We start from the raw sequence: 197,812 nt of genomic DNA on the forward strand, positions 1-197,812 counted from the left end.
CGCCCCAATTTTCTTTAATTCTATGTATACGATAGGGTTCAGTCATCTTATACCACCTTTCTTCCAGATCTTTTAATATAATAATACAACGAATCGATCAAATGAAAACCATTTGAACGATTCGCAAGTATTGTTTCTAAAGAACTCATCCATTATTGTTCAACATTTAATAAAATACGTGTACCTGCTTTACCTTCTAATGCTTCAACTGCATCATCTAATGAACAGATAATCGCTTCTTTACCCATTTCAGCAAATTGAATCGCAGCTTCAATCTTAGGTAACATACTTCCTGCAGGGAATTGCCCTTCGGCAACATAAGTTTTGGCTTGTTCAACTGAAATTGTTGCTAATTTCTTTTCGTTCGGTTTACCAAAGTTCACACAAACATTTGATACATCTGTTAACATCATAAATGTGTCTGCTTCAACTTGTTGCGCAAGTTTTAAACCAGAGCGGTCTTTATCGATTACCGCTTCCACACCTTGAATATTCCCGTTTTCATCACGATAAACTGGTATACCACCGCCACCAGATGAAATAACGATCGCTTGGTCAATCAATGCTTTGATTTGATTGACACCGTGAATCACGAGTGGCTCTGGTGAAGGAACAACACGACGGTAACCTCTACCAGCATCTTCTACCATCACAAAACCATGCGTTTTTTCTAGGCGTTTTGCTTCAATTTCGTCAAAAAATACGCCAATTGGTTTTGTTGGATTATCAAATGCCTTATCATCTTTATCCACTTCTACCATTGTTAATAATGTTACCACATCACTTTGAATATTTAATGCATTTAAATGATTTTTCAATGATTCTTCCATCATATAACCAATAAATCCTTGTGATTCAGCGTTACATGCATTGATTGGAAGTGGATCTACAACGTCTTTTGCCGCTTCATTTTGTGCAATAATATTACCGACTTGTGGTCCATTACCATGTGTAATGACAACATTATGTCCAATTTTTTTCAACTCTGCCATTTTTCGTGTAGCAGCAAACACGTTTTTATATTGATTGTCGTATGACGCTTCTTGTTTAGGTTGTAAAATAGCGTTACCGCCTAAAGCAAGTACAACACGCTTACTCATACGTTTCACTCCTTCAAATTAATGCTACAAACATGCCATATACTGTGTCTCTTCCTGATGACGAACCTACTTTAAGCAGTCGATCAATATTTGCCAGTGACGGCTCATGTTGTAACTCTGATATTTTCGAACTAAACAACCCTTGCTGTGCGCATTTTAAAAATGTTTCTCCTACTAGTGTTGTTAATGGTTCATCAAGTAGTTGTTTTAATTTTTCTAAATTTGGTTTTCTAATATAAGGATCAGTAAAATGAATGAACAACATACCAGTTAGAATGTCATCACCAGAGGGCGTAAGCCCTTTTCCTCTACCAATTAAGTAGCGATAATAATGTTCTACGGTTTCAACATCTTCATCTTTAAGCGCATGTATGATTCGACTCATTGTTTGGCGGTCAAAGTCACCTTCTTCATACATCATAAAATCATATGTCGATATATTCTGCTTGAGTTCATCATTATTTACCTTTTCAGCGAAGTCTTTAAATGGCAATGATGGGACATGCCACACAAGTTGGCATGTTTTACTAATATATATCGTGTTAGGACCTATAGAGATTTGTTGGTTTAAAGTAATCTCGTTTAACAAACTTTGTTTCGTTTGTTGATCTATTAATATGCCGAACGGAAACATGCCATTTTCATCGGTACCTATAAATATCAGTTCTTGCGCATCATTGACAATATTGAATCCTTTGTTAAATATACTATGCACATAAAAGGTTTGATGATTTGCCAATATTTCCTGGGCAATATTGCCTATAGCTGTTGCGTGGAAAATCACGCTTTAAAACCTAATTTCTCAGCATATGCAGTAATTGCTTTTTCGAAACATTCAATCGGTGGGTGAACGGTACCTGCACCGATTTGACCATAACCTGCAATTTTATGAGCAATACCTGTATTAATAACTGGCGTAATACCAGTTTCAACGACTTTACGTGCATCAATACCTAAGCAAGCACCTTTGAAGTTCCATGTAGGGATGGCAAAGTTTGGATTCTCACCGATACAAATTTCAGTCATTTCATTACTGATATCTAATGCGTCATCAAAGCCCCCAGTACCAACGAATCTAGTTACAGCTGGTGCAGCGATCATTGCCATACCACCAACACCAATCGTTTCAGTAATCGCTGAGTCACCAATATCAGTATTAGCATCTTCAGCAGAGTAACCTGTGAAAAATAGCCCATGTGGCGTATTGACTGGTGCAGTAAACCATTCATCGCCCATACCAGCGATACGAATACCAAAGTTTTCACCGTTACGACACATCGCTGTTACAACTGTACCGTGCTCAATTGTACGTGCTGCATCCATCATAGCTTTACCTGTAGCCATCGCTATGTTCAAGAAGAATTGGTCTGTATCAGCTAAGAATTGTAATACCTCAGTACGTTTTTCTGCTTCAACATCATCTAATGATGAGATGATAGGCGTAACTTCTTTTAAGAAAGCTAATGAAGCTGCAATGTTACGTTGGTGGAATTCATCACCCATTGCAATTGCTTTAGCGATTAATACGTTCACATTTAAACCATCGTTCATTTTGTGTAATGCCTTACTTAATACCGGTCCTAAAACATCTTTCATCCAGTGAAGACGATTGACTACTGTATCATTATAAGCACCGAAACGTAATACTGCGCCGATACCTTCGTTCATTTGGCAATATGCTTCGTTACCTGTTTCTCTGTTTTCCACAACAAGTACAGGCATATTAGCTGATGTAATACCACCCATTGGACCTACTGCATTGACGTGGTGACAAGGGATGAAAGTGATTTGACCTTCTTCTAACAATTTACGTGCTTCTTGTTCATTGTCTGCCCATCCTTCAAAAAGAATTGCACCGACACAAGAACCTTGCATAGGATCAGTCATATTTTCATATTTAATTGGTGGGCCAGCATGTAATAATACGTTTTCTTTGAGTTCAGGAATTTTAGATTTAGCTGGCACGACATCCACTAAAAATGGTGCTGCTGCAATCATCTTATCAATGACTGCTTGGTTAGCTTCATCTATTGTTTTATATGCCATTTTATACCGTCTCTCCTTCATAATTGTTTAAGAATTGCAGTACTTTCATTAATTTTTCGTCTCCTCCTGCAATTGGACGCCAGTTGAATTGAACGACTGGTGCATCATTTGCTTGGATTGCTTCAGTAAAGCTCTTCAATCCAATGTTAATCACGCTTGGTTTCATATTTATTAAATTCATCACTTTTTCATCTACAGTTAAATCTACGGGTTCTGAATCAAATGATTTCGTTGATAATTTTGGTTGTGCTACTTTACTGCCAACTAAGTTAAGCGCAGTACGAACCATTTGGTCGTTTGTTTCACAAACAATCGCACCAGCTTCTTTTAAAGTTTTAACTTGATTATCATACCCTTGATGATCATGTTGCGTACCAACAACTGTAGCAAGCACTGCTAATGAACGACCATTAGCTTTAACTTTGTCTAAAATCGTTTTGATTGTCGGTGCAAGTTCGCTAGCCATATCATCATGACTACCATAACCAATAACATTATCTAACATAATTACAGCAGTTGATGGATCATCAGATGATGTTTCTAACATTTCAATGCGTTTCGATGGATCGATCATTGGATGTGGTCTACCTTGTGTATAAATGTCATCGCCTAAGTCGATAATTTCATGGTTTCCACCTTTATATGAGAATCCTTCTGGTGTTACTTCACCTGAAGCGTCGCCTAAAGTATCCTTCACTAACATTGCTGCTTCTGAAGCTAAAGTACCGCCTGAATAATATCCTTTGATGCCGTCTTGATTGTCAGCAAATTTAATACCAAGATTTTCTTTAAATGTTGGGTTAAATTGCGGCGTTTCATCATTAGATAGTTGGACAGATACGCGTGCCGCTTCTTCTAAAGTATATGCATGATAGATATTTTCTTCTGTGTAAGTTGGTTTAGAACCTAAGAATAAGGTAACCACAGGTTTTTCAATATTACGTAGAAGATTTAATACTTTTTCTTCGACTTCTTTAGCTGGTGGTTTAGATATAACAGTAATGACTTTAACTTTAGGATCGGCATTTAATGCTTTTATACTATCTAACATCGTAATCGCACCAACCTCAGTTGATAAGTCACGACCGCCAGTACCGATTGCATTTGTCACACCTTTGCCTTCACGGTCAATGATAGTAGTCACTTCTTGGATACCTGTACCAGAAGCACCGATAACGCCAATGTCACCTTCGTTCACTGTGTTAGTAAATGCAAGTGGTAGGCTATGGATTATCCCTGTACCACAGTCAGGCCCCATCACTAATAATCCTTTTTCATGCGCCATTTGTTTTAAGCGCACTTCGTCAGCTTTTGCAACGTTATCACTAAACATAAATACATTTAAATTGTTTTTCAAAGCAGTTTCAGCTTCCATCGCTGCATATTGACCAGGAATTGAAATTAATGCCAAGTTTGGATTGTTTGCTAATTCTAAAGCACGGTTCCAGTTTGAAGCTTCGTCTTGCTTTTTAGACTTGTCATCCTCTTCACCTTTACCTTTGAGTTCTGCATCAACTTGTTCATTAACTTCATCAACTTTAGATTCATCATCAGTATCTACGATAACAACGATGTCATTAGGTTTCGCATTATCTAATGCTTCAGTGTCAAATCCTGATGATTTGAAAATATCCTTATTGGCAGGCGTGCCCATCATAATTGAAACTTGGTTCACACCATCAATAGCAGACAATTTATTCGATAACAACATTAATACAATCGAATCTTGGTACGTGTTTTCTTTAATTATTGTGTATAACATACTATTCCTCCGTTATTATTCTGCAAATCTATTTTTTCCATGATAACGATCAAAGTGTACATCCTCTGACACTAAGTAATCGTAAATTTCATCAACTATTTCAATGCCTTTTTCATCGTATTTTTCACTACGTAAGCGTCCACGTTCACCTGGATAGAATATTTCTCCATATCCTTCAGCAGCTGGTTGCGCTTTTAGTTCATCTAACATCGTTGAAATACGTGATTTAAATTGATCTAAGTCAGTAAAAAATGCAGGGTTAATGACGATGTGTAATTGTCCTAGGTCACGACCTTTAGTTAAGTCTTTGTACATAGATGAAACATGAACACCATGTGGCACACCTAACAGGCTTCCAGACAAGATATCTACCATCATCATCAAACCGTAACCTTTTGGACCTGCCACTGGAACTAGTGCATGAACATCTCTTGCATTTGTTGTTGGCTCGCCGTTAGCATCTACTGCCCAAGTATCTGGAATAGATTGATGTTTGGCTCTAGCATCGAGCACTTTGCCCCATGCTTGTACTGTTGTCGCCATATCAAATGTAATAATTCTCTCATCATTAGACGGCGCACTAAATGCAATTGGATTTGTACCAAAATAAGGTTCTGTACCACCAAACGGTACGACCATTGGATCAGATTGACACATACTTAAACCAACCATGTTTGCTTTAGATGCCATTTCCACAAAGTAACCTAAGGCACCACTATGAGAGATATGTTTCACACCAACAACTGCGACACCATTTTCTTTTGCCATTGCAATTGCTTTTTCCATCGCTTGTTTCGCAGCTTGATGTCCAGGGCCATTATCCCCTTCAAAAACACCTGTCGAAGGACCTGTTTGCTCAAATTGATACTCAGGGTTAGCAGTAATACCTCCCTTAGCAATACGTTCCGCATAATATTCCACTCTGACTGCACCATGAGAATGAATACCTCTATGGTCTGCAAAAGTCAAAACATCAGCGACATCCTTTGCAGCATCTTCATTTAATCCTGCTTTAACTAGTTTATTTTTCATTAAATCAAATAAATCATTTTTAGAAACACGCATATTACAACCTCCTTATTACTATTATTGTGTTATATTTCATTAAAATTTGTGTTTTCAAGCAGTAAAAAAAGAAGTTACTAAAGACGCACCATGCTAAATGTCATAAGTCACCATTTATTACATTAAATTATCTCGTTCACTTCTTTTTATTACTTCCTAATATATGTCATCAGATATTAAATAATCATAAATTTCTTGCGGAACTGGAATACCTCGCTCTGCATATTGTTTTTTAACTTCTTCTTGAATCTCACCTGGATAATACACTTGATCAAAACCTTTAGCAGGTTTAACGTCATGCAACTCATCTACCATGTCAGAAACCTGTGTTAAAAACTGTGTTTCATCACCAAAATATGCTGGATTAATTACGATATGAAATTGTCCTAATCTACGATATTGACTTAAATCTTCATACATTGAAGTGACATGCTTACCAAACGGTAAACCTAACAAGCTACCTGCTAATATGTCTACCATCATCATCAAACCGTAACCTTTTGGTCCGGCAACAGGTAATAACGCAGCTACTTCAAAAGGATCTGCAGTAGGTTCACCATGTTTGTCCACTGCCCATGTATCAGGTATTGATTTGTTTTTTGAGCGTGCATCTAATATTTTCCCCCACGCTTGTACCGTTGTTGCCATATCAAACAATATAGGATCACCACTTTTTCGTGGTGACGCAAAAGCGATTGGATTCGTACCAAAATAAGATTCTGTACCACCAAATGGTACGACCATTGGGTCAGATTGGCATACGGTTAATGCAACCATACCTTGTTTTGCAGCTTGTTCTGCAAAATAGCCAATGGCACCACTATGCCCCATCTCTTGAATACCTACCATGCCGATACCACTGGATTTTGCTAAATTGATCGCTTCTTCCATCGCTTGATATGCAACATAATGGCCAACAGCATTATCGCCGAAGTATGTGCCTGCTGAAGGACCCGTCTTCGTAAATTTCAAATCTGGTTCCAAATTAAAACCTTTTTTAGCAATTCGTTCTGCATAATACTGCATTCGAACTGAGCCATGTGAATGAATGCCTCGTTCGTCAGCAAATATCATCAGATCTGCTGTTTTTTCAGCTTGCGCGTCAGGTAAACCTGCATGTGTTAATTTCTTTTTAAATAATTGGCGTAGTTTACCACGTTCGACGTATATTAATGCTCCCTCTTCCATGACTAACAACCTTCCTTAAATTTCTATATCTCTATTTGCATCCTTGGAATAGATGTAAGCGAATGGTTCGTCTAAACCAACAGCATAAGTTGCTTGTGGTGCATAAGCACCCATAAAGATATAATCACCTTTATCAACTGGTTGCCATTCGTTGTCTAAGTTGTACATACCACGTCCACTTAATACATAAGCCCCATGTTCTTGAACGTGTGTTTCAATATAACCGTGTGAAGCACCTGGTTTAAATGACAAGATGTGAATATTCATATCATATGCTAATTCTTTTGGTAGCAAATCAAGAATTTTAACTTCTTCCATGCCTTCATATGGCTCTTGAACCATATCATTAACGTTTCCAGTTACAACTTCTGGCGTATAACCTTCTAAAGGTTGATAACGTTTTTTATATAAGAATACTCGGCTGTCATTATTTTGATTGCTATTTTCAAATGTCATTACTTGATGAGATGGTACATATAAATAACCACCTGCACTCAATTCATATTTTTTATCATCCGCATACGCGTTGATGTTTCCGTATTCAACATAGATGAATGTTTGAACACCATTTCCACCAAATCCTTGTCTATTTCCACCTTGATTTTTCAATGTTACGAGGTAGTCTACGAAACGCGCACCAAGTCTTGGTGAACCTAAAATCGTTACGTCACAATCTTCAAAACCAGGTACAACATTATTTACTAAACCATCTGGTGTGATGACTGCATAGTTATCTTTTTTAATTACTGAACGTGTTTCTAATAAACCTTCTCTATATCCTTGATTATGATTAATATAACCCATAAATAAAATGCTCCTTTTCTTTATCTGTATTTAAAATCTTTTTTGCTTTTCTCTATAAAAAGTTTGTTGAACCATGTTTATTTATATAGCTCAATGATGTTGTTCTAGGTGTCTATGACTAAGTATTATTCTTTATAAGCAAGTTTATATAATACTTGTTTTAACACTTCGATACCTTTAACTAAATCTTCTACATTTGTCTCTTCTTCAACGTTGTGACTCACACCATTAATAGATGGTACAAACAACATTGATGTCGGCACATATTTAGCAAAAATTTGAGAATCGTGACCTGCACCAGAAGGCATTAATTTCCACTTTGATTCACCCACGACTGTTTCAGCAGCATTTTGAACTTCTTTAACCAAGCGTTCATCCATCAAAGTCGGTGCTTCATCCATCCATAAATCGATGTCGCATTGCACGCCTTCTTCTTCAGATACACGTTTAATACATGCATCAATTTCTTCTGCAAATTGGTTTAACTCATCTTGATTAATATGACGACAATCAATAGAGAACGTAACTTCTCCTGGAACCACATTAACTGTATTCGGCACTGGGTCTACACGACCAAATGTAATGACTAATGGATCACCTATTTCTCGCGCACGATCTGTTAATTGATTAGCAATTTTGCTGAAAGCTACAACTGCGTCATTTCTCAAGCCCATCGGTGTCGTACCTGCATGGTTTGCTTCACCTTTTAAGTTAATCGTATAGCGTTTTTGACCAACGATGCCGTTAACGACACCAATTGATTTATTTTCCGTCTCTAATACTTTACCTTGTTCAATATGCACTTCGATAAATGATTTTATGTAACTATAATCATTATCTGCTGTTCGATAATCAAAGCCACATTCACGCATCGCTTCTTTAAAAGCAACACCTTCACCATCAGCAATTGAATCTACATCAGCTTTATCAGCTAAGTTGAAGAAGTTTTTACTTCCCCAGAAAGCAAATGGGAAACGACTACCTTCCTCTTCCGCTAAAGCTAAAATTTCTAATGAACGTAATGGTTGGCCATATTCGGCTTTAAGTGACTGCATCGCAACAACAGCAGCTAACACACCAAATTGACCATCTAAATGGCCACCTTCAACAACTGTGTCAATGTGAGAACCGGACATAATTGTTTCTTCAGGGTATTTACTACCTTCAATACGTCCTTTTAAGTTGCCGATGCTATCGAATTCTGTTTCAAATCCATCTTTTTCTAGTGTTTCTTTCAATGCTTGTACAGCATTTGACCATTCTTTAGAATAAAGTAGACGCGTGATGCCTCCACCAGTCAAACCGCCAAACGCAGTGAATTTTTTGTCTAGAGCCTCAAAAGAAGATCGGATGTCCATGTAATTCAACTCCTTTTTCATTTCATATACAATTATAAGCGTTTACATATGACTTATCATTCACAATTCTAACAATAATGTTCTTTACTTTTATTCGATTTATACAAATACGTCGTGTTTTTTATTTGAGATAATATATTTAGCAAAATATATCTAATAGGAGGCTAGGTCAATTTGACTCAACAAAAAGCTACTTGTCTATCAAAGGATGGTTTTCCATTACCTTATTCCATCATAGCAGCTAAAAACCAAAGCCCTAAAGGCGTCATTATGTACTTTCATGGTGGCGGACTCATTTTTGGACAACCAAACGATTTACCGCAAGCGTATATAGATATTTTATCCGAATCCTATCACTTAATAATGGTTTCCTATCGACTTGCCCCAGAAAGTCATATTGATACGATTATTGAAGATGCACTGAGTAACTACGATCATTTAAAATCACTTTATCCTTCGTTACCACTGATTACCTTCGGACGTTCAGCCGGTGCATTTTTAGCTATGCTTGTCGCACGTCATCGTAAAGTTGATAGTATCATTGATTTCTATGGTTACTCGCGTGTACATGTGCCTGCCTTTTTGAAGCCAAATAAACAATATCAAGCGCTATCCACACAAATTACACCGAAAATATTAAATCAATTGATTCAATCTAAACCATTAACATCTGCGCCGTTGCAAACAAGATATCCAATTTACTTATATGTTCGTGGTCAAGCACGTTGGATGTCCTATTTAGGGATTCAATCATCTACACAAAGTACTTATAATATCACACCACAAGAAATGAAAAACTTCCCTCCTATGTTCATTGTACACTGTACAAGAGATCCTGATGTACCTTATAGTGAAAGTGAATATATAGCTAGATTAATTGAAACGAGTCACTTTGAACGTTTAGACCTAGACAGCCATGATTTTGATCGTGAAGTTAACTCAACGAGTAAAGCAGTATATGAACGAGTTATTCAATTTTTGAATCAAATTAAACTGAATATCGAAGGGGATAAATGATGAACTTACAAAATGTAATAGAAAATTTTCAAACATTTAATAATTTTGCTCGCAACCCCAAAAACGGGGGGATTAACCGCATTGCTTTTAGTCATCCAGAACGTGTCGCAGCCTTAAAATTTTCAATGTTATGTCAAAAGGCAGGTTTAGATGTTTACTTTGATTTCTTTGGTAATGTTATTGCACGTAGAGAAGGAAAGCATCCTTCTTTAAAACCAATTGTACTAGGCTCACATATCGATACTGTAAAGGATGGCGGCCAATATGACGGTCTATTAGGTGTGCTTGGTGCACTGGAAGTAGTCGAACATTTAAACGCGCATCATATAGAAACGGATCATCCAATTATAATTATTGCATTTGCTTGCGAAGAATCTACACGTTTCAACGAAGCAACTTTAGGAAGTAAATACCTTACTGGTAAAATGACAAAAGATGATATGAAATTTATCAAAGATAACGATGGCAACGTACTTTACGATATTGTTGCACCTTTAGCGCAAGATATGAACGGTAAAGCAGCATTATTTGAAAGAAACAAAATCAAAGCATTTTTAGAATTACATATTGAACAAGGTCCAATTCTTGAAAATAATCAAAAAGATATTGGCATCGTCACACACATTGCTGCACCACACCGCTTCAAGTTACAAATAGCTGGTATTACTAGCCACTCAGGATCAACACCTATGCCGATGCGTACAGACGCATTGACTACTGCTGCTGAAGTCATTTTAAAAATCGAAGCCTTAGGTCAGGCTTATCATGATAAGGGGATAGTAACGACTGTGGGGTATGCCAACGTTTATCCTAATACAATGAATGCAATTCCTGGTGAAGTCACACTACTCATCGATATTCGAGGAAAAGATGAAGATATTCGAGAAAAAGTTGTCGAAGAGATGAAAACGCACATCGAAACCATTACCACAAAACGTCAAGCAGATTATGAATTAGAAGATTTAGGTCAGGATCAACCTCGACAATTTAATCAAGCGATTGCTAAGATTTCTGAAGACGGTTGTAAGGCACTAGCATATCAATATCGCTATATGTATAGTGGTGCTGGTCATGATGCGATGAATTTCGCACCCATTTGTCCTACAAGTATGATTTTTATTCCATGTAAAAATGGCATTAGTCATTCGCCAAAAGAGTCTGTAACTGATAGCCAAATCGAAAAAGGTATTAATGTGATGATTGCAACAACGATCGAATTAGCAAAAGTTGACACAGTATTGGAAACTTAATGCACATTAGTCTTTTGACCTATTAATTGCTATATAATCTACAATCTTTCAGCATAATCACACCAATCATGATCATGCATCATTTCATAAACGCATGGTTCTTGAAACCAACGTCCGTTGATATGTGTTTCACCATCTAACACAAGCAAACGTGTTATGATTATTTATAATAAGTGGAAATTTAATTCGTGTTATACCATAATAAATAGAAAAATCGTTAATAATATCAAAGAGATACTGCTTAAAACACATCAAGGTAAAGGTTGATTTATAATGACAAAAATATGTTTTATTAGACATGGAGAAACAGATTGGAATATTGCTGGTAAATTACAGGGCAGAACAGACATCCCATTGAATGAATCAGGCATAAAACAAGCGCAAGCTTGTGGCGCTTTCTTACTTCAAAATGAATGGGACCTCATGATTACGAGCCCATTACTAAGAGCTAAAGAAACTGGACAAATTATTCAACAAAAGTTAAACATACCGCTTTATGAAAAGGAATCATTTATTGAAGTTGCATTTGGAGATGCAGAAGGCCTTACTTATTACGAACGAGATGCGCGTTTTCCGAATCGTGAATATCCAAACAAAGAAACTGAAGCAATGGTTACCGAACGTTTTTTAAAGGGGCTTGAGACTGTACATCAAGATCACACAAATAAAAATATTTTAATTATCTCTCATGGCGCCTTTATTAATGCTATATTCTATTATTTTTCTAATGGAGCAATCGGCACTGGTATTACTAGACTTGCTAATGGTAGTTTCAGTACATTAGAAATTAACGACAATGACACGCACATCCTAGACTATAATACGACACATCATTTACCAGCTCAGAGCCCAAAATCATAAATACCATCAACAATTAAAAGTACCATAACACTCATTCATGATGCATCGTACTAAAAGTTAAAGCCAATATTTCCTTTTAGTAATGACAAGTATGAGGTTTGGTACTTTTTATATTAATAAGGTTTATTTATAATTTTTAAAGAAATCTGTAGTTAACGATTTCACTTTTGGCGATAACATTATCACTGCGATAACGTTTGGAATCAATACGGCTGCAAGTGCTAAATCAAGCAAGTCCCACAATTGTTGTGCAGCACCTAACGCACCTACGATCATCGAAAGCACATATATTGTTTTCATCACCCAACCTGCCGTAAGTCCAAATAAAAATTCTGCCATTCTCGATCCATAAAAAATAACTACTACAACGGTTGAAAATACGAAGAACATCATCGAAATAGATACCATCATACTTCCAAATTGACCAAAAGTATTTTCAAATGCTCTGGCAGTTAACGCTGCAGACTGCGCTTTCGCATCACTCGCTTTCCAAACACCTGAAACTAAGACAACAAAACCAGTAGTACTACAAATGATTAACGTGTCTACCACAATTTCACTAATACCCCAGAATGCTTGTCGAACTGGGTGGTCCGTTTTTGCAGCTGCATGCGCAATTGACGATGTACCAAGACCAGCTTCATTAGAATAAATCCCTCTCGCAAAGCCCCAACGAATTGTAGTAGCTAATGCTGCACCAAATGTACCTCCTACAGCTGCCGTAGGATTAAATGCCTGTTCTATCACTAACCAAATAACATTAGGGACATGACTAATATTCATTAAAATGATTAAAAAACCAAAAAAACAGTAAAGTCCAACCATGATTGGTACAATTTTTTCAGCAAACGAAGCAATACGTTTCACACCGCCAAAAACGACGAGTGCAGCAAGAACTGCTAATATAACACCAGAAACCGCCATAGGCACATTAAATGTATCCTTCATCGTGCTCGCCGCAGAATGACCTTGAACCATAATACTTGGAACAATTTCAATCATCAGTGCAAAGGCAAATATCAACGAAAAAATTGTGCCTAACTTCTTGTTTTTAAAGCCTTTTTTCATGTAATAAGTCGGACCGCCCACAAACTCACCTTTTTTATTTTTCTCACGATAGTGGACACCTAAGACATTCTCACTAAATTTTAAAGCCATGCCTAAAAAAGCGATAACCATCATCCAAAATACCGCACCAGGCCCACCCATCATTATCGCAGTAGGTACACCCACAATATTAGCTGCACCTACAGTTGAAGATAAGGCGGAAGTTAAAGCCTGACGTGGTGTAATTGTTCCTTCCCCTCTAGGTTTTTTATTAACACTCCCAAATGTTTGTTTGAGCATATAGAAAAAATGCCTAAATTGAATAAAATTTAAATAGACTGTCAAAAATACACTTGCAAACAAAAGCAGGAGTACAAGTGGATAACCCCATAACCAATCCGAAAAAGAAATTAATTTTTCCAAATATTACAACCCCTTTGCTTTAAAGCATCTCACCATATGTTGTGATCAAAGTAATATGACTTTAAACTCCAATCACTTTAAAAGCGATATATGTAGATACTTAAAAATGTATTATGTAATATTATTCCCTAGAGTTGTTCACTCAAACCGAGTTCAGAGCTTGTGAAAACAAAAAATAGTCCCGTTAATAAATGGATCAGTTTTTGTTTCTTTACAGTATTAACAAATTTTAAATCTTCAGCTCTACCCTAAATATCAATGGTCTGCTACATTTACTTCTATTTCTTTGAATCACTTGTCTCACTGATTTGATTGATATATTGTAATCATTTTGAGTGATGTTGGCAGTGGTTTATACCTACTCTTGTGGTAAGCACACTAGCGAAAGACTACAGCTAAGGCAATGGCCCTAGAAAGCGCGCATAAAAAAACTGCCAACAAAGTCAGAGACTTTGTCGACAGTATGGACCAATCCATTTAGTAAACGGATTAATCCTTGTTGAACTTGATTTTAATATTCCAACATCCTTAGCTTCAAGCTTTTCAAGAAACTTTTAGATAAAACGTCCAATACGTTTGTCTGAAATACCTGCTTCATCACTATAAATTTCTTGTCCTCTTAAAATTGTACGTGTGACTTGAGCACCAATTTCACGACCGATATATGGACTCATTTTGTTACGATAAGCTAAATCTTCAGCTTGTAATGTATAAGGTGCGTCTGGTTTAATAAATACGAAGTCAGCATCTTTACCGATTGCAATACTACCTTTTGTGTCTAAACCAAAGCGTTTTGCTGGTGCTGTCGCAATAATGTCAGCAAATTTTGTTAATGGCATTTGACGTTTTTGAACACCTTCGTCGAATAAAATGTCTACGTTGTTTTGTAATCCAGCAATACCACCCCATGCTTCAAATGCATTGTCAGTATCTTTTAAGTCTGGCGTACAAGGTGAATGGTCAGATGTTACAAAACTAATATCACCGTTTAATACGCGGTTCCACATTCCCTCTAAACGAGATTGCTCACGGATTGGTGGAGAACATTTAACAACTGGTCCAATGTCATCTAATTCTTCTTTATAGAAGTACAAGTAGTGTGTACATGTCTCACAAGTAATGTCTACACCTTCTTGCTGTGCTTTGATGACTTCATCAACGCCTTCTTCACAAGCAACGTGTACAATGTGCACACGACAGCCCGTTTCCTTAGCAAATAAAATAATTTTACGAATTGGTTCAACTTCTGTAAATACAGGACGACTATCCACGTAAGCACTTAATGTCGTTTCACCATTTTCTTTTGCGATCTCACCTAATCGATCAGTGATTGCCGCATTTTCAGAATGAATTGATAAAATTTTGCCAGTCTTAGCAATTTGCTTCATACCTTCATATAATGAATAATCATCAACATTTTCAAAGTCACCCTCAATAGAACGGTCACCACATGTTGCTAAGAAAGCTTTATAAGCCACAACACCTGCTTCATCTAATTCTTGAATACCACCGTTTAAGTTATATGGTACTAAACCACCATAACTTGCAACATCCACTGATAATTCATCTTTTCCAGCATCAAATTTTGCTTGGATAGACGCTTTGTCAGTTGTAGCTGGAACTTGGTTTAATGGCATTTCCACAAATGAAGTCACGCCACCTTTAGCAGCAGCATTTGTCCCTGTAACATATCCTTCCCAACCATCACGATAGCCACCGCCTGGCTCAGTTATATGCACATGCGCATCCACCATACCAGGTGAAACAATTTGATTTTGTGCGTCAATAACTTGTTCAGCTTCTCCCAATGCTTGACCAATAGCGACAATTTTACCGTCTTTAACACCGACTTCAACTTGTTGCTCTCCGTCTTCTAAAATGACTAAACCATTCTTAATAATCAAATCATACTTCATTATAATCTGCTCCTCCTTTTTTTCTTCTTTCTGCATGGAATACATAATGTAAAATTAAGTAAACACCACCGGCAATGACAAAGCCTATAAACCAAGAAAAGTCTGATATCACTGTAAATGCTGGTAAAAATCCTAATAGTGAAATGATGACACCAGCAACCGTTCCGACGTATGCAGAAATATTAATACGTGGTATTTTGTGCTCTTTTTCTTTCAAATCAAAATACAACTTATCTATATCAATGTGACATTTAGACACAATATAGAAATGAACAATCATAACACCTGCTACCGGACCAAGAATAGCACCTATCGCGTTTAGGAATAAGAAAATACTATCTTCCTCTTCCATCATCTTCCACGGCATAATGACTATACTCAATACCGAGGCAATAATTACGCCACGACGATAGTTAATCCATTTTGGTAAAAGTGCAGTGAGTTGATATGCTGCTGGGATGATATTACTCGTCGCATTTGTTGAAATCGTCGTCATCAATAGCACACCAGTAGATATCAGAATCGCCCAGAAGTTGCTCCATTCATTAATAATTGTTAGGATATTCCATTCTTGATGTCCAAGATAAATCGAGCCACCAATAATGATGAACACACTAGCAATCGCGAATAAAATGTGGGCAACTACAATACCTGAAATTTGACCAACCACTTGTGTTTTAGTAGATTTTGCATTTTGCGTAAAATCAGAAACACTTGCACCAGGTCCTGCCCACACACCTAATAGCGAGTTGATAATTAAAATAAAGGATAAAATCGCTGGGTAAATGATACCACTAGATTTTGTAGAAATTTCATAATCTAAAATATTTCCAACGCCACCAGCAGCCATAACGCCCCAGATAGCCATACCACCAAAGACAATATAAATAAGTGGATTTAATATAGCTGTGAATTTATTTAAAATATCTCCACCACCAAATCCAATTGCAAAACTAATAGCCCAAAATATTAAAAATGCAATGAGACCTGGAACAGAAATACCAAGTATCGATATGCCTTGTCCAATATCCGCAAAACCAGGGAATATTTTATTTAATAGTATTAATAGTGCTTGTGACCCCGCAAACGTTTGTAGACCAAACCAAGCGATACCTGCGACAACGCCACGTAGGATACCGGGTAACTTCGCGCCTACATCACCATATGTATGACGTAAATGCATAGCAAATGGAATACCGTATTTAGAACCAGCATAACCATTACTAACTAATAATAAAGCGATTACAAAAGAACTTAATATTAATGCAAATATGACTTGTAATGGCGATAGTCCTAATAATAAGAATCCCCCAACTGCAGTATAGTTAGGTATATTATGGACAGCACCCATCCATAGTGTGAAAAAGTTAAATGCGGAGTTATTTCTTTGTGTCGGTGTCTTAGGCATTATATCTTTATTATAACCGCGCTTCTCGAAAACCGCTTGTGATAATGCCGCATTGTTCTCCTGTCTTCCCATTCTATTTTTATCTCCTTTACTTTAACAAGCTAATAACTAGTTGTATAATCTTCAGTTATAAGTGTAGTACGAGTGTAAGCGTTTTTCTTTGTTATTAATGACATTTCTAAACAATAAAATTATAGGAATCGAACAAAATAAGTGTATAATTAATGATATACATTAAATTTTTTGAACATTTTGAACAATCGTTATCACAAATTGACAAAAACCCTGTTTTTTAAGATAAATACAGACAAATAGAATTTATCATTATATATATTTTCATGCATTTTCATTACTAGTGATTGTGTAAATCAGAAGCGGAGGACATAATTATGACTACTCTAAACGAAATTTTATCCGTTCCCCAATTTAAAGGCTTAAAATTGTTAAATAGCAACGGAGATTTATCAGCAGAAGTGACAAATTTAGACATTACTGAAAATAATGATATTAAGCATTTTACTTCAAATAATTCTTTTATTTTAACAACCGGTGTCTTGTTTCAAGATAATCAAGATAACTTAAAAAAGTTAATTAAAGATTTAAATGATATACACACTGCTGGACTTGGAATCAAAGTTTCAAGATTTTTACACGAAATCGAGCAAGATGTCATTGATTTTGCGGATGCTATCGAATTCCCATTAATTGAAATACCAGAAAGTTGGAACTTAGGTGAAATTACACACGAGATTTCTTCATTTATTTCAGACTCTGAAACTGGAAAGTTAAATTATGCATTACAAGTACAACAAGAATTAAACCAATTATTAATCAAAGGCTTCAGTATTGATACTATGATTGAGCGTATGAGCAAACTCTTAGGTGTACCTATCATTCTATTCGATCCTTTCAAAGCACCTGAAGCATACAGTCGTCATTATAGACAAGGTAACGCTTTAATGGCTGAACATACCAAATATTTCATGAACCATTATCAAGATGCGCTAACATATGATAAAAATAACCTCGTCTTTGAAAATAAAGACCATGTAATCTTCAAAGTATTAGGTTACACATACTTTCCATACTATTTAATGGTTTCTCAAGTTAATAAGCTTTCCTATCCCTTTAGTTTATTAACACTCGAACAAGTAGTCAGCGTGTTGAGTTTCGCCTTATACAAAAACACCAAAATACAAGAAGCCGAGGAAAATGATATTAATCGATTTTTCGAATCGTTAGTCAATAATCAAAACGATCAAACCCTTTCGATCAAAAAGCATGCTGATTTATTAAGACAATATTATATTTATCCCTCTGACTATTATCAAATTATCATTTGCGGCATTGACACCAAAAATAATCTAGAAAATAGTTACTACTTAAATGAGCGGCACCATCTCACATTCCTTTGGTTAAAGCATAAATTAACTGATATTGATTCTTATATCAGCGTTTATAAATTACCGAGTAACGATCGTTTTGCGATATTAATCCAAAATCGACATGAATATTACTTTGAATACCTAAAAAAAATACAACAAAGTTATAGTGAGTACTTTGATGATACGATTTCATTTGGTATCGGAAATGAAGTAACAGAATTCACACAGTTACCTTCTTCCTTTTTTGAAGCAAATGAAGCCTTTGAAAATGAACTGCTAAATCATGCAAAAACTTTTATCTCACAATATCATTCCAAAGATATTCAGGAGCTATTACAACTTATCCCTCAAGAAAAGCTATTACCTTTCGTAAAACATACTTTGGGCCCACTGAGTTATCCAAAACAAAAAAAGGATTTAGAATTAAAACAAACTTTAAAAGTGTACATGGATAATCAATGCGATATAACAAAAACGGCAGATAAAATATTTATACACAGAAATACTGTAAAATATAGAATCAATAAATGCAGTAATATGATTGGTACAAATATTGAAGACCCTGTTCATTCCTTAAATATACGTATCGCTTTATATGTATCTGAAATGATTCGTTTCGATTAATCGCTCCATCTATTTAAAAAAGCTACGCTGTTTGCGCAATCATGCAAACAACGTAGCTTTTTCCATTAATAAAACAACAGTGATCTATGTTACCTCTAAAACAAGCGATTCCAACCTATATTATCTATGCATTCATTTTCTCTAAAAATTCTTTGCAAAAAATATTAATTTTTTAAACCGAATGGTTTGCTTTGCTAACTTAAAATAATTAAAATTTATCGATGGGATGTTATAAAAAGGAGATGCATTTATGATGTCGGAGAATGTTATATCTAATAAAAAAAGAAATACGATTATATTAGTTATGCTAAGTAGTGCTTTTGTAGCGATGCTAAATCAAACATTGCTCAATACCGCACTACCAGCAATTATTACGGGATTAGAAATAACTGACACAACTGCTCAATGGTTGATTACAGGCTTTATGTTAGTGAATGGTATCATGATTCCACTAACAGCCTTTCTTATGGATCGATTTCACACAAGACCGCTCTATATTTTTTCTATGAGTGCGTTCTTAATTGGTTCAATCATTGCAGCACTTTCACCTACATTTGGCTTACTCATGTTTGCACGTGTAATTCAAGCGATTGGTGCAGGGATACTTTTACCGCTTATGCAATTCACTGTATTTACACTGTTCCCTTCTGAGAAACGTGGATTTGCAATGGGACTTACCGGTATAGTAGCACAATCAGCCCCAGCAATCGGACCAACCTTAACCGGATTTTTAATTGATACATTTAGCTGGAGAGCACCATTTATTGTGGTAGCTTTTATTGCGATTATCGCATTTATTGTAGGCGCAATATTTGTAGAAAGTAATAACGAAACCAAACATACACAATTAGACAAAACTTCTGTTATATATTCAACATTAGGTTTTGGTTTAATGCTTTACGGCTTTAGCAGCGCAGGCAACTTAGGTTTCACATCACCAATCGTTATTATTTCACTTATTGTGGGAATCTTGATTGTTACCATTTTCGTAACAAGACAAATTAGAATAGATAATCCACTATTAAATATGCGCGTATTTACAAATCGTACATTTTCACTATCTGCATTTGCGTCTATGGTATTATTTATCGGAATTGTAGGCCCAGCATTATTGATTCCAATTTATGTCCAATCAGGCTTAGGTCTATCTGCAATTCTGTCAGGTCTTGTTATCTTACCAGGTGCAGTAGTCAACGCATTTATGTCCGTCTATACAGGGAAAATATATGACAAATATGGCTTGAAAGTATTGGCGATTCCTGGATTTGTCCTTTTAATTTTTATGACAATACTACATTGTTTCTTAACTTCAGACACACCTTATTGGTATATTGTCGTCATTTACGCTTTAAGAATGTTTGCTGTAGCATTGATTATTATGCCACTGAATACAATTGGTATTAACGCATTAGAAAGTAAAAATATTTCACACGGTACTGCGATTATTAATTCTTTAAGAATTATTGCAGGTGCGATTGGTACTGCCATTATGATTACAATTATGGCAATTGTTCGTACAAACTATGTTCCAAGTAAGCATCAGTCCAAAGCAGATATTGCACAACAAGCGACTGTACAAGGTGTCGACGCAGCATTTGCATTCACTACGCTATTATTAATTATTGGTTTTATATTAACACTACTGATAAAAACAAAAAATAAAGCGGATAATACGCGTGAAGTATAATATTAAATCTATTTAAGTGAAAGTAGCAACGCTTCAGCAACTTGAACGGTGTAAAAACACACTAAGATTAGCTATGAAGAAATCTATGACGATAGATTTTTTCATAGCTATTTTATTATTCAATATTTCGTATTGTTGGCTCACTTTCTTAGGGCGACAGCTTCAGCCTATAGTCTTCAACTTGTTCTGTTCCCTCAAAAGTCTCGTCAAAATACAACGTATTCATATGTAATTTCTCATTGAAGTACTCAAAAAAGGCTCTATTTCAACCCAAAATGATGTTAAAAATCATTCTACATGCATACACCCAAAATTAATTTTTATGTTGCTATTTGTGGCTATTACCATTCTTTTATAAGATTGGCTTCAAATGATGTATTAATGTTAAGCAATCTTGCAAGAGTTATTAATATTTTATTGGTAGTAAAAAAATAGGTGCAAATCCGAGTCATAACTAACAAGTTGACTTTGAATTTGCACCTTTTAAAGTAATTACATATATAACTTCAGGGATCGATTTTAAGACAAATAAAAAAAGACGAGCGTTGCTCGTCTTCTTTTATGCGTTATTATAATTTAATAACGTTAGCTGCTTGAGGTCCACGGTCGCCTTCAACGATTTCGAATTCAACAGCTTGTCCTTCTTCTAATGATTTGTAGCCGTCTTGGTTAATTGCTGAGAAGTGTACGAATACATCGTTTCCGCCTTCTACTTCGATAAAACCAAAACCTTTTTCTGAGTTAAACCATTTAACTGTACCGTTATTCATAATAAAAATCCTCCAAGTGCTTTTGCACAAAAATTTGTAATCTGTCTAAAAAATTAAAAGGAGTAAATTCAAAAGAATAAAACTACAAATCAATTTCACGAACTAAATTACTTAATACCTAGTATAACGAATAATCAGACCTTTGTATACCCCTATTTTCAAATAAATATATTTTACACTTTATTTTTAGTAATATAATCCATTTGAAATATATAATTTAATTGAATATGAAAAATGACAAAATCGTTATTTTAAAATGCATTTTTGTAACTTAAAAATATAGAAAACAAATCAAATAACTTTTACATTATAGATAGTTACTTTAAGGAGGTAATAAGTATGAACAGGTTTGTAAAAGTACTTCTAAATATCTTTGTTATCATTATCATTGTTTTTATCGGCCTTTTTGGCTGGAAAGTTTATGCAGAAAAACATTCGGACAATCCTGATGTTGTTAGTTTTGCCAAATTAAATCCGCTCATTACTAATGAAGCATATTATGTAAAAACTCAAAAGCCAACAAAAGTTGAGCACAACAAAAGTGATGATGGAGAAACTTTTGTCACATATAATTATAAGCAAAATGGATATAACAAAAAAGGTGAAAAAAGACATTTAGATTTTAATGGTTTTGGTGAAAAACCCTTAAAAACAAATCATTACTTAAAATTAGACACTGAACTTGGGCATGTCCAAAGTTATAAAGAAGTGCCTAAAAATAAAGTACCTAAAAAAGCATTCAATAACCTTTAAACATCACATTATTAATCAAAACAATGCACTTAATAAAAATATTATTTTGATGAGCTAATAATATAATAATGCGCACAAGCTAGAATTATTTATTTACAAAATATGTTTTCTAACTTGTGCGCTTTGATTGTAATTTTTTAGTGACTACACCTTAGTTATTCATTCTTTTGACTATTTCATGCTTAATAATCATTAATGCTTGGCTGTACTTAGAACTTGTATTTTCTTGAGTGTTAATAATCAAAATGTCTACTAAATCATCATTATCCATTTGAACTAATTCTTGCCGAAATTGATCGATATTTTCTACTAATCTCTTATGGTTAGGCTGATACTTATCTATAACATAATATTGATCAGCACCAAGTCCACCCTCTTCAATCATTTTAGAAATTTCATCCGTGCGCATCTCATCAGTTCTATCAATTTTGATATCTTTATTGTAATAATTAACCATACATATCCCCCACTTCATTCACAAAATCCATCTCATATTAAGGTTACATGCTATCTTTTTGACACTAAACGTAAAACAATAAATCACGCCGTACCACTTACAATGAAATAAAATTACTCCAAAAGTTATATATTACATCTATACCCTGAAATGATATTTTAAACTTTAATTTAGATCATTCTTTTTTATACTTATAATTCAAGGAAGTAATTTAATAAATTTATAAAATATTATCGATTCTCTATATCGTTTCTAAAAACACCGAAACCATATACCTCATCTCCTTATAATGAACCTATTTTATATCTATCCTTTTTAAAAATTTTTAAAACATTTCATTATTTTATACTATCAAAATACATTATATTCTATGAGTATAAGATGATATCGTCTAACAGTTCATTATTCCTTATTGGATTGATGATGCATAAAACAGATTCCTAAGTTTTGATAGTAATACCACCATAATAACATTCATAAATACAAAAATTGCTGAATGATAAAATAAAGACTGAGACAACATTTGCCTCAGTCTTTAATACTTCTAATATTTTCTACCATTTTAATGCTCATAATCGCTTTTTTGCTTCGATGCCAATCCATATATTTGTTACTAAACCGACAATCCCCATAAATAATGATGGTATAACAGAATGATTGCTAGTATAAAACGTCACTAAAAACATAAGTAAACCAGTTATCATACTGATTAATATAGATGAAAATTTCATTGGATTACTCCTTTTCCGCTATATTAATTTACATTATTCCTATACTGAAATTCATTTAATAACATAATTAAATGATGTTCCTGTTTTTACATCGATTGAACCAGTAATAAAAACTTTCTACTTGAAGATATGATTTAAAGATAAATTTGGCGACGCAAATGCAATAATTTGGTTATTTATAAAACACAATCAAATCCCTCTTAACCACACTTAAAGTATTTCAACTCAATATGTATGCAATCACAAACAATATAATCGAAATGATGAGTGACATTAACCAAAATGGAGAACTCACTAAATCTTTATACGCTTGATCTGGTGCATTACGCATTTTCAACCGAATAAATTTGATTGCTAAATACAGCGCTTCAACAAAATTAACGATTAAAACAATGCTCAACAATATAATAGCCATGGTTCGCCCTCCAAGATATCATCTGATTTATTCCACATCGTACCATAAATTTTTCAAAGAATAAATATTGAAATAAATTTTAATTTTTATTACAACCTAAAAACATATGTGTTATCTTATAATTAATATTGCTCGTGGTTATTTTTAAAAATTATATGGATCAAATATCATAAAGTCGGAGGGGTATTGTGCAACTATTTTTACTTACACTTTTAGGTATGATTTTCGTTTTTGTATATGCTTCAAATTCAACAATACTTTTACATATCAAACTGATTAGACGAGCTAAAAACGAAGGTACCGCAGCAATGAATGGTAAACAATGTCGCTTTATGTGGTGTTTGTTTGCAGTTATGGCAACAGGCTTTTATCTATTATTACTTAATTTAAATTTGTAATCGAATAATCAAAATAAGGTGAAAGACTTGATGATTATATAAATAAGACCGTAGGGAGTCTAACCATCTTGATTCCTTTGATACCACTTTAATGCTTCACGCTCTACATGTTTGATAAAAGACGACTTGCCATTTGAATACGCACTTCTATTATTTGAATATTTGTTAGCGAGTATGATTTTTAATTTTTCATATTCTTTTGCAATTGTTTTATTAGCATTTAAATAATCTCTCAATGCCAAATGCCTATCAATATTTTCATAGTTATCAAATTGAAACATATGGACATGATGCGTTCTAGTATCCACACCTTTTATATAAAACCTTCTACCACTGATACCACTTTCTCCTTGAGGTTCATAACCTAATTGTCGCATCGTATTATTGTAACTATCCATATGCATTATATTTTCCACGACTACCATGATATCAATAACAGGCTTAGCATAAATATCTTTTATAGCTGTGCTGCCAATGTGATGCACTTCTATGATTTCTTTACCAACTACTTTTAACAATAGCTCTTTTTCTTTAACAAATTGTGCTTCCCATTTTTCATAATCTTTTTTTAATATAATTTCCATCCTTCAATTTCCTACTTTCTTTTATCCTCATTATTATTAAAAAGTGTCATAAAATTCATCTTAACTAAAACATTTTAAAATAAGGTCACTTTCTACCATAAATGAGCAATGATATAGTTGAATTAAAACTCGAACTGTGAAAAGTATGTTTCTAAAATACTGTATAATATAATAAAAACAAAAATAGTAAAGGAGTCAGCGTATGAAATTTGTAAGTTTAACAGCAATGACAGAAAAAGGCTTAAACAAGAAAGTTAATGAATTTTTAGAGGAAAATCCTTATATCGAAATCATTAAATTCGATTACCAATTAGGATATAGCAGCTGTGGCGTAGGTATTCTTTACAATAAAGTTAAGTCTCAGTCCTAAGTTTAAAAACTAACAATGTCTCAACATATTTTATTTAACACTATGAAATCGACCAGTATATTTTAGTTTATGTAAAAAAAAGCAACCTCATAAACTATAAGAAAATTCCTGATTAATAGTGAAACAATAGTTCTTTTCCTTTATTATGACAAGACTCTAGTTTCATATGATTTAAAAGACTTGTCGATAGAAAACACTTATAATTGTTTTAACAAAATATGTTTAGACTTCTATATAGCATTACTTATTTGTTCATTTACAAACCTATTTTCACGAACGGCTAATAAAATAATTGTAAAACGGTCATAATTATAGTTAACAAACAAGCTAATAACATAACATTTTGAGCTCTATGAGTGTCCTGATTTCCATTTTTATATTCCTTTATTACAAATAGCCAAGAAAGAATAACTAAAATCCCTAAAATAATGCTAATCGTTTTCATTTTACCTCTCCTAAAATGTACTGTATAACTTACTATTATTCGCTCAAGTTCAAAAAGATACTTCGAATTATATTTTTATAATATCATACATTTTAAAACGTGAATTGTTTGTAAATAATCTAACTTATTGTAATTGAAAATATCCCAATTTAAACTATACTTGTAATAAAAACAAAAGCTGAAACATAATAATGTTTCAGCTATGAATATCTTATGGAAAGTAAACGATTGTGACTACATCCACATCATAATATTTCTGTTATGATTAATGCTATTCAAAATGACATCACTGTAAGATTATCACAATAGTAATACCTAAAATGTCTTATTTTTGAAAAAACTTAAAATTAACACGTTTACATAATAATAAACTACCCGCAATCAATGAGATACTCGCTAAAAAAATGGTTAATATTCTATTATCTGAAATCATGCCTGTATTAGGTAATGCTTTTATTGCATTGTGCTTCACGCTATTTTTTGAATTTTTTACTTCAGTCTCAAATTTTGAGAAATTATTATTTTTCAAAGTATCTAAGTTCTGATTTTTATTAAATCGATCACTTTCTCCTACTGGGTTTTTAGAGTTTAAAACACCTTTATTTTTATATTTTTCATTTACTGCATTATTGTGCAATGACGTCTCACTATTAGATTTATGATTAAATTCTTTCGTAGCATCTTCTAATTCTTTCGGCTCTTCAACTTCTGCTATATCTTTATGCGGAAATACATTTGGTTCTGTAAACCTTCCATCCTTATGCAAAATACCATGAGGAATCTCTTCACCATTTGCCCTTGACTGCTAAATTGTACAACTGTCATTAATAAAGCTGTAGATAATAGTACCTTTTTCATTTTAAAACTTCCTTTCTAATGGAGTTATTGTAATATGAATATCTCTCTTATTTTTACTGTTAAAGTGAATTTTCGTAATATAAAATTTTCCTTAACTATCAAGAAGTTATCTGTTATATGTATTCAATATATTTTATAAATTAATAACGAATATTTATGGATTCATTACTAATTACCATAATATTGCAAGGAGTCATTTATTAAGGTAATATTTTTATTTAAGTAAAAATATAGATAGAAAATAGTAATAATATGTAAGTTTTAAATTTAAATATTGGTAATATCAAGTCTGTCAAAATGTTCAAGTCAAAATAAAAAGAGCTGGAAACTATATCTTAGCAATGTTCCCAACTCTTTTTATATGATTAAATATGATTCAACCTTATTTTAAAATGGTATTTTAGGTGTTTATAATTTCTCATAACACTGATTTTCAAATTTTATTAGTCTATTCTGATTGTGCTTTTATATAAAAGATACACTCTTCGTTTTATCAATAGTAGGTAAACCTATAATCAAACGTATTATTCACTTGATTTTGCTTTTTGAACTTTCAAAATTGTAAATATAATAACTATTGTTATGGTGATTAAATCAAAAGAATGTGTAAATGCTTGTCCAAATTCTTTTCCTTGCCAGAAGTAACGAATGATGAATAAAAGCGTTGAATGAACAAACAACGCAATAAACATGTATATCACTGGTTTATCAAGTAATAGACCAAAAACAAATACAAATAACAGCATCATTATAGTAAGTATCAGCATGACTATGGTTGGCATAGACATATTAAAACTCCAATCATATAGTATTTTAATCTTACTCTTCTAGAAACCTTTACGTTTAATTTGTCTATATGTAAAAATACCAAAAATAATGACAAAGGCGAATTGTACAGTTTTAATTAGAGGTGAGCTAAATTCTAATATTTTAATATGCAGCATTGTTCCAATAATAGGGGCTATAAAATTAAAACTAAATAATATTAGACATATACCAACTAATACTTGTTGTGATTTAGGCATATTTGCCACTCCAAATTATAAAATTATTGTTAAGAATGTTGATGCTTCCACTGAGGGTGACCCATTATTTAATGATGTAACAATCTCATCATCACTAAAAATACAGTGCTAAATTCCAAAAAATATTTTCTGATTTATTCTAATATGCTTATGACCCAATTGATACTTTTTCTTAATAAAAGTACATAAACATTTAGTTGGATTATATTATTTCATAAAAAATAACCGCACCAATTAAGATACGGTTATATAAATATATGACTTCTTGATAAAATTCCAAAAAAATCTTATCTAGCTTTTTGCATCACTTTACTTAATTAACGCTTACAGTAATTTCAATATCAATCGTGTGTTTTAGTGCTTTCGAATACGGGCAATAATTATGCGCTTTTTCAACGAACATCTTCGCTTCTTCTTGGCTGAGATCTTTAAGTAATACATCTAATTCAGCTGCCAATTTCACACCGCCATCAGATTTATCTGGCAATAAATAAGCAGTCGCACGTACTTCTGGCTCAATTGTACCTTTGCCTGCACCTTTCAAAATATGCATTAGCGCATTGTTAAAACAAGAGCTGTAACCTGCTGCAAATAACTGTTCAGGGTTTGACTCTGTAACGCCGTTGCCACCCATTTCTTTTGGAACAGCTAAGTCTTGATAAAATGTATTATCTTCACTAAAAACTTTTCCATCTCTTCCTCCATTACTTATGACAGTTGTTTCAAATAATGGTTTTGCCATGAAAATCACTCCAATAATTTTTGAAATTCAATAATAATGATTAATTAACCGTTTTACATATCGAATTAAGCTTAATCTAATTGTATTCTATCATTATTTTTTAGATATTTAAAATCATAAGTGTTAAATTGTCATTTGTCTCTACTCATTAAAAAATAGGACAAATACATAAGTAAAAGTCCTATTTGTCTATAATACTTTCAATCAATTCAACGTATAATTTATTTAACTCACCCATAAGACTGCCAGTTCTGACTTTTCCATAATTTCTCAAACACAAAAACACCCCCTTAAGCCAAAGACTTAAGGGGGTTCATCATTCTATATATTATTCCCACTCGATGAAGCAGTGATTTTTTATAGTTTTGTAACACTTGTGAACAGTTGATAAATCAATAGTTTAAACTATTCATCATTTGCATTAATTTACAACATTTTAAAATTTACGTATTCAATTACGTATTCATTCCCGCATGCGTGAGATACTGAATTTACAGTTACAATATTGTAATTCAATATCACTAGTGTTTATTTTTATTATCCTTTTTGTCGAAATGAAAATTTAAAAATATAAATATTAACCCTATAATTATGAATATACTATGACCAGTAATTTCTAATAAAATAGATCTATTTAAATCAAAGGCTTTAAATACAATAGGCTGTAGTATTATAATAGCTAGCAAATATAAACCTACTTTGGTAGAAGTAAAATACTTTGCCAAAATAATACACCCTCTCTAAATATAATCTTCTTATTCATTTCTCGATGCAATATAGACATAATGATAAATCCATTATTTTTTCAAAACACCTTCATTAAGAATTAAATAGGCGATTACACCAATTGGCACTCCTAGTAACGGCGTTACAAAACAGCTTGCAATTAGCATATATAAAATTACAATCCAAATGTCGTTAGATTCCCACTTCTTGTTTAACAAATAGTTCCACATTTCTTTTAAACTCATTACAAAATCACCTCATGTATTAAATCACTTAGTTTTATTTAAATATAGATTATCATACAACCTAGCATAATAAAAACCTCATCAATTAGATGAGGTCGCCACTCAATACCATTGTACGCTTGCCCTTATTATCAAAATTATGCCATTTTTTTGCCCTTGAAAATCCATTGAATATACTTGCTTATTTTTTATTTTTAATATCCTTGAAAAATTGCCTAATTGTATAATTATCAAAGATTCTTACCATTATCAATAAATAGGTAATTGGCACTATATATAGAGCTCCCCTCCAACTAAAATTTGGGGGATTCACTGACATTTTATAAGTTACACATATTAAAATTAATGTAGAAAGTATAATAAAACTGTTTACAAATGTTGGATGCCTAAGATACCACTTATTCTCACTATTGCCACTATCCAAATTTTTGTTAGATAATTTAGCTATTGAATTTAATAATAAAAACATCATTAATAAAATACCTAAAAATCCAATACAAGCTATAAGTAAAGAATCTACTAAATTGAAAGAATTATTTTTATAAATTGAAGTGAACGATTGTATTCCTCCAAATGCAGTCATAAGTATTGCTGCAAATATCCCCAGAATAGAAATATATTGAGAAATCATATCATTTTGCTTGTCATTAATTTCTTTATATCTTCGTTCTATTTCAATTAAATCTTTATCAGCTTTCTCTTTGAAAGTTTCTATTGATTTACTGAGACCTGAAATTTCTCGCTTTTGCTTCTCATATAAACCACGTTTTTGAGAAATCGCTAAATTTATATGCTCAATTATCTTATGCATTACAATAATGCCATTTTTTTCCTTATCTTCAATCTTATCAATTTCTATAATAGCTTTAGTTTCTTTTGTTATTTCATCAAATTGAGAAGTACCCTTACTTAAATCGATATCCTCAGTTTTATATGTTTTTAATATATAGTCGTTTACCTTAGATTGAATTACGGTTACAAAATCAGTTTCCATTTCTTCATCTTTATCTAATTCTATATCCATTGAAAATATTATATCTGTCAGTGATGAGTATGGGATATATTGAGGCTCAATACTTTGACAAATGTTTTGTAATTTATCTACATCAAAATTTTCTCCACTATAATCACTAGGTCTTTCTGTATATTCTCTATACTCCGAATTAAATATCATATCAATTTCTTGTTTACTTTTATTAAAATCTATTTTCCATTCATCTTTTAAATCTTTTACAGATACTAGCTTACTGTTTGACATTAAAAGCTTCCTCTATATTCTCAAAGTTATAACTTGGTCTTTTGTTATTATATTTTATTTCATCTTCTTGTTCTCTCCAAAATTGGTGATTATGGCTAATTTTCACTAGCTTAAATGGATCCACATCTATTAAAAGATCTATTATTTCATTCACTTCTCCAGAATTTAATTTCATCGAATTTACACCCAACTCTTCAATAGGTCTATTTTTGTATTTTTTATATTTTTCATAGACATCAGGGACAACTGGTCCATACAACCAAGCTTCCATTTTATCGTTATTAAACATCTCTTCTGCTAACTCTCTATTATTTTCAAGCATAAACCCTAAAGTAAAATACATGATTTTTTGTAATTGTAAATTTGTAATAGGAGTGTCTATAACGTTTGCTCTATGCAGAATATGGTCCGCTAATTCTCTCATTATCATCAACCTCCCCTAGTGTATCTCTTGATATATTAAAAAAGACAGTACATTATGTACCGTCATAGTTGTCAATCAACTCTCTCATTTATTATATACCTTTTTATATTATTCGTAAACTTTACATCTAGGCAAGAATTACGTACATTCAAGCAATTTTGAACTATTTAAATTCATGTCATATTATAATTTCAAAAAAATTATAATAAATAGAAATGGAGTAATACAATGGAAAACTATAATTTAAAAAGTATTGATAGAAGTTTAAATACAATTGCTAGCCACTATGCATACAAAGATAAACAAAAAGAATCAACTATTAATAATATTTGGAGTTTGTTAAACTCTTCAAGAATCATAGAGATATTTCACTTCTTGTCTTTGATTGCTATTTTTAAGTTTATATTATTATTTTTACATATCATTAAAAGTAACCACTTTCAATTACCTATATTCAAAGAAATAGGCTCGTGGAAATGGTTGAATTTATTGAATATCTCTTTATACCCTATATATGAATTTCTCGTATATTTCTTTGTTTTTCTTTTTATAATAACAGCGATCAATGTAACTACTAGACATACTTCGTTTACCTTAGGTGCAATTGGTGATATTGCTGAAAAATATTTTGTAATTGTTTTCAATATCATCGGTATTATTTTCATGGCAAACTATATTTTCCAATTTAACCATGAACTATCATTGTCCTTAAAGCATACAGATTTACCAATGTTTTTCACTATTACTATGCTCATCTTCTATTTTATATGCGTTCCAATTATGACATGGTCAGAATCAAAGCGCATAAATTCTCATTATAGGTAACAAACAAACCCACTCCCCCGTTCAGAGGAAGTGGGTTGTCATAATAAAATATTATGTTTAACTTTCTACTCACTTGATTTAGCTTTATTGATTTTGTAAATAGCAAATATGATTACAATCACTATGGTTATTAAATCAAATGAATGTATAAAGGCATCTCCAAATGCTTTATCTTGCCAAAAATAACGGATATTAAATAATAAAATAGATTGTATAAAAACCGCGATAAATGCACCTATAGTCCATTTATTAAATAAAAAGCAATAACCAATAAATAGAAGTGTTAAAATTGTTATTATTAGCATCACGACATTTGGTATATACATATTTAATTCTCCTTATTTCTCTTATTTAAGTACTTGTAAGAAGCGAATATAAAAACTCTCTTAAATATTCTTCACAAAACGCCGCTAATGTTATTACTGGTACCACTGCAAATATATAGATTTTAACTGTATTAGAAAGTGATTTTACAACTGATATTCTTTCACTACTATTCTTTTTAAATACCTCTTTTATTTTACTTCTAATTGATTTTTTTAGCTGAAATAATACACTTGCAAATATACAAAACCCTAAGATTTCTAATAAGGTATGTGGTATTATTGATAAAATAATAGATGTAGCTTTATAAATATCAATTTTTATTGCAATACCAATTACAATACCTGGTAATATTGAACTATATATTAAGTTAAATAAATATAAAAATTGTATAGGTATTAATGAAAGTATAAACATCTGCAACGGAACAACAAGGCCATTATTCACAATATACTTAAAAACACTACCTAAACCTGAAGATTCCTTAACAGATCCAGGTATACCGTTATCTATACTTTTAATGACTTCTTTCATGTTTATATTAATACTATATGTAATTGCAATTGTTAAAATCATAATACTAAGACTAAATAAAAGTATTTTTAGAGTTCTACTAATGAAACCTTTATCAATTTCTAACATAGACTACCTCCATATTTTATGTAGTTCATAATCAAATATACACTAACATATTTTTTGTTAAATTTATATTGTACATAAAACACCCACCAGATCTTGTACTGATGGGTGGACATTATTAACTAACTACCTTTTTTAAAATTTTCTTTGAATCCTTTTTTAATATCCTCAATCATGGAACTACTACCTACTAGGTTTGAAAATGTACTCATTACAAAAGTTATTATTTTTCCAATGATATCCATATAGCATTCTCCTTTACTATATAGATACCTTGTTTACAATAAAATAATCATACTCATAACATAATATAGCTTTAATCTTCCAACGGAACATCATCTATAATTTTAGTTCTATTAGGGTACTTCTTATCCATTTCCTCTTCTGCTTCATCATCCCACTCACCTACATTAATGATTACCGGTGTATCACCAGTGAGTTCATGCTTATCTGTAAATAGTGTATGGTATTTACCAAGTAGATCACGCGCTTTTAAACGGTCACTAATTTTAATCGGTACTTCCACCATCTCAACACTTTCGTTGTAAATGATATTGTATTTGCCTGTATCTGGATTCTTAACGTATTCACCACGTTTAGTGACTACCTCTTTCATTTCTGTTTCTTCCCCTACTGCTGCATTAGATAGTAGATGTAGAATCTCATTTGCAGAAAGCACGTTATCATCAATAACCTTACTTTTAACCTCATTCAGATAGTTTGCTACCTTTTCATTCTTAAGTAACCTATGGCCTTGTGTATGGGCACTCTGTGGACTGTAGCCTGCCTTGATAGCCGACTGCGTTAAGTTTAGAGTCTTTAGATATTCAGAAACAAATTTCTCTTGTCTTGGATTTAATTCGCTCAAATAATCACCTCTTCTTCAAACTTTGATTTCTTCGCCAGTTGGCGTATAAAGTTCGTGATAAAATGGTGTATTTCCTGCCGATTTTCCGTTGTGTATCATTTGCTTTTGAACATTGTATTCATCAGCCAAACGATTAATCTGTCTATCAGCATAATTAATTGAATTATCATATTGCGCTCTTAAATCAAGCACCTTACTTTTGGCTTCGCGATATTCATTTCGAATGTTCAATAAAGTATTTGCTTCTTCTTCGTATTTCTCTTGATACTCAAGCTCCAATAATTGTGCATGTTTAGCTATTTTTTTAGATTGTACTTGAATTACTTCGGGTAACGTATCAATCATAACTGCAAACCGTCTTGATTTACGTTGTATTTCATCTTCTAATTGTTGCAGATCTTCTTGTAATTCCTCTGATTTTTCAATCTCATTATTAATAACAAAATCTTTATACTTATTCTTTAATTGCTGCAATGCTTCTTCTTGCTCACCTAATTCTCTTGATAAAGCTTTAATACTTTGTTCATAATCCAATACATATTGAATAGCTTTTTGTATTGCTTCATTATTTTTCATGAATTATCCTCCCTAATACTGAAACAGCTCTCTGTTTTGAGCTATTTGGTTTGTTCTTTCACTATCATCTTTTATGTTCATGATTTTCTCACGCTTTTCATTACGTTCAATATCAGTTAAATGATCATTCGGATTCTGTTTCTTTTGCTCTTCAATTTCTGCTTGCTTCTTTTCTGTAAATTTATTTAATCGGTATTGCTGTATATCGGTAAGTTCCAGTTCATCTACCATTTCATTTAAATGTTCATTAGATAAGTAATTTGTGTTCAATTCTACCTCGCCCCTCTTCTTTAATTTGTTTAGCGTGCGCTTCATTACTTTCACGCCGTTCGACTTCTCTTAGTTCATTTCTTTTTGTACGATCATCTATTACTATTTCATATAATTCCGACTTTAATCTATCTATAATGTCTGGTATATAAGTAGCATTAGATTTCATGTATCGCTTAATATCATTCTGTTCATTAATGGTGTACTTACCTATCACCTTATAAAAGGCTTTTAGGTCTCTTTGACTCTTACGCACAAACTTATCAAGCTTCTGCTTTTGTTCCATTATCTCTATTGCTAAAGTCTCTAGTGGAAAAGCTTCATAATAGATTTGATGTAGGTATTCATCACTAGCTAAGTGAGGATAAGTACGGTCATACATCGCTTCTATATCTTCTTCTGCGCCACTTATCTTTTCTGAGATGTAGTAAGGATTAAACCTTGTAAGTAATTCATAATCACTAACTTCTTTCTTTATTTCATATGTCACTGGTGGCTCATATGTGCCATATACAAGCTCTGGTTGATTATCAATAATAATACTCACCTACTATACCTCTAGTTTCTTAATAGCTTCTAAACGCTTTAAATTGCCTTCTACAATGCTATATATTGTATTGTATGCCAACACTTTATCTTCTGGTGTTTCAATAATAAAATATCCACGCTTATCTTTTGTTCTAGCACTACCAATCGGATAGCCGTAACGTATACTTAAATCACTGGTAATACTATGCAACCATCTATAATTATGATTATTTATTTCATATCCTAATTGTCTTAGAATCTTATCTCTGGTAATATACTTAATCGGTGCATTTATTATCACATTGAGAACTTGGCGGTGATCATCTGGTAATTCCTGCACCTTTTCTTTTTCCATTATTTTATTCATCATTTCACCTCGATTCATTTTACTTTATACAGTAATTATACCATTTTTACACGTTTATAACAAACTAACGTTCGCTATTTTGTAGTGTTTTAAGACTATTAATCATTCTTTAAATAACTGTCAACAAAGACTTCAAACAGTATATTCATACATAATCACACTATTCCATTAATAGAACTAATGTTCGTTTTTAGAATATGTAATTGATATTTTATTATCTAATTCATAATGATATAATCATTGTCAAAACGCTATTATAATTGGTGGTTCCTCATGAAAAAATATCTATTCATTATCACTGTAATTCTTGCCATAATATTAGGTTTATACATATATATCGGTGCAACATTCAACATCTATTCATTACATTTATCCCCTCAAATATTAATTGGAATCTTTTTAATATTTGCAGGAATTGTTCAATTACTAGGTGGTCCAAAACCATATTTAGCTTATTTATTTATACTCGCTGGAACTGTTTTACTAATTTTAAATTAACAAGTCAAAGGAGAATTACTATGAGCTTACCTGTTGCGATAATATTAGGAATTATTTTTGTACCAGTCTACACATATATAGGTATGCAAATAACATTCAAATATCATAATTACAGAAGAAAGCACTATAATATAAAGCCTATGTCTAATATTCGTATTTATACTGAAGCATTCTTCCTTGTAATAGCTGGTATCGCATTTGTAGCAACACTCATATATATAGCATATTTTAGCTGAGTTAGCTTAAAACCACCTTGCTGATCTAACTATCTCTCTATCTTCCCAACGTTCCGGGAAGATTCTTTGAAAATGAGCTAATATAAAAAGCTAGGGAAGGAACGATTCGTTCCCCCAGATCATGACGTCGTATTTCACGCCCCCCTTTATATGCTTGATATAAGCATTTATAATCGTTATTTAAAAAATATATAACCCACACAAATCATAGCTACTAGCATTTTCTGGCAAAAAGGGAGCACCTAAATAGGTACCCCTTACGTGAGAATTTTACAAATACTTACGTAATACATTCACTTACCGGTTTGTGAAATTAACCTTAAATTATCTTTTCAGTCTATAATCCTCACCATACATTTTTATAGTTGTTGTATTTTTCATCATTCTTGAGAATATTTTTGAAAGGTCTTTATCTCCAGCTAGTTCTTGTTCAGTGTTATTTGTAGTAAAAATATTGTTTTGTCCAGTTCTTAAATTAAGCACATCGAACATTTTTGATTTCCCATAATTTGTGAGAGAAGTTCCATAATCATCAAGAACTAAGAAATCAACACTTTTAATAATTCTATCTAGTTCTTTTTCAGTCATCTCAGAATTTTTATTATAAGTATCTCTGTAGGTAGATACTAATTGAGCAACATCAGCGAATAATACAGTGTATCCTTGCGCTTTTAATTCATACAGGGCTGACATAGCCAAGTGTGATTTCCCTATCCCAAATGACCCCTGTAAAAGCAATGAGCGCTTATTTTCTTTTTCCATTGAAAATTTAGAAACATATCTTTGAACGATTTCTTTTGTTCTAGTTAAATTTTCATTTGGTGGAATATAATTATCAAACGTAGCATTTTTCAAATCCTCATTTAACATTGAATGATTAAAAATACTATTAATCTTTCCACGTTTAATCTTATCCTTATACTTACTAGTATTATTTTTAGCTAATTCAATCATTTCGCAATCACAACCTATACGCACTTCACTACCATTGCTAAACTTCACATAATCATATAGATTGCCACAACGTTCACATCTTAAATCATTTTCTTGTTCTTCAATGCTATATTTCAATTTAGACTTCATATCTTTTAGTTTAGGATTCATCCCCATATCATCCATACTTTTCATAATAGCCCTCCATTATCAAATGCATTCAAGTATTGTTGTCTTTCTGGTGAATTAAGCCAATCATCATTTTCATTACTTGAATTAGTTTTTTCTCGTTTATTCTTTCTAGCTTGTACATCTTCTATTGATTTTATATTGTCGTTATACCAAGATTTCAGAATCGCATTCGTATAACTCCAATTTGTTACATTTTGATTCACTGCTTCTTTTAGTGCTTCAATAACAATCTCTTCACCATTTTCACCAAAATCATTTATCCAATCTTTTATTTGATCTATAATTATAGGCCTCATAATTCCAAAACCATTTTTCTGATAGAAATCATATACGTTGGATTGTTGTGGTTGGTTACTACTGTCATTTTTAGTATTATCATTATAAGTTAAATCATTATTAGTTCTATTATTATTAGTAGTGTGCCCTTTTCGGTTTTCCGTTTCTCCGTTTACCGACAAACCATTTTCCGTACTTCCGTTTTCCGCCAAAGGCATTTCGGTTGGAATCTCATACACTTGGTATTCATATCCTTTAAAAGTTCCATTTTCACTTCTTTTTAAAGTGCGTTTTATATATCCAATACTTATTAGTTCATTTACTGCTGAATTTACCGACTTAACACCATCTTTCATATGCTTTTGTACTTCACTTGTATAAATTTGCCAATCATTTGGTCGACTTAATAAATATAGTAAAATTCCTTTTGATCTGGCTGATAATTTATTGTCATATATAAAATCTTTATGAACTGTTACAAAATTTCCAGATTCCTTATGAACTCTGAATGTTGCCATCTATTCACCCCGATTCTTTTAAATTCATTTACAAATCATCACTATCAAACACGCTTGTTTTTTGATATAATGAATCTGTAATTAATTTCTAAAATTTGTTATTTTGTGCACTATCTGGTAAGTTTGGTCGCTGTTCAGATAGTGCTTTTTCTATGCGCTCATTTATTTCTTCAACTGTGTAACTGAGTTCATCCAATAAAAATTTCAATGTAGATGAAACAATATAATTAAAATCTTGAAATTCCCTAGCATGATTGGCTAATGAATATTCTTTACCTCTTTCAAAAGTCCTTACTGCTTCCTCATCATAAGTTTGACGGTCGCACACCATATTCAGTACTGCTTGTAATTTCCTCTCGAAATTTCCACTATTTAAATCTTCTTTGATAATTTTTAATTCTTGCATGTTATATCCCCTACTTTCTTAACATCATATTTTCTTTGAAATCTAATACATTACCTGTGGCCATACTATGTCCTAACATTAAATCTAATTGCTTTGATAACTTACGTTGTTCTTTGATGTGACCCTTCATCTTATCGATTAGCTTATTTTCAACTAATTGCAAAGCTGCACTATCTTTCATAACGTCATTGAACATTTCTCTGACTTCCTCTAACATTTCTAAATTATCTGCATTGGCTTGTATATGTCCTACGACTTCCCATTGCTTCTGGTATAAATCAAATAATTTTTTGTTATCCATTTAACTATTTCCTTTACTTATAAAATATTTGATATTCCTTATGCTCATCTTGAATAACATCAATCAACTTTTCGATTTGCTGCTTAGCTAAATACAAATCATTCAATCCATCTTCTCTTGCGAATTTGCTTAAATTACTTAAATTTGAATCTACAACTAATCCTTGAACTGTTTTACCAATATCTTCCATAGATTCCATACATGTAAAATCCATAGCCATATCTCTAATAACATCCTTATCTTGACTACTAATTAACCTCTTACCTACTAATTCAGCAATTATAATTGCTTGATCTCTATCAAATCTTTTTAGCCTTTTCATACCTTTATTTCCCTTACGATCTGCATATAGTTTATACATTAGTTCCTTGTAATCTTCTTTAGTAATATTTGTCATTTTATTCAACCTCCATGTTTGTAAATTTAATTCCGTATGCTATTGCGACAATAAATACTGAAAATGCTACGAAAATATCTGCTACTAAACCAATTAATACAGTTAATATTGATAGAATTGAAATGTACATTAGGTATTTCATATTTTTTCTTCCTCTCACGCTTGCGGGCGTTTATTGTTTTAATTTTTCTAATACCTCATCAATATCCTTGCGATCGTAATACCATGACTTACCTTGTCTACGTTTACGAAGTCCTGCAATTTCCCAATTAGTAATATCTGCATGTGTACATCGGTACTCTTTCATAACCTCATTTTGTCTTAGCCAACGTTTTTGTGACTGTCTGGCCTTTTCTATCGCTAACTTCTCAGCAAGACTTACAATGTCACTCACAAGTTGCTGGCTTGCTTCATTGCTTAGTAATTGATTCATTTAATTCACCACACTTCCTCAAAACTGAATAAATCTTCAATTTCAACTTCTAAAGTTTCAGCAATTTTTTTTGCTAATTTAGGGCTTGGGCTTTTTTTACCATTTAGTATTTGACTTAAATAAGAAACTCCTACACCGATTTTTTCTGCAAATGATGAAACGTTAAAGCCTTTAATAAACATCAACTTTTTTGCTTTTTTGTTATCAAGGTATACACTCATATTTTTCACCTCCATTAATATGCGAATGTTTTGTATACAATAAAATAGATAAACACTGTTTTTTTGCATATATTTCATTCGCTAATTACATACTACAATCATTCCTTATTTTTTGCAAATACTTTTTACAAAAAATTTTATTTCCATTGGATTTTTTTAAACAAAACGTTCATAATATATTTTAGAGGTGAGAAAATGATAATTTGCACATTAAAAAAATACATGGAATTATTCGAAGTCAATCAATCATATTTATCCGAAGAAACAGGTATTACAAGACCCACTTTGCTATCTTTGATAAAAAATGAAAATAAGAATATAAAATATGAAAATATAGATGCTCTTTGTAATTTTTTTGGTATAGAGTTGTCTGATTTACTTTTATATTCTCCAGTACCAATCAAACTCTTACTTAGTAAATGGAACAAACTAGAAACAAAGTTTTCACATGATGACGAGAAAGACGATTATTTTGTAGAAGATACGCATTTGTTAATGTATAACATCAACAATGTAAAATACATTTTTGAGAGTAAGCCAGATCAAGTGGTAATTAATCAACTTAAAGAAGGTGAAAACAACCAACCTTTATATATGATTTATAGTTGTTCTATAGAAAAAGAAGATTATGAAGATTTATTAAGAAGAGGATTTAATAAAGAGTTTTTTGATTATTATAATGATCTTAGGGATATTAAAAATAGTATTCTCACTAGCCTTAATAATAGATTTGATTCGAATCTAGAGGAACAAGATTTAACTGTTGAAATAATCTTTTCCATATCAAACGCTCCAGATATAGAAGAAATAAAAAATGACATTTCCTTTCTTCCAACAGATGATTTAAATCTATTAGAAAAGGAAATAAAAATTCTTTTAAATAAAGAAAATAGTTAATCATCGCACCATGAGGTAACCAATCCTTAATGGTGTGTCAATCCAATCTCACGCATGCGGGCAAAGAGGAAAGGATTGATTTTATGATTAAGAAATACAAGAAAAAAGACGGTACTAATGCCTATATGTTTGTAGCATATTTAGGCACTGATCCAGTAACTGGAAAACAAAAACGTACGACTAGAAGAGGTTTCAAATCTGAAAGAGAAGCAAAAATTGCAGAAGCTAAATTGCAAACAGAAGTACAACAAAATGGATTTCTGAATAATGAGATTACCACATTTAAAGAAGTTTACGAGTTGTGGTTAGAACAATATCAAAATACTGTAAGAGAAAGCACCTATCAGCGTGTACTCACACTATTTGAAACTGCAATACTAGAACACTTTAAAGATATTCCAGTTAAGAAAATTACTATACCTTACTGTCAAAAAGTTATTAACAAATGGAATAAGAAGTATAAGGATATGAAAGCGATTAGAATCTATACATCTAATGTACTTGAATATGCTGTGAATCTAAAAATCATTGCTGATAATCCATTCAGACATATAAAACAACCACGTAAGAATGAAGTTAAGCAAGATGATTCATACACATACTACTCTAGTGACGAATTACAGACGTTTTTGGGCTTTGTAGAAGACAAACCGATGTATCATGCCATTTTTAGAACATTGGCTTTTACGGGCTTTAGACGTGGTGAGTTGATGGCTTTAACTTGGGAAGATGTCGACTTTGACAAGAAAACAATAACTATAAACAAAACATGTGCTAGAGGTAAAGACTACAAATTAGTTATTCAAGCACCGAAAACTAAAGCATCATTTAGAACAATCAGTATTGATGATAAAACGTTAGATATATTAAAACATTGGAAAACGCAACAACGTATTGAATCATTAAAATTCGGTCACAACACCATGAATAAAAAGCAACATCTATTTACTGATGTTACTACTAACAAACTTTTATATCCTGAACACTGTAATAAAGTATTAAATGATATATGTAAAAATAATAATTTTAAGCGTATTAAGTTACATGGCTTCCGTCATGTTCATTGTTCACTTTTATTTGAAGCTGGTCTAACTATTCAAGAAGTGCAAGATAGATTAGGTCATGGTGATATAAAAACCACAATGGATATATACGCACATGTAACTGAAAAACAACGTGATAAAGTTGCTGATAAATTTGCTAATTACATTAATTTTTAGACAGAACGTATTCAAAACGTATTCAAGGCAAAATAAAAAGAGCTAGAAAGTGCATAATAGCAACGTTTCTAACTCTTTTTATATGCTTATATATTATTCCCACTCGATGGTACTTGGGGGCTTAGATGTAATATCATAGACAACACGGTTCACGTGGTCTACTTCATTAACGATTCTGCTTGAAATTTTTTGTAAGACTTCCCAATCAATACGCGCAAAGTCACTTGTCATACCATCAATGGATGTCACTGCGCGAATACCAACAGTATGATCATACGTCCGGTAGTCTCCCATGACACCTACGGATTGAATACCAGGTAACACTGTGAAGTATTGCCATATATCGCGTTCAAGACCTTCTTCACGAATGACTTGTCTTAAAATCGCATCTGATTCGCGTACGATTTCAAGTTTATCTTCTGTAATTTCACCTAGCACACGAATACCTAAACCTGGACCTGGGAAAGGCTGTCTCCATACTAAGTGTTCTGGAATACCTAATTCGATACCTAATTCACGTACCTCATCTTTGAATAATGTATTAATAGGTTCAATTAATTGGAATTCCATATCTTCAGGCAATCCGCCTACATTATGATGTGATTTAATCGTTTGTGCTGTTTTTGTACCTGATTCAATAACGTCTGTATACAATGTACCTTGCGCTAAGAAATCAACACCTTTTAGCTTAGATGCTTCATCATCAAAGACATAAACGAATTCATTACCAATGATTTTACGTTTTTGTTCCGGATCTGACACACCTTGCAATTTGTTCATAAAACGTTCTTGAGCATCGACACGAATGATGTTCATGTTGAAGCCCTCACCAAATTGTTCCATGACCATGTCGCCTTCACCTTTACGTAATAAACCATGGTCTACGAAAATACATGTTAATTGGTCACCAATCGCTTTGTGTAATAATACAGCAACAACAGATGAGTCTACACCACCACTCATTGCACATAGCACCTTGCGATCACCAACAAGTTCGCGGATTTTTTCAACTTCAATATCAATAAAGTTTTCCATTGACCATTCACCAGTACATTCACACACACGACGTACGAAGTTACGTAATAAATCGTTACCAAATTCAGTATGACGTACTTCAGGATGGAATTGAACACCATAAATACGGCGTGATTTATCTTCAATTGCTGCATAGTTTGTGCTTGGACTATCTGCAATCACTTCAAAACCTTCTGGGATTTCGATCACTTTATCTGAATGACTCATCCAAACATTTTGTTCTTCAGGAAGTCCGAAGAATAATTCATCCGTTTTCGCATTAATCACTGCTTTACCGTATTCTCTTTCATTGGCACGTTCAACTTTGCCGCCTAACAATTTAGTTGTTAATTGCATGCCATAACAAATACCTAGAATAGGAATACCTAAATTGTAAATTTCTGGGTCAATCGTAAAAGAGTTCTCTTCATATACTGAATTTGGTCCTCCTGAAAGGATAATCCCTTTCGGATTCATGCGTTTAATTTCTTCAATGCTGATTTCATGGTCGTGCAGTTCACTATACACACCCATTTCACGTATACGACGTGTAATTAATTGGTTATATTGGCTACCAAAATCTAAAACAAGTATGAGCTCTTGCTCTTTCGCCATTTCCATAACTTTAAATCTCCTTTTAACTTAGAATGAATAATTTGGTGATTCTTTAGTAATTTGCACATCATGTGGGTGACTTTCTGCTAATCCAGCAGGTCCCATGCGTGTGAATTGTGCTTCTTCTCTTAATGCTTCTAAGTTTCTTGAACCAGTGTAACCCATACCTGATCTCACACCGCCCATAAGTTGGTAAATCGTATCTTGTAATGGACCTTTATAAGCAATACGACCTTCAATACCTTCAGGCACGAATTTTTTAGGGGCTTTATCTTCTTGGAAGTAACGATCGTTAGAACCACTTTCCATTGCGCCTAATGAACCCATACCTCTGTATACTTTATATTGTCTACCTTGGAATACTTCTGTTGCGCCAGGGCTTTCTTCAGTACCTGCAAGTAAGCTTCCTAACATCACAGCGTGTCCACCAGCTGCCAATGCTTTGATGATGTCTCCTGAGAATTTAATACCACCATCAGCAATAATAGCTTTTCCATGTTTACGTGCTTCTGTTGCACAGTCATACACGGCTGTAATTTGTGGCACACCTACACCAGCAACAACTCGAGTCGTACAAATTGAGCCAGGTCCAATACCTACTTTGACAACATCTGCACCAGCTTCGTATAAAGCTTTAGTACCTGCAGCAGTCGCAACATTTCCGGCAACTAATGTCACTTGTGGGAATTTTTCTTTAATGTGTTTAACCTGTTCTAAAACACCTTTAGAATGTCCATGAGCTGTATCAATAACTAAGGCATCTACACCCGCTTCAACTAATTTTTCAGCGCGAATATCTGTATCTTTTGCAATACCAATCGCTGCACCAACTAGCAATCTGCCAAGTTTGTCTTTAGCAGAATTTGGGAATTCAAGTACTTTTTCAATGTCTTTGATTGTGATTAAACCTTCTAATTTACCATCTTTAACTAACGGTAATTTTTCTATTTTATGTTGCTGTAATAGTTCTTCAGCTTCATCTAAAGTAGTGCCAACAGGTGCTGTAATTAAGTTTTCTTTAGTCATAACATCTGAAATCTTAATAGAGAAATCTTCAATAAAACGTAAATCACGGTTTGTTAAAATACCGACTAATGTTCTGTCTTCTTCATTGTTAACAATAGGTACACCTGAAATACGATATTTGCCCATTAATGCTTCTGCTTCATACACACTTTCTTCTGGCGTTAAGAAGAATGGATTTGAAATAACACCATTTTCTGAGCGTTTAACTTTTTGAACTTCATCTGCTTGATCTTCAATATTCATATTTTTATGAATGACACCTAGGCCACCTTGTCTAGCCATTGAGATTGCCATTTTAGATTCAGTTACAGTATCCATACCTGCTGAAATAACAGGGATATTTAATTTAATACCTTCTGATAATTGAACGCTCAAGTCTACTTCTTTCGGCAATACATCTGATTCTGCTGGTAACAATAACACATCATCAAAAGTTAAAGATTCTTTTTCAAACTTATTTTCCCACATATGAATACAGCCTCCTAATATTTGTTTTATAGCTCCATTATTCCATAGTTTCTATGTTTTGTTGATTCTTAATGCCGTTAAAAAAGAAATTCAAAACAATTGCTGAAATCGCACCGAGTACAATACCATTTTGAGTTAACCATGCGAATTGGTCTCCTAAAGCTTGAAACGCTTGTGGTACTGCACTTATACCCGTTCCTAGTCCAACTGATACCGCGATTACCAATAAATTATTTTGATTTTTGAAATTAATATTACCTAATATACTAACACCATATGCCATAACCATGCCAAACATTGCTATCATTGCGCCACCTAATACTGGTAGTGGAATCATATTTGCTAAAGCACCTAATTTAGGGATACAACCACAAATAATGAGCAAGATAACCATGCCATAGATAACTTTGTTCTTTTTAGCACCAGATAATGATACTAAGCCTACATTTTGAGAATAAGCGGTATACGGGAATGCATTAAAAATAGATCCTAAGATAATCGCAATACCTTCAGCTGTATAACCTTTACGAAAATCTTTTCTTTCCAATTTCTTACCTGTAATTTCACTTAATGCATGATAAACACCTGTTGATTCTATCAGACTGACTAACGCAACAATAAAGAATACTAAAGTTGCGCCAAAATCAAAGCTGAATGTTGAAAATCTAAATGGTTGTGGTAACGAAAACCAATGTGCTTCACCAACTTGTTTCACATCAACAATGCCAAATATTGACGCTAATACAGTGCCTACAATTAAGCCAATCAATATGGCAATAGATTTCAAGAAACCCGTTGTAAAACGTTGCACAATTAATATGACTATTAATGTAATTACACCAAGTAAGATGTTTTTGGCATCACCAAAATTTTTAGCACCTTCTCCACCTGCTAAATAATTCATCGCTACTGGCATCAAATTGATACCTATAATTGTAACGACACTACCTGTTACAACTGGTGGAAAGAATTTAACTAAATATGAAAAGAATGGAGCAATGATGACAACCAATATACCTGATAAGAAAAGGGAACCATATAAATCACCGATGCCTTTGGTTTGCCCGATTAAAATCATCGGTGCAACGGCAGTAAATGTACAGCCTAAGACGATAGGCAATCCGGTGCCTGTGCCTTTCCAAACTTGTAAAAATGTGGCTACACCACACATGAAAATATCAACAGTGACTAAGAAGGCAATTTGTTCTGGAGTAAAATCTAAGCTTGTCCCTACAATAATTGGTACGAGTATGGCGCCTGCATACATCGCCAATAGATGTTGTAAACTTAAGATAAATGTCTTCATGATTGTTCCTCAACAAACGTCACTTTATTTCCACTTAGAGAAGCAACTTTACATAAAGACGATACTTTCAACCCTGCTGTTTCTAAACGCTCTCTGCCTGGTTGGAAGCTCTTTTCTACTACAATGCCTACGCCAACAGTTTCAGCATTGGCTTGTTGAACAATTTCATTTAATCCTAATGATGCATCACCATTAGCTAAAAAATCATCAACAATTAATACGCGATCATTTTCGTCTAAAAATTCATCTGAAACCACTACAGTACTCGTCGTATTTTTAGTGAATGAATGGATACTAGCTTGATATGTATTTTTCGTTAACGTGCTAGGCTTTGCCTTTTTAGCAAATAAGCATGGTACATCAAAATGCATTGCTGCCATGATTGCTGGTGCAATACCAGATGCTTCAATCGTTAATACTTTAGTAATCCCTTCATCTTTAAATTGATTATAAAACGTTAGTCCTACGTCGTGCATCAGCTTTGCGTCTATTTGATGATTTAAAAACCCATCTACCTTCAAAATCTTCTCATCAATGACGACACCGTCTGCCTCAACTTTCCGTTTTAACAAATCCACTCAAAAAACCTCCTCATTTTTTATACAAAAAAAATCCTAAACTAACTTAGTTTCAGGATCTATGAGTGAACGTGCAATACTATAAAGAACTGGTAGCCTTCAACATTCATTTCCCTAATTATGTAGAAATTGAAAACACAACAATTGTTTTAGAAGAATATATTAATCACTTCATTTTCCAAATCAAACTTTAAAACGATTGAAGTTGAATGCTTCGTATTGTATTGGTTACCCATAGTCATGTCGTTAATGGCAACATGGTAGAAACTTCTAGAGCCATATTCTCTAGATTATATGAGTTAGATAAATTATTAACTGATGATAGCAAATTTCAGCATGATTTTCAACACGAATATTATAAGTAAGCGCTTTAAAGAAGGAGATTTATTAATAATTAATTATGTTAGTAACCGCTTTCTTCACTTTGAAATCAAGATTGTCAGATACGCCACTTCATTATATAATAAATATATATTCGTTTTACCTAGTAGTTAATAGGGAAAGTATTAGATAAACAATAGAAATGTGGACGGAGGGACAGTTAATGGCTGATTTTACAATCGTACAAAGTAAAGACGAAATACTACCAACTATCCAGCAAAAATTGTCAGAAGGATATGTTGAATCTGAAATTTCAGTAATTAGTAAGACAAAACTTCATTTTGACGAATTACATGATTCTGAAGTAAACCTAACAGCAACGAGTGGCTCATTCAGTGACAAAATGGCTAAAATTTTAACTGGCGAAGACGGTGAAGAAACTGTTTTAGCTTATTATGATATTAGCGATGATGATAAAGAGCGTTATAAAAAAGAGATCCTTGATAATAACTATCTCGTGATTGCAACTAAAGATAACTCTTCTCATGAAGAAGTACAAGAAGCAAATGCTGCATATACAAATAGTGCTATTAAAGATAAGCATTACGCAGAAGAAACAGAAGGACCAAAATCCTAATCTACGCTCAAGTAAAGTGTGATTTATACTATTATTTTAATAAGATCACAAAATACTTTCATATAGCTACTTAACATTATAGACTACCTTTATAAGGAGCGAACGCAGGAAATCACTTTGTATTTTGTGGTTTCTGTCTCGCTCCTATTTTATTCCTTTTATAAATGACCCATAGAATATTTTTATAAATTATTTCCACTGATTTCCATTTATTTACTATGTTATAATAAACGCATTATTATTGGGGGGCATCTATTCATGGATTTTAAGACTATCAAATCAATTGATGATCCATTATTTAAAGCAGCATTAAAACTATATGATGGACAATTCGACATTGATTTATCTGAAGATGAACAAATATTTAAACAATCTTTAAAAAATGAACATACCAAAGATGACTATATCTTTTTAGTAGGCTTACAGTCAGATAAAGTTGTTAGCTTAGCAACTGCACACTATGAAGCGACGACAAATTCTGCATTTTTAATCTATTTAATTGCAAATGACCAACCGGATCACGATGATTTAATTACAAGTACTTTGACACGTATAGAAAAGGAAATTAATTATTTATCCAATCAATTGCATGAACACGATGTAAACTTTATTATGCTAGAGGTACCTAAAGAACCAGAACTTGTTTCAGAAGATGAGCAACAAGTGCTCAGTAACAGACGTGAGTTTTTATTTAGCCATGGTTTTGAAAGACAATATGATTTAGATTATCTAGCCCCAAATTTAGACGGATATTCAGAAGGATTACCTAAAGATTTGTTTATCAAATCTAATATAGAACTGACAAAAGACATATATGGGCCAAGTATTAAATCAAACTATATATTAAAGTATGTATTTGCGAACAGAATTTCTAGAAGTATTATTTACCCATTATTAGAAGAAATGGATTTACGTAAATCATAGTGTACACCACTTGAAATCACTGTTAAAACAGTTTAGACTAACATAGAGGTAAGACTGACGTTTCACTAACCGAAGACAAACGTTCGTATACATAAAATCACTTATGAAAGGACTCATTTCTATGTTAACTAAAGAATTTGCACAACGTGTTGAACTAAGTGAAAAGCAAGTCCGTAAAATCGTTCAACATTTAGAAGAACGTGGTTATCAACTTAGTAAAACCGAATACCGTGGCCGCGAAGCCACAGATTTCCAAGAAGAGGATATTGAACTCTTCCAAGATATTGCTGAAAAAGTGAAGCAGACAAATAGCTATGATTTAGCCTTCGAAGAACTTGAAAAGGAAAAAGATTTTCTACAGGTATTAGTCAAAGAGGATGACAACAACCTACCTTCAGATCAAAATGTGTCTTTACTCGTAGAAGATTTACGTACCGAAATTCAAAATATGCGTGACGAACGCCAAATGCTCGGACAAATGATTAATCAAGTGCACCAACAACAGCAAGAATTGCATAAAATGCAAGATCAAATTACATCTAAACTAGAAGAAAATACAGAATCACTGAAAGCAATTCAATCATCTACAGATGAAATTAAATCTACACAAAGTGTCATTCAGGATTCCCAAAAAGAACAAACAGAACTTGTGAAGTCTAATGTCGAATCTGAACGCGTGGATACAAATCAAAGTTCAATTAATAATGAAGCGAATGCATTCACTGAAAATACAACTGAGCAAGCAAATACGAAAGCAACACCTGAAAAAGCGACTGACACAACAGATGCTCATACAAATACAGTTTCTGAAAATGTAACAACACAAACTGCCGATGAAGAAATCACACAAATTAGCGAACAACCTTCGACACAAACAGCAAATTCAGAAACTAAAAAGCAAGCTGCCGAAGTAAATTCAGCCGATAAAACAGATGACCAAATTGAACAAGATACACATAAAGAAACTTCTGAAGCTGAACAACAAACAGATCATAACAAAGAAACCGCATCAGCATCGTCTACTACAAATGAGTCAGACGCACAACAAGCAAACACGTCTCAAGAAACAACGTCATACGCTTCACCACTTGCTAAAGAAGAGCGCAAAGAAGAACGTAAAGGATTTTTCGCACGCCTCTTTAATTTATAAGTTAAAGATGATACCAAAGTCAAAAAGTCTTTGGTTAAAAAAACGTCAATTTCTATTGAAATCATATAGAAATTGACGTTTTTTGTTTTGCATAAAATTTCACAGTTTGTGATATAGCTATTATTCAAAAATTACAGCGCTATTTTAATTTTACTAAGGTCGCTTTGAACTATAATATTACTCGAATCGAAATTCATATTAAAATATCTACCAGCTTTCTAAATCAAAAATTGTGTTTACTTCATTATCTTCTTTTAATGGATTATTTAGTTTCTAAATCAAAAATTTTCCTTAATTTCATCCTGATTGAATTTCTATCTAATTTAGCCACAAACGCCTTGACACCATATTCTGCCTAGATTTATAGCCCTTCCGATTCTGCTTCAAAAATAAAGTCATATAAATTTTATAATTTTTTTGAGTAATTGACTTGAATATTATTCGTTTTGCTACTATCCTTAGTATGCGTATCGGATTTAACAAAATAAATTAAATAAAAGAAAGTGTAGGTCTTGTTTTTATGTTATTAACAATTTTAAACATCATTATTTTTGCGGCCTTCCTTATCGTATTATATGTAATGGCAAGAAGACATGTTTCGTTTCCTAAACGTGTCTTTACAGCTTTAGGCATCGGGATTGTCTTTGGGATTGCTATTCATTTAATTTACGGTGTGGATTCAAAGGTCACTAAACAAACCACAGATTGGTTTAGTATAGTTGGAGATGGCTATATTTCATTCTTACAAATGATTGTTATACCTTTAATATTTATTTCAATCGTTTCCGCATTTACTAAAATTAATATTGGAGAAAAATTTGCTAAAATTGGCATCTATATCTTCATTTTCTTAATTGGGACTGTAGCAATTGCGGCAATTATCGGTATTATCTCAGCACTTGTCTTTGGCTTAGACGCATCTACGATTGATTTAGGTAGTGCCGAAAGCTCAAGAGGTAGTGAAATCGCAAGTCAAGCTAAGGATATGACAGCTAACACGCTACCACAACAAATCTTAGAATTATTACCAAGTAACCCATTCTTAGATTTCACTGGTCAGCGTACAACATCAACGATCGCTGTAGTGATCTTCGCTGCGTTTGTTGGCTTTGCCTTCTTACGTGTAATGCGTAAACAACCTGAAAGTGGTCACTTACTTAAACGTGGAATTGATGCCGTTTATAATATCGTAATGGCAATTGTAACGTTTGTATTACGTCTAACTCCATACGGTATTTTAGCTATCATGGCGAATACAATCGCTACAAGTGATTTTGGTGCAATATGGACATTAGGAAAATTTGTAATCGCATCTTACGCGGCATTAATTGTAATGTATATCATTCACTTACTCATTGTAACTGGTATGGGACTGAACCCTGTTACATTTGTTAAGAAAACATCTGAAGTATTGCTATTTGCATTTACTTCTCGTTCAAGTGCTGGTGCTTTACCACTCAATGTTCAAACTCAAAAAAATCGTTTAGGTGTGCCAGATGGTATTGCAAACTTCTCAGCTTCATTTGGTCTTTCTATTGGTCAAAACGGCTGTGCCGGCATTTATCCAGCAATGTTAGCAATCATGGTAGCACCGGCAGCTGGTGTCGAAGTTAATTTACAATTTATCTTATCTGTCATAGGCATTGTTGTGATTAGTTCATTTGGTGTAGCAGGTGTCGGTGGTGGCGCAACATTCGCGTCTATCATTGTATTATCTACATTAAATTTACCTGTTGCATTGGCGGGTGTACTGATTTCAGTAGAACCACTTATCGATATGGGTCGTACTGCATTAAACGTTAACGACTCTATGCTTGCTGGTACAGGTACAGCTAAATTGACAAACAACTTAGATACTGACACTTATCATTCGAAAGAATACGGGGAAATCACAAGTTCATAATAAAAGACACCACTCACTATGAACTTCAGATATTTTTTATAAATATAATTAAAGGTTGGAACGCTAGTCGTTCCAACCTCTTTTCATTTCTATACTTTTACTATATTATCAATTCAATTTTAATCATATTACTATTTTTGTCGTTTTATTGTTATCATCAGTTTTACGTAATTATAAATAAAGACAATAATCAAACTTAGCGATAATGATTTCAACAATAGGTTGACCCATGTACCGTTCGTAGTTAAGTAATACGTCACGATACTATTTATAACAAACACAATAAAAATAATCCCTAACTTCAGTAACATGTCTCCCACCTCTTTTAATTTAGTTTAGTGGGAAACATGTATTTTTTCAATTTAATTTTTCAATACCTTCAATGGATATATCTTTACTTTTTAAGATTCAACACTTGTTTGTCCAAATATTTTTTTCTTTATTGCTTCTCCAGTTGGCGTTCCAGCTAGACCTCCCAGTCCAGTTTCTCTCAACGATGCCGGCAAGTTACGTCCTACTCTATCCATCGCCTCTATCACTTCGTCTACTGGAATTCTACTTTTTATTCCAGCTAACGCTAAATCAGCTGAGATTAACCCATTGCCTGAACCAATAGCATTACGCATAACACAAGGTATTTCAACTAACCCTGCCACAGGGTCACAAACTAACCCTAATAAATTACTGATAGCTAATGCCATCGCATGACCACTTTCTTCAGGTGTTCCACCAAATATCTCAACTGCTGCAGCTGCTGCAATTGCTGAGGCTGATCCCACCTCTGCCTGACATCCACCAATAGCACCTGCCACACTTGCATTGTTTGCGATAATTTTGCCACATAGTGCTGCAGCAAATAAAAAATCAATCATCTGCGCTTCTGTTAAACCGTGTGTTTTTTCTAACTTGAATAATATGCCTGGTATTGTACCTGATGAACCAGCAGTTGGTGTTGCACAAATGATACCCATCGCAGCATTCACTTCATTTGTCGATATTGCACCTTTTAAAGCTTCTACCATATCATGTCCAGATAAAGCATTGTAATCTTCATTATATCGATCTAGTTTCACTGCATCATGTCCAGTATAACCTGTCACACTTTTTACACCATCTCCAGAAAGTCCTTTTTCTAACGCTTCTCTCATAACATCAAGATTTTATTTCATTAATGCACGAACTTCATCCCTTGAAATCCCTTTTAATTCCATCTCCTCATGAATCATCATTTCAGCAAATGTTGTGTTCTGTGCCACTGCATAATCTATAATTTCTCGCATTGAATGATACATATTGCCACTCCTCTAACAAATATATGAAAAATTTAATTCTTTATATTTCTCACGTAATTTACTTAAACTATCTACATCTAAAGCTTTATTTAAATGTAATGCCAATAAACATTTGTCATTATTAATTGTTTTAATTTCTTCATTAATATCTACTTCATACTCAATCAAGTCATTAATCAAATGGTTAATTAAAGAAATATTAGCTTCTCCATCTACAACCAAAATAGGCAATGCATGATGCATGAGGATACAAAGCCCATCCACGTGGATACTTTTAATTTTAATTGTACCTCCACCAATTGAAATACCATTAATTTCTACACGTCTTCCATTACCATCTAATTTAATTAATGCACAGTTCGGATGTTCACCCAAGCTAGCACTTGTTTCTTCTATAATTTCTATATCAATATTTTGTGCTTCCGCAAATGTGATAGCGTCTTTAATTCGCTCATCAAATGTGCTGAAACCCATTGACCCACCAATAATTGCTAAATCTGTTCCGTGACCCTTGTGCGTGGAGGCAAATGATTCATAATAATGAATCACAATCTTTTGAGGTTCAGACTGTAATACTGTTCGCGCAGCATTGCCTATTTTCACTGCACCTGCAGTGTGAGAACTAGATGGGCCCATCATAATAGGACCAATAACATCAAAAGCACTTTGATAATCTTGTTTTCTTGCCATTCTTCTCTCTCCTTAATTGGTCTGTTTTTTCATTTTAGGTAGATTGAAATTCAAGCTAGTCATATTAAATTTATTAATCATTTTTCCTATAACTAGACTTAATAAAATACTAGTAATTGATACCGTAATAATCGTAATCACAGATTTAATCGGGTCATTAAATCCAAACAATACAATAGCACCGGCAATTGGCGTCGCCATACCTGTCACATTGATTACTAATCCACTAAATGTGACGATACATGCGTTTACAACACCAATAAGTGCATTGGTACCATAGAGTTGCAAAGGATACTTCGCAATAATATCTATTTGGGTTAATGGTTCAACTGCAACAGCGAAAGCTTTGGAAGCGTTACCTATTTTTAATTGTTTAAACATAATGAAATTGACAAATGAGCTACCTGTACATGTCAGTGCACCAATCGCCATAGGCAAACCAGTTAGTCCTAATAAGCTTGTTAATACCATGGAACTAAGTGGTGTCATACCTGTAACAGGAATAATAAGACCTAAAATAATTGCTAATACATAAGGATTGTTGTCACCAACAGCTGTCACGGCACTACCAATTTGTTTTAATAAAGCGATAACACCTGGGCTCATAATACTTGCAAGAAGGAAAGAAACAGCAGGAGCAAATAAAATTACAGTTATTAAATCTAAGCCCTCTGGGACTTTTTTTTCTAAAAATTTAATAGCAAATGAAACCAAATAAGCAGCTAAAAAAGCGGGTAATAATTTAAAATCGTGAAGTACTAAACCAACGATTACAGCAAAAACTGGCGAGACACCTAATTTTAAACAAGTAAGAAAACCGACTGCTACACCACTTAAACTACCGGCTAAGTCACCAATTTCCTGCAAAAACTTAATGTCAAAGACGCCACCAATGGCATAACTTAAAAATGCTTGTGGTAAGAATGTTGCACAGGCAGCACCCGACAATGCTTGTAGCCCTTTCTTACCATAAGGTGCAAAATTTAAAAATAACGTCATAGCTAACAATACAATGAGTAGCGTTCCTACACCTAAAATAATATCCATTTCCTCAAACCTCTTTCTATTTTTCATTGATATCTATCATTTTTTTATTTCCAACCACATCATAAAACTTTGTGAAAACACTTACAATGGCAAAAAACAGACTTTTATGAAATATTTGTGAATAAATTCACAAAATAATGAATTTTATATAATATAATAATTTATTTGTTATATTGTTTGTTATATTAAGTTAATGAATTTGAGAAAGATAATAAGTTTTCACTAAAATAACCGTTCAATAGCTGCAATAATTTGAACAAATGACTGAATTGGTACTAATATCGTAACTAAGCACTATCATTGTGTAACGAACTCCTAAATGACATAAAACAAAAACCGTCAATTTCTATTATTATTGCAATAGAAATTGACGGTTCTTTTTTAGACCAAAGTATTTATTTTACAAGTACTTAACATATGGACATAAATTTAATGAAACAGTCGATTTAATTTTAAATTTTTCATTTTGATTGTTTTCCTTAACACTGACTGTCTTTGCTTCTATTTTGTTAACAGAAAATTGATCCTCACTTTTAAATATTTATTATCTTGGTTTAAATGGACCCCAAGTAATTTTTTGTTTACTATCTAACGGAATGTTATCAATTGTATTCGAAACATCATCAAACCATTTTAAAAATGCAGGATTTTTGTCTAAATGCGCTTCAGCACTATCTTCGCTAATATCATGTAAATACCACGCCTTACTTTCAAATTCATATTGAATCTGTGAATATGCGAGCCGAGTTAAATTAACACTATCATATAAGCAGTTCACATGCTTCACGAGATTAGGTGCTTGTGAAATTAAACTATTTGATATGGTTCTTTTATGGGTTTGATTATCTAAATCATTCCACATTCTTAACTGGCCATCCATTTGAAAGAATATATCTATCGTAGAATCGTTTTCGTTAAATGAAATAAGAATAAATATACGTTCTGCTGTGTGATCAACGGAATTAATTGCTCCAACAACTAACTTTTGGGCCAATTTCACCCAATAGGCTTGAGCTTCTTGAGGGGTTAGTTTACTGCTAGAAGTATAAATATATTGCTCTTTAGCTTTATGATTTCCATGCGTTTTCTTACCAAAAAATTTGTCAAACATGCTCAACATAACCAACCCCTTTCTATGATATGACCTTTCCATCATAAACGACACGCAGCAGAAGTTGTCAGTGAATTATTTTTTAATAAAACCTGATTTATTCAATTGTTCTAACATATCTAGTCTCTGCTTAGCACTCATAAAATTAGAAATTTGTTCTGACCACGTTTCAGTACGTTCGCCACTTGTACGGGATTCATAATATTTACTTACAGTTTCATCGTAATCTGCTAATGTTTTACGTTGCGTTTCTTTATCACTGTCATATTTATTGTGATGGAAGATATTTTCAAGTGGTAAACGTGGTTTAGGATCTCCATTTTCGTCATCTGCTGGTAAGCCTAATGCCATACCAAATAATGGGAAAGTATGCTTAGGTAAGTCTAAAATTTCACGCACACGTTCAACATCGTTTCTCAATGAGCCTAAATAAACCATGCCATAACCCATGTCCTCAGCTGCAGCAGCAATATTTTGTGCAACTAATGTCGCATCTATCGTACCGACCAACAAACCTTCTGCTGATTCAAATGATGTTGCCATATCTTTTTTAGTATTTTCATTAACGATTGCATGTCTGTAATAATCCATAACAAAGACAAATAAATAACCGTTTTCTACTACATAAGGTTGACCTGACACTTCTTTCAAGTCTTCTTTAACTTCAGGATCATCTATACCAATAATTGAATAAGCCTGTAAATAGCTTGACGTTGAAGCGCTTTGACCCGCTTCAATTAATTTTTTAATATGCTCCTCTGGAATAGGCTCTTGCTTAAAGTTTCTGACTGAATGGTGTTTTTTCAATAAGTTGTATACATAATCGGACATGTATTATCCGCTCCTCTTTTGTGTATGTGTCTATAGTATTTAAATGTTAACAAAGCTTACAGTGAATTGCTTGTTATTTGTTTACCCTTTTTTCACTCTTATTAAATGTTATCATCCTATTTAAATGTTGAATATTCCTAAAATATATAAACAAAATAAAACACGAATGTGATGCTTGTGTGCTTCAATTTAATAAATCATCTTGGCACATTATATATGTCAGAAATGGACACAAAAATACTTCTTAAATTTTTTCATATATTGCTATATAACCACAAGTATATTTTCCTTTTGTAATATCTCCTGTTTTAAAAATAATAATATTCAAAATTAATTCAAAATTGAAATGTTTTCCAAAACATAAATGTGGAATAATAATAACAAGGGGGTAATTCATTTGAGTAACAAAAAACAGGAACAATTAAAAAATGTAGAAAAAAACAATGACGATAAAGCAATGACGACGAATAATGGCGTTAAAGTAAGTGAAGATGAAAACACATTAACCGTTGGTGAACGTGGTCCTAGTTTATTAGAAGATTTCCATTTTAGAGAGAAAATTATGCACTTTGACCACGAGCGAATTCCTGAAAGAATCGTACATGCTCGCGGTTTTGGCGCTCACGGTGAATTTCAAGTTTACAAAGATTTATCTGAATACACTTCTGCAGACTTTTTAACACATCCTGAAAAGACTACCCCAGTGTTTGTCAGATTTTCAACTGTCCAAGGATCAAAAGGTTCTCCAGATACAGTAAGAGACGTGCGTGGTTTTGCTACAAAATTCTATACAGATGAAGGTATTTTTGATTTAGTAGGTAACGATATACCTGTTTTCTTTATACAGGACGCTATTAAATTTCCAGATTTAATTCACGCTGTTAAACCTGAACCACACAATGAAATGCCTCAAGGTGGGACTGCTCACGATACATTCTGGGACTTTTTCGCACAAAACCCAGAATCAACGCACACAACGGTTTGGGCTATGAGTGACAGAGGTATCCCTAAAAACTTTAGACAGATTGAAGGATTCGGCATCCATACCTTCCGCTTGGTTAATCGTGAGGGTCAATCCTATTTCGTAAAATTTCATTGGAAGCCAGTTCACGGTTTAGAATCATTGGTATGGGATGAGGCACAAATCTTATCCGGTAAAGATATTGACTTCCATCGCAAAGATTTATATGAAGCAATTGAAAAAGGAGACTACCCTGAGTGGGAATTAGGCCTTCAAGTGATTCGACCAGAACAAGAATTTGATTTTGATTTTGATATTTTAGATCCAACAAAAATATGGCCAGAAGATGAAGTTCCAGTTGAAATTGTTGGTAAAATGACGTTAAATCAAAATGTATCTAATGTTTTTGATGAAACGGAACAAGCAGCGTTCCATCCTGGTCATATCGTGCCTGGCATTGATTTCTCTAACGATCCTCTATTACAAGGACGTTTATTCTCATATACGGATACTCAAATATCAAGATTAGGTGGACCAAACTTTAATCAAATACCAATTAATCGACCAGTTAATGAAGTACACAATAACCAAAGAGATGCTATGCATCAAATGAATGTCCATAAAGGACAAACGGCATATCACAACAATGCATTAAACAACAACGATCCCCACACAACACCTAAAGAAGAAGGCGGCTACGAACATTATCAAGAAAAAGTTGAAGGACGTAAAATACAAAAACGTAGTGAAAGCTTTAAAGATTATTACAGCCAAGCTAAACTTTATTTGAATAGTTTAACAAAGCCTGAATTCAACCATACCGTAGATGGATTTTCATTTGAAATTGGTAAATGTAAATCAGCTATAGTTAAACAAAATGCAGTGAATCAACTAAACAAAGTTGATCGCGCATTGACAGAACGCGTCGCAGCAAACGTAGGCGTTGAAGTTCCAGAAGAAAATGAAGAAGTACAAACTGATGCCAAAGATAGTAAGTTAACAATGGAAAAATTCGATATACCATTACCTGGACATTCTGTAGCAGTACTTGTGAACGGTGAGATAAATGAGGAAACATTAAAATCATATGCCAAAACATTTGCCGACAACAAACTCAACTATGCTTTTGTAGGCAAACAACCTAAAGATATCACTAAAGATTTCGGCATAACTGAAACGTATGATACTGCACACCCTACCTTATTTGATAGTGTGTTTGTAATTTCAGATGGTACAGAATTATCACCGGATGCAGAGGCATTTGCAGAACTCACATACAAACACAACAAACCGCTAGTTGTTAATCAAGCCGCATCAGAAAAATTATCAAATGCAAAACTAGACTTGAACGCACCCGGTGTATATATTTCAGATGATGCTCAAACGATTATTCAAGCATTTGAACGCGCAAGATATTGGGACAGATAAGCATATAAAATTAAAATAATATATCCCTACAACGATATATTTAATGATACAAGCAGACGAGATAGAAATTTTCATTGTAATTTAATTTCTATCTCGTCTTTTTTATGTGAATATGGGTAAATACTTACTAAACATTTAAAGATTCAATTTACATCAAATCGATCTGATTTCATGCTATATTTATTTCAAAAACACCTTCAAATAGGTGTTTGCAACCTCGAGTTGCACACGAGGAAACGATTAAGTGCGTGACATTACATGGTGATACCGTTAATTTCAAATAAAAGGAGTGATAACTATGGAAATTGGACCACGTATCAAAGAACAACGCGAACTCAAAAATTGGTCGCAAGACGAACTTGCTGAAATATTAAATATTTCACGTCAAAGTATTTCAAAATGGGAACTGAATAAAGTCTATCCTAGTATTGATATGTTAATAAAAATGAGCGACCTATTCGACGTCTCATTAGATGAACTCATTAAAGGAGATAAAGCATTAAAAAAGACAATTATTGAAACCTATCAACAACCAGTTTCTAATCAGAAAGATCGTCCTATGAATGTTTGGGAATTTCTATCTAACTTTTGGTGGTTATTCTTCCCTGTAGCGTTTATTATTTGGTGGATGGTACAGTCGTTTGTTTGATTATAAAAATCAATTATTCATGAGTACTATGATCTAGGGTGTTAAATAACTTTTAGTTAAGTTAAATAAACTCGGAAGAGAAAGTGATAGACTTACTGCACTCTTCCGTTTTTTTACTTTCAAAATGGATACATAATGCTATAAAATTGTTATAATATATCCACAAATATATTAAATGAGGTGCTAATAATGGTTAACCATACGAAATTGTTTATAACATCAAATAAAGAAGTGGAGCTTAATTATCGCTTAGCTACTATCGTTACAGAAAACGAATTTCAAGATGCCATTATTAATTTAAACCAAAATAATAAACAATTTAAAACATACACACTTACAGCTTCATTGCCAGAACGTATGACTGTTAATGAAATCATTAAATTTTGGTGTAAATGGTATGAGACAGATATGACTAAAGAAACTGTTTTACATAAAGCAAGTCTCACTCCCTTTAGTCACAAGCGTATTAAAAAACTTAATGATTCTGAACTCAAACTTTTACATATTGCTAAGTTAATCATCGTGCCGGAAACAAAGTTTATTATTAAAGAACCTTTACAAAACACCTCAATTGAAACTAAACACATCATTATCAACTTGCTGGATGACTTAAGCAAATACAATTCTATCATTACGCTAACAAACCATACCGAAGAAGCACTTTTAATTAGCGAAAATTGCTATCGTCTTAACAAAAATACTTTTAAACCAATAGAAATATCTGGAAGTCAATCAGAAAATTCTGAAACACACACAGAAAGTATTCCACACTTAAATCGCCAACAAATTAGAAGACTAACGGTAAAAACAAATGAGAAAGTAATGTTTCTAGACCCAATAGATATAGATTATGTAGAAGGCCAAGACGGTAAGGTAGTCATCCACGTAGGCAATGAAACGTATCAACAAGACACAACACTCCAAAATATGGAAACACTGATTGTCCCTTATGGTTTTTATCGCTGCCATCGCTCTTATATAATTAATTTGCAAAAAGTTAGCGAAATTATTTCATGGTCTAAAAACAGTTATTCAATTCGACTTCTACATTCCAAAGATACATTAATACCATTATCACGACAAAAAGCGAAAGATATTGAACAATTTTTCAACATCAATTAATAACAATTCACAGATTTATAGTTACGTTTCACCTCCTTTTGACTGTGTAACATGCCTTTAAACGGTAAGCTGACACTAATAGTAAAAGGAGGTTTTCAAATGGAAAACATTATTGAAATGAAAAATGTAACAAAATCTTTTGATGATAAAATAGCAGTGAAAGATATGAATATCTCAGTGAAAAAAGGTGAAATATTTGGTTTCCTAGGGCCAAGTGGTTCTGGTAAAACCACTACTATTAAAATGCTCACTGGCACTTACAGTCAGTCTCAGGGAACACTAAATGTACTTGGTTATGGCACTTCTAGCATCGGATCACGAAATTTTATGAGTAAAATAGGCATTCTATCTGATCATAGCACTGCCTATGAACGACAAAGCATAGAAGATAATTTGAAATTATTTGCTAAACTCAACAATATTCCCATATCGAAAGTTGATGAAACCATACAATTTATAGGACTTAAAAACGATAAAAAAACAATATTCAAATATTTATCCGCAGGTATGAAGCAACGCGTTCTATTAGCAAAAGCATTGATTCATGAACCAGCTCTCCTATTTTTAGACGAACCAACCGCGTCCTTAGATCCATCGACAATTCAACATATACATAAAGGACTCAAAGATTTAAACTCACGTGGTACCACTATATTTTTAACCACACATAATATGGAAGAAGCTAATAATCTATGTCATCGCGTTGCTTTTATTGAATCAGGCACACTACTAGACCTAGACTCACCCGAAAATCTTAGATTCAAGCACTCAGAGCATACGATTAAAGTCATTCACAATAACAATCGTTCGAAGATATTGCCAATGACAAGTGAATCAGCACAATATATTTCAGACATGTTAGAGGCTGACGATTTAAAATATATTTCTTCAGATTTACCTACATTAGGAGAAGTATTCTTAAAAGTCACAGGAAAGGAGCTCATATAATATGAATATTACACGTTTATCTGCATTATTAGAAAAAGATTTCAAAGAAGCTATACGTAATCCATCAATCATTTTTATGCCAATCATCGTTCTAGCCCTTAGCTTTTTCTATAGATTTATTATGTCAGAATTAAGCGATTATGATTCCGCTATAACCTTAATGCAATTAATTATAATTAATATGGCATTTGTTGCAGTTGCAACTACACCGATTATTACAATGTTTGCTGAAGAAAATGAAAAAGGTACTTTAAAAGGATTGATTGAAACGCCCGCAACAAAGCTTGAAATATTATTATCAAAAGCTATTATTATGGCAATCCTTGCTATTATCACAACTATCATAAGTCTACTGCTTCTAGATAGCGCTATCAATTTTGAGATACAAACATATTTCGGGTTTGCAATACTGCTAATTTTTTATCTAACACTTGGTTTAACGTTAGGCCTTTTAGCTAATAGCACCGGAACAGCCACAACATATTCAATGATTCCTTTTTTTATATTTGCTATGACACCACTATTTGAAACTATGAAGGATGTTTTAAATTTAGGTTTCTTTGAAAAATTATTAAGCATTTTACCTATCGGTCTTATTTTAGAATTAGATACAAATCACCAACCATTTAATTTATTCTTTTTAATAATTTGGTTAATTGTATCTATACTTTCTTTAATATTTACTTATCATTACAAGTTCCAAAAGCGGTAAATAAGTTCACAAATTTGTGATAATTTTTTATAAGCCTATCATATCAAACTTTCAATGCCTTCCTTCTCAATTCTTATGTTTAGTTGAGAATAGGAAGGCTATTTATATAGTGTGAAAGAAAATACAAATAATGTATATGCTTTCATTTTCTTATGTAGCTTAACTAGTTTTATTGTCTTCTAACACAAATAGCGAGCACGATTTAAATCTATTGTGCTTTAAAGGTACTAATGTTGACGAAACAATAGCTACATGCAATAATAGTAATTGAAAGATTAGAATTATTATAATTAAGAAATTATAATAATCTGATTAATAATATTTAAATTAACACTAAGTTATTAAATAGGAGGATGTTTTACATGTCTTTAATCAACAAGGAAATTTTACCATTTACAGCTAATGCTTATGATCCAAAGAAAGATGAGTTTTTCGAAGTTTCTGATGAAAACTTAAAAGGTTCTTGGAGTGTAGTTTGCTTCTACCCAGCAGACTTCTCATTCGTATGCCCTACTGAATTAGAAGATTTACAAAATCAGTATGATAAATTACAAGAATTAGGTGTAAACGTATATTCAGTTTCAACGGATACACACTTTGTACACAAAGCTTGGCATGATCATTCTGAAGCAATTAATAAAATTCAATATACAATGATTGGCGATCCTTCACAAACAATCACTCGTAATTTTGACGTATTAGATGAAGAGGTTGGCCTAGCTCAACGTGGTACATTTATCGTTGATCCTGATGGTGTTGTTCAAGCAGCTGAAATTAATGCGGACGGTATTGGCCGTGATGCAAGTACATTAGTACACAAAATTAAAGCAGCACAATATGTACGTCAACACCCAGGTGAAGTTTGCCCAGCTAAATGGGAAGAAGGTTCAGAAACATTACAACCTGGTCTTGACTTAGTAGGTAAAATCTAAGGAGGCATTGATTTGAATGCTTAATGATCAGCTAAAATCACAATTACAACAATTACTTCAATTAATGGAGGGTGATGTTGTACTACGCGCAAGTCTTGGTTCAGATGATAAATCGAAAGAACTAAAAGAGTTGCTAGACGAAGTTGCAGCAGCATCATCTCATATCACAATTGAAGAGAAAGACCTAAAACGTACACCAAGCTTTACAGTAGATAAACCTGACGCAGACACAGGGATTACATTTGCTGGTTTACCTATGGGTCACGAATTTAATTCACTTGTATTAGCTTTATTACAAGTCAGTGGTCGCGCACCTAAAGAAGAGCAATCTGTCATAGATCAAATTAAAGCTTTAGATCGCCCACTCAATTTTGAAACTTATATCAGTTTAACGTGTCAAAAATGCCCGGATGTCGTTCAAGCATTGAACTTAATGAGTTTATTAAATCCAAATATCACTCATACAATGATTGACGGTGCTATTTTCAGAGAGGAATCTGAAGATATTATGGCAGTGCCAGCTATCTATTTAGATGGTGAAGAGTTTGGCAATGGACGCATGACTGTACAAGATATATTATCTGAACTAGGTAGTAAAGCAGACCCTTCAGAATTCAATGATAAAGATCCTTACGACGTGTTAATCGTTGGTGGTGGACCCGCAAGTGGTAGTGCCGCTATCTATACTGCACGTAAAGGATTACGCACTGGTATTGTTGCAGATCGCATTGGTGGTCAAGTCAACGATACTGCAACAATTGAAAACTTTATTACAGTTAAAGAAACGGATGGTCCTAAGTTCTCCTCTGCACTTGAAGATCATGTAAAGCAATATAATGTGGATACTATGACAGGTGTCAGAGCAAGTGATATTGAAAAAACAGACAATGGTATTATTGTCACTTTAGATAATGACGCTAAATTACAAAGTAAAACCGTGATTATTGCCACAGGTGCACGTTGGCGTAAGCTAGAAGTACCTGGTGAAGAAGCCCTTATCAATAAAGGGGTGGCATTCTGCCCGCACTGTGACGGACCTCTATTTGAAAATAAAAACGTTGCTGTTGTTGGTGGCGGTAACTCAGGTGTAGAAGCTGCAATAGACTTAGCAGGTATTGTAGAACATGTTACACTACTTGAGCGTAACGCTACCCTTAAAGCAGACGACGTATTACAAGAACGTTTAAGCTCTTTACCAAACGTTACAATTATCAAGAACGCACAAACAACTGAAGTTTTAGGTGAAGCTTCAGTGACGGGTCTTAAATATCAAGACAAATCAACTGGTGAAGACCACACTATAGAATTGGAAGGTATATTCGTACAAATCGGATTACTTCCAAATACAGAATGGTTAGATAACTATGTTGAGTTAAACCAAGCAAATGAAATAATCATTGATCGTACAAACGCTACAAGCATCCCAGGTATATTTGCTGCAGGCGATGTTACAGACGATCGTAATAAACAAATCATTATTTCAATGGGCGCTGGTGCAAATGCTGCATTAAATGCATTTGATTATATCATTCGACACTAATCACTTCCCTATTCAAATAGATGATAAAGGAGAACCAAATTTGGTTCTCCTTTTTTGTTGTTTTCATTTCTAAGGAAAAGCAGTCGTATATTGTCACACAATATGAAACGTTTTCGCTCAAAGTTTCAAACTTTGTTCAAAAGATTGTGCGTTTAAGTTTACGACATCTATATCAATCAATAGCTTGAAATGATAGTCTTAGGTTATAATTTCAAAAGCACATCCATTAATTTAAATTGGACTATTTTTAAAGGAGCAATACGTTTTATGAAAAAAAGTATACTTATAACATTCGTTCTCATGCTAACTGTCATACTCACAGCATGTGCTAATGAAGATTCAAATGATGATAAACAACACAGTGAAAGACATGCCCCTTCAAATGTCAAAAAAGTTACAGAAAGTAATATCTTTGCTTCTCATAAAAAAGGCGAAAATATAAGCGAAGATGAAATGAACAAAGCGATTAAAAAATATCTAGATGTTAATGCAGATATTCTCGACAATAAATATTTAATACAGTATAAATTAGATAAGCAAACCGGTACGGATACTAAAATCACAGACGCACAAGCCAAAAGATTATCTGATTTATCACACAATGCGATTAAAAACGATGTGCGATTTAAAAACTTTGTCAAAGACAATCATCTGCCTAAAGGTTATAAAGATGACGTGGATCGAATCATTAACTATTTCACTGCGTTAAACACCACGATTAAAGATGCTGATAAACAAATCGAAGAAGTAAATTATCAACCGCAAAACACGCTAAACGTTGTAGACGTATCAGCAGAACATGCAGGAAATGTAAACGGTAAACAACAAGAAAAAATCAAAAAGTTCCTTAAAGATAAAGGTATTAAAAGTGATGCAATAGATAAATAATGTATCATTCATGGTTATTCAATTACTTGAATTTGTGAACATTCTTTGAATAACTATTAAATTCATTTTCATTGATATCAAATGAAGTGCTATGCATTACAAAATGATGACAATACCAATTCCCAGCATTATAAAGCCTTTTAAGCGCTTACTTAAAGTTAAATGATTCATCTTGACTTATATTTGTAAAAAACATTACATGATTGTAAGGTTTTTTAATATAAAATGACTTTTTTTCTCGGAGATGTATTTGTTATCCTATGTTATAAGATTGAACACAGTAAACGTAGGAGCACAGCCGAAAACTTTATAGGGAGGTTTGCACTATGGTAATTACGATTTTACTAGGTGCCATGGCTGCTGTCTTCATAGCTTTTAATCTCTTTGAGAAAAAAGAAACTTATGGCGTAATTTCATATAAATCTATTGCTTTAAGCATTACTTACGTCATACTCGCAGTTATTGTTGGTAGTTTCTTAGACAATATCAACACTATATTCCAAGGATTTCACGATAGCTTAACAGCAGCAAAAAGATATTAACCTGAACTGAGCAAATAAACAGTTCAGGTTTTTTAATACGTCATTTTATCTAAGCTAAAGCTCAATTTCATAAGGTACACAATTATCAATTTGCTTATCTATAACAGATGCTTTATTTTCATAACCTAAGTATACGAAACAACATCTAATTACAACTTGATGAGCAATGATTACAACTGTATCTAAAGATGTATCTAGCTCTTGTTTAAAGAAAGTTTCTACACGTTTTAAAACATCTTCATAACTTTCTCCTTCTGGTGCTTTTTGAGTAAAGCTGTGCCTAAATGAACTGTTTGGACCGCCATTAAAATAAGTTTCAAATTGAGCATTTTGTTCAATTTCACTCACTTTTTCACCCTCAAACTGACCTAAAGAACGTTCTCTCAGTAATGTCGTTACACTAGCTGGAATATCTTTATCAAAAATTGCATTATATGTTTGTCTCGTTCTTGTTAAATCTGACAAATAAATATGATCAATTTTGACTTGATTAAAATGATGTTGTAATAATTGCGCGTCTCGAGCGCCTTTTTCAGTTAATGGAACGTCTAATTGGCCACAAAAATAGTGATTTCCTTCTTTTTTATCGTAATTGGATTTTGATTCACCATGGCGAATTAAGTATAGTTTCATATGTTTGTACTCCTTTGTATTTTTAAATAAGGTAACATTTTTGTTAGATGAAGTATAACTTCTATAATAAAATATTTATTTTTGTTACTTTAAATGTGAGGTGATAAAAATGAATGAACAACCTTTAAATTCAGATACGCAAGGTGGACGTGTCTTAGCTTCTGTAAGTTATTTCAGCATATTTTTTGCTCCAATCATATTACCTATCATCATTTGGATTTTTGCTGATAAACCAGCATCCACGCATGCTGCTAAATCGCTATTCTATCATGTCATCACATATTTAGGACCGATATTTATTATTATCGTTGCAAGTTTAGGTGGCATGATCGTCAATCAACAACATCATACAATTATGGTCATAATGATAATTTTAGGAATTATTTTAATCTTATTCACGATTTGGTATACAATTAAAAATATTTATCGTGGCGTCAAAGTATTAATTTCTGAAAGTGCTTATTTTAACCCCTAAGATAAATCATTTACTTTTGAATATTCGATAGACACAAAAACACACTAAAAAAACAGCTTGGGAAAATATTGTTTGAACTGCACCCTGTCAAGTAGACAGTGAAAAAAACAAAATGTTTATGGCTACCTTATATTTACGATATAAGGGTAGCCATTTTTAATGTTATTCTTTCTTGATTAAAAAATTCTATATATGAATTAATTGCTTTTATTGCTGTAGCCTTGTCTTTAAAAATCACTTTTTTTCTTCCTCTAAACAATTCACTTTTAATAGTTCCCCATACACCTTCCATAGGTCCATTATCTATGCAACATCCTGGTCGTGACATACTTTGTTTTATACCAAGTTGCTCTAACGTAACTTTAAATAATCTGCTTGTATATTGATATCCTCTGTCGCTATGCAAGAGTATACCTTCGGTATTCGGCACAAGTTTGACTGCTTTTTTGAGCGTATCTAATACAAATTTATTGTTATTTGAGGTACTTAATTTATGACTGATAATCTGTTTGCTGCCTAAGTCATAAATAGCACTTAAGTAAAGTTTTTTACCATTGCTGAGTTTGAATTCTGTAACGTCAGTTAACCATTTTTTATTTGGGATTTGTTCTTCAAATTTTCTATTTAATATATTATGTGCTGTAATTTCAGGTGTTGTTTTAATATATCGTTTTCTTTTAGGGCGGATAGTAGATTTTAGATTAAGTTGATTCATCAATCTATAGACACGTTTATGATTTACTTTTTGATGTAGTTTAAGTCTTAAATATATGTATATACGACGATATCCATATATGCCTTTGTATTTATTGTAGATATCAACGATATCTTTGATCAATTTTTGGTTTTCAATTTCTTTATTTGATGGTTTGCGATGTAACCATTTATAGTAACTTGAACGTGATATCTTTAATACTGAACATAACCAAGCTATCGGATAAAGGTTTTTAAATGCTTTTACCGTTTGGTATGATGCTTTTTGTCTGATGCCTGTTTCATCAACTTCCTTTCTATTTCTTCTTCCTTTTTTAAAACGTCATTTTCCATTTGAAGAAATTTATTTTTCTCTTTAAGTATCTTAATTTCAGCTTTTAATGCCTCTTCAGGTGTTAATACAGACTGGGGTTTCCCTTTTCCACGTCCATCTTTAAGCCCATCATACCCATGCAAGTTGTACTTTTTTACCCAGTTATATACTTGGCTATAATTGATGTTAAAATGATTTGCTGTTGTCTTATACGATTGACCATGATTCATATAATAATCAACGATTTCCACACGATCTTCAAATGTTAATGATTTATATTTCAATTGATACACCTCGGGTTTTGGAGAATATGTTTTTAATATTTTACCCGATAAATACTTTGAAATCCATTTGTTTACAGTTGAAGTAGTGGGGATATTATATTTAACTACTAAATCAGTTAAAGATAGGCCATCATTTATATATTCGTGCACAACTTTAAGCTTAAATTCATTTGAGTAGGTATTATTTCTCTGAATTGGTAAAAGCACCTTTATTCCATGCTTCTTAAATTTATAATAGTTAATCAATAATGTTCTAGGAGAACAATTTAAATTTAATTTTTGAATTACATTTTTCATACTATATCCTTCTTCATATAAGCTGAAAGCTTTTTGATAAGTTTCAGGTGATAATTTTCTATGAGTCATAAAAAAACTCCCTTCAAAGTTTACATTTTTAAGTGTCTACTTTGAAGGGAGCATATCATGTTTCCTCAAGCTGCTTTTTTTGTTAAATCTAGATTAACTACTTTTGCTAAATAATAAATTAAGCGACAGACCAATTAACACTGCACCTACCGTATAGTCAAAAATAGCTTTAATCTTTCTGTTTGCAAAAAGTAATTTAATGTATTGAAAAATATATACACAGAAAATAAACCATAATAAAATAACTGTCGTTACAATCGCGGATAACACCGCTATTTGTGTGGTAACGCCTTCGCCCGCACTTAAAAATTGCGGTAAGATACTTATGTAATAGAGTAATGCTTTTGGATTTAAAATGGTACTAAAGAAACCTTGCCTATATGAACTTAAATAGCTGATTTGTTGTGCTTTCATTTGTGTGATTGAAAAATTCATACTTTGACGTGCACTAATAATACTTTTGATACCTAAATATATAAGGTAACAAGCACCCAGTATTTTAATCACTAAAAACACGTAATACATATTTGCCAAAATAAAAATAATACCAAAGACCGCTAGTAGAGAATAAACAACATGGCCTGTCGTTATACCCAATGCTGCTATTGCACCATTACCTTTCCCAGAAGTGATTGAATTTTTCATCACGACGAAAAAATCAGGTCCTGGGACGATAATAATCATTAAAGTAATTGTTATAAATGCGGCTAATCCTTCCATTTTCTGCACCTCCACCTTAATTAGGTTATCAAGATGCACAAGGTATCGCAACACGCGAAACAAATCTTTTATAATTCTGTTATGGTGATGTTCAAATAATATATGAACGAAATCCAAAATTTGGTCAATGGTCAATCATTGAAAGCCGTGAAATGGAAAAATAATTTATGTGGTATAACTCAGTTAATTTTAACTTAATAATTTCAAACCAATAGTGCTACCCAATATAACTAGAATACAAATAATTCGTTTAATATCCGTTGACTCTTTGTAAAAAAGCATACCTAAAACTGCTCCGCCAACAGCACCAATGCCAGTCCATACAGCATATGCAGTGCTCATAGGCAACTGTTTCATAGCAATAGATAATGTTAAAAAACTAATTGCAAAGAAAGTTATCATCCAACCAAGCGATTTATATTTGCGACTATGCACATAAGCATTCAAAAATGTAATACCAAGCATTTCAAATATACCTGCACAAATCAGTAAAATCCAAGCCATTATGAATGCCCCCCTTCATTTGTCATCACTAATTTCAAACTAATTACACCAAGCAACAATGTCATTATTAAAATGATTTTCTCTGGGTTAAATGGTTGATCAAAGAATATAAAATCAGCTAGTGTAACGCCAGTTGTACCAAGTCCTACAAAGACTGCATAAGATGTCCCTACCGGTAATACTTTTGAAGCATCTATAAGTAAGTAAAAACTTAAAAATATAGCAATGACTGTCAATATCCACTCAAATACTGATGAAGCATGAGTTAAGCCAATAACCCATCCCACTTCAAAGAGTGCTGCAATCACAATTTTTAACCAATTCATAACAAAATCCTCCTTTAAGATTAAAAAAGCCTGGGAGATAGTATAGATGACTATCTCTCAGGCTTTTATCCTTCCGTGTCACATATTAATATGTGCCTTTCTCTCGGACCGAACCAACACCATCGTTGTGGAACCCTAGAAAGGTTTATTCAATTAGTGAAATCGTATCAAATTACACTTCGAACTTCAAGTTAAGATGATTCAGTTTATAATAAATTATATTAATTCTTATAAAGAAAGCGTTTTAAATTAATTTTTAAGTCAAAACTCTCTACATTTTATGAATTTTAATGTATAATAAGGATTATATTATAATAATTATAATGTAATGGTGTCGTCAATGAAACTTATTCTCAATTGAGTATTTTGATAAACGGACTAAAACGATTAATAAAAGTGAGGGATTATTATGAAATTATTAAATTACAAAATGCAAAATAATGAACTCGTTGCAACTGTATTATCTGACAAGAAGCAAGTATTCAAATATACGTTTGATGTAAATACACCTGAGTATGAAATTTTAGATGTACTTGAAGAAATCAACCATTACGTTGACAATGGTCATCATCCACTGGGTTGTTCTCTATTGAAAAATTATTCACATGAGGATGTGAGTCACAATATTTTATAATCTAGATTCTCAACCAAAAAGGTGAGTATAGCTGATAGACATTAATCAGTATACTCATCTTTTAATTTTTGATTTGCATATATGTCCATACCTGTTTTTAATTTCCGAAAACCTAATTTTTAATATAACCCTTCAACGCCATGCGTTGAAATTAAATGCACGCAAGACACCTGCCCCAATTGTTTAATCATTCTACATACAAGGTCATAACCTATACCGTGATTTTGTTAGGACTGATCCACGATAACATCATAAATAGCTGCGTTAAATACACCTTCTGATAAGGCTCTAGCTAATCCTATAGCACTACCATTATGCTTTGCCACCACGATATGTGTGCTAGCATTAAAAATTGTCTTAATCTTTTCCTTATTATGCCCCATCCAACCATTCGAGTGATATATTGTTATAAAATCTTCTAAATCATTTGAGTCAAATACATAAGTATCATCTATTTTCATCTCTATCACCCCCTCATCATTTATGTGGATTAATCTATTTTATAACTTACTATACCCTTACATTACATAATCATTTATAATATATTTAACTCATCTGTTAATGTCACATCACAGATATGATGTGCAAAGAAGGCGTTAATATAAGCAGTTAACAGGGTAAAGAGATAGTAAAGACGTTATTATTTTATCGATACAAGTAAGGAGGGACGCAAAATGTGGATTGTTTCAATATTACTCATTATCGTTGGTATTGTGTTGCTCATCATAAATAATCGTACACCTAAAAAAGAAGGTGTCGGCAAAAAACAAAGTTTAGTCAGCTTTGGTGTGGTCTGTTTAATCATCGGTATTTTCGGACTCATAGGTCAAATTATTAAATCAATTATATAAATCATCATATAAAAAAGAGCGGGGTCGTAATCCAGTTACACTAGATTACTTAACCCTGCTCTTTTTGATTAGAAACTTTTTAATATTTATTAAAAATATTTGCTTTACATATTGAATAAATCATTAAATGATTCAACCATTGTAGGATGTGTATAAATATTTTCTTTTAATACTTCATAAGATAAATGTTGGTCAATTGCTAATTTTACTAAATTAATAATTTCCTCAGATTGTAAGCCATATAAAGTAGCACCTAATATTTCACTTGTTTCTTTATTAACGACTGCTTTAAACAAACCTCTTGTATCATTGTTTATTTTATGACGCGGAATTGTGTTTACAGGTACTGCATTTTCTAAAATTTGATAACCTTGCGCTTTTGCTTCTTCTGCTGTTAAACCTACACGTGATAATGGTGGATCAATAAATACAGTGTATGGCACAGCACCGCGATTTTCGGTAGTACGTTTGCCATTACCAAACAATTGATCTTTTACAATTCTGAAGTCATCTAATGAAATATACGTGAATTGCATGCCACCTTTAACATCACCTAATGCATATATATTTGGCACGTTGGTTTGTAAGTTTTGATTTACCTTGATTTCTCCACGTTCACCAATTTCAACATCTGTATTTTCTAAACCTAAGTCTGTATTCGGTTTACGACCAGTAGCTAACAATACCGCATCCGCTTCATAGCTTCCTTGTGTTGTGTGTACTGTTGTGCCAGATGCATTATCTTCAAAACGCTCTGTATCCGCATTTAATACAAGATTAACACCTTTATTTTCAAGATCTTTTTTAACTTCTGCAACAATATCTTTATCTTCTTTAGGCATGATATCATCATGTTTCTCTAAAACAGTTACTTGTGTATCAAAGTTCGCAAACATAGAGGCAAATTCTAGTGCAATATAACCTCCACCCACAATAACTAAACGTTTAGGTTGTGTTGCCAATTCCATAATGCCAGTAGAATCATATAAATGCTTTGATGTTTCTACACCTTCGATGGATGGAATGATTGGTTGTGCACCTGTATTAATCACGATATCTTCTGCAGTAAGTGTTTCTTGTACTTCACCATTTTCATCTAATAATTCTACTTCATTATTAGACTTAAATGCTGCAGTAAAATCTAATACGTTGATATTATTATCATCTGCTAAATTATGATAATTCTTACTGTTTAGTGCATTTACTACATCGGATTTTCTAGAAAAAGCTTGTTCAAATGAACCGTGTGCTAAACCTTCATGCACAAGTGTTTTTGAAGGAATACAACCTATATTAATGCATGTACCACCATACATCTTTTGCGATTTTTCAACTACAGCTACACTTTTTCCTTGGCCAGACGCAAATTTTGCTAAAGTTTTACCACCTTTACCAAATCCAATTATTAATAAATCATACTTTTTCATAATAATCCTCCTTAATCGTTTCATTTAAAACGTCTTTAATCGTTACATTTTGATAATAATTAATTAATAGCTCTTCTTCTTTTTGATGAAACTTAAACATCGTGTTGCCAATTTCTCTTGAAACTTCACAGTCACTACCAGCATCTCCAGTAAATAAACGTCCTTCTGAGCGATCTTCTTTAAACATCACAAATAGTTCAGACAAGTTAACATTTGCTGTCATATCATTAGCCTGATACCCTCCAAATTTACCTCTAGAAGTAGCTAAATAATGGTGTTGATTTAACTTACGAGTTACCCTGCGTAATTGAGCCGGATTAATACAGATACGTTCCGCTAATTCATTGCTGCTAAAACGCTCATCATCATGTTTTAGCAAAAAAGTCAGTAAATGTACTGCTATATTGAATTCTAAATTCAAAGAAATCACCTTTTATCTTTAATTGAAACTTTTATAGTTACATTTAAACATATTAAACCATATCGTGCAAAATTTTTGTTTTGGTATTTGAAAAATATATAAAAAGGATTGAAAGCGTGATCAAAGTTAAACATTGCCCTGCTTTCAATCCTAGTTGGATAGTTACAATAATGCACCTCTTATTTTATTGCCATATTCTAAATATGATTTCAGACAACTAAGCATATATACCCAGCCTTCTTTTTGGCCTAATAAGCGTGCTACATCATTTTCTTCTATATCTTTTTCTGTAGTAGTTACAATTGTATGATTATCATCACCATCGAATTAAATTGTTACATGATTATCTCCCCACTTAAATTGAATCATTTCATTTTCAACCATATCTTCTATTAAAATATCGATTTCAGCATGATACTCTTCATATCGTAAGGTAATTGTTTTACCCTCTTCCCAACGTTCAGAACTTGAAGAAAACCAAAATCCTCCTATATAATCTGGATTGACAAAAGCTTCAAACACTTGATCACTAGATACATTGACTTGCATTTTAGTTACTATATCCAAAAAATTCACAACCTTTCTTCTAAAATTAATTATTTTGTAATCATTCAATCATAAAAACACATCACTATATCTTATTAAGGCATTCAGCGTGATTGACCGAACAGGAAAGACTAACCGCACATGTTAGCGTTGATCATAAATTCATAAACATGGTTATCATAAATGCTCGGTCAGTACATGTTTTATTCTCCATGCCGTCGTTATTACTTTTTCTAAAATATCCAAGCTATTTCATTTTCAATTTAATAATTCACTCTATATCTTTCATACCCTAATATGTAAATTTCATTACAATGTTATTAACATAATTGTAAATAACATATAATCTATGCAGCATTAATAAATTTGTTATACTTTACTAGTCAGTAAATACTTTTGATCAGGAGTTAACGATGAAAAATATTCTAAGCACTTACGTATATTATTTAGTCATGCTTGTTATTGTTGGCATCATACTAGTTAGTCTATATTTTACATACATATGGAACAATAACCAGTCACCCAATCAAGATAAATATCAAAATTTCGCTCAATTAAAATCAGATACAGTGAAACAGCGTGATTGGCAAAGAAATGTTAAAAAAACAAATAATAAAGATATACTTATTACTGCGATACATGGTGGCGGTATAGAACCGGGCACCTCCGAATTAGCTAAAATCATTTCTAAAAAAGGAGACTTTAATTTATATAGCTTTGAAGGCTTACTAAAATCAAGTAACAAACAATTGCATATTACATCTACCAATTTTGACGATCCTAAATTGAAAGAAATGACAAATCGTTCTCAAGAATCTATCTCAATACACGGATTTCAAGGTGATAAAGATATCGTTTATATCGGCGGCCAGGATAAAAAAATGGCGCAATCCATAAAAAAAGAATTAGAAAAAGAAGGATTTAATGTAGAAAAAAGTCCAAATAATATTAATGGCCGTTCTTCTAAAAATTTCATCAATGAAAATAACTCAGGTTCTGGTGTTCAACTGGAGATATCTACATCTATTAGAAAATCATTTTTCAAAAAAGACAATTTAAACAGAAAGACGAGAGAAAACACGAACAAATACCGAAATTCAATTTATGATTTCGCTGAAGCCGTCACTAAAGGCATTCGTTCACAAACTTAAAAATTAATTTTTTCAGTTTACTTCTATCAATTGACTTGCTTTTTTAATAATGAGTATAAAATACTCATTATTAAAATGCGAGGGACTTTAAAAATGAGACTATTAAACAAACCATTATATATGTATTTAATGTTGTTTTTATTCACCACAATCGTTGGCACCTTATTATTATATTTACCGATCACAGGTGTAAAACCTTTAGATTTTGTAGACGCATTTTTTATCTCTGCTAGTGCATTTACAGTTACTGGCCTAGCGACTATAGATATATCTAGTCAATTTAATTGGTTAGGCGATACTATTATTTTATTACTTATTCAAATTGGTGGGTTAGGAATAGTCACGGTAACACTTTTAACACTGATACTGATGCATCGAAAAATCAGTTTAAGAAACCGTTATTTGATTATGACAACCTGGAACATTGAAACACCTGGTGGCGTCATCAAATTGATTCTTCAATTCGTCGTTTATAGTATCCTTACAGAATTCATTGGAGCAATATGTATCGCACTATCATTTATTCCAAAATATGGCTTTGGTAAAGGGCTATTTTTAAGTGTGTTTACTTCAATTTCTGCTTTTAATAATGCTGGTTTTTCATTATTTAGTGATAATATGATGCGCACTGTTAATGACCCTATAATAACTATAATCGTTCCAGCTCTTATCATCATGGGTGGTATTGGACCGCTTGTCTTTTTAGACGTCGCTACAACAAGAAAGTTAAGTAAATTAACCGTACACTCAAAAATAGTATTAACGACATCTGTCATACTCATATTTATTGGTTGGGTTGTGTTTTACTTTTTAGAATATAACCATTCTATGATGCATTTATCATTTTTAGAAAAACTTGGCGCTTCATTCTTTCAGTCTGTTACGACACGAACTGCTGGTTTTAACAGTGTCGATATCGGACAAATCACACCACCTACTTCAATATTATTAATGCTTTTAATGTTTATTGGTGGCGCCCCTATCAGTGCTGCAGGTGGTATTAAAGTAACAAGTTTAGTCTTAACGTTATTATTTATAAAAAGTACATTAAAAAACGAACAACACTCTTCTATTTTCAAAAAATCTATACATGACCATACATTAAAAACTGCTGTGGCCATTACATTTTCTGCCGGGACATTTGTTATATTTATCTCATTTATTGTAAGTTATTTGAATTCGGCAATATCTTATTCTAAAGTATTATTTGAAGTGATTTCCGCTTTCGGCACCGTAGGGCTATCGATGAATTTCACGACATTATATGATAGCCCTACGAAAATAGTCATTGTACTCACAATGTTAATAGGTAAAATGGGTATACTTACATTTCTCCAATTATTTATTACTGAAAAAAAGCAAAAATTTTATTATGCTAAAGAAAATGTGCATCTATAAAAAATGAAAACAGACCAGAAATTAGTTTTTAATTTCTGGTCTGTTTCTATTTCACATAAATATTCGTTTCAGTACAATCTAACCAAACCCGTATCACACTATTTTACTCTTCTTAAAATTGTTGATGTTATTGCACAAATCATTGTCACTAATACCAAAATATTCATCATTATCATATGTGTACCAGTTATTTCGAATCCTAAACTAAAGTTACCAGATTGACTGTTGGTAAAACCATTAACAAATATGATCGCTAATACGCTTATCGCACATAAAATACCAATCACATCAAAAAAGAATTTAACATATGGATATTTAATACCTTTAGTTAACATGCGTCTCACCTCAACTAAATTTAAAGTTACGAACTATATATCGTATGCTAACGATTTCCTAATTACGATTACATGTAATGTATCACACTATACAAAATCATAAAATAGTTAGAATTGTTGATGCCATGATCAAATCACTTCAAAATTGTTCTTTACTTTATACCACAAAGCATCATTCATTAACCAATTGTATACTTTGAGCTAACTTTTTGATTTGTGCATTGTCTGTTGCATTAACTTCAACTGTTTCTACATCTTGCTCAACTGCATTTTTAGTGTCTTGATAAACATCCTCAGGGTTCGAAGATGTGCTTGTCTCCCATCTGTAAGGAATTTTTTTATAAATATTAATAGTTCCATCACCATTACTACTAGATGTTATTGAGCCACCCACTTTCATTGGCGCTTCTAATTTAACAACATCCTCAGGATACTTTGCGCTCTTTTCCGCATTTCCATTTACTGGTGACCCTTTTGGATATTTTTTGACATAAATATTTTTGACATCTTTAATCATACCTAGTTGATGCCAAACACGTGCGTATTCGATCTCTGAAGCACTTAAACCTGTTAAATAACTTGTACTATTATCGTCATTTTCCTTTTTTGAAACATTATCGTTTTTCTTTTTAACTTTTGAATCTGTATTCTTGTCATTTTCAGCCGTTGAATCTTGAGGTAACGACTGATCCTTTTTTGCTTCACTTTGTTCTGTAGATTGTCGTTCCTCACGCTGATCATTGTCTTCATCTTGTTTGTTTGTATTACTGCTTTGCTCAACATCATCACTATTTTTTTCGTTGTTACCACATGCTGTCAAAATCACTGATAAAAATAACAATGACAGTATTAAACTGATTTTTTTCATTATCTATACCCACCTATGATTTTATATTATTAAAGTAACACGAAACTATGACGTTCACAATTATATTTAAAAATCGTTTTTCAATGTATTAAAAAACGAGCATAGTCCATTAAGACTTGCTCGTTTATATGCAATACTTCTATTTTATTTTTAAAATTTGCCCTACTTTCAAACTATTAGAACTCAACTTGTTATCCTTTTTAATTTTATCTACAGTAGTACCTTGATTTTTAGCAACACTGTATAAAGTATCACCTTTTTTAACCGTATATGTCTTAACTAAATATAAAATTTGTCCTTTACTAATATTATCAGATTTTAAATGGTTCCATTTTTTTATGTTTGCTACACTCACTTTACTTCGTTTTGAAATATTATAAAGTGTGTCTCCCTCAACCACTTTATGTGAATCTCCAGTAATGGAATCACTTGGTGTGTTAGGATTTTTTAACTTTAGTACTTGTCCTACAGAAAGTGTGTTACTCGTTAATTTATTCCATTTCTTAATATTATCTATTGAAACGCCACTTCTTCTCGAAATACTATACAGCGTATCACCTTTTGATACTTTATAAGTGTTACCAGTAATTGCTCCATCACTACTACCACCTGATAGAGATTTATAGTGTTTTTGTACTAAACTGTAAAACTGGTTCATATTATATCCCCATTGTCCGAAATAGCCAATCGGATCTGAATGGTCTGAACCACCCCAATATTGACTTACCGCATTGTGACTTATAATTGTGCCTGTCCCTTGATTATTGTCAGCAAGTGAAGGCTGTAGCCCATTGGCTTTCAACATTTTTGCTGTTAAATATGCTTGGTTATTAACAGATCTTGCGAACCCATCAAATGTGTTAGCTCTTGTTAATTCAATTTGATAAAAATATGGATTGGCATTAGCACCTGCGCCCCAAGCTAAATATTGACTTGGCGCAGTCTGCACAATTTTATCGCTACCCGCATACGCATGTACAAATGCACTATTATAATTGTTGTACATGTAATTTACCTCACCATCAATTGTACTGTTTGGATTGGCCGTTTCATGAATTACTACACCGATATATTTGCCAGATTTATAATTATACTTTGGTAAGTTATTCATTCTAGAATCTTGTACGATTTTAGCTGGCTTTATATTATTATTTGCTATGTATGTATTTACATCTTGATATGCTCGATTTGCTGAAAAACTTCTCATTTCAGTATTTTGACGTTCACCATCTTTATTATGTAACTTTAAATCTCCTGGTGTTAATGCATTTTTCAATTGTTGCGGACTCATTTTTTGAGCTTTTTCATAATCAATGGCTTTACTCGTATTTTCTTTATTTTGTGTATCATTTTTCTTTGTATCCTGAGTGCTTTTATTTTCTTGTGCTGCCATTGCAGTTTGTGACAATAATAAACTTGAAACCAACAACAATGAAACACTAAATCTAAACTTCATAACGACATCTCCTTGAATAAAATATTAATCCGTTTACTATTAAGTAGCAAAAAATTTCATTTACAAAACTTCTTTAATTCATTCTATATTAATATTGAATTAATTACAAAATGAAATATTATTTTATACTTCATATTAACGACATTTACCGTTTCTAAAACAAAATTAAAAGCCGTCGCTCACTTGAGCAACGACATTTTATTAAATATCTGTAAAAACACTAGATAGTATCGCAATCAAAGCCACCACTAACACAAGTATTAAAATGGAATCAATTTTTCTTTGATTACGTTGGTTCATAGGTTTTCTGAACTCTTTTAATGCTTTAAAACCTGCGATTAAAACAATAATTAAACAGACTAAATGAAATAACAAGGCAAACACAGCCATCACAATCACCCCAAGTCATATGAATAAGATTTTCAAACCGTATCACTACAAAAACCTAAAAATCTCTTATGAAAAGGTCATATTATTTATTTATCCATACCCTTTCTACTTATTAAACTAACGAGCACTTTTATTTTCTATTTAAAAATGTCAAAAACATTTGACATTTAAGCACATGTTTTTTATGTTGAAAATGAAAAATTTTCTACTCATGGAGGCATCATTATGAAATTATTCATCATTTTTATTGTTGTTTTATTATTTACAGTCAGCTGGACGATACTGTCTCATAAATTTTTACCTTCAGAGATATCTGACCAAGCTAATAATCAATATGACGAAAGGCAAAGTAAAATATTCACAGAAGTACTTGCTAGAACTTGCGTTTGGACAATACACGCCCTACTCTTAACATTTATATTGCGTATAATTAATGTATGGGACTTTAATCACAGCTTTTTTTCAACTTATCCAGAGCTATCCATCATTATCATTATTTTCATATTAACGATTATGAACTATTTTTACGTAAAACGTAAATATACATAACAGGAAGATAAAATGAAAAACAAAATCAAACATTATCGCAAGCAGAAGGCCATTTCCCAATTAAAACTTAGTCAAGCACTTGGCGTTTCTAGACAAACCATTAATGCGATTGAAAATAATAAATATGATCCATCATTATCTTTAGCATTTAAACTGGCATCAATGCTCGATACTACCGTTGATGATTTGTTTAGCTAATTAGCATTGATGCTAATACGTATCGCAAAATGTTTCCACTGACTTACCAAACGATTAAAATAACTTATCTAACATCATGTCCGGCACAATTTCTATAATACTTTATTTACTAGCTCTAAAATAGCATCGTTGGCTTTAAACATAATTATTTCAATATTAATTGATAAAAAGCTAAATCTAACCATCTGTCAAATTTATAACCGACACTTTTTATAGTTCCACATAATTCAAAACCATACTTTTCATGTAATTTAATGCTAGCAGTATTTGATGCGTCAATACCTGCAACAATTGTCTTATAATTTCTGTTTTTAATTTCTTCAATTAATTTAACTAAAAGTTGTGAAGCTACACCTTCATTTCTAGTTTCTGGGTCAACATAAATCGAATGTTCTACAGTATATTGATATGCTGGCCAATTTCTAAACGCACCATATGTTGCAAATCCAACAACTTGGCCATCTTTTAAATATACAAAAATGGGTTCAGCTTGCTCTAATTTTGTATGAAACCAAGTTTCTCTTTCTTCAATGGTTACTGGCTCATATGTATAAACTGCAGTCGTATTTAATATTGCATGATTATATATACTTAAAATCGATTGTAAATCTGATTGTCGTGCTTGTCGTATCATATCGTTTCACCTCTATTTCATTGTATATTCAAAGTATATCTACAGCAAATCTATGTCATAAAACATAACAAAAACACTCACCATAACCCTAAAGTTATCTAATGAGTGTTTTTCATAAAAATATTTATATATGCACAAGGCACAAATAGTATTATTTATTAATAAATTGTAATTCATAAAGTTCTTTTTCATCATACGTATTAAATCTATCTAATTTACCATTTAACATGATTGTTTTTACTTTTCTACTAACGTTATGATAATAATTAATTCTAATATTTAAATTAGATTCATAACCATTATTTTGAATGGTACTTTGCAATTCATCAAAAACATCTTTATTAATTGGTAATAAATAACCTTCTTTACTTGGTAAGATACTTACATATTTCTTTTGAATTACGTTATCTTCATTAAGAATAATTTCAATCTTAATATCTTTTGCTGCTCCGCCACCTAGATTAAAAATTTTCAAATAATCTTGGTGTTCAACAGAATCAGAACTTGTATTAATCATTTGTAATTGATTATCTTTATCTAAAGAAAGTAAAATTTGATTAAATCCAAGCGCAGGAATAAAACTTATTTTCATTTGGTACAGTTGTATTGAAACTGAAACAAAATAAAATAGTGCCATTATAAAAGTTCCAATAGAACCAATAGCTGAAATAATGTTTATCATACTAAACCACCTTTATATTATCATTGAGAGATGGTCGTTGATTATCGTAATATTTTCACAAAAAAGATCATAATTTCTACCCGTTATAATAAAAATTTTTTCTAACTTTTTATAAGTCGATTTATCTTAATTATTTTTTTCTTAGCGCACTAATAATAAGTGAAGCGATAAATATAAATACAATTGACCCAATCAATGCTGGGAAAATTGGTACACCACCCCATACTGGGCCCCAAGTACCAAGTAATCTACTACCAATCGCAGAACCAATTAGACCAGCAACAATATTACCAATGATACCTCCTGGAATATCTTTACCTACGATAGCGCCTGCAATCCAGCCGATTAGACCACCTACAATGATCATTATTATAAAACTCATATGCATAAACTCCTTTTTATTTGTATATTTTTAAGCACATGAATATTACGATAATCAACATGAAAATACAATACCACAATTACTTTATTTACGTAAATGGTAATCAATGTTTTTAAATACAAAAAGACCCCTAATAAAAGGGGCCTTATAACGGGAGTTATGAATCTTCTGCATGCCCAAGGGCACACAGAAAACCCATCTCCTCATTTTCGCACACCCGTGGGCATGCAAAACTAATTATAAAACTACGTGACAGTAATGTAAATCTTAAATTTGTAACATGTGCTTGATTTCATCTTATAATTTTATTTTTTCATTTAATGCAATAAAGGATTATAACTATAATGATAGACAGCTATATTATAAACTTATCTATATGTATCATTGAATTTGATAGCTTTCAAAACATTGATTTGATGCAGCTTTTTGTTTCAAACCACTATACATTTTACCTAAATATAGCGCTAGAAAGAGATCGATTTATAAAAAGATGGCTAATATCTTCAAAATCATTCCAAATCTTCTTTTCAAATAACACAAAAATATGATGTATGACTTTATTCATTATTATGTTTTTCTTTGATCATTTCAGAAGGTACTGCAAATACAAATAGTAAAATAAATAATATCAATGCTAAATGAGGCATATCTTCAAGAAAATACCATCTTAAATTCCAATCAAACATCATATTCGCATATTTAACAATATACTTACTAAACAATAAAATAACGCATATCCATACTAAAACATCTAAAATTTTAGTGATAAGTTTCATGTATAGCCCCCTTATAAGTTATAAAAAATAAACGCTATAATTACGATAAAGAGAAAATCAAAAATGATTTTCTTGATATTTTTTTCCATAACGTGTGGTATCGCACCTATGATTAAACTTAGTATAATAAGTATACCAGACTCGTTAACAACATAGTCCAGAAATTTCCATTCAAAAATCAAAGCTAGAATCAATGAGGCAAATACTAAGATCAAAGCTACTATGCCAAAAGTGTTTGCTATCACTTCTATTGTCTTATATTTTTTCTTATTATTTTCATGATTCATAAAATGCCTCCCAAATGCAATATGAACATTCATTTTAAAATACTTAAGATTAGTATTTATGTTTTTTAAATTTCTGTGAGTGGACTATAAAGGTAGAAAACACTTTAGTTAAGCCTTTTAACGGTTACTTTTCTTTGAAATTTCAATACTTTTATAAAGCAAAAAGCCTGCATTTAAAACAGTTATTATTGCAAAAATCACGGTAAGAAAAACTTTAAGATGATTGAATGTACCAAAAGCAAATAATAATACTAAAATTATATTCATAAAATTAGCAATCATAAAACCCATATCCATATTATTCCTCAAATTTCTCACTCCTGTTGAACTAATACTTTTAGAAAAATATTCCGTATTTACATAAATTTATATCTTGAGTTAATTTATTAATAATGTGCTGAATTATCCAAATGTCTCTATATTTCTTTAATACACTATCTGCACTTAGTAATTATCTTCTCTTTTAGCTCTTAATGCCTTAATCATGTAATAGATATTTACTGTAGCCGCAATTAAAGCACCAACGCCAACTGTAATAGAATTATTGTAAAATGAATAAACAGCAAATATGAGCGCACCGACAAATATAACAAATGAAACAATTATCTCAATATTATTCCACATATAATTACCCCTTTTTGTTATAATATTATTTCAATGCTAACATACTTTTTATAAAGCATATGTTGTATCCATCAAAAAAATAAAAATTTTTAATTCATATATATGATTTAAGCAATATGATACTTAAATACATCAAAGTTATATGACAAACAGCAACACACCCAAAGTACTCTAGGAGTTGACATAATTTGAATAGATTAATTGATGATATGGGTTTTTGGTATGAAGGACATACACTATCTTATCCTTTGATATTTGCAGATTGCACAGTTACATATAGTATTATGGAATTAAAAGTACTTTTAGAATATTATCAAAAAGATTCATGGTGGAAAAATTATACTATTGCACTCATGGTTTTCGAGTCAAAATACAATAATGCTGGGTAGTTCATTACAAATTTTTGAATCCAAATTTTAAAAATAGAGAATCAATACCTGAGGGGTGAAGAAAGTGAATAAGAGAATGGCTATACACCATACAATTAATATCATTTTAATGATAACACTCATAATTTTTAATTATACAAATATTAGTGGATTTACCACTTCATTAATATTAGCAGTACTCTTTATGGGTAATGCAATTTTATTAATACGGGCTAGTACGAAAAAAATAGAAAAAGATGGCGTTACGATAGATGATTATAACAAGAAGTAATATAACTTTATGAGAAGTGATATGATGCAATTTGGCAAATATAAAATTGATGAATTTTACCTAATCGTGATTGGCGGATTTTTAATAACATCTATTTTTGTACCATTCATGCTCATTTCAGTGGTGTTAATGGTTATTTTAGGATTAGAAAAAGATGAATAATATATAAAAGGAGATGGGTATCATGGAATTCAATAATTGGACAGTTACAATTAATGGCAAAGGATCATATAATATAGTCAGAGACGAAGATACACTAGTTATTTTAGAAAACTATCAACACGTTGCCCTATATTTAAATTTGGAAAATGATGCTATAAAAGTTAAATCACTAAGTTATGGAAATGATGTATCGTTTAATGTTGTTACAAGAGAAATCATTGTAAATGTTATAAATTTATTAGATGATGACGATTAATCTAAATCATCACTATGCAAACTTCAACAATAATGAAATTATAGAAAGTTCACTTAAAAAACTTAAAATACACTTATTTAAAATTAGTAATTTCTTACACTTGAATAAAGTTTAAGGTCCTTTCCCAAAATATATAACACAAAAAAATAACCCTGTAGGTATATGCCTACGGGGTTTTCAGATACAATATCTATTATTGTTTTTCTTTTATATACTGCTATTTTATGAATAATCACTAATGTTCAAAATACTGATAAATAGGCATTTATGTGCAATTTAAGATACTTTCTTATTCATACCCTTGCCCTTATTATCAAAATTATGCCCTTTTTTTGCCCTTGAAACATAAAAAAGACCCAGTAAAGGGTCTTTGTGCACTGATTATAGGGCTCATTACACACAGCCTTTGCGAATCCCAGACCATTGGTAAAGGATAAACTCTTACTATTATAATATCATTATAATAGTATTATAACAATAATAATACTTAAACTTTTGGATTATAGATTATAGGATTAGATCGAATTTTATCTATAACATTACTTTCATTTACAACAAATGCAGTTAAAAATTCCGCTTTGTCTTCTCCAGTCATACGAATTACTACCACATAACCATCTGGAGTTAAAAGTGAAACTCTTCTTTTTGGAGAACTCTTTTTACTCTTAGTATCATGCCCTTGAAATATCGGAATTCTATCATCTTGCAAAACTTGTTTTATCCATAAAATTCGCTTTGCTCTTTCACTATCAAACATATCTTTATATCGATTTCTTCTATCCGATTTACAATAAAAAGCATGATCAAAATGTTTTGGATAAAATTTCACTTTTATATTATGATGAGTGGTTATACTTTCTTTGCAATATTCTTCATAAAAAACACGGCGATATTCATATTCATCATCCAGGTGAGTTAAATAGCTATACATTATGATCTAACCTTATTTTGAAAACATTGAATTTTTTTTCTTGTCTCGGACTAGATGAAATTTCCCCACCCAAATGTTCTTCTAACCTTGTTACAAAGGAACTTTTAGTGTTATTAAACTGTCTTTTATTATTGTAATGGTAAGCTACAGACCCACTTAATAAATCTGCTAGCTGGATGAAAACCGATTCTTCAGAGCGAATAGGCAAAACATCTTTTATTTCACCTTCAGTTATATTATTTAGTATTTCCTTTAATTTAGGTAATCTTCCAGCATCTTTATTGCTCTTATAATCTAGATATATACTATAAGAAGCATAATTCATGCACCACTTATCTAATAAATTAAAATAAAATTTATAAAATCCTAATTCATTATCAGAATTGTGGTATTTTTGTGTATTAACTTTACTTGTTTCAACTACAATGCACCTAAAACGAATTTTACGATTTCCAAAAAAATAATCTAATACATCAAAATAGAAGTTCTCTTTCGAATTTGAAACTTTGTTCCATTTAAATTCCCCACCAATATCATAGCGTTTTTTCAAGCTATCCAGGTCTTTTTTTACAGTTTTATGGTCTTCCTTATTTAACCAAATACCTCCAAGTACCATAAAACCACTTTTATTTGTACTAAATAAATTTTCTAAACTACTTTCATCACAAAATACTTCAATATTTTGAATGTAATCCAAAACTAACACACCCTAATACATTATTAATTAAATAAAGATAGTATAACAGAAAATCAACACATTTAATTATTTGTTTAATAAATAATTAAATAATGTCAATTCAGATACTACAACATTTTTGTAAAACGAATCATGTCCCTACATAATATACCATTTTCACTAATTTCTTCATTATAGTTTCTATCAAAAAATCCAATATCTATCTCACACATTCTAAAACCCATTTTTTGATAAAATGCAATTTGTCCTATACTAGAATTACCTGTTCCAATCTCCATTTCTTTATAGCCCTTCTCTTTTGCGTATTCAAAAGCATTGGCTAATAATTTTTTACCTATGCCTAAACCTTGCTTAGATTCTAATACTGCAATATTAACTAATTCTATTTTATCTGTATTAATTTCCTGTAGTACATAACACCCTATTATTTGGTTATTTTCTTTATATATAAAGCATTCGCCATTCTCTAAATACTCTAAAATCAATTTTTTTGATGGATCTGCTAGTAACATAAGGTCAATAGGAGCATTATCTATAGATATCAATTTTTCAATCATATTCATCCCTCTTTCAATACATTATAACACCTTAAATATTATAAGGTATTATAATATTCAACAACCCCACCAACCCTTCTACTGATGGGTAGTTATATTATGTATCAAAACAAGAAGAGAATCGCTTCTAAAACCTAAATCGCTAAATTCAAGATGATAGCTATTAAAGCCAAAACAATAGCAACATAACCGAGTTTGTATTTAGCTAATACTCCATAAATACCAACAAATAAAATTCCTAAAGTTGTACTTAAAGAAGCTACATCTGAATTTATTTGAAAGGCAAAAACAACGAGACTAATGAAGAAAAATACAGAAGAAATAATCAAAGAAATCATAGAAAAAATACCACGATTTTTTTCATTCATAATAAAAAGCTCCTTTCACTTTTCGAACTATAAAACATTATGACCTTATGTACGTTGAGCAACAGAACACTTAATAATCAATAAATTTCTCGGCATAAACATGTGTTCTACTTTTTATTTTTGTCTTGATAATCATATCTTTCTGCCATTTCATCAAAATCATCATCTTTATAAAAAAATAAAAAGTAAGCAATAACTCCTATCGGAATACCAAAAAACGGTGTAGTAAAAGTACTAAATATTACACACATAAAAATTAACCAAAACAAATCTTCTAAAGACCATTTTTTATTTAATAAATCATTCACAATTTGTTTGATAGTCATAAAAATAAAACACTCCTTTTTCTAGCAAACTTTATTTCAGTTTAATTAATCTAATTTCTAATATAAATATAACAAAAATAGGGCAAGCACATAAGTGCCTACCCTGAGCAGTATTCTCTAGTGGAGACTAGATAGAATATAAGTAGTGACAAAAAATATAGTCTAAACGACTACAATTATATTGTACCCAATCCTTTCACATTCAATCATCTAATAAAGTAGCCACCCATAGGGATGGCTCAAAAGGGAATGAAGTTCTGGAGGAACTTCATGAATGCAATTGTATTACACCCTATTAGATTGTTCAACGCTATTTACAATATCTTAATACTACTCAGACAATTTAGTTTTATTGATTTTCAAAATAGTGAAGATAACTACGATAGTTATTGTAACGAGGTCAAATGATCTTGTAAAAGCTTCCCCTAATTCTTTATTTTGCCAGAAATAGCGAATGATAAATAAAAGCGTTGAGTGAATGAATAATGCAATAAACATGTATATAACTGGTTTATCAAGTATCAAACCAAAAACTAGTATAAATATCAGCGCCATTATAGTAAGGATAAGCATAATTGTATTTGGAGTAAACAAACTATACCTCCATTCATAATTTAACCCACTCCTCAGTTCGAGGTAGTGGGTTAAATATAGCTATTTAAATCCTTTTCTTTTAATTTGTCTAAATGTGAAAATACCAAAGATTATTATAAATAATCCTTGTGAACATCTAATTAACGTTGAACTAAAATCTATTGCTCCAACATTTAATGTTTCTCCTATAACTGGTATAACTATATTAAATGCTAATAAGAATAAAGTGATCCCTACTAAAACTTGTTGTGATTTAGGCATAACAAACACCCTCATTTCTTATATATAAAAGCTAAATATTAACATCAAAATAACGATAATAAAAAATAATACCATAATGGTGAAATATATGTTTCTATGATTGCTGCAATCAATACAATTGGCAAAAAATATTTTATATACTTTTTTATACCTTCAATCACTGCATGATGCATGGAGATCGTTTTAATAGTTTCTTTTCTAAACACATTCATCAACTTATTTATAATCACTTTATTAATTACGTATAGAATAGATAACATTAGACTCAAACTATAAATTTCAATTAATAGGTGTGGCAAAAATCCAAGAAACAGCTTTATTCCATCCATGAAATTATATGCAAAATGTATGCCAATTAACATGCCTAGTGAAAAAACAGTTGATAGCGTGTTCAAATAATATAAATATGGTATTGGAATAATAGAAAGTATTAGCATTATGAAAGGTAAAATAAAGCCATTATTAAAAAAATATGTAAATAAACCTACTAATTTAAACTTATGCTCATTATTAATACTAGCTTTTGGAAAATCACTAAAATCATCTATAACTAAACCAAGTATGTAAAATATGAAAATGATAGCTGTAGTTACACCTACAGTGAACAAAAAAAATTTATTAGTCCTTTTTATAAAACCTTTATCAATTTCTAGCATAGACTACCTCCATATTTTATGTAGTTCATAATCAACTATACACTAACATATTCTTCATTAAATTTATATTGTACATAAAATCACCCACCAGAACTCATACTGATGGGTGGTTATTATTAACTAACTACCTTTTTTGAAATTTTCTTTGAATCCTTTTTTAATATCCTCAATCATGGAACTACTACCTACTAGGTTTGAAAATGTACTCATTACAAAAGTTATTATTTTTCCAATGATATCCATATAGCATTCTCCTTTACTATATAGATACCTTGTTTACAATAAAATAATCATACTCGTAACATAATATAGCTTCAATCCTCAAACGGAACATCATCTATAATTTTAGTTCTATTCGGATATTTCTTACCCACTTCCTCTTCTGCTTCATCATCCCATTCACCAACATTAATGATTACCGGTGTGTCACCAGTAAGTTCATGCTTATCTGTAAATAGTGTATGGTATTTACCAAGTAGATCACGCGCTTTTAAACGGTCACTAATCTTGATAGGTACTTCCACCATCTCAACACTCTCATTATAGATAATGTTGTACTTCCCTGTATCTGGATTCTTAACATATTCACCACGTTTAGTGACGACCTCTTTCATTTCTGTTTCTTCCCCTACTGCTGCATTAGATAATAAATGTAGTATCTCATTCGCAGAAAGCACGTTATCATCAATAACCTTACTTTTAACCTCATTGAGATAGTTTGCTACCTTTTCATTCTTAAGCAACCTATAGCCTTGTGTGTGGGCGCTCTGTGGGCTATACCCTGCCTTGATAGCCGACTGTGTTAAGTTTAGAGTCTTTAGGTATTCAGATACAAATTTCTCTTGTCTTGGATTTAATTCGCTCATTTAATCACCTCTTCTTTAAACTTTGATATCTTCGCCAGTTGGCGTATAAAGTTCGTGATAAAATGGTGTATTTCCTGCCGATTTTCCGTTGTGTATCATTTGCTTTTGAACATTGTATTCATCAGCCAAACGATTAATCTGTCTATCAGCATAATTAATTGAATTATCATATTGAGCTCTTAAATCAAGCACCTTACTTTTAGCTTCACGATATTCATTGCGTATATTTAATAAATTATTTGCTTCTTCTTCATATTTCTCTTGGTACTCAAGCTCTAACAATTGTGCGTGTTTAGCTACTTGCTTTGATTGTACTTGAATTACTTCTGGTAACGTATCAATCATAACTGCAAACCGTCTTGATTTACGTTGTATTTCATCTTCTAATTGTTGCAGATCTTCTTGTAATTCCTCTGATTTTTCAATCTCATTATTAATAACAAAATCTTTATACTTATTCTTTAATTGCTGCAATGCTTCTTCTTGCTCACCTAATTCTCTTGATAAAGCTTTAATACTTTGTTCATAATCCAATACATATTGAATAGCTTTTTGTATTGCTTCATTATTTTTCATGAATTATCCTCCCTAATACTGAAACAGCTCTCTGTTTTGAGCTATTTGGTTTGTTCTTTCACTATCATCTTTTATGTTCATGATTTTCTCACGCTTTTCATTACGTTCAATATCAGTTAAATGATCATTCGGATTCTGTTTCTTTTGCTCTTCAATTTCTGCTTGCTTCTTTTCTGTAAATTTATTTAATCGGTATTGCTGTATATCGGTAAGTTCCAGTTCATCTACCATTTCATTTAAATGTTCATTAGATAAGTAATTTGTGTTCAATTCTACCTCGCCCCTCTTCTTTAATTTGTTTAGCGTGTGCTTCATTACGTTCACGTCGTTTGATTTCCCTTAGTTCATTTCTTTTTGTACGATCATCTATTACTAGTTCATACAATTCCGACTTTAATCTATCTATAATGTCTGGTATATAAGTAGCATTAGATTTCATGTATCGCTTAATATCATTCTGTTCATTAATGGTGTACTTACCTATCACCTTGTAAAAGGCTTTTAGGTCTCTTTGACTCTTACGCACAAACTTATCAAGATTCTGCTTTTGTTCCATTATCTCTATTGCTAATTTTTCTAAAGGGAAAGATTCATAGTAAATTTGATGTAGATATTCGTCACTAGCTAAATGAGGATAAGTACGGTCATACATCATTTCTATATCTTCTTCTGCGCCACTTATCTTTTCTGAGATGTAGTAAGGATTAAACCTTGTAAGTAATTCATAATCACTAACTTCTCTTTTTATTTCATATGTCACTGGTGGCTCATATGTGCCATATACAAGCTCTGGTTGATTATCAATAATAATACTCACCTACTATACCTCTAGTTTCTTAATAGCTTCATATCGTCTCACACTGCCATCTATAAGCCTTTGTATGCTAAGCATAGCTTGTTGTTGCTCTTCCTTATTACTAATCATGTAATAGCCACGCTGTGCCTTCTTATAGCTACATCCAATCGCATATCCATGTTGTTCAATTAAGTTACTAATTACTGATCTAATCCATCGTTCATTAGTGCTATTTATCTCACAACCTAATTGATTTAATATCTTTTCTTTAGTAATATATTTATTCGAAGCATTTCTTATCACGTTGAGTACCTGCAAGTGGTCATCGGGTAAGGTTTGCTTCTTTTTTTCTGGCGTTGAAGTTGTCATTTAATCACCTCGATTCTTTTTACTTTATACAGTAATTATACCATTTTTACACGTTTATAACAAACTAACGTTCGCTATTTTACAGTGTTTTAAAACTGTTAATCATTCTTCAAACAACTATCACTAAAGACTTCAAACAGTATATTCATACATAATCACACTATACCATTACAAGAACTAATGTTCGTTTTTGCGTATTTAATTAAATTTTTCTTATCTAACTCACAATGATACAATCATTGTCAAAAGGTTATTATAATAGGTGGTTTTCCATGAAAAAATATCTATTCGTTATCACTACTATTCTTGCTATCATATTAGGTTTCTACATATATATCGGTGCAACATTCAACATCTATTCGTTACATTTATCCCCTCAAATATTAATCGGAATCTTCTTGATACTTGCAGGAATCGTTCAATTACTAGGTGCTCTAAAACCATATTTAGCTTATTTATTTATAATTGCTGGAATATCTTTACTAATTTTAAATTAACAAGTCAAAGGAGAATTACTATGAGTTTACCTGTTGCTATAATATTAGGAATTATCGCTATACCTATTTACGCTTACTTCTGGGCGTTTATATTCCTTTGGGAAAATAAGAGAAGAGTTAAACGTAACAACTTTGATCCAATGACTAAGAAGCAATTTAATTTATTACTAATAGTACATGCTATCTGTGCTGCAGGCTTTGTAATACTTGCTATTTACACAAGCTATTTTAAATAAGTTACTAAAACCAGATTGCTGATCTAGCAATATCTATATAGATTCCAACGTTCTGAGAAAATATAATGTTAATCTTTTTTGATTAATATCTACGTATCCAAAAAGCTGACGCACCAAATTAGTGCACTAGCTGCTAATATAAAAAAGTGAAGGAACGATTCGTTCCCCCAGATCATGACGTCGTATTTCACGCCCCCCCTTTATATGCTTGATATAAGCATTTGTAATCGTTATTCAAAAAATATATAACCCACACAAATCATAGCTACTAGCATTTTCTAGCAAAAAAGGAGCACCCAAATAGGTACTCCCTCACAAGTCTGTACAACTTAAAATAAGTTAAATATTTATCTATCAATATACCTAATCATCAAGTTTTCTTTATTTTGTCCTACTTTACCTTTACTTTCAAATCCATGTCGTTCGAAATATTGCGTATTCTTATCTGTTTCAGTCCATAAACATAAATCAAGTTTTGTTTTTACTGATACCTCAATAATAGAATTAAGTAATAATTGTCCATGACCTTTTTGCACAGAATTTAAGTTATGAATCTCTATCATCCAACCATCTTTAAAATGTTTCTTATGCAAAACATTAAGTTTTCTAATATTAAACTTAATCATTCCTTTAAAATCATTTGTGATTAAAAATATATCTCCTCCATAGTTGTATAAATAGAAGTCATCTGTTAATTCAAATACTGAATGTATAAATGATTTTTGCTGATCGCATGGATGGAATAAAAGACCAGCAACTAATCCTTTTTTTCATTTCTTCTTGGTTATTCTTAACCTTTGCTTTAAAAGTTATATTTCTACTTAATAATTCAAATTGTTTCTTTCCTATCTCTGTAACTGTTGCCATTAATCATTCCTCCTAATATAATGTGTTACTTTGGTTACTGACTTGTTACTGCATTTGTTACCATAAACCATTGATATAACAGCGTTTATAATAATTAGTAATAAGAGTAACAACTTTTTATTTATAGAGACCATGTATATTGTTGGATTTTAACTATTTTTATTACTTATAGTCTTATAATATTTAGTTTGTTACTTTTGTTACTATACATTTTAAACCTTTGATAACACTGAATTCATAAGTAACAACAATCATTTTTTATTTGTTACTCACTTGTTACCATTGTTACTTGTAATAATCTGAAGTAAGATTATATGAATTTGTAAAATCAAATCCTAAATTTTTTACAACATCTTTTTTTATGGCATAACCCCTGTATGGTGTACTTTTATGTTTCACTTGTTTTTGTTTTCCTATGGTACTTTCAACTAGATAATTTTTCCTACTCCATTCGCCAGTTATAGTATTCATTTCATGCCCTAAGAAATCTTTAACCGTTTCACCTAATATACATAAATAATCACGCTTATATATAGCTTTAACATCGCCACTTTTAACATCATGATAACCTTCGCCTTCAATATGATTTCTATTCGCATCTAGATACTGAAGTAATTCTTCTAACATTTGCTTAGGTTTATCAATATTGCCATTATTTTTAATCATACTATGATAGGCTTCATCAACGACTCTGTAATGATCATGTTCAAATCCTTCAATATCATTGAGTATTTCACCAGTGACTTGCATCAAAGCAAATGAACGTCCTAATCTAACCATCACTTCATTATCTTCAGCCTTCTTAATGAAATATTGTTGCGCACCTTTAAATGAACTATAGTATTTATCTTTATTTGACTGAAATTGTTTAATAAATGCTTTTCCTAATACTCCATGAGATTCATCTATAGATTCGGCTAAACTAGCAAAATCAAAATCTTTTGGGTACGGGTCATCTTGCAAAGTTATCACACGACCAGAAACGCCACCTTTTTCCCCTGCCATATCTGGCATAGAGACTTCACCAGTCGATAATAAAATATTCTGCCATGTTTTTATTTCATCTAAAGTACGGTTTGTATTACTTCGTGACTTAGTTTTACCACCAGAAAAATTATACACAGTATTTGAAATAAAATTAGAATGTGTGTTACGTGTATCATCCTTTAATAATGGAAATGAATTGAAGAATACTGCTTGCGCTTCAATACTGTTTTTAGTTGAATTCCACTCAGTAATTAATCCGTCATTCCCCCAAACACTTGCTGCAATCTTTAAAGTAAAAGTTTTACCTGTTGAAGTACGACCAGATATCTCCACAATGAACGGAGTGATTTTAAATTCATGCAAAAGTACTGATCCTAGTGATGCATATACCATCATCATAACCATTGGTAGTGATTTAATTTTATTGAATACATTTTTTGAGTAATCATTTAATGTACCTTTTGTTTCAAAGGCTTTGATTAGTGATCTATATCCACTATCATTGTTAAATAATTTAATGTTACTCGTTTCTAATTCTTCTTTGTACGGATAAATGAAGTAGTTTTTTATATGGCCCAACCTATTAGCTACCGATATATTAATAGGTGGTTTTTCACGCATAGATGCATTGATAAAGTCTACCAACCTTGCTGATGTCGTAGATGTCACATCCAACTTATTCTTGGCTAGTTTGATTAAATTTCTTGCATCAGTAATTTGTTCAGCTTCAACATTTAAATTTACATCATGATTATTATCTTGGAATTTAAGGTTATAACTAACTTCATTACTTTCAATATCTTCATAGCGTTCATTCACATTGGGTATTGTACTTGTAACAAAAATTTTCTTATCTGGTTTATTTTCACTTTCGCTAGGAATAATTTTATACAAATGAGATATTCCATTGTATTGCTCGATTTTATAGTTTCTAGGAATCAATTCTGATTCTTTTTTAGTAACAACTGCTTGTTTCTCTTCAATCCAATCAAGCATGTTTTCATCACTCATTGAATACCTCCAATCATAATTTATAGTGTTTTTTGAAAATTGACTGAAATGTTGCATTGATTTCCCTATCTGATATAGGTGGTTTACACATTTTTCCGTAATTATAAGCCAAACCATATATAAGATGATCATTCACGCCTTTATTAAATAGATGACCTATAATAGACGTTAAGGCGTTATTTCTAGATCCTCTAGTCACACCATGCGCGACTTCTTTCCAATACTCATCATCACGCTTATTAAATTTTAGGTTAATATTATTTTTAGAATCGGCATCTACTTTTTGATACCATTTTGCCAATATAGATTTATTCAAGATAGTAGCATCATTATATCGGTACATGTAAATTGCATCTTTGTGTTGAATTACTGGTAATGCCATACATCTACTAGGTTGATAACTACCTTCATCTACTTTATGACCAATTTTATTGGCAATCACCTTTGAACATATTCTATATTCTTCTGCATTTATAGGCTCACTCAGTGGCACTAGCAAACGTATTCTAGGCGCATTTGTTGTATGACTGAATGTTGTGTGCCAAAACCATGAAACATCACTTAATTGCTCTCTAATTGAGTTATGAAGTGCTTTAAAATCTGATATATCATCATAATCTAATACAATTACATTCCTATGGATAATATTCTTATCTTGTCGGTATTTTTGTTTCTGATCACCATATTTATCTACACCATCAGACACATCTCCGTAAATCGCAGTATTACGACTATACTTATTTTGGTTTACCTTAGGTACTTGCAGTCGGTTAACAAGTTCATTCCAAGTACATTCAGTAAATTGTGTGAATGATCCAGAATCTAAACTTTCATACTCAACGACTGATACATCAGTATCATATTCAAGTGTTATCTTATTAAACCCCAATAAATTCCACCTACCTCTGTAAAATGTTGCTTGAATTTGATAGAATGTATTTGTGTTATTAACAAAACATTCTAGTTCTTTGCGCTATCTGGTAAGTTTGCCGACTGTTCAGATAGTGCTTTTTCTATGCGTTCATTTATTTCTTCAACTGTATAACTAAGTTCATCTACTAACATTTTCAACGCAGATGAAACAATATAATTAAAGTCCTGAAATTCCCTAGCATGATTTGCTAATGAATAATGTTTTCCTTGTTCAAATGTTTTTTCTGCTTCTTCATCATGAGTTTGGCGATCGCACACCATATTCAGTACTGCTTGTAATTTCCTCTCTAAATTCCCACTGTTCAAATCCTCTTTGATATTTATTAATTCATTCATTTTCTATTCCTCCACTTTTAAGTTTCCTATAATATATTCATGCGCCCATTCTAGTATGCCTATAATGTGTCCTTCTCTATCAGTGGTATAATTTGTTGTGCCTTTTTCATCAGTAACGCTATAACTATATGTTTCTTGTGTCTCATTCATAACATCACTTAGTGTACGAGTTACTTCATCAAGAATTAAAAATTCTTCAGTATCAAAATCTAGCTCAACAAGAATGTTGAATAATTCTTTATGAACTAACTTTAAAATGTGTTCATAAAATGCTGTATCGTTATAACGATTGTCGGTTATTGAATGAAATCTATCTTTTGCTGATAAAAATACTTCTTTATCTTTTTCATATAGTACTTTCTCTGATACTTTCACTACCTTTGATAACTTATATTTTTGTTCTAAATTCATTTATTCATTCTCCTTTAATTTGTATTTTTTACTTAGCAACAATGCGCCAATACTTAAATACATGTATGTTGCAAAACTGATAAATATATCTTCTGTATGCAGTGCCAACAATATAGTGATTGTAATGATTAAACTCATTAGCAATAAATAAAGTTTCATCACAGCCACTCTCCATTTTTTAATTTGAGCCATTGCTCGAACTTTTCTATCTTTATAACTACTAGAGTACTACTCAAACTTAAATACATATCTTTGACACCTCTGTCGTTCTCTTTGTACTCATTTAGCAATCTAGAAGTAGTTGATCTACTAAAACCAAATAACTCTCCAATAGCTTTAGGTGCGCAGTAGATTGGATTTGCAACTACTTGTTCTGGTTCTAGCACTGTATTTTGTTTCGTTGCTTTATCTTGCAATTTGTGAACTGACATCATTTGACCTCCTCTTTTTCATTAATTCCAAAAAATTCATTTGGTGTCACATCGAAGTATTCACATAGCTTCATGACTGTTTTTGTATCTGGATTTTCAGTACGTTCATGATATAAGCCATAAATTGCTGATCTAGAAATCCCAGTACTTTTATGCAATTTCAATGCACTAATGCGATGTTTCCCCATTAGCAAACTCAATTGATTGTTCATGTTAACACTCCTTTCTTAGTTAATACTAACAAATGTTTGGTTAACAGTACAATAAAAATTTACCACCATCTTTTTAAATTGTCAATACAAATCAATACAATTGTTAATAATATTTTTCGTTGTATCGAAATACACTTTCTTCTATACTATAAATGAGGTGATAATATGAAATTCTCGGAAATCTTAAAAAATTACAGAACCAGTAACAACATATCAGTAAATAATCTTGCAAAATTATCTGGCGTTTCCAATGCATACATTAGTAAACTTGAAAATGATAAAAGAAAATTCCCATCAATTAGAACTATTTATTTATTATTATTAGGGGTAGAAAACCACTTAAAAATTAATGATGAGATTAACGATGAAGAAATTAGAAAGTCTGTAATTCGTTTATTAAATTCTTTTCAAAATGCTGAAGATAGCAATCTGAAAGACGAAAGTTCCGAAGAACTCGCTTCTAATTACGAAGATTTTTATAATGATATACAAGATAAAGTTGGAAATAATGAAGAAAAAAATAGAGATAAAAAAGAACTTATTTGGATGGATAAAAATAAAAATGAGCAAAATATAAAACTAGATGTTCCGTTAAACGATTTTTATTACCATTTAAACGATATATATAATGAGAAGTATTTTAGAGGAGTTCGACTTGATAATTATGACAAGCAAATGCTAAAGGACATAATTAATTCTTATTTACTAAATAAACTAGAAAAAGACACCGAATATATTAGCAACGATATTGATCAATTGAAAACCAAACTATCAGATTTTAGTAGAACTTCCTTACTAAATAAAAAAGAAGTTCAATTGTATTCGAATCATAATAATATCCAAACTCTTAAACAAAAATACGATAAATAATATTTATTACTCACACAAAGGAGCATTACTATGGATATACTTATAGGAATTATAATCAAAATTATAGATGTAATTGTAGCTATAGCAAGCTTATTTGAACAAACAACATCAAAGTTATTGAGTAAGCTGTTTAGAGGCAAGAATAAGAAAGAAGATGAGATAAAAGAATAGCAGCACCCACTACGTGTCTTTGCACACGTACGCCCTATTTTAAGGTTGTGAGATACATAGTAATATTTAAATTAAGTAGTGTTAAAAATGATGTCATGACTATAGATGACTATAAGAAGAAATAATGTATAACAAAGGGGATTCAGGGATGGAAATTTTAAATTATAATATAGAATTTGATGAATATACTGAGCTTGTAACTATATATGCAGTAACTAATAAAGGAAATAAGTTTCATTTTTCTTTTTCAGATACTTACACTTTAAGAGATGTAAAACATAAGCTTGAAGAACTAGCAGAGAAAATAGATAATAATTCGGAGATTAATATAGATTAGTACGTAGGAGGGATGACAAATGTGGCATGAGCAATTCACTAATAAGCATAATCAAACACAGTACCGTTTCTATGAGAAGTACAAAGACCCATACACAGACAAATGGAAGCGCGTGAGTGTTGTTCTTAATAAAAATGGGAAGCAATCGCAAAAAGAGGCTCAGAAACTCTTAAATGAGCGCATAGAGAGTAAGTTGAATGATAAGACACCAACCGACCTAAAGACACTTACCTTTCACCAAGCGTGCGATGAATGGCTAAAACATTATAAAAATCATTCCGGTTCTAAAACTACTACAATCAAAGAAAAAACAAGTAATACTAACACTGTAAAAGCTGCTATAGATAAGGACATACTTATTAATAAGATTACACATACATACTTACAAAACATCATAAACGAATGGGCTAAATCACATAGCACAGGACATGTTCAATCACTTGTTATCGTTATCCGTTCCGTTTTCAAATATGCATTTAAATATTATGATCTGCACGATATTAGTGTGTTAGATAAAATAGATATTCCTAAGAAAGCTAAAACTAGAAATGAACTTCAAGCTAAACGTAATAACTATTTAGAAGATAGTGAAGTAAAAGAATTGTTAGAGTGCTTCGACTATCTAATTAAACATAAAAGCCATGCTACTCGAAAACGCAACTATGAAATGGTTAGGTCATTAGTAGAGTTCCAAATTAACAACGGTATGCGTATTGGCGAACTCCTAGCAATCAAGACAGACAATATAGACATCGAGAATAAAACGTTAGAGATTGATGGCACAATCAACTGGGTTACTGATGCAGAAACTGGAGCATTTGGCGTTAAAGAAACAACTAAGACAAGCAAGAGTTATAGAACAATCGGACTCACAACTCAAAGCATTAATTTACTTAAAACTCTTGTGCTAGAAAATAAGAAAGAGAATCAGTGGAATGATAAGTTTATAGATAGAGGTTATATATTCACTAATACTGCTGGTAGCCCTATTGACTTAAACAAGGTGAACAATATCATTAAAGAGGCTACTGATATAAGTTCAATTAACAAGCGTGTCACAACGCACACACTACGTCATACACACATATCTACACTTGCACAGTTAGGAATAAACCTAAAAGCTATACAAGATAGAGTTGGCCACAGTGACTACAAAACCACATTAGAAATATACACCCATGTTACAGATCAGATGGCTAAAGATATGATGAATAAGTTAGAAGAGGCGAAACAACTATGAATTCACTAATAACAGCATTATTAATAACATTAGCTATTGCTATAGTTTCTCAATGGATAATAATAGGAGTTATTATGTCATTAAAGCAAGAGGAAAATATAGATGTAACATATACACTTTTATTTATAGCTTATATAGTCATTTTCATATTATGTAAGGAGCAAATTGAATTGCACTTTTATGAAATCAGTCTGACATTTATAATTATTTCTCTTATTCTTAATTGGATTTATTCAAATTATTTGTATGTGAATAACGATACTCCTGTCGAAGAAAAGGGCAAAAGTATAGCCGAATTATTCATAGTATTAATCGACTCTATAAAACTAATAACACCCAAAAATATAAAAAATATAAATCAAGATATCAAAAAAGAAGTGAAACTTTCGATTAATAAACAGCGAATAATTTTATATGCATTAGCTTTTATATGTAGTATCTTCGCTCATTACGGAACAAACAAGCCTTTAGATTCATCATTCACTACTTTTATAATTTTTGATGTTGCTTTCACTCTTTTTTTAGAAAAATATTACTTCAAAACTTAAAAATATATTATTTTATGTTCCTTTGTTTTAGACAAACTTTTTAACAACGCCCTTTTTCTGCCCTTTTTATTATAAATCAAACCACAAAAATAACCCCGCAGGTATATGCCTACGGGGTTTTCTGATACAATATCTATTATTGTTCTTCTTTAACATATGGTAATAATGCCATATGACGTGCACGTTTAATAGCTAAAGTCAACATACGTTGATATTTAGCTGAAGTACCTGTTACACGACGTGGTAAAATTTTACCGCGTTCTGAGATAAAACGTTTTAATAATTCTGTATCTTTATAGTCGATGTGTGTAATTCCGTTTGCTGTGAAATAACAAACTTTTTTACGACGACGTCCGCCTCTTCTTGGTCCACCTGCCATGGTAACTGCCTCCTTTTAATAGTTTTTTAGTTTTATACGTTCATTATAATTAGAATGGTAAATCATCATCACTAATATCAATAGGGCCGTTTGCATTTGCAAATGGGTTATCTGATTGATTATTGTTTGATGGATTATTGTTGTTATTGTTTTGATAAGAAGACGTATTTTGTCCGGATTGTTGTCCACCAAAATTTTGGAAATTATTATTTCCTTCTTGAGCATGACGCTGATTTTGGTTTTTAGGTTCAAGGAATTGAACGCTATCACAGACAACTTCAGTTACAAATATACGACGACCTTCTTGGTTTTCGTAGCTACGTGATTGAATGCGACCGTCAACGCCAGCTAGACTACCTTTGAATAAGTAGTTATTTACATTTTCTGCTTGTTTTCTAAAAACAACGCAGTTAATGAAATCAGCTTCGCGTTCCCCTTGCGCATTTGTAAACGTACGATTTACTGCTAGAGTAAAAGTCGCAACACTCACGCCTGAGGGTGTTGTTCTATATTCTGGATCTTTCGTTAAACGACCGACTAAAACAACTCTATTTATCATTTAAACGACCCCCATTTATTATTTTCTTGTCTTATCTTCGTCTTCACGAATTACGATATAACGGATGATATCGTCTGTGATTTTAGCTAAACGTTGGAATTCGTCAGTCGCTTCATTGTCTTCAGTTTGGATACGTACGATGTTGTAGTAACCTTCACTGAAATCATTAATTTCATAAGCTAAACGACGTTTGCCCCAATCTTTAGTTTCTAAAACCTCTGATCCGTGAGAAGCTAAGATACCGTTGAAACGTTCAACGACAGCTTTTTTAGCATCTTCTTCAATGTTCGGACGAACGATGTACATAACTTCATATGTTCTCATTTTATAATTGCACCTCCTTGTGGTCTATGCGGCTCACCATCTTTGTGGTAAGCAAGGAATAATTTTCATTACTCACAATCAAGAATTATAGCACAGAGCTTTACATTTTACAATGATTATCAGACGTTCAAAATGACATTTTTATCTCATGTTTCATATGAAACATTTCATTACCTCAGCATCCTACAACTTCAATTTCATGCGATATTCCATCTAACTCATAAAATATTATATTCTTTTTTAAATGATTATAAATAAATTTAAAAGTTATTTCAGATAAACTTGATAAATCATTTTAATTCTAATAGCATATCATATACGTTCTTGATTTATATCATTAAAATCAAAGGACATGGTTACATAATTCAAAATTAATCAAAGGAGATTTATATGACTTCAGTTATTAAAAAAGGATTGCTGTCCATGAGTGTCCTGTTTGCAACTACAATAACATTTAATACTGTACATGCGGTTGAAAATACAGCAAGCGAAAAAGGAACCATGGGATATGGCTATCAAAAGTATATTGAAAAACACCCTGAAGAAAAAAATAATGAAACTCAAGAAAGTGCCTTTCGTTCAAACGCCAATACAACCGCTACTGGTGAAAGGGTTTTAGATATTTCCGAATGGCAAGGTAAGCTTTCAGCACAACAAGTCAAAGATTTAAAAGCAAATTATGATTTCATTATTATTCGTGCACAATATGGTTCTGAAAAAGTCGATGCAACATTAGAACATAACTCAAATTTATTAGATAAATATAACTTGGACTTTGGTGTTTATTCTTATAGTATGTACGAAAATCCTGATGATGCCAGATATGAAGCGCAAACTTTATACAATCGTGCACCTAAAGCCAGTTTTTATATCAATGATTTTGAAGAAAATACTGTGACATCGGGTACCGCTGATGAAAGTACAACTGCCTGGTATGACAAAATGCGTAGCCTTGCTGGAGATAAAAAAATCTTATTTTATTCATATGAAAACTTTATGAAAGAACATGCTTCAGAATCAGTGGGACAATATGATGGTTATTGGCTCGCTAACTATAACCAAGAGCAACCAACACAAGAACATGTGTTATGGCAATATACAGATAGCTATGCTTCACCTGAATTAAACCAAAATGTCGATGCAAATTATACGGGACCTGGTGTAGACACATCATGGTTTACATCTTAAGTTTTTCATCGCAGCATTCATAATGCTATTTTGATAAGTAAAACTTAGTACAACTAATGTCATGTCGCCATTACCTTTAACCAATATTCGTATCACCGTTTGTATTTATTCATACATCAAGGATTAAGAAGTATATAGTTAAAATTTTAACCTACTACTAGTTAAGTTGAATGAAAGTGTGTCTATGAACAAAATGAACATTCAAGACTCCCGGCATACTTACTTTCCAAATTTATGAAAAAAGCTTACGTGTTACCATATTAAGTAACACGTAAGCTTTTATTTTATACATTAAATCTAAAGTGAACGATGTCTCCATCTTTCATAATGTATTCTTTACCTTCTAATCTTTGTTTTCCAGCTTCTTTAGCACCATTTTCACCATTAAATTCTACATAATCATCGTAGCTCGTTACTTCTGCACGTATGAAGCCACGTTCAAAGTCAGTATGAATAATCCCTGCACATTGCGGTGCTGTCATACCTTTTATGAATGTCCAAGCACGTACTTCTTGTACACCTGCTGTAAAGTATGTTGCCAAACCTAATAAGTCATACGTTGTGCGAATTAAACGATCTAAACCAGGCTCTTCAATGCCTAAATCTTCTAAGAACATTGCTCTATCATCATCATCCAATGTAGCAATTTCTTCTTCAATCTTAGCACTGATAACAATGACTTCTGAGCTTTCTTTTTCAGCATATTCACGAATAGCTTGAACTTTTTCATTATCTTCATCGCCAATTTCGTCTTCTCCGACATTAGCAATATATAACATTTCTTTAGATGTTAATAATTGTGCTTGGTTTACATATTTTTGATCTTCTTCCGTAAAATCTAAACTTCTTACTGGATTACCTTCTTCTAAAGCTTCTTTAATTCTTGTTAAAATGCGAACTTCGTTAACAGCATCTTTATCTTTTTGTCTTGCCATTTTTTCTAATTTTGGTAGACGTTTCTCAACTGATTCCAAATCTGCCAATACAAGTTCCATATTGATAACTTCAATATCATCAATAGGATTAACGCGACCAGAAACATGCGTCACATTATCATCATCAAACGCACGTACGACTTGGCAAATCGCATCAACTTCACGAATATGTGATAAGAATTTATTTCCTAATCCTTCACCTTTTGAAGCCCCTTTAACAATACCGGCAATATCAGTAAATTCAAAAGTTGTTGGTATTGTTTTCTTGGGTTGTACCATATCTGTCAATACATCTAATCTATGATCTGGAACTTCAACAATCCCTACGTTAGGGTCAATCGTTGCGAATGGATAATTCGCTGCGAGCGCACCCGCTTTAGTAATTGCATTGAAAAGTGTTGACTTCCCTACGTTTGGAAGCCCAACGATACCTGCTGTTAGAGCCATTTATTCATTCTCCTTATTTTTCAGTATCTTGATGAGATACTAATATTTTTTTCAGTTTTTTATTAAACGTTTGTCGTGGAATCATAATGCTTCTTTGACAATTTTCACATTTTATTCGGATATCTGCGCCTACACGAATGATTTTAAAGCGATTCGTACCACAGGCGTGTTGCTTTTTCATCTCTACAATGTCATTTAAACCGTAATTTGATGTCATTCTGTCACTCCTCCGAATATTTAAGCGTTATTTTGTTGGTTAGGGTCATATTGTAACATCATCGGCTTAGGTGTTTTAATCTCTTTTTGCTTAAACAATTTCACTATCTCTTTTCTTAAAATACGCGCTCCGGAAGCACCTTCACCTGGAATTGTTTCAGCAGACACACTCAATACAATTTCATCTCGACTGATTGAATTGATACCAACGACTTGTGGTGTAGAGATAAACAAATAATAATTTGTTTGTATAGATTGAAAATAATCTGTGAGTACATTTTCTACTTGATCAATATCTTCCTCTACCGAAACTGGTATTTCGACAATTGCTTCACCATTGGTCACTGAATAATTTGTAATCTCACCCATACTGCCGTTTGGTAATGTCGTTAATTCACCTGTAATTGTATTTATTTTTGTCGATCTTAAACCTATGACTTTAACTGTACCTTCTGCAACAGTTGTACCACCGTTATTTATTTTAACATAATCTCCTACATCAAATTGATTTTCGAATATAATGAAGAAACCAGTGATAATATCTTTAACAACGGTTTGTGCACCAAAACCAACTGCTAAACCAACAACCCCAGCACTTGCGATAATACCTTCAACACTGATACCAAACTTGCTTAAAATGGTTGTTAACACTATAAACCATACCACATACGATACGATATTTTGAACTAATGATATTAATGTTGCTGAACGTTTTTTATTCGCTTTTTTGCCTTTATTTTGTATTTTGAAAAATTGCTCTATTCCTTTATTAATAAAACGCAATACTATCCACGCTACAATGATATATATCACAATCATAATGAGATTTGAAAGTAGCGTTTGATATGTTTCCGGTTTAGTTAAAGGTTCTATTAAGGAATACATAATACTTTTTATTTGATCCAATCATATTTCCTCCCTTAGTCAAAGACTCTTCTCATTTTATTATAATTATTTAAACTGTTAAACACATCCAACTTCCGACTAAATATTAAAATTTGCAAAACAAATAAACAGATCATTTGAAGTGTGTATCTGATTTCATTTACATAGAAAGCATACTACAACTTATAGGATAATAATCAGAAACCATCATACTATCATTACTCTCTTTATACTATCAATTTTTAAATATAGTTTATATAATTTTCATGTTTAATTAAATTTAAATTATGTAATTTAAAAAAGACAAAAGAAAAAGAACCATAATTTAAAATTATGATTCTCTATTTCTCAGTAAGTCATATTACTATAAATACACCTTGAAATAAAGGGTTTTTCAGTTTTTAGTCATCACTTTCATCAATCATTTTCTTTATTCGGCTATTTTTTTCTCAAGATTATCGTATAGTTTAAATATCATAACACGTTCACCTGTTTTAGAACTCAAATCAGTATGAAAGCCTTTGACTGCTTCACCAGTAACTGAAAAAACAATTTCATCAAGTGCCTCTATACCAGATTCTACAAGCTTAGATCTGGTGCGTTTAATTGTTAATAATCCTTCATGTGTCTCACAAACTTTATATTCAGCTTGTGTTAACACACCCTGCAAACTAACAATAATCATATCACGCAAAATATCAGTTTTCACAGACAGTGAACCACGACCAAGGAAGTCTTTTTCCCATTGTGTAATTGCTTTGCTGATTTCAGACTCATAGGTACCTTTAGTTGTTTTCATGTCGAATGCATCTCCCATAGAATCAAAATTAATTGTCGTATTATTTAATAATGCTAACATTATCATTTTTATATACTTTTCTCCATAGTTATGTGCAATTACCTAGAAAATAATATAACTATCGCTTATTTCTTCTGTCCTTTAAGAAATCAGAAAAACGTTTTTTAACTTAATCAACTGACCAATGTTGCCAATCACCAAATTCATCAATACTTGCCAATTTGAGCCAACCATTGTCCACCTTTTGATAAAAATCGTGTTGTTCATTTAATAGCTGTTTAATATAAGCATTGGGCGCATGCACGACGATGAGTAGTCTAATCGGAGAATGATACATTTTATTGTCTGCCGACATTACAGATTGCCAAGGTAGACCCGTCAACAAATCGCTCGCATTACCTTGCATAACGCCTATACCTGCCGTAATAGTCTGCGTTGTTTTACTACCGCTACCATAATAATGAGGTGTGACAGTTGAGGCATAATACTGTAGATTGATCCATTGTGCCACGGTGGCTGGACCGCTAATGATATTCGCTAAAAGGCTCCCATCATCATCTTGTTTCCAATCATAATTGTGTAAAAAGGCGCGCCCTTTTAAGTCGCTGTTTTTTGTTAAATCACGTGAACCTATAATAAATGAAGCGTTTCTCGCTAAGCCCCATTCTGGTCTAATCTCGCTCCAATCATTTGTTAAGCGATGTACTTCTTTGATTGGGTCTTGTTTTAAGATGTGATTGTCTGGTAATGCTTTCAATCGTTGTTCATTTGCGAGATAAGTAATGTCAGGCATTGCGGCTTGAATTTGATTTAAAGCATTTTGTCCAGCTTTTGACATTGTTGGTACGTATATCCATTTTAATTCATCTGTAGATGTTTGGTGCTCCGCTGCCGCAAAGATAGTGTCTTCTGGAATGACAATACCTCGCTCATTTAATGCCGTTCTAACTTCAGTCGAGTTACAAAGCTGTGCTAATACCTTCGCGTTAAACCCACTGGCTGCACCACCACATGCACCACAATCAAGCGAAGAAGCATAAGGATTATTCGCACTTTGACTGCCGTGCCCACACAATACGATTAATGGGGCAAACTCTAATTCCAAACCCATTAAACGCAACGCTTGTTGGACATAGTCCACTTTTTCTTCATTTGTGAAACCAACTGGTATACCTTCTTCATTAATATTGCAATGATCTAATGATAACGTTGTATCATTCGGTTTTTGTAACCAACCATCATAAAATTTTCGTATCAATTTACCGATAGGTCTCGGTGCGAAACTTCTTGAAAACATTTGAAGCGTTAACCAAGGGCCACTTAGCTCTGGTAAAAGTAAGCTCGGTAAAGCATTTTGTTTCATCTTTTTAAATGTATACGTTATCGATTTGAGTATGTGTTGATGCTGACGAAAAGATGTAGGTTCTTGCTCATGCGTGTATTCTTTAATTTTATGTTGCGGTTGATTCATCACAGGTAAAGATGGGTGACTGTGGGATTGTCCCAGTTCTTCTTTGACAATGGGGAGTCCAAAAAACCCAGCAACACCGATTGTCTCAAATGCACCAGCCGCTTCTATTTGTCGACGAAAAGGTTCCGAGCGTACATCTATACAAAACGCCATTTGTACTTGTGGCTTTTGGCTTTCTTGCTCATTATCTTGGTTTGTGGTCACGGTCGCTTCTAATTGATGCTCGTATGTTGCTTCCCAAGCCGTTAATAAAATTTGTCTGCGACCATGTTTTTCAAATTGTAATGCAAAATTTATATAAGCATTTTTTTCGGATTCAGATAATTGTTGCCATTGTTCACTGGTAAATATCCCAATAGCAAGCCAATGCTCTGCTAATTCATCGTATTCATATGTTATTGAATTTTCTGGTAAATTCACGGGTAAATATGGCTCAACAATTGCCCATTCTATACCAAGACGAATAGCTAAATATGACAATAACATTTGATCATCATTAGACGTTTGTTCATCTTGCCATAGCATCATACCAGCCCATCCAGGTAACGATAGCAAATGATTTTCCAAATATGTTTGATACTGTGCTTCAGCAATGTCTAACTTTTGTAGGACCATATGAATGAGCGCTTCAGCTTGACTTGGCAGTGTTTTCAACCGTGCGCGTTGTTGCTTGGTCAATGCTGGATCATGTTGTGCTAAACGTTGCCATGCAAAGAATAGACCTTTTTCTCTGTTAGGCATCGTCCATCCGGATTGTGCATCATCTAAATATAATTTGCACCATTTAATAACGTGATAGTCTACAATATCTATCAATCGTCTACCATCTTTATCCATAAGATAGGTGCTCACTAATGGCACTGTATGAGTTTCATTGTGTTGATTCACTTGTTTTTTGTTTTCAGAATAACGCGTTACGTCTACAATATTAGACAAATCTAACATTGCTCTAGCATATCTTTCAGCAAATTGTCTATCTATCGAGAGCATCGATTGATTTAGCCATGTTTGTAACTTAAATTCAATCATATCTTTATCAATTTCATCACGTTGATATGCTTGTTCAAACATATGCATTGTAGGATAGATATCTACGTCACGGACATTTGTTAACCATTGCGCCACATCTTGAAATGCATACTGTTCTAAATTTGACCAAGGGTTTCTTGCGGCAAACACAGAAATAGGTGATAAAGGAACGATAACTCGGCTCGCTTTAGCAATTATTTGATCGATATTATCTTTATGTTGACTTTGGTTTGTCATTTCTTTATGTTTCCCCATTTTAGTGTCCTCCTTTTGACAAATAAGATTTTAAATAATTAGGATGACGTTCAACCGTTTCAATTTTTGCATCTCCTAAACGAACAATCCACATATACAAAATTGAAAATACGACAGAAGATCGGTGACGTGCTACCCACGTACTAATTAAGCTACCGAGCAATAAAATGAATGCTACGGCAATAACGATAAAAGCGGGTGGCTGCACGCTATGAATTGTCAAAGTATGTAATGTATCTGAAAAATAATGATGTACCACAAAATAAACTGCACCAACAACAATGAGTATCGACATACCCATGACACGCCCGAAATTACCTTCACCAAAAGCTACCAATTGTGTCCACGAGACAGATAAGGACCATGCTAAGATGAGACCACTTACCAGACGATAACTTTCTTCTGGTGCACTCAACCAAAAACCTAATCCAATTAGAAACGCTAAAATACGACCACTGACTATCCATACATAAGACATTCTTTCATTTGCACGACTCGGGACACTAAAATGACGCACTGCCGACCCAGAACGTAGAAACAAAGTCGCTTTAAATAAGCCATGTAAAATCAAGTGAATGATCGCAGGAATATATGCACCTAATGCACATTGAATTAGCATGAAGCCCATTTGGCCTATTGTAGAACCGACCAATAATCTTTTATAATCCACATGGACTAAACTAATACCTGCACCGAGTAATACTGAAATACTTGCAAAAATTAATAAAACAATAGATGCGATATCACCGCTAAAGATACCTGAAAATCTGGTTAACATAATACCACCAGCATTAACGATACCAGCATGCATAATCGCAGAAACCGGTGTAGGTGCTGCTACAGATTCAATTAACCAACGTTGAAACGGCCATTGTGCCGCTGGAATCATAACAGCTAGTACAATGAGTAAATTAATGCCAAATTGTGCCAAACCACTAATCATGGATAGATGTGCTTCATTTAAGGCTACAGAATAATGCCATTCACCTGTCGATAATCCAATCCACAAAACAGCACTGATTAACGCAACCCAACTTAACAAGAATAATTTTCCTGTAACTTTTGCTGCCTCACGTGTAACTTTCCAGGCACTTGTTAAACTGATTAAAATCGTAAGTCCTAATAGTGTACATCCCCAACTGATTACCATCATTCTCATATCCGCAGTTAACCAAGCAAATGATGCAAAGGTAGTCGTGAAAGTAAATAAAGTGAAGTATTTTTTATAGCTCTTATCACCAGCTAAATAACGAATACAGTAACGTTGGATAATCACACCAATAACGAGGACAAAACCAACCATGAGCCAAGATAATACGTCAGAACGCCATATACCTACCTCTATATTTTTCTGTGACAATATAAGACCTAAGCTAGCTACAATTGCTGGCAATGCTACAATATAAATATGTATTCGAGCATATTTAGTCGGTACTTTTTTTATTAAGAAAAAGACACTACTTAAAATTGAAATAGTTAAAGTTAGAAATAATAATGTTAGAAAAATATGCGCGTCAATCATGATCAATCACCTTACCTTCTGTAATACGACATTTAAATTTATAATAGTAATACAACACTTGATTTAAAATTACATTTTCCACGAAAAAAAGCCGACAATTAATAATAAATCCATACTGACTTATTATCATTGTCGGCTTCATTACAACGCACTTATGACGAGTGTTTTGCTTTGCTACCTATTATATATATTCATTTTATTCGAGAATTTGCTTATTCTACATTTTATACGATAAGACGTACAATTCCTTATATTCACCACTATTTATCCACTTTTTCAATTTGCCAATACTTTTATTAACAACTTGCTAAAGCTTTAATTATGTAGAAAAATATAGAAAAGTATGCCTAAATTTTTAACTTTTAATATTAATAAGATATAACGATTATTCGTGTTTGTCAAGATAGACAGTAGGTTAAGCCGTGTTGTTTATAACTCTTTATACTTAAATGCTTGCTTCGAAGCAATAAATGAAAGCGCCATAACAATTAAGCCAATCACTGCAAAAATACCACCGTACCACAAGTTTTTACTAATTTCTTCTATAAGATTACCTGTCCCAGATAATATGGCCATACCTACAAAATAGTAAACAAAGAATAAAATGACTACGATAATGGATACAATCATAAATATGACATTTGATTTTTCTGCCCCCATTTTAAAAGTAAATGGGAAAATAAGCGAATACAACGCGATAAATCCTGTACCAAGTAACGCTGAATTCACACCACTTACTATACTCCCCGCAACAATTGCATTAATCACAAGTGATACCACCATACCTGTTAATGCTAATAAGCTATAAAATGCAAAATGACTACTCACATAAGTATTTCTGCTATAGGGTAATGTAGAAACAAAATACATCCACTTTGAGTCTTTTTCATTTTTTAAATTATCTGTTGCTGGTGATACTAAAAATATCATAGGCATGAAACTAGCCATTATTGGATTTGTAAAAGAGAAAAACAAACAAATTGGAATACTTAACAATAAATATATGTAAATTGATTTTTGATTTGTAAAATAATAACTCATTAAGTAACCTTTCATGCTAATTCTCCTCTCATTAATATTTTTGTGGCATCATCAATATTTTTTAATGGCTGTGCTAAATCTATATCTTTGTTTTGATTTACAAGTGCTTTTCCTGTACCTTTATGTATGCGATACGCAACAACATTACTGTGATTAACATCAAATTCTCCTTCTTCAAATGAAACAATGCCATAATCATTTAATAATGTATCTTTGTGCTCTTGTAATAAAATACGCCCATTTTTCATAAATACTAATTTATCTGCAAGCGTCTCAATATCCTCCGAAATATGAGATGAAATTAAAATACCATTACCTTTATCAACAAAATCTTCAAGTATTTCTAACACTTCCTCACGTCCAGAAACATCCATTCCTGCCGTAGCCTCGTCTAGAATTAAAAGTTTACTATCATGAGATAGTGCAATAGATATTGAGATTTTCATGCTCATACCACGGGAAAAAGTTTTAATCTGACGTTCTTTCGGTAATTCAAAATTCTCCAGCATTTCAAAAAAATGCTGTTCATCCCATGTGCGATAAATATTAGAAAATACTTTACTAATTTGCTTTGCATTAAGTTTATTAGGCAGTCGAAGATCATCAAATACAACGCCTAGATGTTCTTTATACGCATAATCCTCACGAGAAATCGGCGTATCAAAAAATTGAATGTCTCCAGCATCTGCAAATCTATTTCCCACCAATGTATTAATCAACGTAGATTTACCAGAACCATTTTTCCCAACAAGCCCTACCACTGTATTGGGTTCAATCGATAGATTAATCTGATTTAAATTAAAATCTGAATCAACGTAAGTTTTGTTTAAATTTTGTACATTGAGCAAATACTCCATAATAATCCCCCTTTTTTGATAAAAGCTTAACCTTTTACATGAAATCACTTTCTAAATTAACATAATACACCTAGTCAACTTACACAATACATTTCCTGAAAATATTTATTTTTATTATTTTTAATTAAATATATATCTAAATGCACAATTACTGGAAACATTAACTGATAATTATATTTAGATGGCAAAGCATCTCAAAAGCCGACACTAGCAAATCTCGTAAATTTCATGTTTCCATCTGATAGACATAAATTTTGTTCCTGAATGAACATATTTTTAAAACAAGTAGTGAATCAAGATTGAAATCTGATGTATTTAAAATGACTGTAGCCCCTACTTCATCGAGAAGAACTAGGGTTGAATGGGATAAAAGGCTGAGACTATTCTTTTGTCCCAGCCTTTTGCATGTCATATTTATACTTGAGCTATAAATGTTTATGTTTTTTGTATCCAACTTGTATCGCATAAAATGACGAAACCTTTTTATAAAAGCGAATGGCTCTTTTTATATCTTTTTTAAATACTACTTAATTATATCGATCAATTCTTTCTTCGCAGCTGAACGCGCTGGAATCCAACCAAATACGATACCGATCAATGTAGAAACACCTACAGCAATGAGCACTGAGCTTAGACTAACCGCACTCTTAATATAATCTGGTGTTACTGCATCTACTAGACTTGCGACAAGTATGCCTATGATTAGACCTATGATACCGCCAATCACACAAAGTACAACACTTTCTACCAAGAATTGGACTTCAATGTCTCGTGCTTTTGCACCAAATGCACGACGTATCGCAATTTCTTCTGTACGCTCAGTAACTGAAATGTACATCACATTCATAACTCCGATACCAGCGATAAATAGTGAAATACCTGCAACAGCAGCTACAAAGTAAGTAATACCATCAAATACTTTGTTGATATTTTTCATGAATTCTTCCATATCTGTATAACTATAGTTTCCATCGCCTGCGCCTGAACCTTTTTTATTCAATTCTTTAGCGACTTTGTCAGCGACTTCTTTCTTATCAGCGCCATCTACTAATGATAATTGAAGTGATGGAAAATCTTGCGTTAACTGCCCCATATACCTATTAAATGTATTGGAAGGCATATGAACAGCTGAAGGGTTCATCGCATCGTTTACAATGCCTACAACTTCGAAACCTTGATTATCAATGTATAATGTTTTACCTATCGCATCATTATTGAATACATCTTTGGCAATTTTGTCATCAACGGTAACAACTTTTTTATTTAGTTCATTATCATCTTCATTAAAACCTTTGCCTTTTTCTGGGCTAGTCATTTCTTTTTTCTTTAAAATACTAACGTCGCCCTTTTTCTGGGCATTTGTCATTTTTGCAGAATAACCTTGATCGTCACTTTCTTTGATTTTTGCATCTGTAACACCATTCACTTGTTTAGCAATATCCAAATCTGACTGGCTAAAAGGATTATCTTTCGCACCTTCACCACTACTAGTCATATAGTTTACTGTAGCAGAATCTTTGCCTGCTCCTGTATCTTCAAATTGCTCTGACGCTGTTTGTTTAAACCCATTACCTAACGACATAATCGTAATAACAGCAGCAATACCAATGATGATACCAATCATAGTAAAAATATTACGTCGCTTATTCTTTAAAATGGATTTGAATGAAATGGCGATGATGTTCGATAAATTCTTCATTCAACCACCTCTTCTCTTTGGACACGACCATCTAGTATATGAATAATACGATCTGCCTTATCCGCTACTTTGCGATCATGTGTTACGAGAATCATCGTTGTGCGATGTTCTTTATTTAATTTCATAAACAAATCAATAATATCTTCAGACGTTTTTGAATCAAGTGCCCCTGTAGGTTCGTCAGCAATGATAAATTTCGGGTTATTGATGATTGCACGAGCAATGGCTACACGTTGTTGTTGCCCTCCTGATAATTTGTTAGGTACTAAATTTTCTTTATCATATAGTCCCACATCGTGTAATGTATTGATCACTTTTTCTTTACGTGCTTGAGACCCCAGTCCTGCATAAACTAAAGGAATACTTACATTTTCCAATATCGTATTGTTTTGAATTAATTTAAAGTTTTGGAAAACAAACCCTACTGTTTTATTTCTAATTTCTGCCAATTCGTTATCTGAACTTTTTTTATAATTCTCGCTATTAAACAAATAATCGCCTTCATAACCACGGTCAATAAAACCTAATATGTTAATGAGTGTACTTTTACCAGAACCTGAAGGCCCCATAATTGCTATGAATTCTCCTTCTTTAATGTTGATATTGATGTCTTTCAAAATGTGATTTTCTTCATCACCGTTTTTGAAATGTCTATTGATATCTACAAGTTCTATCATGATGACACCTCAACTTTGTCTCCATCATTCATAGATTTTTTAGGGTTTTTAATTAGTTTGTCACCTTTTTTCAGACCCTCTTTTACAAATATTTCACCGTTGACTTTATCAATTTTAATATCACGTTTTTCAACTTTATTGTTTTTACCTAGTACAAAAACATTATTGTCTTTAGTTAACACTGATTTTGGTAACTTGATTGCATCTAATGGCACTGCAACTTCCATAGAATAACCTGCACGTACAGGAATATCTATATCGCTAATGACGATTGTATATTTAGATGAATCTGAGTCACTGCCACCGCTTGGGTCCGAAACTGGATTAGAAGCTTGAGCACCACCGTCTTCTTCACTACCTGAACTAGCTGCTGCTCCGCCTCCAGATTTACTTAAACTTTCTTCATAACTTTTTGGCAACTCTGAAATTTTCTTGATTTCACCTTTACCTTTTTTACCAGTACTTGTTACTTTAACGTCTACTTTGTCGCCTTCTTTAATCTTTCCTAGATCAAATTCAGTCACTGTTGCTTTGATTTGTGGTTCATCTGCAACAAGTTGTAGAATAGGCTCTCCATCAGAGACATTTTCTCTATTTTGAATATCAATTTTACCGTCAAAAGCAGCATAAATACTGTCGTTCACTTGACGATCATACTGGTTAAGTTGTTGTTGTGCTTCCGCTCTTTCATTTTCATCTTTGGCGTTGTCCACTTTATCAACTAACTGCTGGCGTTTATTATTATTAATTTCATAATTGATGAGTGGATCACCTTGTTTAACTGATTGACCATCATCAACTTGTGTACTTACGTACGTTCCCAATTGACTGTTATTATTATATGTTTTAACTGATTTAGGTGAAGCTTTACCTTCTAAATTGAGTGGACTTTCTTTCTCCACTTTATATGTATCATAACCATCCTTTTTATCTGAGCTACTATTTGCTTGCCTTAAAATTAATGCAATTGCAATTAATACGATAACGACAATAACACCGATAATCCACATCCACTTTTTCTTCAATGCTAAAACACTCCTTTAAATTATTATTCATTTTAGATACTATCATAATCACACAACAAAAAATATAATGCATAACATTATTTTATATACAATATTTTTTGATAAATATATACCTAACAATATTGTAATATCAGCAATAGTAATAGAAAAGATTTTATTTTTTTAATTTTATTTAAAGTTTTTCTTAAAAGTGTTTTAAAATATTGTAGGTAATGTTATGCTTTGGAAAATAATATATATAGGGGGCAAGGGATTCATGGAAAATTCTAACTTACCATTCGCACAACATTTTTCAAAATTACGCGAACAACCTAAATGGGGACTCAAATTAATCATTGCAATCGTAGTCATTGCACTCTCAACAACTGTTAGCGCATTATCTATCGATTACAATGAAATTTATCAAGATGCAGGTGCAAGTGCTCAAGATATGGGTAATATGCAAACGATTGGTTTAATTGGTGGCATCATCGCTGGTTTAATTGGTGGCATTTTTGGTATTGGTATTACATTTTTAATCTTTTTAGTTATTTCTAAAATAATGAAATCTGATGCAACCGCAAAACCTATCTTTTCTGCAACATTAAGTTTTACTATAATTACTGGCATCATAGGTTTAATTGTTGCATTAATCCAATGGATTGCTGGTTTATCTCCTACTGATTATAATATTGCAAGCTTAAATGTCTTTGATAAAGGCAACCAAATGTTAGGCGCATTTAACTTACAAACACTAATCAGCGCATATGTATTTGGCATTATGCTCTTTGCGACGAATCGTTTGTCTAAAAAAGCTTCAATTATTTGGGCAATTGCATACATCATTGTATCCATTGGATTTGCCTTAATAGGAGCAAGTTTCCAATAATACATATATTTGCTAAAAAACATGGAACATTCCGTTCCATGTTTTTATTTTGATATAACACTACTCACACACAAAACAAGCGCCCATCATTATTATTGTCAGTATGATAGGCGCTTGCTTTCAAATGAATCATCATTGATTTATAAATATTTTTCTTTTTCCGCTTCTCTTAATTCAATTCGTCTAATTTTACCTGAGTTAGTCTTAGGTAAATCATCTACAAATTCAATTGCTCTCGGATATTTATAAGGTGCTACGTCTTGTTTAACGAAATTTTGTAATTCCTTAACAACTGCTTCATCACCTGTAACGTTATCTTGTAAGATGACAAAAGCTTTGACGATATTCCCTCTGATTTCATGTGGACTCGCTACGACTGCACATTCTTTTACGTATGGATGCTTCGTCAATGAATCTTCTACTTCAAATGGTCCGATAGTATAGCCAGAACTAATGATAATATCATCTCTTCTACCTTCAAACCAGAAATAACCGTCCGCGTCCATTTTTGCTAAATCACCAGTAATAAAGTACTCACCAATTTGTGGATTTGCAGTACGTGCTTCATCTTTATAATAGCCTTTAAATAAAGCAGGTAAGTCTAACGGCACTGCAATATTGCCTATTTCATTGGGTTGTGCAGGATTACCATCCTCATCGATAACCGTAACATAACTGCCTGGGATAGCTTTACCCATTGATCCAGGACGTCCTTCTGTATCCTTTAAGAAACCGATTAACAATGTACTTTCTGTCTGGCCATAGCCGTCTCTAACAGTTAAGTTAAAGTTTTGTTGAAATTTATCAACAACTTCTCTATTTAATGGTTCCCCAGCAGATACAGCACTATGTAAATGTGACAAATTATAATTTGTTAAATCAGGGGATTTTGCCATTAAACGATATTCAGTTGGAGTACAGCAAAGCACATTGATTTGATACGTTTCTAGTAATTCGAGGTATTTCTCAGCATTAAATTTACCATTATAAACAAATGCCGTTGCGCCTGAACCCATGATTGATAAAAATGGACTCCATACCCATTTTTGCCAGCCCGGTGCTGCTGTCGCCCATACGATATCATCTTCAGTTATGCTTAACCAATGCTTCGGAGCCATCTGTAAATGTGCATAGCCCCAACCATGAGAATGTACCACTGCTTTCGGATTACCCGTTGTGCCTGATGTATATGATAATAAAGCAATATCTTCTCTTGAAGTTGCTTCTATATCAAGTGTATCTGAAGCATCAGTTTGCGCTTCTTCAACGTTAATCCAATGATCAACCTTACTGCCAACGATAAATTTAAGTAAGGAGTCATATTCTTGAACACCTTTGAACTCTTCGATACTATCGCCTGTGGCTACAACTGCCTTAATTTCACCATGCGTTATACGATATTGTAAATCTTTAGTACGCAACATTTCAGAACTAGGTACAATGATAATACCTAATTTCCACGCGGCTAAATATACTTCATATGTCTCAATCGCACGAGGCATCATGATTAATAATTTATCACCTTTTTTCAGACCATATTTTAAAAATACATGGCCAATTTTGTTTGCATTTTTTATCAGTTGGTTATACGTTATATCTCGTTCTTTACCAGTTTGATCATTAAAAATAATCGCTTTTTTTGACGGATCATTTGCATATTTTTCAATTTCGCTAACTATATTATATGTTTCTGGAGCAATTAAATCTGCTTTATTCATTGGTTACTCTCCTTATTTCGGTAATTAATTTTACAATATACATGGCAATATCAAGTTGTATTTTGATTATTCAGAAAATAGCATTGCGTTCACATTCATTTTGTAATGAACTACAACTTAGCACATACTTGATTAGTTCATATATCTTTATCATTGTATCATTATAACAAATGATACTTTAATATACTTGATACAAGCATTTTTATATTGTGTTTCAACTTTAGTTTCTGTGGTATAAAATTTATAGCAAATAATATATGAGGTGGTATTCGTATTATGAATTTTAAAGATTAGGAAAATGAAAAAGACACACTACATTTATTATCACAGATATTAGGTAAATATAAATTAGAAGCAAGTTATCAAGAGCCCCAGTGGTCACACGAGACGCTAAATATAGATGTCCAAGGCTTTTCAACTGGTATGTTAAGTTATGAAACACATACATTTTCGCTAAGCGTTAACCTGATACAACACCACATTGAAGTCGTCGTTGATCAAAACGTGCATGGCATTACCTTAAAAAATGGAAGAACTATACAATATTATTATAACGAAATTGAAAAACTGTTAAACCAGTCAGATATTCATTTAAAAATCAATACTTTACCACAGGAAGTAGCAAACCCGATACCATTTGAAAATGACATAGAACATCATCATTATGATGATAAAATTGCCAAAAAAGCATTAGCATTAATGAAATTCGCCTATCATGCTGAAGCAAACTTCGTTAATGGGCTAAGAGTTAGAAAATCTAAACCAGGTTTATTTTGGGGGACTTTTGATATTTCTTGTATGATCGTCAAAGACCAACCAGCACCATTTGAAGATGATAGCAAGGTTATTGAACGTGCAGCTTTTGATGAAGAAATGATTGAATTTGGCTTTTGGTTTGGTGATGATCAGTTTGAAGGACCAACCTTCTTTGTCTTGCCATATCCTTTTGCAGATCAGCCATTTGATACTGACGATCGATTTCCTAAAGATAGTTATTTCGATAAACAATTAATGGAATATCTGATTGAATACCAACAACATCATGACATTGATACAATCACTCAATTTTTCAAAGCATCTTATCTTAAATTCGCAGATTTTTTAAATTGGAATAATGTCGATTATGTTTTTTCTCCTTTAAAAATGAAACCAAACCATTTAAATAATAGATAATCATTTTTAACTAAATACAGTTACTTTTAATAAAATCGAGGGTATGAGACGTCAATCATGTCTCACCCTCATTTATATTTTTATACAACTTTTGATGTATAACAGAGTGGAATTAATATATACTCAACTTAAGAAATCCCTTTCATGACAATATTTCAAACTTATCACAGATAAATTTGAAAAAATAAGTTCAACTTTTAGATTTACGACGATTCGAGTGCTATAATAATTAGATGTGTAATTTGTTAAGAAAGAAGTGAGTATATTGACAGAAACTGGAAACTTCCATGTTGAAAAAAGAATACCTCTGTTTATCGTACTATTATCAGGGGCTTTTATAACAATTTTAAACCAAACTTTACTTGGAACGGCATTACCACCAATAATGAAAGATCTCCAGGTCTCAGAAAGTACAGTACAATGGTTACAATCTATATTTATGTTAGTAAACGGAATTATGATTCCTGTAACTGCATTTTTAATTGAACGCTTTACATCGAGGCAGTTATTCTTAACTGCAATGAGTATTTTTGCAGCCGGTACGTTGTTATGTGCAGTTGGTATTGACTTTTCAATGCTATTAATCGGACGTGTCCTACAAGCAGCAGGCGCAGGTATCATGATGCCACTAATGCAAACAATATTATTTTTAACTTTCCCTAAAGAAAAACGCGGTACAGCAATGGGTCTATTTGGACTTGTTATCGCATTTGCTCCAGCTATTGGACCTACTTTATCAGGTATCTTAGTCGAACACCTCACATGGAGAAGTGTCTTCTATGTTGTATTCCCTATCGCGATTATTATTATTATTGCTTCTATATTCCTATTGAAGAACGTTACAGAAACAACACATCCAAAACTAGATATTGCTTCAGTTATCTTATCTACACTCGGATTTGGTGGCTTACTATATAGTTTCAGTTCTGTTGGTGAAGCAGGTTGGACTAGTGTTCAATTTATTGCACCACTCATCGTTGGTATCGTTTCACTCGTTATATTTATTCGCCGTCAATTAAATTTAAAAGAACCTATGCTTGAGTTTAGAGTATTTAATTACGGAATTTATACGTTAGGTACGATACTAAGTATGTTTGTATTTGGTGTGCTGATTGCAACAAATATCATCTTGCCACTTTATATGCAAAATATGCTACAATACTCAGCCTTAAAATCTGGTTTAGTATTACTACCAGGTGCAATTATTATGGGTATGATGAACCCAATAACTGGTTACTTATTCGATAAATTTGGAGGTAAATGGCTCGCTCGAATCGGTTTATTCGTACTAGTTGTTTCAACATTACCATTTACAATGTTAACAGAGCATACAACATTTACGTATCTCGCTACTTCAAATGCATTAAGAATGGTTTCAATTGCTATGGTTATGATGCCGATGACGACATTAGCAATAAACCAACTGCCAAATGAGCTAATCGCACATGGTACTGCCATGAATAACACTTTCAGACAAATGGCTGGTGCTATTGGTACTGCAGTCTTTATTACTTTAATGTCAGTTTCAGCAATACCTCAAGATGGTATTACCGGTATTATTCACGGTGTTAACGTAACATTTATCGTTGCTACAGTTATATCAGCTATTGGATTACTACTATCATTTAAACTTACGGACGATAGCAAACCAAAACGTCGTACCTTATAAACATGCGTAAATAACAATACAATGTTTAGACTATCGATATTATTGATAAAAAACGTCAATTTCTACCTTAATAGAAATTGACGTTTTTGTTTATGATAAATCTCAGCATTTAAGCTTTTCAAAACATGAGCTGCATTGCATTTTTGTTTGCTTACAACCTTAAAGCAATGTCTTTCTCCTTCAAAATTTTACAATAGTCCTCTAACTCTTGAATCAGTAACAATTAAATACACTTTGCCGTCATCCATATCACTTTTAAAAGATGCGATTTCACCTTCATCTACGCCTAGCCCAATCAATTTTCTTTTCAATGCATCTCTTTCAGAATCATTTTCTTTTTTTATATCTATTCCTAAAATACTCGTATCTTCTACAATTTTATCAGTTCGAGATTTATCCAATGATAATACATAAATGTCCTGATTACCGATACCTTTATCCTGTAATGCTGCAACATCTACTTCTAATTCACTATCATTCTTATAAGCTTTAACTACTGGTTTCATAAGAAAGACCTCCTATTAAAATGTCCTTCATCATCATTCACAAGTTCATATTAATTATTACGCTTTAGACTGAATCATTAACTGATCGAAACGTTCTTTTGTCATATAAAAATAGGTGTTCTCTAAAATTTTATCAAATAAGTCTTCTCTTTCATCCTCTTCTTTTAGGGTGAAGTTCGTCTCGACATCTTCCTGATTTGCTTCGTCGACAAAAATAACTTGTTCATTTTTTACATCTAACGTTTTACGATGATAAATGAGCTCTAAATGATCATTTTTCCGGTGAATTGCTTCAATATTTTCAATTTTATACGCACTATGAATAAAATCAATCACTCGTTTCTCTCTGTAACGTTTATGCTTTTGATCTTTAAAATCTTTAGCAAAACGTTGTTTCACTAGTAAATAAATTATAATGATTACAGCTATAATTAATAGAAAAATTAACGTGCTCATCAGAATGTCCCCCTTATCACTAACACCTTAGTTGTGTTATTACGATATTATGCATAATTTTCCCATTTTGCATATTCTTAAACATGCCAAAAGCTTTTATCACAGTCATTAAAGCTATTTTATTTTATAGACATTTAACGAAAAAGCAATGATAAAAATTACATACAATACAACGCAAACCAACACTTTACATCCATCTATAATTTTAAATGCCTTAGTGATAATTATAATGGAAAAGAAAAACATTTATTTATGCAAAAAAATATGAACCCCCTTCAGCTATTAACTGCCAGAGAGGATTCATATTTTCATTTATTGTTGATGATACCGAAGATGTAGTGATTCAATTTTAGGCGACAAGGCTTCGAAAGGTCCTTCAACATTCGCATCTCTAATTACGCTTTCAATAGGTAAATTTTTAAAAGGTGCCGGCGCAACATTGATAGCTTCCAACCATTGACTCAATTGTTTTGAGGTACTCACATATACAATTTTATCTAAACCAACGAGTGCATGTGCAGTCGCACACATCGGGCAATGCTCTCCTGATGTAAAAACAATTGTATGCTTTCTTTCTTCAGGCGTAAGATGAGTTGCTGCCCATTTTGCAATCGCAATTTCAGGGTGTTCAGTCGCATCTCCGCTACTGATTCTATTATAATCTTCAAATAAAACATTACCTTCATCATCCACTAATAGTGAGCCAAAAGGTTCATTACCATAGTTTAACGCTTCCTCGGCAAGCTCGATTGACCTATTTAAATATTTTTCATAATTCAATTAAATGCCCCCTCCTCCATCATCATATGTATTAATCAAAAATTAATTTATAGATTAGCATTTAGCTTAACAAATTATTCGATTTTATCTAGTTTTCCGCTTACATGGCTATCGTAATTAAGTGATTGAATCATAACTGAAATGACTAATAAGCTCCCCATAGTATCAGTAAAATAATGGGCGCCCACGTAAATACGGGAAATTATGATTGAAGCTACTAAAATAATTGCTATACAATATAATATTTTATTCCTTTTTATTAATAATATTAGACTTACCAATATGCACACACTTAAAACATGCATACTGGGAAAACTATAACCTTCAAAATATGCGGTTGGTCTCGGTCGTTGAATGACATATTTCATAAACGTACCTATTAAAAATACTGAAAAGCACCAAAAGCCATACCACAAAAATTTAAATTTATGATAGAAAAACAAACCAACTAAAACACATATTGTTAAAATCAAACAAATTTTAGGGTCAAAAATAACTGAAACAAAATAGAGATATCGTTTTATAATATCTGTGTTTAAATATGTATGTAACATATTATATACGGTTTGGTCTACGGGTTTTGCTATACCTATTGCAATACTAATCAATATAGCAATAAGCAAAATAACTGGCGATGTAATTTTTAAAATATGTTTCATTTTACAGTGTCCTTTCTTTCGTTGTTAATTCTTCTAGCCACTGCTAAGAGTACACCAAACGCTATGCTTATACTCAACATGGAAGAACCACCATAACTCAATAACGGCAAAGTCACACCAGTTAATGGAATAATACCAGACACACCAGCTAAATTAATAAAAACTTGCATAAATATGTAACTAACCACGCCAACACATATCAATTTATAAAACTGATTATTTGTTTTATTCGCATAAATAAGCCCTTTTACTAAGAGATAACCATAAATTGTAAGTGTGAATAGTACGCCAAGTAGTCCTAACTCTTCTGAAATAACAGTAAATATGAAATCAGTGTGCGGTTCTGGTAAATACCCTAACTTGGCTATCCCATTGCCTAAACCTTTACCCGTCAGTCCACCATTGCCAATCGAGGTTAAGGCACTCGTTAATTGATAACCATCATTATCTTCATATTTAAACGGATCTAACATCACTTTTATCCTTTTTAGTCTATATAAATTTTTAGAATCAAAAATCAGTGTATAAATTCCATAAATAACTAATGGCACGAGTGTAATTCCCATAATTTGAAATTTAATTTTATTTTTTATATCTGAGTATATTAATATACAACCAATAATAGCTACTGTTAGTAACGTTCCGCCTAGATCTCCTTGCATCAACACAAGCAATAAACCAATACCTAATATGGCAAGTGGTGGTAACATATGCTTTAATTGGTAATCTTTGTGACTCCTCACACGTTGATTAATAATGTAAGAAAGATAAAAAATCGAAGCTAATTTCAAAAATTCCGAGGATTGTAAACTAAATATTCCTAAATTAATCCAGTTTCTTGAACCATTAATCTCTTTCCCTATCAAAATTGTAATTAATAGCAAGCATAAGGTGCCAATAACCATCAATTTTTGTATATGAGCACTTTTAAAGAAATTTATATTTATGCACAATGCAATAAATATAACGACTACAATACCCATAATCAAAAAGATAAATTGTCTTTTCATAAAATAATTACTTTCAATTGAAACGCCACCAGTTAAAGCGCCTTTAGATGCCGATACCATGCTCGCACTATATATCATGACGACACCTAAAATGCCTAGTATAATAAAACTAATTAGCATCCCATAATCTAGACTTTTTAACCGTTGCTTAATCATTCTTAAAATATTCTTCATTTCTGCACCTCATTATAAACGTCCACCACCTAGTAAAACAGATATAACAAGCATGCTCAATCAGACTTTAGGCTTACCTAATTTAATATGTTATTCGTATATTATGTATTTCTATTTAAATATTTTATCTATACATAAAATGAACAAATTTACTTTTTAAAAAGTATCAATTAATTATCTATAATTTTAAATTACACGAGATAACTGTAAACGTATTGATTTGAAAAGATTATGTCCATTATGCTAAACTCTATTATAGATTTTAAAAGTCTTTAATAACTTTAAAATCTATAATATGGAAATCTACATTAAAGGATGACAAATTTGAATCAATCTCAATTTAATCAAATAGCCCGAAATTATGACAATAACGAAAGAATAAAGCTCGCTAAAACGATCTCTTCCGAATTAAATTTATTATTTAACAAAGGTACGTATGATTCATTATTAGATTATGGTGGCGGCACTGGCCTTGTCACATTCGATATCGAACATCATTTCAATCACATCACTGTTTTAGATGCTTCACCGAAAATGGTTGGAATATGTAATACCAAAATTAAAACATTAAATAAAACTAACATTGCAGCCATTGAAGGTGACTTGCTCGCTTCGAACGATATACTGCTTCATCAAACATATGATGTGATATTGCTTTCTCTTGTATTACTTCATAGTGGGAATTACATGGCATTACTACAACAGTTAGTCACGCAATTAAATAGTAATGGCTTACTTATCATAGTAGACTTCGATAAAAACGAAAATGTTAATCATCCGAATATCTATAATGGGTTCGAACAAAAAGATATCCAAAAATCACTACACACAATAGGACTTTCGAATATAGACAGCCATACTTTTTATCAAGGCAAAAATATATTTATGAACAAAGATGCCAGTCTCTTTTTAGCTTCTGGACAGTTAACGTTATCTCCTCAAAATGTATAATCATACAAATTTAAATGTATAACTTTTGTATAGTTATGCAATGCAAACACGAATTTCCTTTCCAATGAATTGAACAACAAAAAAACTACTGTTTTCTAACACTTTATGTGTGAAACAGTAGTTTTTCTTAAGTATATATTTAATTGAAAATATGTCTATTAACCAAAGAATCCAGCGATGAAGTCTGCACCTTTAGCTACTACATCTGCGATGCTAGTTCCCATATTTACCCAGTCGTGATCTAAACCTGATTTTACTGCATTTGAAATTGCTTCTACGATACCTGACATAATGTAAGCACTCCTTTAAATTGATTTAATTTGTTATTTAAAAATTACGCGAAAGTGTCAACTAAAGTTTTGATTAATTTAATGATACCACCGATAATATCTGCAATCATCATGTCAATACACCCCTTTACTTGTTTGTGTAATTACATTGTATGCTGATTAATAATTAAAATGTTAAATTTTTCTCAATTCGTTTAATTAAGTTCCTAACTGTCTTAATTTAATAATAAAAGTACAGTTAGGCAAAATACTTATGTGTATTGATATCACTTTTAGAGATATCAACCATCTCTTTTTGTAATTTTACACCTAGAACTATTGCTATTAGACTTGAAAGAAATACTTGCCAAATGATTAAATTTGTTTCAACTAAGGAGAGATGGAAATGGGAAAACATTACGATGTCATCGTTGTCGGAGCTGGCTCTATGGGTATATCAGCTGGATACTATTTAGCAAAAAATGGGTGGAATACACTAATGATAGATGCTTTTGATCCACCACATGAAAATGGAAGTCATAGTGGTGATACAAGGTTAATAAGACATGCTTGTGGAGAAGGTTTATCGTATGTCCCCATTGCTTTGAGAGCACAAGAACTTTGGAATGAACTTCAAAAACAAACAAATGAACGTATTTTTTTAAATACAGGTGTTATTACTTTTGGTCCTAGTGATTCATTATTTGTACAAACTGCAATCAATGGTGCTCGGCAATATAATCTAAATACTAAAACCTTGTCTGCTAAACAAATTAATGAAACTTGGCCAGGTATTACAATACCTGATGGCCAAATTGGTTGCTATGAACCTGAAGCAGGTGTGCTATTTTCTCAAAATTGTATTCGCGCTTTTAAGCGACTCGCTCTAAATCATGGTGCCGAATTAAAAATCAATTCGCCAGTTATGCATATTGATATTCTTAATGACTCAGTAGAAGTTCAGACCCCCTCTGAAACAGTTACAGCAAATAAATTAATTATTACTGGTGGTGCTTGGAATAAAAAAATTCTAGATGATTTAGATTTAAAACTACAACTTCAACCTTCTAGACAAACGATAGCATGGTTTGATTCCAATGATATTTTATACAAGTCAGATGGATTTCCAGGCTTTTTTGCCGACGTTCCGAGTGGTGTATATTATGGATTCCCTTCTATTGATGGTACTGGTTTAAAAATAGGACGTTATGATAACGGAGACCCTATCGATCCAACTTATTACAATAAATCATTCGGGTCTTATGTAAAAGATGAAAAAGATATTAGTGGTTTTTTGAACGCATATATGCAACAAGCTAATGGAAATATCAATGTAGGTAAAACTTGCATGTTCACCAATACATTAGATGAGCATTTTGTGATAGACAAACATCCCAAATACGAACATATTGTCATTGCTGCTGGTTTTTCAGGACATGGCTATAAATTTTCAAGTGCCGTCGGAGAAATATTATATGAATTAGCCACTAAAGGTAAGTCCAAACAAGATATATCACTATTTAAAATAACACGTCCAAGTTTACAGCCTGAAAATAAAGAAAAAGTTTTTAATAAAGCAAGGGGGGGTAAACATGACACAATCAAATTTAGAATTCTTACAATCGCTCATCAATGTCGATAGCACCAACCCACCTGCTAACGAAAATAACGTTGTACAAATTTTTAAACAACGGTGTGCATCTCGTAATATTCCTTTTGACAGTACACATTTAAGTGACAAAAGAAGTAATTTTTCAGTAACTTTAAAATCTGAGCATCCAAACGCTAGCAAACTCTTATTATCTGGCCATACCGACACTGTAAAGATAGGCGCACAAAAATGGGATTATGATCCTTTTAAAGGCGATATTGCTCATGGAAAATTATATGGAAGAGGAACAACAGATATGAAAAGTGGTTTAGCTGCTTTATATCTTGCTTTAGAATCTTTGATTGAGGAAAACTATGAATTCAAAAAAGATATTGAATTTATAGCCACTGCAGGAGAGGAAGTAGATTCAATCGGTGCGGAACATTATGTCAAAAACGCAAATATGGATAATGTATCTGCTATCATCATAGCAGAACCCACAACTGAGAAAGTTGCAATTGGACATAAAGGAGCATTATGGATAGAAGTCACTTTGACTGGAAAAACTGCACACGGCGCAATGCCAGAACAAGGTATTAATGCAGTTGAGGGCATAAATAAAGTCATTCAATTGGTAAATGATTTAAAAGACGAATGGTCAGAAGAAACAGCAGCTTTAGGTAAGAGTAGCATCTCAGCAAATATGGTTAACGGTGGCATTCAAACGAACGTGATACCCGACAAATGTACATTAAATGTTGATATACGAACAGTTACACCTAATATTCATGACAAACTGTACAAGCAATTTAATCAACGCTTAACTCAGATATTTGCTGATAGTAACTCTCCAAAAGTAAACACAAAAATATTGCTTGACCGGGCGACTGTTTTAACGGATGTCGATGCTGAAATTATTCAAAAAGCCTTAGATATTTCGGAAGAAAATGATATTACTGGAATGGCTTATTATACCGATGGATCCGTGCTAAATCCTAACAGCGACATTCCCACATTAATTTATGGGCCAGGAATAGAAACATTAGCACATCAACCCAACGAATATGTAGAAATAGCAGCTTTCGAACGATCTATAGACTTTTTCAAAGCATTAATTAAAAAATATGCAGCATAATTAGACTGCCGTCATAGTGACGGCAGTACTTTTTTCTGCATAAAAGAAATTGTTTCATGTATAATAGCCTCAAACGAAAACTCAGGTGATATTATGGAAATCAAAGACTTTAAAATTTTTCAAAGCGTTAGTCAACATCAAAGTATCAGTAAGGCTGCTAAATCACTAAATTATGTTCAATCTCATGTTACATTTCGCATAAAACAACTAGAACAAGAACTCAACACACAACTTTTTTTACGTCATAATAAAGGTACAACTTTGACGAAAGATGGTGAAAAATTCCAAATATATGTTGAAAAAATTTTAGCCACATTAAATGAAATAGAACATGATTTTGATAAACAAGAAACATCTAGTGGCAAAATTGATATTGGGATTGTCGAAACTATTACTAAATTACCGATGTTATTATCTATGTTTCGGAAAAATTCGCCACACGTTTCTCTTTCACTACATACCGATGTTACTGTCAATATTTCTAAAAAAATAGTCAATCAAAACTTAGATTGTGGATTTGTCACTGGTTTCAAACATCCTTATCATATAAATAAAGTGGAGTTATTTAAGGAAAAACTTGTATTAATCTCCAGTACAGAGATAACCCAACTAGAAGACATTACATCCGCAGTATTTTTGGTATTTAAAAATGGCTGTAATTATAGAAGAAATCTTGAAGCCTGGTTAAAATCCGAAAATACTAAAAAACCAACACTTATAGAATTCGGCACTACGGAAACAATTATCGGTAGTGTAAAATCAGGTATCGGCATTAGTTTAGTTCCGAAATCATCGGTACAAAATGATTTGGAAAACGGCTCATTATATAGCTATGAATTGCCAGACAAATATAGTAATATCTCGACAGACTTTATTTGGAATAGAAATTATCATTTAAGTCTTGCTATGACTCATTTTATTCAAACTATCAAATCTTTTGAATATCAATACTAAAATAAACAGTAGTGTATACGCGTTATGACATTGACTGAAGCACTTGCCTTTTTTCTGCTTCAGTTAAAAAGGCATATTGAACGGCACGCTTATTAATATATTTAATCTGCTTTTTATTGATTAACTGATGTTTTAATAGCAACGTATATTCTTCATTTAATGAAGTTTGTGTCACCATACGATTGTCTGTATTGATAATAAAAGGTATATCATTTTTTAATAAGTAGGGAATATTGATTTGTGACAACGTCTCTATAGCTTTAGTTTGCAAATTACTTTTAGGACATATTTCTAATAATACATCCTTCGCTTTAACTTCATTTAATATTACTTCATCTAAATTAGCAGCAACACCATGACCGATACGCTTAGCGCCTATTTTGATTGACTCTAAAACATTATGTATACATCCACACTCACCTGCATGGAGTGTTAAATTCATACCTTTTTCTAACCCATATTGAATGGTATCTTGTATTTCATATGGTGGAAATCCTACTTCAGGACCCGCAAAATCAATACCACATATTTTTTCACTGTTATATACAGACACATCATCAAATAATTGTTTATTCACAGACGCTGCATGTTGCCTCATTGCGCAAATCAGTAAATTCACTTTCATATGCAATGTATCTTGTACAATATTAACGCCCGCTTCTACTGCTTTTAGTACATCTAAAAGGGTCATCCCCTGTTCCATATGCAACAATGGTGCAAAGCGAATTTCTATATATTTAACATTATCCTCATAAGCTTGTTGCGCAACATCTACAATTGCACGCTTAAGACTATCTGCTGTTTGCAATACTTTTAATACTTCATCAAAACACTTCAAATACGACGCTAAACTTTCACAGTCCTCTTGCACCGTAAGACGATCTTCGTTTAGATGTACGCCTTGTTCTTGAGCCAATTGTCGAATTAAATGTTTGCTAACTGAACCATCTAAATGACAATGTAATTCTATTTTAGGAATCTCCTTTATACTTTGATTCATTTTAGTAAACTTCCCTACCTTTATATTGTGTTCATTACTTTTAAAATGCTAATCAGATAAATTTGATTTATTTAATATAACACTTTAATTTTCACATTTCTATAAAATATAAGAGTATGATTCAATACTGTTTACTTACCTACAAAACACCTTATAGTAAGCCTTTTTAAAAGTTGATGCGCGCATTAACATTTAAAAACAGGGTGAAACCAAACTCGTGATTTGATTTCATAACCCTGTTTATCAATGCATTCATAATTTATAATTGGTTATAATGACCTAGTATTATCATTGATATACCTATGCCAATAAAGGATACTACCATAATTGAGATCATTATTTTTAATTCTATAAGAAAGTGTTTTCTATTTTGACCTAAACGCACAAGTAACAATCCACTCAACACTACTAAAATAAATATAATAAATAATATTATGGCAATGATATTTAATATCTCCATTCGATTGCCCCTTCAGTTTTTTATTATTAAAGTTAAATGCTAGCGATATACTGATGTTGTTGTAAATAATCCATAATTTTAGATACTGATGCTTCAACAGAGAGAGTTTCTGTATCTAATACAATCTCTGGTTGTGTAGGCGCTTCATATGGCGCATTTACGCCAGTAAATTCTGCAATTTCACCATTTCTTACTTTTTTATATAAACCTTTAGGGTCTCTATTTTCACATTCTGATAGACTACATTGCGTATAAACTTCTATAAAATCATCTGTATCTAATAATTGGCGCACCGCTTCTCTATCTGATTTATAAGGAGAAATAAAAGCAGTAACTGTTATCAAACCTGCATCTACCATCAATTTACTAACTTCCCCTATACGCCGTATGTTTTCCTTACGATCTTCAGGTGAAAATCCTAGATTCCGATTCAATCCATGTCTAACATTATCTCCATCCAAACGATATGTATGGATTTGATGGTTAAATAGTGCTTTTTCGAGTTCTACGGATATCGTTGATTTTCCTGAGCCTGAAAGTCCTGTAAACCAAATGACTGCACTCTTATGTTGATTACGCTGTAACCTTTCATCTTTGGTAACCTCTGATGCGTGCCATGTTATATTTTTAGATTCTCCCATTACTATGTCTACACTCCTTTTATTTCTGTTCTTTCAATCCATTTATAAGAACTTGAGCCACTTCAGGTCTTGAAAATTCTTTCGGTAACGTTTCTCCGTTTTTCAATTTTTCACGAACTTTCGTACCACTCAAATGTAAATGTGCTGAAGCATCATGTGGGCACGTTTTTGCTGTAGCCATGTTTTCACATGTTTTACAATAAAAAGCATGTTCAAATTTTAATATTTGTATACCCAATTCTGCTTCGTATCTAGCAATCAGTTCTTGCGCTTCATATGTGCCATAATAATCACCTACACCTGCATGATCACGCCCTACAATAAAGTGTGTACATCCATAGTTTTTACGTACTGTAGCATGTAATATCGCTTCTCTAGGCCCTGCATATCTCATTGCGGCAGGATAAATAACTAAACGCGTTTTATTTTCCGGGTAATAATTTTCCAATATAACCTGATAGCTTTCCATACGTACTGATGCTGGAATATCATCAGATTTTGTTTCACCTACTAAAGGATTCAACAACAAGCCATCTACTGCTTCTAGAGCAGCCTTTTGAATATACTCATGTGCGCGATGTACTGGGTTTCTAGTTTGAAAACCTACTACTGTTTGCCATCCTAAGTCTGTAAAGAGTTGTCTTGTTTCTTTAGGATCCAAATGATAATCTACAAATTTGTCGTGTTTAGGTCTATTTAATAAATAAATTGGGCCTGCGAGATAGACGTCCCCTTTTTCATAGACCTTTTTGACACCAGGATGATCAACATCCGTCGTTCCATATACAAGTTGCGCTTCTTTTTGTTTGTCATACGTATATTTTTCTTCTAAGTCAATCACACCATATAAAACACCATCTTCCCCATACAAAGCCACACGAGAGCCAATATTCAAATTTTGAGATTGCGCTGTTGTCAGAGGTAATGTAATCGGAATACTCCAAACCAAACCATTATCTAAATGTAAGTGTTCTACCACGTTGGTATAATCGTTTTGATTCATAAAGCCTGTCAGTGGACTGAAGCCACCTATTGCAATTAATTCCAAATCTGATAAACTCCACGGATTTAAAGTGATAGATGCGAGTGTTTCAGCTTCTTTAAGCAATTGTTCTCGCTCTGCGCCGTAGACCTCCCTATTGATAAGTGCACCACCATGAGGTTGGATGGTAGATTGTTCTTTTTCGTTTATTAATGACATGTTGTCACACTCCTTAATGAATTAATCTAATTTATTTACATTGGTTTCATCTTTAAAAGTAGCAAACGGTAATTTATTATTTTGGTATAAAGCATATAAAATTAATCCGAACCAAATCACAATCAATGCAATTTTTATTGCGATTGATAAAGCGTGATTGATTTCTACAACACTAATCAGTGAATTTGTATTTGTGAAAATAATCAATCCACTCACACACACAGCTAATATATTCATCGGTAACAGTCTGACTAACCATGCTGCAAACGGTGCAGCAACCATACCACCGACACTTAATGACACGACAAGCCACCAATTAATTTGACTCCAACCAAGAAAAATAATAAAGCTTAGCGACGCAGATACTGTCACGAAAAACTCACTTGCCGATACCGTACCAATCGCATACCTAGGTTCCAATTTCTTTTGAGCAAGTATTAATGGCGTATTAACTGGTCCCCAGCCTCCACCACCAATTGAATCTAAAAATCCTGCCACGGCGCCTTGTGGTATTAATACAAAGCGGGATGTTTGTTCATTCGTTTTTGATAATGGTTTTTCTTTAGTAAATAAAAATTGGTATAAAATATAGAGTCCCATTGATAATAGAAATACAGCGATAAATGGTTTAATAAAGTCACTGTGTATATGACTTAATATAGCAGCACCAATAAAAGCTGTTATCGCTCCAGGAATCGCTAATTTAATCATGGTAGGTTTATGTACGTTTTCAAATTTCCAATGCGACGTTCCTGACGCTGCTGTAGTAGCAATTTCTGAAAAATGTATTGTAGCTGAGACTATTGCCGGTGCTACACCAAATGTCAATAATATTGAAGAAGATGATGCGCCAAATCCCATGCCTAATGAACCGTCAATTAATTGAGCGAGAAAACCAGCTAGTGCAAAAACAAATAACTTATACATATGATGTCCCCTTTCCTTTCAATTTACTTCAGCGCTGATAACCACTTTCTAACTTCATTTTGCTTACTTATTTTTAAATATTTATCATTTAAAATTTGCTTCAAAAACCGTTCTTTTTCCTCCGATGAAAGTGAGCTACGTTTAACTTGCTGTCTACATTCATATAGGAAATCTACATAATCACCATATGCGCTATTAAAATGTTGTTGTAACTCAGCTAAAATTTGACTGGCCAGCTTAGGACTGGCACCTTGTGTTGAAACGCTGATCGTTAACTTACCACGTCGCAATATACTTGGTATCAATACATCACCTGCTAACGCTTGACTTGCCATATTAATTAATGCCTTGTCTGGCTTTGCTTGTAATATAGACTGGTTTACATTTGTATCATTCGTCGCAGCAATAATTAAATCTGCATCTTGCACATCACTGCTTTCAAATGTTTTGTTCCGCCACTGAATTTCTTGTTTATCAACTAATTGTTTTAAGTTATTAGTGAGCGTGGGGCTAATAATTTGAATTAGTTTTGTATATGTTTTTAAAAGATTGATACGTCTTTCTGCTATTTTTCCGCCACCTATAACAACGATTTGTTTTTGCGAAATATCAACCATTAAAGGGATGTAAGACATAATGTCACTCCTCAGATAAGGTACTTTCAACTTTGATAAAATGACTAAACTGTATCAAATGTCTCTTCCACACGTTCTTTTAATGCAATTTGTAATGTCTCATGATGACTCAGATGCGCTGCTAAAATAATGTCACTTTTAAATTGGTAAGCACTCACAACATTAGCGATGTGTTGGTCTAAAATACCTGTAAACCAGATATACGGTAAAATAAATATTTGCGAATGACCTTCATTTACTAATCGGTCCATTGCATCTTCAAATAACGGTTCACAAGCTGCTAAATAGCACACTTCTATACTTTTAGAGGGGAACATTTCTGATAATTGTGACTTTATTACCGAAAAATCTTGCTTTGTTTGCGGATTATAACTTCCTCTACCAATAACTAATAATTTAGCGTCAGCATTAGGTGTGATTTTACGTTCTTCTATACGTTGTTTAAGCACTTCCGTTAATCGTTTTTGTACGCCTAAAGGTTTACCATAATTAATTTTCACATTGGGAAATTGTGCTTTCATACGTTCAATTTCTTCAGGTATATCTTTGTAGTAATGTCCTGCGCTAAGTAGCAATACAGGTACTACTGAAATTTCTGTTGCACCTTGGTGCACTAATTTCCTAAAACCTTCAGATATATCCGGGTCTACAAGTTCTAAAAAACATGTTTCTTGTAAAGGAATATTAATTTTTGTTTGTACACGCGCAATCAATGACGTTGCTTCTTCGACTGCTTCTGCTACACGACTACCATGACTGACATATAAAACACCTTGCATATCATAACCCCTCCAACAACTATGATGTGAGTTGTGTTAATAATTCATTTTTATATGTTTCTTCAAACCAACTGATTCGGTTACGTAATTTCACGACTTCACCCACAATAATCATAGCTGGATTTTCAATCTCTTTTGCACCGTGGACAATGGTTTCTAATGTGCCTACAACGGTTTTTTGTAATTTAGATGTACCCATATGTACAAGTGCTACTGGCGTATTTTTATTACGTCCATTTTTAGTTAATAACTCAACAATTTCTGGCAACTTTTTAACTCCCATATAGATACATAACGTTTCCGGCCCTAAAGCTAGATGTCTCCAGTATTCATCCTTGTCAATTTCTTTATTGATAACACCCGTAATAAATGCAACTGAAGAGCTATAGTCTCGATGCGTTACAGGGATACCTGCGTATGCAGGTGCTGCGATACCTGCAGTAATACCTGGTACGATTTCAAATGATATATCATTTGTAGCTAATACTTCTGCTTCCTCGCCACCTCTGCCATACACGAATGGGTCTCCACCTTTCAAACGTGTAATCGTGTGTCCTTCTTGTGCTAAATCGACAAGTAATTGGTTAGTATCTACTTGCGACACTGATTTATGGTTAGGATTTTTACCACAATATATTAACTTAGCAGTTATAGATGCATAATCTAATAACTCAGGGTTAACTAAACGGTCGTATAAAATAATGTCAGCCGTTTCAATCGCTTTTTTACCTTTAACTGTAATTAAATCCGGATCACCAGGGCCCGCACCTACTAAAAATACTTTTCCCATCCTAACACCACTTTCTTAATTGATTAACTGTGGAATAATTGACCGTATGTAACTGCTTCAACAATACCTGCCCTGACGACAAAATCACCAAAACGTTCACCAACAGTTCTTTCTTGTGCATATTGCAATAAAATAGGCCTTAAACTTTCTAATATTTCCGCTTCATCAATATTTTCTTTATACAACTTATTTAAACGATCACCAGCGAAACCACCACCTAGGTACATATTGTACTTACCTGGTGCTTTTCCAATAAATGCAATTTCAGCTAATGCTGGACGTGCACAACCGTTAGGACATCCCGTCATTCTAATGGTTATTTCTTCTTCGTTTAAGCCTGCTTCATCTAACAGACTTTCTATTTTCGTTATTAGCGAAGGTAGGTACCGTTCAGATTCTGCCATTGCTAAACCACAAGTAGGAAAAGCGACACAAGCCATAGAATTTTTCCGCAATCCCGTATAATGTTCGCCATCTGTTAAACCATATCGCTTTATCAGCGCTTCAATTTCTGGCTTTTTCTGTGTTTCAACATTCGCAATTACTAAATTTTGGTTAGGCGAAAGTCTAAAATCTCCAGTATGCACTTCAGCAATCGCTCTTAACGCTGTTTTCAATTGATATTCTTCTGTATCTTTAACACGGCCATTTTGAATAAATAATGTGAAATGATGTTTGCCACTGCCTTCAGTCCAACCATATCGATCACCATTATCTTCAAAGTGAAATGCACGCTTAGGCTCTAGTTCCCAACCTAATCGACGATTGAGCTCATCCGTAATCCATGTTACGCCTTTACGGTCCACCGTATATTTAAAACGTGCATTTGTTCTCTCTTCACGATTTCCATGGTCTCTCTGAATTGTCAGGATTTTTTCACAAACATCGATGACCTGTGATTTTGGAAAATAGCCAATCAAACGTCCAACTTGTGGATATGTCGCAGTATTTCCATGTTTCATTCCCATGCCGCCACCAACTGTAAGATTAAATCCAACTAATTCACCATCTTCAATAATCGAAATTAACCCAATATCTTGAGAAAATACATCGATATCATTAGAAGGTGGGACTGCAATACCAATTTTAAATTTACGTGGTAAATAGGTTTTACCATACAGTGGCTCTGGTTCTTGATCACTTGTATCTAACACTTTTTCTCCGTCTAACCAAATTTCGTGATAAGCTTGTGTTTTAGGTGAAAGATGACGGCTAATATCACTTGCAATCTGATTAATTTCCGCATGCACATCAGATTGATAGGGGTTAGGGTTACACATTACATTTCTATTAACATCGCCACATGCTGCTAACGTGTCTAATAAAGATTGATTGATATCAAACATTGTTTGCTTTAAGTTTCTTTTCAAAACCCCATGGAATTGAAACGCTTGTCTTGTTGTTAATTTAATCGTTTGATTTGCATATTGGTTCGCAATATCATCCATCGCAATCCATTGTTCTGGAGTCGAAGCACCACCTGGCGCACGCACTCTTATCATGAAACTGTATGCAGGCTCTAATTTTTGTCTACGGCGTTCGTCGCGAAGATCTCTATCATCTTGCATATAACTTCCATGAAACTTTAATAATTTAGTATCTTCTTCTGAAATCGCACCTGTAATTCTATCTGCTAACCCTTCGACAATTGTGCCGCGAAGGTAATTACTATTAGCTTTGATACGTTCCATCTCATCAAGTTTTTGAGAAAAATTTAAATTTGATTCTGTCACGTGATCAACTCCTTTTTTAATAAACGTCTCTTTGATATCGTTTGTCTTGTTTCATCTGTGTCAAATAAGTCTCAGCTTCTTCATCTGACATATTACCTTCTTTAACTAAAACCTGATGTATCGCTTTGTGTACATCTTTAGCCATATTTTGTTCGTCACCACATACATATAATGCTGCACCGTTTTTCAACCATTCATAAAAAGTTTTACTTTGTTCTTCAATTTTGTGTTGAACATAAATTTTTTCTTCTGTATCCCTTGAAAATGCCAAGTCCAACTTACTAAGAACGCCTTCTTTAAGCCAATCTTGCCACTCTGTTTGATATAAAAAGTCTGTTGTAAAATGCTGTTCACCAAAGAATAACCATGTTTGTCCTGATAAATCTAATTCTTCACGTGCTTGTAAATAAGATCTAAAAGGCGCGACACCTGTGCCGGGTCCAATCATAATGACAGGTGTAGCTTCATCGAATGGAAATTTAAAATTCGGATTTTTCTTTAGATAGACAGATATAGATGTACCAGGTTCCATACGTTCAGCTAATTGAATTGAACAAACACCTTGACGTTCACGTTGATGCGCTTGATACCTTACAGCGCCCACGGTGATATGAACTTCATCAGGATTTGCTTCATAACTGCTTGCTATAGAATATTCTCTAGGAGGCAGTTTTCTTAAAAATTGGTACAACACTTCAGGATCGAGTTTTTCAGGTCTAAAGTCTTGAATTAAGTCAATTAAATCTCGACCATATACATAAGATTTAATCCAATCTTGATCTATAACATTTTCTGCCAATGTTTTATTTCCAAACAGCTCAGCTGCTTTTTGTAATAACGGCTTTGTTAATTTAGTGATTTCAAAATGGTGCTGTAGTGCCTCTTTTACTGTAAGTACATCACCTTTGTCATTGATTGGTACTTCTGTTTGAGCATCCCAATCTAATTGATTCAGTAACGTTTCTACCAGTTTTTCATCATTTTCTGGAATCACTACCAAGCAATCACCTGGCTCGTAGTCTTCACCATAATCTTCAAATTGTAATTCAATATGTCTAACCTCTTTATTAGAACCTCTACCATTCAAGTTAATATTTTCTAATATTTCAGCTTCATATGGTTGTGTTTTTGAATACCTTTTGTCATTTGTCAATGGCACAGTGTTCGTTGTTGTCACTTTTTCCTCGCTCAATGAAGCATCACTTAACTGTTCGATAATGTGATCCATCCAGGATTCAGCCGTATCATCAAAATCCAAGTCACAATCTTGTCTATCCACCAAGCGGGAAGCACCTAAATCTTCTAGACGTGCATCAAAGTCTTTACCTGTTTGACAGAAGAACTCATACGACGCGTCCCCGAGTGATAAAACTGAATAGCGTACACCTTCCAACTGAGGCGCTTTTCTTCCATGTAAAAATTCATGAAAGCTAATGGCATTATCGGGTGGGTTTCCTTCCCCATGAGTAGAAGAAATAATAAATAAATCTTCTACTTTTTTTAAATCCTTAGTTTTGTAATCACCCATTGCACTCAATTTCACATTGAAATTAAGTTCGACAAGACGATCAGCTAATTTTTCAGCTAAACCTTGTGCATTACCAGTTTCTGAACCATATAAAACAGTGATATGTCTCTCACTATTTGAAGTAGATTCTTTATTCAATACAAACTGAGCTACTTCCGATGGTGTTTCTTGTTTTGTAGTAACACTCTGTAAATTTGCAGTTAAATAACCGCTTAACCAAACTTGCTGCTCAATCGTAAGATTTTGAATAATTTGGTTTAGTTGTGTAGCTTGATTTTCATCAAATGGACTATTTATTACAGATAAGTTCACAACCATTTCACCTCATTTTAATTTTTTATTTAACAATCATTTATCTAAAATCACTCAACAGTTGATTCCATAACTTTTCACGGGTAAATGTAACTATCACTATAAGATTGATTTGATGACCAATCTTTAATTATATCTATCCGATTGGAATACTAAGGATTAATAGCAAAAAAAATTTTTTTAACTATAAAGATGTTTAATCTGTAGTATGAAGACCGCATTCTGTTTTATTTGAATTTGTCCATCTGCCTGCTCTTGAATCTCCTGAGCCTTCAACAGCTGTAGTACATGGTATACACCCTATACTTGGATAGTTAAAATCGTGTAATTCGTTATAATGCAATTCATATTTTTTAATATATTGCCAAACATCTTCCCATGTCCAATGTATCAACGGACATATTTTTACTGACTGAAAGCGTTCGTCTTTATTTATAAACTGAGTATTTTCACGACTGGGCGATTGTGCTCTACGTAATCCAGAAATCCAAGCAGTAGCACCAGACAAAACATCTTCCAATGGTTTGATTTTTCTAATATAACAACATTGGTTTGGATTATTTTTCCAAAGTGCAGGATTATATTGTGATGCTTGTTCTTCCAAAGTTAATTCAGGTTTCTTAAGTTTAATTCGTAGTTCTGGATAACGTTTTTGAACACGATCAATTAGATCGTATGTTTCTTGAAAGTGAAGACCTGTGTCTAAAAATACAATTTGGGCATCTTTCTTAACACTATAAATCAAATCAATTAATATCATGCCTTCCGCACCAAAACTGCAAGCATAAATAACTGAATCACCATAGGTTTGATAAGCCCAAGCGACGATTTCACGCGCACCTTTTGTTTCATCATCAATATCAATTGACTCAAAGACGTTTGCGTTAAAATGCGCATATGTAACTTTTGGTTCAAACATTAATTTATTCGCCCCCTCATAACATTCATAAATACATTATAATTAGAGTTATTTTTAATTTAGAATAATTTGAAAATAATTATGATTTACACTTTACTCATTGTAAATTTTTATGTCAAGTGTATATTTGAACACACGAATTAGGTATATTTTTTATTAAATTTGTAAACAAAGTGCATAGCCATAGTATTTTTAGCACTTCTGATTTTTAATTTATTTTATTTTTATAACAACCTTGTTATATTAGATTATCGCCTTTGCTATAACCTTTTCAAATTTTTCTGAAATTTTTTGCTTTTTTTATTCTTGATTGTATTTTAAAACAGTCCGAAACATAAATACTAGAAAAATAGCACACAGATGATTTAATTTATACATCTGCGTGCCTCTTTGTTATTCAATACTTGTGGCATATTGTTGGTTCGTTTGCTTAGGGCACAGATTTAATCTGTAGTCTTCAGCCTGTTCTGATACCTCCAGCGTCTCACCAAAAATACAATATATTTATATGTAATTTTACATTAAATTATTTTTAAAAATAAGCCCTATATCAACCCAAGTAGTGAATCAATGAGATAACCATAATTAAAATAATATAGAAAAAGGCAATTTCTATATTGTTTCAATAGAAATTGCCCTTTTTTCACTTGTCCAAGAACTTTATGTCCCAGCGTCTCATTCATTTCTTTTTGTAAATATAAATAAAACTAAACGCGGGCAAACAAAACATACTCTATTTGATTAAGTCATATATTTTATAAAGCAAAGGTCTGATTGGTTTAATAAAATCTCCAATGTACTCTTCTACATGTGCATTAAAACCTGCTTTGAACTTTTGTACACCAGCATCTTCAGCATTTTCACTGAAATCTCCAGTTATGCCATAAAAGTTATAACGCTGGATATTGTGCGCCTTCGCAAACTTGATCATTTCCCATTGCAATCTATAGGCACCCATATATGTATTGTATTTAGGGTTGGAGCCGCTTGAAAGATAATAAACTTCATAGTCGTTGTAAATATAAAGCGCTGCTGCTAAATCCAATATAGTGCCATCAGTTTTGATTAATGCTTCTGTTTCAGATATTTTTCTTTTTTGTGCTTTTATTTGTTGTAATCCTTGATCATATTTATTTTTACTTTTTTTCGAGTTAGGATTATTTTCTAAGCTTTCTTTCGTATTTTCTAAGTCCTTATTCAACTTTTCTAATTGCTTATTTTGCTTTACTAATAATTCTGACAAATCGATATATGATAATTTTAACATGCTATTATCATGATAAATATTTTGCATTTCTTCAAAATATTGCTGATCTCTAAACTTAAATCCATGTTTTTCTTCGGCCATTTTAAATAATTTAAAAAATCTACTTGTCTCCTCAATAGCCAGTGTACGTACGCGCACGTCCATTTCGTATGTTTTCTTAATATTTCTGCGCGTTTGGTAATCCATTTCTTTAAGTAAGTCATCTTCTGTTTTATCTTTTAAATCCAAAACTGATAACCAACGAATTTGACTTATTTGAGAATATCCTACCGTATATCCTTGATGTTTATAACCTATATCTTCCATAGTCTTGATAAGTGGTTTATTGTTATAGCTTTCTAATATTTCGCCTTGCGCATTTCTTATATTTTCTAATATGTATGGATCGGTTAAAACATATAAGCATCGATGCTTTTTCAAATACTTCGTTAAACTTTTATAGAAAAATCTTACTAACTGATAATCAGAAAAGTCTAAAACAGGACCACGATGTGTATAAAAATATTTAAAAAATTTGAAGGAACGTGCTTCTGTTAAAAGGCATGCTGCTATGACGTTGTCTTCATTATCTTTAACACCTACAATATGCACATCATTTTTATGTTGGTTTCTGTAACGAAAATGGTTAGCACTTTGGGTATAATGTGCCGCATGGTTATGAATAAAGTTTTCAAATTCGTCAATGTTTAAGTGAGTGAAATACATTGTAAACCTACTTTCTATTTGAATTTATAATGCATTGAACAATATATATCATAAAAAAAGCCAAGCACTTGAAAGGCTTGGTAAATGATTTAACGGAGGGAGAAGGATTCGAACCAACGCAAGCAAGATGCTTCTAATTAATATTAACTATTAATTTCCCTTAAGCCAGACTTGGGTATCCCTCCAAAATTTTATTCCTTTAATTATATTGTACTACTTCTTTATAATAATTAAAAGTATTGTCCGAAACATATTAAACATTTTTTCTCATTGTAGATACATATCTATAAAGTACAATCTTTTCAAAACAACGTAAAAAAGAACAAGTAACGCCTCTTACGTTACTTGTTCCATCTTTAATATCATACATTATCATTTTCAATAAGTGTTATCAGTTTTTCTAAAAAATGAATTGTATTATTTGTTTTAGTGTTAAAATGATCCGACATAAAATTTAATAGCCCTTCATTTTCAGTAGTTACCTGAATCTTATACTTTATCTCTTTTGATTGTATCAACATTTGTTTGTAATCTTGAACTTTGCTTTCTAAGATATTAATTACTTTTTGCTTATCTACGAATTTGAGATAAGCAATACCAACATACATTTCACTAATTTCTTTAGCGTTCTCGAATAACTTATATATCAATTTAGGCAAAGTTTGTTTACCTTTTTCAGTAATTTGAAATACTTGTTTATCTGGACGATTTTCTTCTTTAATTGTCTCCACTATTTCTACAAGGCCTTTTTTGGATAATGCTTCAAAATTATAATAAAGCTTACTTTCTGTTAGTCCGCTCATTTTATCAAAAGGTATAGGTTCTGATAGCTGTTTTTTTAATAAATAAGGGTAACTGTTTTTTTCCATTAATTTCCCTAATATAAATATTTGGATAGACATTATTAAAGGCTCCTTTTTTCTTAATACCTTTATTTTAACAGAACTAAAGAAGGTGTTAATAGTTTGCAAGCGTTTCGTTAGTATTTTTATAATTCTCAAAAACGATATCGGATTCTTTTTTATAAAGAACAGTAACGATAACTATATTAACGAACATAGCAACGACACCTACAGCTGCCATAGATAAAATATAAGGTGTTTGCGGTATGCTTCCAAAAATGTTTGCAAAGTGACCCTGAACTGAATAATACATTGGGGAAATATGACTCATCCAGTTATAAACTGTAGGCATCATATCACGACTCATTGTTGCCCCATTAGCAATTGTTTGTATGAGTAAAATAGGAATATTTAAAATCATACCTGCCTGTCCTATTAAGAATACGACGATTGCTGTAAAGTTAAAGGAAACCCAATAATTCAATACTAATTGACCAAAAATACTTAAAAATTTATCAGCTTCTAAATCATTGACTAAATAAGCAATACCTAAAGAAATTACAGAAGAAGCTAATCCAATGATTAGAGCTGTTAGTTGCACATAGATAAACAACTTAGTTTTACTAGCTCTGTGTCTGTTTTCTTTAAATGCACTAACTAATTGCATCGCTCCAATCATTGCGCCTACATATCCAGCTAAAGTTAAAAACATAGGTAACATTTTAAAATTCATGCTTGATGGCATTTTATTTATATGATTAATGTCACCAGAATAAGAAGCGTTGATTTGCTTAATTAAACCGTTCATTTGTTCATCAGGTATTTTTGCTTGTTTTAATACACCTTCAGTTGTTTGATTAGAAAATTGCTTGCTAAGCTGACTATTAATTTCACTTCCAATTGAATCCATAGATTGACTAATCATTGTTGGAGAAGCATCATTTACTTTAAAATCTAGCCCTGGTGTACCCTTTTCAGATTTTAAATTACTTGAAAAATCTCGAGGTATATGAATTACAAGATTCAATTCATTATGCTCCAACTGATTATTTGCTTTCGAATTAGAAATATCTTTTTTTATATGGTCGAACGGTAAACTGTTGTTCAATTGTTTTGATATTTGGTTACCATAATCTCCGTTGTCATCGTTAACGATTGCAATAGGTAATTTATCAATATTACCTGGCATCGCTTTGTAACAAGGTAAAAAGATGGCCAACATCACTAATCCATAAAAAATCCCCATAAATATTGCGCCAATTGCCCCTTTTGATTTTAAAAAATCACTAAATTTCATCTTAATTATCCTTTCTAACACGCATATATAGTTTTATAAAAGTACTTTTAACAAAGTGCTTTGTTTATACTACTCTCTTGAATTAAATAGGTCAATAATATAAACCTAAAATTTTCATTATTTTTACAAAGCATTATAAGGCGGCAACTTAATGACTGTTTTTATACATACAATTTATGCTCATATGGTTTTATGAATTGGGAAATTTTACTTAATTGGCAGCATGTCTTGTATTTTTAATATATTTGAAAAATATTTGCGCAACGTAAAATAAAAAACCCCCGACTAAACTATTAGTCGAGGTTATTATTTAAAAATTATGAAAAGTCTCCAGATAAATAAAATGAACTATCTGTTTTATGACTTATTTTTTTTATTTATATAAAATGTGTAAAACGCGTTACACTATACTGAAAAACTCAATCTTGGAATGAATGTTTCGTAGTGAATATGGTCCATTGGCACTTCTAATTTTTGTAATTCTTGAATCATAGCTTTTAAGAATGAATTACCACCACATACATAAACTTCTGTTTCACCATCAAGGTATTGTTTTAATTGTTCAGCGTCTATAAATCCGTCTTGATTACGGAAATGTTTATCAAATTGTGCTACTGAAGATTGTGCTGTGATTGCTTCTAAATTTTCTTCGAATGCTACATTTTGAGCATCTGATGTTGATTGAAGAAATGTTGAAGTTAAATCAGCATCAACCGCTTCTTTATACATTGAAACAAGAGGTGTCACGCCTACACCAGAGCCTATGAATAATTGTTTATGATCTTTGTTTGCCAATCCAAATCCACCAACTGGCGCAGATAAAAATAGAGTATCTCCCACTTTGACTTCATCATGTAGTACTGTAGATACTTCACCTTCATGTTCTTCCGTAACGTCTCTACGTACACCGAATGTTAAGAAATCTTTGTCACCATCTACAATGGAATAATGTCTTTTAGCTCTGTATGGCAACTTATCACTAGATATATCTACTGTAATATATTGTCCAGGTACAAATTGACTTAAATCAATGTCGTCTGATGTTACTGTGAAAGATTTAATGATTTCGGTTTCATCAGTAATATTGGTTACAGTAAATGGTTTAAAGCCATCCCAAGCCATTTTACTGTACACTTCTTTTTCTAAGCCAATAAATGCATCAGCAATTTCTCCATATGCTTTAATCCAAGTTTGGATAATAGGATCATCTTCTTTTAAGCCAGTCACTTGTTGAATTGCCCAAATCAAATTTTCACCAACGATTGGATAATGCTCAGCTTTTACTTGTAAAGCACAATGTTTGTAAACCACAGGCATAATTGCGGGAACAATTGGTGATAAGTCATCTATATTTTCTGCCGCCGCTAATACTGCCATCGCTAATGCAGAAGATTGTAATCCTCTTTTTTGATTGGTCTGGTTAAACATATTCTTCAATTCAGGATGTTGTTCGAATAATCTTTTATAGAAAGTTGATGTTATTGTCTGTCCTTTATCTTTCAATAATGGTACCGTTTCTCTTATTGTTTTTATTTCTTCTTGATTTAACATAAAACCCCTCCTAGTTATTCCTTCACTTCCATTATTGAACTATATTATTTTGCTTACAAGTAAATGTGTTTAATTTCACATAAATTTCACATTCGATATTCATTAATTTGTAACTATTTTTTGATTAATGATTTTTAAAAAAGATAATATATTGAAAAATATCGCTCATTTTTATTCACTATATAATCTAAAATAAAATATATTATATTGATAATTCATTTTTGCAAACTTAAAAACCACATGCACCTGGTGGTATATCAGTTCGCGTGTGGTTTTAGGTTTGTTATTTACTATTATTACTTAATTAAAACGATGGGTAAATTTTCTTGTTTTAATTATATTTCTCGTTCAATTGATGTATTAATCTTCTGAACTCAGTTTCAGATTTAAATTCAAAAGTGATGTAACCTTTTTTATTTTTGTTAGATATCGTTACAGCTGAACCATATTGTTCTTTTAGCTGTCGCTCTTGTTGTTGTATAAACTTAGGTTTTTTAGTTGTATACGCCTTATCTTTAATAGATTTTTTATTTTCAGTGTTTTCATTTACATATTGTTCTAATGTACGTACACTCCAAGACTCCCGGTAGGCTTGCTTAGCTATGCTTTTCATCTTTTGCTTATCTTTTATCGCTAATAGCGTGCGTCCATGTGCGCCTGATAGTTTGTTATCTTTGACCATTTGAGTAATGTCCTTAGGCAATTGTAGTAAACGCAACATGTTGGCAATATATGGTCTAGATTTACTTAATCGCTGTGCCACTTCTTGCTGTGTTAGCGCTAACTCATCCATTAATTTACGATAACTTTCTGCTTCCTCAATCGCATTTAAATCTTCGCGTTGTAGATTTTCAATCACAGCGAGTTCCATCATATCTTCATCAGATAGCACTTTAACGATGGCGGGTATTGTCGTTGATCCTGCTAGTTTTGATGCTCGAAAACGTCGCTCACCTACTACAATGTTATAACCAGATATTGTTTTTCGTAACACGATAGGCTGTAAAATACCATGTAGTTTTATCGACTCAGCCAAATCTTCCAAACGTTCTTGATCAAATGATTTCCTAGGTTGATAAGGATTAGGTTTAATGCTATTGAGTGCTATTTCTTTTACGTGCGCATTGTGATCTACTTTGAGTCGTTCATCTATAGCATCATTCATCGTTTACACCTACTTTCTTAAATAAAAATGACCTTTTTAGTTAAACATAGTATATCATCACTACAGCAATGAAAAATATCATTTTAAATTATCGGTTAAATCAAAATTTTCAGATAAGTTATTGACAAAAGTTATTTTAATGTGTAATCTAAGTGATAACAAATTTGAAATAGCAACACACAGTAATAAGGAAAGTAGAACTTACACTGCTGACACAGAGAGTCTTCACTTGCTGAAAGGAGACACAGAAAGAAAGTTTGAAAATGGCCTTTGAGTGTTGATGCCAATATGAGGTGTCAACGGGATCGCCCGTTATAGCGATACAGTATTAACATTTTGCTTAATGGCGTACTGGATTATTCCAAGCGTTGTATATGTCGTTAATACTCATTTCACTTTCAGTGGCAGTGAGTTTTTTTATTTGATCATATTACGGTAGCGCACGTTCAGTACAAGTAATGAATGCAATTTGGCGTACTGGATAAGGTTACTTTAGTGATAAAGTAACAAACAAAGGTGGTACCGCGAGCTAAGCTTTCGTCCTTTACATCCGATTGATTCGGGTTTAAAGGACGGAAGCTTTTTTTATTTTTAAAGGAGGTTATCTGTATTATGAAAAATACTGAGTTATCACAAATCGCACTGACACAAGATGCAACAGGAGCGATTGCAAATCCGATTTATTTATCAACAGCATATCAGCACCCTCATTTAGGAACATCGACGGGTTTTGATTATACAAGAACTAAAAACCCAACACGTTCAGCTTTTGAAGAATCATTTGCCAAGTTAGAACGTGGTACTGCTTCATTTGCTACTGCAAGTGGCATGGCAGCCATACAATTAATATGTAATTTATTTAAAGCTGGCGATGAAATACTCGTTTCATTCGACCTTTATGGTGGCACATTTAGACTATTTGATTTTTATGAGCAACAATACGGTGTACAATTCAAATATGTTGATTTCTTAAACTATGAAACTGTTAAAGAAAGCATTACAAAAAATACTAAAGCGCTATTTATAGAAACGATTTCAAATCCACAAATGCAAGAAGTAGACGTTGACCCATACTATATTTTAAGCAAAAAACATCGCTTACTAACGATTATAGACAACACTTTTTTAACACCATATCTCTCAACACCACTTGAAGATGGTGCAGATATTGTACTACATTCTGCTACGAAATACATAGGTGGGCATAATGATGTACTTGCTGGTGTCGTGACGGTTAAAGATGAAAATTTAGCTGAAAAATTAGGTGAATTTCATAACATGATTGGTGCAACTTTATCACCTTTTGATAGCTATTTACTACAACGTGGTTTAAAAACATTACATTTAAGAATGGACCGTTCAGAATATAATGCTCAATTATTAGCCAAACGATGTTGTAACTTAACAGGCATTGACCAGGTCTTATATTGCGGTCGAACGGGAATGATGAGTCTACGCTTAAATAAAAATTATAAAGCCGATAAATTTTTAGAAAACTTAAAAGTATGTATTTTTGCAGAAAGCTTAGGGGGAACAGAAACTTTTATCACATTTCCTTATACACAAACACACGTTGACATGCCAGATGAAGAAAAAGAAAAGCGAGGCATTGATGAACATTTACTGAGATTATCCATCGGCGTTGAAGATTACGAAGACATTGAACAAGACATTATACAAGCATTAGAAAAATCTAAAGAAAGTGTGATTATATGAGTTTATCTAAAGAAACAGAAGTAATATTTGATGCACAAAGAGGTGTTGATTACGATTCAGCTAATCCACCATTATATGCATCTTCGACATTTCATCAAAAAGTTTTAGGTGGTGACGCTAAATATGATTATGCGCGAAGTGGCAACCCTAATCGTGCTTTGTTAGAAGAAAAATTAGCAGCACTTGAAGGGGGCGATTACGCATTTGCTTGTGCATCAGGTATTGCAGCCATTTCAGCTGTACTACTCACATTAAATGCAGGTGATCATGTCATTCTCCCAGATGATGTCTATGGTGGTACTTTTAGATTAACAGAACAAATTTTGACACGCTTTAATATTCAATTTACCACGGTAGACACAACACAGTTACAAGAAATTGAAGAAGCGATTCAATCAAATACAAAACTGGTTTATATTGAAACACCATCTAATCCATTATTTAAAATCACTGATATTAAAGGCGTCTCTCGTATCACACAACAACACGAACTATTACTCGCTGTTGACAATACATTTATGACACCACTTGGTCAGTCACCTTTAGCTTTAGGTGCAGATATCGTCGTACATAGTGCTACAAAATTCTTGGGTGGTCATAGTGATATCATTGCTGGCGCTGCTATCACAAATAATAAAGCAGTAGCAGACGCACTTTATCTATTGCAAAACGGTACAGGAACTGCATTGTCTGCACATGATTGCTGGACGTTAGCACAGCATTTAAAAACGTTGTCTGTACGTTTCAATCAATCTGTTGAGAATGCACAAAAAGTTTATGATTTCTTAACGCAGCGCGAAGAAATTGCAGAAGTCTATTACCCAGGAAATGACAAGTTACATTTATCTCAAGCAAAACATGGTGGTGCTGTTTTAGGCTTAAGACTTAAAGATGAATCAAAAGCGCAAGCTTTTGTAGATGCGCTCACGCTACCACTTGTATCTGTCAGTTTAGGTGGCGTTGAGACGATTTTATCCCACCCTGCTACTATGTCTCATGCTGCTGTACCAAAAGAAGTTCGTGAAGCACGCAATATTACATTTGGATTATTTAGATTAAGTGTAGGCTTAGAAAATGCTGACGAATTAATTGCTGATTTAAACTACGCACTGAAGGAGGCCTTCAATGAGTCAACTCATCAACAAACTGAAACAGAACATTTTAGTCGCTGATGGTGCAATGGGAACCATTCTATATTCTGATGGTTTAGATACTTGTCCAGAAGCATATAATTTAACCCATCCTGACAAAATAGAACGGATTCATCGCTCCTACATTGAATCTGGTGCAGATATTATTCAGACCAATACTTATGGTGCAAATTTTGAAAAATTAAAAGTATTTGGTTTAGAACACAAGGTTAAAGAAATACACAAAGCAGCGGTACAAATTGCCAAAAGAGCAGCTAATGATGAAACATTTATATTAGGTACTGTTGGTGGATTCAGAGGTGTGAAACAGGAAGATTTAGGTTTAGAAGCCATTCAATATCATACCGAGATCCAAGTAGATACTTTAGTTGAAGAAGGCGTCGACGGTTTACTTTTCGAAACCTATTATGATTTAGAAGAGCTGACCAACATTATTACAGCTACAAAACGCAAACATCATATTCCTATTATTGCTCAATTAACAGCATTAAACACAAATTACTTGAGAGATGGTACGGAAATTAATACAGCTTTACAACGCGTTGTCGACAATGGTGCTGATATCGTTGGACTCAATTGTCACCATGGTCCTCACCACATGCAACAATCATTTTCACATATTGAATTACCTGACAATGCCTATTTATCTTGCTATCCCAATGCAAGTTTATTAGATATTGAAAATAGTCGATTTAAATATAGTGACAATGCCGAATACTTCGGTAAAGTGGCAGAGCAGTTGATCAAAGAAGGCGTTAGGATTATCGGGGGTTGTTGCGGGACTACACCAGAACATATTCAATACATTAAGTCCTCTGTAGCCAATCTCAAACCGGTATCCAGTAAAAATGTAATACCTATTAAAAAATATAATAGTCCTTCACATAGCAATGTACAACAACAAAACTTAACAACGAAAGTCAAAGCACGTCCCACTATTATAGTAGAATTGGATACGCCAAAACACTTAGATACAGAAACATTTTTCAGAAATATCAAAAAACTTGATGATGCTCATATTGATGCGGTGACCTTAGCAGATAACTCTTTAGCTACTGTGCGTATCAGTAATGTCGCAGCAGCATGTATCATCAAACAACAATATAATATTGAACCGCTCGTTCACATCACGTGTCGCGATCGTAACCTCATTGGACTACAATCACATTTATTAGGCCTATCCTTACTGAATGTAAATGAAATACTAGCCATTACAGGGGATCCATCAAAAATTGGTCATTTACCCGGCGCAACTAATGTTTACGATGTGAACTCCAAAGGATTAACAGAAATTGCATTACGCTTTAACGAAGGTATTAACACAGATGGTGATGCGCTGAAGACGAAAACGAACTTCAACATCGCAGGTGCTTTTGATCCAAATGTTCGAAAACTCGAAGGGTCAGTCAAACGTGCTGAGAAAAAGATAGAGAGTGGCACACACTACTTTATCACACAGCCAGTCTATAGCACCGAAAAAATCGAAGAAATATATGAAGCAACCAAACATTTAGACGTACCATTCTTTATTGGCATTATGCCAGTCACTAGCTATAATAACGCACTATTTTTACACAACGAAGTGCCTGGAATTAAACTATCCGAAGAGATTTTAGAACAATTTGAAGCTGTTAAAGATGATAAAGAAAAAACGAAAGCATTAAGTCTTAAACTTTCTAAGGAACTTATAGATACCGTCCATAAATATTTTAACGGCTTATATTTAATTACACCGTTCCAGAAAGTCGATTACACTTTAGCACTCGCATCATATTCACAATCAATTACTTCAAGTAAACAGGAGGCAATATTATGACAATTCAAACATCAAATTTAGGTTTCCCAAGATTAGGCAGAAAAAGAGAGTGGAAAAAAGCAATAGAAAGTTACTGGGCTAATAAAATAGATGCCCCTACATTAAATCAACAATTAACAGACTTGCATAAAGAGAATTTATTACTACAAAAGAACTATAATCTAACGAGTGTCCCTGTCGGAGATTTCTCTCTTTATGACCATATTCTTGATACATCATTATTATTCAATATTATTCCAGAACGTTTCCAAGGCAGAGCATTAGACAACGATTTATTGTTCGACATTGCCAGAGGTAATAAAGAACATGTTGCAAGTGCATTGATCAAATGGTTCAACACAAATTATCATTATATTGTACCTGAATGGGACAACGTAGAGCCAAAATTAAATGACAATGTATTATTAGAGCGCTTCAAATATGCACAATCCATTAATGTGAATGCGCACCCAGTAATCGTGGGTCCCATAACATTCGTAAAACTTTCTAAAGGCGGTTCGCAATCATTTGAAGAAAAAGTAAATACATTATTGCCTTTATATAAAGAAGTTTTACAGTCTTTAGTAGATGCAGGCGCGGAATACATTCAAATCGATGAACCTGTACTTGTGGAAGATGATAGTGCATCATTTGAAGATATTACACGTACTGCTTATAACTATTTTGACGAAGCAGGCGTAAGTAATCACCTTGTGATTCAAACTTATTTTGAACGTGTCAACTTAAAATTCCTCAACTGCTTACCTGTAAAAGGATTAGGTTTAGATTTTGTACATGATAACGGCTATAACTTAAAACAAATTAAAAATGGCGAACTAGACAAAAACAAAACACTTTATGCAGGTATTATAGATGGTCGTAATGTGTGGGCAGCAGACATTGAAGCTAAAAAATCATTAATCGACACACTACAAAGTGCTACAAATAACCTTGTCATTCAACCATCTTCTTCATTGTTACATGTACCAGTATCATTAGATGATGAAACATTAGACGAATCCATCGCAGAAGGTTTGAGTTTTGCCACTGAAAAATTAGATGAATTGGATGCTTTAAGACGATTATTTAATGACAATGACAGTCAGAAATTTGATGAATTGAAAGCACGTTATGAGCGCTTCCAAAATCAATCATTTAAAAATCTAGAGTATGATTTCGACAGTGTGCGTACTACACGTCAGTCACCTTTTAAAGTGCGTAAAAAAGCACAAGATGCACGTCTCAACTTACCTGATTTACCAACGACAACGATTGGATCATTCCCACAATCGCAAGAAGTAAGAAAATTCCGTGCAGATTGGAAAAATAATCGAATTACAGATGAAGATTATAAAACATTCTTAAAAAATGAAATTGCACGCTGGATTAAAATCCAAGAAGATATCGGATTAGATGTCTTAGTCCATGGTGAATTTGAACGAAATGATATGGTAGAGTTCTTCGGCGAAAAATTACAAGGCTTCTTAGTGACGAAGTATGAGTGGGTGCAATCATACGGTTCACGTGCGGTAAAACCACCTATCATTTATGGTGATGTAAAATGGATAGAGCCTTTAACAGTTAAAGAGACACTTTATGCACAAAGTTTAACGGATAAACCAGTAAAAGGTATGCTTACAGGTCCAGTGACTATCTTGAATTGGTCATTTGAACGTGTAGACTTGTCACGCGAAACCGTACAAGACCAAATTGCATTAGCGATTAATGAAGAAGTTTTAGCTTTAGAAAAAGCTGGTATCCAAATTATTCAAGTTGATGAACCTGCATTGAGAGAAGGTTTACCATTACGTTCAGAATATCATGAAGATTACCTTAATAAAGCTGTGCACTCATTTAAATTAGCTACATCATCTGTTGCCGATGAAACGCAAATTCATACACATATGTGCTATTCTCAATTTGGCCAAATCATTCATGCTATTTATGATTTAGATGCAGATGTTATTTCAATAGAAACATCTCGTAGCCATGGCGACTTAATTAAAGATTTTGAAGATATTACTTATGACTTAGGTATTGGATTAGGGGTATATGATATCCACAGTCCACGTATCCCTACTGAAGCAGAAATCACAGAAGCAATTAACCGAGCGCTACAAGAAATTGATCGTTCTTTATTCTGGGTTAATCCAGATTGTGGTTTAAAAACACGTAAAGAAGATGAAGTGAGAGAATCATTGACTGTGCTTGTAAATTCAGTAGACAAATTACGTAAATCAACAAACCCTGCAACAGTTTAATCATTAATGACGAAGGTGATACCAATGACATATCCACTATGGGAACAGTTAGAACAATTAAAAACTGCAACATGGGTAGACTTAACCCATACTTTTGATGAAACAATTCCGTGTTTTAGTGAATTTGAACGCGCAAAGGTTTCTACACTATTTAATGTTGCCGACGATGGTTTCTATGTCCAAAACTGGAATATTGTGACTCAGTATGGGACGCACATAGATGCCCCGATACATTTTGTCGAAAAAACGCGCTATCTTCATGAAATTGATCTAAAAGAACTCGTATTACCATTAGTTGTTTTAGACTTTTCACAAGAAGCGGCAGCTGATGCTGACTTTATTTTAACGCGTGATCATATTAAACAATGGGAAATTGAACATGGTTCAATCGAACCTGGCACATTTGTTGCGTTTCGCAGTGATTGGTCCAAACGTTGGCCAGATATTGAACATTTTGAAAATAAAGATGCAGAAGGGCAACTACACTTACCTGGTTGGGGCTTGGATGCCTTACAATATTTACTTGAAGATAGACAAGTCCAATCTATCGGTCATGAAACGTTTGATACAGATGCTTCAGTAGATGTTGTCAAAAATGGTGATATTGTCGGTGAACGTTACGTATTAGGTCAAGATACCTACCAACTTGAGTTACTAACAAATTTAGATCAACTGCCTACACGAGGCGCCATTATTTATGCTATCAGTCCAAAACCAAACAAAGCACCTGGATTTCCAGTACGTGCCTTTGCTATCAAACCTTAAAACCATAAGCGAAAAGGTCCATTTCGCTTCAATAATATGAAACTTATAAAACCTAGCCATTATCATATATAAGAAATTGAGCACTTCTTATATTCATATATCTCTTTTATAAATAGACAATAAATTCTAAAATATGATTATGTTGATACGTAACTATTTGAAATAACGCTACACAAACAATTATCATTAACTGTTTATAGACACCAACATATTACCAACTTAACTGGGGCGGGAATTTGATATCAAATACAATTTTTGATTTCTATCCCGTCCCACTTTTATGGAATAAATACATAGGTCATAAGTTGGATTTTTAATAGATGATAATCTCTATCATTTAAAAAATTAAAATCAATGTTATACTTCAATTAAATTCTATTATATAAATAGCGTGTTATTGTGCATGCTTTACTATAAATTTTTAATACAATACGAGGTGACCTTTTTGGAATTAAATAAATCAAATTCCCCTTTTGATGAAAATCAATTGGAACTTATACAACAACTTATGCCAACACTGTCATCAAATCAACAGTCTTGGTTAAGTGGCTATTTGCTTAATGCTTCTACAGATGAAGGTGACCCATCGCAATATACCGATCATCCTGAAACATCTGAACACGCAAACGCAACAGCTGAATTAACATCGTCCATTAACGCAACTAATTCAGAAGTACCAACAGAAGATACGACGCATTCGACAATATCTACGGATGAGCCTATAGAAGTAAACATTTTATTTGGAACAGAAACAGGCAATGCTGAAGAAATTGCTGATGAATTTGAAACAAAATTAAAAGAACATGATTTTACAGTTCATACTTGGGAAATGGATGATTTTCCTCAAGAGGATTTATCAAAAGTTAACCATGTGTTTATCATTACTTCAACGCATGGTGTAGGAGAACCTCCGATTAATGCGTTGGATTTTTATGACTACCTGCATAGTGACGAGGCACCTGATTTAAGTCATTTAAACTTCTCAGTGCTCGCATTAGGTGACCAAGACTATCCTGATTTCTGTCAAGCAGGCAAAGATTTCGATAAAATCTTAGGTGATTTAGGTGGTCATCGATTAGCTGATCGCGTTGAATGTGATTTTGATTTTGAAGAAGTATCTGAGCAATGGATTATTGACATGCTTGAACTTTTGTCTCAAATGTCTCCTGGTAGTTCAAATAATGAACCTAAAGATGAAGATGTCGTTGTCGAAGAACCACAAGCAACTTATTCAAAAACACATCCATTTTATGCTGAAATCATCAAAAATAGTGTGTTAACTGAACCAACTGCTACCCGTGAAGTCAGACATCTTGAATTATCTATAGAAGGGTATGGCGAAGCCTACGAACCTGGAGACAGCTTAGTAATTATCCCTCAAAACAACCCAGAACTTGTAGAAGAAGTAATCCAAACATTGGATTGGGATGGCACAACAACAATAGACATAGACAATAGCGGTAATAGTACCACTATACAGGATGCACTTACGAACGAATTTGAAATTGCTAAATTAACACCATCTATATTAAATAATGCAGCTGCATTATTTGGAAATCCTATGCTAAATGCAAATGTTCAAAACAACGAATGGGTACAAGATTATATTTATGGCAGAGATTTCATTGATTTAATTAAAGATTTTACACCTGTCGCGCTGTCACCTGATATGTTAAAAGACTTATTGAGAAAATTGCCGCCAAGAGAATACTCTATTGCTAGCAGTAATCAAGTAAATCCACATACCGTCCATATCACTGTACGCGTAGTTAAATATGACGCACATCATCGTGAACGTCATGGCGTATGTTCTGTACAACTCGCAGATCGTACACAATTAGGTGATAAATTACCTGTTTACCTTAAAAAAAATCCTAATTTTAAATTCCCTTACGATGAACAAACACCAGTCATTATGATTGGTGCAGGTACTGGCATTGCGCCTTACAGAGCTTATCTCCAACAAAGAGCGCATTTAGGACTGAAAGGTAACCAATGGCTCATATTTGGAAATCAAAATATTGATGCAGATTTCCTATATCGCAATGATTTAGAGTCATGGCTTGACCAAGGCGTGCTTAGTAAACTAGATTTAGCATTTTCAAGAGATACAGAAAATAAAATCTATGTTCAACACCGAATTGAAGAAAATGGGGAAGATTTTTATCAATGGTTAACAAATGGTGCAACCATTTATCTTTGCGGTGACAAAGAAGAGATGGCAAAAGGAGTACACCAATCTTTTGTCAATGTACTCATTCAGCATGGTAACTTTAATCAATCACAAGCAGAAGATTATTTAACAGAACTAATTAAAAATCAAAGATATCAACGCGATGTTTATTAATAGTTGAGCCAATCACTGCATCATCATTACATTGATATGAATCCTACAACCACCTCAGCGATTATTTTTCAGATAATCGAACGGAGGTGGTTTTTTTATACTAAATTGCTGTTAAAAATGCCATTTAGAATAATATTACAACCACTTACCTATTTTGTATGGTAATCAAATCATTTATTTGTTTTACTTATCAATAAGAAGGAGGCGAACTGAGCATGGATGTGAAGGTAATATATAATCAGCATTTAGACAACAATCAAGTAATCATTGAAGTCAATGAACACACTGAGCACGTGAATGACATTGTAAACTATATTAACAAATTAGCCAAAACGAAGTTATTTCCCGGAAAATATAAAGGGGAAACACACTTTATAAAACAAGAAGATATTATTTCCTTTCGCATAGAAAATAAAATTCTTACTATGATTACCGCAGACAAACAATTTACAATGAATCAGCGACTATACGAAATCAAATCTCAAATCAACACCTATTTTCTACAAATCTCTAAATCTGAAATAATAAATATTAATTATATTGATTATTTGAAACTCAATAAAAATGGCACAATTGAAATTCGTTTTACTAATAATGATTTCACTTATTCATCAAGAAGGTATTTACCATTAATCAAGGAGGCTTTAAAATTATGAAACGCTTATTACACGGCGCAATCACAGGTATTGCTATTGGAGTTATCATTTCTTTATTTTTTTCAGTTGTTTTTTCACATACTTCATTTCATCCAGTCTCCCCTGTCTCAACAATGGGTCATTTATACTTTCAATATTTAAGCGAATTACAAACAATGTTTATCGCAGTTATCATCTGGGCATTAATTGGTATTACATTCAGTTTTGGAGCACTCATATTTTCAAGTTCTAGAAAATCATTATTATTTAAAACATCTGTGCACTTCACCCTAATGTTCGTTATCATGCTCCCTTTAGCAATACTAGCGGGATGGTTTCCACTTAAAGTTTCAGCTTTAGTATCTTTTATCATTATCTATACAATTGTCTATTTTATCATTTGGTCAATAGAAGCGAAACGTAATCAAAACGATATCAATGAAATTAACGCTATGCTTTCAAAAAGAAAGGGTGAAAAACATGAATAAAGGGAGATACACTGTAATACCCAATGCCTCAGTCACAGTTTTTCTAATAGGACTTCGTATAAATAAATGGTATAAAATTCATAAATGGTTACCTGTACTCTTAGCTATGCCACCTATGCTCAGAGAATTATCAAAAGATAAAACGCTGGGATGTTTATCTTTTGAAATGCTATTTAAATATCGTGGTGTGATGATTGTTCAATATTGGGAATCCAATGAAAAATTACTTTCTTATTCAAAAATGCCGGTACATTTAAAAGCATGGCGACGTTTTATGAAAGAACTTAAGCAAAATGATGCTGTAGGTTTTTATCATGAGACTTATAATGTCGATGCGAATCAATATGAAAATATTTATATAAACATGCCCGATTTTGGTCTAGGAAAAGCACGTAATAACGAAAAAGTAACCAAAGCTACACACACAGCAAAGCAACGCTTACACTCATAAACCTGACCTATCAATGCTCATCCTGCCTTATCACTTTATATGCGATGAACATATACTAAAATAGTTTTCAGCATAGAAAAGCTCCCTTCAAGTTTCATTTTTTTAATGTCACTTTGAAGGGAGCATATGCATTGTCTATACTCATTCCTAACAGAATATAGTTATTTCAGTGTTTTATTACTTTACTAGCTAATTACTAAACTATTATCTTACATATTCAAAGATACCGGCAGCACCCATACCTACACCGATACACATCGTTACCATACCATATTGTGTATCCGGGCGTTTTTTCATTTCTGAAAGTAATCTGCCGACCAACATCGCACCCGTAGCACCCAATGGATGACCTAAGGCAATTGCTCCGCCGTTAACATTCGTCTTTTGAGCATCTAAACCTGTCTCTCTCATTGAAGCGATTGTTTGAGATGCAAATGCTTCATTCAACTCTACTAAATCAATATCATCTACATTCAAGTTTGCCTGTTTTAACACTTCAGGAATTGCATAAGCAGGTCCAATCCCCATTAATTTAGGATCTACACCAACTGCTTTAAAACCTACGAATCTCGCAATTGGTTCTACGCCTAATTCCTTTACCTTTTCACCTGACATTACTACTACAAAGCCTGAACCGTCAGTTAAGGGTGCCGAGGAGCCTGCAGTCACTGTGCCATCCGCCTTAAAAACAGTGGGTAATTTAGATAATGCTTCTTGATTCGTATCTGGTCTAATCAATTCATCATCTTTAAATACTGCCTGCGATACGACCGGACCATTTTCATCATAATCCACTTTATTCACTTCAATCGGAATAATTTCATCTTCAAATTTACCTTCTGCTTGTGCTTTAGCAGCACGGGCATGACTTTGTACTGCATAGGCATCTTGATCTTCTCTAGAAACCTTGTAAGTGTCAGCCACTATTTCTGCAGTTAACCCCATTGGATAAGATACACCAGAATCTTCGTCTTGTAGTATCGGGTTATTGGTTGGCTCATTGCCCCCCATCGGTACCGCACTCATAAGTTCAATACCTCCAGCAACTAGAATGTCTGCTTGGTCCGCTATAATTTGATTTGCTGCATGTGCAATTGTTTGTAAGCCTGAAGAACAATAACGATTGACTGTTTGACCAGGTACTTCATTTGGCATCCCTGCTAATAAGGCGATTGTTCTAGCAATATTTTGTCCTTGCAAGCCTTCTGGAAATGAATTCCCAACAATGACATCTTCAACCATACTAGGTTCAAATGAACCTCCAACTCTTTCTAAAACACCTTTCAATACTTTTGCAGCTACTTCATCAGGTCTCTCATGAGTCATTGCACCATTTTTTGCTTTACCAGCTGCTGAACGTCCATAAGCTACTATATACGCGTCTCGCATTTAGTTTCACCCTTTCCTCTATAATGTTCGATTATTAGTTGCGTAGCGGTTTTCCTTTTTCTAACATGTGAGAAATTCTATCGTATGTTTTTTTATTTTGAAGTAATTCTAAAAATCTTTCTTTTTCAAGTTTTTGTAAATATCTTTGATTTACATAGGTGTTACGTGGAACATCTCCACCACTTAGTACTTCTGCAATCTTCAATGTTATTTCATAATCGTAATCACTAATAAAGTGACCCACACGCTGTGCATCTAATTGACCTTCCGCTAACGCTTTAAAGTCTCGACCTAAAGCGATATATTGAGTTTTTGGAAGTGGTACATAATTCGCTTCAGATTCATAGCGCGCACGTTTCAATGCAATTTCAATACGTCTTTCGGTATTTAAAATAACTGTATCTGTTTCTTTTAAATAGCCATATCTTTTTGCTTCATAAGCGTTTGTAGATACTTTAGCAAAGCCAATTTGCATTAAAATATTGGTAATAGACGCTTGTTTATCATCTTTTTTATGATTTGTACGCATAATACGATCTGTTAGTTCTGCTAGTCCGCCACCTGCTGGCAATAAACCTACCCCTGTTTCTACAAGGCCAATGTAAGACTCACTCGCCGCTACAACAATTGGTGAATGTAATACAAGTTCACAACCGCCTCCTAATGCACGTCCTTGAACAGCTGTTACAACAGGTTTCAACGCATGTTTTAGTCTCGCAAATACATGGTGTAATTGTTCGACCGCTTCACCTACTTCAGAAACCACTTTCCCGTCTTCATGTGCTTTCTTCATTTGATATAAATTAGCACCTACACTAAAGTTGTTACCACCTGCGTAAATCACCATGCTCGTGAAGTCTTCATTTTCAAGCTTATCAATTGCTTCTAATAAGTCAGATAAAAAGCTATTTGAAATGACATTATTTTTACTTTGTAATTTTAATAATAATTGATCTTTATTTGCTATAGATAAATTAGAATCGGATCTATCCCACAATTCTGAATCGATATAAGCTGTTACAGGTGTCACGCGTTCAATAGATTCACCTTCAGCATAAAACGGTTCGTTGCGTTGCTCAATCCAATCTGGTAACTGACCTAATTCTTCTTTCATACGAGATTTAACACGTTCATATCCCATTAAATCCCATAATTGGAATGGTCCTAATTTCCAGTTGAATCCCCAAACTAATGCGCGGTCAATATCTTTAAAATCTTCCGCAGCTTTTGGTACATTCAATGCTGAATAATAGAAATTATTTCTCAATGTTTCCCATAAGAATACACCTGCATCATCTTGTGCATTAAAGATAACATCTAAATTTGAGGCAAGGTCTTTACTAAAATGACCTAAAATTTCTAGTTGTGGCTGTTTTGGCTCAACGTAGTCATTTTGCTGTTCATCATAAACATAACGTTGTTTATTTACTTTTTTATAAAACCCTTGTTTTGTTTTATTTCCGAGTGCACCATTTTCGGCTAATTTTTCAGAAAGTGTTACATCTTTGAAGAATGGTTGCTCTTCTGGAATTTTTTGCAATCCTTTGATTACAGCCATAGCAATATCTAATCCTACTAAATCAGACAGCCCATATGTGCCCATTTTAGGTCGACCAATACTGCGACCAGTTAATGCATCAACATCAGTAATAGAGAAACCTTGCTGTTCTGCGCGATACATAATATCATTCATTGTTTGTGTGCCAACTCTATTGGCAACAAAACCAGGTACATCATTTGCTACAATTACCCCTTTACCTAATACATCTTCTGCAAAGGTTTGTACCCGTTCAACAACCGCTGAATGCGTTTGTTTATTAGGGATAATTTCCACTAATTTCATGATTCTAGGTGGATTAAAGAAGTGCATACCGAAAAATCTTTCTTTATCACTATCATCGAATACCTCTGCAATTGCTTCAATTGGAATACCTGAAGTATTTGTTGCAAACACTGCATCATCATTCGCTACTTTTTTAACTTGATCCCAAATTTGATGCTTTATGTCCACTTCTTCTTTAACTGCCTCAATATATATATCTGCATCATCATCTTGTAAATCTTCATTGAAATTACCGTATGATAAGTTTGAGGCAAATGATAAATCAAACAGTTGTGGACGTTTAGGATTTGTAATTGCTTCATAAGCCTTTTTCGAGATTTTGTTAGGATCATTTTCATCAATGACAATATCCAATAATTTAACTTTTAAGCCTGCATTTACAAGTAGTGCAGCAATTTGACTACCCATTGTTCCTGCACCTAGCACTGTTGCTTTTCTTATCGTCATACTAAACCCTCCAATTTTTTCATTAACATCTTACACATAAATCTTTATATAAATGCGGAATCTCCTGTAATTGCTCTACCGATAACTAATGCATTGACTTCGTGTGTACCTTCGTATGTGTATATTGCTTCTGCATCTGCAAAGAAACGAGCGATATCATATTCTCCAGCTAATATACCGTTACCACCATGAACACCACGACCCATGGCTACAGTCTCTCTCAATCTTAATGAATTCATCATCTTAGCTGTTGAAGTCGCTACTTCATCATATTCACCGTTAGCTTGCATACGTGCGAGCTGTGCACATGTAGCCATGGCTTGTGCTAAGTTTCCTTGCATCATTGCCAATTTTTCTTGAATAAGTTGGAATTTACTAATTTCTTTACCGAATTGTTTACGTTTTGTTACGTAATCTGTCGTTGCTTTCAATGCGCCAGCCATTGCACCTGTCGCCATATAAGCCACACCTGCACGTGTTGAATATAAAACTTTCGCGATATCTTTAAAGCTATTAATATTTTGTAAACGCTGTTCTTCTTTGACGACAACATTTTTCAAACGAATTTTTGCATTAGGTACGATTCTTAGTGCAATTTTATGTTCTAACAGTTCAATTTCTACGCCTTCTTGACTTGGCTCAATTATAAATCCTTTCGGTTTGCCAGTTTCAACATCTACGGCATAGACTGGCATGACATCTGAAACATTTGCTCCACCAATCCATTTCTTTTCTCCGTTAATAATCCATTCATCGCCTTGACGTTTTGCAGTTGTTTCTAACCCTCCTGCGACATCAGAGCCATGTTCTGGTTCTGTCAGCGCAAAACAAGTACGTAATTCATGTGATTGTAACTTGGGTAGATAATAGGCCTGTTGTTCTTTACTACCGCCAAACCAAAATGAATTATGTCCTAATCCTTGATGCACACCTAACAATGTTGCTAAAGATACATCAAATCTTGCAATCGTATATGACATGAAAAACTGGAACATTTGACTCGGTGTACGGGCGCCTTCACGACCTTCAAACAGCAATGGATTATTAAAATAGTTAAGTTTTCCTAACTCGTCAAAATAACCTTCTGGCTCAGTGGCATTTAACCAATGTTCATTCACAGAATCACGATATTTTTCTTCTAACATATCATTCAATTGTTTTAATAATTTCACTTCGCCTTCCGTTAAATCTTTTCCAATACTTAAAATATCTTCTGGGTACAATGCTTTTAGTGTTTCTTCTTTTGTTGGCATAATTAAAACCTCCATTTTTTGATAGCGCTTACATTTATAGTAAAAAAATTTTGTGCTTTTCAGCATTTTATTTTAATTCAAATCGTCAACACCTTTGGCTTCTTGTTGAGCTTTCTCATTCATGTATTTCTGAAGTTCTAATTTGTCTGCTTTTGATGTAGAGTTCAATGGCATGTGTGTCAATTTCAAATATAATCTCGGTATTTTATAACCAGCAATATTTTCACGCATATGCGCATCTAATTTTGCTTCAAAATCCGGATCATCTTCGGTAAGCACAACTGCTGCAGCAACTGATTCACCATATTTAGGACTATCATATCCAACGACAACCCCTTGAGCTACGAGTGGGTGTTCTGCTAATACCGTTTCCACTTCGGAAGGTAGGACATTCTCACCACCAGTAATAATCATTTCTTTACGACGATCAACGATATAGACATCACCATCTTCGTCTACTTTTGCTAAATCGCCTGTTAAGAAATATTCGCCATGAAATGTTTTTGCAGTTTCTTCAGGTTTGTTCCAGTAACCAGGTGTTATATTATTACCACGAACGCCAAGTTCACCGATTTCACCAACTTCTACCTCTTCAAAGTTATCATCGAATATGCATATATCCATAAACATGACTGGTTTACCAATACTGCCTGGTTTCTGCGCACCATTTTCCGGTGTATTGACCATTACGAGCGGTGCTTCAGTTAAGCCATAACCGTTAATAATTGAATAGCCTAAACTATTAAATTTCTTTTGCACCATTGGTAAAGGTGATGAACCACCTTGAATTAAGAAATCGATACTTTCAAAGTTTTTTAAGTCGAAATTTTCTGCTACCAACATGGCATAATACATCGTTGGAATCTGAATTAAATAATTTGGTTTGTACTGAGCCATTAAATCATTTAGCGCTTCGCCATTAAAATAACGCTGTAATATCAGAGTGCCTCCAGCCATTAATAAAGGCAGCGTCAAATCGTTAAATCCTAAGACATGGAACATTGGTGTGGAAATAATTGTTGTATATGTCGAATTAATTTTATAAGTCAGTGCAATATTGATTGGATTATTTACAAAAGAATCGTATGAAAACATAACTCCTTTAGGTAATCCCGTTGTACCGCTTGTATACATTAACGATGCTAAATCGTTTCCTTCCACATTAACAGTATTGAAAGGACGGTGTTGCGAAGGATCTACTATATCATCATATACTTTTGAGTCAATATCCATGTGCAGTAAGTCATCTGCAATACCTTCTAAACTTGAGACATGCTTCTCAGCGTAAAAAATGAGTTTGACATTTGAATCTGCAATCACACTTTTTATTTCCTGTGTTTTCAAACGCCAGTTAATTGGTAAGTATACAGCCCCCAATTTAAATGAAGCGAACATCAAATCTAATAATGCTACGTCATTAGGTGTAAATATACCGACGACATCGCCACGTTTTACACCTTGATCTTGTAAATGATTAGCTAAATTTTCTGCACGAATATTTAAATCTTGATAAGTCCATTCTGTGCCTTTGAATGGGTCAATCACTGCGGCTTTTTCATCATCAAATGTCGCTCTTGTTTTAATCCAGTCGTAGTTCATATTTTTCTCCCCCTTAGTTTAAATACGATAATCCGACTTTATTGCATCAGACAATCCTCCCCACTTATCTTGATAAATATCGCTATTTATTTCTTTCAAATGCGTTGCAATGAGCGGCTTGAATTCCATATTTGCTAGAATATCTCGCTCTAAATCAAGACCAGGAGCTATTTCAATGAGCATTAATCCCTGTTGTGTGAGTTCAAATACAGCCCTTTCGGTGACAAAGTAAATCTCTTGTTCAAGCAAAAACGCATTTTCAACATTGAAATCAATATTATCAATTTCATTGATAAATTTTGGTATGTGACCTTCTTGTTCTACATTAACCTTGCGCTGTTCATAACTTAGTTGACCCCCGACAACTAATGAACCGGAAAAGACAATTGTTTTTACCGTTTGACTTATGTCGATAAACCCACCACAGCCATTCATTTTATTGCCAAATTTTGAGACATTTACATTACCTTTGGAATCTACTTGAGCAAAGCTTAGAAAGGCTATATCAACGCCTCCGTTATAAATGAAATCCCAAGTCATATCGTGTCTCATACGTGCACTTAAGTTATAGTTCATACCAAAATATTTTCCGCTGCTAATCAAACCACCAAACACGCCTGTATCTATATTGGGCTGTACTAAATTGTTAACCCCTTCTTCAGTTAAAACATTGGATAACTCATTATTTATGCCAAAACCAATACTGATGACATCACCTTGAAGTAAAAATTGAGCAGCACGTCTCAAAATTACTTTTCGAGTGTTCAATTCTATATATGGTTCTCGCATCTCTGTAATTTGATAATGTCCTGAAAGTGCCGGATCATAGTACGTTTGAATCACTTGTCTATGATATTTTGGATCACGGTTCACTACAATATAATCTACTAATTTGCCAGGTATAAACACTTCATTTGGATTGAAACGACCACTTTGAATCACTTCTTTCACTTGAACAATGACCTTTCCATTATTTTTATGCGTAGCTGCTGCTAAACTAAAACCTTCTCCTAAGTGTGTCTCATGCTTCATATAAATATTGCCTGCTTCATCAGCATATGTACCTCTTAGTAAAGCTACATCAATTTCTGGAAACTGATATTTCAAATAAGTGTCATCATTGATATTTATTAAAGAAACCAAATCCTCAGTCGTACATGTATTGACTTTTCCACCAGAATAACGTGGATCCACATTTGTATTTAAACCAATTTTAGTAATCGGCCCTGGAAAAGCTTCCGTACTTCCTCGATAATGTGTGGTTATAACACCTTGAGGAAGGAAATAAGCCTCTATTTCATTGTTCTGCATTGCTTGAATCGTTGCTGGTGAACCAGTAATAATACTCGTGATTAATCGTTTAACCATACCCCTTGAAACGAATGAATCTAAATCATAACTGTCACCTCTATAGTCACTAATATCATTAGCAAGCATGAACGTTAAATTATTAAGTGATTGATCCTCATCATATTGTTCGACTAACGTTTTAAGTATCTCAGCTGGTAAATTTGCTGTAGATAAGGCTGCCAGAGCTATAACATCACCTTCTTTTACGATGTCTTTCAAATCTGAAAATGGAATAATTTTCATACAGTTTCTCCTATCTATGTTTAATCCAACTAATAAAATATTGAGTGATAAATATCTCCTTTCTTCATGTATGTAAGCCCTTACATGTAATATACCATTATTTTTGAAATTTATGCAAAAATTTTAAATTTTACGATTATAGTGAATTGTGAAAGTATCCATAACATCTGCTATGACAGTTTTGGAAGTGTGTGAAGGAAAATATGAAAATCATTGAAAGAGAACTAGACAGACAAAATGTTTTATCAAAAAAGGATATATCCGAGGACGATAAAAAAATCTGGAACATGATTGCTTTGTCCCAGACGTATTCATTACATTTTCTGTTGTAAGGTACTATAAAAAAGGAAACAGTCATTTGTATATCACTTGCTGCTACCACTCGCGCTGTACTTTTATCTATTCATTCTCCAACAATTTAAATTTTTCTTCTAATGTTTGAAGCCCTTGGTCTATAATCTTTTTTTGTTCAATTAAATTTTTTTGATGTTCCAAAAATATATTTTTCCGCTTCGTTTTTGTGTCACTGCCTTGATGATATAACTCCGCAATTTCTTTTAATTTTGATATAGGCATATGTGTCTGACGCATGCATTTTATAAATTCAATCCAATATAAGTCTTCTTCTGAAAAATCTCTATAGCCATTCTTATTTCTCTGAACAAAAGGAAAGAGCCCTACTTTATCATAATATCGAATGGTGTGTTCACTGATACCTAAATTATCGGCAACTTGTTTGACTTGCATAATTTACCTCCTAAAAAAGGTGACCTTATAAAGTCACCTTTTTGTCTATTTCATAAGTTGAACTAGCAATTCTTCATAGTCATTGTCAATGATAGCTTCAAATCCAAATGTTGATGTCATATCATGTTTTAATGACGCCACACTGTTATAACCAATGTGTTCAGGATTATCTATACTTAAAGCAATACTTTTAATATCATTATGGAATAAATTATTTTGATGCGATAGCTCAATAATCTCTTCGGCTAATGCTTTAACGTAATTATGACTTGGCACAGATACATTCTTTTCATCTATTACCTTGGCTTCTGTAATAATTTTGATATCTGTTTCTTTCCCTTTAAATATTGCTAAAAAGTAATACATATCAAAATGACCTCCTTATGATTAAAAAGTAAACTAGCGAGTCGTATAACCACCATTTGCAAATAATGTTTGACCGTTGATCCACCATCCATCTAAAGTTAAGAAAGTAATAATCGGCGCGATGTCTTCTATTTTTGTAAGTTGGTTATGAAGCGCTTGGGATTTATGGAATGCTACAGCATCATCGCCTTCTTGTGGATAGAAGAATGGCGTATCCATTGGCCCTGGAGCGACAGCGTTTACTGAAATCCCTCTATCCATAAATTCTGAGGATGCTGCGCGTGTATAATGCTCAACAGGCGCTTTGCCACCAGCATAAGTTGAATAAAAACCGGTGTAAGCAGCAAGCAATGCAGTAGCCAAAGTGATGATTTTACCATGATCATTCATAGATTTTTCAGCATATTTAATAAAGAAATAAGCTGACTTTGCGTTGATGTCCGCCATGCTATCGAATTCTTCTTCAGTCGTTTCTGAAATAGGTTTTTTAAGCACTTTTCCAACAGTATTTATTGCAATATCAACTTTTCCAAATGTCTCTTCAGCATGTTGAAATAAAGCTTGGACATTATTAACGTTTGTCAAATCACCAGAAAATAATGTACCTTCTCCGCCTAAATTTTCAACTTTTGTAAGTGTCGCTTTTGCATCATCTAAAGAATTTTCATCATGGTGATGGATTACTAATTTGGCTCCTTCTTTAGCGTAAGTAGTACTTAATAAACCACCAAGGTTCTTAGCACCACCAGCAATAACTACAACTTTGTCCTGTAGACTATTAAATTTACCCATATTATATAACCTCCTTTGAATATAATTCAATCGTAAACCTTAGAGCGCGATATCAAGCAAGTGATTGCTGAAAAATGCTAATATTTTTAGTGGCGTCTTTGTTTCATTAGAATGTGCTGTATGTGAAGAAAAATGATGATATTACTTTGTTCTGTTGGCTTTTATATCGTTATTTGTTGACAACCTTCATTTCCTTACTTTTTTAGTTGCGCGTTAACTTTTTTACTGTGTTGTATATTATTAATAAAAAATACAAACCATAATATTAGAAAAATAATCACAAATATAGTAATTGATGAAACCACTGTGGAAACCTCCATTGGTAACCAATGATTAAGATAAGCTACAGCAATAAATGAAATAACACTACCACTTAAATGAATGAATAATTGCAGTAATAAAGGTATACTATCTACTACATAAATACTAGATAATAAACCACAAACAGCTCCAAAGAAATATATTCCTATTACATCACCAAAACCAATGCTCATATGATTAGCTGCGAGAAATATAATCGTAATGCTACTGCTAAATCCAACACCTTGTAACATTTCTTTTAAGATTCTTTTCATTATAATCCTCTCCTTATATGTTATATGCCTAATGCTTTATTTAAATTTTTGACGTATCTTCGAGATATAGACACTTTCTTACCATTCGTAAGTGTAGCTATTAGATTACCTGAGAATGATGGGTTAACTTTCTTTATAAAATGAACATTAATAATTGATGATTTAGATATTTGTATAAACAAAGCTCCGGCCAATTTATGTTGTAATGTATTTAAAGACATGCGTGTTGTAAGTTCTTTTTCTGTTGTCGTAATTGTGATTTCTTTATCAAATATTTCAGCGAACATAATATCTGATTTACTGATCATGAATATACCTTCTGATGTTTTAATCCCTAGTTTATCTAAATTTGAAAATGTGAAATTATTAATGTGTTCTAATAAACTTTCACCTGTTTTTCTATCAAAAGTATTGATTTTTACTTCTGTTATAGTGCGAACTTCGTCTATTTTCAGATGAACTCGTACGTCACTTTCCATAGTACCGCCCCCTCTTTTTACTTATACTATATAATTCACTGCTATTTTGTCAGTACTTTTATCGTAAGAGGTCACCAATATAACGTAACCGGTCGGAAGCATAACTATAAAATTCAAACGCTTTTCTAACATCGTTCATAGTTTCATTTTTAATAAAAAACGAAGCACATTAAAAATTAGCCAGAGACATAAAGTTCTTGGACAAATGGGACGTATTTTGGCGAGACTCTTGAGGGAACAGGACAAGCTGAAAACTACAGGCTGAAGCTGTCCCCTAAGAAAGCGAGCCAACAATACGAAGTATTGAATTAAAAAGAAGCACTCAGATGAATTAAATCATCTGAGTGCTTTTTTCTGGGATTTATGTACCAGACTCATAAACATTTTATTTTTTACTGTCTATTTGACAAGGTGCCTTTTAAATATAAAATCTATAGCACAGTATCATTTATTAATAAATTTCAATAAATGCTTAAGCTTTTATATTTTTAGGTATAATGATTTGAGTCAGAATCACACCAATAATCATAATTGATAAACCTGTTAAAAATGAAGTCGTCGCAGCTACACTAGCACTATGGTTGACTTGCACTGCTGCAAAAATAGTTGTGTTAAGCGCAATGCCTAGCGCACCACCTAGTGTCGCACACATTTTGTAGATACCTGAAGCTAAACCAACTTTTTCATCAGGAATTGTTAAAATTGCAACTGTAATTCCTGGTGTAGCACATAAGCCATTTCCTATAGCACAAATGACAAATCCAAACACGACAATGCCTACATACCAATCTGTTGGTAATACAGTTAAACTGATAAACATAATTCCTATTGCTGGAAATAGTGGTCCTACCAATAACAATGGCTTGCCTCCAAAGCGTAAGGATAATTTTTCTCCTAAACGGATCATCACAACTGCCATAATGACATAAGGAACAGTCACAAGTCCTGCTTGAAAGGCATTTAATCCTAATTCTGTCTGCGCATACATATTAAATACTGTCGTCGTACCTATGCCAGAATTGAGTACAACATTGATCATTGAAGAACCAACAAAACCACGATTTCGGAATAATGAAAAATCAATGAACGGTGCATGTTTTTGCCTTTCAAAGAATATAAAAATAACTGTAGAAATTATAAAAATCACAAAACATGTAATTGAAAAGGTACTGAGCCAACCTTGTTCAAACCCTTGTGTGGCAAACAATGTAATACTTCCTATTAAAACTGCAAATAAAAACATCCCAATATAGTCAAATGGTCTTGTGTCAATTTTTTCTTTTTCTACTTCTTCTGTTCCCCACAATAACCAAAATGCAATAATTGAAATAATGATAGAGATGATAAAGTTAGATTGCCAATTGACATATGTCGCTATCAATCCCCCAACCATCGATGCTAAACCGATACCACCAACGCTACCGATCATCAAGTAGCTAAATGCTCTACGCATTTCTTTACCTTTAAATTGCTCATTAATCACGCCTACGGTAGAAGGAAGTAAAATAGCCGCCGAAAGTCCTTGCAACATACGTCCTACCAATAAGAACGCTGTCACACTAGACACAATAATAAGTAATGAGCCTAAAATACTAAAAATGATACCAATATAAGTCATTTTTAGTTTTCCAATTTTATCAGAAACGTCACCTGCACCGACCATAAAAATACCAGTAGCAAATGATGCTAAACTGACAGATAAGTTAACAACACCTGGTGTTGTTTGATAGGTATGTTGAACCTGTGTAGATATATTAATAAACGATTGAGCAAAAAGCCAATACGTTAACACACTTAACACAATAGCTAAAATCAATTTGTTGTTTGATTGTTGCTTTGTACTCACGATGCATGAACCTCCTCATCTAAATATTGCATATAAAAATACGCACTAGATAGATATTATCATACAAAGTACAATTTATTTTATGAATTATTACTATTTTTCCAATTCATATAAAAATCTACTTTTATTTAAATCCTAAAAGTAAGTTTAAAGTTTGTACAACGCCATCTTCATTATTATTAATTGCAATTAAATTTGCCTCTTTTTTTAATTCAGGATAAGCATTATCCATAGCGACTTTATATTTCGCCGCTTTAAATAAATCTAAATCATTATATCCATCACCAAATGCAATAGTTTCTGAAGGTGTAATTTGAAGTAAATTCTGAATTCGATTAATTGTAGTTCCTTTATTCACGCCCAAGTCTGCAATGTCAATCCATGATTCATCTGAAGCTACGATATAAACATCTTTTTCAAAATGTTTTAGACGGTCGGCAGTCTCTTTACAGTGAGCACTTGTGTCATGAACAGTAATTTTCAATAAATCATCTTCAATATCGTTATAATCTTTAATATAGTGCACATGTTGATAAGAACCATGCACGTGCCTTTTCTCTGATTCAGAAATATTGTCTAACACGTATGCACCGGTTTTCGAACAAGCCAAAATGGTTTGTGTATCATCAATTGCTCTTATCGTATCAATAATTTCTTTTGCTTTTTGATTTTCTATCACTGCATTGTAAATAAAATCCCCATTGTATTTAATTCGTGTTGCACTGTCGCCTACAATAAATGTATTCGTTGCGAGATCACCTACAATAGTTTCTACACGCTCACATTGCTTACCAGTACAAAAGACAAAGCGAATATCTTGATTTGCACAATTTTCTTTTAACAATTGAAAAGTCTCGTAATTAAATTGGCTATCATCGGTTAAAAATGTGCCATCCATGTCCACGACAATCAGTTTAATATTCAAAAAAAACGACCCCTTTATTTGGCATTTAACTTATTGTATCTACTTATCATTATAATTAGCAATTTTTCTAATCCGTATTGAGTCATGACGTCGCAGTTATTTGCTTTTTCTGAAATTGTTTTGGGGTGAGCTTGTATTTTTCTTTAAAAACTTTAATAAAATAACTCGTTGTTGAAAAACCGCATGCCATTGCAATATCAGTAATCGTATATGATTGTTTACTACGCAACATTCTTACGCTGTGTTCTAATCGTAAATTCACCAAGTATTGCATAGGGGTCTGATTTACATAAAATTTGAAACATCTAACCGTTTCAGATTTACTCATATGAATCTCATCACTTAACATTTGTAATGAAATTTTCTTGTGAAAATGATTTTGCAAATACGTTATCAGTCTTTTAATACGATAATCAAAGTAGTATCGCTTTTGTTCATTTACTACTGCAAAATGCAGTAATAACCATTTTATTGCTTTATAATATTTGGCAGTAATATCTAGTTCAAAGTATGAGTTTTGTTTTTCATAAATTTGACCAGCTGAGTTAATAATCTCTAAGAGTTCTCTTTGTTGTTTGTCATCTTGGGATAAGTATATATAGGGGACATAATGTGCTTTATTTATAATTTCTGATACATAATTAAATTCTAAATAATTGATAGTTTCTGGTATCTCAATATTCCAACAATAATACTCTGTTTGTGAAAATTCACTTGTTAACTCATGCACAACATTTGAATTGATAAAAAGCCCGTCTCTTTTTTTAATATTAAATGTGTCGTCACCAATTGAAACATCGAGTGTTCCATTAACCACATACATGAATTGTAATGCGTGGCGTGGTGCCAATGTATAGGAATATAGCCAAAAATCGTGCGATTTAAATGTGTATGTAAAATAATATGTTTCCATTGTTTATCAGGAAATTGTATTAATTCTTCTCTTGTATTTTCTACGATAATTTCTTGATACATAAATGAGACACCTCAATATTTTGCTATTTTAAGCTTATTTTTATATATTATATCGCTTATTTTATCGGTATAGTATAAATATATTAATATTTCACAGGTGATGATATGGTAAATAAAACAAAATTTAGAATCATAGGTATTTTATTAGCTATTGTAGGGGCTTCATTTTGGGGGCTCGGTGGTACGGTATCAGATTTTCTTTTTCAACAAAGGGACATTGATGTCAATTGGTATGTAACTGCGAGGTTATTAATCAGTGGCTTCATCTTATTAATGATTTACAAAATAATAAATAGAAAATCTTCATTATTCGATATATTTAAAAATAAGCATAGCTTATTTCAACTTATCATTTTCTCAATTCTTGGTATGTTACTCGTTCAATATGCTTACATGGCGTCTATCAATTTTGGTAATGCCGCAGTCGCTACTTTACTGCAATACATAGCCCCAGTATATATCATTATTTGGTATGTGATTAGACGTAAAGAACGCTTTAAACCTTTTGATTTGGTTGCAATTATCCTCACATTATCAGGTACATTTTTACTACTAACCAACGGATCTTTTAGTAAGCTTGTGGTATCTACACCAAGCGTAATTTGGGGGATTATATCAGGCTTAGCACTTGCTTTCTATACACTTTACGCAACACAATTATTAACTCGGTTTCCATCTATTTTAGTTGTCGGCTGGGCCATGTTAATTTCAGGCATTGTCATGAATTTCAAAGCACCTATATGGCAGTTTGACTGGTCTCATTTAACAGGATCGACTGCACTTTATTTAACTTTTGGTATTATTGCTGGAACCGCTATAGCATTCTTTTTCTTTATTGAAAGTTTAAATTACTTATCGGCAAAAGAAACAACGCTTTTCGGCACAATTGAACCTGTTATGGCCATATTAGCAAGTGCCTTTTGGCTTAATGTTACATTTCGTAGTTTTCAATTAATTGGCATTCTACTGATTATCGTACTCATTTTGGCATTATCATTAAAAAAACAACATAGCATAGAATAATTTATATAAAGCAAAAATTTAATATGTACTTGTAACACTATTGATCTTAGCAATAAAAAGGTTATCGCTAGCGAAGATAAATAATTTCTATAGCAAACATTATTAATTTAATTTTAAAATGTTTTGAACAATATTGATGGGGGTTTATATTTATGATATTAATATAATAGTAAAGGGGGATAATTAATGAAAAAATCAAACATTTTACTTACGTCATTATTAGCAAGTTCAATAGCAGTGACGGGAATCCACGGCACAGCTAATGCTGAGGAAAATGGTGCTAAAACTGTTACAGGGGAAACGCTGCCAAATAGTACTGACCCAGACGGTGATGGATGGGCAAACATGGACTTTGATATCTCTGCTCTACCACAAACATATCAAGATGAAATAACACAACTTACTCAGCAAAAAGATTCTGGCAAGTTATCTCAAGTCAATTATAATGAAAAAGTTGCAAGTATCTTTGAACAAGCAAAAGAAGAACAACAAGCACATCAAACTACGCAAGGTAATAGACCATATGGCGGTGTAAAACCTGATGGTATGTCTAACGAAGACTATCAACAATTAGAAAATAACGTACCAAAACGAACAGAAGTTTCACCAGAAGCATACGAACAAGCTATAGAAAATGAAACACAAAAAATTGCCAATAAAAATAATCAATCAATTAATACACCACAAGGAGTCGTTACACCAAACGCTCAAGATAACCAAATGGAACAACAAAATTTACCAGATACTGGACAACAGAATAATGCTGAAATTTTAAGTATCAGTGCTGGTTTATTAGCATTAACTGCTGGACTTAGTCTACTAATGTTTAAAAATCGTTTTGTTAATAAATCTAAATAATGATATACATATCACTACTCAATAGAATTGAGTAGTGATATTTTAAAACTTAATTAAAACGCATTTTCATATCAATTCCTATCAATTAAACCCATATTATATTACATTTTAGTCTGAAATTTTAACATGTTTTCTACTTTTCACTTTAAGACAAGCTATAAAAAAGAGTAGAAACGGAATTAACAATGTCGATTAATTCCAAATTTCTACTCAATCAGGACTAACACATACTATAATAATCAATGCATAGATTTTGTCTAAACCATTAAACTTTTTATTAATGTTTAAACCGTAATATGTTTAATTTTTGATGTTTTTAAGATGCTTTAAAATATACAATACATAATAAATGATGCCGACACAGAACCAAATTAATGTATAGATTTTAGCCTGACCACTTAATCCCCAGAACACAATAAATACACAAATAAAAATAATCACTGGCATCACTGGATAAAAAGGTAATTTAAATGCCGGTTGTGGTAGATCACGACCTTCTCTTTTACGCAATGAAAAAATACCTACTGTCACAAACATAAAAGCTACAAGCGCACCCGCTGAAATTAATTGTGCTAAAAAACCAAACGGAAATACAGAACCAATAATAATTGCAACAATCGATAGTACGATTAACGCACGATTCGGCAAATTCTTATTATCTAATTTTCCTAACCAAGACGGTAAGATGCCATCCCTACCAAATGAATAAAGTAAGCGAGAACCCGCCATCATCATACCAATTAAAGCAGTAAACATACCAATCACTGAGACTGCCTGCACTATAACCGCAACGGTACTATGACCACTCATACGCAAAGCCCAACCTACTGGTTCAGCATTATTTTTATATTGCGCATAGTCAAACATTCCCACTAATACAAGTGAAACGATTATAAACAAAGTAACCGCAATCAGTAAAGAGCCCAAAATCCCTCGTGGCATTGTTTTTTGTGGATTAATCGCTTCACCAGAGTTTGAAGCGATAGAATCAAAACCGATATAAGCAACAAAAATGACAGAGCTACCTGCATATATTCCCTGCCAGCCACCAAATGCACCTGCTGCAGTTTCACGGTACTCTGGAATAAAAGGTATGTAATGACCAATATCAATCACTGATAAACCTACGATAATAAATAAGAAAATAGCCAATACTTTGAGAATCACGAGTGCATTTTGAACACGGGCCGCTTCTGACGTTCCTCTATATAGTAATACCGCAGTAATAATGACTACGAAAGCTGCTAATAAATCAACGATACCCCCGTCTGTACCGAGAGAGTTAGATAATGACTGAGGTAGTGATATATGAAAAGGCTCTAATAACCCTCTCAAATTAGCTGAAAATCCTGATGCCACAAATGCAACCGCAATTAAATATTCAGCAATTAATGCCCAACCTACAATCCATCCAAAAAATTCTCCAAATAATATGCTGATCCAAGTATATGCTGATCCAGCAAAAGGCATGACAGATGCCATTTCTGCGTATACAAATGCTACCAATGCTGCCACAATAGCTGCTACTAGAAAAGATAAACTGACTGAAGGACCCGTGTGATCTGCAGCTACAACACCAGGCAACGTAAAAATAGCAGTAGAAACAATTGTACCGACACCTAAAGCTAAAAAGTCTCTTATTCTTAATGTACGCTCTAAATGAGCATCTTTATTTTGAAATTTAGCAATATCTTCCTTTTTGAAAATTTGTTTTAAAAGATTCATCAATTTTCTCCTTGTTAATAATGTACAAACACGTATTACAGTATAGTGATTTTTAATTGTAATGTACATATCCTTTTAAAAAAGAATCTTTTACAAATGCATGATTATTTTAAATATTTCTTATCTGAATAAACACATTTTAGTAATTTCAAAACCTATATAAGCATACTTTTTTCATATATTTATCATACAACTATCTCTTATATGGTACGTATATAATTTGAAAGATATGATCTTATTTTTGTCTTAATCTCCTTATTACAATCAATTTATTTTGCATAAAATGATGGCAATACTTGCTTTAAATCTAATTTTGCATCATTTAAAATGTCATTTTCAGGTAATATCGCAGTTCCTTGAGCTCTAACTACATAAAATTCTTCAAAACCCATAATATCTTCAAACATCGCTTTCAAATAATGATAAGAAAAATCTAATAATTTATAACGATCATCATTTGTATAAATTGAACCACTTGCTTGTAAGTATAACGCTTTATAATTATCTGTCATTAAACCTACAGAACCACTTTCAGTATATTTGAACGTTTCACGTGCAATCATAATATTATCTATATAATCTTTAAGTCGTGACGTAATATTAAAATTGTGTAATGGTGAAATAATGACAATTCTTTTATAAGCTTTAAATTGTTGTAGTAACTCTGATGTTTTGGTTGAAATCAGTTCTTCTACTTCGGATAATTTTTCTCCTTCACGTTGCTTGTGCCATACATTCAGTAATTGATTTTTTTCAATACGAGGCAACTGAATGTCATATAAATTCAAAACTTCTAGTTGTTCATTTGGATACAATTGTCCATATGCTTCAAGAAACATTTCTTTTAATTTAAAAGAAAAGCTATCTTCTTTTTTAAAATCAGGATGTGCATTAATCATTAAAGTTTTCATATACATTCTCCTTAAAAATTTGTTAACCTAAGTATATATTTCAATGGTGTCTAAATAAGTCACCTTTAAAGGAGAAAATATGAAAAAATCCGAACGATTAAATCAAGAGCTTATCTTTTTAAGTAACAAACATGCTTTTCATTTAATTGATTTAATGAGAGAATTTAATATTTCAAAAAGAACAGCGTTAAGAGATGTACAAGAATTAGAAAACATGGGGCTTAGTATATATGTAGAAAACGGGCGCTATGGCGGATATAAAATCATTTCACAGAATTTGTTAACACCCATATATTTTAATAATGATGAAGTATTAGCAATCTTTTTTGCACTTAAAGCTTTAGATTTATTATCTACAACACCTTTTCAAAAATCTTATACACAAATCAGTGAAAAATTATTAGCTACAATACCAACGGAACAGCAACATAAGATCTTGAAAACATTAGATTTTGTTACTTATCATAATGTACCACCTGTCAGTCATGTAAAATATTTATCTAGTATTTTAAAATCTATCATCTATGAACAAACCGTTCACATTCGTTATACACAATACAAAAAAATTGATACAGAATTACAGATTTATGAGTTGTTTTATAGAAACGGCATATGGTTCTGTAGCGCATATGATATAAAAAATGACAAATGGGGCACATTTCGATGTGATTATATCGAACAATTAACAATCAATCTTTCGAGAAAAAATAACTATACAAAAGAACAACTTGCTGAATTTCAAAAACAATATGAAAGCACCTATCATAATGTCACATTTAAATGTCAGCTCACACCATTTGGAGTAGAGCAATATTCCAAAAACAACTATCCCAATATGAACTTAGAATATATAAAAGGTACACCTTATATTACTGGTGGTTATAATATTGAAGAACTGGATTATATGGTGAATTATTTAATTGCTTTAGGTGAAAATGTCCATATCATATATCCTAAGCAACTAAAAGAAGCTTATTTAAATAAATTGAACAATATCATCGACAAATACGAGTAATATATCTGTGTTGCATGGCTTTTTATAGCTGTATACCTTATGGTTGATTGTATTATCGTGGTTGGCCTAATTTAATTTGAATATTATTTCACTTCTGCAGCACTTAATTTAGCGTACCCTAAGTCTTACCTATGTTTAAATATTAAAAAGACTATTGATACAACTGTAAATAGTTATATCAATAGTCTTGGTTATCTTCTTATTTATTAAATCTTGGTTTAAATACAATATTTATGATTTCATTCGGTTTAACACTTCTTGCTGAATTGTCTTTAACGCCTCACTATAAGCTTTATTCGTACTTTCTTGCGCATTTATAATTAATAAATCAATCAGTTCAGCATTATTTTTTTCACTTACTTCATGTTCAAATTGATGTAAGTGTTCTTCAGATGTTTTCGCATTTTGCTTTTCAATTTGATAATATTGGTCAGCTCCCAAACCACCTTCTTCAATCATGACAGAAATCCCACTTGAGCGCGTTTCATTTAAACGTTTTACTTTTATGCGTTTATTATCACGGATAACCATTTGAATCCCTCCTATCTCAATATGTAATTCAATTTTTAAACACACATATATTTTCATATAACGATTTATGATTCATATCCGAAACTCAAAAGCATTGAACACCAGTTAATCTTCCAAACACCTTTTGACTGAGTTATTTCATCTCATACTTAGTAGAGTTATTGTTTAATTTAAGTGTAATATTACATCGTAGTGATAGCAATTTCTTTGCTCAATGATTTGTCTTTTTATTTTTTAAAATCAAAAAAACAAAGTAATATATGTTACAGGCAATAATGCTTAACAAAACATTCACAGAATTATATTAAAATTTACTTCTATTATATTTGACATAATAGTATAATTGATAATGATTATTATTATCTCATTATAAGAAAGAGTGAGTTTTATGTTAAGCATAAAAAGTGGAGACTTAAAAAAGAGTTACAAAATCAAAGAAATGAACATTAAAAATCAACACATGCGTCATCGGTTAAATGCACTTGGTTTAGTGAATGGTACGAAGTTAAAAATTAAACAAAAGTGCTTGTTCAAGGGTCCTTGTATATTAGAAGTGAATGGTCAATGCTTAAGTATTCGTGGCTGCGATGCATGTCAGATCGAATTAGAGGAAGCCAATGACTAACAGTTATTGTATTTTAGGGAACCCTAACGTTGGAAAAACATCATTATTTAACGCATTGACTGGCACATACGAATATGTAGGAAACTGGAGTGGTGTAACTGTAGAGAAAAAAGTAGGTCGTCTCAAACAACATATTGGAGACCTCGTTGATTTACCAGGTATTTATGAATTATCACCTATATCAAAAGACGAAATGGTTGTTACTGATTATTTATTGAATAGTCAATTTTCTGGCATGATTAATATTATAGATGCCAGCCAACTCAAACGTAATTTGCAGCTTACAGTTCAACTAATGGAATTAGGTGCACCTTTAATTATTGGATTAAATATGGTTGATGTTGCTACAAAACGTGGTATTCGTATCAACCAACAAGCACTTATGAAAAAATTAAAATTGCCACTACTACCTATAATAGCAAGAAATGGAAAAGGCACACATCAATTATTAGATTCTTTGAAAGACAATGGCTTATCCAAAAATAGACCGTTAAAATTAAATTATGGTAAGCACATTGAAGCTACAATATCACAAATTGAATCACATTTAACATCTAGCACCTCTATTGATAAACAATTAGCACGTTTTATCTCAATACAATTTTTATTAGAAAATCCAAAAATTCATGACTTTTTAGATGACGCTGTTTTGAAAGAAATAACATTATTGCGTCAAAATTTATCAAAAGACTTAGATAATTCTATACGAGATGAAATACAAGCAACACGCAATACATATATAGACAATATTTTAAAAGATACGGTTGAATATCCTGATGAAGAACGACAATATTTCACTCATCGTATAGATCGTATTTTAACAAATAAATATTTAGGTATCCCAATCTTTTTAATCATTATGTGGCTTATTTTCCACGTCACATTCACTTGGATTGGAACACCTATATCCGATGCATTAGATGAATTTTTAGGCGGTACCTTTACAGATACAGTATCCAACCTGATGGATAAGTTAGGCCTCGTTCCATTTTTACAAGATTTGATCAATGACGGAATTATTGCTGGTGTGGGTGCAGTACTTGTATTTGTGCCACAAATACTGGTGTTTTTCTTCTTCATTTCTCTGTTAGAAGACTCTGGTTATATGTCTCGTATTGCAATATTAATGGATCGTATTATGGAATACTTTGGCCTTAGTGGTAAATCTTTTATACCAATGATTATTGGATTTGGTTGTAACGTGCCAAGTATTATGGCGGCGCGTAGCATTGAAAGTGAAAAAGAAAGACTTACAACGATTTTGATTGCACCATTTATGTCTTGTTCAGCGAGATTACCCGTTTACGCACTGTTTGTAGGTGTATTTTTTGAATCTCATCAGGCGCTCATCGTCTTAAGTTTATACGTACTTGGTATCGTCGTCGCTTTATTAACAAGTGTATTACTAACGAAAACAGTATTAAAAAATGATGATTCTGTATTTATTGTCGAATTACCTACTTACCGATTACCTTCAGTCAAAACACTGTGGAGAAGTACATGGGAAAAAGCTAAAGGTTTTGTTAAAAAAGCAGGAACATTTATCTTTGCTGGTTCAGTAATTATTTGGCTATTGAATTATACCGGTCCCGGTGGTTTCAATGTCGATGTTAATGATAGCTTTTTACATTCAATTGGAAGTTTCTTTGCTGTATTAGTTGCGCCATTAGGTTTTGGTTCATGGCAGGCGGGTGCTACGTTAATACCTGGATTCTTAGCAAAAGAAGTTATCGTTAGCTCGATGGCAATTATCTATGCATCAGACGAAGCTGGTCTTGTAAATATTATACAAAGTCATTTCACACCATTATCAGCATATTCGTTTATGATTTTCATCTTGCTATATATTCCTTGTTTATCTACGGTCGCGACCATTCGTAAAGAAACATATTCTCTTAAATGGACTATATTGGCTGTAGCATATCCATTAATCACTGCATATTTACTTTCATTTGTCTTTTATCAAATTGGATTATTATTTTATTAAGGATGTGATTTAATGATGATTATTATCAATGTAATTATCTTTCTAGCTATTATTAGTTATGTTGTTTTTACATTATTCAACTTTTTCAAGAAAGCCAAAGCAGGTAAATGTAATTCTTGTGGCTCTAAACGTGGATGTAGTACAGGAAAGAAAGCATTATGACGCTCAATCAATTTTGATAGATTCATCAATTTTTGTAAAAATGACAGCATGCTAAAATCTTTTTATACTGTTCGATTCACATCACAAAGATAAAATAAAAAAGCTCTACATTTTAAAATAGCTGTAAAGAGAAGTATTTAATATCTTTGAATAAAGCCTAAACGTAACACCTATTATATGAATAGATGTTGACGTTTGTTTTGTTGTTATACAATTAGTTACTCATTTTGAACGATTGTTTTGCTGAGTCGCAATTTTGCATTTTAATGAAATCCTGGAAAATAATATGAGCGAGAGATTACAGGCTCGAGTCATATCCCAAGGCAAGCATGCACGAACAAAATCAAAACATTTTTCATACAAAAAGGACTAATTCGTTTGAAAAACGAATTAGTCCCCTATTTTGAGATTGAAATTTATGTTCCAGTTATTTCTTATATTTAATAATTACTCTGATTTATTGCCGCTTCTATTTTCTGCAATTTTCGTATATTCTTCTAATCTATGTTTGTTTGGTGATAGTGTTAAACCTAAGAATTTACGCTCTTTATTCGCATCTTTATAGAAGCTGACCATCATACAAAGAACAATGATAGAGAATGGTAAGGCAGTCATGATTGCCATATTTTGTAGCGCATTTAATCCATTATCTCCACCTGAGAATAATAAAATAAATGCAATCAATGCTTGTGCAATTCCCCAGATGACTTTAACTATTGCTGATGGGTTTAATGAACCAAATGTTGTTTGCATTCCTAATACGAATGTTGCTGAATCGGCTGACGTAATAAAGAATGTTGCGATTAATAGCAACGTTACAATGGATAACACAAAGCCTAATGGCACCTCATTAAACACACCAAATAATGCAGTTTCTGGAGGCATATCAAATATTTTAGGTGTTTTTTTCGCAGTTTCGATACCTAGAACACCAAATGCTGCAAACCAAACTAAACTTACAAGTACTGGGGCTAACAGAACACCAGATACGAACTCTCTAATTGAGCGTCCTTTAGATACACGTGCGATAAATATACCAACAAATGGACTCCAACTAATCCACCAAGCTAATTGGAAGAACGTCCATGATTTCATCCATTCATTTTTTTGTGGATCTAATGGTGCTGTATCAAACATGTTAAATAGTAACGTATTTAAATACTCACCTGTTGAACTTGTTAGCATATTTAAAATAAGAACAGTTGGTCCTACAATAAAAACAAATAGCAATATGATACCTGCTAATCCAATATTTGCGTTACTTAAATATTGGATACCACGGCTTAAACCTGACCATGCACTTGTTAAAAATAATATTGTAACAATTAGTATAATAATACCTTGCGTCATAATAGTATTAGGAATATCAAATAGGTAGTTTAGACCACCTGCGATCTGCATAGCGCCTAAACCTAGTGATACTGCTACCCCGCCAATTGTGGCAAAGACAGAAACAACATCAATAATTGTTCCTAAGGGGCCGTCAACTTTATTTCCGAAAATTGGACGTAATGTTTTTGAAATTAATGCAGGTTCATTTTTTCTAAATTGGAAGTATGCTAACGCTAACGCTACAACACCATATACTGCCCATGCATGGAAGCCCCATTGCATAAATGCACCTCTTAAAGCTTCTTTATAGGCAGTTGCTGATTGAGGATCACCAGACGGTGGTGATACAAAGTGACTGATTGGTTCAGCTGCTCCCCAGAATACTAAACCAATCCCCATACCAGCACTAAATAGCATCGCAAACCATGAAATTGTGTTAAATTCTGGTTTATCTTCAGGTTTTCCTAATTTCAATTTTCCGATTGGGCTAAATATTAAGAAAACACAGAAGAATATCATGAGTGCTACAATAACCATATAATACCAACCAAAGTATTCGGTAATCCAACCAGTAATATTTGTCCCTATTTCATTAAACTGAGTTGGAAAGATTGCACCCAATAATACAACTATTGCGGTAATAATAATACTATAAGTAAAAACAGAAGACAGTTTCTTCCCATTAGCATTATGTTGTTTATTTTCCAAAATTAGTAACCTCCCTTATAATTGAACATTAGGCAGAATAACAGACTTTATATATTAAAACAACAGCAGCAAAGCTTGTTTTAATATAATAAAATGCGGTTAAAGCCGTCATCAAAGGGTTACAAAACTAAAACTAAAAGTTCAATATTTCTAAAAATATATTTATGAAAGATAAAATCATTTACTTTAAAATAAACTTGTGCATATTTTAATTTCAAAACAAAAGACTAGAAAATAATTTTAGTATTACAATCTAGTCTTAAAAATATGATGTTTTTGAGAAATTATAACGCGTGTTACTACATTAAAAGCATTTCAATACATAATTTTGATGTTATTTCACTATCAGTACTGGTACAGGACTTCTTTTAGCAACTTTATGCGTAACATCTCCAAGTACATGTTTGATATCGATACTCACGCGATGGTTACTCATTACTACTAAATCAAAATCACCTACATCCATATCCCCAAAACTAATTCTCTCAAGTATGGTATCTTTTACAGGTCCAAATTCGATAGCGACTTTATAATTAATACCTTGTGCTTTTAATTTTTCAAGAAATGGAGAAAGCTCTTCTTCTTTTTCTTTAATGATATCTTCTTTATGTTTATTTTCATAACGTACACTCGCTAATAGATCATTTTCAGTCATGACATTATGAACAACTACAGTGGAATCTTCGCCGACTAATTTTGCTAAGTTTTCAGGAATGTTATCGAAATCATTATCAAAAGAGTATGGTAGTAAAATATTTTTATACATAATCAATCACCTTTCTTAATTAAACTGATACAAAACAGCACATGCAATTTTGCTCGTTTAAATATATTTTTGGTGCCTTAATGCGTATTTTACTAATGAAATAACTAACGTATTGAGCCGCATTTTATGTTGAAACAATGAAGTATCGATACCATAAAAATTTTTAGTGTACTCACTTATTATTTAATTACCACATTTTTATATAAATTATTCATTAAATAACCATTATTAACATAATTTTTCAATTATTAATATTCTTCTTTTAATAATACCTATGGTTTATTGCTTACATGAACAACTAACCGTTACACGAATAATTTCTAAAATGATTTTCGTTTATAAAAATAGGCGCGACTATGAAGTCAATATCACTCAGTTGACCTCACACTCGCGCCATATATTGCTTATTTTTAATGTACTTGTTCTTGTCCTCGTTTATTCCAAGTTAAAATAAAACTTAGCATCGCTAAAATACTAATAATGGTTAATAAAACAAAACCAAAATCCCATCCAAAATGTTGTACGACAAAACCTAAAACAATGTTTGCCATCACAGCTCCAAATAGGTAACCAAATAAGCCTGTTAGACCGGCAGCTGTTCCTGCTGCCTTTTTAGGTACATAATCTAAAGCTTGTAAACCAATTAACATCACTGGTCCATAGATTAAAAATCCTATTGCAATTAATGATAAATTATCTAACCATGCATGACCTGGTGGATTCAACCAATAAATCAATACAAAGATTGTAACGCCTAGCATAAAGAAGAAACCTGCTGGACCACGACGCCCTTTAAATACTTTATCGGAAATATAGCCACACAATAGTGTTCCTGGAATGCCAGCCCATTCATAAAGGAAATAAGCCCACCCTGATTCGTTTAAATTAAATTGTTTTTCTTCACTTAAATAAGTAGGTGCCCAATCTAGTACACCATAACGTACAAAATAGACAAAAATATTAGCAAAGGCGATCGCCCACACCCACTTGTTATTTAATACATATTTAAACAATATCTCTTTTGTTGTTAACTCTGTTTCAAGTGTTTCATGCGTCGTCGTTGAATAATCTTTGTTAAAACGTTCAATAGGTGGTAAGCCTTGTGATTGAGGAGTATCTCTGATCAAAAAATATGCAATAATTGCAATAACAATCGCCAGTAACCCTGGATAAATAAAAACGCCTTCAAACCCTCTTAAATAACCAAAATTATAAAGCGTAGTCATAGAAATGCCCCATGTTGCAATCGGTGCCATTAGACCTCCTCCAACATTATGCGCTACGTTCCAAATAGACGTTTTACTACCACGCTCACTTACACTAAACCAATGTACGAGTACACGACCTGATGGCGGCCATCCCATACCTTGAAACCATCCATTTAGAAATAACATAATAAACATGATTGTAATACTAGAAGTAAAGAATGGTACGAATCCTAGCAATAAATTAACAGTTGCTGTCAGTAACAAACCTAATGTTAAAAATACACGTGCATTACTGCGATCACTTACGGTGCCCATTACAAATTTACTAAAACCATAAGCGATTGAAATCGCTGAAAGTGCGATACCAAGTTCCCCTTTACTGAAACCATCTTCAATTAAAGAAGGCATCGCTAATGAAAAGTTTTTTCTCAACAAATAGTAACCTGCATAACCGATAAAAATACCTAAAAAAACCTGTAATCGTAATTTTTTATATGTATCATCTACCTTATCAGATGGTAAAGGATCCACATGCTTTGCCGGTTTTAAAAAACGAAACATACAATCACCCCTAAATTATCAATCATTTTTCTTAATATTTTATTTACAAATTATTTACTTAATATTAATATTTCCCGGGTGGTAAAGCAATACTATTATTAAAATTTGAATATTATTCTATAAGAAATAATATTTGCTCATGCGTAGTGTATACGATTGAAAAAATCATATATTTAATAAATAAAACACCTCGTAGTTATAATAAATCTTTAACTACAAGGCGTTACGAAAAATAACTATTACAATACATCAAAAAAATACATACTTAATAGCACAAGTATTATAAATAACCCAACACAAAGTATAAAACTATACATAAAAGTTACGGTATTACGTAATTTACTACTATATATATCATTAGGGTCTTTTCCATGCATAAAAGCAACTATCCTATCATACGTTTGTATTCTATACGATTTTTTTAATGATTCTACTTTAAATGATGAAATAATCATTGTCGCTAAAAGTATAGTTTCAGCTATAATCCATAATGGCGTCCAATAGTAGAGGGTTGGACCTGCTAAGATTGCTGATAATAACATAGGCCAAATCATTAAATGACTCCATAAATTAAATTTGCTCTGTTTTAACTTTTGTTCCATAATCTCTATGTCTCCTTTAACTAAGTTATCTAAAGAAACTTGAAACAAAGAACTAAGCATTAACAAATTATGTATATCTGGATAACTTTTATCATTTTCCCAATTTGAAATTGTTTGTCGTGAAACATACAATTTTTCGGCTAAATCTTCTTGTGATAAATGATCGCGCTGTCTAAAAAATTTAATTTGATTACCTATGTTCATTTGCCAAGCTCCTTTAACTTGAGACTATAGTGTGTTTCTAATTTAGACTACCAAATTATATTGACATACGCACATTTAATTATGTAAAAACTTTTTGTCATGCTGCTATTAAAGCATTTATTAGACATCCCATAGTCTTACAGAAAACAAGAGTAAGACCGCAACTAAATTATGTTTTAATTACGTATCTTACTCTCATTATTGTCATTCATCTTTAACTCGCTTTTATCACTGATTTTAAAAATCAGCATCCATCATCGTTTTATACTTACGTCACAGTTTGTTGTTGTTGATACGGTATAGGATGATCTAATTCAAATGAAGCACCTGCAGTAATTTTTTTATATTGATAAGTAAAATAACCAATCCATAAAATTGTGAATACAAAGGCGAGAATATAACTTAAATTAAGATCCAAACCTAAACCTATCTTCTGACTTAAAATATAAGTGAAAATATTCCAAGTCATAAAGACTGCCGGAATTGCTGCCACCCAAAAATTCTTTTTCGCGATAAGTAAGTACATTGCACCTACCCATAAGGCGACGACAGCTGTAGTTTGATTTGCCCAAGAGAAATAGCGCCATAAAATAGTAAAATCTACCTGAGTCAAACCAAAGCTTACGATAAATAATGGTGCAGCTACAATCACTCGTTTTAACATACTACGCTGACCATAATTTAAATAATCAGCTATAATCATACGTGCACTACGGAAAGAAGTATCACCGCTGGTAATTGGTAAGATGATAACACCCAGTACTGCAATCGTTCCAAACACAGAACCTAACAATAGATGTGATGCTTCACTTACAACAAGTGCCGCTTCACCACGTGCTAAAACATCATTTAATCCACTATATCCATTAAATAAACTCATGCCTGCAGCAGCCCAAATCATTGCTATAATACCTTCAGCAATCATCATGCCGTAGAATATAAAGCGACCATTTTTCTCTTTGTTTGTCGTTCTCGAAATAATAGGCGTTTGTGTAGCATGAAAACCAGATAAAGCACCACAAGTAATTGTAAAAAATAGTAGTGGAAATATGGGAGCACCGTCTGGATGCATATTTTTCAAATTAATTTCAGGTATCGGTGCACCTGTTTGAATAAGACGGAAACCTATACCTACTGCGCTAATGAGTAATAATGCACCGAAAATTGGATAAATGCGTCCAATGATTTTGTCTATAGGTAAAATTGTAGACAAAATATAATAAACAAAAATCACAAAGATAATGATACCTAATGCAATGCGACCATCTAATAAATTATGTAGTAACAACGCTGGACTTGTCACAAAAACTGTACCAGTAAGCAATAATAATAAAATTGAGAAGATATTTACAAAGTGTTTCATGACCTGACCTAAAAATTTACCAGCAAGCTCCGGTAAGTGTGCCCCTTTGTTTCTAATTGAAATCATTCCAGTCAAATAATCATGCACTGCACCTGCAAAAATACATCCCACAACAATCCATATAAATGCTACTGGTCCATATAATGCGCCCATAATCGGTCCAAAAATCGGACCTACACCTGCAATGTTCAATAGCTGAATGAGTGAATTTGATGACGTCTTCATAGGTAAATAATCGACATTGTCACGTTGATTATATGCCGGCGTTGGCCTATCTTGTTTCGTTCCGAACATTTTATCAATATACTTCCCATAAGTGAAATAACCTATAACTAATAATATAATAGATACAATAAACGTTACCATTTTAAATCCCCCTTTAATATGTAAGCGTTTTCTTAATTTAATCACATATTTTATTATTCTACAATCCTACAAACGTTTTTTATTTATTTATTTATTTTTAATTTTTAGGGAATATAAAATAAATAATACTTTTAAAATAATCGTTGTATTTAAATGATAACTGACTCATAAATATTTATAATATATAAAAAAGTACAACCTCATTTAAATTAAAACGAAGTTGTACTTTTTGCGGAGGTCATATGTTTAATTAACCTCAAATGTTATTTTTTATAAAGTTTAATTTTGATTTCATAATAATCATCATGGTCTTTCGCTTGATGTTCAAACTTGATGCCACTTTTTTCAAGTTCTTCTAAACTTTTGCCTACCGCTTCACGTGCATCTGTTAAGTCTTTTTCAAATGCAAAACTTTGCGCTTTCACTTTTTCAGGGCCAACTTTTTGTTTTACTCTTGCTTCAGTTTGTTTCACATTTAACTTTTGGCTTATAATCGTTTCCACTAATGTTTCTTGATCTTCATCTGATAAACTTAGCATCGCACGTGCGTGACGTTCTGTAACTTTGCCTTCACGCAAACGTTCTATCACTTTAGGCGCTAATTTTAGTAATCTCAATTTATTTGCTATAAAACTTTGACTTTTACCTACACTTTTAGCTAATTCACTTTGTGTCGTATCGCCTAGTTCTAAAAGTTTCTTATAAGCTTCTGCCTCTTCAACAACAGATAAATTTTCACGTTGAATATTTTCTATTAAAGCTACCACTGCAGTTTCTTCATCGCCTAAATCTCTGATAATGACATCTGCGTATGTCTTATTCAACGATTGTAAGGCTCTAAATCTACGCTCTCCAGCAATAATTTCAAACATATCCTCTTCTATAGGACGTACTACAATCGGTTGTAACAATCCATGCTCATCTATTGATTCTGCGAGTTCTTTAATCTTATTTGGCTCAAATACTTGTCTTGGTTGATAACGATTTGGCACAATACGTTCAGTATGAATAGATTCAACACTATTATGATCCTCTTCAATATAACCAACAATGTCATCTTTATTTTTCAAACCAAATAATTTAGAAAAAGGTTTCTTCATATTTTATGCGCTCCCTCTAAATTAGTTGTATTAAATCACTTTTCTTTTTCAAGTAATGGAGACTTATTGGGCATTCCTGGTTTTCTTGGATATTTCTTTGGTGTCTCGCTTCTCTTATCTATCTTGATTATTTGCCTTTCACCAGCATCTTCTGGTAATTCATATGAAATGACATCCTGAAGTTTACCACCGAGGACTCCTATACCAAAACGCGCTTCTTCCAATTCTTCTTCGCCTTTAGCTGATTTTAAAGCAATGAATTGTCCACCCTTTTTAACTAACGGTAAACACAATTCGCTTAATACGGAAAGTCTAGCAACTGCACGTGCAGTTACAATATCATAAGACGCCCTGTAGTCTCCCTTCCCGTATATTTCTGCGCGATCATGTACAAAACTCACATTTTCTAAATCTAATGCTTCTGCTAACTGATTTAAAAAATGGATGCGTTTATTTAATGAATCTACAATTGTAACTTTTAAATTAGGATAAATAATTTTTAATGGAATACTTGGAAAACCAGCACCAGCACCAATATCACAAATTGTTTGCGCTTGTGTCAAATCCGTATAAAAACTGAGTGCAATCGAATCATAAAAATGTTTCAAATACACCTCATGTTCTTCAGTAATGCTTGTTAAATTCATTTTTTCATTCCATTCAACGAGCATTTGAAAATACGATTGAAATTGATGTTGTTGATTCTCTGTAAGTTCGATACCTTGTGTGCTGAGTTGCTCAGTTAACCATTTTACACTCATCTTAACTTTCCACCCTTTGTATTTTACCTTGTTCTAGGAACACTAATAAGATCGAAATATCTGCTGGATTCACACCTGAAATCCGAGATGCTTGCGCAATATTTAACGGTTTAACTTCCGCTAATTTCTCGCGTGCTTCAGTCGCTAAACTATCGACTTTACTATAATCTAAGTCTTCTGGAATTTTCTTTTCTTCCATACGTTTTACTTTTTCAACTTGTTGTAACGACTTATTGATATAGCCCTCATATTTTGTCTGAATCTCAACTTGTTCTGCTACATCACTTGGTAATTGGTTTTCTTCTTCTAAAATTTCTAGAATTAAGTTATACGTCATTTCAGGTCTACGCAATAATTCCAAAGCTAATATACCATCTTTCAAACGAGAACCGCCTTGCGCTTCAATAATTTCTTGTACGCGTTCGTGAGGTTTTATTCTAATTTCATTTAAGCGTGCTTGCTCATCTTTTATCATTTGACGTTTTTCATTGAAACGTGCATAACGTTCTTCAGAAATCATACCTAATTTATAACCTAAATCTGTTAATCGTAAATCTGCATTGTCATGTCTTAATAATAAACGATATTCTGCACGAGATGTTAATAAACGGTATGGTTCATTAGTACCTTTTGTTATAAGGTCATCTATTAAGACACCGATATAAGCATCTGAACGACTTAAGATGACTTCTTCTTCGCCTAATACTCTTGACGCTGCGTTAATTCCAGCCATGATGCCTTGTCCTGCCGCTTCTTCATAGCCAGAAGTTCCGTTGATTTGTCCTGCAGTATATAGATTTTTAATTTTTTTAGTTTCTAGTGTTGGCCACAATTGTGTTGGTACAAGCGCATCATATTCAATGGCATATCCTGCACGCATCATATCTGCTTTTTCTAAGCCTGGAATTGTTTCTAACATCTGACGTTGAACATGTTCAGGTAAGCTTGTTGATAATCCTTGTACATATACTTCATTAGTATTTCTACCTTCTGGTTCTAAGAAAAGTTGGTGTCTAGGTTTATCATTGAATCTTACAAATTTATCTTCAATTGATGGGCAATATCTAGGTCCTGTACCCTTAATCATACCAGAGTACATCGCAGATAAATGTAGATTGTCATCTATAACTTGGTGTGTTTCTCCATTCGTATATGTTAACCAACAAGGTAGCTGATCTAAAATATATTCCGTTGTTTCAAAACTAAACGCTCTACCAACATCGTCACCTGGTTGTATTTCTGTTTTAGAATAATCAATCGTTTTGGCGTTAACACGTGGTGGTGTACCTGTTTTGAATCTCACTACTTCAAATCCAAGATTTCTAAGATTATCAGCTAGTGAAATAGATGGTAATTGATGGTTTGGACCACTTGAATATTTCATATTACCTAAAATGATTTCGCCACGTAAAAATGTACCGGTTGTAATAATGACTGCATCTGCCCAGTATTCTGTACCAATGTTCGTACGTACACCTTTGATAACTTCATCTTCAATGATTAAGTCATCTACCATGCCTTGCATAATATCAAGGTTTTCTTCATCTTCAATGACTTGTTTCATTTCTTGTTGATAAAGTACTTTATCTGCTTGTGCGCGAAGTGCTCTGACTGCTGGTCCTTTACCCGTATTTAACATACGCATTTGGATATGTGTTTTATCGATTGTTTTTGCCATTTGGCCACCTAATGCGTCTATTTCACGAACTACTATACCTTTAGCCGGGCCACCAACTGATGGGTTACATGGCATAAATGCAATATTATCTAAATTTATTGTTAACATTAACGTTTTGGCACCACGTCTTGCTGAAGCAAGTCCAGCTTCTATACCAGCATGTCCGGCTCCAATTACTATTACATCATATTCTTGAGCCATATTTTTTCCTCCCTTTTATTTTCCTAGACAGAATTGACTAAATAACTGGTTTATCAATTCTTCACTTGCGGATTCTCCGATAATTTCACCTAAAATTTCCCAAGTTCTCGTTAAGTCTATTTGAACCATATCCATTGGCACACCAGCTTCTGCAGCATCTATAGCGTCTTGAATTGAATTTCTCGCCTGTTTTAACAATGAAATATGTCTTGAATTCGATACATATGTCATATCCTGATTTTGGACATCTCCTGCAAAGAACAAATCTCTAATTTGTATCTCTAACTGATCAATACCTTCTTGTTTTAGCATTGATGTTTGAATGATTGGCATATCTCCAACCATTTCTTTAACTTCTGAAATATCTAATCGTTTGTCTAAATCCATCTTGTTAATTATGACAATGGCATCTTCGTTTTTAATAACTTCATATAGCTTGCGATCTTCTTCTGTTAAAGGTTCGTTGTAATTTAACACAAACAAGATTAAATCCGCTTCACCTAAAGCTTTGCGTGAACGCTCTACACCAATACGCTCAACGATATCTTCTGTTTCACGTATGCCAGCAGTATCTACTAACCTTAAAGGTACACCGCGGACGTTTACATACTCTTCTAAAGTATCTCGAGTCGTACCAGGTACCTCTGTTACAATCGCCTTGTTGTCTTGGATCAGGTTATTTAGCATGGATGACTTACCAACATTAGGCTTACCAACTATGACCGTTGCCAAACCTTCTCTCATTATCTTCCCTTGTGTACCTGTATCTAATAACTTATTAATTTCTGACTTAATTTGATTCGATTTTTCTAATAATACTTCTGTTGTGGCATCTTCCACATCATCATATTCTGGATAATCTATATTAACTTCTACTTGTGCAAGGATTTCGAGAATGGATTGTCGCTGTCGCTTAATCATATCACTTAAACGACCTTCAATTTGATTCATTGCAACTTTAGATGCACGATCGGTTTTAGAACGAATAAAATCCATCACCGCTTCGGCTTGAGATAAATCAATACGCCCATTTAAAAACGCACGTTTTGTATATTCACCAGGATCTGCCATTCTAGCACCGTGTGTCATGGTCAACTCTAATACCCTGTTGATGGTTAAAATACCACCATGACAATTAATTTCAACGATATCTTCTCTAGTAAATGTTTTCGGTGCACGTAAGACAGACACCATTACTTCTTCGACCACTTCATTTGTCTCAGGGTCAACAATATGCCCATAATTTATTGTATGAGAAGGTACATGTTCTAATGGTTCCTTCCCTCTATATAATTTGTCTGCAATATTTACTGCGTCAACACCTGACAAACGTACAATACCGATAGCACCTTCACCCATAGGTGTGGATATACTCGTTATCGTATCTAAATCCATCATCCATCTCGCCTCCTTTTATTCTAAAATTTATCATTATAATATTGTAAATAGTTTTGGATTAAAAAGCTAACATCTTGTTTAAAAAATCTAAGAAGTTGGCCTAAGGGTTGTCTGAGGTAAGACTGACGTAAGTCTTAAGATTCAATCTCCCCTACCCTATTTAATTCGTTTATTAAAAACTTTAGCGATTTTTAAAACATGTTCTAAACTTGCTTGGATTTGAAGTGTATCCATATCTTTAGCTGGCTGCCTAGCTATGACAATAATTTCCATTGGTAATATATTTTGCTTATGCACCTTGAAGCTTTCACGAATAGCACGCTTAATTTTATTTCTAACAACAGCATTACCTAATTTTTTAGAAACACTAATACCCAGTCTAAAGTGTTCTAGTTCTTTATTAGGTTTCGTATAGACTACAAATTGACGATTTGCTACTGATTTTCCTTTTTTGTATATAAATTGAAAATCACTGTTCTTTTTAATTCGGTATGCTTTCTCCACGAAACATCACTCGCTTATCTTTTCATTACATTCATTATTATATATCAAGCCATAACATGTATTGAATTTTTAATAATAACAATAATTTTGCTACTTATTTTCGTTATTTTAAACCAAAAAAAAGACCACTGATGAGTCAGTGATCTTATGCTGATAATACCTTACGGCCTTTACGACGACGACGCGCTAAAACTTTACGACCGTTTTTTGTGCTCATGCGTTTTCTGAAACCATGAACTTTACTATGTTTACGTTTATTTGGTTGATAAGTACGTTTTACCATGCAAAAACACCTCCATCTGTATTCGGTTATCTAATTATTATAATAGATAAATTAATATAAGCTTTTTGCTTCAAGTCTTGATTTAATATTATTAATTTCTAGTCATAATTCAAGCAACTACTACAATATAACAAAATCTTTTTTATAAAGCAAGCATCAATTTCAAGCATATTTTCATCTTGCTAATAATACAAATCAGCACTTGATACTTTAAAACTGTATTGATAAATACATCTATTAATATAGTAGATTCACCTTAGCATATAAATATTTTTCGCTTCAAATCTATCGATTTTTCAATTATACAAATTTCATACACTTTTATAAATTATTTCCCAAAACCACAAATTGGTTATTTTTTGATATACTATTCATTCTTGTAAGTTATCCACTTATTCACAGATATACACGCTTGTTTTGTGGATAATATTCCATCTATACACAGGTTTATTGACGATTTAACAACATATTCACATCCATTTGACAGAGGCGTTTGTTAAAAAGTATAATTGTGTGGATAAGTTATGTAAATATTGATAAATAAGGGATTGATTTATAAAAATATATCCTAAATGGTTGTGTATAACTTATAATTTACTGTGAGTTATCCACTGAATGTGTGTAACTTGTGGATAATTATTAACAGCTTGTGATTATGTTTATTCACACATGTTATTTCTGTGTATAACTTTTAAAATATAGAAAGTTGGAGTTTGCTATT

General features: G+C 32.7%; 223 protein-coding genes, 1 tRNA gene, 2 pseudogenes, 2 riboswitches and 1 other annotated feature (1 of these 229 only partly in view). Of the genes and pseudogenes, 68 read left to right on the plus strand and 158 right to left on the minus strand.

Annotated elements, in window-relative coordinates; all coding sequences use genetic code 11:
* The 9 genes from MUA21_RS12120 to allC form a co-directional block, all read right to left on the minus strand.
* A protein-coding gene (locus MUA21_RS12120) for a CynX/NimT family MFS transporter (RefSeq protein WP_262561388.1) crosses the window boundary here: on the minus strand, nucleotides 1–46 show its beginning. 1,163 nt of this gene lie to the left of the window's left edge; the window shows 46 of its 1,209 coding nt (coding positions 1–46); its start codon is at nucleotides 44–46; its stop codon lies off the left edge, out of view.
* Nucleotides 47–152: 106 nt separating this feature from the next.
* The gene (gene arcC, locus MUA21_RS12125) at nucleotides 153–1,100 is read right to left on the minus strand and encodes a carbamate kinase (RefSeq protein WP_262561389.1); all 948 of its coding nucleotides are present in this window, start codon (nucleotides 1,098–1,100) and stop codon (nucleotides 153–155) included.
* A gap of 13 nt (nucleotides 1,101–1,113) precedes the next feature.
* Complete coding sequence (locus MUA21_RS12130; protein WP_262561390.1) at nucleotides 1,114–1,884, minus strand: oxamate carbamoyltransferase subunit AllH family protein; 771 nt, start codon at nucleotides 1,882–1,884, stop codon at nucleotides 1,114–1,116.
* Complete coding sequence (locus MUA21_RS12135) at nucleotides 1,881–3,146, minus strand: YlbE family protein (protein ID WP_262561391.1); 1,266 nt, start codon at nucleotides 3,144–3,146, stop codon at nucleotides 1,881–1,883. Before MUA21_RS12135 ends, MUA21_RS12130 begins: the two co-directional genes overlap by 4 nt.
* Before the next feature lies 1 nt (nucleotide 3,147).
* Entirely contained in the window at nucleotides 3,148–4,908 is a 1,761-nt protein-coding gene (locus MUA21_RS12140) for an acyl-CoA synthetase FdrA (RefSeq protein WP_262561392.1), read from the minus strand.
* A gap of 15 nt (nucleotides 4,909–4,923) precedes the next feature.
* Nucleotides 4,924–5,973 carry an ureidoglycolate dehydrogenase gene (allD, locus tag MUA21_RS12145; RefSeq protein ID WP_046207018.1) on the minus strand — a complete coding sequence of 350 codons (1,050 nt, stop codon included), beginning with the start codon at nucleotides 5,971–5,973 and terminating at the stop codon, nucleotides 4,924–4,926.
* A 156-nt stretch (nucleotides 5,974–6,129) separates the two neighbouring features.
* Nucleotides 6,130–7,161, minus strand: a complete 1,032-nt coding sequence (allD, locus tag MUA21_RS12150; protein WP_262561393.1) for an ureidoglycolate dehydrogenase — start codon at nucleotides 7,159–7,161, stop codon at nucleotides 6,130–6,132.
* Nucleotides 7,162–7,176: 15 nt separating this feature from the next.
* Nucleotides 7,177–7,965 (minus strand): (S)-ureidoglycine aminohydrolase, encoded by a 789-nt coding sequence (gene allE / locus MUA21_RS12155; RefSeq protein ID WP_046207020.1) that lies wholly within the window; start codon nucleotides 7,963–7,965, stop codon nucleotides 7,177–7,179.
* Nucleotides 7,966–8,090: 125 nt separating this feature from the next.
* Nucleotides 8,091–9,323: an allantoate deiminase gene (allC, locus tag MUA21_RS12160; RefSeq protein ID WP_046207021.1), complete on the minus strand. Its 1,233-nt coding sequence runs from the start codon at nucleotides 9,321–9,323 to the stop codon at nucleotides 8,091–8,093.
* 174 nt (nucleotides 9,324–9,497) lie between these two features.
* On the opposite strand from allC, the gene MUA21_RS12165 reads away from it, so the two are divergent.
* From MUA21_RS12165 to MUA21_RS12175, 3 genes are all read left to right on the plus strand, one after another.
* Complete coding sequence (locus tag MUA21_RS12165) at nucleotides 9,498–10,340, plus strand: alpha/beta hydrolase (protein ID WP_262561395.1); 843 nt, start codon at nucleotides 9,498–9,500, stop codon at nucleotides 10,338–10,340.
* Entirely contained in the window at nucleotides 10,340–11,590 is a 1,251-nt protein-coding gene (locus MUA21_RS12170; RefSeq protein ID WP_070038335.1) for a M20 family metallo-hydrolase, read from the plus strand. The genes MUA21_RS12165 and MUA21_RS12170 overlap by 1 nt, the downstream gene beginning before the upstream one ends.
* Before the next feature lie 273 nt (nucleotides 11,591–11,863).
* Nucleotides 11,864–12,451, plus strand: a complete 588-nt coding sequence (locus MUA21_RS12175) for a histidine phosphatase family protein (protein ID WP_262561398.1) — start codon at nucleotides 11,864–11,866, stop codon at nucleotides 12,449–12,451.
* A 123-nt stretch (nucleotides 12,452–12,574) separates the two neighbouring features.
* On the opposite strand, the gene MUA21_RS12180 is transcribed toward MUA21_RS12175, so the two are convergent.
* The 3 genes from MUA21_RS12180 to allW form a co-directional block, all read right to left on the minus strand.
* Nucleotides 12,575–13,921, minus strand: coding sequence for an alanine/glycine:cation symporter family protein (locus MUA21_RS12180; protein ID WP_107526051.1), 1,347 nt, complete (start codon nucleotides 13,919–13,921; stop codon nucleotides 12,575–12,577).
* Nucleotides 13,922–14,475: 554 nt separating this feature from the next.
* Entirely contained in the window at nucleotides 14,476–15,837 is a 1,362-nt protein-coding gene (allB, locus tag MUA21_RS12185; protein ID WP_046207026.1) for an allantoinase AllB, read from the minus strand.
* Nucleotides 15,827–17,317, minus strand: a complete 1,491-nt coding sequence (gene allW / locus MUA21_RS12190; RefSeq protein ID WP_046207027.1) for an allantoin permease — start codon at nucleotides 17,315–17,317, stop codon at nucleotides 15,827–15,829. The genes allB and allW overlap by 11 nt, the downstream gene beginning before the upstream one ends.
* A 317-nt stretch (nucleotides 17,318–17,634) precedes the next feature.
* Here allW and MUA21_RS12195 point away from each other — a divergent pair, with 317 nt between their 5' ends.
* Together MUA21_RS12195 and MUA21_RS12200 are read left to right on the plus strand one after the other, a co-directional pair.
* The gene (locus tag MUA21_RS12195; RefSeq protein ID WP_046207028.1) at nucleotides 17,635–19,254 is read left to right on the plus strand and encodes a PucR family transcriptional regulator; all 1,620 of its coding nucleotides are present in this window, start codon (nucleotides 17,635–17,637) and stop codon (nucleotides 19,252–19,254) included.
* A 253-nt stretch (nucleotides 19,255–19,507) separates the two neighbouring features.
* Nucleotides 19,508–20,941 carry an MDR family MFS transporter gene (locus MUA21_RS12200; protein ID WP_262562266.1) on the plus strand — a complete coding sequence of 478 codons (1,434 nt, stop codon included), beginning with the start codon at nucleotides 19,508–19,510 and terminating at the stop codon, nucleotides 20,939–20,941.
* 569 nt (nucleotides 20,942–21,510) lie between these two features.
* Here the strand turns inward: MUA21_RS12200 and cspD are convergent.
* On the minus strand, nucleotides 21,511–21,711 hold the full coding sequence (cspD, locus tag MUA21_RS12205) for a cold-shock protein CspD (protein ID WP_019469926.1): 201 nt from the start codon (nucleotides 21,709–21,711) through the stop codon (nucleotides 21,511–21,513).
* Between the two features lie 339 nt (nucleotides 21,712–22,050).
* Between cspD and MUA21_RS12210 the strand changes: the two genes are divergently transcribed.
* Nucleotides 22,051–22,464 (plus strand): YxeA family protein, encoded by a 414-nt coding sequence (locus MUA21_RS12210; RefSeq protein WP_262561400.1) that lies wholly within the window; start codon nucleotides 22,051–22,053, stop codon nucleotides 22,462–22,464.
* 151 nt (nucleotides 22,465–22,615) lie between these two features.
* Here the strand turns inward: MUA21_RS12210 and MUA21_RS12215 are convergent, their stop codons facing one another.
* From MUA21_RS12215 to MUA21_RS12225, 3 genes are all read right to left on the minus strand, one after another.
* Nucleotides 22,616–22,921 carry a hypothetical protein gene (locus MUA21_RS12215; RefSeq protein ID WP_073345049.1) on the minus strand — a complete coding sequence of 102 codons (306 nt, stop codon included), beginning with the start codon at nucleotides 22,919–22,921 and terminating at the stop codon, nucleotides 22,616–22,618.
* Nucleotides 22,922–23,490: 569 nt separating this feature from the next.
* Entirely contained in the window at nucleotides 23,491–23,652 is a 162-nt protein-coding gene (locus tag MUA21_RS12220) for a hypothetical protein (RefSeq protein ID WP_155390637.1), read from the minus strand.
* A 220-nt stretch (nucleotides 23,653–23,872) separates the two neighbouring features.
* A complete protein-coding gene (locus tag MUA21_RS12225) occupies nucleotides 23,873–24,067 on the minus strand; it encodes a hypothetical protein (protein ID WP_262561402.1) in 195 nt (64 codons plus the stop codon).
* 188 nt (nucleotides 24,068–24,255) lie between these two features.
* Between MUA21_RS12225 and MUA21_RS12230 the strand changes: the two genes are divergently transcribed.
* Complete coding sequence (locus MUA21_RS12230; RefSeq protein WP_262561403.1) at nucleotides 24,256–24,465, plus strand: hypothetical protein; 210 nt, start codon at nucleotides 24,256–24,258, stop codon at nucleotides 24,463–24,465.
* A gap of 59 nt (nucleotides 24,466–24,524) precedes the next feature.
* Here the strand turns inward: MUA21_RS12230 and MUA21_RS12235 are convergent, their stop codons facing one another.
* Nucleotides 24,525–25,049 (minus strand): GrpB family protein, encoded by a 525-nt coding sequence (locus MUA21_RS12235; RefSeq protein ID WP_262561404.1) that lies wholly within the window; start codon nucleotides 25,047–25,049, stop codon nucleotides 24,525–24,527.
* Nucleotides 25,050–25,251: 202 nt separating this feature from the next.
* Between MUA21_RS12235 and MUA21_RS12240 the strand changes: the two genes are divergently transcribed.
* Nucleotides 25,252–25,419 (plus strand): hypothetical protein, encoded by a 168-nt coding sequence (locus tag MUA21_RS12240; protein WP_262561405.1) that lies wholly within the window; start codon nucleotides 25,252–25,254, stop codon nucleotides 25,417–25,419.
* 770 nt (nucleotides 25,420–26,189) lie between these two features.
* On the opposite strand, the gene MUA21_RS12245 is transcribed toward MUA21_RS12240, so the two are convergent.
* The 7 genes from MUA21_RS12245 to MUA21_RS12275 all read right to left on the minus strand — a co-directional run bounded on the left by MUA21_RS12245 (nucleotide 26,190) and on the right by MUA21_RS12275 (nucleotide 31,142).
* On the minus strand, nucleotides 26,190–26,630 hold the full coding sequence (locus MUA21_RS12245) for a hypothetical protein (protein WP_262561407.1): 441 nt from the start codon (nucleotides 26,628–26,630) through the stop codon (nucleotides 26,190–26,192).
* Between the two features lie 616 nt (nucleotides 26,631–27,246).
* Complete coding sequence (locus tag MUA21_RS12250) at nucleotides 27,247–27,510, minus strand: hypothetical protein (RefSeq protein WP_262561408.1); 264 nt, start codon at nucleotides 27,508–27,510, stop codon at nucleotides 27,247–27,249.
* 39 nt (nucleotides 27,511–27,549) lie between these two features.
* Nucleotides 27,550–27,747, minus strand: a complete 198-nt coding sequence (locus MUA21_RS12255; protein WP_046207035.1) for a hypothetical protein — start codon at nucleotides 27,745–27,747, stop codon at nucleotides 27,550–27,552.
* A gap of 313 nt (nucleotides 27,748–28,060) precedes the next feature.
* Nucleotides 28,061–28,489, minus strand: a complete 429-nt coding sequence (locus MUA21_RS12260) for an Ohr family peroxiredoxin (protein ID WP_262561409.1) — start codon at nucleotides 28,487–28,489, stop codon at nucleotides 28,061–28,063.
* Between the two features lie 797 nt (nucleotides 28,490–29,286).
* A complete protein-coding gene (locus MUA21_RS12265) occupies nucleotides 29,287–29,460 on the minus strand; it encodes a VraH family peptide resistance protein (RefSeq protein WP_262561410.1) in 174 nt (57 codons plus the stop codon).
* A gap of 181 nt (nucleotides 29,461–29,641) precedes the next feature.
* Nucleotides 29,642–30,718, minus strand: coding sequence for a hypothetical protein (locus tag MUA21_RS12270; RefSeq protein WP_262561411.1), 1,077 nt, complete (start codon nucleotides 30,716–30,718; stop codon nucleotides 29,642–29,644).
* Nucleotides 30,705–31,142, minus strand: coding sequence for a Panacea domain-containing protein (locus tag MUA21_RS12275; protein WP_069996215.1), 438 nt, complete (start codon nucleotides 31,140–31,142; stop codon nucleotides 30,705–30,707). Before MUA21_RS12275 ends, MUA21_RS12270 begins: the two co-directional genes overlap by 14 nt.
* A 228-nt stretch (nucleotides 31,143–31,370) precedes the next feature.
* On the opposite strand from MUA21_RS12275, the gene MUA21_RS12280 reads away from it, so the two are divergent.
* Nucleotides 31,371–31,967, plus strand: a complete 597-nt coding sequence (locus MUA21_RS12280) for a hypothetical protein (RefSeq protein WP_069996216.1) — start codon at nucleotides 31,371–31,373, stop codon at nucleotides 31,965–31,967.
* 65 nt (nucleotides 31,968–32,032) lie between these two features.
* On the opposite strand, the gene MUA21_RS12285 is transcribed toward MUA21_RS12280, so the two are convergent.
* The 8 genes from MUA21_RS12285 to MUA21_RS12320 form a co-directional block, all read right to left on the minus strand.
* The gene (locus tag MUA21_RS12285) at nucleotides 32,033–32,293 is read right to left on the minus strand and encodes a hypothetical protein (RefSeq protein WP_262561412.1); all 261 of its coding nucleotides are present in this window, start codon (nucleotides 32,291–32,293) and stop codon (nucleotides 32,033–32,035) included.
* 25 nt (nucleotides 32,294–32,318) lie between these two features.
* The gene (locus MUA21_RS12290) at nucleotides 32,319–32,933 is read right to left on the minus strand and encodes a stage II sporulation protein M (protein WP_262561413.1); all 615 of its coding nucleotides are present in this window, start codon (nucleotides 32,931–32,933) and stop codon (nucleotides 32,319–32,321) included.
* A 119-nt stretch (nucleotides 32,934–33,052) separates the two neighbouring features.
* A complete protein-coding gene (locus MUA21_RS12295; RefSeq protein ID WP_258953796.1) occupies nucleotides 33,053–33,175 on the minus strand; it encodes a hypothetical protein in 123 nt (40 codons plus the stop codon).
* Nucleotides 33,176–33,246: 71 nt separating this feature from the next.
* The gene (locus MUA21_RS12300) at nucleotides 33,247–33,798 is read right to left on the minus strand and encodes a terminase small subunit (RefSeq protein ID WP_262561414.1); all 552 of its coding nucleotides are present in this window, start codon (nucleotides 33,796–33,798) and stop codon (nucleotides 33,247–33,249) included.
* A gap of 15 nt (nucleotides 33,799–33,813) precedes the next feature.
* On the minus strand, nucleotides 33,814–34,374 hold the full coding sequence (locus MUA21_RS12305; RefSeq protein ID WP_262561415.1) for a GumC domain-containing protein: 561 nt from the start codon (nucleotides 34,372–34,374) through the stop codon (nucleotides 33,814–33,816).
* A 12-nt stretch (nucleotides 34,375–34,386) separates the two neighbouring features.
* Nucleotides 34,387–34,644 (minus strand): hypothetical protein, encoded by a 258-nt coding sequence (locus tag MUA21_RS12310; protein WP_262561416.1) that lies wholly within the window; start codon nucleotides 34,642–34,644, stop codon nucleotides 34,387–34,389.
* Nucleotides 34,622–35,191, minus strand: a complete 570-nt coding sequence (locus MUA21_RS12315) for an encapsidation protein CP3 (protein WP_262561418.1) — start codon at nucleotides 35,189–35,191, stop codon at nucleotides 34,622–34,624. Before MUA21_RS12315 ends, MUA21_RS12310 begins: the two co-directional genes overlap by 23 nt.
* 3 nt (nucleotides 35,192–35,194) lie before the next feature.
* Nucleotides 35,195–35,557, minus strand: a complete 363-nt coding sequence (locus MUA21_RS12320) for a pathogenicity island protein (protein ID WP_262561419.1) — start codon at nucleotides 35,555–35,557, stop codon at nucleotides 35,195–35,197.
* Between the two features lie 255 nt (nucleotides 35,558–35,812).
* Between MUA21_RS12320 and MUA21_RS12325 the strand changes: the two genes are divergently transcribed.
* Nucleotides 35,813–36,037 carry a hypothetical protein gene (locus MUA21_RS12325; protein ID WP_262561420.1) on the plus strand — a complete coding sequence of 75 codons (225 nt, stop codon included), beginning with the start codon at nucleotides 35,813–35,815 and terminating at the stop codon, nucleotides 36,035–36,037.
* A 20-nt stretch (nucleotides 36,038–36,057) separates the two neighbouring features.
* On the plus strand, nucleotides 36,058–36,273 hold the full coding sequence (locus tag MUA21_RS12330) for a hypothetical protein (RefSeq protein ID WP_262561421.1): 216 nt from the start codon (nucleotides 36,058–36,060) through the stop codon (nucleotides 36,271–36,273).
* A 324-nt stretch (nucleotides 36,274–36,597) separates the two neighbouring features.
* Here the strand turns inward: MUA21_RS12330 and MUA21_RS12335 are convergent, their stop codons facing one another.
* The 8 genes from MUA21_RS12335 to MUA21_RS12370 all read right to left on the minus strand — a co-directional run bounded on the left by MUA21_RS12335 (nucleotide 36,598) and on the right by MUA21_RS12370 (nucleotide 39,950).
* Nucleotides 36,598–37,401: an ATP-binding protein gene (locus tag MUA21_RS12335; RefSeq protein WP_438873790.1), complete on the minus strand. Its 804-nt coding sequence runs from the start codon at nucleotides 37,399–37,401 to the stop codon at nucleotides 36,598–36,600.
* A complete protein-coding gene (locus MUA21_RS12340) occupies nucleotides 37,398–38,192 on the minus strand; it encodes a DnaD domain protein (RefSeq protein ID WP_262561422.1) in 795 nt (264 codons plus the stop codon). Before MUA21_RS12340 ends, MUA21_RS12335 begins: the two co-directional genes overlap by 4 nt.
* Nucleotides 38,193–38,280: 88 nt before the next feature.
* The gene (locus MUA21_RS12345; RefSeq protein WP_262561423.1) at nucleotides 38,281–38,598 is read right to left on the minus strand and encodes a hypothetical protein; all 318 of its coding nucleotides are present in this window, start codon (nucleotides 38,596–38,598) and stop codon (nucleotides 38,281–38,283) included.
* A 10-nt stretch (nucleotides 38,599–38,608) separates the two neighbouring features.
* Entirely contained in the window at nucleotides 38,609–38,899 is a 291-nt protein-coding gene (locus tag MUA21_RS12350) for a hypothetical protein (protein WP_262561424.1), read from the minus strand.
* A gap of 13 nt (nucleotides 38,900–38,912) precedes the next feature.
* Nucleotides 38,913–39,296, minus strand: coding sequence for a hypothetical protein (locus tag MUA21_RS12355; RefSeq protein ID WP_262561425.1), 384 nt, complete (start codon nucleotides 39,294–39,296; stop codon nucleotides 38,913–38,915).
* 1 nt (nucleotide 39,297) lies between these two features.
* A complete protein-coding gene (locus MUA21_RS12360) occupies nucleotides 39,298–39,438 on the minus strand; it encodes a hypothetical protein (protein ID WP_262561426.1) in 141 nt (46 codons plus the stop codon).
* A 30-nt stretch (nucleotides 39,439–39,468) separates the two neighbouring features.
* Nucleotides 39,469–39,729: a DNA-binding protein gene (locus MUA21_RS12365; protein WP_262561427.1), complete on the minus strand. Its 261-nt coding sequence runs from the start codon at nucleotides 39,727–39,729 to the stop codon at nucleotides 39,469–39,471.
* 5 nt (nucleotides 39,730–39,734) lie between these two features.
* Nucleotides 39,735–39,950, minus strand: coding sequence for a helix-turn-helix transcriptional regulator (locus MUA21_RS12370; RefSeq protein ID WP_262561428.1), 216 nt, complete (start codon nucleotides 39,948–39,950; stop codon nucleotides 39,735–39,737).
* A gap of 195 nt (nucleotides 39,951–40,145) precedes the next feature.
* On the opposite strand from MUA21_RS12370, the gene MUA21_RS12375 reads away from it, so the two are divergent.
* Complete coding sequence (locus tag MUA21_RS12375; RefSeq protein ID WP_262561429.1) at nucleotides 40,146–40,847, plus strand: helix-turn-helix domain-containing protein; 702 nt, start codon at nucleotides 40,146–40,148, stop codon at nucleotides 40,845–40,847.
* A gap of 83 nt (nucleotides 40,848–40,930) precedes the next feature.
* Nucleotides 40,931–42,067 (plus strand): site-specific integrase, encoded by a 1,137-nt coding sequence (locus tag MUA21_RS12380; protein WP_262561430.1) that lies wholly within the window; start codon nucleotides 40,931–40,933, stop codon nucleotides 42,065–42,067.
* Nucleotides 42,068–42,160: 93 nt separating this feature from the next.
* On the opposite strand, the gene guaA is transcribed toward MUA21_RS12380, so the two are convergent.
* From guaA to xpt, 4 genes are read right to left on the minus strand one after another with little or no spacing between them, the layout of a single operon-like run.
* On the minus strand, nucleotides 42,161–43,702 hold the full coding sequence (gene guaA / locus MUA21_RS12385) for a glutamine-hydrolyzing GMP synthase (RefSeq protein WP_019469906.1): 1,542 nt from the start codon (nucleotides 43,700–43,702) through the stop codon (nucleotides 42,161–42,163).
* Nucleotides 43,703–43,723: 21 nt separating this feature from the next.
* Nucleotides 43,724–45,190 (minus strand): IMP dehydrogenase, encoded by a 1,467-nt coding sequence (gene guaB, locus MUA21_RS12390; RefSeq protein ID WP_046207044.1) that lies wholly within the window; start codon nucleotides 45,188–45,190, stop codon nucleotides 43,724–43,726.
* A 37-nt stretch (nucleotides 45,191–45,227) separates the two neighbouring features.
* A complete protein-coding gene (pbuX, locus tag MUA21_RS12395) occupies nucleotides 45,228–46,496 on the minus strand; it encodes a xanthine permease PbuX (RefSeq protein ID WP_046207045.1) in 1,269 nt (422 codons plus the stop codon).
* Complete coding sequence (xpt, locus tag MUA21_RS12400) at nucleotides 46,493–47,074, minus strand: xanthine phosphoribosyltransferase (protein ID WP_262561432.1); 582 nt, start codon at nucleotides 47,072–47,074, stop codon at nucleotides 46,493–46,495. The genes pbuX and xpt overlap by 4 nt, the downstream gene beginning before the upstream one ends.
* Nucleotides 47,075–47,289: 215 nt before the next feature.
* A riboswitch (purine riboswitch) is annotated at nucleotides 47,290–47,392 on the minus strand.
* A 226-nt stretch (nucleotides 47,393–47,618) separates the two neighbouring features.
* Here xpt and MUA21_RS12405 point away from each other — a divergent pair.
* The 4 genes from MUA21_RS12405 (at nucleotide 47,619) to MUA21_RS12420 (ending at nucleotide 52,009) form a co-directional block, all read left to right on the plus strand.
* Nucleotides 47,619–48,032 (plus strand): general stress protein, encoded by a 414-nt coding sequence (locus MUA21_RS12405; RefSeq protein ID WP_064209625.1) that lies wholly within the window; start codon nucleotides 47,619–47,621, stop codon nucleotides 48,030–48,032.
* A gap of 258 nt (nucleotides 48,033–48,290) precedes the next feature.
* Nucleotides 48,291–48,956: a hypothetical protein gene (locus MUA21_RS12410; protein ID WP_073345147.1), complete on the plus strand. Its 666-nt coding sequence runs from the start codon at nucleotides 48,291–48,293 to the stop codon at nucleotides 48,954–48,956.
* Between the two features lie 121 nt (nucleotides 48,957–49,077).
* The gene (locus tag MUA21_RS12415; protein WP_262561435.1) at nucleotides 49,078–50,106 is read left to right on the plus strand and encodes a hypothetical protein; all 1,029 of its coding nucleotides are present in this window, start codon (nucleotides 49,078–49,080) and stop codon (nucleotides 50,104–50,106) included.
* Between the two features lie 520 nt (nucleotides 50,107–50,626).
* On the plus strand, nucleotides 50,627–52,009 hold the full coding sequence (locus tag MUA21_RS12420; RefSeq protein WP_262561437.1) for an L-cystine transporter: 1,383 nt from the start codon (nucleotides 50,627–50,629) through the stop codon (nucleotides 52,007–52,009).
* Between the two features lie 131 nt (nucleotides 52,010–52,140).
* Here the strand turns inward: MUA21_RS12420 and MUA21_RS12425 are convergent, their stop codons facing one another.
* The 6 genes and pseudogenes from MUA21_RS12425 to nfsA form a co-directional block, all read right to left on the minus strand.
* Nucleotides 52,141–52,320, minus strand: a complete 180-nt coding sequence (locus MUA21_RS12425; RefSeq protein ID WP_071562246.1) for a hypothetical protein — start codon at nucleotides 52,318–52,320, stop codon at nucleotides 52,141–52,143.
* A gap of 90 nt (nucleotides 52,321–52,410) precedes the next feature.
* Nucleotides 52,411–53,301, minus strand: a pseudogene (sdaAA, locus tag MUA21_RS12430) (L-serine ammonia-lyase, iron-sulfur-dependent, subunit alpha).
* A gap of 12 nt (nucleotides 53,302–53,313) precedes the next feature.
* A complete protein-coding gene (sdaAB, locus tag MUA21_RS12435; RefSeq protein WP_262561439.1) occupies nucleotides 53,314–53,991 on the minus strand; it encodes an L-serine ammonia-lyase, iron-sulfur-dependent subunit beta in 678 nt (225 codons plus the stop codon).
* 12 nt (nucleotides 53,992–54,003) lie between these two features.
* Nucleotides 54,004–55,038, minus strand: coding sequence for a PTS sugar transporter subunit IIC (locus MUA21_RS12440; RefSeq protein ID WP_262561440.1), 1,035 nt, complete (start codon nucleotides 55,036–55,038; stop codon nucleotides 54,004–54,006).
* Between the two features lie 544 nt (nucleotides 55,039–55,582).
* Complete coding sequence (locus MUA21_RS12445) at nucleotides 55,583–56,149, minus strand: hypothetical protein (RefSeq protein ID WP_107526137.1); 567 nt, start codon at nucleotides 56,147–56,149, stop codon at nucleotides 55,583–55,585.
* Nucleotides 56,150–56,224: 75 nt separating this feature from the next.
* The gene (nfsA, locus tag MUA21_RS12450; RefSeq protein WP_064263553.1) at nucleotides 56,225–56,980 is read right to left on the minus strand and encodes an oxygen-insensitive NADPH nitroreductase; all 756 of its coding nucleotides are present in this window, start codon (nucleotides 56,978–56,980) and stop codon (nucleotides 56,225–56,227) included.
* A gap of 397 nt (nucleotides 56,981–57,377) precedes the next feature.
* Between nfsA and MUA21_RS12455 the strand changes: the two genes are divergently transcribed.
* The 9 genes from MUA21_RS12455 to MUA21_RS12495 all read left to right on the plus strand — a co-directional run bounded on the left by MUA21_RS12455 (nucleotide 57,378) and on the right by MUA21_RS12495 (nucleotide 66,702).
* Entirely contained in the window at nucleotides 57,378–59,369 is a 1,992-nt protein-coding gene (locus MUA21_RS12455; protein WP_107526124.1) for a catalase, read from the plus strand.
* A gap of 298 nt (nucleotides 59,370–59,667) precedes the next feature.
* Nucleotides 59,668–60,018 carry a helix-turn-helix domain-containing protein gene (locus MUA21_RS12460; protein ID WP_046207056.1) on the plus strand — a complete coding sequence of 117 codons (351 nt, stop codon included), beginning with the start codon at nucleotides 59,668–59,670 and terminating at the stop codon, nucleotides 60,016–60,018.
* Nucleotides 60,019–60,207: 189 nt separating this feature from the next.
* A complete protein-coding gene (locus MUA21_RS12465; RefSeq protein WP_204179730.1) occupies nucleotides 60,208–61,140 on the plus strand; it encodes a LytTR family transcriptional regulator DNA-binding domain-containing protein in 933 nt (310 codons plus the stop codon).
* 99 nt (nucleotides 61,141–61,239) lie between these two features.
* Nucleotides 61,240–62,088, plus strand: coding sequence for an ABC transporter ATP-binding protein (locus MUA21_RS12470; protein ID WP_262561442.1), 849 nt, complete (start codon nucleotides 61,240–61,242; stop codon nucleotides 62,086–62,088).
* 1 nt (nucleotide 62,089) lies between these two features.
* A complete protein-coding gene (locus tag MUA21_RS12475) occupies nucleotides 62,090–62,800 on the plus strand; it encodes an ABC transporter permease subunit (protein ID WP_107526127.1) in 711 nt (236 codons plus the stop codon).
* A gap of 362 nt (nucleotides 62,801–63,162) precedes the next feature.
* A complete protein-coding gene (ahpC, locus tag MUA21_RS12480; RefSeq protein ID WP_046207057.1) occupies nucleotides 63,163–63,732 on the plus strand; it encodes an alkyl hydroperoxide reductase subunit C in 570 nt (189 codons plus the stop codon).
* 16 nt (nucleotides 63,733–63,748) lie between these two features.
* Nucleotides 63,749–65,272, plus strand: a complete 1,524-nt coding sequence (gene ahpF / locus MUA21_RS12485) for an alkyl hydroperoxide reductase subunit F (protein ID WP_046207058.1) — start codon at nucleotides 63,749–63,751, stop codon at nucleotides 65,270–65,272.
* 267 nt (nucleotides 65,273–65,539) lie between these two features.
* A complete protein-coding gene (locus MUA21_RS12490) occupies nucleotides 65,540–66,160 on the plus strand; it encodes an NDxxF motif lipoprotein (protein WP_064209632.1) in 621 nt (206 codons plus the stop codon).
* 326 nt (nucleotides 66,161–66,486) lie between these two features.
* Entirely contained in the window at nucleotides 66,487–66,702 is a 216-nt protein-coding gene (locus MUA21_RS12495; protein WP_046207060.1) for a hypothetical protein, read from the plus strand.
* A 54-nt stretch (nucleotides 66,703–66,756) separates the two neighbouring features.
* Here the strand turns inward: MUA21_RS12495 and MUA21_RS12500 are convergent, their stop codons facing one another.
* Nucleotides 66,757–67,335, minus strand: coding sequence for a histidine phosphatase family protein (locus MUA21_RS12500; RefSeq protein ID WP_046207061.1), 579 nt, complete (start codon nucleotides 67,333–67,335; stop codon nucleotides 66,757–66,759).
* Between the two features lie 109 nt (nucleotides 67,336–67,444).
* Between MUA21_RS12500 and MUA21_RS12505 the strand changes: the two genes are divergently transcribed.
* The gene (locus tag MUA21_RS12505) at nucleotides 67,445–67,810 is read left to right on the plus strand and encodes a DUF4870 domain-containing protein (protein WP_064263540.1); all 366 of its coding nucleotides are present in this window, start codon (nucleotides 67,445–67,447) and stop codon (nucleotides 67,808–67,810) included.
* A gap of 133 nt (nucleotides 67,811–67,943) precedes the next feature.
* On the opposite strand, the gene MUA21_RS13385 is transcribed toward MUA21_RS12505, so the two are convergent.
* The 4 genes from MUA21_RS13385 to MUA21_RS12530 all read right to left on the minus strand — a co-directional run bounded on the left by MUA21_RS13385 (nucleotide 67,944) and on the right by MUA21_RS12530 (nucleotide 71,037).
* Nucleotides 67,944–69,487 (minus strand): IS3 family transposase gene (locus MUA21_RS13385; protein ID WP_437129139.1). Its coding sequence is split into 2 segments (ribosomal slippage): nucleotides 67,944–68,810 and nucleotides 68,813–69,487, totalling 1,542 coding nucleotides; the frame shifts between segments, so codons are not numbered across the junction.
* A gap of 93 nt (nucleotides 69,488–69,580) precedes the next feature.
* Nucleotides 69,581–70,207 carry a LysE family translocator gene (locus tag MUA21_RS12520; RefSeq protein WP_262561444.1) on the minus strand — a complete coding sequence of 209 codons (627 nt, stop codon included), beginning with the start codon at nucleotides 70,205–70,207 and terminating at the stop codon, nucleotides 69,581–69,583.
* Between the two features lie 189 nt (nucleotides 70,208–70,396).
* A complete protein-coding gene (locus MUA21_RS12525) occupies nucleotides 70,397–70,711 on the minus strand; it encodes a DMT family transporter (RefSeq protein WP_064209633.1) in 315 nt (104 codons plus the stop codon).
* Nucleotides 70,711–71,037, minus strand: a complete 327-nt coding sequence (locus MUA21_RS12530) for a DMT family transporter (RefSeq protein WP_064263538.1) — start codon at nucleotides 71,035–71,037, stop codon at nucleotides 70,711–70,713. The genes MUA21_RS12525 and MUA21_RS12530 overlap by 1 nt, the downstream gene beginning before the upstream one ends.
* Nucleotides 71,038–71,089: 52 nt before the next feature.
* Nucleotides 71,090–71,187: riboswitch (guanidine-I (ykkC/yxkD leader) on the minus strand.
* Between the two features lie 259 nt (nucleotides 71,188–71,446).
* Here MUA21_RS12530 and MUA21_RS12535 point away from each other — a divergent pair.
* Nucleotides 71,447–71,671 carry a hypothetical protein gene (locus tag MUA21_RS12535; protein ID WP_019469882.1) on the plus strand — a complete coding sequence of 75 codons (225 nt, stop codon included), beginning with the start codon at nucleotides 71,447–71,449 and terminating at the stop codon, nucleotides 71,669–71,671.
* A gap of 227 nt (nucleotides 71,672–71,898) precedes the next feature.
* On the opposite strand, the gene MUA21_RS13275 is transcribed toward MUA21_RS12535, so the two are convergent.
* Nucleotides 71,899–72,132: a hypothetical protein gene (locus MUA21_RS13275; RefSeq protein ID WP_336606220.1), complete on the minus strand. Its 234-nt coding sequence runs from the start codon at nucleotides 72,130–72,132 to the stop codon at nucleotides 71,899–71,901.
* Between the two features lie 213 nt (nucleotides 72,133–72,345).
* On the opposite strand from MUA21_RS13275, the gene MUA21_RS12545 reads away from it, so the two are divergent.
* On the plus strand, nucleotides 72,346–72,522 hold the full coding sequence (locus MUA21_RS12545) for a hypothetical protein (RefSeq protein WP_164987250.1): 177 nt from the start codon (nucleotides 72,346–72,348) through the stop codon (nucleotides 72,520–72,522).
* 104 nt (nucleotides 72,523–72,626) lie between these two features.
* On the opposite strand, the gene merA is transcribed toward MUA21_RS12545, so the two are convergent.
* The 3 genes from merA to MUA21_RS13280 all read right to left on the minus strand — a co-directional run bounded on the left by merA (nucleotide 72,627) and on the right by MUA21_RS13280 (nucleotide 74,937).
* Nucleotides 72,627–73,949, minus strand: a complete 1,323-nt coding sequence (gene merA, locus MUA21_RS12550; protein WP_064263536.1) for a hypothiocyanous acid reductase MerA — start codon at nucleotides 73,947–73,949, stop codon at nucleotides 72,627–72,629.
* Nucleotides 73,936–74,370, minus strand: coding sequence for a redox-sensitive transcriptional regulator HypR (gene hypR, locus MUA21_RS12555; protein WP_046207067.1), 435 nt, complete (start codon nucleotides 74,368–74,370; stop codon nucleotides 73,936–73,938). Before hypR ends, merA begins: the two co-directional genes overlap by 14 nt.
* A 327-nt stretch (nucleotides 74,371–74,697) precedes the next feature.
* Nucleotides 74,698–74,937, minus strand: coding sequence for an SRPBCC domain-containing protein (locus MUA21_RS13280; protein ID WP_336606221.1), 240 nt, complete (start codon nucleotides 74,935–74,937; stop codon nucleotides 74,698–74,700).
* Nucleotides 74,938–75,329: 392 nt separating this feature from the next.
* Here MUA21_RS13280 and MUA21_RS12565 point away from each other — a divergent pair, with 392 nt between their 5' ends.
* Nucleotides 75,330–76,067 carry a poly-gamma-glutamate hydrolase family protein gene (locus tag MUA21_RS12565; RefSeq protein ID WP_258085683.1) on the plus strand — a complete coding sequence of 246 codons (738 nt, stop codon included), beginning with the start codon at nucleotides 75,330–75,332 and terminating at the stop codon, nucleotides 76,065–76,067.
* 93 nt (nucleotides 76,068–76,160) lie between these two features.
* Entirely contained in the window at nucleotides 76,161–77,465 is a 1,305-nt protein-coding gene (locus tag MUA21_RS12570; protein ID WP_107526132.1) for a TrkH family potassium uptake protein, read from the plus strand.
* A gap of 98 nt (nucleotides 77,466–77,563) precedes the next feature.
* Here the strand turns inward: MUA21_RS12570 and MUA21_RS12575 are convergent, their stop codons facing one another.
* The 4 genes from MUA21_RS12575 to MUA21_RS12590 all read right to left on the minus strand — a co-directional run bounded on the left by MUA21_RS12575 (nucleotide 77,564) and on the right by MUA21_RS12590 (nucleotide 80,514).
* A complete protein-coding gene (locus MUA21_RS12575) occupies nucleotides 77,564–77,800 on the minus strand; it encodes a hypothetical protein (RefSeq protein WP_046207071.1) in 237 nt (78 codons plus the stop codon).
* A 172-nt stretch (nucleotides 77,801–77,972) separates the two neighbouring features.
* Entirely contained in the window at nucleotides 77,973–78,668 is a 696-nt protein-coding gene (locus MUA21_RS12580; RefSeq protein ID WP_262561447.1) for a YdeJ family lipoprotein, read from the minus strand.
* Nucleotides 78,669–78,807: 139 nt separating this feature from the next.
* Nucleotides 78,808–80,124, minus strand: a complete 1,317-nt coding sequence (locus MUA21_RS12585; protein ID WP_262561448.1) for a LysM peptidoglycan-binding domain-containing protein — start codon at nucleotides 80,122–80,124, stop codon at nucleotides 78,808–78,810.
* 201 nt (nucleotides 80,125–80,325) lie between these two features.
* Nucleotides 80,326–80,514 carry a hypothetical protein gene (locus MUA21_RS12590; protein ID WP_107526134.1) on the minus strand — a complete coding sequence of 63 codons (189 nt, stop codon included), beginning with the start codon at nucleotides 80,512–80,514 and terminating at the stop codon, nucleotides 80,326–80,328.
* A 225-nt stretch (nucleotides 80,515–80,739) separates the two neighbouring features.
* Here MUA21_RS12590 and MUA21_RS12595 point away from each other — a divergent pair, with 225 nt between their 5' ends.
* Together MUA21_RS12595 and MUA21_RS12600 are read left to right on the plus strand one after the other, a co-directional pair.
* Nucleotides 80,740–81,063: a hypothetical protein gene (locus tag MUA21_RS12595; RefSeq protein ID WP_064263514.1), complete on the plus strand. Its 324-nt coding sequence runs from the start codon at nucleotides 80,740–80,742 to the stop codon at nucleotides 81,061–81,063.
* A gap of 12 nt (nucleotides 81,064–81,075) precedes the next feature.
* Entirely contained in the window at nucleotides 81,076–81,261 is a 186-nt protein-coding gene (locus tag MUA21_RS12600; RefSeq protein WP_064263516.1) for a helix-turn-helix transcriptional regulator, read from the plus strand.
* A gap of 145 nt (nucleotides 81,262–81,406) precedes the next feature.
* On the opposite strand, the gene MUA21_RS12605 is transcribed toward MUA21_RS12600, so the two are convergent.
* The 7 genes from MUA21_RS12605 to MUA21_RS12635 form a co-directional block, all read right to left on the minus strand.
* A complete protein-coding gene (locus MUA21_RS12605; RefSeq protein ID WP_064209641.1) occupies nucleotides 81,407–81,895 on the minus strand; it encodes a GNAT family N-acetyltransferase in 489 nt (162 codons plus the stop codon).
* A 151-nt stretch (nucleotides 81,896–82,046) separates the two neighbouring features.
* A complete protein-coding gene (locus MUA21_RS12610) occupies nucleotides 82,047–82,577 on the minus strand; it encodes a hypothetical protein (RefSeq protein WP_046207078.1) in 531 nt (176 codons plus the stop codon).
* A 130-nt stretch (nucleotides 82,578–82,707) separates the two neighbouring features.
* Nucleotides 82,708–82,959: a GlsB/YeaQ/YmgE family stress response membrane protein gene (locus tag MUA21_RS12615; protein WP_064209642.1), complete on the minus strand. Its 252-nt coding sequence runs from the start codon at nucleotides 82,957–82,959 to the stop codon at nucleotides 82,708–82,710.
* 557 nt (nucleotides 82,960–83,516) lie between these two features.
* Nucleotides 83,517–83,735, minus strand: a complete 219-nt coding sequence (elxI1, locus tag MUA21_RS12620) for an epilancin biosynthesis-related protein ElxI1 (RefSeq protein WP_064263942.1) — start codon at nucleotides 83,733–83,735, stop codon at nucleotides 83,517–83,519.
* A gap of 11 nt (nucleotides 83,736–83,746) precedes the next feature.
* The gene (locus MUA21_RS12625; RefSeq protein ID WP_262561449.1) at nucleotides 83,747–84,022 is read right to left on the minus strand and encodes a hypothetical protein; all 276 of its coding nucleotides are present in this window, start codon (nucleotides 84,020–84,022) and stop codon (nucleotides 83,747–83,749) included.
* 117 nt (nucleotides 84,023–84,139) lie between these two features.
* On the minus strand, nucleotides 84,140–84,319 hold the full coding sequence (locus MUA21_RS12630) for a hypothetical protein (RefSeq protein WP_262561450.1): 180 nt from the start codon (nucleotides 84,317–84,319) through the stop codon (nucleotides 84,140–84,142).
* Between the two features lie 147 nt (nucleotides 84,320–84,466).
* Entirely contained in the window at nucleotides 84,467–84,646 is a 180-nt protein-coding gene (locus MUA21_RS12635) for a hypothetical protein (protein WP_064263938.1), read from the minus strand.
* Nucleotides 84,647–84,834: 188 nt separating this feature from the next.
* Here MUA21_RS12635 and MUA21_RS12640 point away from each other — a divergent pair, with 188 nt between their 5' ends.
* The 4 genes from MUA21_RS12640 to MUA21_RS12655 all read left to right on the plus strand — a co-directional run bounded on the left by MUA21_RS12640 (nucleotide 84,835) and on the right by MUA21_RS12655 (nucleotide 85,724).
* On the plus strand, nucleotides 84,835–85,035 hold the full coding sequence (locus MUA21_RS12640; protein WP_262561452.1) for a hypothetical protein: 201 nt from the start codon (nucleotides 84,835–84,837) through the stop codon (nucleotides 85,033–85,035).
* Nucleotides 85,036–85,099: 64 nt separating this feature from the next.
* Nucleotides 85,100–85,306, plus strand: coding sequence for a hypothetical protein (locus MUA21_RS12645; protein ID WP_046207084.1), 207 nt, complete (start codon nucleotides 85,100–85,102; stop codon nucleotides 85,304–85,306).
* Between the two features lie 21 nt (nucleotides 85,307–85,327).
* Nucleotides 85,328–85,468, plus strand: a complete 141-nt coding sequence (locus MUA21_RS12650) for a hypothetical protein (protein ID WP_157948019.1) — start codon at nucleotides 85,328–85,330, stop codon at nucleotides 85,466–85,468.
* Between the two features lie 22 nt (nucleotides 85,469–85,490).
* Entirely contained in the window at nucleotides 85,491–85,724 is a 234-nt protein-coding gene (locus MUA21_RS12655) for a hypothetical protein (protein WP_262561454.1), read from the plus strand.
* 487 nt (nucleotides 85,725–86,211) lie between these two features.
* Here MUA21_RS12655 and MUA21_RS12660 read toward each other — a convergent pair whose 3' ends face one another.
* The 5 genes from MUA21_RS12660 to MUA21_RS12680 all read right to left on the minus strand — a co-directional run bounded on the left by MUA21_RS12660 (nucleotide 86,212) and on the right by MUA21_RS12680 (nucleotide 88,603).
* Nucleotides 86,212–86,655 carry a hypothetical protein gene (locus MUA21_RS12660; protein ID WP_262561455.1) on the minus strand — a complete coding sequence of 148 codons (444 nt, stop codon included), beginning with the start codon at nucleotides 86,653–86,655 and terminating at the stop codon, nucleotides 86,212–86,214.
* Entirely contained in the window at nucleotides 86,648–87,352 is a 705-nt protein-coding gene (locus MUA21_RS12665; protein ID WP_262561457.1) for a DUF3800 domain-containing protein, read from the minus strand. The genes MUA21_RS12660 and MUA21_RS12665 overlap by 8 nt, the downstream gene beginning before the upstream one ends.
* Before the next feature lie 107 nt (nucleotides 87,353–87,459).
* The gene (locus tag MUA21_RS12670; RefSeq protein WP_262561458.1) at nucleotides 87,460–87,909 is read right to left on the minus strand and encodes a GNAT family N-acetyltransferase; all 450 of its coding nucleotides are present in this window, start codon (nucleotides 87,907–87,909) and stop codon (nucleotides 87,460–87,462) included.
* Between the two features lie 134 nt (nucleotides 87,910–88,043).
* Nucleotides 88,044–88,277, minus strand: a complete 234-nt coding sequence (locus MUA21_RS12675; RefSeq protein ID WP_224395949.1) for a hypothetical protein — start codon at nucleotides 88,275–88,277, stop codon at nucleotides 88,044–88,046.
* A gap of 107 nt (nucleotides 88,278–88,384) precedes the next feature.
* Entirely contained in the window at nucleotides 88,385–88,603 is a 219-nt protein-coding gene (locus MUA21_RS12680; protein WP_224395948.1) for a VraH family peptide resistance protein, read from the minus strand.
* 270 nt (nucleotides 88,604–88,873) lie between these two features.
* Between MUA21_RS12680 and MUA21_RS12685 the strand changes: the two genes are divergently transcribed.
* The gene (locus MUA21_RS12685) at nucleotides 88,874–89,011 is read left to right on the plus strand and encodes a hypothetical protein (RefSeq protein ID WP_262561461.1); all 138 of its coding nucleotides are present in this window, start codon (nucleotides 88,874–88,876) and stop codon (nucleotides 89,009–89,011) included.
* Nucleotides 89,012–89,257: 246 nt separating this feature from the next.
* Here the strand turns inward: MUA21_RS12685 and MUA21_RS12690 are convergent, their stop codons facing one another.
* The 8 genes from MUA21_RS12690 to MUA21_RS12725 all read right to left on the minus strand — a co-directional run bounded on the left by MUA21_RS12690 (nucleotide 89,258) and on the right by MUA21_RS12725 (nucleotide 92,721).
* Nucleotides 89,258–89,458: a hypothetical protein gene (locus MUA21_RS12690; RefSeq protein WP_262561462.1), complete on the minus strand. Its 201-nt coding sequence runs from the start codon at nucleotides 89,456–89,458 to the stop codon at nucleotides 89,258–89,260.
* Between the two features lie 44 nt (nucleotides 89,459–89,502).
* The gene (locus MUA21_RS12695) at nucleotides 89,503–90,114 is read right to left on the minus strand and encodes a stage II sporulation protein M (RefSeq protein WP_262561463.1); all 612 of its coding nucleotides are present in this window, start codon (nucleotides 90,112–90,114) and stop codon (nucleotides 89,503–89,505) included.
* Between the two features lie 120 nt (nucleotides 90,115–90,234).
* A complete protein-coding gene (locus MUA21_RS12700) occupies nucleotides 90,235–90,357 on the minus strand; it encodes a hypothetical protein (RefSeq protein ID WP_258953796.1) in 123 nt (40 codons plus the stop codon).
* 71 nt (nucleotides 90,358–90,428) lie between these two features.
* The gene (locus MUA21_RS12705) at nucleotides 90,429–90,980 is read right to left on the minus strand and encodes a terminase small subunit (protein WP_262561464.1); all 552 of its coding nucleotides are present in this window, start codon (nucleotides 90,978–90,980) and stop codon (nucleotides 90,429–90,431) included.
* Between the two features lie 15 nt (nucleotides 90,981–90,995).
* A complete protein-coding gene (locus MUA21_RS12710) occupies nucleotides 90,996–91,556 on the minus strand; it encodes a GumC domain-containing protein (RefSeq protein WP_069996220.1) in 561 nt (186 codons plus the stop codon).
* Between the two features lie 12 nt (nucleotides 91,557–91,568).
* Nucleotides 91,569–91,826 carry a hypothetical protein gene (locus MUA21_RS12715; RefSeq protein WP_262561416.1) on the minus strand — a complete coding sequence of 86 codons (258 nt, stop codon included), beginning with the start codon at nucleotides 91,824–91,826 and terminating at the stop codon, nucleotides 91,569–91,571.
* Nucleotides 91,804–92,373, minus strand: a complete 570-nt coding sequence (locus tag MUA21_RS12720) for an encapsidation protein CP3 (protein ID WP_069996221.1) — start codon at nucleotides 92,371–92,373, stop codon at nucleotides 91,804–91,806. Before MUA21_RS12720 ends, MUA21_RS12715 begins: the two co-directional genes overlap by 23 nt.
* 3 nt (nucleotides 92,374–92,376) lie before the next feature.
* Nucleotides 92,377–92,721, minus strand: a complete 345-nt coding sequence (locus MUA21_RS12725) for a pathogenicity island protein (protein WP_069996222.1) — start codon at nucleotides 92,719–92,721, stop codon at nucleotides 92,377–92,379.
* Nucleotides 92,722–92,993: 272 nt separating this feature from the next.
* Between MUA21_RS12725 and MUA21_RS12730 the strand changes: the two genes are divergently transcribed.
* Both MUA21_RS12730 and MUA21_RS12735 read left to right on the plus strand, forming a co-directional pair.
* Complete coding sequence (locus MUA21_RS12730) at nucleotides 92,994–93,218, plus strand: hypothetical protein (protein ID WP_262561465.1); 225 nt, start codon at nucleotides 92,994–92,996, stop codon at nucleotides 93,216–93,218.
* 20 nt (nucleotides 93,219–93,238) lie between these two features.
* Nucleotides 93,239–93,454 carry a hypothetical protein gene (locus MUA21_RS12735; RefSeq protein WP_069996224.1) on the plus strand — a complete coding sequence of 72 codons (216 nt, stop codon included), beginning with the start codon at nucleotides 93,239–93,241 and terminating at the stop codon, nucleotides 93,452–93,454.
* 347 nt (nucleotides 93,455–93,801) lie between these two features.
* On the opposite strand, the gene MUA21_RS12740 is transcribed toward MUA21_RS12735, so the two are convergent.
* The 9 genes from MUA21_RS12740 to MUA21_RS12780 all read right to left on the minus strand — a co-directional run bounded on the left by MUA21_RS12740 (nucleotide 93,802) and on the right by MUA21_RS12780 (nucleotide 98,642).
* Nucleotides 93,802–94,080 (minus strand): thermostable hemolysin, encoded by a 279-nt coding sequence (locus MUA21_RS12740; RefSeq protein WP_262561466.1) that lies wholly within the window; start codon nucleotides 94,078–94,080, stop codon nucleotides 93,802–93,804.
* Between the two features lie 70 nt (nucleotides 94,081–94,150).
* A complete protein-coding gene (locus tag MUA21_RS12745) occupies nucleotides 94,151–94,321 on the minus strand; it encodes a hypothetical protein (protein WP_262561467.1) in 171 nt (56 codons plus the stop codon).
* A 285-nt stretch (nucleotides 94,322–94,606) separates the two neighbouring features.
* Complete coding sequence (locus MUA21_RS12750; protein ID WP_262561468.1) at nucleotides 94,607–96,319, minus strand: DUF927 domain-containing protein; 1,713 nt, start codon at nucleotides 96,317–96,319, stop codon at nucleotides 94,607–94,609.
* A 13-nt stretch (nucleotides 96,320–96,332) separates the two neighbouring features.
* A complete protein-coding gene (locus tag MUA21_RS12755; RefSeq protein WP_262561469.1) occupies nucleotides 96,333–97,208 on the minus strand; it encodes a primase alpha helix C-terminal domain-containing protein in 876 nt (291 codons plus the stop codon).
* Between the two features lie 71 nt (nucleotides 97,209–97,279).
* Entirely contained in the window at nucleotides 97,280–97,588 is a 309-nt protein-coding gene (locus MUA21_RS12760; RefSeq protein WP_262561470.1) for a hypothetical protein, read from the minus strand.
* Between the two features lie 3 nt (nucleotides 97,589–97,591).
* Nucleotides 97,592–97,999 (minus strand): pathogenicity island protein, encoded by a 408-nt coding sequence (locus MUA21_RS12765; RefSeq protein ID WP_262561471.1) that lies wholly within the window; start codon nucleotides 97,997–97,999, stop codon nucleotides 97,592–97,594.
* Complete coding sequence (locus MUA21_RS12770) at nucleotides 98,000–98,161, minus strand: hypothetical protein (protein WP_262561472.1); 162 nt, start codon at nucleotides 98,159–98,161, stop codon at nucleotides 98,000–98,002.
* Nucleotides 98,158–98,430 carry a helix-turn-helix domain-containing protein gene (locus tag MUA21_RS12775; RefSeq protein ID WP_262561473.1) on the minus strand — a complete coding sequence of 91 codons (273 nt, stop codon included), beginning with the start codon at nucleotides 98,428–98,430 and terminating at the stop codon, nucleotides 98,158–98,160. Before MUA21_RS12775 ends, MUA21_RS12770 begins: the two co-directional genes overlap by 4 nt.
* Entirely contained in the window at nucleotides 98,430–98,642 is a 213-nt protein-coding gene (locus MUA21_RS12780) for a helix-turn-helix domain-containing protein (protein ID WP_075100218.1), read from the minus strand. Before MUA21_RS12780 ends, MUA21_RS12775 begins: the two co-directional genes overlap by 1 nt.
* Nucleotides 98,643–98,807: 165 nt before the next feature.
* Between MUA21_RS12780 and MUA21_RS12785 the strand changes: the two genes are divergently transcribed.
* The 5 genes from MUA21_RS12785 (at nucleotide 98,808) to MUA21_RS12805 (ending at nucleotide 101,808) form a co-directional block, all read left to right on the plus strand.
* Entirely contained in the window at nucleotides 98,808–99,512 is a 705-nt protein-coding gene (locus MUA21_RS12785) for a helix-turn-helix domain-containing protein (RefSeq protein ID WP_262561475.1), read from the plus strand.
* A 30-nt stretch (nucleotides 99,513–99,542) separates the two neighbouring features.
* Nucleotides 99,543–99,683 (plus strand): hypothetical protein, encoded by a 141-nt coding sequence (locus MUA21_RS12790; RefSeq protein WP_262561476.1) that lies wholly within the window; start codon nucleotides 99,543–99,545, stop codon nucleotides 99,681–99,683.
* 148 nt (nucleotides 99,684–99,831) lie between these two features.
* Entirely contained in the window at nucleotides 99,832–100,020 is a 189-nt protein-coding gene (locus MUA21_RS12795; RefSeq protein ID WP_262561477.1) for a hypothetical protein, read from the plus strand.
* Between the two features lie 19 nt (nucleotides 100,021–100,039).
* Nucleotides 100,040–101,260: a tyrosine-type recombinase/integrase gene (locus tag MUA21_RS12800; protein WP_262561478.1), complete on the plus strand. Its 1,221-nt coding sequence runs from the start codon at nucleotides 100,040–100,042 to the stop codon at nucleotides 101,258–101,260.
* The gene (locus MUA21_RS12805) at nucleotides 101,257–101,808 is read left to right on the plus strand and encodes a hypothetical protein (RefSeq protein WP_069996234.1); all 552 of its coding nucleotides are present in this window, start codon (nucleotides 101,257–101,259) and stop codon (nucleotides 101,806–101,808) included. The genes MUA21_RS12800 and MUA21_RS12805 overlap by 4 nt, the downstream gene beginning before the upstream one ends.
* A gap of 136 nt (nucleotides 101,809–101,944) precedes the next feature.
* Here MUA21_RS12805 and rpsR read toward each other — a convergent pair whose 3' ends face one another.
* The 3 genes from rpsR to rpsF are packed head-to-tail and all read right to left on the minus strand — an operon-like array spanning nucleotide 101,945 to nucleotide 103,070.
* The gene (gene rpsR, locus MUA21_RS12810) at nucleotides 101,945–102,187 is read right to left on the minus strand and encodes a 30S ribosomal protein S18 (RefSeq protein WP_042737618.1); all 243 of its coding nucleotides are present in this window, start codon (nucleotides 102,185–102,187) and stop codon (nucleotides 101,945–101,947) included.
* Between the two features lie 49 nt (nucleotides 102,188–102,236).
* The gene (gene ssb / locus MUA21_RS12815) at nucleotides 102,237–102,746 is read right to left on the minus strand and encodes a single-stranded DNA-binding protein (RefSeq protein ID WP_046207091.1); all 510 of its coding nucleotides are present in this window, start codon (nucleotides 102,744–102,746) and stop codon (nucleotides 102,237–102,239) included.
* A gap of 18 nt (nucleotides 102,747–102,764) precedes the next feature.
* A complete protein-coding gene (gene rpsF, locus MUA21_RS12820; protein ID WP_019469843.1) occupies nucleotides 102,765–103,070 on the minus strand; it encodes a 30S ribosomal protein S6 in 306 nt (101 codons plus the stop codon).
* A 390-nt stretch (nucleotides 103,071–103,460) separates the two neighbouring features.
* On the opposite strand from rpsF, the gene MUA21_RS12825 reads away from it, so the two are divergent.
* The gene (locus MUA21_RS12825; RefSeq protein WP_262561481.1) at nucleotides 103,461–104,258 is read left to right on the plus strand and encodes a GH25 family lysozyme; all 798 of its coding nucleotides are present in this window, start codon (nucleotides 103,461–103,463) and stop codon (nucleotides 104,256–104,258) included.
* A gap of 284 nt (nucleotides 104,259–104,542) precedes the next feature.
* Here the strand turns inward: MUA21_RS12825 and ychF are convergent, their stop codons facing one another.
* The 11 genes from ychF to MUA21_RS12880 all read right to left on the minus strand — a co-directional run bounded on the left by ychF (nucleotide 104,543) and on the right by MUA21_RS12880 (nucleotide 117,116).
* Nucleotides 104,543–105,640 (minus strand): redox-regulated ATPase YchF, encoded by a 1,098-nt coding sequence (gene ychF, locus MUA21_RS12830; protein WP_073345237.1) that lies wholly within the window; start codon nucleotides 105,638–105,640, stop codon nucleotides 104,543–104,545.
* 13 nt (nucleotides 105,641–105,653) lie between these two features.
* Entirely contained in the window at nucleotides 105,654–105,857 is a 204-nt protein-coding gene (locus MUA21_RS12835; protein WP_019469840.1) for a DUF951 domain-containing protein, read from the minus strand.
* Between the two features lie 20 nt (nucleotides 105,858–105,877).
* Nucleotides 105,878–106,762, minus strand: a complete 885-nt coding sequence (locus MUA21_RS12840) for a mechanosensitive ion channel family protein (RefSeq protein ID WP_262561482.1) — start codon at nucleotides 106,760–106,762, stop codon at nucleotides 105,878–105,880.
* Between the two features lie 409 nt (nucleotides 106,763–107,171).
* On the minus strand, nucleotides 107,172–107,540 hold the full coding sequence (locus tag MUA21_RS12845) for a Na-translocating system protein MpsC family protein (protein ID WP_046207547.1): 369 nt from the start codon (nucleotides 107,538–107,540) through the stop codon (nucleotides 107,172–107,174).
* A gap of 169 nt (nucleotides 107,541–107,709) precedes the next feature.
* The gene (locus MUA21_RS12850; protein ID WP_262561483.1) at nucleotides 107,710–110,295 is read right to left on the minus strand and encodes a DUF2309 domain-containing protein; all 2,586 of its coding nucleotides are present in this window, start codon (nucleotides 110,293–110,295) and stop codon (nucleotides 107,710–107,712) included.
* A 1-nt stretch (nucleotide 110,296) separates the two neighbouring features.
* Nucleotides 110,297–111,817, minus strand: a complete 1,521-nt coding sequence (locus tag MUA21_RS12855; protein WP_258085665.1) for an NADH dehydrogenase subunit 5 — start codon at nucleotides 111,815–111,817, stop codon at nucleotides 110,297–110,299.
* Between the two features lie 429 nt (nucleotides 111,818–112,246).
* The gene (locus MUA21_RS12860; protein ID WP_070038414.1) at nucleotides 112,247–112,873 is read right to left on the minus strand and encodes an ABC-2 transporter permease; all 627 of its coding nucleotides are present in this window, start codon (nucleotides 112,871–112,873) and stop codon (nucleotides 112,247–112,249) included.
* Nucleotides 112,870–113,715, minus strand: a complete 846-nt coding sequence (locus tag MUA21_RS12865; protein WP_107525534.1) for an ABC transporter ATP-binding protein — start codon at nucleotides 113,713–113,715, stop codon at nucleotides 112,870–112,872. The genes MUA21_RS12860 and MUA21_RS12865 overlap by 4 nt, the downstream gene beginning before the upstream one ends.
* Nucleotides 113,716–114,238: 523 nt before the next feature.
* The gene (locus MUA21_RS12870) at nucleotides 114,239–115,414 is read right to left on the minus strand and encodes an ABC transporter permease (protein WP_073345253.1); all 1,176 of its coding nucleotides are present in this window, start codon (nucleotides 115,412–115,414) and stop codon (nucleotides 114,239–114,241) included.
* A complete protein-coding gene (locus tag MUA21_RS12875) occupies nucleotides 115,411–116,091 on the minus strand; it encodes an ABC transporter ATP-binding protein (RefSeq protein WP_046207101.1) in 681 nt (226 codons plus the stop codon). The genes MUA21_RS12870 and MUA21_RS12875 overlap by 4 nt, the downstream gene beginning before the upstream one ends.
* A complete protein-coding gene (locus MUA21_RS12880; protein WP_262561484.1) occupies nucleotides 116,088–117,116 on the minus strand; it encodes an efflux RND transporter periplasmic adaptor subunit in 1,029 nt (342 codons plus the stop codon). The genes MUA21_RS12875 and MUA21_RS12880 overlap by 4 nt, the downstream gene beginning before the upstream one ends.
* Before the next feature lie 256 nt (nucleotides 117,117–117,372).
* Here MUA21_RS12880 and MUA21_RS12885 point away from each other — a divergent pair, with 256 nt between their 5' ends.
* Nucleotides 117,373–117,984, plus strand: coding sequence for a YIP1 family protein (locus MUA21_RS12885; RefSeq protein ID WP_070657290.1), 612 nt, complete (start codon nucleotides 117,373–117,375; stop codon nucleotides 117,982–117,984).
* A gap of 140 nt (nucleotides 117,985–118,124) precedes the next feature.
* Here the strand turns inward: MUA21_RS12885 and mbcS are convergent, their stop codons facing one another.
* Complete coding sequence (mbcS, locus tag MUA21_RS12890; RefSeq protein WP_070038427.1) at nucleotides 118,125–119,702, minus strand: acyl-CoA synthetase MbcS; 1,578 nt, start codon at nucleotides 119,700–119,702, stop codon at nucleotides 118,125–118,127.
* A 312-nt stretch (nucleotides 119,703–120,014) separates the two neighbouring features.
* Here mbcS and MUA21_RS12895 point away from each other — a divergent pair.
* A pseudogene (locus tag MUA21_RS12895) lies at nucleotides 120,015–120,875 on the plus strand (DUF5996 family protein); the annotation flags it as partial.
* Nucleotides 120,876–121,140: 265 nt separating this feature from the next.
* Nucleotides 121,141–122,544: an MDR family MFS transporter gene (locus MUA21_RS12900; protein WP_145381334.1), complete on the plus strand. Its 1,404-nt coding sequence runs from the start codon at nucleotides 121,141–121,143 to the stop codon at nucleotides 122,542–122,544.
* Nucleotides 122,545–122,732: 188 nt separating this feature from the next.
* Here the strand turns inward: MUA21_RS12900 and MUA21_RS12905 are convergent, their stop codons facing one another.
* From MUA21_RS12905 to MUA21_RS12925, 5 genes are all read right to left on the minus strand, one after another.
* Nucleotides 122,733–123,050 (minus strand): YflT domain-containing protein, encoded by a 318-nt coding sequence (locus tag MUA21_RS12905; protein WP_064209668.1) that lies wholly within the window; start codon nucleotides 123,048–123,050, stop codon nucleotides 122,733–122,735.
* Between the two features lie 57 nt (nucleotides 123,051–123,107).
* Nucleotides 123,108–123,506 (minus strand): hypothetical protein, encoded by a 399-nt coding sequence (locus MUA21_RS12910; protein ID WP_046207108.1) that lies wholly within the window; start codon nucleotides 123,504–123,506, stop codon nucleotides 123,108–123,110.
* A gap of 312 nt (nucleotides 123,507–123,818) precedes the next feature.
* Entirely contained in the window at nucleotides 123,819–124,286 is a 468-nt protein-coding gene (locus tag MUA21_RS12915) for a nucleoside deaminase (RefSeq protein ID WP_107525531.1), read from the minus strand.
* Between the two features lie 74 nt (nucleotides 124,287–124,360).
* Complete coding sequence (locus MUA21_RS12920) at nucleotides 124,361–124,945, minus strand: phosphatase PAP2 family protein (protein WP_262561485.1); 585 nt, start codon at nucleotides 124,943–124,945, stop codon at nucleotides 124,361–124,363.
* The gene (locus tag MUA21_RS12925) at nucleotides 124,942–126,129 is read right to left on the minus strand and encodes an FtsW/RodA/SpoVE family cell cycle protein (RefSeq protein ID WP_262561486.1); all 1,188 of its coding nucleotides are present in this window, start codon (nucleotides 126,127–126,129) and stop codon (nucleotides 124,942–124,944) included. The genes MUA21_RS12920 and MUA21_RS12925 overlap by 4 nt, the downstream gene beginning before the upstream one ends.
* Nucleotides 126,130–126,453: 324 nt before the next feature.
* Between MUA21_RS12925 and MUA21_RS12930 the strand changes: the two genes are divergently transcribed.
* Complete coding sequence (locus MUA21_RS12930) at nucleotides 126,454–127,080, plus strand: class I SAM-dependent methyltransferase (RefSeq protein ID WP_107525528.1); 627 nt, start codon at nucleotides 126,454–126,456, stop codon at nucleotides 127,078–127,080.
* Between the two features lie 158 nt (nucleotides 127,081–127,238).
* Here the strand turns inward: MUA21_RS12930 and MUA21_RS12935 are convergent, their stop codons facing one another.
* Nucleotides 127,239–127,370: a beta-class phenol-soluble modulin gene (locus tag MUA21_RS12935; protein WP_046207113.1), complete on the minus strand. Its 132-nt coding sequence runs from the start codon at nucleotides 127,368–127,370 to the stop codon at nucleotides 127,239–127,241.
* Nucleotides 127,371–127,755: 385 nt separating this feature from the next.
* Between MUA21_RS12935 and solA the strand changes: the two genes are divergently transcribed.
* From solA to MUA21_RS12950, 3 genes are all read left to right on the plus strand, one after another.
* On the plus strand, nucleotides 127,756–128,991 hold the full coding sequence (gene solA, locus MUA21_RS12940) for an N-methyl-L-tryptophan oxidase (protein WP_262561487.1): 1,236 nt from the start codon (nucleotides 127,756–127,758) through the stop codon (nucleotides 128,989–128,991).
* Nucleotides 128,942–130,075 (plus strand): M20 family metallopeptidase, encoded by a 1,134-nt coding sequence (locus MUA21_RS12945; protein ID WP_262561488.1) that lies wholly within the window; start codon nucleotides 128,942–128,944, stop codon nucleotides 130,073–130,075. The genes solA and MUA21_RS12945 overlap by 50 nt, the downstream gene beginning before the upstream one ends.
* 93 nt (nucleotides 130,076–130,168) lie before the next feature.
* The gene (locus MUA21_RS12950; protein WP_262561489.1) at nucleotides 130,169–131,029 is read left to right on the plus strand and encodes a LysR family transcriptional regulator; all 861 of its coding nucleotides are present in this window, start codon (nucleotides 130,169–130,171) and stop codon (nucleotides 131,027–131,029) included.
* Between the two features lie 22 nt (nucleotides 131,030–131,051).
* Here MUA21_RS12950 and add read toward each other — a convergent pair whose 3' ends face one another.
* The 17 genes from add to MUA21_RS13035 form a co-directional block, all read right to left on the minus strand.
* Entirely contained in the window at nucleotides 131,052–132,029 is a 978-nt protein-coding gene (gene add / locus MUA21_RS12955) for an adenosine deaminase (protein ID WP_145381328.1), read from the minus strand.
* Between the two features lie 259 nt (nucleotides 132,030–132,288).
* A complete protein-coding gene (locus tag MUA21_RS12960) occupies nucleotides 132,289–132,489 on the minus strand; it encodes a hypothetical protein (protein ID WP_107525523.1) in 201 nt (66 codons plus the stop codon).
* A 32-nt stretch (nucleotides 132,490–132,521) separates the two neighbouring features.
* Nucleotides 132,522–133,130 carry an adenylyl-sulfate kinase gene (gene cysC / locus MUA21_RS12965; protein WP_107525522.1) on the minus strand — a complete coding sequence of 203 codons (609 nt, stop codon included), beginning with the start codon at nucleotides 133,128–133,130 and terminating at the stop codon, nucleotides 132,522–132,524.
* A 19-nt stretch (nucleotides 133,131–133,149) separates the two neighbouring features.
* Nucleotides 133,150–134,331, minus strand: a complete 1,182-nt coding sequence (sat, locus tag MUA21_RS12970; RefSeq protein WP_107525521.1) for a sulfate adenylyltransferase — start codon at nucleotides 134,329–134,331, stop codon at nucleotides 133,150–133,152.
* A 21-nt stretch (nucleotides 134,332–134,352) separates the two neighbouring features.
* Nucleotides 134,353–135,258 (minus strand): sulfite exporter TauE/SafE family protein, encoded by a 906-nt coding sequence (locus tag MUA21_RS12975; protein WP_107525520.1) that lies wholly within the window; start codon nucleotides 135,256–135,258, stop codon nucleotides 134,353–134,355.
* 23 nt (nucleotides 135,259–135,281) lie between these two features.
* The gene (locus MUA21_RS12980; protein ID WP_262561490.1) at nucleotides 135,282–135,893 is read right to left on the minus strand and encodes an NAD(P)-binding protein; all 612 of its coding nucleotides are present in this window, start codon (nucleotides 135,891–135,893) and stop codon (nucleotides 135,282–135,284) included.
* A gap of 44 nt (nucleotides 135,894–135,937) precedes the next feature.
* Nucleotides 135,938–136,672 carry a sirohydrochlorin chelatase gene (locus MUA21_RS12985; RefSeq protein WP_107525518.1) on the minus strand — a complete coding sequence of 245 codons (735 nt, stop codon included), beginning with the start codon at nucleotides 136,670–136,672 and terminating at the stop codon, nucleotides 135,938–135,940.
* 19 nt (nucleotides 136,673–136,691) lie between these two features.
* Complete coding sequence (gene cobA, locus MUA21_RS12990; RefSeq protein WP_107525517.1) at nucleotides 136,692–137,462, minus strand: uroporphyrinogen-III C-methyltransferase; 771 nt, start codon at nucleotides 137,460–137,462, stop codon at nucleotides 136,692–136,694.
* Nucleotides 137,463–137,485: 23 nt separating this feature from the next.
* A complete protein-coding gene (locus MUA21_RS12995; protein ID WP_272884819.1) occupies nucleotides 137,486–139,195 on the minus strand; it encodes an NADPH-dependent assimilatory sulfite reductase hemoprotein subunit in 1,710 nt (569 codons plus the stop codon).
* Between the two features lie 16 nt (nucleotides 139,196–139,211).
* Nucleotides 139,212–141,035, minus strand: coding sequence for an assimilatory sulfite reductase (NADPH) flavoprotein subunit (locus MUA21_RS13000; RefSeq protein WP_258085653.1), 1,824 nt, complete (start codon nucleotides 141,033–141,035; stop codon nucleotides 139,212–139,214).
* A gap of 196 nt (nucleotides 141,036–141,231) precedes the next feature.
* Nucleotides 141,232–141,954 carry a phosphoadenylyl-sulfate reductase gene (locus MUA21_RS13005; protein WP_046207126.1) on the minus strand — a complete coding sequence of 241 codons (723 nt, stop codon included), beginning with the start codon at nucleotides 141,952–141,954 and terminating at the stop codon, nucleotides 141,232–141,234.
* A gap of 733 nt (nucleotides 141,955–142,687) precedes the next feature.
* On the minus strand, nucleotides 142,688–143,926 hold the full coding sequence (locus tag MUA21_RS13010) for an aminoacyltransferase (protein ID WP_145381320.1): 1,239 nt from the start codon (nucleotides 143,924–143,926) through the stop codon (nucleotides 142,688–142,690).
* Between the two features lie 93 nt (nucleotides 143,927–144,019).
* Nucleotides 144,020–144,111, minus strand: a tRNA-OTHER gene (locus tag MUA21_RS13015).
* A 177-nt stretch (nucleotides 144,112–144,288) separates the two neighbouring features.
* The gene (locus MUA21_RS13020; protein ID WP_073345343.1) at nucleotides 144,289–144,828 is read right to left on the minus strand and encodes a PadR family transcriptional regulator; all 540 of its coding nucleotides are present in this window, start codon (nucleotides 144,826–144,828) and stop codon (nucleotides 144,289–144,291) included.
* Nucleotides 144,829–144,883: 55 nt separating this feature from the next.
* A complete protein-coding gene (locus MUA21_RS13025; RefSeq protein ID WP_262561492.1) occupies nucleotides 144,884–146,065 on the minus strand; it encodes a YhgE/Pip domain-containing protein in 1,182 nt (393 codons plus the stop codon).
* A 405-nt stretch (nucleotides 146,066–146,470) separates the two neighbouring features.
* Complete coding sequence (locus tag MUA21_RS13030; RefSeq protein ID WP_145381317.1) at nucleotides 146,471–147,616, minus strand: globin domain-containing protein; 1,146 nt, start codon at nucleotides 147,614–147,616, stop codon at nucleotides 146,471–146,473.
* 331 nt (nucleotides 147,617–147,947) lie between these two features.
* Nucleotides 147,948–148,781, minus strand: coding sequence for a ParB/RepB/Spo0J family partition protein (locus MUA21_RS13035; protein ID WP_107525511.1), 834 nt, complete (start codon nucleotides 148,779–148,781; stop codon nucleotides 147,948–147,950).
* Nucleotides 148,782–148,954: 173 nt separating this feature from the next.
* Nucleotides 148,955–149,329: a binding site (T-box leader), on the plus strand.
* A gap of 64 nt (nucleotides 149,330–149,393) precedes the next feature.
* On the opposite strand from MUA21_RS13035, the gene MUA21_RS13040 reads away from it, so the two are divergent.
* The 9 genes from MUA21_RS13040 (at nucleotide 149,394) to MUA21_RS13080 (ending at nucleotide 160,390) form a co-directional block, all read left to right on the plus strand.
* A complete protein-coding gene (locus MUA21_RS13040; RefSeq protein ID WP_107525510.1) occupies nucleotides 149,394–150,497 on the plus strand; it encodes a PLP-dependent transferase in 1,104 nt (367 codons plus the stop codon).
* A complete protein-coding gene (gene metC / locus MUA21_RS13045) occupies nucleotides 150,494–151,669 on the plus strand; it encodes a cystathionine beta-lyase MetC (protein WP_262561493.1) in 1,176 nt (391 codons plus the stop codon). The genes MUA21_RS13040 and metC overlap by 4 nt, the downstream gene beginning before the upstream one ends.
* A complete protein-coding gene (locus MUA21_RS13050; RefSeq protein ID WP_107525509.1) occupies nucleotides 151,623–153,464 on the plus strand; it encodes a bifunctional homocysteine S-methyltransferase/methylenetetrahydrofolate reductase in 1,842 nt (613 codons plus the stop codon). Before metC ends, MUA21_RS13050 begins: the two co-directional genes overlap by 47 nt.
* Nucleotides 153,458–155,704 carry a 5-methyltetrahydropteroyltriglutamate--homocysteine S-methyltransferase gene (metE, locus tag MUA21_RS13055; RefSeq protein ID WP_262562277.1) on the plus strand — a complete coding sequence of 749 codons (2,247 nt, stop codon included), beginning with the start codon at nucleotides 153,458–153,460 and terminating at the stop codon, nucleotides 155,702–155,704. Before MUA21_RS13050 ends, metE begins: the two co-directional genes overlap by 7 nt.
* Nucleotides 155,705–155,728: 24 nt before the next feature.
* Complete coding sequence (locus MUA21_RS13060; RefSeq protein ID WP_262561495.1) at nucleotides 155,729–156,469, plus strand: cyclase family protein; 741 nt, start codon at nucleotides 155,729–155,731, stop codon at nucleotides 156,467–156,469.
* A gap of 445 nt (nucleotides 156,470–156,914) precedes the next feature.
* Nucleotides 156,915–158,816 (plus strand): diflavin oxidoreductase, encoded by a 1,902-nt coding sequence (locus tag MUA21_RS13065; RefSeq protein ID WP_145381313.1) that lies wholly within the window; start codon nucleotides 156,915–156,917, stop codon nucleotides 158,814–158,816.
* Nucleotides 158,817–159,031: 215 nt separating this feature from the next.
* Nucleotides 159,032–159,472, plus strand: coding sequence for a LytTR family DNA-binding domain-containing protein (locus MUA21_RS13070; RefSeq protein WP_052722064.1), 441 nt, complete (start codon nucleotides 159,032–159,034; stop codon nucleotides 159,470–159,472).
* Nucleotides 159,469–159,939, plus strand: a complete 471-nt coding sequence (locus tag MUA21_RS13075) for a DUF3021 domain-containing protein (RefSeq protein ID WP_046207138.1) — start codon at nucleotides 159,469–159,471, stop codon at nucleotides 159,937–159,939. Before MUA21_RS13070 ends, MUA21_RS13075 begins: the two co-directional genes overlap by 4 nt.
* Nucleotides 159,932–160,390 carry a DUF4188 domain-containing protein gene (locus MUA21_RS13080; protein WP_145381312.1) on the plus strand — a complete coding sequence of 153 codons (459 nt, stop codon included), beginning with the start codon at nucleotides 159,932–159,934 and terminating at the stop codon, nucleotides 160,388–160,390. The genes MUA21_RS13075 and MUA21_RS13080 overlap by 8 nt, the downstream gene beginning before the upstream one ends.
* Nucleotides 160,391–160,594: 204 nt before the next feature.
* Here MUA21_RS13080 and MUA21_RS13085 read toward each other — a convergent pair whose 3' ends face one another.
* The 14 genes from MUA21_RS13085 to MUA21_RS13150 all read right to left on the minus strand — a co-directional run bounded on the left by MUA21_RS13085 (nucleotide 160,595) and on the right by MUA21_RS13150 (nucleotide 175,219).
* On the minus strand, nucleotides 160,595–161,779 hold the full coding sequence (locus MUA21_RS13085; protein WP_107525503.1) for a thiolase family protein: 1,185 nt from the start codon (nucleotides 161,777–161,779) through the stop codon (nucleotides 160,595–160,597).
* 34 nt (nucleotides 161,780–161,813) lie between these two features.
* The gene (fadB, locus tag MUA21_RS13090; protein WP_107525502.1) at nucleotides 161,814–164,069 is read right to left on the minus strand and encodes a 3-hydroxyacyl-CoA dehydrogenase/crotonase FadB; all 2,256 of its coding nucleotides are present in this window, start codon (nucleotides 164,067–164,069) and stop codon (nucleotides 161,814–161,816) included.
* Nucleotides 164,070–164,113: 44 nt separating this feature from the next.
* On the minus strand, nucleotides 164,114–165,322 hold the full coding sequence (fadE, locus tag MUA21_RS13095; protein WP_046207142.1) for an acyl-CoA dehydrogenase FadE: 1,209 nt from the start codon (nucleotides 165,320–165,322) through the stop codon (nucleotides 164,114–164,116).
* A gap of 72 nt (nucleotides 165,323–165,394) precedes the next feature.
* The gene (gene fadD, locus MUA21_RS13100; protein ID WP_064209693.1) at nucleotides 165,395–166,921 is read right to left on the minus strand and encodes a long-chain-fatty-acid--CoA ligase FadD; all 1,527 of its coding nucleotides are present in this window, start codon (nucleotides 166,919–166,921) and stop codon (nucleotides 165,395–165,397) included.
* An 18-nt stretch (nucleotides 166,922–166,939) separates the two neighbouring features.
* Nucleotides 166,940–168,514: a fatty acid degradation protein FadX gene (gene fadX, locus MUA21_RS13105; RefSeq protein ID WP_064209694.1), complete on the minus strand. Its 1,575-nt coding sequence runs from the start codon at nucleotides 168,512–168,514 to the stop codon at nucleotides 166,940–166,942.
* 399 nt (nucleotides 168,515–168,913) lie between these two features.
* Nucleotides 168,914–169,261, minus strand: a complete 348-nt coding sequence (locus MUA21_RS13110; protein ID WP_107525501.1) for a MerR family transcriptional regulator — start codon at nucleotides 169,259–169,261, stop codon at nucleotides 168,914–168,916.
* A 45-nt stretch (nucleotides 169,262–169,306) separates the two neighbouring features.
* Nucleotides 169,307–169,627 carry a hypothetical protein gene (locus tag MUA21_RS13115; protein ID WP_107525500.1) on the minus strand — a complete coding sequence of 107 codons (321 nt, stop codon included), beginning with the start codon at nucleotides 169,625–169,627 and terminating at the stop codon, nucleotides 169,307–169,309.
* A 33-nt stretch (nucleotides 169,628–169,660) separates the two neighbouring features.
* Nucleotides 169,661–170,419 carry an SDR family oxidoreductase gene (locus MUA21_RS13120; protein WP_073345414.1) on the minus strand — a complete coding sequence of 253 codons (759 nt, stop codon included), beginning with the start codon at nucleotides 170,417–170,419 and terminating at the stop codon, nucleotides 169,661–169,663.
* 194 nt (nucleotides 170,420–170,613) lie between these two features.
* Nucleotides 170,614–170,994 (minus strand): DUF3021 domain-containing protein, encoded by a 381-nt coding sequence (locus tag MUA21_RS13125; RefSeq protein ID WP_258085638.1) that lies wholly within the window; start codon nucleotides 170,992–170,994, stop codon nucleotides 170,614–170,616.
* 20 nt (nucleotides 170,995–171,014) lie between these two features.
* Nucleotides 171,015–171,473 carry a LytTR family DNA-binding domain-containing protein gene (locus tag MUA21_RS13130; RefSeq protein WP_145381307.1) on the minus strand — a complete coding sequence of 153 codons (459 nt, stop codon included), beginning with the start codon at nucleotides 171,471–171,473 and terminating at the stop codon, nucleotides 171,015–171,017.
* A gap of 472 nt (nucleotides 171,474–171,945) precedes the next feature.
* Nucleotides 171,946–173,322 carry an MFS transporter gene (locus tag MUA21_RS13135; RefSeq protein WP_406992376.1) on the minus strand — a complete coding sequence of 459 codons (1,377 nt, stop codon included), beginning with the start codon at nucleotides 173,320–173,322 and terminating at the stop codon, nucleotides 171,946–171,948.
* 121 nt (nucleotides 173,323–173,443) lie between these two features.
* Nucleotides 173,444–174,244, minus strand: a complete 801-nt coding sequence (locus MUA21_RS13140; protein ID WP_262561501.1) for a Cof-type HAD-IIB family hydrolase — start codon at nucleotides 174,242–174,244, stop codon at nucleotides 173,444–173,446.
* A gap of 82 nt (nucleotides 174,245–174,326) precedes the next feature.
* Complete coding sequence (locus MUA21_RS13145) at nucleotides 174,327–175,067, minus strand: AraC family transcriptional regulator (RefSeq protein WP_262561502.1); 741 nt, start codon at nucleotides 175,065–175,067, stop codon at nucleotides 174,327–174,329.
* A complete protein-coding gene (locus tag MUA21_RS13150) occupies nucleotides 174,962–175,219 on the minus strand; it encodes a hypothetical protein (protein WP_262562282.1) in 258 nt (85 codons plus the stop codon). Before MUA21_RS13150 ends, MUA21_RS13145 begins: the two co-directional genes overlap by 106 nt.
* Before the next feature lie 105 nt (nucleotides 175,220–175,324).
* On the opposite strand from MUA21_RS13150, the gene MUA21_RS13155 reads away from it, so the two are divergent.
* Nucleotides 175,325–176,242 carry a DMT family transporter gene (locus MUA21_RS13155; protein ID WP_262561503.1) on the plus strand — a complete coding sequence of 306 codons (918 nt, stop codon included), beginning with the start codon at nucleotides 175,325–175,327 and terminating at the stop codon, nucleotides 176,240–176,242.
* Between the two features lie 186 nt (nucleotides 176,243–176,428).
* Nucleotides 176,429–177,100 carry an LPXTG cell wall anchor domain-containing protein gene (locus tag MUA21_RS13160; RefSeq protein ID WP_107525493.1) on the plus strand — a complete coding sequence of 224 codons (672 nt, stop codon included), beginning with the start codon at nucleotides 176,429–176,431 and terminating at the stop codon, nucleotides 177,098–177,100.
* A 300-nt stretch (nucleotides 177,101–177,400) separates the two neighbouring features.
* On the opposite strand, the gene MUA21_RS13165 is transcribed toward MUA21_RS13160, so the two are convergent.
* Both MUA21_RS13165 and MUA21_RS13170 read right to left on the minus strand, forming a co-directional pair.
* Complete coding sequence (locus tag MUA21_RS13165) at nucleotides 177,401–178,825, minus strand: APC family permease (protein WP_262561504.1); 1,425 nt, start codon at nucleotides 178,823–178,825, stop codon at nucleotides 177,401–177,403.
* 269 nt (nucleotides 178,826–179,094) lie between these two features.
* Nucleotides 179,095–179,736, minus strand: a complete 642-nt coding sequence (locus tag MUA21_RS13170) for an FMN-dependent NADH-azoreductase (RefSeq protein ID WP_145381303.1) — start codon at nucleotides 179,734–179,736, stop codon at nucleotides 179,095–179,097.
* Between the two features lie 79 nt (nucleotides 179,737–179,815).
* On the opposite strand from MUA21_RS13170, the gene MUA21_RS13175 reads away from it, so the two are divergent.
* Entirely contained in the window at nucleotides 179,816–180,751 is a 936-nt protein-coding gene (locus tag MUA21_RS13175; protein ID WP_070038525.1) for a helix-turn-helix transcriptional regulator, read from the plus strand.
* A 231-nt stretch (nucleotides 180,752–180,982) separates the two neighbouring features.
* Here the strand turns inward: MUA21_RS13175 and MUA21_RS13180 are convergent, their stop codons facing one another.
* The gene (locus tag MUA21_RS13180; RefSeq protein WP_046207159.1) at nucleotides 180,983–181,282 is read right to left on the minus strand and encodes a hypothetical protein; all 300 of its coding nucleotides are present in this window, start codon (nucleotides 181,280–181,282) and stop codon (nucleotides 180,983–180,985) included.
* A 388-nt stretch (nucleotides 181,283–181,670) separates the two neighbouring features.
* On the opposite strand from MUA21_RS13180, the gene MUA21_RS13185 reads away from it, so the two are divergent.
* Genes MUA21_RS13185 through MUA21_RS13195 form a run of 3 tightly spaced genes read left to right on the plus strand, consistent with a single transcriptional unit; the run spans nucleotide 181,671 to nucleotide 184,056 of the window.
* Complete coding sequence (locus MUA21_RS13185; RefSeq protein ID WP_046207160.1) at nucleotides 181,671–181,907, plus strand: FeoA family protein; 237 nt, start codon at nucleotides 181,671–181,673, stop codon at nucleotides 181,905–181,907.
* Nucleotides 181,900–183,894: a ferrous iron transport protein B gene (feoB, locus tag MUA21_RS13190; RefSeq protein WP_262561505.1), complete on the plus strand. Its 1,995-nt coding sequence runs from the start codon at nucleotides 181,900–181,902 to the stop codon at nucleotides 183,892–183,894. Before MUA21_RS13185 ends, feoB begins: the two co-directional genes overlap by 8 nt.
* A 12-nt stretch (nucleotides 183,895–183,906) precedes the next feature.
* Nucleotides 183,907–184,056 (plus strand): FeoB-associated Cys-rich membrane protein, encoded by a 150-nt coding sequence (locus tag MUA21_RS13195; protein WP_262561507.1) that lies wholly within the window; start codon nucleotides 183,907–183,909, stop codon nucleotides 184,054–184,056.
* 447 nt (nucleotides 184,057–184,503) lie between these two features.
* Here MUA21_RS13195 and MUA21_RS13200 read toward each other — a convergent pair whose 3' ends face one another.
* From MUA21_RS13200 to rpmH, 11 genes are all read right to left on the minus strand, one after another.
* Nucleotides 184,504–186,099: a BCCT family transporter gene (locus tag MUA21_RS13200; protein WP_258085704.1), complete on the minus strand. Its 1,596-nt coding sequence runs from the start codon at nucleotides 186,097–186,099 to the stop codon at nucleotides 184,504–184,506.
* A gap of 331 nt (nucleotides 186,100–186,430) precedes the next feature.
* The gene (locus MUA21_RS13205; protein WP_064209818.1) at nucleotides 186,431–186,862 is read right to left on the minus strand and encodes a universal stress protein; all 432 of its coding nucleotides are present in this window, start codon (nucleotides 186,860–186,862) and stop codon (nucleotides 186,431–186,433) included.
* 410 nt (nucleotides 186,863–187,272) lie between these two features.
* Nucleotides 187,273–188,631 carry a glycerol-3-phosphate transporter gene (gene glpT, locus MUA21_RS13210; protein ID WP_107525484.1) on the minus strand — a complete coding sequence of 453 codons (1,359 nt, stop codon included), beginning with the start codon at nucleotides 188,629–188,631 and terminating at the stop codon, nucleotides 187,273–187,275.
* A gap of 239 nt (nucleotides 188,632–188,870) precedes the next feature.
* The gene (locus MUA21_RS13215; protein WP_262561510.1) at nucleotides 188,871–189,437 is read right to left on the minus strand and encodes a helix-turn-helix transcriptional regulator; all 567 of its coding nucleotides are present in this window, start codon (nucleotides 189,435–189,437) and stop codon (nucleotides 188,871–188,873) included.
* A gap of 268 nt (nucleotides 189,438–189,705) precedes the next feature.
* Entirely contained in the window at nucleotides 189,706–191,166 is a 1,461-nt protein-coding gene (locus MUA21_RS13220; RefSeq protein ID WP_046207166.1) for a carbon starvation CstA family protein, read from the minus strand.
* Between the two features lie 263 nt (nucleotides 191,167–191,429).
* Nucleotides 191,430–192,266 carry a ParB/RepB/Spo0J family partition protein gene (locus MUA21_RS13225; protein WP_046207167.1) on the minus strand — a complete coding sequence of 279 codons (837 nt, stop codon included), beginning with the start codon at nucleotides 192,264–192,266 and terminating at the stop codon, nucleotides 191,430–191,432.
* Nucleotides 192,267–192,301: 35 nt separating this feature from the next.
* Nucleotides 192,302–193,027, minus strand: coding sequence for a 16S rRNA (guanine(527)-N(7))-methyltransferase RsmG (rsmG, locus tag MUA21_RS13230; RefSeq protein WP_107525483.1), 726 nt, complete (start codon nucleotides 193,025–193,027; stop codon nucleotides 192,302–192,304).
* A gap of 1 nt (nucleotide 193,028) precedes the next feature.
* Nucleotides 193,029–194,906 (minus strand): tRNA uridine-5-carboxymethylaminomethyl(34) synthesis enzyme MnmG, encoded by a 1,878-nt coding sequence (gene mnmG, locus MUA21_RS13235; protein WP_046207169.1) that lies wholly within the window; start codon nucleotides 194,904–194,906, stop codon nucleotides 193,029–193,031.
* A gap of 15 nt (nucleotides 194,907–194,921) precedes the next feature.
* The gene (mnmE, locus tag MUA21_RS13240) at nucleotides 194,922–196,301 is read right to left on the minus strand and encodes a tRNA uridine-5-carboxymethylaminomethyl(34) synthesis GTPase MnmE (protein ID WP_186821102.1); all 1,380 of its coding nucleotides are present in this window, start codon (nucleotides 196,299–196,301) and stop codon (nucleotides 194,922–194,924) included.
* A gap of 159 nt (nucleotides 196,302–196,460) precedes the next feature.
* On the minus strand, nucleotides 196,461–196,808 hold the full coding sequence (rnpA, locus tag MUA21_RS13245; protein ID WP_046207171.1) for a ribonuclease P protein component: 348 nt from the start codon (nucleotides 196,806–196,808) through the stop codon (nucleotides 196,461–196,463).
* Between the two features lie 145 nt (nucleotides 196,809–196,953).
* Nucleotides 196,954–197,091: a 50S ribosomal protein L34 gene (rpmH, locus tag MUA21_RS13250; RefSeq protein WP_000240855.1), complete on the minus strand. Its 138-nt coding sequence runs from the start codon at nucleotides 197,089–197,091 to the stop codon at nucleotides 196,954–196,956.
* Nucleotides 197,092–197,812 lie beyond the last annotated feature (721 nt).

It is taken from the genome of Staphylococcus ureilyticus (assembly GCF_025558845.1).
Classification (GTDB): domain Bacteria; phylum Bacillota; class Bacilli; order Staphylococcales; family Staphylococcaceae; genus Staphylococcus; species Staphylococcus ureilyticus.

Coding starts and splice junctions, on each gene's coding strand:
- arcC (WP_262561389.1), bottom strand. CDS start 1,100: ATGAGTAAGCGTGTTGTACTTGCTTTAGGCGGTAACGCTATTTTACAA.
- MUA21_RS12135 (WP_262561391.1), bottom strand. CDS start 3,146: ATGGCATATAAAACAATAGATGAAGCTAACCAAGCAGTCATTGATAAG.
- MUA21_RS12140 (WP_262561392.1), bottom strand. CDS start 4,908: ATGTTATACACAATAATTAAAGAAAACACGTACCAAGATTCGATTGTA.
- allD (WP_046207018.1), bottom strand. CDS start 5,973: ATGCGTGTTTCTAAAAATGATTTATTTGATTTAATGAAAAATAAACTA.
- allD (WP_262561393.1), bottom strand. CDS start 7,161: ATGGAAGAGGGAGCATTAATATACGTCGAACGTGGTAAACTACGCCAA.
- allE (WP_046207020.1), bottom strand. CDS start 7,965: ATGGGTTATATTAATCATAATCAAGGATATAGAGAAGGTTTATTAGAA.
- allC (WP_046207021.1), bottom strand. CDS start 9,323: ATGGACATCCGATCTTCTTTTGAGGCTCTAGACAAAAAATTCACTGCG.
- MUA21_RS12170 (WP_070038335.1), top strand. CDS start 10,340: ATGAACTTACAAAATGTAATAGAAAATTTTCAAACATTTAATAATTTT.
- MUA21_RS12175 (WP_262561398.1), top strand. CDS start 11,864: ATGACAAAAATATGTTTTATTAGACATGGAGAAACAGATTGGAATATT.
- allB (WP_046207026.1), bottom strand. CDS start 15,837: ATGAAGTATGATTTGATTATTAAGAATGGTTTAGTCATTTTAGAAGAC.
- allW (WP_046207027.1), bottom strand. CDS start 17,317: ATGGGAAGACAGGAGAACAATGCGGCATTATCACAAGCGGTTTTCGAG.
- MUA21_RS12195 (WP_046207028.1), top strand. CDS start 17,635: ATGACTACTCTAAACGAAATTTTATCCGTTCCCCAATTTAAAGGCTTA.
- MUA21_RS12200 (WP_262562266.1), top strand. CDS start 19,508: ATGTCGGAGAATGTTATATCTAATAAAAAAAGAAATACGATTATATTA.
- cspD (WP_019469926.1), bottom strand. CDS start 21,711: ATGAATAACGGTACAGTTAAATGGTTTAACTCAGAAAAAGGTTTTGGT.
- MUA21_RS12210 (WP_262561400.1), top strand. CDS start 22,051: ATGAACAGGTTTGTAAAAGTACTTCTAAATATCTTTGTTATCATTATC.
- MUA21_RS12215 (WP_073345049.1), bottom strand. CDS start 22,921: ATGGTTAATTATTACAATAAAGATATCAAAATTGATAGAACTGATGAG.
- MUA21_RS12220 (WP_155390637.1), bottom strand. CDS start 23,652: ATGAAATTTTCATCTATATTAATCAGTATGATAACTGGTTTACTTATG.
- MUA21_RS12225 (WP_262561402.1), bottom strand. CDS start 24,067: ATGGCTATTATATTGTTGAGCATTGTTTTAATCGTTAATTTTGTTGAA.
- MUA21_RS12235 (WP_262561404.1), bottom strand. CDS start 25,049: ATGGAAATTATATTAAAAAAAGATTATGAAAAATGGGAAGCACAATTT.
- MUA21_RS12240 (WP_262561405.1), top strand. CDS start 25,252: ATGAAATTTGTAAGTTTAACAGCAATGACAGAAAAAGGCTTAAACAAG.
- MUA21_RS12250 (WP_262561408.1), bottom strand. CDS start 27,510: ATGTCTATGCCAACCATAGTCATGCTGATACTTACTATAATGATGCTG.
- MUA21_RS12255 (WP_046207035.1), bottom strand. CDS start 27,747: ATGCCTAAATCACAACAAGTATTAGTTGGTATATGTCTAATATTATTT.
- MUA21_RS12260 (WP_262561409.1), bottom strand. CDS start 28,489: ATGGCAAAACCATTATTTGAAACAACTGTCATAAGTAATGGAGGAAGA.
- MUA21_RS12265 (WP_262561410.1), bottom strand. CDS start 29,460: ATGAGTTTAAAAGAAATGTGGAACTATTTGTTAAACAAGAAGTGGGAA.
- MUA21_RS12270 (WP_262561411.1), bottom strand. CDS start 30,718: ATGTCAAACAGTAAGCTAGTATCTGTAAAAGATTTAAAAGATGAATGG.
- MUA21_RS12275 (WP_069996215.1), bottom strand. CDS start 31,142: ATGAGAGAATTAGCGGACCATATTCTGCATAGAGCAAACGTTATAGAC.
- MUA21_RS12280 (WP_069996216.1), top strand. CDS start 31,371: ATGGAAAACTATAATTTAAAAAGTATTGATAGAAGTTTAAATACAATT.
- MUA21_RS12285 (WP_262561412.1), bottom strand. CDS start 32,293: ATGTATATACCAAATGTCGTGATGCTAATAATAACAATTTTAACACTT.
- MUA21_RS12290 (WP_262561413.1), bottom strand. CDS start 32,933: ATGTTAGAAATTGATAAAGGTTTCATTAGTAGAACTCTAAAAATACTT.
- MUA21_RS12295 (WP_258953796.1), bottom strand. CDS start 33,175: ATGGATATCATTGGAAAAATAATAACTTTTGTAATGAGTACATTTTCA.
- MUA21_RS12305 (WP_262561415.1), bottom strand. CDS start 34,374: ATGAAAAATAATGAAGCAATACAAAAAGCTATTCAATATGTATTGGAT.
- MUA21_RS12320 (WP_262561419.1), bottom strand. CDS start 35,557: ATGAATCGAGGTGAAATGATGAATAAAATAATGGAAAAAGAAAAGGTG.
- MUA21_RS12325 (WP_262561420.1), top strand. CDS start 35,813: ATGAAAAAATATCTATTCATTATCACTGTAATTCTTGCCATAATATTA.
- MUA21_RS12330 (WP_262561421.1), top strand. CDS start 36,058: ATGAGCTTACCTGTTGCGATAATATTAGGAATTATTTTTGTACCAGTC.
- MUA21_RS12335 (WP_438873790.1), bottom strand. CDS start 37,401: ATGAAAAGTATGGATGATATGGGGATGAATCCTAAACTAAAAGATATG.
- MUA21_RS12340 (WP_262561422.1), bottom strand. CDS start 38,192: ATGGCAACATTCAGAGTTCATAAGGAATCTGGAAATTTTGTAACAGTT.
- MUA21_RS12345 (WP_262561423.1), bottom strand. CDS start 38,598: ATGCAAGAATTAAAAATTATCAAAGAAGATTTAAATAGTGGAAATTTC.
- MUA21_RS12350 (WP_262561424.1), bottom strand. CDS start 38,899: ATGGATAACAAAAAATTATTTGATTTATACCAGAAGCAATGGGAAGTC.
- MUA21_RS12355 (WP_262561425.1), bottom strand. CDS start 39,296: ATGACAAATATTACTAAAGAAGATTACAAGGAACTAATGTATAAACTA.
- MUA21_RS12360 (WP_262561426.1), bottom strand. CDS start 39,438: ATGAAATACCTAATGTACATTTCAATTCTATCAATATTAACTGTATTA.
- MUA21_RS12365 (WP_262561427.1), bottom strand. CDS start 39,729: ATGAATCAATTACTAAGCAATGAAGCAAGCCAGCAACTTGTGAGTGAC.
- MUA21_RS12370 (WP_262561428.1), bottom strand. CDS start 39,950: ATGAGTGTATACCTTGATAACAAAAAAGCAAAAAAGTTGATGTTTATT.
- MUA21_RS12375 (WP_262561429.1), top strand. CDS start 40,146: ATGATAATTTGCACATTAAAAAAATACATGGAATTATTCGAAGTCAAT.
- MUA21_RS12380 (WP_262561430.1), top strand. CDS start 40,931: ATGATTAAGAAATACAAGAAAAAAGACGGTACTAATGCCTATATGTTT.
- guaA (WP_019469906.1), bottom strand. CDS start 43,702: ATGGAAATGGCGAAAGAGCAAGAGCTCATACTTGTTTTAGATTTTGGT.
- guaB (WP_046207044.1), bottom strand. CDS start 45,190: ATGTGGGAAAATAAGTTTGAAAAAGAATCTTTAACTTTTGATGATGTG.
- pbuX (WP_046207045.1), bottom strand. CDS start 46,496: ATGAAGACATTTATCTTAAGTTTACAACATCTATTGGCGATGTATGCA.
- MUA21_RS12405 (WP_064209625.1), top strand. CDS start 47,619: ATGGCTGATTTTACAATCGTACAAAGTAAAGACGAAATACTACCAACT.
- MUA21_RS12410 (WP_073345147.1), top strand. CDS start 48,291: ATGGATTTTAAGACTATCAAATCAATTGATGATCCATTATTTAAAGCA.
- MUA21_RS12415 (WP_262561435.1), top strand. CDS start 49,078: ATGTTAACTAAAGAATTTGCACAACGTGTTGAACTAAGTGAAAAGCAA.
- MUA21_RS12420 (WP_262561437.1), top strand. CDS start 50,627: ATGTTATTAACAATTTTAAACATCATTATTTTTGCGGCCTTCCTTATC.
- MUA21_RS12425 (WP_071562246.1), bottom strand. CDS start 52,320: ATGTTACTGAAGTTAGGGATTATTTTTATTGTGTTTGTTATAAATAGT.
- sdaAB (WP_262561439.1), bottom strand. CDS start 53,991: ATGGCAAGAAAACAAGATTATCAAAGTGCTTTTGATGTTATTGGTCCT.
- MUA21_RS12440 (WP_262561440.1), bottom strand. CDS start 55,038: ATGGATATTATTTTAGGTGTAGGAACGCTACTCATTGTATTGTTAGCT.
- MUA21_RS12445 (WP_107526137.1), bottom strand. CDS start 56,149: ATGTTTGACAAATTTTTTGGTAAGAAAACGCATGGAAATCATAAAGCT.
- nfsA (WP_064263553.1), bottom strand. CDS start 56,980: ATGTCCGATTATGTATACAACTTATTGAAAAAACACCATTCAGTCAGA.
- MUA21_RS12460 (WP_046207056.1), top strand. CDS start 59,668: ATGGAAATTGGACCACGTATCAAAGAACAACGCGAACTCAAAAATTGG.
- MUA21_RS12465 (WP_204179730.1), top strand. CDS start 60,208: ATGGTTAACCATACGAAATTGTTTATAACATCAAATAAAGAAGTGGAG.
- MUA21_RS12470 (WP_262561442.1), top strand. CDS start 61,240: ATGGAAAACATTATTGAAATGAAAAATGTAACAAAATCTTTTGATGAT.
- MUA21_RS12475 (WP_107526127.1), top strand. CDS start 62,090: ATGAATATTACACGTTTATCTGCATTATTAGAAAAAGATTTCAAAGAA.
- ahpC (WP_046207057.1), top strand. CDS start 63,163: ATGTCTTTAATCAACAAGGAAATTTTACCATTTACAGCTAATGCTTAT.
- ahpF (WP_046207058.1), top strand. CDS start 63,749: ATGCTTAATGATCAGCTAAAATCACAATTACAACAATTACTTCAATTA.
- MUA21_RS12490 (WP_064209632.1), top strand. CDS start 65,540: ATGAAAAAAAGTATACTTATAACATTCGTTCTCATGCTAACTGTCATA.
- MUA21_RS12495 (WP_046207060.1), top strand. CDS start 66,487: ATGGTAATTACGATTTTACTAGGTGCCATGGCTGCTGTCTTCATAGCT.
- MUA21_RS12500 (WP_046207061.1), bottom strand. CDS start 67,335: ATGAAACTATACTTAATTCGCCATGGTGAATCAAAATCCAATTACGAT.
- MUA21_RS12505 (WP_064263540.1), top strand. CDS start 67,445: ATGAATGAACAACCTTTAAATTCAGATACGCAAGGTGGACGTGTCTTA.
- MUA21_RS12520 (WP_262561444.1), bottom strand. CDS start 70,207: ATGGAAGGATTAGCCGCATTTATAACAATTACTTTAATGATTATTATC.
- MUA21_RS12525 (WP_064209633.1), bottom strand. CDS start 70,711: ATGGCTTGGATTTTACTGATTTGTGCAGGTATATTTGAAATGCTTGGT.
- MUA21_RS12530 (WP_064263538.1), bottom strand. CDS start 71,037: ATGAATTGGTTAAAAATTGTGATTGCAGCACTCTTTGAAGTGGGATGG.
- MUA21_RS12535 (WP_019469882.1), top strand. CDS start 71,447: ATGAAATTATTAAATTACAAAATGCAAAATAATGAACTCGTTGCAACT.
- MUA21_RS13275 (WP_336606220.1), bottom strand. CDS start 72,132: ATGAAAATAGATGATACTTATGTATTTGACTCAAATGATTTAGAAGAT.
- MUA21_RS12545 (WP_164987250.1), top strand. CDS start 72,346: ATGTGGATTGTTTCAATATTACTCATTATCGTTGGTATTGTGTTGCTC.
- merA (WP_064263536.1), bottom strand. CDS start 73,949: ATGAAAAAGTATGATTTATTAATAATTGGATTTGGTAAAGGTGGTAAA.
- MUA21_RS12565 (WP_258085683.1), top strand. CDS start 75,330: ATGAAAAATATTCTAAGCACTTACGTATATTATTTAGTCATGCTTGTT.
- MUA21_RS12570 (WP_107526132.1), top strand. CDS start 76,161: ATGAGACTATTAAACAAACCATTATATATGTATTTAATGTTGTTTTTA.
- MUA21_RS12575 (WP_046207071.1), bottom strand. CDS start 77,800: ATGTTAACTAAAGGTATTAAATATCCATATGTTAAATTCTTTTTTGAT.
- MUA21_RS12580 (WP_262561447.1), bottom strand. CDS start 78,668: ATGAAAAAAATCAGTTTAATACTGTCATTGTTATTTTTATCAGTGATT.
- MUA21_RS12585 (WP_262561448.1), bottom strand. CDS start 80,124: ATGAAGTTTAGATTTAGTGTTTCATTGTTGTTGGTTTCAAGTTTATTA.
- MUA21_RS12590 (WP_107526134.1), bottom strand. CDS start 80,514: ATGGCTGTGTTTGCCTTGTTATTTCATTTAGTCTGTTTAATTATTGTT.
- MUA21_RS12595 (WP_064263514.1), top strand. CDS start 80,740: ATGAAATTATTCATCATTTTTATTGTTGTTTTATTATTTACAGTCAGC.
- MUA21_RS12600 (WP_064263516.1), top strand. CDS start 81,076: ATGAAAAACAAAATCAAACATTATCGCAAGCAGAAGGCCATTTCCCAA.
- MUA21_RS12605 (WP_064209641.1), bottom strand. CDS start 81,895: ATGATACGACAAGCACGACAATCAGATTTACAATCGATTTTAAGTATA.
- MUA21_RS12610 (WP_046207078.1), bottom strand. CDS start 82,577: ATGATAAACATTATTTCAGCTATTGGTTCTATTGGAACTTTTATAATG.
- MUA21_RS12615 (WP_064209642.1), bottom strand. CDS start 82,959: ATGAGTTTTATAATAATGATCATTGTAGGTGGTCTAATCGGCTGGATT.
- elxI1 (WP_064263942.1), bottom strand. CDS start 83,735: ATGAAACTTATCACTAAAATTTTAGATGTTTTAGTATGGATATGCGTT.
- MUA21_RS12625 (WP_262561449.1), bottom strand. CDS start 84,022: ATGAATCATGAAAATAATAAGAAAAAATATAAGACAATAGAAGTGATA.
- MUA21_RS12630 (WP_262561450.1), bottom strand. CDS start 84,319: ATGGATATGGGTTTTATGATTGCTAATTTTATGAATATAATTTTAGTA.
- MUA21_RS12635 (WP_064263938.1), bottom strand. CDS start 84,646: ATGTGGAATAATATTGAGATAATTGTTTCATTTGTTATATTTGTCGGT.
- MUA21_RS12650 (WP_157948019.1), top strand. CDS start 85,328: ATGATGCAATTTGGCAAATATAAAATTGATGAATTTTACCTAATCGTG.
- MUA21_RS12655 (WP_262561454.1), top strand. CDS start 85,491: ATGGAATTCAATAATTGGACAGTTACAATTAATGGCAAAGGATCATAT.
- MUA21_RS12660 (WP_262561455.1), bottom strand. CDS start 86,655: ATGTATAGCTATTTAACTCACCTGGATGATGAATATGAATATCGCCGT.
- MUA21_RS12670 (WP_262561458.1), bottom strand. CDS start 87,909: ATGATTGAAAAATTGATATCTATAGATAATGCTCCTATTGACCTTATG.
- MUA21_RS12675 (WP_224395949.1), bottom strand. CDS start 88,277: ATGAATGAAAAAAATCGTGGTATTTTTTCTATGATTTCTTTGATTATT.
- MUA21_RS12680 (WP_224395948.1), bottom strand. CDS start 88,603: ATGACTATCAAACAAATTGTGAATGATTTATTAAATAAAAAATGGTCT.
- MUA21_RS12685 (WP_262561461.1), top strand. CDS start 88,874: ATGAATGCAATTGTATTACACCCTATTAGATTGTTCAACGCTATTTAC.
- MUA21_RS12690 (WP_262561462.1), bottom strand. CDS start 89,458: ATGCCTAAATCACAACAAGTTTTAGTAGGGATCACTTTATTCTTATTA.
- MUA21_RS12695 (WP_262561463.1), bottom strand. CDS start 90,114: ATGCTAGAAATTGATAAAGGTTTTATAAAAAGGACTAATAAATTTTTT.
- MUA21_RS12700 (WP_258953796.1), bottom strand. CDS start 90,357: ATGGATATCATTGGAAAAATAATAACTTTTGTAATGAGTACATTTTCA.
- MUA21_RS12705 (WP_262561464.1), bottom strand. CDS start 90,980: ATGAGCGAATTAAATCCAAGACAAGAGAAATTTGTATCTGAATACCTA.
- MUA21_RS12710 (WP_069996220.1), bottom strand. CDS start 91,556: ATGAAAAATAATGAAGCAATACAAAAAGCTATTCAATATGTATTGGAT.
- MUA21_RS12725 (WP_069996222.1), bottom strand. CDS start 92,721: ATGACAACTTCAACGCCAGAAAAAAAGAAGCAAACCTTACCCGATGAC.
- MUA21_RS12730 (WP_262561465.1), top strand. CDS start 92,994: ATGAAAAAATATCTATTCGTTATCACTACTATTCTTGCTATCATATTA.
- MUA21_RS12735 (WP_069996224.1), top strand. CDS start 93,239: ATGAGTTTACCTGTTGCTATAATATTAGGAATTATCGCTATACCTATT.
- MUA21_RS12740 (WP_262561466.1), bottom strand. CDS start 94,080: ATGATTAAGTTTAATATTAGAAAACTTAATGTTTTGCATAAGAAACAT.
- MUA21_RS12745 (WP_262561467.1), bottom strand. CDS start 94,321: ATGGCAACAGTTACAGAGATAGGAAAGAAACAATTTGAATTATTAAGT.
- MUA21_RS12750 (WP_262561468.1), bottom strand. CDS start 96,319: ATGAGTGATGAAAACATGCTTGATTGGATTGAAGAGAAACAAGCAGTT.
- MUA21_RS12760 (WP_262561470.1), bottom strand. CDS start 97,588: ATGAATGAATTAATAAATATCAAAGAGGATTTGAACAGTGGGAATTTA.
- MUA21_RS12765 (WP_262561471.1), bottom strand. CDS start 97,999: ATGAATTTAGAACAAAAATATAAGTTATCAAAGGTAGTGAAAGTATCA.
- MUA21_RS12775 (WP_262561473.1), bottom strand. CDS start 98,430: ATGTCAGTTCACAAATTGCAAGATAAAGCAACGAAACAAAATACAGTG.
- MUA21_RS12780 (WP_075100218.1), bottom strand. CDS start 98,642: ATGAACAATCAATTGAGTTTGCTAATGGGGAAACATCGCATTAGTGCA.
- MUA21_RS12785 (WP_262561475.1), top strand. CDS start 98,808: ATGAAATTCTCGGAAATCTTAAAAAATTACAGAACCAGTAACAACATA.
- MUA21_RS12790 (WP_262561476.1), top strand. CDS start 99,543: ATGGATATACTTATAGGAATTATAATCAAAATTATAGATGTAATTGTA.
- MUA21_RS12795 (WP_262561477.1), top strand. CDS start 99,832: ATGGAAATTTTAAATTATAATATAGAATTTGATGAATATACTGAGCTT.
- MUA21_RS12800 (WP_262561478.1), top strand. CDS start 100,040: ATGTGGCATGAGCAATTCACTAATAAGCATAATCAAACACAGTACCGT.
- MUA21_RS12805 (WP_069996234.1), top strand. CDS start 101,257: ATGAATTCACTAATAACAGCATTATTAATAACATTAGCTATTGCTATA.
- rpsR (WP_042737618.1), bottom strand. CDS start 102,187: ATGGCAGGTGGACCAAGAAGAGGCGGACGTCGTCGTAAAAAAGTTTGT.
- ssb (WP_046207091.1), bottom strand. CDS start 102,746: ATGATAAATAGAGTTGTTTTAGTCGGTCGTTTAACGAAAGATCCAGAA.
- rpsF (WP_019469843.1), bottom strand. CDS start 103,070: ATGAGAACATATGAAGTTATGTACATCGTTCGTCCGAACATTGAAGAA.
- MUA21_RS12825 (WP_262561481.1), top strand. CDS start 103,461: ATGACTTCAGTTATTAAAAAAGGATTGCTGTCCATGAGTGTCCTGTTT.
- ychF (WP_073345237.1), bottom strand. CDS start 105,640: ATGGCTCTAACAGCAGGTATCGTTGGGCTTCCAAACGTAGGGAAGTCA.
- MUA21_RS12835 (WP_019469840.1), bottom strand. CDS start 105,857: ATGACATCAAATTACGGTTTAAATGACATTGTAGAGATGAAAAAGCAA.
- MUA21_RS12845 (WP_046207547.1), bottom strand. CDS start 107,540: ATGAAAACAACTAAAGGTACCTATGAGTCTGAAATCAGCAAAGCAATT.
- MUA21_RS12850 (WP_262561483.1), bottom strand. CDS start 110,295: ATGGGGAAACATAAAGAAATGACAAACCAAAGTCAACATAAAGATAAT.
- MUA21_RS12855 (WP_258085665.1), bottom strand. CDS start 111,817: ATGATTGACGCGCATATTTTTCTAACATTATTATTTCTAACTTTAACT.
- MUA21_RS12860 (WP_070038414.1), bottom strand. CDS start 112,873: ATGAAAGGTTACTTAATGAGTTATTATTTTACAAATCAAAAATCAATT.
- MUA21_RS12865 (WP_107525534.1), bottom strand. CDS start 113,715: ATGGAGTATTTGCTCAATGTACAAAATTTAAACAAAACTTACGTTGAT.
- MUA21_RS12870 (WP_073345253.1), bottom strand. CDS start 115,414: ATGAAGAATTTATCGAACATCATCGCCATTTCATTCAAATCCATTTTA.
- MUA21_RS12875 (WP_046207101.1), bottom strand. CDS start 116,091: ATGATAGAACTTGTAGATATCAATAGACATTTCAAAAACGGTGATGAA.
- MUA21_RS12885 (WP_070657290.1), top strand. CDS start 117,373: ATGGAAAATTCTAACTTACCATTCGCACAACATTTTTCAAAATTACGC.
- mbcS (WP_070038427.1), bottom strand. CDS start 119,702: ATGAATAAAGCAGATTTAATTGCTCCAGAAACATATAATATAGTTAGC.
- MUA21_RS12905 (WP_064209668.1), bottom strand. CDS start 123,050: ATGAAACCAGTAGTTAAAGCTTATAAGAATGATAGTGAATTAGAAGTA.
- MUA21_RS12910 (WP_046207108.1), bottom strand. CDS start 123,506: ATGAGCACGTTAATTTTTCTATTAATTATAGCTGTAATCATTATAATT.
- MUA21_RS12920 (WP_262561485.1), bottom strand. CDS start 124,945: ATGAAACATATTTTAAAAATTACATCGCCAGTTATTTTGCTTATTGCT.
- MUA21_RS12925 (WP_262561486.1), bottom strand. CDS start 126,129: ATGAAGAATATTTTAAGAATGATTAAGCAACGGTTAAAAAGTCTAGAT.
- MUA21_RS12935 (WP_046207113.1), bottom strand. CDS start 127,370: ATGTCAGGTATCGTAGAAGCAATTTCAAATGCAGTAAAATCAGGTTTA.
- solA (WP_262561487.1), top strand. CDS start 127,756: ATGGGAAAACATTACGATGTCATCGTTGTCGGAGCTGGCTCTATGGGT.
- MUA21_RS12945 (WP_262561488.1), top strand. CDS start 128,942: ATGACACAATCAAATTTAGAATTCTTACAATCGCTCATCAATGTCGAT.
- MUA21_RS12950 (WP_262561489.1), top strand. CDS start 130,169: ATGGAAATCAAAGACTTTAAAATTTTTCAAAGCGTTAGTCAACATCAA.
- add (WP_145381328.1), bottom strand. CDS start 132,029: ATGAATCAAAGTATAAAGGAGATTCCTAAAATAGAATTACATTGTCAT.
- MUA21_RS12960 (WP_107525523.1), bottom strand. CDS start 132,489: ATGGAGATATTAAATATCATTGCCATAATATTATTTATTATATTTATT.
- cysC (WP_107525522.1), bottom strand. CDS start 133,130: ATGGGAGAATCTAAAAATATAACATGGCACGCATCAGAGGTTACCAAA.
- sat (WP_107525521.1), bottom strand. CDS start 134,331: ATGTCATTAATAAACGAAAAAGAACAATCTACCATCCAACCTCATGGT.
- MUA21_RS12975 (WP_107525520.1), bottom strand. CDS start 135,258: ATGTATAAGTTATTTGTTTTTGCACTAGCTGGTTTTCTCGCTCAATTA.
- MUA21_RS12980 (WP_262561490.1), bottom strand. CDS start 135,893: ATGTCTTACATCCCTTTAATGGTTGATATTTCGCAAAAACAAATCGTT.
- MUA21_RS12985 (WP_107525518.1), bottom strand. CDS start 136,672: ATGCAAGGTGTTTTATATGTCAGTCATGGTAGTCGTGTAGCAGAAGCA.
- cobA (WP_107525517.1), bottom strand. CDS start 137,462: ATGGGAAAAGTATTTTTAGTAGGTGCGGGCCCTGGTGATCCGGATTTA.
- MUA21_RS13005 (WP_046207126.1), bottom strand. CDS start 141,954: ATGTTTGAACCAAAAGTTACATATGCGCATTTTAACGCAAACGTCTTT.
- MUA21_RS13010 (WP_145381320.1), bottom strand. CDS start 143,926: ATGTATTTCACTCACTTAAACATTGACGAATTTGAAAACTTTATTCAT.
- MUA21_RS13020 (WP_073345343.1), bottom strand. CDS start 144,828: ATGTCTATCCAAATATTTATATTAGGGAAATTAATGGAAAAAAACAGT.
- MUA21_RS13025 (WP_262561492.1), bottom strand. CDS start 146,065: ATGAAATTTAGTGATTTTTTAAAATCAAAAGGGGCAATTGGCGCAATA.
- MUA21_RS13030 (WP_145381317.1), bottom strand. CDS start 147,616: ATGTTAAATCAAGAAGAAATAAAAACAATAAGAGAAACGGTACCATTA.
- MUA21_RS13035 (WP_107525511.1), bottom strand. CDS start 148,781: ATGAATGATGCTATAGATGAACGACTCAAAGTAGATCACAATGCGCAC.
- MUA21_RS13040 (WP_107525510.1), top strand. CDS start 149,394: ATGAAAAATACTGAGTTATCACAAATCGCACTGACACAAGATGCAACA.
- metC (WP_262561493.1), top strand. CDS start 150,494: ATGAGTTTATCTAAAGAAACAGAAGTAATATTTGATGCACAAAGAGGT.
- MUA21_RS13050 (WP_107525509.1), top strand. CDS start 151,623: ATGAGTCAACTCATCAACAAACTGAAACAGAACATTTTAGTCGCTGAT.
- MUA21_RS13060 (WP_262561495.1), top strand. CDS start 155,729: ATGACATATCCACTATGGGAACAGTTAGAACAATTAAAAACTGCAACA.
- MUA21_RS13070 (WP_052722064.1), top strand. CDS start 159,032: ATGGATGTGAAGGTAATATATAATCAGCATTTAGACAACAATCAAGTA.
- MUA21_RS13075 (WP_046207138.1), top strand. CDS start 159,469: ATGAAACGCTTATTACACGGCGCAATCACAGGTATTGCTATTGGAGTT.
- MUA21_RS13080 (WP_145381312.1), top strand. CDS start 159,932: ATGAATAAAGGGAGATACACTGTAATACCCAATGCCTCAGTCACAGTT.
- MUA21_RS13085 (WP_107525503.1), bottom strand. CDS start 161,779: ATGCGAGACGCGTATATAGTAGCTTATGGACGTTCAGCAGCTGGTAAA.
- fadB (WP_107525502.1), bottom strand. CDS start 164,069: ATGACGATAAGAAAAGCAACAGTGCTAGGTGCAGGAACAATGGGTAGT.
- fadE (WP_046207142.1), bottom strand. CDS start 165,322: ATGCCAACAAAAGAAGAAACACTAAAAGCATTGTACCCAGAAGATATT.
- fadD (WP_064209693.1), bottom strand. CDS start 166,921: ATGAACTACGACTGGATTAAAACAAGAGCGACATTTGATGATGAAAAA.
- fadX (WP_064209694.1), bottom strand. CDS start 168,514: ATGAAAATTATTCCATTTTCAGATTTGAAAGACATCGTAAAAGAAGGT.
- MUA21_RS13110 (WP_107525501.1), bottom strand. CDS start 169,261: ATGCAAGTCAAACAAGTTGCCGATAATTTAGGTATCAGTGAACACACC.
- MUA21_RS13115 (WP_107525500.1), bottom strand. CDS start 169,627: ATGTATTACTTTTTAGCAATATTTAAAGGGAAAGAAACAGATATCAAA.
- MUA21_RS13120 (WP_073345414.1), bottom strand. CDS start 170,419: ATGGGTAAATTTAATAGTCTACAGGACAAAGTTGTAGTTATTGCTGGT.
- MUA21_RS13125 (WP_258085638.1), bottom strand. CDS start 170,994: ATGAAAAGAATCTTAAAAGAAATGTTACAAGGTGTTGGATTTAGCAGT.
- MUA21_RS13130 (WP_145381307.1), bottom strand. CDS start 171,473: ATGGAAAGTGACGTACGAGTTCATCTGAAAATAGACGAAGTTCGCACT.
- MUA21_RS13145 (WP_262561502.1), bottom strand. CDS start 175,067: ATGTATGTGGTTAATGGAACACTCGATGTTTCAATTGGTGACGACACA.
- MUA21_RS13150 (WP_262562282.1), bottom strand. CDS start 175,219: ATGTATCAAGAAATTATCGTAGAAAATACAAGAGAAGAATTAATACAA.
- MUA21_RS13155 (WP_262561503.1), top strand. CDS start 175,325: ATGGTAAATAAAACAAAATTTAGAATCATAGGTATTTTATTAGCTATT.
- MUA21_RS13160 (WP_107525493.1), top strand. CDS start 176,429: ATGAAAAAATCAAACATTTTACTTACGTCATTATTAGCAAGTTCAATA.
- MUA21_RS13165 (WP_262561504.1), bottom strand. CDS start 178,825: ATGAATCTTTTAAAACAAATTTTCAAAAAGGAAGATATTGCTAAATTT.
- MUA21_RS13170 (WP_145381303.1), bottom strand. CDS start 179,736: ATGAAAACTTTAATGATTAATGCACATCCTGATTTTAAAAAAGAAGAT.
- MUA21_RS13175 (WP_070038525.1), top strand. CDS start 179,816: ATGAAAAAATCCGAACGATTAAATCAAGAGCTTATCTTTTTAAGTAAC.
- MUA21_RS13180 (WP_046207159.1), bottom strand. CDS start 181,282: ATGGTTATCCGTGATAATAAACGCATAAAAGTAAAACGTTTAAATGAA.
- MUA21_RS13185 (WP_046207160.1), top strand. CDS start 181,671: ATGTTAAGCATAAAAAGTGGAGACTTAAAAAAGAGTTACAAAATCAAA.
- feoB (WP_262561505.1), top strand. CDS start 181,900: ATGACTAACAGTTATTGTATTTTAGGGAACCCTAACGTTGGAAAAACA.
- MUA21_RS13195 (WP_262561507.1), top strand. CDS start 183,907: ATGATGATTATTATCAATGTAATTATCTTTCTAGCTATTATTAGTTAT.
- MUA21_RS13205 (WP_064209818.1), bottom strand. CDS start 186,862: ATGTATAAAAATATTTTACTACCATACTCTTTTGATAATGATTTCGAT.
- glpT (WP_107525484.1), bottom strand. CDS start 188,631: ATGTTTCGTTTTTTAAAACCGGCAAAGCATGTGGATCCTTTACCATCT.
- MUA21_RS13215 (WP_262561510.1), bottom strand. CDS start 189,437: ATGAACATAGGTAATCAAATTAAATTTTTTAGACAGCGCGATCATTTA.
- MUA21_RS13220 (WP_046207166.1), bottom strand. CDS start 191,166: ATGGTAACGTTTATTGTATCTATTATATTATTAGTTATAGGTTATTTC.
- MUA21_RS13225 (WP_046207167.1), bottom strand. CDS start 192,266: ATGAAGAAACCTTTTTCTAAATTATTTGGTTTGAAAAATAAAGATGAC.
- rsmG (WP_107525483.1), bottom strand. CDS start 193,027: ATGAGTGTAAAATGGTTAACTGAGCAACTCAGCACACAAGGTATCGAA.
- mnmG (WP_046207169.1), bottom strand. CDS start 194,906: ATGGCTCAAGAATATGATGTAATAGTAATTGGAGCCGGACATGCTGGT.
- mnmE (WP_186821102.1), bottom strand. CDS start 196,301: ATGGATTTAGATACGATAACGAGTATATCCACACCTATGGGTGAAGGT.
- rpmH (WP_000240855.1), bottom strand. CDS start 197,091: ATGGTAAAACGTACTTATCAACCAAATAAACGTAAACATAGTAAAGTT.